This is a genomic window from Xanthocytophaga flava (genome assembly GCF_030068545.1).
Lineage (GTDB): Bacteria > Bacteroidota > Bacteroidia > Cytophagales > 172606-1 > Xanthocytophaga > Xanthocytophaga flava.
In genome coordinates, this window is sequence record NZ_JASJOR010000006.1 from 173,014 (window position 1) to 362,984 (window position 189,971).

145 protein-coding genes, 1 tRNA gene and 2 rRNA genes (1 of these 148 running past the window's edge) are annotated in these 189,971 nt (G+C 38.1%); 74 read left to right on the top strand and 74 right to left on the bottom strand.

What is annotated here, in order from left to right:
• Both QNI15_RS11305 and QNI15_RS11310 read right to left on the bottom strand, forming a co-directional pair.
• On the bottom strand, positions 1 to 797 hold the 5' portion of the coding sequence (locus tag QNI15_RS11305) for a GAF domain-containing protein (RefSeq protein ID WP_314031827.1). It extends 637 nt beyond the left edge of the window; only the first 797 of its 1,434 coding nucleotides appear in the window; its start codon is at positions 795 to 797; its stop codon lies beyond the left edge, outside the window.
• A gap of 29 nt (positions 798 to 826) precedes the next feature.
• Positions 827 to 1,426: a DUF6436 domain-containing protein gene (locus tag QNI15_RS11310; RefSeq protein ID WP_313995440.1), complete on the bottom strand. Its 600-nt coding sequence runs from the start codon at positions 1,424 to 1,426 to the stop codon at positions 827 to 829.
• 248 nt (positions 1,427 to 1,674) lie between these two features.
• Here QNI15_RS11310 and QNI15_RS11315 point away from each other — a divergent pair, with 248 nt between their 5' ends.
• The 5 genes from QNI15_RS11315 to QNI15_RS11335 all read left to right on the top strand — a co-directional run bounded on the left by QNI15_RS11315 (position 1,675) and on the right by QNI15_RS11335 (position 12,694).
• On the top strand, positions 1,675 to 5,010 hold the full coding sequence (locus QNI15_RS11315) for a UvrD-helicase domain-containing protein (RefSeq protein ID WP_314031829.1): 3,336 nt from the start codon (positions 1,675 to 1,677) through the stop codon (positions 5,008 to 5,010).
• Positions 5,011 to 5,133: 123 nt separating this feature from the next.
• Positions 5,134 to 6,297 (top strand): pyridoxal phosphate-dependent aminotransferase, encoded by a 1,164-nt coding sequence (locus QNI15_RS11320; RefSeq protein ID WP_313995444.1) that lies wholly within the window; start codon positions 5,134 to 5,136, stop codon positions 6,295 to 6,297.
• Between the two features lie 89 nt (positions 6,298 to 6,386).
• The gene (locus tag QNI15_RS11325; protein ID WP_314031830.1) at positions 6,387 to 7,328 is read left to right on the top strand and encodes a sugar phosphate isomerase/epimerase family protein; all 942 of its coding nucleotides are present in this window, start codon (positions 6,387 to 6,389) and stop codon (positions 7,326 to 7,328) included.
• 284 nt (positions 7,329 to 7,612) lie between these two features.
• Entirely contained in the window at positions 7,613 to 9,850 is a 2,238-nt protein-coding gene (locus QNI15_RS11330) for a carbohydrate binding family 9 domain-containing protein (protein WP_314031831.1), read from the top strand.
• 291 nt (positions 9,851 to 10,141) lie between these two features.
• The gene (locus QNI15_RS11335; RefSeq protein WP_313995450.1) at positions 10,142 to 12,694 is read left to right on the top strand and encodes a zinc-dependent metalloprotease; all 2,553 of its coding nucleotides are present in this window, start codon (positions 10,142 to 10,144) and stop codon (positions 12,692 to 12,694) included.
• A 129-nt stretch (positions 12,695 to 12,823) separates the two neighbouring features.
• Here QNI15_RS11335 and QNI15_RS11340 read toward each other — a convergent pair whose 3' ends face one another.
• Positions 12,824 to 13,669, bottom strand: coding sequence for a universal stress protein (locus QNI15_RS11340; protein ID WP_314031833.1), 846 nt, complete (start codon positions 13,667 to 13,669; stop codon positions 12,824 to 12,826).
• A gap of 244 nt (positions 13,670 to 13,913) precedes the next feature.
• Between QNI15_RS11340 and QNI15_RS11345 the strand changes: the two genes are divergently transcribed.
• Positions 13,914 to 15,308: an MBL fold metallo-hydrolase gene (locus QNI15_RS11345; RefSeq protein WP_313995454.1), complete on the top strand. Its 1,395-nt coding sequence runs from the start codon at positions 13,914 to 13,916 to the stop codon at positions 15,306 to 15,308.
• Positions 15,309 to 15,361: 53 nt separating this feature from the next.
• Here the strand turns inward: QNI15_RS11345 and QNI15_RS11350 are convergent, their stop codons facing one another.
• The 8 genes from QNI15_RS11350 to QNI15_RS11385 form a co-directional block, all read right to left on the bottom strand.
• Entirely contained in the window at positions 15,362 to 16,141 is a 780-nt protein-coding gene (locus QNI15_RS11350) for a phosphosulfolactate synthase (protein WP_313977234.1), read from the bottom strand.
• Between the two features lie 99 nt (positions 16,142 to 16,240).
• Positions 16,241 to 17,644 carry a tetratricopeptide repeat protein gene (locus QNI15_RS11355; RefSeq protein WP_313995456.1) on the bottom strand — a complete coding sequence of 468 codons (1,404 nt, stop codon included), beginning with the start codon at positions 17,642 to 17,644 and terminating at the stop codon, positions 16,241 to 16,243.
• Positions 17,645 to 17,724: 80 nt separating this feature from the next.
• Complete coding sequence (locus tag QNI15_RS11360; protein ID WP_313995458.1) at positions 17,725 to 18,708, bottom strand: NAD-dependent epimerase/dehydratase family protein; 984 nt, start codon at positions 18,706 to 18,708, stop codon at positions 17,725 to 17,727.
• 87 nt (positions 18,709 to 18,795) lie between these two features.
• Positions 18,796 to 19,539, bottom strand: coding sequence for a tyrosine-protein phosphatase (locus QNI15_RS11365; protein WP_313977240.1), 744 nt, complete (start codon positions 19,537 to 19,539; stop codon positions 18,796 to 18,798).
• On the bottom strand, positions 19,536 to 21,953 hold the full coding sequence (locus QNI15_RS11370) for a GumC family protein (protein ID WP_313995460.1): 2,418 nt from the start codon (positions 21,951 to 21,953) through the stop codon (positions 19,536 to 19,538). Before QNI15_RS11370 ends, QNI15_RS11365 begins: the two co-directional genes overlap by 4 nt.
• Before the next feature lie 42 nt (positions 21,954 to 21,995).
• Positions 21,996 to 22,790, bottom strand: coding sequence for a polysaccharide biosynthesis/export family protein (locus tag QNI15_RS11375; protein ID WP_313995462.1), 795 nt, complete (start codon positions 22,788 to 22,790; stop codon positions 21,996 to 21,998).
• Positions 22,791 to 22,856: 66 nt separating this feature from the next.
• A complete protein-coding gene (rfbC, locus tag QNI15_RS11380; protein ID WP_313995464.1) occupies positions 22,857 to 23,393 on the bottom strand; it encodes a dTDP-4-dehydrorhamnose 3,5-epimerase in 537 nt (178 codons plus the stop codon).
• Positions 23,394 to 23,467: 74 nt separating this feature from the next.
• On the bottom strand, positions 23,468 to 24,613 hold the full coding sequence (locus tag QNI15_RS11385; protein WP_314031835.1) for a glycosyltransferase family 4 protein: 1,146 nt from the start codon (positions 24,611 to 24,613) through the stop codon (positions 23,468 to 23,470).
• 205 nt (positions 24,614 to 24,818) lie between these two features.
• Between QNI15_RS11385 and hflX the strand changes: the two genes are divergently transcribed.
• Together hflX and QNI15_RS11395 are read left to right on the top strand one after the other, a co-directional pair.
• Positions 24,819 to 26,063, top strand: a complete 1,245-nt coding sequence (gene hflX, locus QNI15_RS11390; RefSeq protein ID WP_313995468.1) for a GTPase HflX — start codon at positions 24,819 to 24,821, stop codon at positions 26,061 to 26,063.
• A gap of 45 nt (positions 26,064 to 26,108) precedes the next feature.
• Positions 26,109 to 26,180: transfer RNA gene (locus tag QNI15_RS11395), tRNA-Arg, on the top strand.
• Positions 26,181 to 26,420: 240 nt separating this feature from the next.
• Here the strand turns inward: QNI15_RS11395 and QNI15_RS11400 are convergent.
• Positions 26,421 to 27,695, bottom strand: coding sequence for an MFS transporter (locus QNI15_RS11400; protein ID WP_314031836.1), 1,275 nt, complete (start codon positions 27,693 to 27,695; stop codon positions 26,421 to 26,423).
• Positions 27,696 to 27,844: 149 nt separating this feature from the next.
• Between QNI15_RS11400 and QNI15_RS11405 the strand changes: the two genes are divergently transcribed.
• From QNI15_RS11405 to QNI15_RS11415, 3 genes are all read left to right on the top strand, one after another.
• Entirely contained in the window at positions 27,845 to 28,186 is a 342-nt protein-coding gene (locus QNI15_RS11405; protein ID WP_313995491.1) for an MGMT family protein, read from the top strand.
• Positions 28,187 to 28,279: 93 nt separating this feature from the next.
• Positions 28,280 to 28,987 carry a 16S rRNA (uracil(1498)-N(3))-methyltransferase gene (locus tag QNI15_RS11410; protein WP_313995493.1) on the top strand — a complete coding sequence of 236 codons (708 nt, stop codon included), beginning with the start codon at positions 28,280 to 28,282 and terminating at the stop codon, positions 28,985 to 28,987.
• A 4-nt stretch (positions 28,988 to 28,991) separates the two neighbouring features.
• Positions 28,992 to 29,663: a DUF4159 domain-containing protein gene (locus QNI15_RS11415; RefSeq protein WP_313995495.1), complete on the top strand. Its 672-nt coding sequence runs from the start codon at positions 28,992 to 28,994 to the stop codon at positions 29,661 to 29,663.
• Positions 29,664 to 29,955: 292 nt separating this feature from the next.
• Here QNI15_RS11415 and QNI15_RS11420 read toward each other — a convergent pair whose 3' ends face one another.
• The 5 genes from QNI15_RS11420 to QNI15_RS11440 all read right to left on the bottom strand — a co-directional run bounded on the left by QNI15_RS11420 (position 29,956) and on the right by QNI15_RS11440 (position 37,628).
• On the bottom strand, positions 29,956 to 30,762 hold the full coding sequence (locus QNI15_RS11420; RefSeq protein ID WP_313995496.1) for a hypothetical protein: 807 nt from the start codon (positions 30,760 to 30,762) through the stop codon (positions 29,956 to 29,958).
• A gap of 123 nt (positions 30,763 to 30,885) precedes the next feature.
• Positions 30,886 to 31,653: a LytR/AlgR family response regulator transcription factor gene (locus QNI15_RS11425; RefSeq protein ID WP_314031838.1), complete on the bottom strand. Its 768-nt coding sequence runs from the start codon at positions 31,651 to 31,653 to the stop codon at positions 30,886 to 30,888.
• Positions 31,650 to 32,684, bottom strand: coding sequence for a sensor histidine kinase (locus QNI15_RS11430; RefSeq protein ID WP_314031840.1), 1,035 nt, complete (start codon positions 32,682 to 32,684; stop codon positions 31,650 to 31,652). Before QNI15_RS11430 ends, QNI15_RS11425 begins: the two co-directional genes overlap by 4 nt.
• Positions 32,685 to 33,107: 423 nt before the next feature.
• Positions 33,108 to 35,480: a TonB-dependent receptor gene (locus QNI15_RS11435; RefSeq protein WP_314031841.1), complete on the bottom strand. Its 2,373-nt coding sequence runs from the start codon at positions 35,478 to 35,480 to the stop codon at positions 33,108 to 33,110.
• Between the two features lie 474 nt (positions 35,481 to 35,954).
• Positions 35,955 to 37,628, bottom strand: a complete 1,674-nt coding sequence (locus tag QNI15_RS11440; protein ID WP_314031842.1) for a sodium/sugar symporter — start codon at positions 37,626 to 37,628, stop codon at positions 35,955 to 35,957.
• A gap of 179 nt (positions 37,629 to 37,807) precedes the next feature.
• Here QNI15_RS11440 and QNI15_RS11445 point away from each other — a divergent pair, with 179 nt between their 5' ends.
• The 3 genes from QNI15_RS11445 (at position 37,808) to QNI15_RS11455 (ending at position 39,538) form a co-directional block, all read left to right on the top strand.
• Entirely contained in the window at positions 37,808 to 38,191 is a 384-nt protein-coding gene (locus tag QNI15_RS11445; RefSeq protein ID WP_314031843.1) for a DUF1801 domain-containing protein, read from the top strand.
• 81 nt (positions 38,192 to 38,272) lie between these two features.
• On the top strand, positions 38,273 to 38,668 hold the full coding sequence (locus tag QNI15_RS11450) for a hypothetical protein (RefSeq protein WP_313995508.1): 396 nt from the start codon (positions 38,273 to 38,275) through the stop codon (positions 38,666 to 38,668).
• A 255-nt stretch (positions 38,669 to 38,923) separates the two neighbouring features.
• Positions 38,924 to 39,538, top strand: a complete 615-nt coding sequence (locus QNI15_RS11455; protein ID WP_313995510.1) for a YceI family protein — start codon at positions 38,924 to 38,926, stop codon at positions 39,536 to 39,538.
• 104 nt (positions 39,539 to 39,642) lie between these two features.
• Here the strand turns inward: QNI15_RS11455 and QNI15_RS11460 are convergent, their stop codons facing one another.
• Positions 39,643 to 40,611: a polyprenyl synthetase family protein gene (locus QNI15_RS11460; RefSeq protein WP_314031845.1), complete on the bottom strand. Its 969-nt coding sequence runs from the start codon at positions 40,609 to 40,611 to the stop codon at positions 39,643 to 39,645.
• A gap of 207 nt (positions 40,612 to 40,818) precedes the next feature.
• On the opposite strand from QNI15_RS11460, the gene QNI15_RS11465 reads away from it, so the two are divergent.
• Positions 40,819 to 41,343 carry a GNAT family N-acetyltransferase gene (locus QNI15_RS11465; RefSeq protein WP_314031848.1) on the top strand — a complete coding sequence of 175 codons (525 nt, stop codon included), beginning with the start codon at positions 40,819 to 40,821 and terminating at the stop codon, positions 41,341 to 41,343.
• A 56-nt stretch (positions 41,344 to 41,399) separates the two neighbouring features.
• Here QNI15_RS11465 and QNI15_RS11470 read toward each other — a convergent pair whose 3' ends face one another.
• The 4 genes from QNI15_RS11470 to QNI15_RS11485 form a co-directional block, all read right to left on the bottom strand.
• Positions 41,400 to 41,636: an acyl carrier protein gene (locus QNI15_RS11470; protein ID WP_313995516.1), complete on the bottom strand. Its 237-nt coding sequence runs from the start codon at positions 41,634 to 41,636 to the stop codon at positions 41,400 to 41,402.
• Between the two features lie 248 nt (positions 41,637 to 41,884).
• A complete protein-coding gene (locus tag QNI15_RS11475; protein WP_314031850.1) occupies positions 41,885 to 43,174 on the bottom strand; it encodes a TolC family protein in 1,290 nt (429 codons plus the stop codon).
• A 45-nt stretch (positions 43,175 to 43,219) separates the two neighbouring features.
• Positions 43,220 to 44,800, bottom strand: coding sequence for a DHA2 family efflux MFS transporter permease subunit (locus tag QNI15_RS11480; protein ID WP_314031852.1), 1,581 nt, complete (start codon positions 44,798 to 44,800; stop codon positions 43,220 to 43,222).
• Between the two features lie 101 nt (positions 44,801 to 44,901).
• Positions 44,902 to 45,954, bottom strand: a complete 1,053-nt coding sequence (locus tag QNI15_RS11485) for an HlyD family secretion protein (RefSeq protein ID WP_314031854.1) — start codon at positions 45,952 to 45,954, stop codon at positions 44,902 to 44,904.
• Positions 45,955 to 46,225: 271 nt separating this feature from the next.
• Between QNI15_RS11485 and QNI15_RS11490 the strand changes: the two genes are divergently transcribed.
• Complete coding sequence (locus QNI15_RS11490) at positions 46,226 to 46,735, top strand: MarR family winged helix-turn-helix transcriptional regulator (RefSeq protein WP_313995524.1); 510 nt, start codon at positions 46,226 to 46,228, stop codon at positions 46,733 to 46,735.
• Between the two features lie 56 nt (positions 46,736 to 46,791).
• Here the strand turns inward: QNI15_RS11490 and QNI15_RS11495 are convergent, their stop codons facing one another.
• On the bottom strand, positions 46,792 to 47,544 hold the full coding sequence (locus QNI15_RS11495) for an SDR family NAD(P)-dependent oxidoreductase (RefSeq protein WP_314031856.1): 753 nt from the start codon (positions 47,542 to 47,544) through the stop codon (positions 46,792 to 46,794).
• A 222-nt stretch (positions 47,545 to 47,766) separates the two neighbouring features.
• Between QNI15_RS11495 and QNI15_RS11500 the strand changes: the two genes are divergently transcribed.
• On the top strand, positions 47,767 to 48,825 hold the full coding sequence (locus QNI15_RS11500; RefSeq protein ID WP_314031857.1) for a DUF1611 domain-containing protein: 1,059 nt from the start codon (positions 47,767 to 47,769) through the stop codon (positions 48,823 to 48,825).
• A gap of 32 nt (positions 48,826 to 48,857) precedes the next feature.
• Here QNI15_RS11500 and QNI15_RS11505 read toward each other — a convergent pair whose 3' ends face one another.
• Positions 48,858 to 50,417, bottom strand: coding sequence for a glycosyltransferase family 39 protein (locus QNI15_RS11505; RefSeq protein WP_314031858.1), 1,560 nt, complete (start codon positions 50,415 to 50,417; stop codon positions 48,858 to 48,860).
• 155 nt (positions 50,418 to 50,572) lie between these two features.
• Between QNI15_RS11505 and QNI15_RS11510 the strand changes: the two genes are divergently transcribed.
• Positions 50,573 to 51,121 (top strand): DUF4140 domain-containing protein, encoded by a 549-nt coding sequence (locus QNI15_RS11510; protein ID WP_314031859.1) that lies wholly within the window; start codon positions 50,573 to 50,575, stop codon positions 51,119 to 51,121.
• Positions 51,122 to 51,179: 58 nt separating this feature from the next.
• Positions 51,180 to 52,436 (top strand): mucoidy inhibitor MuiA family protein, encoded by a 1,257-nt coding sequence (locus QNI15_RS11515; RefSeq protein ID WP_314031860.1) that lies wholly within the window; start codon positions 51,180 to 51,182, stop codon positions 52,434 to 52,436.
• A gap of 61 nt (positions 52,437 to 52,497) precedes the next feature.
• Here QNI15_RS11515 and mtaB read toward each other — a convergent pair whose 3' ends face one another.
• Both mtaB and QNI15_RS11525 read right to left on the bottom strand, forming a co-directional pair.
• Positions 52,498 to 53,817 (bottom strand): tRNA (N(6)-L-threonylcarbamoyladenosine(37)-C(2))-methylthiotransferase MtaB, encoded by a 1,320-nt coding sequence (mtaB, locus tag QNI15_RS11520; RefSeq protein WP_314031861.1) that lies wholly within the window; start codon positions 53,815 to 53,817, stop codon positions 52,498 to 52,500.
• A gap of 63 nt (positions 53,818 to 53,880) precedes the next feature.
• Complete coding sequence (locus QNI15_RS11525; RefSeq protein ID WP_314031862.1) at positions 53,881 to 54,399, bottom strand: GNAT family N-acetyltransferase; 519 nt, start codon at positions 54,397 to 54,399, stop codon at positions 53,881 to 53,883.
• A 306-nt stretch (positions 54,400 to 54,705) separates the two neighbouring features.
• On the opposite strand from QNI15_RS11525, the gene QNI15_RS11530 reads away from it, so the two are divergent.
• Positions 54,706 to 56,883 (top strand): glutamine synthetase III family protein, encoded by a 2,178-nt coding sequence (locus tag QNI15_RS11530; RefSeq protein ID WP_313995537.1) that lies wholly within the window; start codon positions 54,706 to 54,708, stop codon positions 56,881 to 56,883.
• Between the two features lie 168 nt (positions 56,884 to 57,051).
• Complete coding sequence (locus QNI15_RS11535) at positions 57,052 to 58,128, top strand: bifunctional transcriptional activator/DNA repair enzyme AdaA (RefSeq protein ID WP_314031864.1); 1,077 nt, start codon at positions 57,052 to 57,054, stop codon at positions 58,126 to 58,128.
• Positions 58,129 to 58,178: 50 nt separating this feature from the next.
• Here the strand turns inward: QNI15_RS11535 and QNI15_RS11540 are convergent, their stop codons facing one another.
• The 4 genes from QNI15_RS11540 to QNI15_RS11555 all read right to left on the bottom strand — a co-directional run bounded on the left by QNI15_RS11540 (position 58,179) and on the right by QNI15_RS11555 (position 66,674).
• The gene (locus QNI15_RS11540) at positions 58,179 to 61,991 is read right to left on the bottom strand and encodes an OmpA family protein (RefSeq protein ID WP_314031865.1); all 3,813 of its coding nucleotides are present in this window, start codon (positions 61,989 to 61,991) and stop codon (positions 58,179 to 58,181) included.
• A gap of 128 nt (positions 61,992 to 62,119) precedes the next feature.
• Positions 62,120 to 63,172: a PorP/SprF family type IX secretion system membrane protein gene (locus QNI15_RS11545; RefSeq protein ID WP_314031866.1), complete on the bottom strand. Its 1,053-nt coding sequence runs from the start codon at positions 63,170 to 63,172 to the stop codon at positions 62,120 to 62,122.
• A 69-nt stretch (positions 63,173 to 63,241) separates the two neighbouring features.
• Positions 63,242 to 64,417 carry a T9SS type B sorting domain-containing protein gene (locus QNI15_RS11550; RefSeq protein WP_314031867.1) on the bottom strand — a complete coding sequence of 392 codons (1,176 nt, stop codon included), beginning with the start codon at positions 64,415 to 64,417 and terminating at the stop codon, positions 63,242 to 63,244.
• A 19-nt stretch (positions 64,418 to 64,436) separates the two neighbouring features.
• Complete coding sequence (locus QNI15_RS11555) at positions 64,437 to 66,674, bottom strand: hypothetical protein (protein WP_314031869.1); 2,238 nt, start codon at positions 66,672 to 66,674, stop codon at positions 64,437 to 64,439.
• 445 nt (positions 66,675 to 67,119) lie between these two features.
• On the opposite strand from QNI15_RS11555, the gene QNI15_RS11560 reads away from it, so the two are divergent.
• The 4 genes from QNI15_RS11560 (at position 67,120) to QNI15_RS11575 (ending at position 71,916) form a co-directional block, all read left to right on the top strand.
• The gene (locus tag QNI15_RS11560; RefSeq protein WP_313977309.1) at positions 67,120 to 68,046 is read left to right on the top strand and encodes a S1C family serine protease; all 927 of its coding nucleotides are present in this window, start codon (positions 67,120 to 67,122) and stop codon (positions 68,044 to 68,046) included.
• 127 nt (positions 68,047 to 68,173) lie between these two features.
• Complete coding sequence (locus QNI15_RS11565; protein WP_314031870.1) at positions 68,174 to 69,184, top strand: alpha/beta hydrolase; 1,011 nt, start codon at positions 68,174 to 68,176, stop codon at positions 69,182 to 69,184.
• 442 nt (positions 69,185 to 69,626) lie between these two features.
• Complete coding sequence (locus QNI15_RS11570) at positions 69,627 to 70,505, top strand: glycerophosphodiester phosphodiesterase (RefSeq protein ID WP_313995551.1); 879 nt, start codon at positions 69,627 to 69,629, stop codon at positions 70,503 to 70,505.
• A 127-nt stretch (positions 70,506 to 70,632) separates the two neighbouring features.
• Positions 70,633 to 71,916: a DUF2851 family protein gene (locus tag QNI15_RS11575; protein WP_313995553.1), complete on the top strand. Its 1,284-nt coding sequence runs from the start codon at positions 70,633 to 70,635 to the stop codon at positions 71,914 to 71,916.
• A gap of 40 nt (positions 71,917 to 71,956) precedes the next feature.
• On the opposite strand, the gene QNI15_RS11580 is transcribed toward QNI15_RS11575, so the two are convergent.
• Complete coding sequence (locus tag QNI15_RS11580) at positions 71,957 to 73,177, bottom strand: glycosyltransferase family 61 protein (RefSeq protein WP_314031871.1); 1,221 nt, start codon at positions 73,175 to 73,177, stop codon at positions 71,957 to 71,959.
• A 196-nt stretch (positions 73,178 to 73,373) separates the two neighbouring features.
• Here QNI15_RS11580 and QNI15_RS11585 point away from each other — a divergent pair, with 196 nt between their 5' ends.
• Both QNI15_RS11585 and QNI15_RS11590 read left to right on the top strand, forming a co-directional pair.
• Complete coding sequence (locus QNI15_RS11585) at positions 73,374 to 74,444, top strand: NAD(P)/FAD-dependent oxidoreductase (RefSeq protein WP_314031873.1); 1,071 nt, start codon at positions 73,374 to 73,376, stop codon at positions 74,442 to 74,444.
• Positions 74,445 to 74,621: 177 nt separating this feature from the next.
• Positions 74,622 to 77,852 (top strand): hypothetical protein, encoded by a 3,231-nt coding sequence (locus tag QNI15_RS11590; RefSeq protein WP_314031874.1) that lies wholly within the window; start codon positions 74,622 to 74,624, stop codon positions 77,850 to 77,852.
• A gap of 51 nt (positions 77,853 to 77,903) precedes the next feature.
• On the opposite strand, the gene QNI15_RS11595 is transcribed toward QNI15_RS11590, so the two are convergent.
• The 5 genes from QNI15_RS11595 to QNI15_RS11615 form a co-directional block, all read right to left on the bottom strand.
• Positions 77,904 to 78,887 carry a radical SAM protein gene (locus QNI15_RS11595; RefSeq protein ID WP_313995560.1) on the bottom strand — a complete coding sequence of 328 codons (984 nt, stop codon included), beginning with the start codon at positions 78,885 to 78,887 and terminating at the stop codon, positions 77,904 to 77,906.
• Positions 78,888 to 78,979: 92 nt separating this feature from the next.
• The gene (locus QNI15_RS11600; protein ID WP_313977321.1) at positions 78,980 to 80,317 is read right to left on the bottom strand and encodes a PhoH family protein; all 1,338 of its coding nucleotides are present in this window, start codon (positions 80,315 to 80,317) and stop codon (positions 78,980 to 78,982) included.
• Positions 80,318 to 80,657: 340 nt separating this feature from the next.
• Entirely contained in the window at positions 80,658 to 82,046 is a 1,389-nt protein-coding gene (locus tag QNI15_RS11605) for an alkaline phosphatase PhoX (protein ID WP_314031876.1), read from the bottom strand.
• Between the two features lie 155 nt (positions 82,047 to 82,201).
• Positions 82,202 to 83,143 carry an SPFH domain-containing protein gene (locus tag QNI15_RS11610; RefSeq protein WP_313995564.1) on the bottom strand — a complete coding sequence of 314 codons (942 nt, stop codon included), beginning with the start codon at positions 83,141 to 83,143 and terminating at the stop codon, positions 82,202 to 82,204.
• A 434-nt stretch (positions 83,144 to 83,577) separates the two neighbouring features.
• Positions 83,578 to 84,018 (bottom strand): GNAT family N-acetyltransferase, encoded by a 441-nt coding sequence (locus tag QNI15_RS11615; RefSeq protein ID WP_314031878.1) that lies wholly within the window; start codon positions 84,016 to 84,018, stop codon positions 83,578 to 83,580.
• A 385-nt stretch (positions 84,019 to 84,403) separates the two neighbouring features.
• Between QNI15_RS11615 and QNI15_RS11620 the strand changes: the two genes are divergently transcribed.
• Positions 84,404 to 85,066, top strand: coding sequence for a T9SS type B sorting domain-containing protein (locus tag QNI15_RS11620; RefSeq protein WP_313995568.1), 663 nt, complete (start codon positions 84,404 to 84,406; stop codon positions 85,064 to 85,066).
• 30 nt (positions 85,067 to 85,096) lie between these two features.
• Positions 85,097 to 86,371: a PorP/SprF family type IX secretion system membrane protein gene (locus QNI15_RS11625; RefSeq protein WP_314031880.1), complete on the top strand. Its 1,275-nt coding sequence runs from the start codon at positions 85,097 to 85,099 to the stop codon at positions 86,369 to 86,371.
• Between the two features lie 340 nt (positions 86,372 to 86,711).
• Here QNI15_RS11625 and QNI15_RS11630 read toward each other — a convergent pair whose 3' ends face one another.
• Positions 86,712 to 87,761, bottom strand: a complete 1,050-nt coding sequence (locus QNI15_RS11630) for a hypothetical protein (protein ID WP_313995573.1) — start codon at positions 87,759 to 87,761, stop codon at positions 86,712 to 86,714.
• Positions 87,762 to 87,924: 163 nt separating this feature from the next.
• Here QNI15_RS11630 and QNI15_RS11635 point away from each other — a divergent pair, with 163 nt between their 5' ends.
• Entirely contained in the window at positions 87,925 to 89,832 is a 1,908-nt protein-coding gene (locus QNI15_RS11635; protein ID WP_314031882.1) for a M1 family metallopeptidase, read from the top strand.
• A 430-nt stretch (positions 89,833 to 90,262) separates the two neighbouring features.
• On the opposite strand, the gene QNI15_RS11640 is transcribed toward QNI15_RS11635, so the two are convergent.
• Together QNI15_RS11640 and QNI15_RS11645 are read right to left on the bottom strand one after the other, a co-directional pair.
• Positions 90,263 to 90,964, bottom strand: coding sequence for a hypothetical protein (locus QNI15_RS11640; RefSeq protein ID WP_313995577.1), 702 nt, complete (start codon positions 90,962 to 90,964; stop codon positions 90,263 to 90,265).
• 3 nt (positions 90,965 to 90,967) lie between these two features.
• Entirely contained in the window at positions 90,968 to 92,410 is a 1,443-nt protein-coding gene (locus QNI15_RS11645; RefSeq protein ID WP_314031884.1) for a Gfo/Idh/MocA family protein, read from the bottom strand.
• A gap of 621 nt (positions 92,411 to 93,031) precedes the next feature.
• On the opposite strand from QNI15_RS11645, the gene QNI15_RS11650 reads away from it, so the two are divergent.
• The 10 genes from QNI15_RS11650 (at position 93,032) to QNI15_RS11695 (ending at position 103,481) form a co-directional block, all read left to right on the top strand.
• Positions 93,032 to 93,913, top strand: a complete 882-nt coding sequence (locus QNI15_RS11650) for a YicC/YloC family endoribonuclease (protein WP_313995581.1) — start codon at positions 93,032 to 93,034, stop codon at positions 93,911 to 93,913.
• 152 nt (positions 93,914 to 94,065) lie between these two features.
• Entirely contained in the window at positions 94,066 to 96,273 is a 2,208-nt protein-coding gene (locus tag QNI15_RS11655; RefSeq protein WP_314031886.1) for a hypothetical protein, read from the top strand.
• A gap of 73 nt (positions 96,274 to 96,346) precedes the next feature.
• A complete protein-coding gene (locus tag QNI15_RS11660; RefSeq protein WP_314031887.1) occupies positions 96,347 to 97,678 on the top strand; it encodes a hypothetical protein in 1,332 nt (443 codons plus the stop codon).
• Between the two features lie 283 nt (positions 97,679 to 97,961).
• On the top strand, positions 97,962 to 98,867 hold the full coding sequence (locus QNI15_RS11665; RefSeq protein WP_313995587.1) for a sulfite exporter TauE/SafE family protein: 906 nt from the start codon (positions 97,962 to 97,964) through the stop codon (positions 98,865 to 98,867).
• Between the two features lie 227 nt (positions 98,868 to 99,094).
• On the top strand, positions 99,095 to 99,598 hold the full coding sequence (locus tag QNI15_RS11670) for a DUF4494 domain-containing protein (protein ID WP_313995589.1): 504 nt from the start codon (positions 99,095 to 99,097) through the stop codon (positions 99,596 to 99,598).
• A 226-nt stretch (positions 99,599 to 99,824) separates the two neighbouring features.
• Entirely contained in the window at positions 99,825 to 100,256 is a 432-nt protein-coding gene (locus QNI15_RS11675; protein WP_314031889.1) for a hypothetical protein, read from the top strand.
• A 200-nt stretch (positions 100,257 to 100,456) separates the two neighbouring features.
• Positions 100,457 to 100,978 (top strand): RNA polymerase sigma factor, encoded by a 522-nt coding sequence (locus QNI15_RS11680; protein WP_313977348.1) that lies wholly within the window; start codon positions 100,457 to 100,459, stop codon positions 100,976 to 100,978.
• Positions 100,965 to 101,723, top strand: coding sequence for a HEAT repeat domain-containing protein (locus QNI15_RS11685; RefSeq protein WP_313995590.1), 759 nt, complete (start codon positions 100,965 to 100,967; stop codon positions 101,721 to 101,723). The genes QNI15_RS11680 and QNI15_RS11685 overlap by 14 nt, the downstream gene beginning before the upstream one ends.
• 133 nt (positions 101,724 to 101,856) lie before the next feature.
• Complete coding sequence (locus QNI15_RS11690) at positions 101,857 to 102,636, top strand: DUF4097 family beta strand repeat-containing protein (protein ID WP_314031891.1); 780 nt, start codon at positions 101,857 to 101,859, stop codon at positions 102,634 to 102,636.
• Between the two features lie 107 nt (positions 102,637 to 102,743).
• Positions 102,744 to 103,481, top strand: a complete 738-nt coding sequence (locus QNI15_RS11695; RefSeq protein WP_314031893.1) for a hypothetical protein — start codon at positions 102,744 to 102,746, stop codon at positions 103,479 to 103,481.
• Positions 103,482 to 103,541: 60 nt separating this feature from the next.
• Here QNI15_RS11695 and QNI15_RS11700 read toward each other — a convergent pair whose 3' ends face one another.
• Both QNI15_RS11700 and QNI15_RS11705 read right to left on the bottom strand, forming a co-directional pair.
• Positions 103,542 to 105,656: a hypothetical protein gene (locus QNI15_RS11700; protein WP_314031894.1), complete on the bottom strand. Its 2,115-nt coding sequence runs from the start codon at positions 105,654 to 105,656 to the stop codon at positions 103,542 to 103,544.
• 352 nt (positions 105,657 to 106,008) lie between these two features.
• Positions 106,009 to 106,863 carry an N-acetylmuramoyl-L-alanine amidase-like domain-containing protein gene (locus QNI15_RS11705; RefSeq protein WP_313995599.1) on the bottom strand — a complete coding sequence of 285 codons (855 nt, stop codon included), beginning with the start codon at positions 106,861 to 106,863 and terminating at the stop codon, positions 106,009 to 106,011.
• Between the two features lie 114 nt (positions 106,864 to 106,977).
• Here QNI15_RS11705 and QNI15_RS11710 point away from each other — a divergent pair, with 114 nt between their 5' ends.
• Positions 106,978 to 107,445 carry a hypothetical protein gene (locus QNI15_RS11710; RefSeq protein ID WP_313995600.1) on the top strand — a complete coding sequence of 156 codons (468 nt, stop codon included), beginning with the start codon at positions 106,978 to 106,980 and terminating at the stop codon, positions 107,443 to 107,445.
• Between the two features lie 14 nt (positions 107,446 to 107,459).
• On the opposite strand, the gene QNI15_RS11715 is transcribed toward QNI15_RS11710, so the two are convergent.
• The 3 genes from QNI15_RS11715 to QNI15_RS11725 are packed head-to-tail and all read right to left on the bottom strand — an operon-like array spanning position 107,460 to position 109,338.
• The gene (locus QNI15_RS11715) at positions 107,460 to 107,840 is read right to left on the bottom strand and encodes a hypothetical protein (protein WP_314031895.1); all 381 of its coding nucleotides are present in this window, start codon (positions 107,838 to 107,840) and stop codon (positions 107,460 to 107,462) included.
• The gene (locus tag QNI15_RS11720) at positions 107,815 to 108,093 is read right to left on the bottom strand and encodes a hypothetical protein (RefSeq protein ID WP_313995603.1); all 279 of its coding nucleotides are present in this window, start codon (positions 108,091 to 108,093) and stop codon (positions 107,815 to 107,817) included. The genes QNI15_RS11715 and QNI15_RS11720 overlap by 26 nt, the downstream gene beginning before the upstream one ends.
• Before the next feature lie 27 nt (positions 108,094 to 108,120).
• Positions 108,121 to 109,338: an ABC transporter permease gene (locus tag QNI15_RS11725; RefSeq protein WP_313977364.1), complete on the bottom strand. Its 1,218-nt coding sequence runs from the start codon at positions 109,336 to 109,338 to the stop codon at positions 108,121 to 108,123.
• Positions 109,339 to 109,570: 232 nt separating this feature from the next.
• Here QNI15_RS11725 and QNI15_RS11730 point away from each other — a divergent pair, with 232 nt between their 5' ends.
• Positions 109,571 to 110,803, top strand: coding sequence for an exo-beta-N-acetylmuramidase NamZ family protein (locus QNI15_RS11730; RefSeq protein WP_390902185.1), 1,233 nt, complete (start codon positions 109,571 to 109,573; stop codon positions 110,801 to 110,803).
• A 337-nt stretch (positions 110,804 to 111,140) separates the two neighbouring features.
• Here the strand turns inward: QNI15_RS11730 and recO are convergent, their stop codons facing one another.
• The 4 genes from recO to QNI15_RS11750 all read right to left on the bottom strand — a co-directional run bounded on the left by recO (position 111,141) and on the right by QNI15_RS11750 (position 117,756).
• Complete coding sequence (gene recO, locus QNI15_RS11735; protein WP_313977368.1) at positions 111,141 to 111,830, bottom strand: DNA repair protein RecO; 690 nt, start codon at positions 111,828 to 111,830, stop codon at positions 111,141 to 111,143.
• A gap of 124 nt (positions 111,831 to 111,954) precedes the next feature.
• A complete protein-coding gene (porZ, locus tag QNI15_RS11740; protein ID WP_314031897.1) occupies positions 111,955 to 114,207 on the bottom strand; it encodes a type IX secretion system anionic LPS delivery protein PorZ in 2,253 nt (750 codons plus the stop codon).
• Between the two features lie 49 nt (positions 114,208 to 114,256).
• A complete protein-coding gene (locus tag QNI15_RS11745; protein WP_314031898.1) occupies positions 114,257 to 115,513 on the bottom strand; it encodes a TCR/Tet family MFS transporter in 1,257 nt (418 codons plus the stop codon).
• A gap of 149 nt (positions 115,514 to 115,662) precedes the next feature.
• A complete protein-coding gene (locus tag QNI15_RS11750) occupies positions 115,663 to 117,756 on the bottom strand; it encodes a TonB-dependent receptor (protein ID WP_314031899.1) in 2,094 nt (697 codons plus the stop codon).
• Positions 117,757 to 117,973: 217 nt separating this feature from the next.
• Here QNI15_RS11750 and kdsA point away from each other — a divergent pair, with 217 nt between their 5' ends.
• From kdsA to QNI15_RS11775, 5 genes are all read left to right on the top strand, one after another.
• Positions 117,974 to 118,819, top strand: coding sequence for a 3-deoxy-8-phosphooctulonate synthase (kdsA, locus tag QNI15_RS11755; protein WP_313977374.1), 846 nt, complete (start codon positions 117,974 to 117,976; stop codon positions 118,817 to 118,819).
• Positions 118,820 to 118,870: 51 nt separating this feature from the next.
• On the top strand, positions 118,871 to 119,119 hold the full coding sequence (locus QNI15_RS11760) for a hypothetical protein (protein ID WP_313995610.1): 249 nt from the start codon (positions 118,871 to 118,873) through the stop codon (positions 119,117 to 119,119).
• Complete coding sequence (locus QNI15_RS11765) at positions 119,112 to 119,723, top strand: zeta toxin family protein (RefSeq protein WP_313995612.1); 612 nt, start codon at positions 119,112 to 119,114, stop codon at positions 119,721 to 119,723. The genes QNI15_RS11760 and QNI15_RS11765 overlap by 8 nt, the downstream gene beginning before the upstream one ends.
• Before the next feature lie 50 nt (positions 119,724 to 119,773).
• Entirely contained in the window at positions 119,774 to 120,796 is a 1,023-nt protein-coding gene (locus QNI15_RS11770) for a transaldolase family protein (protein ID WP_313995613.1), read from the top strand.
• A gap of 116 nt (positions 120,797 to 120,912) precedes the next feature.
• Positions 120,913 to 121,614, top strand: coding sequence for a phosphatase (locus tag QNI15_RS11775; RefSeq protein WP_314031900.1), 702 nt, complete (start codon positions 120,913 to 120,915; stop codon positions 121,612 to 121,614).
• Between the two features lie 78 nt (positions 121,615 to 121,692).
• On the opposite strand, the gene QNI15_RS11780 is transcribed toward QNI15_RS11775, so the two are convergent.
• A complete protein-coding gene (locus QNI15_RS11780; RefSeq protein ID WP_313995616.1) occupies positions 121,693 to 123,075 on the bottom strand; it encodes an inorganic phosphate transporter in 1,383 nt (460 codons plus the stop codon).
• A gap of 202 nt (positions 123,076 to 123,277) precedes the next feature.
• On the opposite strand from QNI15_RS11780, the gene QNI15_RS11785 reads away from it, so the two are divergent.
• On the top strand, positions 123,278 to 124,390 hold the full coding sequence (locus QNI15_RS11785) for an NAD(P)/FAD-dependent oxidoreductase (RefSeq protein WP_313995618.1): 1,113 nt from the start codon (positions 123,278 to 123,280) through the stop codon (positions 124,388 to 124,390).
• 72 nt (positions 124,391 to 124,462) lie between these two features.
• Here the strand turns inward: QNI15_RS11785 and QNI15_RS11790 are convergent, their stop codons facing one another.
• The 7 genes from QNI15_RS11790 to QNI15_RS11820 form a co-directional block, all read right to left on the bottom strand.
• The gene (locus tag QNI15_RS11790) at positions 124,463 to 126,397 is read right to left on the bottom strand and encodes a DUF3857 and transglutaminase domain-containing protein (protein ID WP_313995619.1); all 1,935 of its coding nucleotides are present in this window, start codon (positions 126,395 to 126,397) and stop codon (positions 124,463 to 124,465) included.
• 131 nt (positions 126,398 to 126,528) lie between these two features.
• Entirely contained in the window at positions 126,529 to 128,748 is a 2,220-nt protein-coding gene (locus QNI15_RS11795; RefSeq protein ID WP_314031902.1) for a T9SS type B sorting domain-containing protein, read from the bottom strand.
• 326 nt (positions 128,749 to 129,074) lie between these two features.
• Positions 129,075 to 129,701: a C40 family peptidase gene (locus tag QNI15_RS11800; protein WP_314031904.1), complete on the bottom strand. Its 627-nt coding sequence runs from the start codon at positions 129,699 to 129,701 to the stop codon at positions 129,075 to 129,077.
• Positions 129,702 to 129,814: 113 nt separating this feature from the next.
• Complete coding sequence (gene nadD / locus QNI15_RS11805; RefSeq protein ID WP_313977393.1) at positions 129,815 to 130,387, bottom strand: nicotinate (nicotinamide) nucleotide adenylyltransferase; 573 nt, start codon at positions 130,385 to 130,387, stop codon at positions 129,815 to 129,817.
• A 36-nt stretch (positions 130,388 to 130,423) separates the two neighbouring features.
• Entirely contained in the window at positions 130,424 to 131,038 is a 615-nt protein-coding gene (gene gmk / locus QNI15_RS11810) for a guanylate kinase (protein WP_313977395.1), read from the bottom strand.
• Between the two features lie 108 nt (positions 131,039 to 131,146).
• Positions 131,147 to 131,455 carry a hypothetical protein gene (locus QNI15_RS11815; protein WP_313977397.1) on the bottom strand — a complete coding sequence of 103 codons (309 nt, stop codon included), beginning with the start codon at positions 131,453 to 131,455 and terminating at the stop codon, positions 131,147 to 131,149.
• A gap of 368 nt (positions 131,456 to 131,823) precedes the next feature.
• A complete protein-coding gene (locus QNI15_RS11820; RefSeq protein WP_313977399.1) occupies positions 131,824 to 132,474 on the bottom strand; it encodes a sigma-70 family RNA polymerase sigma factor in 651 nt (216 codons plus the stop codon).
• A gap of 466 nt (positions 132,475 to 132,940) precedes the next feature.
• Here QNI15_RS11820 and QNI15_RS11825 point away from each other — a divergent pair, with 466 nt between their 5' ends.
• Entirely contained in the window at positions 132,941 to 134,890 is a 1,950-nt protein-coding gene (locus QNI15_RS11825) for a S9 family peptidase (RefSeq protein ID WP_314031905.1), read from the top strand.
• A 214-nt stretch (positions 134,891 to 135,104) separates the two neighbouring features.
• Positions 135,105 to 137,306, top strand: coding sequence for an OmpA family protein (locus QNI15_RS11830; protein WP_314031906.1), 2,202 nt, complete (start codon positions 135,105 to 135,107; stop codon positions 137,304 to 137,306).
• A gap of 345 nt (positions 137,307 to 137,651) precedes the next feature.
• Here QNI15_RS11830 and QNI15_RS11835 read toward each other — a convergent pair whose 3' ends face one another.
• The 3 genes from QNI15_RS11835 to QNI15_RS11845 form a co-directional block, all read right to left on the bottom strand.
• Positions 137,652 to 138,545: a cyclase family protein gene (locus QNI15_RS11835; RefSeq protein WP_313995624.1), complete on the bottom strand. Its 894-nt coding sequence runs from the start codon at positions 138,543 to 138,545 to the stop codon at positions 137,652 to 137,654.
• Between the two features lie 43 nt (positions 138,546 to 138,588).
• Positions 138,589 to 139,104: a GNAT family N-acetyltransferase gene (locus tag QNI15_RS11840; RefSeq protein ID WP_313995625.1), complete on the bottom strand. Its 516-nt coding sequence runs from the start codon at positions 139,102 to 139,104 to the stop codon at positions 138,589 to 138,591.
• Positions 139,105 to 139,223: 119 nt separating this feature from the next.
• Entirely contained in the window at positions 139,224 to 140,672 is a 1,449-nt protein-coding gene (locus QNI15_RS11845) for an NADP-dependent isocitrate dehydrogenase (protein ID WP_314031908.1), read from the bottom strand.
• Positions 140,673 to 140,908: 236 nt separating this feature from the next.
• Here QNI15_RS11845 and QNI15_RS11850 point away from each other — a divergent pair, with 236 nt between their 5' ends.
• The 3 genes from QNI15_RS11850 to dut are packed head-to-tail and all read left to right on the top strand — an operon-like array spanning position 140,909 to position 143,756.
• A complete protein-coding gene (locus QNI15_RS11850; protein WP_313995659.1) occupies positions 140,909 to 141,694 on the top strand; it encodes an enoyl-CoA hydratase/isomerase family protein in 786 nt (261 codons plus the stop codon).
• A gap of 48 nt (positions 141,695 to 141,742) precedes the next feature.
• Positions 141,743 to 143,254 (top strand): oligosaccharide flippase family protein, encoded by a 1,512-nt coding sequence (locus tag QNI15_RS11855; RefSeq protein WP_313995629.1) that lies wholly within the window; start codon positions 141,743 to 141,745, stop codon positions 143,252 to 143,254.
• A 58-nt stretch (positions 143,255 to 143,312) separates the two neighbouring features.
• Positions 143,313 to 143,756, top strand: a complete 444-nt coding sequence (gene dut / locus QNI15_RS11860) for a dUTP diphosphatase (protein ID WP_313995631.1) — start codon at positions 143,313 to 143,315, stop codon at positions 143,754 to 143,756.
• A 50-nt stretch (positions 143,757 to 143,806) separates the two neighbouring features.
• On the opposite strand, the gene mltG is transcribed toward dut, so the two are convergent.
• The gene (gene mltG / locus QNI15_RS11865; RefSeq protein ID WP_313995632.1) at positions 143,807 to 144,853 is read right to left on the bottom strand and encodes an endolytic transglycosylase MltG; all 1,047 of its coding nucleotides are present in this window, start codon (positions 144,851 to 144,853) and stop codon (positions 143,807 to 143,809) included.
• Between the two features lie 236 nt (positions 144,854 to 145,089).
• On the opposite strand from mltG, the gene QNI15_RS11870 reads away from it, so the two are divergent.
• On the top strand, positions 145,090 to 145,716 hold the full coding sequence (locus tag QNI15_RS11870; protein WP_313977413.1) for an L-threonylcarbamoyladenylate synthase: 627 nt from the start codon (positions 145,090 to 145,092) through the stop codon (positions 145,714 to 145,716).
• A gap of 71 nt (positions 145,717 to 145,787) precedes the next feature.
• Here QNI15_RS11870 and QNI15_RS11875 read toward each other — a convergent pair whose 3' ends face one another.
• Complete coding sequence (locus tag QNI15_RS11875) at positions 145,788 to 147,023, bottom strand: ABC transporter permease (RefSeq protein ID WP_313977415.1); 1,236 nt, start codon at positions 147,021 to 147,023, stop codon at positions 145,788 to 145,790.
• A gap of 241 nt (positions 147,024 to 147,264) precedes the next feature.
• Between QNI15_RS11875 and QNI15_RS11880 the strand changes: the two genes are divergently transcribed.
• Both QNI15_RS11880 and QNI15_RS11885 read left to right on the top strand, forming a co-directional pair.
• The gene (locus QNI15_RS11880) at positions 147,265 to 147,945 is read left to right on the top strand and encodes a DUF4919 domain-containing protein (RefSeq protein WP_313995633.1); all 681 of its coding nucleotides are present in this window, start codon (positions 147,265 to 147,267) and stop codon (positions 147,943 to 147,945) included.
• Positions 147,946 to 148,081: 136 nt separating this feature from the next.
• Positions 148,082 to 149,356: an asparagine synthetase B gene (locus QNI15_RS11885; protein WP_390902184.1), complete on the top strand. Its 1,275-nt coding sequence runs from the start codon at positions 148,082 to 148,084 to the stop codon at positions 149,354 to 149,356.
• Positions 149,357 to 149,410: 54 nt separating this feature from the next.
• Here the strand turns inward: QNI15_RS11885 and QNI15_RS11890 are convergent, their stop codons facing one another.
• Positions 149,411 to 150,025: a hypothetical protein gene (locus QNI15_RS11890; protein WP_314031910.1), complete on the bottom strand. Its 615-nt coding sequence runs from the start codon at positions 150,023 to 150,025 to the stop codon at positions 149,411 to 149,413.
• Between the two features lie 80 nt (positions 150,026 to 150,105).
• Positions 150,106 to 150,519, bottom strand: coding sequence for a response regulator (locus QNI15_RS11895; protein WP_313977421.1), 414 nt, complete (start codon positions 150,517 to 150,519; stop codon positions 150,106 to 150,108).
• Between the two features lie 717 nt (positions 150,520 to 151,236).
• Here QNI15_RS11895 and QNI15_RS11900 point away from each other — a divergent pair.
• On the top strand, positions 151,237 to 154,311 hold the full coding sequence (locus QNI15_RS11900) for a SusC/RagA family TonB-linked outer membrane protein (RefSeq protein ID WP_314031911.1): 3,075 nt from the start codon (positions 151,237 to 151,239) through the stop codon (positions 154,309 to 154,311).
• Positions 154,312 to 154,377: 66 nt separating this feature from the next.
• Positions 154,378 to 155,697, top strand: coding sequence for a RagB/SusD family nutrient uptake outer membrane protein (locus QNI15_RS11905; protein ID WP_314031912.1), 1,320 nt, complete (start codon positions 154,378 to 154,380; stop codon positions 155,695 to 155,697).
• Positions 155,698 to 155,733: 36 nt separating this feature from the next.
• On the opposite strand, the gene rsmG is transcribed toward QNI15_RS11905, so the two are convergent.
• The 4 genes from rsmG to QNI15_RS11925 form a co-directional block, all read right to left on the bottom strand.
• Positions 155,734 to 156,363, bottom strand: a complete 630-nt coding sequence (gene rsmG / locus QNI15_RS11910) for a 16S rRNA (guanine(527)-N(7))-methyltransferase RsmG (protein ID WP_313995639.1) — start codon at positions 156,361 to 156,363, stop codon at positions 155,734 to 155,736.
• Positions 156,364 to 156,451: 88 nt separating this feature from the next.
• Positions 156,452 to 157,057: an RNA polymerase sigma factor gene (locus tag QNI15_RS11915; protein ID WP_313977425.1), complete on the bottom strand. Its 606-nt coding sequence runs from the start codon at positions 157,055 to 157,057 to the stop codon at positions 156,452 to 156,454.
• Entirely contained in the window at positions 157,048 to 158,199 is a 1,152-nt protein-coding gene (locus tag QNI15_RS11920; protein ID WP_314031913.1) for a glycosyltransferase, read from the bottom strand. The genes QNI15_RS11915 and QNI15_RS11920 overlap by 10 nt, the downstream gene beginning before the upstream one ends.
• 255 nt (positions 158,200 to 158,454) lie before the next feature.
• Positions 158,455 to 158,781 carry a hypothetical protein gene (locus QNI15_RS11925; RefSeq protein WP_313995644.1) on the bottom strand — a complete coding sequence of 109 codons (327 nt, stop codon included), beginning with the start codon at positions 158,779 to 158,781 and terminating at the stop codon, positions 158,455 to 158,457.
• Between the two features lie 590 nt (positions 158,782 to 159,371).
• Here QNI15_RS11925 and QNI15_RS11930 point away from each other — a divergent pair.
• The 4 genes from QNI15_RS11930 (at position 159,372) to hemB (ending at position 163,994) form a co-directional block, all read left to right on the top strand.
• Entirely contained in the window at positions 159,372 to 161,237 is a 1,866-nt protein-coding gene (locus QNI15_RS11930) for a sensor histidine kinase (RefSeq protein WP_313995646.1), read from the top strand.
• Positions 161,238 to 161,263: 26 nt separating this feature from the next.
• On the top strand, positions 161,264 to 162,184 hold the full coding sequence (locus QNI15_RS11935) for a hypothetical protein (protein WP_314031914.1): 921 nt from the start codon (positions 161,264 to 161,266) through the stop codon (positions 162,182 to 162,184).
• Positions 162,185 to 162,209: 25 nt separating this feature from the next.
• Positions 162,210 to 162,908, top strand: coding sequence for a response regulator transcription factor (locus QNI15_RS11940; RefSeq protein WP_314031916.1), 699 nt, complete (start codon positions 162,210 to 162,212; stop codon positions 162,906 to 162,908).
• Positions 162,909 to 163,025: 117 nt separating this feature from the next.
• Positions 163,026 to 163,994 (top strand): porphobilinogen synthase, encoded by a 969-nt coding sequence (gene hemB, locus QNI15_RS11945; protein WP_313995649.1) that lies wholly within the window; start codon positions 163,026 to 163,028, stop codon positions 163,992 to 163,994.
• 52 nt (positions 163,995 to 164,046) lie between these two features.
• Here the strand turns inward: hemB and QNI15_RS11950 are convergent, their stop codons facing one another.
• Entirely contained in the window at positions 164,047 to 166,938 is a 2,892-nt protein-coding gene (locus tag QNI15_RS11950; RefSeq protein ID WP_314031918.1) for a T9SS type B sorting domain-containing protein, read from the bottom strand.
• A gap of 242 nt (positions 166,939 to 167,180) precedes the next feature.
• Between QNI15_RS11950 and QNI15_RS11955 the strand changes: the two genes are divergently transcribed.
• Entirely contained in the window at positions 167,181 to 168,245 is a 1,065-nt protein-coding gene (locus QNI15_RS11955; protein WP_314031919.1) for a M42 family metallopeptidase, read from the top strand.
• 81 nt (positions 168,246 to 168,326) lie between these two features.
• Here QNI15_RS11955 and dacB read toward each other — a convergent pair whose 3' ends face one another.
• Positions 168,327 to 169,841, bottom strand: a complete 1,515-nt coding sequence (gene dacB, locus QNI15_RS11960; RefSeq protein ID WP_314031921.1) for a D-alanyl-D-alanine carboxypeptidase/D-alanyl-D-alanine endopeptidase — start codon at positions 169,839 to 169,841, stop codon at positions 168,327 to 168,329.
• Between the two features lie 485 nt (positions 169,842 to 170,326).
• On the opposite strand from dacB, the gene porU reads away from it, so the two are divergent.
• The 3 genes from porU (at position 170,327) to QNI15_RS11975 (ending at position 176,477) form a co-directional block, all read left to right on the top strand.
• Positions 170,327 to 173,695, top strand: a complete 3,369-nt coding sequence (porU, locus tag QNI15_RS11965; RefSeq protein ID WP_314031922.1) for a type IX secretion system sortase PorU — start codon at positions 170,327 to 170,329, stop codon at positions 173,693 to 173,695.
• A 187-nt stretch (positions 173,696 to 173,882) separates the two neighbouring features.
• Positions 173,883 to 175,040 (top strand): type IX secretion system outer membrane channel protein PorV, encoded by a 1,158-nt coding sequence (gene porV / locus QNI15_RS11970; protein WP_314005667.1) that lies wholly within the window; start codon positions 173,883 to 173,885, stop codon positions 175,038 to 175,040.
• 138 nt (positions 175,041 to 175,178) lie between these two features.
• Positions 175,179 to 176,477, top strand: a complete 1,299-nt coding sequence (locus tag QNI15_RS11975; protein WP_314005670.1) for a M16 family metallopeptidase — start codon at positions 175,179 to 175,181, stop codon at positions 176,475 to 176,477.
• Positions 176,478 to 176,535: 58 nt separating this feature from the next.
• On the opposite strand, the gene hisC is transcribed toward QNI15_RS11975, so the two are convergent.
• Entirely contained in the window at positions 176,536 to 177,618 is a 1,083-nt protein-coding gene (gene hisC, locus QNI15_RS11980) for a histidinol-phosphate transaminase (RefSeq protein ID WP_314005673.1), read from the bottom strand.
• 182 nt (positions 177,619 to 177,800) lie between these two features.
• Here hisC and QNI15_RS11985 point away from each other — a divergent pair, with 182 nt between their 5' ends.
• The 7 genes from QNI15_RS11985 (at position 177,801) to QNI15_RS12015 (ending at position 186,317) form a co-directional block, all read left to right on the top strand.
• Positions 177,801 to 178,247 (top strand): methylglyoxal synthase, encoded by a 447-nt coding sequence (locus tag QNI15_RS11985; RefSeq protein ID WP_313989923.1) that lies wholly within the window; start codon positions 177,801 to 177,803, stop codon positions 178,245 to 178,247.
• Positions 178,248 to 179,054: an ATP-grasp domain-containing protein gene (locus QNI15_RS11990; protein WP_314031923.1), complete on the top strand. Its 807-nt coding sequence runs from the start codon at positions 178,248 to 178,250 to the stop codon at positions 179,052 to 179,054.
• Between the two features lie 797 nt (positions 179,055 to 179,851).
• Positions 179,852 to 180,607: a LamB/YcsF family protein gene (locus QNI15_RS11995; RefSeq protein ID WP_314031924.1), complete on the top strand. Its 756-nt coding sequence runs from the start codon at positions 179,852 to 179,854 to the stop codon at positions 180,605 to 180,607.
• An 11-nt stretch (positions 180,608 to 180,618) separates the two neighbouring features.
• The gene (locus QNI15_RS12000; RefSeq protein ID WP_314031925.1) at positions 180,619 to 181,782 is read left to right on the top strand and encodes an NRAMP family divalent metal transporter; all 1,164 of its coding nucleotides are present in this window, start codon (positions 180,619 to 180,621) and stop codon (positions 181,780 to 181,782) included.
• Positions 181,783 to 181,849: 67 nt separating this feature from the next.
• Positions 181,850 to 183,055, top strand: a complete 1,206-nt coding sequence (locus QNI15_RS12005) for a DUF4272 domain-containing protein (RefSeq protein WP_314031926.1) — start codon at positions 181,850 to 181,852, stop codon at positions 183,053 to 183,055.
• 104 nt (positions 183,056 to 183,159) lie between these two features.
• Entirely contained in the window at positions 183,160 to 185,535 is a 2,376-nt protein-coding gene (locus QNI15_RS12010) for a DUF5682 family protein (protein WP_314031927.1), read from the top strand.
• Positions 185,536 to 185,912: 377 nt separating this feature from the next.
• Positions 185,913 to 186,317 (top strand): hypothetical protein, encoded by a 405-nt coding sequence (locus QNI15_RS12015; protein WP_313989935.1) that lies wholly within the window; start codon positions 185,913 to 185,915, stop codon positions 186,315 to 186,317.
• A gap of 61 nt (positions 186,318 to 186,378) precedes the next feature.
• Here QNI15_RS12015 and QNI15_RS12020 read toward each other — a convergent pair whose 3' ends face one another.
• Together QNI15_RS12020 and QNI15_RS12025 are read right to left on the bottom strand one after the other, a co-directional pair.
• Complete coding sequence (locus QNI15_RS12020) at positions 186,379 to 186,849, bottom strand: cytochrome B (protein ID WP_314031928.1); 471 nt, start codon at positions 186,847 to 186,849, stop codon at positions 186,379 to 186,381.
• A 112-nt stretch (positions 186,850 to 186,961) separates the two neighbouring features.
• Positions 186,962 to 187,807: a serine hydrolase gene (locus QNI15_RS12025; protein ID WP_314031929.1), complete on the bottom strand. Its 846-nt coding sequence runs from the start codon at positions 187,805 to 187,807 to the stop codon at positions 186,962 to 186,964.
• Between the two features lie 254 nt (positions 187,808 to 188,061).
• On the opposite strand from QNI15_RS12025, the gene glyA reads away from it, so the two are divergent.
• The gene (glyA, locus tag QNI15_RS12030) at positions 188,062 to 189,351 is read left to right on the top strand and encodes a serine hydroxymethyltransferase (protein WP_314031930.1); all 1,290 of its coding nucleotides are present in this window, start codon (positions 188,062 to 188,064) and stop codon (positions 189,349 to 189,351) included.
• 227 nt (positions 189,352 to 189,578) lie between these two features.
• Here glyA and rrf read toward each other — a convergent pair.
• A 5S ribosomal RNA gene (gene rrf / locus QNI15_RS12035) occupies positions 189,579 to 189,690 on the bottom strand.
• Between the two features lie 183 nt (positions 189,691 to 189,873).
• Positions 189,874 to 189,971, bottom strand: a 23S ribosomal RNA gene (locus QNI15_RS12040); the annotation flags it as partial.

Genomic DNA, 189,971 nt, shown 5'->3' on the forward strand with positions numbered 1-189,971 from the left:
TCCGAACTATTACGCAGAATCTCTCCCATCTGAGCTAGTCCCAACGTCATAAACTTGTCCTGCATATCTTTCTTCTGGGCTATAGTTAGACTTGCCTGCATTTTCAGCAACGACTTACCCAGCTCGTCTTTGTCATCCATAATAGTATAGATGGCAGCGAGATTTCCCTGACTGATCGCATCTGCAAACTCTATATTGTGTCGGATGTTGTTTACCTGCTGCAATACACCTGCCTTGATAAACATTTCTCTCTTGGTCTTTCGCTCCAGGATATACGCCCAGTACCCACAAATCAATACCACTACTGCTGCCAGAGCTCCATGGAACAGAAACGTCTCCAGATCCATATAGGTCTGCTGAGTAAAATAGATCTCTGCATTTCCTTTATATTGCAGGTAAGCAAAGATGCCATGATGGATAACCACCACAATGATATTGGGTAGTTGTAACCGCCAGTTCTGATAGGCAATGAGCAAAGTAGCTCCTATAAAAACAAAGAAGTGCATCTCAAACATACCATGCATCTGGTAAATAAACTGGGCAGAAAACAAGGCCACAATCACACTTCCTATATACTGATAAAAAGAAGACTTAGGTAACAGGAACTTGGTTCCATAGTACATGGCAAGACATAAACCACCCACTCCAAATGCAATTTTGAAAGTCCCATACTGAAAGGCAATGATACAGCCAAACAAAAAATAACAGGCAAAGGCAATGTTGTTAACACGGTCTCCGGTTTTGTTAATCTTTACGTAGGCATCTTCCAACAGATACTCTTCGTATTTCTCATCCATAGCTTGTGTTGATTATATGTAGTTTCACACTAATTTCGTTCTGGTAGCTGACATCCATATGAACGGGTAGCCAGTGTATCAAAATAAGGTGGTGGATTATGCGAAATCACTTGTTCAATAGCCATCTGGGCATAACTGGTCTGTCTCTGTGTACAGTAACGAGCCCGATTGTAATTTCCCCGATAATAAAGCTGGCTTTGTTCGTCAATTACTACAGCCTGTGGCGTGGAGTATACTCCGCACTTCTTCGCCAGTGACTGATTCTCATCTGTAACTATTCCTACATTTGTATCTTTCAACAACTCTTTTGCAGACTCTAAATCCCCTTCCTGAGATACTACAGCATAGAACTCCATTTTACCCCCATAATTTCTGGTCAGTGTAATAAAATGCTGTATATTAAATCGAGAACAAGGACATTCAGGGTTAAAGAAATGAATCAGTACAGGTTTTTTGTTCTTTATCCGAATTTCTTCAGGTAATGATATATAGGTACCTATTTCTATGCTTCTATACCCTTTGGGAACAGGTGTAGGCAGCTGATACTGTAATTCCTGTTGCCAGAACAGGAAAGCAATACCTGAGATTGCTGCTGAAGTCAACAATATAGCCAGCACCTTGTTTAGCATATATAGAAAAGTAAAGCGTATCTCAAATTTACAGGAGAACTTATAAATTCAGAAACTCCCTGAGACACAACTGTGTTTACCACAGGTAGGAAAACCTTGCAGCAGATAGATGCAAAATGTCTATTTAAGGTAATGCAAGGTTTTCTTACCTTTACATTTAAATTCTTTCCTGTCTATCATCATCACACAGAGTAGGATAAAAACCTCTTTAAGGCAACAGTGCTTGATTGTCAGTTAGTAACAGAAATATGGAGAAGCCGTTTAAAGTATATACATCTTCAGCAGGTTCGGGAAAAACGTATACGCTAACCAAAGAATACCTGAAGCTCGCCTTAAAAAGTGATGACCCGTTTTATTTCAGGCATATTCTGGCGATTACCTTTACCAATGATGCGGCCAATGAAATGAAAGAACGGATTCTGGGTGCCTTGCGTGGATTTGCAGATCCGGATTCCTTACCCGAAAATAAACGCCCTGGTAATCAGCAGTTGCTGGATATTATTGTACAGGAACTGAATCAGATTGATCGTGTAGAGCCTCTCACTGAACAAATACTTCGCCGACGTGCCGGACGGGCATTTTCCCACATTCTTCACGATTATTCTGACTTTGCAGTCAGTACCATCGACAGTTTTGTAAACCGTCTGGTAGGTGCGTTTACTGAAGAGCTGGATATTCCCTTTAACTATGAAGTTTCGATGGAAGGCGTTGAACTGGTATCCAATGCCGTCGACCGCCTCCTTAATCGGATTGGTCACGACGAGGAAAAGATATTGTCTGAAATGCTGGAAGCCTATGCACTGGAGATTACCGACGAAGGAAAAAGCTGGAATGGATTACCTGATAATCTGGCAGAATTTGGAGCCCAGTTGCTTAGTGAAAAAGTAACAGAGGCCATGGATCGAATCAAACATCTCACGATGGATGATTTCAAAACAACACGGGCAATTATTGAACAACGCAAAGAAGAGCTTAAAACCAAAATAGCCGAATCGGCTCAAATGTCTCTTGATACCATGCAGACGTATGGTTTGGATAGTAAATACTTTCAGCAGGGTCAACGAGGTATCTGGGGTTATTTCGATAAAAATGCGAATAATGTAGAGCGGGAACTGGATAAGGAAGTATCTCCTACTCTTCAGGAACTTTTTTATGCAGACGAATGGGCTAGTAAAACCACGAAGGAAGAAAAACGTAGAGCCATAGCAGAACTACAACCCACACTATTTAGTGTGTTCGAAAATATTGAAAAAATGAAAGGAGACTGGCTGCTCCTTGAAAACATACTGCAACACTATTATAAATTGTCTGTTATTCATGAGATCAGCCACGAGCTACGTCTGATTAAATCAGATAAAAATCAGGTACTGATTTCTGATTTCAACCAGGCACTGGTAAATATAATCCTGAAAGAGCCTGTACCATTTATTTATGAACGGCTAGGCGAGAAATACAACCACATTCTGATTGATGAATTTCAGGATACATCTGTACTACAATGGAATAACTTGCTACCCCTATTGGAAAACGGTTTGGCGAAAGGACATTTCAGTCTGATTGTAGGAGATGCCAAACAAGCCATCTACCGCTGGCGGGGTGGTGATATGGAACAGATTGTACACCTGTCTAACAAGCGCTTTGACGTTTTGTTAAGCCGCCATCAGGAGCCAGACCTGCTGGGAGTTCGCTATGAGACTATTAATTATACTCTAGCCAAAGAACGACTCAATACAAACTTTCGCAGTACCCGTGAAATTATAGAGTTTAACAACGATATATTCCGGACACTGGCGGATATGTATGGTGCAGACCGCCAGTTGCTGGCTGAGGTGTATGACGAATTTGCGTCTCAGGAAGTTCCAGCAACAGCCAAAACAGGTGGTCATATCGAGATTCAGTTTATTGATTCAGCGAAAGAAGACGATGACACAGCAGAAGATGGCCTTTCTGCCTATGAGAGACGTACCCTTGAAGCTGTTTTACGCAATGTACAAGACGTACTGGAAGCAGGATATACTCACCGGGACATTGCAGTCTTATGTCGTCAGAACAAATATGCCCGTCTGATTGCCAATTTCCTCAAAGATCGTGGTGTAGATATTATCTCACAGGACTCTTTATTGCTTCAGTCCTCACCTGCCATCTCTTTGCTGATTTCCTTTCTTAAAATATTACATTTGCCAGACGACACGTTGGCTCGATATGAGGCTTTACACCTTTTTTATCAGCATATCCTTCAACAGATGCCTCAGCTTACTCCCAACGAGTGGGAAGCGATGCGCAAAGGCTCTTCTCTCAAGCCGTTATTCTCCCATCTGGAAGGAAAAGAATATTTTCTGAATCCTTTCCGGCTTCAGCAAATGGGGTTGTATGAACTCGGGGCGACACTGGTACAAACCTTCCGGCTGGCCGAACTGAACGGACAAACACCCTACATTTATCGTTTTCTGGATGTATTGCTCGATTTTTCTGTCAAGCAGAGTAATCACCTAGGTGAGTTTATGGACTTTTGGGAACGGAAAAAGGAGGTATTGTATATTAATACGCCCAAAGACAAAGATGCAGTGACGGTTACCTCTGTCCACAAATCCAAAGGTCTGGAATATCCGATAGTGCTTGTTCCTTTTGCAGATTGGGACATGTTTCCCAGACCCGGAGAGATATGGTGGATGAGCCTGGATACAAACCGATTATCCTATGAATCCCCTTATCTCAAAGACATTTCATTGCGGTCTACTCCTATCACACCTAAAAAGGAACTAACACGGACTCCCTTGCGGAAACAATACGAAGAAGATACGGAGAAGCTATTCATTGAGAATATGAATCTGTTGTATGTGGCTCTCACACGACCTACAGACCGGCTTTATTTGTTGGGCAAAGAGTTTGACTTCTCCAAACGAACAGACCGCATCAATGTAAGTATGTTGTTACACGATTATCTGGACCAGAAGGAGTTATGGGAGCCTCACCGTCCGCACTATATTTTACGGGAAGGAACCCTAAAACCCACTCCTAAGGAGGTTGCACAGGAGAATGAAGTATTTCTGGTATCCAACGACCCAGTGGCAGATTGGCACAAGAAAGCCAGGCTTCGCCGTATGGCCTCCCGAATGTTTGATACAGAAACTTTTGAAAAAGAAAGAGATCATGCTCAAAAGTTATGTGAAGCCTTGCGTCATCTTGAGAGCGATGCACAAATTGAGCTTTGTCTGGATAAATTTGAAAGTGAAGGCAGTATCAGCGAAAGTGAACGAAATTCCTTTCGAAGAAATCTCGAGGAAATTATTAGTCAATCGGCTTTGCGACCTCACTTCTCTCCCAAGGCTGAGGTAAAGCCTGTGAAAGATATTCTTTCCAGACATACACTCAATCTGATTCCTCCGGACCGTGTCATTGTCAATGGGAGTGCCGTTACCATTATGAGTTATATATCGGGTGATTCTCAGGAGGACGCTGAAAAATTATTGAACCGATACGCTAAAGCATTAAGACAAATGGGCTATCAGGAAGTCGAAAAACTCATTGTCAATACCCAGACGCTGGAAGTAACAACCTTCACTACAGCTGTAGGAAGTATGTAAACTACTTTAAGAGGTTATCTAAAAGATCGTTCGAATATTCAAGGTAAAAAAACAAGGGTTTCCTTCGAAATCCTACTATTTTTACCGCGAAAATTCATATCACACTTCGTAAATTATACACTAATGCATATTCAGCCCGCCAGCCGGATGAATCTGGTACAGGAATACTACTTCTCTACCAAGTTAAAAGAAATTGCAGCCATGCAAAGTCGTGGCATACAAGTTATCAATCTGGGTATTGGCAGTCCGGATCTACCGCCCTCTCCTGAAACAATCACTACTTTAGGAGAAGCAGCTCAGAATCCAAAGAATCATGCGTATCAGAGTTATATTGGGTCCCCTGTATTACGGGAAGCTTTCGCCAACTGGTATCATACCTGGTATGGTGTAACCTTAAATCCCGCCAATGAAATTTTACCTCTTCTAGGTTCCAAAGAAGGTATTATGCATATTGCTATGACCTATCTGGAAGCAGGAGATCAGGTGTTAGTCCCCAATCCAGGTTATCCAACCTACCGTTCAGCCTCCTTACTGACAGGTGCAACCATAGTAGACTATACCCTATCCGAAGAAAATGACTGGCTGCCTGATTTTGAAGAAATGGAAAAACAGGATCTGAGCCGGGTAAAGCTTATGTGGGTCAACTACCCCCATATGCCAACAGGTGCACAGGCTAATGTGGAGTTCTTTGAGAAACTAATAGCCTTTGGAAAGAAACATAATATTCTGATTGTTAATGACAATCCTTATAGTTTTATTCTAAATGACAAGCCTCTGAGCATTCTGTCAGTAGAGGGAGCCAAAGATATAGCACTGGAATTAAACTCGCTAAGCAAATCCCACAATATGGCTGGCTGGCGAATAGGCATGCTGGGAGGCAATCCAAACTTTATCGCAGATGTGCTCCGCTTCAAAAGCAATATGGACTCTGGTATGTTTTTACCAGCCCAGTTGGCTGCTGCCAAAGCCCTGCACAATCCTCCGGAATGGTATGAGAAAGTAAACACTATCTATCGAGAAAGGCAGCAAAAGGTATTTGAACTTCTATGGCGCCTGGGGTGCGATTTCTCAGAAAATCAACAAGGTATGTTTGTGTGGGCCAAAATTCCGTCCATCTACAAAGATGGGTATACCTTATCTGATGAAATATTGCAGAAAGCCCATGTATTTATTACTCCTGGTGGTATATTCGGATCACAAGGCAATAATTATATTCGTGCGTCCCTTTGCAGTGATGTATCTGTTTTTGAAGAGTCTATTGAGCGGGTAACTCTGGCATTGCAATAAACAATATATACAGGAATCTTTGTAGTTACTTATAAAGATTCCATATTTACCTGAGTACGAATGTTGTCAGTATATCGTATCCTGAATATATGAATCGACGCCATTTTCTCCAGGCCACACTGGCCACCAGTACTTTGTTAACGACTGCTTCTGTATGGGCAGAACCCAAGGCAAAGATACAGATCTGTGTATTCTCCAAACAATTACAGTGGGCAGATAGCTATCAGCATATGGCTGAGATAGCTGCCGAAATTGGCTTTGATGGTATAGATCTGACCGTTCGTCCGGGTGGGCATGTTTTGCCGGAACGGGTAACAGACGATTTACCTAAAGCCCATGAAGCTATCCGAAAGGCAGGCTTAGCACTGCCAATGATTGTTACCCATCTTACCAAGGCAGATAGTGAAGCAGAAAATATTCTCAAAACAGCAGCCTCACTGGGAGTTCGTTACTATCGTACAGGCAATTATTACTATAAACCACAGACTGACATACTCTCACAACTCAAACAATTCAACATATCATTAAAGGAACTCTCCCTTCTGAGTCAAAAATACAAAATAGCAGGCTGTTATCAGAATCATGCCAGTATACCTCCAACTTTTTATGTAGGTGCTGCCATCTGGGATCTAAAAGAACTACTGACTGGAATAAATCCTGACTGGATGGGAGTCCAGTATGATATCAATCACGCTACAGCAGAAGGAGGTGATAACTGGCCTATCAATCTGCAATTGATAGCGCCCTACGTTCGAACGTTTGATATCAAGGATTTCTATTGGGACAGAAAAGAAGGCAAACGATTTAAACACCATTGTGCCTTAGGCGAAGGAACTGTAGATTTTAAGACTTATCTCCCTCTAGCCAAAAAATATCAGTTTACAGGTCCTGTTTCCATGCATTTTGAACAATCATTGGGAGGTGCTGAAAATGGCAATCGTACTCTCACGATAGATAAAAAGGAAGTCATTGCAGCTATGAAAAAAGATCTGCATACCTTACGTACCTGGCTCTCTGACAACGGGTTTTGAGTAAACAGACAAATCAAAACTATACTTCCTATACATCTCTTCCAACGTTCTTCTTCGCAAGATAAAGTAGTAACTCAGTCATCCTGAGTTTAAAAGAGTAGTATATACCAACCACTTATCCTAATGGTAAACCATTGGTGGAATGATATTGACCAGACAGAAAAAATACTCAGTAAAGATCTGATATTTGTAATAAAAACACGTTAAAAATACCCAGAGCACAGAAATATCTATGGCATGAGATAGACACTGAGCTCTGTTTTTGTCTAAGCCTCATTTCATTTATGCGATTTCTCTACTTCATAAACATTCTTTTCCTATTTGTTCCTTTCATTTCCTATAGTCAGAATAGCGCAGCTATTTTTGCTCCGGATTCTATAAAACGAACCATTGAAGCAACAGAAATACCCTCCAATCTGAAAATAGATGGAAAGCTGGAAGAAGAATGGAAGCTGGCCAAACCAGCTACTCAGTTTTTTCAGGTAGAGCCTTATCAGGGTAAAACACTAAATTTCGATACAGAAATACGAGTGCTGTATAATAAACAGTTTCTCTATATATCTGCTTTTAACAAAGACAGCTTAGGTAAAAAAAGTCTGCGGGTCCCTGATTTTCGAAGAGATTTTTCGTCTCGTTCTCATGATCATTTTGGGTTTTCGATTGACGGATTTAATGATAAGCGAAATGCCATGGTCATGGTCACCAACCCATACAGCACACAACGGGATCTGCTAACATTTGACGATGTGTTATTTGATTTGGACTGGGATGGCCTCTGGCGCGTGCGTACACATCGTACAGATTCGGGATGGGTGGCAGAATTTGCGATCCCCTGGCAAACATTACGTTACCCCAGAACAGACTCCACAAACCAATCCTGGGGAATAAACTTTTTTAGAAACCGCCGTTATTCCAATGAATATTCAAGCTGGAACCCTTTTCCCAGAGCCTTTAGTCCATCTCGTATGGACTATGCAGGAACTCTGATTGGTATTAAACCGCCGCCACCCTCTCCAAACATACGGATACAACCGTATTTGTTAGTCTCTACCAAAAACTCCAATGGTTCAGAGATTGGAGATCATACCTCGACAGAAGTAAAACCTGGGGGAGAAATTAAGTGGGCCATTAATCCGAATACAGTACTGGACATGACGTTTAATACTGACTTTGCTCAGGCCGATGTGGACAGACAGGTAAACAATATTACCCGATTTGGGATATTCTTTCCTGAAAGACGTCAGTTCTTCCTTGAGAATGCCAGCTTATTCGGGGTTGGACAGGCACCCAATGATGATCTTTCAGGAGGCTCTATGCGTATCCAGCCATTTTTCAGTCGTCGTATTGGCTTGGATGATAGTGGCAATCCCATTCCTATAGATGCTGGTGCTCGTATGGTATATCGGTCTCTGAAACGCAATGCAGGTGGGATTGTCATGCGACAGCGAGGTACAGATGGTAGCCCATTGACACATTATGCTATTGGACGTTATGTAGAAAACATAGGTAAACAGAACCGTCTTGGAGGATTGTTTACAATGAAACAAACAGAATCGCTCCATGACACTAGTAGTGGCTATACCAACTGGGTAGGAGCAGCAGATGGCTTCTTCCGGATCAATGAATCAGCATCCTTTAATTTTATGGTCATGGGTTCAGCTTCTGGACGCTCCAATGATCAGGGATTTGCAGCCTATGCACAGTATTTCAGACGTACAAACAGATTGATTAGCTGGTGGACACAGTCTATTGTAACCCAAAACTTTAACCCAGAGGTAGGGTTTGTATCCCGAAACGATGTTATTGCGACTACTCCTGGCTTCTTCTTTCAGGATCGGGGAGCCTGGATGCCTAAATGGTTACGGGGCTTTGAACCCGGGCTAATGATAGAGATGTATCATAGAGCCACTACAGGTGAACTGATCGAATTTCAGTTTAACAGTAACCCTATATGGCTAAACCTACAGAATGGAGGATTCTTTGGAATTCTGATTAATCCAACTTTTCAGCGGCTGGGAGATACGGACGAACGCCCACTAGATATTACTATTACAAATGGCGTGTATAAATATGTCAGAAGCTCTTTTTACAGCTCCACTGATCCATCCCGGAAATTCACAGTACAATTGAATGGGGAAACAGGTGGATATTATGGTGGCAAGCTCCATTTCCTGGAGTTCTTTAGCCGATATTCCCCACTACCTCATCTGGCATTTACTTTTCGTTATCAGGCTAATTTCTTTCGAAACGTTGGTTCTGAAAATTTTAGTGATGATGTACAGCTCTATACAATTGATGGTCGTGTAGCACTGAATCCTAGACTACAACTAATTGGCTTTTATCAAAAAAATACATTAGGCAATCGGGATACCTGGAATGTGCGGTTGTCATGGGAGTTCAAACCCTTATCTTTTCTGTTTCTGGTATATAATAATCGGGCATATACGGGCACAAAAAATCCGGTTGAACGCCAGTATGAGCAGAATGTGATTGGCAAGATTACTTTCCTAAAGCAATTTTAGAAGCATCGTTTGTCTTAATTAATTATTTTATTGAGCCTAACGAGTATTTTAAATACGCGTTTTTTAGTATCACATCTCAGGTAAGACTATTATTTTAGCAAGTATACTATCAGATTAAAGTAGTTCTGGCTATACCATTGATAAGATAAATTTACAAGTTAGTGTAAAAGAACATAGATTTTTCCGAAAAACAGGTTAGTTTTCTGGTTCTGTTATTGAATCTCTAAAGCACTTTATATAAAAACAGTTCTCTTTCACTTTAATCAATTCATTTTCATCCAACAAACCCACATGTCGTTTACAAAAGTAAAAGTGTACTCTTTCTTTCTTCTCTGCACTATCTTATGGATACAGCCTGCAGCAGGTCAAAAGAAAAAGAAGCAGAAAGAAGCATCAACAACTCCACCCTCAGTATCCGTAACAGAGAGAAAAACAGGTCCGAAAGCGTATAAAGATGTAATTACTGGCAAGGCACAGACATCTAAAGGCTTATTTACTGTTCATAAAGTGGATGACAAGTATTATTTTGAGATCCCTGATTCTTTATTCAACAGGGATTTTATGACTATTACCCGAATCTCAAAAACAGCAACAGATCTCGGCTATGGTGGAGAGCAAGCCAATCGGCAGGTATTGCGATGGGAAAAAGGTCCTGAAAATAAGATCTTCCTGAGAGTCCCTCTTTTTATCAATGTCTCTACAGATACCATTCAGCCCATTTCGCAGGCAGTAAAAAATTCCAATATGGATCCTTTGGCGGCTGCTTTTGATATCAGAGCTATTCGTAAAGACACTTCTGTGGTTATTGATGTAACTGATTTCTTCAAAATGGACAATCAGATATTTTCCCTTACTCCAATGGCCAAACAAATGTATAAGATTACTGCATTGCAGACAGATCGCTCTTATATTGAGTCTATCCGGTCATTTCCTATTAATACAGAGGTCCGAACTATCAAAACCTTTGGAGTTACCCCTCCTACCCCTAGCATGGGTCCAAGCCCAAGTCCAATCCCATCTGTGAATCTGCCTGGCGGATCAGCAGCAGGAGTAATTACGCTTGAGCTGAACACATCTATGATTCTGCTGCCTAAAGTGCCCATGAAAAAACGCTTGTTTGATCCAAGGGTAGGTTTCTTTGCTAACGGATATACCGTGTATGACGATGCTTCCCAGCGTACAGACAGACAGACATTTGCCGTAAGATGGAGACTTGAAGCAAAAAATGCAGCCGACATCGAAAAACAAAAACAGGGACAGCTGATTGAACCTAAAAAGCCAATCATATTTTATATTGACCCTGCAACTCCTACAAAATGGAGAAAATACCTAAAACAAGGTGTAGAAGACTGGCAGGCGGCTTTTGAGAAAGCAGGCTGGAAGAATGCTATCCTGGCTAAAGATTTCCCAGCTGGCGATACAGCAAGTCTTGAGGATGCGCGTTATTCTGTAATCCGCTACTTTGCTTCAGGAATTGAGAATGCCTATGGTCCTAACGTACACGATCCACGTAGTGGAGAAATCATTGAAAGCCACATTGGCTGGTATCATAACGTAATGAACCTATTGCGTAAATGGTATATGATTCAGGGAGCGGCAGTAGATGCCCGTGCACGTAAACCTAAGTTTGACGATGAACTGATGGGAGAACTTATCCGCTTTGTATCTTCACATGAAGTAGGTCATACGTTGGGATTGCGTCACAATTTCGGTGCAAGCAGTGCTACTCCTGTAGAGAAGTTGAGAGACAAAGCTTTTATTGCCAAAAATGGCCACACTTCTTCCATTATGGATTATGCCCGCTTCAATTATGTAGCTCAACCTGAAGACGGAATTACAGATCTATTCCCTCGCATTGGCGATTATGATATGTGGGCTATAGAATGGGGTTATAAACCTATTTATGAAACAAAAACTGAAGAAGAAGATAAAGTTGCTCTTAACAAATTGTATAAAGACAAGGCAGAGAAAAACCGCCGCCTGTATTTCCTTACAGAAACCAATGCTTACGATCCTCGTGCACAAAGCGAAGATTTAAGTGACAACTCGATGACTGCCAGTGATTATGGAATCAAAAACCTCAAGCGTATTGTTCCAAATCTTGTTAACTGGACTAAAGAAGAAGCAGAAACCTATGAGTCTCTGACAGAAATATACAATGAAGTTGTAGGTCAATATCGTCGCTATATTGGACATGTTACCAAGAATGTTGGTGGTATCTATGAAACACCTAAAACATTTGATCAGGAAGGAGTAGTGTATGAAACAACGCCTAAAGCTATTCAAAAACAAGCTGTAACCTGGTTAAACAAACAAGTGTTCGAAACCCCAACCTGGTTACTTGATCCACAGGTTCTGAGTCGTATTCGTCCGGATCAGGGAGTAGAGGCCCTTAGAGTGATTCATGAAACAACTATCAATAACCTTTTTGATAATAATCGTCTGCAACGTCTTATAGAAACCAGTGTATCTAATACAAATGCCTATGCACTGGACGAACTATTTACAGATGTACAAAAGGGAATCTGGTCTGAACTGGCAAGCCGGAAACCAATTGACAACTTCCGCAGAAACCTTCAGAAGATATATGTTGAGAAGATGAATGCTATTATCAATCCTCCTTCAGGACCTTCTATGGCAGGAATGTCTTTTTCATTCCCCAATACTGTAGCTTCACCTACTCCAGATGTAAGAAAATCAGATATCATTTCTATGGCCAGAGGTAGCCTTACAGAGCTTCGGACACAGATCAAAGCTGCTATACCGGGTACAACAGACAAGATGAGTCGTTATCACTTACAGGATGTTCTGACACGTATTGACAGAGCTCTTGATCCAAAGTAATAAAGTCGCATGACGGACAATAAAAAAGGTGGGCAAAACCCACCTTTTTTATTGAAGTTATCTTAACCAAACCTGTGAGGGATAATAACCTCACGGGATCAGTCCCTTTTTATTTCGACTAAAATGAAATTACTCGTGAATATTATAAGTTAGTACAGGTATAGAAGCATGATTTACCACTTCTCCTGCAATGCTTCCATCCAGCATATAAGACATTCCAACACGTCCATGTGTAACCATCACAATCATATCTGCCTGTAGCCTTTCCGCATATCGGTTTATCCCATCAGCCTGACTATACTCATTAATAATAACAGTCTGGTAACTCTGCAATTCATACTTTTCCAGAAAGTTCTTCATACGTTCTTCTATATTAAAAGTCGTATCATAATTGATAGGTGTATTGACATACACTATATGAAGATAGAACTCAAATACATCCTGTAAATCTTTGATTTTCTGCAACAAAGGCTCTATCTCATCACTGAAATCGGTAGCCAGTACTACATTCCGTAACTGGAAACCACCCGAATGACTTCGCACAGAAAGGACAGGGCATGTGGCATATCTCACCACTTTCTCTGTACGGGAACCGATAAACATTTCATGGACTCCTGTATCACCTTTAGTTCCCATAACAATGAGATCTACACCCGAATTTTCGGCAATGATATTAGAGATATGTTTGGCAGTACTCCCTACCTGTACATCATATTCAACTTTTACTCCCTGTCTCTCAATGCCTTTCACTACAGCAAGCGCTTTTTCTTCTGCCTGGATAATCTGGCGGGATAGTCTGTCTTGTGCATTGTCAGGCAACAACAGTGAACCTTCATTGTACTCATAGGCATAAACCGATTGAATTACATGGAGCAATCGGATGCTAGCATTGGTCTTCTGGGCAATCGCAGTAGCAATCTTCACGGCATAGGTAGCCTCTTCTGAAAAATCTGTAGGAATGAGTATTGTTTCCATATATAATGTAGTTGAATTCTGGGGTTCAGATAATTAGTATCTCTCTAATTGGACAGCTAAATACGCCATTTCTCTGCAATAGAAGAATGATAATTCTTTTAGAAAGAAGTGACTTTCATCACTCTGAAACAGCTATAAAGAGCTCACTTTGCATCTGTCACCCTGCTACTGCAATGAATAAGGTCACTTTCGTAGCACAAATCAAAAATGTTGTATTTTGCAAACACTTTGTAACTCAACAACCATGGATATCTCAATACAATTTCTTGGGGCTGTAGGCACCGTCACAGGATCAAAATATTTGCTCACAGCTGGTAAACGAAACATTTTAGTAGACTGTGGCATGTTTCAGGGCTTGAAAGAACTACGTCTTCGCAACTGGCAACCACTTCCCGTCAATGTCCCAGCTATTGACACTGTTGTCATTACTCATGCTCATATTGATCATATTGGCTATCTGCCTCGGCTGTACAGAGAAGGATTCAGAGGACAAATTATCTGTACCAAAGCCACTAAAGATCTCATGCGCATAATGCTTCTGGACTCTGCCCGTTTGCAGGAGGAAGAGGCTGAATATGCCACCAGAAAAGGATACTCCAAACATCCAAAGCCAGAACCGTTATATTATGTGGAAGATGTAGAGGCAGTAATGCCTCTGGTTCGTGGCTATGACTTTAATACAACCATTGAGCTTCATCCTGAAGTTTCGATCCATTTCCGCTATGCAGGACATATTCTGGGGGCTGCCAGTATTGAAATGTTTATTCAGGGAGACACTCAAACAAAGAAAATCGTTTTCTCAGGAGATTTGGGTCGTTACGACAATCCTGTTCTTTTTGACCCAGCTACAATTAACGAGGCAGATGTACTGCTTGTTGAGTCTACTTATGGGGATAAAGAAAGTGCTACAGATCATCCCGAAGACAACCTTGCCCGAGTTATCAATGAAACGCTGGCACGTAAAGGATGTATCATCATTCCTTCTTTTGCAGTAGGCAGATCACAAACTATTTTGCATTACCTGCAAAAATTGGAAAAAGCATCCAAAATCCCTCCGCTTCCTATTTATCTGGATAGCCCAATGGCCGTAACGGTGTCAGAGTTATATGCTAAACATCTGGAAAGTCACAAACTTCCTCTTGATCAGTCAGACAATGATATCTTCTTTTTGAAGGATTTACATTATATAGAGAAAGCACAGGACTCAAAAAAACTGAATACAATTGAAAGTCATTCGATAATCATTGCATCCAGTGGTATGTGTGAAGGCGGACGAATTGTACATCATCTGTATCATCGGCTCCCTAATCCCAATGACACTCTACTACTGGTAGGGTATCAGGCGGAAGGGACACGTGGTCGAAAAATACAAAATGGAGAGCCAGAAATCCGTATGTTTGGCCATCAGGTACCTGTCAACTGTAAGGTAGAAAGTATTAGTGGGCTTTCAGGACATGCTGATCGTAAAGAACTTTTACATTGGCTTTCTTCATTCCAGGAAAAGCCAAAGAAAGTATTTATTGTACATGGAGAGCCTGATACTGCTCAGGCATTTTCGAAAACAATTAAAGAGACTTTCAACTGGGAGTCCCACATCCCGGCATACAAAGAGACTGCGGTTCTCTTTGAAGGAATCTAGATCAAAAAAATAAAACGCCACTCTAAACATATAGTGGCGTTTTATTTACTGACTTATTTGCCAATTTTTTCCATATCCAGAAAATGCATAAAAGTATCTCCACGCAATCCTAAACGAATCGTTTCCAATGGAATAATTTCATTAGGAGCAATATTTCCCAAATTCACATTAGCACCCAGCAACTTAATAAACCATACTTGCTGAGCCTTCTGTGGTGCTTCCCATAGAATTTTTTCGGATGGGATTTTTGTCAAAATTTCTTCTACTAACCCAGAACGAACCTCCCCTGTAGATCGGAATAACCCTACGTTACCACTTTCCCGAGCTTCTCCGATTACTTTCCATGCTCCCGCATCCAATTCTTTCTGCATTAGAGCAATCCACTTGTAAGGCGGTATAATTTTCTGATCATCTTTTGAACCGACTTCAGATAGAACAGTAGCACGTTGAGCAAGCTTATTGATATACTCACATTTTTCATCATGATTCATGTCAATAGATCCGTCTGATACTTCTGCATAAGACAGTTCATACTTATCCAACACACGCAAATAATCTTCAAACTGATTGCGGATTATAAATGCTTCAAATAAGGTTCCGCCAAAGTATACAGGTAATCCCGCTTCCTTATATAGATTTATTTTCTCTTTTAACTTGGGCGTAACAAAAGAAGTTGCCCATCCCAATTTCACAACATCTACATATTCTCCGGAGGTTTCTATAAAATCTTCAGTTTCACGAAGGCTTAATCCTTTGTCCATTGCCATGGTTAAGCCAAAATCTCTGGGCTTTTCTGTTCTGTCAGGAAGGTGTTTTAGTTCGTAGTTTTTCATGCAAATTTATGTTTGACATTTTGCGCCTGCAATTTATCATTTGTTATCAGATGTCTCACAAAAGATAATTCTTTGTTATTTCCGAATGATAAAAGGCACTTAGCGCCGATATTGATCAATGATCCTGTATAAAGCTTTTTGTTTTTCCAGTTCGGGAAAGAATTCAAAAAGCATAGGATGACGATCAAACCCCAAAATTAGTGCATTTTCCAAATATTGAAATGCTTCTTTATATCTTCCTGCATTAATTAGATAAGCGGTGGTATAATAATATAGATCTGCATTTTCAGGTAACTCGCCAATTCCTTCTTCTGCCAGATCTATAGCCTTCAGATAATCGCCCTGTTCATAGTGTAACATAGACCATTCCAGCCATACTTCTGGATTTGTAGGGTCCAGATTGGCTGCATTTTCATACGCTTCCAATGCTGATACAATATTACCCACCTGTGCTTCCGAATGGGCTGCACCCAGCCAATAATCTGCAATTTCTCCATTCAGCTGTATGGCCTTTCTGAAAAAATGAATTGCTTCAAACCATTTCTCCTGCATATCAAGGCAAACTCCCACCCCATACCATCCTTCATCCCATTGAGGATCTATTTTTATTGCTTTCTGATAGCTAAGAAGTGCTTTCTCATATTGTTCCAGTTCCTCATATGCAGCACCCAGACAACAATAGGTGTCAGCATTAGGATTTTCGTTGGCTATTGTCTTCTCATAACAATGTTTTGCAGATTCAAAATTACCCAAATTCATATGAGCATTTCCCATATTATACCAGGCAGATGCAAAATCATCTTTGATCAGCGTAGCATATTCATAGGCATGAACAGCATCCTCATATTTCTGTAACTTGCTATAGGCAATTCCCAGATTATACCAGGCATTATGAGAATACGGATCAGTATCAATGAAGTTTTTATAGAAAGCCAGGCTTTCCTCCAGTTGTCCTGTTACATCAAGGCAGAAAGCAAGTTCATATAATGCTTGTTCATGATTAGGATTTATCTGAATAGCCTTTTTGTAATACTCAATAGCCTCCGAATATTTATGCCATTGCTGATAAGTCCATCCTATCTGAAAATATACTTCATCTTTCTCCTCTGTCCAGGAGAGAACTTTTTCCAGAATCTCAAGTGCAGTTTCAAATTCTCCTAAGGAAGCATACAACGCACTCTGCATAAAAGAGATATCAACGTTATTTGGATGAAATAACATGGCTCTTTCCAAAATATCCAGTGCATCCTCTGTATCACCTGTATCAGCCAGAGCATGAGCTTTCTGGATCATAATCTCTGTTGAATAGGGATATTGTTGTAATGCCAGATCACATGTAGTAAGTGCTTTCTGGAAGTTATGTTTTTCTATGTATTCACGGATAATCTCTTCATAAGCTTCTACTTCTAAAAATATTGCTTCCTGATTACGAAGCATTTCTTCAAAACGCCTGACAACACTGCTGTGGCCTTCGTCTTCTTTATCTACAAAGTCCGGTTCCATTCTAAAATTTAAATATATGAACAAGAGAATGAAGAAATGGGGATATTTATAATTCTGAACGGCAAAAGTCTTATATTATTCTATTTCTCATTCATTCTCTCGACCAAAGTTTTACAAGTCCAATTTACTGTATCTGTTAGTTCTCTATATGTGAAGTGAAGTTCATTCTTTAATTTATCATTCTTATAGGTATAGTGTGTCTGTGCAATTCGTGCAGTTTCACGTGTTAGCAAAGGTTCTTTATCAGAAAACAAGCTTTTAAACCATTCTGCCCTCCACCCTAATTCTGCCATCCAGGTGCGTACTGGCCACACAGGAGGCCGTTTATTAAATTGAATTGCTATTTTCTCTAACAACTCACGATAAGTTACCGTTCCTGCATTCAAGATAAACTTTTCTCCTGTAATTTTGCCAGTTGACAGGGAAAAAATCGCTTCTGCCACATCTCGTACATCTACATAATTAACAAAACCTTGCGGATACAATTTATTTTCATTTAACACATACCGAAACAACTTTGTACTACTCTTTTCCAATTCTCCCGGGCCAAGTACTACTGAAGGATTGACTATAACGGCAGGTAAACCTTCTGAAAAAGCCCTCCAAACTTCTACTTCTGCCAGATATTTGGTATATGCGTAGTTTGTGTTCAGATCGGACTCTTCCCACATTGTACTTTCATCCAAGACGGTTTGTTTCTTCGTTCTACCTAAAGCAGCAACAGAGCTAATAAAACAGAATTTCTTTATATCCTTTTCAAGACACACATTTACTATATTGGTAGTACCTTCCACATTGGTCTGAAACATCTCAGTTTTGCGATGGGGAGAAAAGGAGACTATAGCAGCAGTATGAATCACAATATCATCATGCTGTATAGATTTTTCCAGAAGAGACAGATCAAATATATCCCCTTCTACCCAATCAATCTGACTAGCAATATCTGCCACCAGACTCAGATCACTTTGCTTGCGATGTAGTGCTCTCACAGAATATCCTTTTTTTAAGAATTCTCGAGCAATAAAGCTACCTAACAAGCCATTACATCCTGTAATAAAGACCATGGAACGAAATAAAAAATCCACCAGAAGGTGGAGATACGTTTATTCCGTCAAAGATAGCATTTTACTAAGCAAAACGCGGAAAAATGTCTATAAAGTATTATTTAATAGCTCGAGAGTAAGAAGTCGGGCATAATACTTCTTTGTCTGTGTTGCTTGAAGAGACTGAATATGCTTCATCGAATGACAATCTGTTCCTGCAAAATGGACCATACGGTTGTCGATTAGCTTTTCAGCAACCATTTGAGCAGGAATAGAATAATATCCGGATAAGGAACTTATGTTAATCTGCAGAAATACTCCCATCTCATATATTTCCTTCAGTTTAGCAAAGTTGTCATGAAGATAAATATAACGTTCAGGGTGAGCCAGTACAGGTTTATAGTTCTGTGATTTTAATAAAAATATAGCTTCCTGTAACTGAACCGGTTGGTTAATATAGGAAGTCTCAAACAATACATATCCATCGCCAAATGTAAGAAGTGGCTCCTCTCTCCGCAATTTTTCCATAAACCACTCATCCAGATAATATTCAGCAGCAGCTTTAATTTCAATATTCCATTTTCTTTGATTTACTGCCAGTTGTACTTTTATCAGTTTTTCATGTATGGTTGCCGGGGTATTCTTATAAAAATCCCCCATTATGTGCGGAGTTGCTGTAAGTTTACGATATCCCATATCGTAAAGCTCTTTGATCAAATCCAATGACTGCTCAAGATTTTTAGCCCCATCATCTATACCTGGAAGTACATGCGAGTGCATGTCTGCTACCAGTGGTACAGATCGCAGGTAATCACTTTCCTCTTTTGCCGTCTTTTTAAAAAATGAAATCATTTATTTTTAACTAACAACCCCTTCAATTTATCTAAACCTTTATTTACTTCATCATCATTTTCGTAATACTCATTATATCCATACCCATACCCATAGCCATAACCATACGTATTCAGGTTCCGGAATGCATTTAGTACGACTGCTAATTTACTAAAGTTATTGTTTTTAATTAACTTATTAATATTTTTTACGAAAACTCTTTTTGAATAGTCTGCACGTAATACATAAATAGGTAAGTCTGCTTTACGCATTACCAGAATCCCATCTGTAACAAGACCAATCGGTGGAGTATCTATAACAATAACATCATATGATTGGTGCAACTCTTTCAAAAGATTATCAAACTCTGGTCGTAAGATAAGTTCCGAAGGATTAGGAGGTGTTGGTCCTGCAGCAATAAAATCCAGGTTTTCTATAGGAGTTTTACGAATACATTCTGTCAAGCTATGTTTCCCAATCAACAATGTACTCACCCCATTATAATTCTCTTCTTCAAAGGCTAGATGTACCTTGGGTCTTCTCATATCCAGATCCAATAATACGACCCTAGCACTGGATAAGGCAATTACTCCTGCCAGATTTAAAGAAACAAATGTTTTTCCTTCCCCACTAATGGTAGAAGTAACAGTAATAATTCTTTTCTTCTGTTGCATCTGAAACATGAAATCAAGATTGGTTCTCACAGATCGAAATGCTTCACTAATAGAAGATTTTGGATTTTGATAAACCAGCAATCTTGAGTTTTCCAGCTTCTCCTTCATATATATCGGAATCACTCCCAAAACTGGAGCCACTGTGGCATGTTCTAATTCTTTCTGGCTGGAAATAGTGTCATGGAGCAGATATTTGGTACCAATAAGAATCAGATTGAATATAATACCAGCAAATAAACAACTAGCATAAACAATCCACTTATTAGGTGAAATGGGCATAAAAGGTAAGCTTGCAGGAGCTAAAATAACAAAATCCTCTTTTGTTCCAGCTTCTGCAATTCCTAACTCCGCCTTCTTGTCAATCATGAGCAAATGATATTTTTCTTTCAGATCTCTCAGACGTTTTACTCTATTGTAATCTGTACTCTTGGAGGGTAAAGCAGCAAATGAGCTTTCTGTAGTACCTATTTCGTTATTTAATATACTAAGACGTTCATTTAGTACCTTCTTTTTCTGACCAATAAGAGAGATTAAACTATTACGGGTAGTTGAAATCTGAAGGTCTTTCGACTGAATAGCATAAGTTGTTTCCCTATAACTTTTTGATAACATAGCTTTATCCTGGGAGATTTTATTAAGCTCTGTTATCAATGCTGAAATATCTGTATCTGAGAGTAAAGGAAGAGATGAAACAATAGGTGAAACATCTTTTTTCTTGGTTAAAGACTCATTTAAAGAATTTAGTATCGAGATTTGTGTTAGAAGTTCTGTTTTGACTTTAGTCAATTCATCTAATTTTTCGGAATACCTCTCAAGTTCTTTAGTAATATCTGATGACTTATTTGATATAACGAACTTTTCCAGATCGCTTTCATATGCCTCCAGTTCTTTTTCTACTGAATTAATCTGTTTATCAAGAAACTCTATTTTTTGTTTATTTGCCTTATTTTTTAACTCTTTTGTCTTCTCCAGATAAACTGTATCTATTTTATTGACAATATCCTGAGCTTTTCGAATACTTGCATCCTTAAAAAATACTCCAATAATATTAGCGGAAGGATTAACAACTTCTACACGCAGATTGCTTCCAATATAGTTACTTAGTGCGTCATGGCTATTGATAGTAAAATAGTACGCACCATTATCTCGTTCTGCCAGATAATATGGAGTTTTATTAATTGTGAAATTAAAAGCAGAAGTCTTTATAGGTACTCCAAAAGTATAGGTACTACTATAATCTACTCCTCCAATTGTATAACTAAGTGTAAAGGAATCTTTATTGAGGATTGTAATATCAAATGGGATATTATATACTAACGGATTATTAATCTCATAGCTTACTTTTATAGGTGCACCGCCATATCGCTCTTCATTTTTAATACGACTACGTCCATAAGCATAATAACTCACACCCAAATCCATTTGCTTAATTACCTCATCATAAATAATACTGGAACGTATTAATTCGATCTCACCTGAGATATTTGTAGCAGACTCTCCAGCAGGATTTAGCATTGGGAGTCCCAAATCAGTAGCCTCTTGCCTGATTTCCAGTTTCAGATTAGAGGCAGATTCATAAATGGGAGTTGTATATCGTAAAAACAGATAGCCACCTAACAGGCATAAGAAAGGCAATAGAAGTAGCCAGAACCAACTTTTTTGAATTATACTCCAGATCTTCCCAAAATCAATACCAGCAAGCAGGTCTTCCTGCTCCTCATTGACATCTGTCCCCGAATTGGTCAAATCTTCTGCTTTCATAACACTACCACTTTCACAGTTAAATTAGGTTCCGATAAGAATTTATCTATTTTGATTTCTCAAAACTAACACAATTGAAATTAAACTAACTACACTTCCTATGATGCTAAGGATTGGTGCAATATCAGATGCGATCTCACGAAGAGGGCGTTTTACAGGTTCAATATAGATAATATCATTAGGTTGTACTATTAAATTTGCTTTAGTCATTCCCTCAATGGTAGATAGATTGATCAAATGTACTTCAGGATCTTTCAAATCACCTCTAATTAAACGAATATTTCCAGCTTTAGCATTTTCATTAATACCTCCGCTAAGAGCTAATACCTCTAATAGATTTATATTTTCATTTGTAAGAGGCACTACTGCGTTTCTTGTAGCACCTAATACAATAACGCGTTTATTAGCAAATTTAACATTTACAAAAGGATCTACATAATAGTTATTATATGCAACAGATAATAAACTATCAGCCTGTCGTATAGTATATCCTTCAAGTTTGATTGCGCCAACCTGTGGTAGTCTCACCATACCATCTGATTCTACAAGAAAATTAGGTATTGTGGTGGTAGCAGCTGTTGTTGCAGTACCGGCAACTGCTCCAGGTTTAGGAATATTAACATCTATTAAACTTTCACCTTTGTTGCTATAAAGTTTTATCTCAAGCAGATCTGATTTTTGAATAAGATAATTCTTCTCAAGTTTTTCTATACCAGCTGCAGCCTGCACTAATCCTTTGGGAAGTCTTTCAGATTCGGTTTGCAACATAATATTTTGCCTGTAAGAACGACAGCCAAAGAATGAAAGTAAGAAAAATAAAAAGAGAAGTTTACGCATTCTGAATAAGTCAAAATATATTATTTATTACAAAAATGACTAAAGGAAAACATGTATGGATTTTAACTACATAGTTTTTATTGATTCTAATTTAGGTAATTGAATATCTTTCTCTGAAACAACTGGATTTGAAATTCCCCAAGATATATTTAGCATTGGATCATTCCATATGATTCCCCCTTCTGCTTCTTTATTGTAAAGATTAGTACATTTATATTGTAAAATAGTATCTTCTAAAGCTAAAAATCCATGCGCGAATCCTTCCGGAATATAAACCATATTATTGAGTTCACTATCTAACAAAAAAGTCTCATATTGGCCAAAAGTAGGAGAATCCACCCGTATATCAACAGCTACATCCAACGCCTTACCTATTATTACTCTAACTAACTTTCCCTGCGCGAAAGGTGCTTTCTGAAAATGTAATCCTCTTAATACGCCTTTCTTTGAGAATGATTGATTGTCCTGAACAAAATCAAATGGAATTCCATTATCTGAGAAACGTTTCTTCTGATAAGATTCGAAGAAAAATCCACGTTCATCCTTAAATATCGGAGGGATAATTTCAATTAAGCCCGAAAGAAAGGTGTGTCTAAATTGCATAATTCTTTGTTTAATAAACAAAACTATATATATTTTTCATAAAGCATATAATTTTGTCAATTCTATTCTGTTTTCTACCAAGCAACAATGGTAGAAGCATATGACTTTGAAGAAGATACTAATACTAGCTCTTCAATAGAGGCCTGATACTTCTGAATAACGAAGTTTTCATCAAATTTTTTCTCTATCTTCTGCCGGCTTGCCTGCCCCATTTGATGTAAATCAGCATCAGCCAAAGAAAGCATTGCTATCATCTTTTCTGCAAGGTCTTTACTATTTCTCGCCTCACATAAGAATCCGTTAATTTGATCATCTACCACTTCTATACAACCAGGCACATTAGTGGCAATAATTGGCTTTGCCATTGCAGCAGCTTCCAATAAACTTCGAGGAGTTCCCTCTCTGTAGGATGGTAACACAATACAATCTGCTAGCCTGAATACAGATTGTATATCATCTGTTGGTCCCAGATATTCCAAGACGCCCTGATTGATCCAATTTTGAAGAGTAAGTTCTTTAACCCCAAACGGACTGTCATCTTTAAATCCAACTAGTAAAAACCGAATATCCGGATATGTCTGTAGAACAATACGGGCAGCATCAGCATATTCATGAATACCTTTATCCTGAATCAGTCTGGCCGCAAGCAGAAATGTAAACTTTGCATTACGCTTAAATTCTTCTGGCTGAAACTTCTGTATATTAACTCCCGAACCAGGAAGAAGATCTGTAATTTTTTGATTAACCAATCCCTTATCAATAAAATATTTTAAATCATCTGAATTCTGAAAAAATACTTTATCTGGAAATTTAAAAACATATTTATATAACTCTCTTGCGATTTTACTGGATCTACTCTCACGTAAAAACACTGTACCAAGTCCGGAAACATTGTTAATTACAGGAATACCTGATAGCTTTGCGGCTATAGTACCATATAAATTAGGCTTAATAGTAAAATGCAGAATAACATCAGGACGAATTTTCTTATACAGCTTATATAACTGATAGATATAAGCAATATCCTTGCGAGGATTGGTTCCTTTATTTTCCAAATTAACAAAATGGTATTTACAACCTTCTTGTATCAGATGCTTTTCATACCCATCAGCAGGAGCAATGGTATGTACTTCATAATTTTTATCTAAGAAGGAACGAATTAGTCCCAATCTAAAGTTATAAATATTCCAAGCTGTATTAATAACTATTGCGATACGCATCTGCCATCAAAGTAATTAAGCCGCAAATTAGTGATAAATCCAATGAGCACAATTAGTCTGTTATTGTTTTAATAAACTTTTTGATTCAATATATTACAAGTATAAGTATAACAGTATCAATGTTGTATATTATCAATACGATAAAAGACTGTAACAAGTTTTTTATTTACAATAAAAACATCGCAAACAACTGAAAAACAATTAAATGCAAAAGAAGAAACCAATGTTTGACACTGCTCCGATAGTAAAAAAAGCTATCTTGGTTGCATTAACATCGGCTAAGCAGTCTGTCGACAAAACAAATGAATACCTGGAAGAACTTGCTTTTCTGGCAACAACACTAGGTGTAGAAACAATTGGAAGATTTGTACAAAAATTAGATAGACCAGATACAAGAACTTTTGTTGGAAAGGGGAAACTAGAGGATATAGAGGCCTTTGTTAAAGACAAACAGGTTGATATAGTTATCTTTGATGATGATTTAACTCCATCTCAACTGAGAAACCTGGAAAAGGTACTGGCTTGCCAGATTTATGACAGAAGTCTATTAATTCTGGATATTTTTCTTCAGAGGGCGCAAACGACACAAGCCAGAACTCAGGTAGAAATGGCTCGCTATCAATATCTCCTGCCGCGTCTTACCCGTATGTGGACTCACCTTGAAAGACAGCGAGGAGGAACAGGAACTCGTGGTGGTGCAGGGGAGAAAGAGATAGAAACTGACCGACGGATCATTCGGGATAGAATTTCTTTATTACGGGAAAAACTGAAAGAAATAGACAAACAAAGCCATACGCGTCGGAAATCCAGAAGTCAGATTGTACGAGTAGCATTGGTAGGATACACTAATGTTGGTAAATCGACATTAATGCGTCGATTAGCCAAAGCTGATGTTTTTGCTGAGAATAAGTTATTTGCAACAGTAGACTCAACTGTGCGGAAGGTGGTGCAAGATGGTTTCCCATTTTTGCTCACAGATACTGTTGGGTTTATACGTAAACTACCAACTACACTTATAGAATCGTTTAAATCAACATTGGATGAAGTGCGGGAAGCTGATATTCTCTTACATGTTGTTGATATTTCTCATCCTTCTTTTGAAGATCATATTGAGGTGGTAAATACTACACTAGCAGAAATCGGAGCTGCTGATAAACCTATGGTTTTGGTCTTTAACAAATTAGACTTGTATAAACCAGAAATAGAAGAAGGGGTAGAAGATGTAGAAACAAGTATGGAGGCAAGTATTGAAAAATTAAAGCAAACTTATCTCAAAAAGAATACTGAAAATGTTGTTTTTATTTCAGCTGAGAAAAAAGAAAATCTGGAAGAGTTGAGAACAATATTATTGGAAAAGGTAAAAGAAAAACACTTTCTAATTTATCCTAACTGGATGCCTGAAAATGCAGCCATGTGGAAGGATTGGGAAACTGTTGCTGAAAACGAATAATTTTTTCACATTTGTGGTTCGAAAAGTGAATTAATCACCTTTTCAGGTCTCGTAGTTCAACGGATAGAATAGAAGTTTCCTAAACTTTTGATCTGGGTTCGATTCCCGGCGAGACCACAAAACACACTGTCTATCAAATAATTACACAAAAACATTGATAATCATCTTGACAATAATTAAGCTTTCAGATATTCTGAGAGCTTTTTTTATTCCCCACTAAGTCACAGAACATTATTCCTACTAATGGTAAAAGATAAACATCTCTCCGCTGATAGCTAAAAATCCTGTTAAATAAATTAGTACCTACTTTGTGAGAATCAACCTCTATTTATATATTAACAATAGTATCTTTTTCTATTAGTAAACCTGCATTTCTTCCTTCTGGCGTTCCTGAGTCCAGTAAAAAATACCAGCAGCAATAGCTGTTAATGCTGTAATAACAGCAAGCACCCAAAAGGCACTATTCCAACCATTGTATTGAGCCAGACGTCCTGTAAGCCAAACCGAAAGCGTTCCTCCCAGATAGCCTACTCCGTCTACCAGTCCAACGGCAGTTGCAGAGCCTTTGCGTCCGCCCAGATCCATAGACATGGCTCCTGCCAGAAAAGAGTATGGCCCAAGCAGTAATAAGCCTATTAAAGAAGAAAGAATCAAAGGAATAATCTGTCCTTTCAAATCAGCAGCCATCAAAATAAGGACAAATGTCATAGGTACACATCCTAGCAGGATTAGAATACTCCGTTTACCTCGCAATGCAGAATCTGACAAAAAACCTGCTGCAAGTATAGATACCATACCAAATACAGGATATAAAGAACTGAATTGGGAAGCTGCGCCTTCTGATAAGTCAGCAACTTCAAACAAATAGGTAGGCAACCAGAAGTTAAAAGCTTCCCGAATAGCAGTCAGGCCAAATGACATAATCAGAAGCAGGATAAAAGAGAGACTACTAAAATAGGTCCGAAGAATTTCTCCCAACGAAGCTTTTTGTTCATTACTATCTTCCTTCAACAAACTATTTGGGTTAATTTCCGGAGCATCAAACCCCATACTCTCCGGATCATTTTTGACAGCCCACAGACAAAATAGCGCAATGAGAAACAAGGTCCCTCCTGCCACAAAAAATAACTCCTGCCAGGTTAGCCCCCACCGGATTAACTGGCCCAGCCATAATTTGGCGACAATATCTCCAAATAAATAGCTCAGGCTTAATAAGCCCATAACTTTCCCATAATTACGATAAGAAAACCAGTGTGCTGTAATTTTAACTAATCCACCCCATCCCATTGATTGCACAGCCCGATTAAATACTACAGCCACAAAAAAAACCAGAACTCCTCCTAAGCCAAATAAAATGGTGGCTAGCACAGAGGCAATCATTCCCAATAAGAAAACACGCTTTCCCCCTATTGCATCTCCTATCAATCCATTGATTACCTTTCCAATAGCATAGGCAATCACCCCAGCCGAAGCTATTTTGCCCATCATTTCTTTGTCAATGCCCTGATCTCCAAATTCCTGTATAATCAAAGGAGTAGCTACTGCCAGATTAGACCTACAAAGATAATAACCACTATATCCAATAAAAAGACCAACTGCTGTAGTAGTTTGCCAGAAACGGGATGATTGCATAGAAGGATGAAGTTGTTAAAGAACAGGCGAATTTGTGAAAGTGCAAATGAATTTTGGAGATTCAAATCCAGGCATATTATTTATTGGTTAAATTGTGATCATTTACAAAGTCTCTGAAAGATTTTTGCTTAATCAAAATACGAATCAAAATGGACATACAAGATAAGAAGAAGAATTTCTTTGATTATGTATATGAGGTAGTGCGATTAGTACCAGTTGGCAGGGTGACTACATATGGCGCTATCGCAGAATATTTGGGGGCCAAACGTTCGGCACGAATGGTAGGCTGGGCTATGAATGCAGCTCATTCAATTGATGATGTGCCTGCACATAGGGTTGTCAATCATAAAGGCGTCCTGACAGGCCTGCACTTTTTTGGAAAGCCAGACAGAATGCAATCTCTACTGGAAGCTGAGGGCATTGAGGTAAAAGATAATCAGGTGCAGAATTTCAAAAAAGTATTCTGGGATCCAGGATTAGAGCTAATGTAATACATTATAAACTACTCTCAGCTTTTTCAAAAATAGCTTTCTTGTATGAAAATTGTACCTTTGGACAGGTAAACAACAAATATTTAAGCGCCTGTGTTACTTTTTTACGCACCTGATTTTACAACAGATTCGCCCTTATTACCAGAAGAAGAAACGCGTCATGCCTTAAAGGTATTACGGTTAGAGACTGGCGAGCTCATACATGTAACAGATGGGAAAGGCAACTTATATACTACTAAAATTGTCTCATCTGATTTAAAAAAACCTCGTTTCCAGATAATGCAACATCAGTCGCATTATGGAAAACGGGACTATTTTATCCAAGTGGCAGTAGCACCCACCAAAAATCCAGACAGAACAGAATGGCTGGTCGAGAAATGTGTGGAACTGGGCGTTGATACAATTAGCTTTATTCAGTGTGATCATTCTGAACGAAAGCATGTCAAAACAGATCGACTGGAAAAAATTTGCATTTCTGCGATGAAACAATCTCTGAAAGCACAATTACCCGAAATACAGGATATCATTCCTTTTGAAAAATTCGTTACTAAAACAGACCTCTGGGATCAGAAGTTTATAGGCTATCTGGATGAACAGAAAAAATACTATCTTTCGGAAATAGCCAAACCCAATCAACGATACTGTATCCTGATCGGACCAGAAGGTGATTTTTCGCCCAGAGAGGTAGGAATGGCACAACAACAGGGCTTTATTCCTGTAAGTTTAGGAGAAAGTCGCTTACGTACGGAGACAGCAGCAATGGCGGCTTGCCATATTCTAAACATTATTAATCAAAAGTAATTATATGAGATATACTCACTATAAACATGTTTTCGCCTTCTGCCTGCTTTTGTTTACACTTCACCTGGCAGCACAACAACCTGTACTAAAAATCGCTAAGTTGAAATATAATGGAGGTGGTGACTGGTATTCCAACAAAACATCCTTACCGAACCTGATTACTTTCTGCAATCAAAACCTGAAATTAAATCTGGCTCCTGAGGAAGAGGTGGTAGAAGTAGGTAGTGCGGAATTATTTTCTTATCCATTTGTCCATATGACAGGTCATGGCAATGTGGTATTTTCAGATGCAGAAGCTAAAAACCTTCGTAAATACCTTATTTCAGGTGGCTTTTTACATATTGACGACAACTATGGCCTGGATAAGTTTATACGATTGGAAATGAAAAAGGTATTTCCAGAACTTAACTTTGTTGAGATCCCGTTCAATCATCCGGTTTATCATCAGCGTTTTGAGTTCTCTAAGGGACTGCCTAAGGTACACGAACATGATGGCAAGTCACCTCAGGGATTTGGAATTTTTTATCAGGGCCGCCTTGTCTGCTTTTATAGTTATGAATGTGATCTTGGAAATGGCTGGGAGGATCAATCTGTCTATAATGATCCGGAAGATAAACGCCAGCAGGCTTTACGTATGGGAGCAAATCTGATTAGCTTCGCTTTCACTACTTATTAACAATATTTTTTGCGGCAGAAGCCTAATACTGTGCATTAAAGAAAATCCAAATAATAAAAGAACCAGAGTTTAGTTCAAATAAAACGATTATCAGAGTTCTGCTACTTTTGTGGGACAATCAGAATTCTGATAATTGTAAAATATGATCAATATTTTGATATTCTTTCCCACATGATCAAAACTCTGGTTAAAACATCTTCTGATCAGAAATCCATTTACTTGTGTCTATCTGTATCTCTAATCAAAATTTCCCTTTTCTTCAGGAGTAATCAGAGATCTAATACTTTTCAACCTATTGCTGTACTACCACTGTTTCTCCTAATAACCATTGCTTTACCAACTTTTCATTAGGAGTGATCTCTCCTAGCCTACAATCTTGGGGGTAATATAAAACAGGGCTATTCGATGCATGTTCAATAACTACCTTATAGTCGGGGAAATATCCGCTGGAATGAATAAAATATACCTGTCCTTTTTGATGCAACAAGAATCCAACATGATTGGAGAGACCAAAAATATATAATCCTTCTTTGAGGAGAGTTCTTACAGAATCTTGAAAAGCAGATACACTTTCTGCATTGAAGAAAATTCCGATAGGTTGTTGATGTAGGGTTTTTATTTCACTATCAGGGGCTTGTTGAGCCATCTTGAATCGATTTATTTTTAGCCCGGCATGGTTCAGTACTGTAGAGACAAAATACCCACAGGCAATTTCACCTTTTTTGGGTGTTTCAGTATATCCCTCAAAACTCCAGGGAGTACCATACCAGTGTGGGACTAACTGGTTCACAATTGCGTTTGTCAGATAACGTCCGGCAGAGTCCAGCACTTTCTTTTTTTCGACTTGTGTATTTGCCTGTAAATAAAGCCGTTTTAACCGTGATTGAGCTGCTGATACCTCCTGCTTTTGTCTGGCATAGTCACCTTTGGGTGTAATAACTATTGTACTGGAATCTACCCGTGTGGCTACTACAACTTTCTTGGCCATAAGAGCAGCCTTCTGAAATTGATGATTCTGTAAGCGGGAGGCAACAACAAATAAAGGAACAGCAATGGCAATAGCTGCCATAAATGATTTTTCAAGAGTTGAAAACCTCATAGTATAGAGACAGAATAGTTTGGTAATAAAGATTTCTATTCTTTAACGGATCTTTTGTAGCTTTCTGTAAGCTTTCTATGAATTATTTTTTCAATGAATAAGTAACCACGCTGATTCTGATATTTAGCTTTCCATCCAGTCTTTAAACAATTGAGCCTTTTCTCTACTAACTAATACTTCCTGAGAGGCCTCGGGCTTTAGCTCCAACTTTAACTTTCCATTAAAATAGGTATGAATGCGGGTGATAGATGACAGTGACGCAATAAACTGTCTGTTGAGGCGAAAAAAATGTTGCGGGTCTAGTAACTTGTCTAACTCTTCCAATGTATAGTCTACTAAAAATTGTCGGCCGTCTTTGCGTATAAGACAAACCATCTCGTTAGCCGTCAAAAAATAGGCAATTTCTTCCTGAGCTATGGGAATCAACTGATCATGTTGTTTGACCAAAAAACGATTCTTATACTTTTTTCCGGAAGTGTGCAGATTATCCAGCAATGATTCTATTCGAAGTGCATAGTCAGAAGGAGAAAATACATTTTGCATTTCTTTGAATTTTGCTAATGCATCTTCTAACTCCTGTTGCTTGATTGGCTTCAGTAAATAATCGATGCTTTTGACTTTAAAAGCCTTGATAGCATATTCATCATAGGAAGTAGTAAAAATGATAGGAGCCTTTACAGAGAACAATTCAAATATATGAAAGCTAAGTCCGTCTGAAAGTTGAATATCTGAAAATATCAGGTCTGGTAACGGATTTACAGAAAACCAATTTCCGGCAGCAGCAATACTATCCAGTACACCTATAATCTGAATATCAGCATCTGCTTTGTGAATCATTTTCTCGAGCCGTTCTGCAGCTGGGTATTCGTCTTCAATAATAAGGGTTTTCATATGGCTTGTAACAAAGGAATCCGAACAGTAAAAAGATCCGGACTTTTGTGTATATTAACTTGTTTGTCTGTAAGCAAGCTATAACGATTAATAATATTCTGTAATCCTACCTTAGTAGATTTTTCAAAAGTTATCTTTTCCTGAACATTATTTTCTATAGCCAGATAGTTACCATCTTCTTGTGATATCTTTATAGTAAGAGGCTTGTCTTTGGAAACTATATTGTGTTTGATAGCATTTTCTACCAGCATTTGTATACTCAAAGGCGCCACCTGTTGTTGGTAAGCGTTGGAAGAGATTTTTTTCTCCACTTTCAGATTTTCCCGAAAACGAACTTTATTAAGATAGATGTAGGCATCCAGGAAATTCATTTCCTCTTCCAATGTTACCGTATTTTTTTCCCGGCTTACCAAAACATATCTGTACACATCTGCGAGACGTTCCAGATATTCCTGAGCTGGTGCATTCTCATCATCAATCAGAGAGGCTAATGTATTCAAACTGTTAAATAAAAAATGTGGGTCCAGCTGGTTTTTTAGTGTTTCCAATTGTGACTGCACATTTTCGCGCGCCGATGCTTCTGTCTTTTTTACATTCGCTTTCCAGGACTCAAAAAAGAATACACTTTCATAAATCAGCAGACACAGAAATGTAGGTATTAACCCAACCAGGCAACTTCCCATAAATGAATCATAGGTACATGAAAGATCTGTAAAATACATAAGTATCACATCCAGTATGCCAGGCACGATAATACTGTACAGCAAACTATACAGCGCAAGCAAAAGCAGTCGTTTCCGGGTTTGTGAGTAATGTGGAAACTTATGTGTAAGTTTCTTCCAAATCCATGCGTTCCCAACCCAATATAAAAACGTAAATGAACAAGCAGTAAGCCAACCTTGTAGAAAATCAATACTTAACCAAGAAACGCCTCTTGTATCATGTGAGAAAAAATGCATAACCAATCCAATCAATGGGACGCCGACCCATCGATACTTCATATCATCTATGATTACTTTCTCTGTTGCCATTTATTAGTTGATTACTTCAGATTAGATCAATTGTTCTGTAAATTACAAAAACTACCTGATTTCTTGATACATGGATTGTATCTAAGCCAGAGCATATTCTCCCTTCATTCTGAGCCCAAACTCTTCAGCCGTTATTTCTGGGTTACCTAAATCCTTCCAGGATTCTTGTGCATAAAAGTTTTCGGGGCTATTCTCGAAGTAATCAAATAACGGCCCCAAATACTTCAAATGTCTACAACATCTGTCAGTTCTGTCTGAATAATTTCTATATCAGGAGGCAGAACCATCTGTGCTTTGGCAGGGTTGTGCACAACTGTTCTTACATGAAAACCCTTATTTACTAACTCCTTAACCACCAGAATAGCAAATACCCATTAGCCCCGATTGCAGCAATTGTTTTGATAGTGTTCATAGTATAACTAATTAAAATGTCAACTTATAGTATGGAATAGGAAGGAAGCCTTGCTGATAGGCTGTTCCAATACGATTAGTTCGGGGATTATAAGCCTGCTGGAATATATTCTGATTATTGGTTATATTCTGTAGGTCTATTGCCAGTTCGTGTGTAGAATGCTTGCGGTTCATTTTATAACCGATTTTTAGGTCTGTCCGAAAATAGGCACTTTGTTGTTTGGTATAAGCTTGACTGTCATCAAATATAGTAGTATTCATTTCTGCCGAACGAGCCATGTCTATTACCTGAATATATCTTCCGCCAGTAGTAGTTAGTTTCCAGTTTATGGATAGCACATTATCTTTCTTCCCAATATGGAATTCTTTACCTGCCAACAAATTGACCACATATTTGTTATTGAAAGGAGAGTTACGTTCAATAGCATCACTTCCTTTGTATTTGGAATCAAAGAATGATCCTGTAACCAAAAAGTAATAATTCTTAGAGAAGTACTTTTCCAACGTAACTTCTAAGCCATAATTCTGGCCAGTGCCTTTATTAACCAGACTATCTACACTAATTGGATTAAAGTTTGCGCCTTCTGTCAAGATTGAATAATAACTCGGTCTCTGCTCTACAGGCACATCATATAATGACTGGTAATAAGCTTCTACTTTCAGATGCAGATTTTGTGTCAGGTTTCGTTCATAGCCAAGTACAAAATGGTGGCTTCGGGTAAAATCCAGATTCTTATTTGTTTGTGTATACGAACCATCTGTCTGCTTTGTCTGATAGAAATACACTAAAATAGGCAGCAGATTACTATGTAAACCATACGCGATATTTAAAGAACTACCAGGAGTCAAGGCATAATTAAAGCCGATACGGGGCTCAACTGCCGTCTTGTTATTCAGTTGATAATGAAGCACACTAGCACCTGTATTCATACTTAGCTTTTCATTAAAGCGATGCTTCCACTGTGCATACCCCTGGAATAACAACGTATTACCTTTATTACCAATCAACTGTTTTGTTTCAGGATACAATTCTTTATTCTGAAGATTAAATTGACTTAGATCTGCAATAATCCCTTCAGAAATTTTATCTCGTGCACTAAGCTTATGACTTAGGTATGCATTGGCTGATAATTTTTCATTTGTAAAGCTAGCTGTATTGGTATGAATTTCTTGTAGTATATCTTTTGAATTCTCACCATTATAAATTACAGTGTCTCCTTCGTAGTTTTGAGTAGTTCGTGAACCAGATACGGTCAGCTTACCATAGGTACGGTCAGAGAAACGATGTTCATACGAGATGGCACCTATTCCTGTTGAGAACTTTACTCGCGTATTCTCATTTTCATCTTCGTAAGCATCCCCTTCTGTATCCACATCTTTACCCCAAAAGTTTATATGACTCTTCCCTCCAATTGTCCAGGCTGTCAGTGTACCTCGTTTTCCAACAGGAATATCGGTCTTGAATGTAAAATCCTGATAGTACGGAGTACCTGCTATCTCAAACCCTAAACTGGACATCAGAGCAACTGCTGAATACCGATAGTTAATCAGATAAGAAGCTTTTGACTTTCTCGAATAGGGTCCCTCAGCACCAACTTCCAAACCATTAAATCCTGATTGCAGCAAAAACTCATTTTTTTCATCATTGCCTTTTCTTAGCCTTAGGTCAAACACTGAACCTAATGCATTAGCGTACTCAGCAGGAAAAGCCCCCGACATGAAATCAGATTTAGCCAGAAGGTTAGCATTTAACATAGACACAGGACCACCTGTTGTACCTAAGGAACTAAAGTGATTGGGATTAGGAATATTTACGCCATCCAAGCGCCAGAGCACAGAGGAAGGAGAATTTCCCCTTACAATAATGTCATTACGAGCGTCATTGGCACCACTTACGCCTGCAAAATTGGCTGCCATACGGGAAGGATCGCCTAAACTACCTGCATATTTCAGTGTTTCGGAAGGATTGAAAGGTCGAGAGCTGAGAGTGACCATCTCGTTATTTGTCACTCTGTTATCTTCACTTCGCTTATACGTCACTGTAACTTCATTCAATGTATGAAGACTCTCAGTCATGCTTAGATCCAGAATGGTTTCCTTTCCTGCATTGACAATCACATCAGCCAGAAACAAATCTTCGTATCCTACAAATGTTATCTTCAGACTAGCTCGTCCAACTTTAACATTTGAAAGGCGGAAGCTACCATCTGCATCCGAACTGGTACCAATTGGAGGATTGGTGCCTAGTACCATAATAGCAGCTCCTACTATAGGCATTTTTGAAGCCGCATCTGTAATTTTTCCCCGAATAGTCTGGGTAGATTGTTGGGCAAGAAGATTGCCTGTAAACAATAAGAAGAGTAGAGTAAAAAAATTGCCTTTCATAGTTCTCAAATGGGTTTGTATAAATATCTGATTCAAAGATCATTGATAAACCTTTTGAGTAAAATCCGAATACAGGTGAGGCGTAAATGCAGGAGGCTGAACCGTAAAACAAGGACGGGGAAATCAAAAACATGAGTCACTCCAATTTAAGTTTTGTGCATAATTCGCTGCAAAAACTTTTTTTGAAAAGATAAGTCAATCTGTTTAAGTAATGAAGAGATTACATACAACTCCAATCACTTTTTATTTTGATCAGAGTTCCGGTCATTTTTTTGTTTGCGCATAACTCACGTCAAAACTTTTTTTGATCAGAACTCCGATCACTTTTTCATCTTGCGCATAGTTCACCACACAAACAAAATCCGATCGGAATTCACCACAAACTGCTGATTGAATAGAGCTATGCACAAGATGAAAAATCAAAAAGCCGTAAGGAAATCCCTACGGCTTCATAAAACCCCGATATATAGTATATTACCAATACCGGCTATACAATACTATTAAGATAAGAACAACTGTTGCGGCTCCAATGGCAAAGCTTCCGGATACACGGAACATCTTAGGGTCAATTTGAAGACCTTTGGGATTGTTTTTGCTTTTAGGGTCTGATAATGAGAGAATAATCATACCCAATACACAGATTAAAAATACAAAGCCCATTCGATCCAGGAATGGAATTTCATACAGGCCAGATTCCGGGTTAACGACAGCAAATCCCATTGGGCTCAGGAAAGACAAATCCATCCAACCTGGCAAAAACTTGAAAATGATAGATAAAATAAAACCTCCTACAATCGCAAACAAAGCCGCTGCAGATGTAGTACGCTTCCAGAAAAATCCAAGAAGGAATGTAGCAAAAATCCCTGGAGAGAAAAAGCCTGTATATTCCTGAATAAACTTAAAACCACCTTTTTCTATACCTAGGAAATCAGAAATAGCAATAGCGATTACCATTGCTACCACTACGACCAGACGCCCGGTTGACACTAATGTTTTCTCATCAGCCTCTTTGTTGATATATTTTTTATAAATATCCAATGTAAAGATTGTAGAAATAGAGTTTGCTTTACCTGCCAGTGATGCCACAATAGCAGCAGTTAATGCAGCGAATGACAATCCCTTTAATCCGGTAGGTAATAAGTTCAATAATACAGGATAGGCACGGTCGGCACGAACTGCACCATCTACAGTCATTTCCTGATGGAATTCGCCATTTTGATACAATACATAAGCAGCAATTCCAGGTAATACAACGATAATAGGCATCATCAGCTTCAGGAACGCTGCAAATAAAATTCCATTTCTTGCAGTAGGCAAGTCAGCCCCCAAAGCTCGCTGTGTGATATACTGATTACATCCCCAATAATTCAGGTTCACAATCCACATACCACCAATCATAATGGTCAATCCGGGAAGGTCAAGATAATTAGGGTTATCCTTTTTGAAAACCATATGGAAGTGATCATCCGCTTGCTGCATCATCGAAGTAAGTCCATTCATTACACCGGTTGTATTGAATTTATCAGATACCAGGTTCAATGCCAGGTAGGTAGTCGCTAATCCACCCAATATCAGAAAGAATACCTGTATTACGTCTGTAAATCCAATTACCTTCATACCACCCAATGTAATGATTACAGCAAATACAGCCAGTGCAATCATACAAAACCAGAAATTGATTCCAGAGATTGTATTGATGGCTAAGGCTCCCATATATAAGATGGAAGTAAGGTTAACAATGATATATAACAGCAACCAGAAGATTGCCATAGTTGTACTCACAGTCTCATTGTATCGCTGACGCAAAAACTGAGGCATTGTGAATATTTTATTCTTTAAATAGATAGGCATAAAGAATGTCGCAACTACCACCAGTGTTGCTGCGGCCATCCATTCGTAAGTTGAAATACCAAGCCCCATACGAAAGCCGTCTCCAGACATACCAATAAATTGTTCAGCAGAAATATTGGATGCAATCAATGAGGCACCGATCGCCCACCAGGTAAGAGAACCTTCAGCCAGAAAAAAATCAGTGGAACTAGCCTCTGTGCTTTTTTTGCGTTGATAAATCCAGTAGCCATATCCAGCTACAACGAAGAAATAAATTAGAAAGACAATGTAATCTAACGTAGTGAGTTGTTGTGGCATTGGTGTTAAAAGAGAATTAAGTGTTAAGTATACAATTATAAATTTTCAGGCACGAAAGATAAACATTTGAAGTTAAATAAATCCAATAAATACTGTAAATTGTAGAAAAAATCGACAAATAAAATCTCTTACCTGATAAAGCATATTTATTTTAGTTTTGCAGAAAGCTATTTATTACAATGACAGTATTGGATTATATATATGAGCAGCCCAAAGAACTACAGTCTATATTACTGACATTAAGGCATTTAATACTCGATTCTTCTCCCCAAGTACAAGAACATTTTGATGGGGTACCTTTTTATACCTATCATAGATTATTTTGCTACTTGAATATTACCAAAACTCATGTTACCTTAGGAATGTGTCAGGGAAGAAATCTTTCTAATGAACAAGGCATACTCACCGGAAATGGAAAACAAGTCAAACATATTGTTGTGAAATCCCTGCAAACTATACCAACAACGAGTATCCGGGAAATTTTACAGGAAGCCCTATTAGTTAATGAATTACACGAAGAGACTAAAAAGAGAAAAAAGCGACAGAAGCATTCCCAAAACTAAGCAGACAGTAGAATTCTATACTACTATTCGGATGACTACTCTTTGAGAGATACTTTGTAAATTGCAGCCGATATAAAGGTTATGCTATATATAGATCAGCCCAATCTGCAGATTTCTTATAATCAGGTGTTGAATTGTACCATTCATACCTGGAAAGGCTATTTTCTTGAAGAAGAATATCGCCGGGCAATGAGTCATTGCCTCGATCTTGTAAGCAAAACTGGCGCACGAAATCTGATACTGAATATTCAGGCAGCAAAGTATGAATACTGGGTTGAAGACTCCTGGACTGCCGATATGTGGCTCCCTGAACTAATGCAAACTGATCTCCAAAAATTTGCTATAGTGGTTAATGAATCACAATTACCTTCTTCCAATTATTATTTTTATCCTTTTATCAATGATAGTCTTCTGGTGATCCGCTACTTCGCCTGGATCGAGGAAGCCCAAGACTGGATATCGCGCAAAGGACTTTAGCATTGTTTTTGCTCTATACTCAAATAGTTAGCTTTTATCAGTTCTATTTATCTCTACTAACGATCAAAGCGCCAAAAAATCAGTCGGTTATAAGTATCTATTCTTATTATTAGATGTTTGCAGAAATAGGAAAATAATTTTTTTGCATTAATTGTTGCAACATTAAATGTATATACATATATTTGCATTGTAATTAAACTATAAACGAGACACGTAAATTAATTAATCCTTATTCTAAACAATTTTTTCCCAATCATGAAAAAGTTAAACTTTTTGTTTGCTCTGGTTGCTTTGTTAGCAATTGCAAACATCGCCGTAGCTGACAATGGTAATGGTAAAGCAGCAAAAGCTACATTAAAAGCTGATGTTGCTAAAAGTTCTCTAAACTGGAACGGTAAAAAAGTAACAGGAGAACATAGTGGAACTATCAAACTTTCAAACGGAAGTCTGGATGTAAACGGTACTAAATTAACTGGTGGTACTTTCACTATTGATATGAACAGCATTACTTGTACTGATATCACTGATGCTGAATACAATGGTAAACTGATCGGTCACCTGAAAGCAGAAGACTTCTTTGATGTTGCTAAACATCCAACTTCTACTTTTAAAATCACTAAAGTGACAGCTAAGGGTGGAGAGAACTATGATATCACTGGTGATTTAACTGTAAAAGGAATTACAAAACCAGTTACATTCCCTGCGATAGTGAAAGTTTCTGCTAACCAAGCTGAAGCTAGTGGTAAAATCACTATCGACCGTACTAAATATGATATCAAATACGGTTCAAAATCTTTCTTTGCAAGCATCGGAGACAAAGCTATCAATGATGACTTCACAGTTGATTTCAAATTGGTTGCTACAAAATAATAATTGAGTTTTATAGTGAAAAGTAACCTGCTATTCAGATTGCGCTTTACTTTACAATAAACAAAAACCCTTCGCAAACGTGAAGGGTTTTTGTTTTTATAGATTTAGTTTTCTCTATGAATCAAACGTCCGATGAAGTCCCGCAAAGGTTGTTTCCGCTCTTCTGATACAGCAAGTAAATCCAGACAATGCAACCCCTCAGCAAAGAACTCGTTCATTTTGACTTCTGTTAAAGATCGAATATGCAATCTATTATATATATCTGTCACTTCCTTCACTTTTTCTTCTGCTTCAAAAGAGGTAGCATTTAACCAGCTTTGTAGAGTAACCTTACTATTTCCTTCTGCTAGTTCTAATGCTTTAATTAATAAGAAAGTCTTTTTATTCGCGATAATATCCCCTCCCACCTGCTTTCCGAACTTAGCCTGATCTCCATATACATCCAGCAAATCGTCCTTTAACTGGAAACCTGTACCTATAGCTACTCCCATTCGATATAACAAATCTGTCTCCTCCAAAGGTGCATTGGCCAGAATGCCTCCCAGTTCAAGACTTAGCCCGAGCAATACAGCCGTTTTTAACTGAATCATATTAATATAATCATCCTCTGAAACTGTTGGCAGCTGTTCAAAATTCATATCCAGTTGTTGTCCTTCACATACCTGAGCAGCACATCGATTGAATTTCTTCAAAGCTAGTGGAAGCTTTTCTGGCTTTACATGCAACAACAACTCATACGCACACACCAGCATTACATCTCCGGACAAAATTGCTACATTATTATTCCATTTATGATGAACAGTTGGTTTACCTCTACGCAATGGAGCAGCATCCATAATATCGTCATGCATTAAGGTAAAATTATGGAATACCTCAATCGCGATAGCAGGTTTAACGAACTGTTGCCAGTTGTCATCAAATAGAGAACTACTCAGCAATGTCAAAACTGGGCGTAAACGCTTGCCACCCAATGACATAATGTATCCGATCGGCTCATACAATTCAGGCGGGTATTGACCATATTGAAGCTGAGATATTTCCTGGTTAAGTGTATCAAGAATAATTTGAGTCATAAATAAAAATCTTCCACTAGTTATTAAGGCAGTGAAATAACTGATTTGAGGGTGAATTATCAAACAGATAAAGTGCATTTATTTTCCTACACTTACAAAACCCAATCAATTACTTCTTTTTAAAACCTATAATAGGTTCTTTTGTTTATAAATAGTAAAGTTAAAGTCTAAACAGACTGCAAAACCATCTTTATCGTAAAAGGCAACATGACTAGTATTAAAACAGAGCGACTAGAGCTAATTCCATTTGCAGAAGAGCACTATCAGGCAATATTTGTAAATGATAATCACAAGCTGGGTAAATTATTAGGATGCGAACCGCCTGAGAGCTGGACAGAGTATGATGACGCGAAAGAAGCTTTGCCTATTTTATATAAATTTTTTCTGGATCTGAATGGCGACTGGCGATGGGGATCTTTCTTTATCAAATATGATAACCAACTGGCTGGCAACTGTGGATTTAAGGGTAAGCCTGATACAAATAACTGTGTCGAGATAGGATATGAAATCCATCCTAAATTTCAGAATAAGGGATTGGCAACTGAGGCTGCGTGTGCACTTGTAAAAATTGCACTTGAAGCAGGAGTAATAACAGTAAAAGCTCACACATTTGAATTAGCAAATGCATCCGCACATGTTCTGAAAAAAGCAGGGTTTCATTCTACAGGACCTGTCCATGATCCAGATGAAGGATTAGTATGGGCGTGGAGTCTACATAACTCAACAAAATAAAACCCGTATGAGATTGATACTCAAACGGGTTTAACTCTTACAGTAAAAGAGTGCACTTATTTAACTGTTTGTTCTACACACCAAACCAGATCACGGACATTACGAACTCTGGAAAGATCCATATCAGAAAGCTGAATATTATATGTATCTTCAAGGTAAACTACTAACTCTGTAAATTCCAATGAACTCATTCCCAGATCGCTTTCAAATGTCTTAGATGGTTGCACAACTGATGATTGAATCAGAAAATGCTCTTTTAATATTTCTCTTAACTGCTGCAGAATTTGACTCATAACTGTATGGATTGATATTTACTTTCTAGACATTAAAAACAGTAAAAAGGTTGCAATTTTACCATTTTTAATATTCCATAACCTCCTGTTGATATATTTATTTAAAGAATTAACCGTCAAATTTACATATTAAACAATTACGCTGATAACAAAATACCTGAATTCATTCCAATGTATTTGTACTATAACACGATTAGTTACTTTAAAAATTGTATAAACGGACTTTATATTTTATAAAACCGAAAATACTATTGCCAGAACTGGGCACCATTTAAACGACTTAACTGCAACTGAGCCAATACTAACTGATATTTATACTGTAATTCACCTAGCTGTGCTTCTTCAAGAGCTGTTTGCGCACTTAGTAAATCCAGATTAGTAATGACTCCATTCTGGTAGCGACTATTAGCGAGCTTCATAGCATATTGAGCCTGTTCTACTTGTTGTCCATACATTTCTAGTTTCAACCGAGCAGCTTTTATGTCATTCAACGCTTGTTCCACATCACTTTTAACAGTCAGTTGCTGTGTCTCTGTTGAGTATTGAGACATCTTATAACTTAACTTTGCGATGTTTTGCTGTTGTTTAATCCGGTGACCTTCATAGATAGGTATAGAGAGATTAATTCCTGCTACAGTGTTAAATCGAAAACGCTGTATTTCAGGGACAATTCCATTTTTAAAACCAGCAGATCCCTGAAAAGCTAAAGTTGGCTTGGCATTATTGGACGCGATAGAAAGATCTTGTAAAGCAATCTGCTCCCGATCTTTGGCAATTTTCAGATCCCAGTTGTTATTTTCTGATTCAGTCTGCGTCCAGGAAAAATCGGCATCAGCAGAAATACTATTCTTTACATCTTTACCGGTTACAGTACTTAATAAGATATATTGTTTATCCAATTGGGTTTGTAAATCGACCAGGCGGGTTTCTGCATTTTTGTATCTTACTTGTGTTGCAACCAGATTATAATCTATTTCATCTCCATTTTTTATACGGTCTGCAATGATCTTCTCATTTTCTCTCAATAAATTGATTTGAGATTGTTGCACAACAATAGCTTTCTGAAGATAGATAATAGAGTAATAGAAATTAGCTACTTGATAGGCCAGAGTTGTTTTCAAGCTTTCCACTCCATCTTTACTTAATGCTTCTTCTGATTTGGATTTATCTACACTGGCTGTAGTTTTACCAAAGTCCCAAATAGTTTGCCTTACATTAAGAGCTGTGTTGTAGTTATTATTGGGAAAAAACTTAGCACTTATAGGATTATCTGGTAAGGGAATTACAATTGTTCCAACAGGATCAATGCGAGTGTAACTGGCACTAAAGTCTACTGTTGGCAAATGATGGCTCTCTGCCATTCTCGTTTTATAGGAACTAATCTCAACAGCTTGTTGCTGTTCTTTTATTTTTGGATAAAAGTCCAAAGATTGTTTTACCAATGAGGTAAGTGTTTCTGGAGCCTTTTGATTCTGAGCAAACCCAGTTGAACTGATTACTGTCAGCAGAAGGGCCAGGTTTTTTATAATTTTATTCATAGTATTTTCTATGGTCAATAATTCGTGATTTAACTCAATAACAGCTCAATGGCTATCTGCTGCAGCTAAGGCTGCCTTTTGAGCTTCTTCCTGAGATTTTTTAGGTGTACGAAGCAAAAAGATTAAAGGGAAAATAACGATAAAGAAGAGTGATACTATTCGAAATGTATCCAGGTAAGCCAGTAAGTAGGCCTGTTTCATGACCATTCCCTCCATCTGACGATAAGCCATCTGAGTAGCACTAAAAAACTCACCTGTGCGGGAAGCCATTGTGTTGGTAAGGCCATTTAGTCTTTCCATAAACAGCGGGTTCTCAGAAGTCATATTTGACATTAAGTCTGACCGATGCTGAGCTACCCTATTGGTGACATAATTATTGGCGATAGCAATACCTGTTGCTCCACCCAACTGACGTACCATGTTATTTAGTGAAATACCAGTAGGATATTCTTGCGGCTTTAATCCTGCAACGGCTTGGTTAATCAAAGGCAATTGTAACATTGAAATCCCTAATACACGTAGCAAATGTGCAGGAAAGAAGTCCCACATATTGGCATCTCCACTCAATGTTCCGGCCCATATCCCAAAGGCAATGAACAAAAGGAATCCTACCACAATAAAGGGTACAGGACGAGCCCCTTTTGCCATCTGCTTTCCTATAATTGGAAACATTGGAATAGCAATTAAGGTTGGAAACATTAGGGAAAGTCCGGTCATGGTTGAGGTAAATCCATTGATACGCTGAACCAACACTGGGTATACAAACACAGAGGTAAATAACCCAATACCTGATACGAAAGTAAATATGAGTGTCAAAGCCAGAGTACGATGCTTCAGTACCTTTAGATTTACCACAGGATGTTCCGTATATAGCTCCCAGACAACGAAGCTCACTAACCCGACAACTGCCACAGCAGTAAATAGAATAATCAGATGAGAGTCAAACCAATCTTCAGACTCTCCTTTTTCAAGAATAAACTGTAATGAGCCGATTCCAGCTGTAAGAAGAAAAATTCCCAGATAATCTATCTGAATCTGTTTTTTTCGTGTTCCTTCACCTTCTTTCTTTTCAATAAATAGAATAGTCAGTATGGACGCCAATACACCAATAGGCAAATTGACATAGAAAATATCTGACCAGGTAAGGTTATCGACAATCAAACCACCCAAAGTTGGTCCTAAAGTAGGACCTAGTACAATACCCATCCCAAACAATCCGGAAGCAATAGGTCTGTCTTTAGGTTCGAAAGCATCAAATAATATACTTTGAGAAGTAGAAAGCAGGGCTCCTCCTCCCACTCCTTGAATAAATCGCCAGAATACCAACTCCCATAATCCTTCTGAAGCTCCACAGAAATAAGAAGCGACCGTAAAAATGATCATGGATGCCAGATAATAGGTCTTTCTTCCGAAATATTCAGCCAAAAAGCCTGTCATCGGAATGATAATTACATTGGCAATGGCATATGAAGTTACTACCCATGCCACATCTTCAATAGTTGCACCCAACGATCCAGCCATCTGGTTCAATGCCACATTGACAATAGTAGTATCCAGCAGTTCCATAATTGCTGCGGATATGGTAGTAATAATGATAATAATTCTGTTAAAGCCTTTAGCTGCCATACATTTTAACGATTAGCTTTTGATTAGAATCCATTTGTCCTCATTGATCCATAGGAACTCATATACTTAGGATCTTTCATTAGTATACTCTCGTCTAATCGTTATTTCTTTATAGTTACGGCCACATCTGCACTCAATCCTGCTTTCAGTATGGAACGATATTTAGCCGCATCCAGAATTTCTATTTTTACAGGAACACGCTGAGTCACTTTTACAAAGTTTCCAGAGGCATTGTCAGGAGGTAATAATGAAAACTTAGCACCTGTCGCTTCAGATAAAGAAGCTATCTTTCCCTTCATGGGCGTGTTAGGATAACCATCCAGAACAATCTCAACATCATCACCCTCTTTGATATTTTCTATCTGACTCTCTTTAAAGTTTGCCACAATCCAGAATGTGCTATCACTAACAATAGTAAACAATGGCTGCCCTGGCTGAATAAACTGTCCAGACTGAATGTTTTTCTTTCCGATTCTACCTGTTTCCGGAGCATATACCTTAGCATAGCTTAGTTTCAGCTTTTGCTGTTCGATACGGGATTTTTGAACATTTAGCTGTGCATCGGCTTTCTGTAAAGTTGATTTTAAAATATCTATACGGGATTTAGCTACTGCTACCTCGTTAAGAGCAGCAACATATTGTGTTTCAAGTGTTGCATAGTTAGTACGTGTATCATCATATTGTTTTTGAGTAATGGCTTTGTCATTATACAAACGAGTATCCCGGTCCAGATCCTGTTTGGCCTTGTCCCGCTTTATTTTTACCAACTCGCCATTGGTTACCGCAGATTTCAATGATAATTGTGCATTTACAACATTTGCCTTCGCATTCGCAATATCAGCCTCTGCCTGCACATAAATAGCCTGCATTTCATCCAATGCTAACTGATATTCCGCTTCATCAATTTCAACAAGTAATTGTCCTTTTTTAACAAGGTCATAGTCCTTTACAGCCACACTCTTGACATAACCTGCTAAGCGAGGTAATACAGAGACCATATTTGTTTCAATCTGAGCATTATCTGTACTCTCATGATGCCTTGCATAATTGAAAGAAGATATGCCATACCAAATACCTATTCCCGCAGTAGTAATCAGTACCGCCCGGATAATAAGCTTCTTAGCAGGATTTGGAGTTTTTGTTTGAGTTTCCATAATTAAAAAATCCGATAATAAGTATGTATGTTTTGATTATAAAAGGGTTTCATATTGAACGCAACAAAAGTAAACCATGTTGACTAAAAAGTCAATACAGTTTACTAAATTTTAACATTAAAAAGAGATTAAAATAACATAAATAGCTAAATATTAGACATTTACACATAATAAAAAAATATAAAAGTCAACATAATTGACTTTATTGAAAAAATTATTGACTATATAGCCTTACATTACTAACTTTGCAAAAATTAATAAAGACAATTCTATGGACCCAAATCTGATTAGTTCAATACTGGAATTCAAGAGTAAGCGTAATCGTATCTTGGGCAGGCTACTTAATAAGTCATATAGATATATAACTGCTCTGGCAAGTGAGTTTTTGAAAAAGGAAGGCTATGATAATTTTAAAGTAGCTCATGTTATAATACTAATACATATCGATGTTGAGGAAGGTCTAATGATCAATACGATAGCTCAGCAGATAGGTGTTACAAAACAAGCAATCAGCAAAATAATCAAAGAACTTCTGGAAGAAGGGTATGTCTATGCTGAAAAACATCCAACAGATGCACGTGCATCTTTAATTCGCTTAAGTGAAAAAGGAGCTCATTTTATGTTAGCCTGGCAGCGCTGCACAGATCATATCGATACTATATTTAAGGATATTGTAGGTAGTAAGAGATTGGAGCAGCTGAAGGATATTCTGGGAGAAATTACAGAACATTATGAAGGGAATATGTGTAGAATAGACAATGATCAATTATTCCTGCAATAATATATTATACCAATATCAGTTTAAAACTGGTATTGGTATAATATGATCAAACATTTTTATTTGCGATTTACAATAGTAGCTGAGGCCTGAGCAGTAGGCAATATTACGATGTCGGCTAATACTACATGCGATGGACGGGATAATACAAACGCAATAGTATCTGCAATGTCATCAGTGGTCAAAGGATCTATACCTTTATATACATTTTTAGCTCTTTCCTCATCTCCTTTAAAGCGTACAACAGAAAACTCTGTTTCAACCAAGCCTGGATGAATACCTGTTACTTTGATTCCATGAGGATTCAAATCCATTCGCATACCATCTGTAATAGCTTGTACTGCAGCTTTAGAGGCACAATATACGTTCCCATTAGGGTATGTTTCTTTCCCTGCAATTGACCCTATATTAATCACATGTCCACTCTGACGTGCAATCATAGCAGGCAGTATATTTCTGGAAACATACAACAGGCCTTTTACATTAATATCTAACATAGCATCCCAATCCCTGATATTTCCATCCTGAACAGGAGATAAACCGTGAGCATTTCCGGCATTGTTAATCAGATAATCTATCGCCTTCCATTCTTCTGGTAATGAATTTAATGCACTTTCAACTGCTTGTTGCTCACTTATGTCAAATGAAAGAATATGTACCTTGATCTTTTTTTCCAAAAGTGTCTTTAGTTCTTCCAGGCGCTCTGTCCGTCTTCCACATAGAATCAAATTAATACCTTCCTGAGCCAGACGAATGGCAACAGCCCGCCCAATACCAGAGGTAGCGCCTGTAATTAATGCTATTTTATTCATCGATCTAATTAGAAATTAAAGGTGATTCAAAGATTATTGACCAAAAATTTTGTTTTTCGGTTCCTGCAAAGATATTTGTAAAAGGCAGGTTTCCACCTCGTAGAAAGTATTATTTTGGTAATAACCTTAATAATTTACTATTCTGAAATCAAATCGTAAAGCATTCTTTTTCCTTCGGAACATAGCTTACTATTCATACTTATATAAATTATATTACCATAAATGGATATAAATGCAATTGTACTTACAAATGGGCAGCTCGGACAAGCACGAGCAAAAACAGCTCATGGGTTAATTCGAGGAACTTCCCGTTATAAGATTATTGGCGTTATAGATGAGAATTCCGCAGGTAAAGATGCAGGTGAGGTTGTAGATGGACAGAATAGAAATATACCCGTGTTCGCATCCTTAAATGACGCTATCACACAACTACCTGCTATTCATTATTGTCTGATTGGAGTTGCAACCAAGGGAGGCATATTACCATCTGAAATCAAATCTATAGTAGCAAATGTTTTGCAACATGGTATTTCTGTAGTAAATGGCTTACATGAATTTCTGAATGACATGCCGGACATGGTACAACTGGCTAAAGAAAATAATGTGCAACTTATAGATGTACGCCGTCCCAAACCTCGTCATGAACTACATTTCTGGACAGGTCAGATTCGTACAGTTACTTGTCCCCGTGTAGCTGTATTAGGAACAGACTGTAATATGGGTAAACGTACCACAGCCCGATTTCTTACAGAAGCCTGCAGAGAAGCAGGTTGGAAAGCAGAAATGATCTATACAGGGCAAACTGGATGGATGCAGGGAGGTAAATATGGATTTGTTTTTGATAGTACACCCAACGACTTTGTATCAGGAGAAGTAGAACATGCCATTGTAAGTTGTTTTGAGCAAGAAAAGCCGGATGTAATGTTTATCGAGGGTCAATCTGCATTACGTAATCCCAGTGGCCCTTGCGGATCTGAATTTTTATTGTCTGGAGAAGCCCGTTATGTGGTATTACAACATGCTCCAGCCCGCAAATACTTTGATGATAATGAAGTACTTTCCTCTCCTATTCCTCCTGTAAGCTCAGAAATAGAGCTAATCCAGAAGTTTTATGGAGCTACAGTCTTAGCCGTTACCCTTAATACACAAGGCTTAACACCTGAACAATCCCGATCCTATCAGCAACAATATGCTGACGAGCTTGGGCTCCCTGTTATCTTGCCTCTTGAGGATGGCGTAAGTCAGATAGTAAAGCTTCTTGAAAATATAATTAAAAGGTAAAAATGAGGCTGACTAATAGGTCAGCCTCATTTTTATTTATGACTAAATTGCCCCACATAAACCCCTTTTGCCTTATAGTATTGAAGCTGATTAAAGTTTTCTTTAAAAAAATGCAAAAACTGATCTTTGTGATTGGCTCCAACATCCTCACTAAGATCGCCTGCCACAATCACCCAAAACTTCTTTCCAGATGATTTTGTATATATATCATCTAATACTGCTTTTTGCCCCACCTGATTATTTAACTTGTCACCATTCCATAACATTGCATAAGGCCAGTTCAGATGGTATACCTTGTTATAATACTGAAAAGAGTAGGCAACTCCATTTATAAAGATAAACTCATCATTTTTTTTGTGTTCAGACAAATACCTAATTCCCTTCTTAATTTCTCTTCTTTTCCAACCACCAAATTGTTCTTCCTGTATAATATCTTTCACTGAGGTAAATACTGGAGGAATTACCAACCAAACAATAACAATGAGCACAATAGGTCTGGAATATGATGAAAACTTATTATAAAATTGTTCCACTCCACAACAAACCAAAATCAGAAAGTTAGGAACCAGAAACACTAAAAATCGCTCTGTAAATGGATACCTGTGAACTCCGGAAGCGATTAAAGCAATTAAAACAGGTAGTATAAATAATCCCAGTTTTTCTTTTTTCTTCTTAAAGTAATGGCAGGTTCCCCAAACCATAAATAGCAATCCTAAAAATGAAAATAGTAAAGGATATGGAAACCATGATTCCAAAAAAGTCCAGTTCAGGTTAAGGGGCTCATGAAATAGTTTGAAAATCATAATACCATACCACTTTATATCATTAATTGAATATGGAGGAAGTGGTGCAAACTCAGTTGTCCACATATCCACTATGGTATTTGTTTTTAAGCTATTTGGCAGAATTATCACAGCAAAATTCACTAAAAAGCTTATTCCCCAAATTGCATAAACAATAGCCATTACAAAGAAAGGAGACCATTTTTTTTGTAATGCCAGCATCAATAGATGGACAAAGGATATACTTACCAATATAAAAATGACTGGATAAGAAAACCAAACAAGTAAAGCTCCACTCAGAGCATATAAAGACAATGCAGAAAAGCGCTTCTCTGAGTTAAAATGATAGTACAGAAGATAGGAACATAGAGTTGCAGCCAACTCTACAATATATTGTTTTGTTTCAGAAGAATAATACACCAATGGAAATGCGGTTGTGAAAACAATCATTCCGGCTAAAGTAGCAACTTGATTAAACTCTAATTGCTTACACAAATAATAAAACAAAAATATACTTAAAATTCCTATGATGAGAGGAAAGAGCCGCAAAGCGTATTCACTTGTTCCAAATAAAGACATATTCAGTTTTTCAATCCAGAGAAAGAAAAGAGGAGCATGCTGATTAGCCTCAAGAGGTTCTGCGAGTTCGCTAAAATTACGGGCTAACAAATTATATCCCAAATAACCCTCATCTGTATATAAAGATCGGTTACTAACGAAATGAAACAGTCGAATAAAAATTCCATAAACGATAAATCCCACACAGGAGATTTTAAACACACGAGATGTATGATCTTGGTTGATATTCACAGCAAAAGATTAAAGTAGATATAAAGCTGCCAAAATTAGAAAACTTATTTATACACAATCAGTACTAGTCTCGGTTTTTCTTTTTATGGAATTTGCGACTCCGATGCATCACTATGTAAAAACATTTCCTATATACCTTGTATTTGTTTTATTCTATGCGTATAACTTTATTCCTCCTAAGTGTTATAGTATCTATTACTCATCTAAAAGGAGCTAATGATCCTAAACCAGTTTCTTCAAAAATAGAAGAAGTTACTGTGTTTCTTGAAGGCGCTCAGATTACTCGCAGTGCTTCTGTTACTCTTTCGAATGGAGTTACAAACCTGATCTTTAAAGAAATTCCTGTCAATATCAATGTGCAAAGTATTCAGGTGCGTGGTGAGGGCAATTTTACAGTGTTATCGGTTTCACATAGTCTCAACTATTTTGATCAGCAGCAAAAACGTAAGGAAGTAGCAGAACTGGAAGACCAGCAAAAGAATATAGGCGCTCAGATTGAAATTGAAAATAATACTCTTGCTGTTTATCAAAACGAAGAAATACTATTACTTGAAAACAAAAAACTGGGAAGCGAACAACAAGCTATAAAGATGACTGATCTAAAAGAGGCAGCAGATTTCTTTCGCAGCCGGCTTTTAGAGATTAAAAAAGAAACAATGGGAGGTTACTCAGTCTATCCGAAAGTTGCAGGAACAACAGACTAGAATAAATGCACAACTTACAGCACTCAAAACCTCTAAAGATCAACCGTCCAGTGAGATTATGGTAACAGTTTCCTCTAAGGTTGCTATCAGTGGTCGCTTACTATTGAGCTATCTTGTTAATGATGTGGGCTGGCTTCCATCTTATGATGTTCGGGTAAAAGATATCAGCCATCCTGTGTCAATTACTTATAAAGCAAACGTTTTTCAAAATACAGGGGAAGAATGGAAAAATGTAAAACTGACTATCTCTACAGGAAATCCTTCCCAGAATGAAGCTAAACCTACCTTAAATCCATGGTACCTGGGTTATAACCAACCAAGCGTCCGCCAAGTAACTTCTGTAAGTGGACACATAACAGATCATGAGGGTGCAGCACTTCCAGGTGTGAATGTAATTGTAAAAGGGACAACTATTGGCACAACCACCAATGCCAGTGGCTATTATAATGTACTAATTCCTTCTGGAGCCACTACCCTATCTGTATCTTTCATTGGATATGAGAGTCAGGAAGTTGCCATACGAGATGCAATGATGAATATAACGATGACACCAGATATAGCTGCACTCAATGAAGTTGTAATAACAGGTTATGGAACAGAGAAAGTTAGCAAATCCCTTGCAGGAAAAGTAGCAGGGGTTACCAGTGATTCCAAGAAAAAAGATAAGGCTCAGATTACTCCTATTGTAGCTACACAACAAGCAAAACAAACCAATGTAGAATTCAAAATCGATATCCCTTATACTATTCCAGCAGATGGAAAACAATATGCGGTAGATATGCAGGAATATTCTGCACCAGCCTATTATGAGTACTATTGTGCACCTAAACTTGATAATGATGCTTTTCTTACTGCCCGTATAACCAATTGGGAAGAATATAATTTACTGGAAGGAGAAGCTAATCTGTTTTTTGAGGGAATGTTTTTAGGAAAATCTCTTTTGGATGTTCAAAATACAAATGATACACTTACCTTGTCTTTAGGCCGGGACAAAAACATTACTGTAACACGCATCAAAGGCAAAGACTTTAGCAGCAAACAATTTCTGGGTACTAATACTAAAGACATCCGTACATGGGAAATTACCATCCGGAACAAAAAATCTCAGTCTGTAAATCTTGTTATCGAGGATCAGGTTCCTGTTCCAACAACGAAAGAAGTGGAAGTAGTGCACACAGAAACAAAAGGAGCAGAAGTTAAAGAATCGACAGGTAAAATACGCTGGAAAGTTGAACTAGCGTCTGCTCAAAGTAAAAAACTAGAAGTCAAATACGAAGTTAAGTATCCTAAAAATCAACGAATAGTACTGGAATAACTCTTCTGTTTTCCAAAGCCACGATTTATATATCTTACATAAACCGTGGCTTTAGTATTACCTAATGAGCCAATACTTCGTGCTCCATTTCTTCTACCTCAACTGTACCTTTCTCATTAATACTTGTCAAACGTAACGGCTTGAGTTCATTTACCAGGACAGGATCAAACTTGGCAGTAACCCGTACATAATTTTCTGTAAATCCATGCATTTGTCCATCTTCAGCATCATCTTCAAACAATACTATACTTACCTTTCCTAATTGTTGTTCGTAAAAATAGCGACGTTTCTTATCTGACAATATATGTAGCATCTGCGACCGCTTATTCCGATCTGCCATACTTACTACCCCAGGCAAAGTAATGGCATGCGTATTGGCCCGTTCCGAATAAGTAAATACATGTAAATAAGAGATATCGAGATCATTCAGAAACTGATACGTTTCCAAAAAATCTTCTTCTGTTTCACCCGGAAAACCTATAATCACATCTACACCTATACAACAATCTGGCATCAAGGATTTAATCTTTGCTACTCTTTCCGCATACAGTTCTCGCTTATACCGACGGCGCATCATCCGTAGTATTTTATTATTGCCTGACTGTAATGGGATATGAAAATGTGGAACAAATTTTTTGGAGCCAGCTACAAATTCGATTACTTCGTCTGTTAGAAGATTAGGTTCAATAGAAGAAATTCGAAATCTTTCTATACCATCTACTTCATCCAATGCTTTAATCAGATCCAGAAAACGTTCGGTACGCATCCCATTCTGTAGTCCAAAATCTCCAATATTGACTCCTGTCAATACAACTTCTTTCACATCGGTTTGTGCAATCTGTCGGGCTGTTCTTACAATATTTTCTATACTATCACTCCGACTATCTCCACGTGCCAACGGAATAGTACAGAAAGTACATGAATAATTACAACCATCCTGCACCTTTAGGAAAGTACGAGTGCGATCATTCTGAGAAAAGGAACAATAATAATCTGTAGCCGCACTAATAGGCGAGTGATGAATAACAGCTTCCGACTTTTTTTCAAATCCATCCAGTAAATCCAACAACCGGAATTTTTCTGCAGCACCCAATACAGCATCAACACCTGTGATTTCAGAAATCTCCTTAGGCTTTAGCTGTGCATAACAACCCACAATAGTCACATAAGAATCGGGAGAGACTTTTTTAGCTTCTTTTACTACCTTTTTACACTTTTTATCGGCGTTTTCTGTAACCGAACAAGTATTTATAACAAAAATGTCTGGAGTATCTGTAAATTCTACCCGCTGATATCCCCTCTGTTCAAAAAGCCGGGCTAAAGTAGATGTCTCTGAAAAATTCAGTTTACAGCCAAGCGTATAAAAAGCAACCTTTTTCATTAGTATATATAATCTTATATTCTTTAAGTCAATATTATAGTTACATTTTTTGTACTCTCCTACTTATAATTGGCTTTCCCATTCATTTTTCAATATACTCATGACAATTGTCGACCAGAATTGGTTTCCAACTCTCTGATTTTCTCTTAATATACCCTCTATCCGGAAACCAGCCTGCTGGTAACAAGCAATAGCCGACTGATTAAAATCATACACATTCAGTTCCAACCTATGCAGATTCATTTTGTTAAAACCCAATGATAACAACTCTCTGATAAGTTCTTTCCCTAATCCTTTTCCTCTCATGTTAGGATCACCTATTAGAATGAGAGCTAGTCGTGCACTTTCGTTGCGCTTATTTACAACCATTTCTGCATGTCCGATAATACAATTCTGAGTACTATGTCTTACCCGAAAAATCTCTCTGCTCTCTGATGAAATATGCGTCTCAAGCTGTTCCCTTGTTAAAGGATAGTGAAAAGTAGGACCTGCAAACTGTATAAGTGCCTTTTCCGAGGTAATCCACCCTATAAATTGGTCAAAATCGACAGATGTAAAGGGTTCAAGTTGAATTTGTGACATAGATTGTACAAAAATAAAGAATTTCACGCATATACCCTGAGTATATCTACTTTCACGATAAGGGTTTCTGTTCCAGATCACATAAAATAAAAAGTACATCTGTTTTATAGAGAAAACCAGCAAAAAAAGATTTATTTTTTCATCTTTCGGATGATTTTTATTCAAAAAACTGCCAGATATATAGTTTTTTTTCATATTTGAGTAAAAAAAACAACCTTTTGCTAGAATTTTATCAATATTTTTAAGACTTTAGCCTCCGATTCTTAACCCATTAACCCTAACCTTTCTTTAACACTCTAATAGACAATGGCAAACTTACGTTTCAAAGCAGTTGATCAAGCTCAAAGTCGTATTACGCCGGAGGTAACCGCTCCTTCAGTCAAAGTTTCTGACTATTATGGTTGTAATGTTTTTGGTATGGATGCTATGCGTCAACATCTGAGCGCAGAAGCATTCAAAAAAGTATCTTACGCTATCAAAACAGGTAGCAAAATTGATGAGGATCTGGCCGATGTAGTAGCTTCTGCTATGAAAACATGGGCAATGAGCAAAGGTGTAACTCACTATACTCACTGGTTCCAGCCTCTGACAGGATCAACAGCAGAAAAACACGATGCATTCTTTGATGTTCAGAGTGATGGATCTGTTCTGGAGAAATTCAAAGGAAGCGCATTGGTACAACAAGAACCAGATGCATCTTCATTCCCAAATGGTGGTATCCGTAGCACATTTGAAGCACGTGGTTACACTGCATGGGACCCAACCTCTCCTGCATTTATTGTAGATCAAACATTATGTATTCCTACTGTGTTTGTATCCTATACAGGTGAAGCGCTTGATTATAAAGCACCATTGTTGAAAGCATTGGCTGCAGTAGATAAAGCTGCTGTAGACGTTTGCCAGTATTTTGATCGTGATGTAACACGTGTTGTTGCAACGTTAGGACCTGAGCAAGAATACTTCCTGGTTGACCGCGCATTGTTTATGAACCGTCCTGACCTGATTATGACTGGCCGTACTGTATTCGGACATTCTCCAGCAAAAGGTCAGCAATTGGAAGATCACTATTTCGGAACTATCCCTCAGCGTGTAGAAGCCTATATGCGTGACTTCGAAATCGAGTGTTACAAACTGGGTATTCCTGTTCGTACTCGTCACAATGAGGTAGCGCCCGGTCAGTTTGAGTGTGCTCCAACATTTGAAGAAGTAAACCTGGCCGTTGACCATAACCTGTTGGTGATGGACATCATGGATAAAGTTGCAGACAGACACAACTTTAAAGTATTATTCCATGAAAAACCATTTGCAGGGATCAATGGTAGCGGTAAACATAATAACTGGTCTCTGGGTACCAACACAGGCGTTAACCTGTTAGGACCTAGCAGCCGTCCAAAAGAAAACCTACGCTTCCTGACGTTCTTCGTAAACGTTGTTAAAGCCGTTCACGATTACTCAGACTTGTTGCGTGCGTCTATCGGTTCTTCAGGAAACGAACACCGTCTGGGAGCAAACGAAGCACCTCCTGCTATCGTATCTATCTTCATCGGTTCTCAAATGGCATCTGTACTAGATGAACTGGATAAAAAAGGTAATGTGAAGCTGGATAAAGGCGAAAACATGTATATGAAACTGGGTATCGACAAAATTCCTCCAATTTTGTTGGATAATACAGATCGTAACCGTACATCTCCTTTTGCCTTCACTGGTAACAAATTTGAGTTCCGCGCTGTAGGTGGTTCTGCAAACTGTGCCAATGCAATGACTGTATTGAACACTATCATGGCAGAAACACTGATTCAATTCAAGAAAGAAGTAGATGCTCTGATCACTAAAGGTGAGAAGAAAGAAGTTGCTATCGTAAACGTATTGCGTAAATATATCAAAGCTTCTAAAACAATCCTGTTTGAAGGAAACGGTTACTCTGATGAATGGAAAAAAGAAGCTGAAAAACGCGGTCTGAAAAATGTAGCTTCTACTCCTGAAGCATTGGATTTCTATGTTGAGAAGAAAGCAATCCAGGTATTTGAGAAAAATAATGTAATGAACGAACGTGAAATCCACGCACGTCATGAAATCATGCTGGAAAACTACATCAAGAAAATCCAGATTGAATCTCGTGTTATGGGTGACCTGGTATTGAACCACATTGTTCCAACTGCGGTAAAATATCAGAATGTATTGGTTGGTAACGTACAAGGTCTTAAATCAGTAGGTATCAAAGGAAAATATACAGAAAACACTGTTGCTACTATTGAGAAAATTGCTGAATACGTAGATGGCTTGTTAGCTGATGTTGAAGAAATGACAGAAGCTCGTAAGAAAGCAAACAATACAGAAGATGTTCGCGAAAGAGCTATCCTATATAACAAAGAAGTAAAAGGATTCTTCGACAAAATCCGTTATGCAGTTGATAAACTGGAATTGCTGGTGGATGATGAAGATTGGCCTTTGGTTAAATACCGTGAATTGTTGTTAATTAAATAATCAAATACATATCATGCATCTGAAAGCCCTGCAACAATTGCAGGGCTTTTTTATTTTCAGATACTATCTTCTAAAAAACCTTCAATAAAATACTTGTCAATTTTTCGGTTGCTGTCTCCTTCAGCTTAGACTATTTTTACACTATACTTTTTAAGATCAGTAAACCATATGTCAATAAACCTGCTTAATAATCCTTTGCATATTACCAAAGAAGTAATGTATCAGGCAATCCTGGATAAGGATACTTCATTTGAAGGAAGCTTTTTTACTGCTGTAAAAACAACAGGAATTTTTTGTCGCCCGACCTGCACAGCCCGCAAACCTAAAATAGAGAATGTAGAATTTTATAGAACAACAAAAGAAGCCATCCTACACGGGTATCGCCCCTGTAAAGTATGCCACCCACTGGAGCAAATGAATGAAACACCTCCTTACATAAAAGTTTTATTGGATGAACTAACTCAAAACCCATCTCTGCGGATTACTGACTGGGATTTGGTTCAGAGAAATATTGAACCTCATACCATACGTCGTTGGTTTCTAAAAAATCATGGCATTACATTCCATGCCTATCAACGGTTATTTCGCATCAATACAGCTTTTAAGAAAATACAAAATGGAGAATCTATAACAATAACTGCTTATGATTCAGGATATGAATCTTTAAGTGGATTTACAGACTCTTTTAAATCTATTTTTGGGGTCTCTCCAAGGCAAGGTAAAGTTCAGACTGTTATTGATATTACCCGAATTGAAACACCATTGGGAACTATGTTCGCCTGTGCAGTGGAACAAGGTGTATGTCTGCTGGAGTTTACTGACAGAAAAATGCTGGAAACAGAATTTAAAACATTGGCCAAACTACTTAATGCCACTATTATTCAGGGACCAAATAAACATTTTGATATACTAAAGCAACAACTGGATGAATATTTCGCAGGTCATCGCAAAGCATTCTCTGTATCCTTGTATTCTCCTGGAACAGATTTTCAACAAGCAGTTTGGCAAGAGTTGCAAACCATTCCTTATGGAACAACTCGTTCATATAAAGAACAAGCCATTTCGCTAAAAAAGCCAGAATCAGTCCGTGCGGTTGCCAATGCGAATGGTATGAATCGGATCTCAATCCTTATTCCCTGCCATCGAGTCGTGGGTAGTGATGGCACATTAACAGGATTTGGCGGTGGGATTTGGCGAAAACAATGGTTGTTGAATCTGGAAAAAGAGAATACAAGAACCTTATAGATAAGGTTCTGCTAATAGATTATCTAAAGCTCTCATTATTTTGCCTTCAGCTATTTCAGATATACAGGTGTTTGCAAAATAAAGAAACTATCTTGAGGACTTTCACTAATCGCTTTTGGCCTTTCTACAGAGATAATTACTTTACGAGCTTCTATATATTGTGGTGGTTTATTTAGGTTTCTTTCTTGTTCACCACGAGCATACACAGCCATATTCTTGGGCGAAATACCTCTGGCTTGTAAATAATCCTGGATAGCTACACCTCGTTTTCTGGTGAGTGCCAGATTATACTCATAAGATCCGGCTTCATCCGCGAAAATATTAAATTCAATACGAATAGCAGGGTTCTGCTTATAGTATTTTAGTAGAGACTCTAATAGTTGAATTGTCTTTGGTGCCAATGTATAGCTATTAAAATCAAAGTAGGCGACACCGAATACTTCAAGCTTTGGAGTTTCTTCATTTGCAATTAATTTAAGGTCTCTTGTATATATTACTTTTCCTTCTTCAGAGGAATTGGAAGACATTTCCAGACGAACAGTTAACACACCTTGTACTGTAATATTTTGAAATTGAAATGTTCCATCCGCATTTGGCACTATTGTTTGAAGAATTTTTCCTTTTTCATCTGTCAATAACATAGTTGATGTTGCCATAGGCTGCTTGGTCTTTACTTCCATTAATTGTCCGGATAGTGTCATCTTTGTATATTTTCCATCCAGATAGGAGGTATTCAGACTAACAAGAGCATCAGAAAATAGAATAGGGCTTAGTACAGAATTGTCTGCAATCAATGAAGTATTGGAAGCAAGACCAGATTTGGAGAAGCGTTTGTTAGTTGATTCAGCGGGTAGCCGCTTAAATGCAAACTCATCTCCATTCAATGCTGACTGGTCCTGAAATATACCTTTTCGGGCAGCACGGGCCGACATAATCCTATCCATACGTTCTTTTTCCTCTGGCGATAGCTTCTCATAAAAATAGGTATCTTCATCTGTAAACTTCTCTGTTTTGCCATTCATGCGGGCTGAATATCTGGCAGCTGTCATCCGATTGATACGGTCTTTTTCTTCGGAAGGCATTTCCTGATAAGTCTTTAGATCTCCACTCTCCAATAAAGATTCATCTACTAACTGGTGATTGGCATTATTGCGGGCTATCATTAATCGGCCAATACGATTCTTTTCTTCAGGACTTAGCTTTTCATAAAAGAAGGCATCTTCTTTTGTAAGTTGCGTATCACTTGTAGCTGGAGAAGTAGTAAGCTTTGTTGCTGCCATTCTATCAATTCGCCGTTTCTCTTCAGGTGATAGTTTCTCATAGTAGGACTTATCTTCCTCGGTAAGTACTGAGTTATCCAACACCTCTTTTCCTACTCCCATACGAGTAGTTACCAATCTATCTATTTTTTTCTTTTCCTCTGGTGATAACTTTTCATAGAAGAAGCCATCTTCCTCTTTAAGCGCCTCGTCTGTACCATTCATTTTGGAAGCATATCTTGCAGCCGCCATACGATTGATTCGGTTTTTCTCTTCCGGGGTAAGCTTTTCATATTCAAACTCAACTGATTTATCAACAACAGCTTCGGTCAGATCTAGTTTCTGAGAATTAGCGGAATTGCGGGCAGCCAGGAGTCGGTTCATACGATCTTTCTCTTCTGGCGATAGCTTCTCATAGTGGTAATTGTCCTTATCCTGATACTTTTCTTCCCTTCCATTTACTGTAGCATCATATCGGACTGCTGCCATCCGGTTGATTCGCTGTTTTTCTTCAGGTGATAGTTTTTCGTAATATGCCTTGTCTTCTTCGGTAAGCAATGAGGCGTCCTGAGAGTCTCGTAACTGCCCTATACGGGCAGTAATTAATCGTTCCATCCGGTCTTTTGACTCGGATGATAATTTTTCATAAAAGAACGTATCCTCTTCTCTGAACTTTTCATCGTAATTATTAAGCTGCGCAGCATATCTTGCTGCTGCCATCCGGTTAATCCGATCTTTTTCTTCTGCAGGTAATCTTTCATATTCATAGGCATCCTGCTGAAGCTTCTTCACGGTTTCATCCGTAAGTTGGTTTGACAGGACACCAGCAATCTGCCGATACAACTCATTCCGTTCTTCACTCCCTTTCGATTCGTAGTAGGCTTTGTCTTCTTCGCTCAAGACCAAAGCCGAATTATCCTGCTGAGCTTTGCGATATGCTTCAATAATGCGTTTTACTCTGGCACTATCCTTCTGAGAGGCAAGTTTTTCATATACAAACGCATCTTTTGCCATTCTTTGGGAAGCACTCTCTCTGTTCATAAACGCACCTGCCGTATTTTCTATCTGATCTTTTTGCTCAGGAGACAACGTTTGATAAAACTGTTTTTCTTCTTCAGATAATGGCAAAGTGGTTTTATATAACTTCTCAGCTTCTTTCTTTCCTATAATTCTATCGAGTACTTGTTTTTGAGCATCAGATATGCCTATCAGTAATGGCAATGCGTTTAACACACTATCTTTGCCTGACAAAACTGTAATAAGCTCACTTTGCTGATTTCGGGCCAGAAATGAATAAATATCAAAGTTTCCAAAACCTCCCTTTCTGTTTGAGGCCATATACCCAATTTCTTTACCAAGCACCAGAAAGGCATCATCTCTACTCGAATTAAAAGGAGCACCTAGGTTGATAATCGTATCTTTTGTATGATCAGGAGAGGTATTTACATAATATAGATCCAATCCACCAAAGCCAACATGACCCTCTGATGCAAAAAAGAGTTGATTTTCCGAAGCGTAATAAAAAGGAGAAATATCGTTATAGGGTGTGTTAACTTTATTGCCAAGATTAATCGGTGCTTGCCACTTGCCTCTTTCAGTTTGTATACTCATCCAGATGTCATTCATGCCAAAGCCATCTTTTCGATTAGACACAAAGTATAGAGTGTCTCCACTAGCTGTTAGAGCAGGATGTCGTGAATCAGTTTGGGGTTGGTTGATCAGATTGTTAAGTCTGACAGGTTTTGTCCATTTATCTCCTTTTCGTTCTGTCACATAAATACTACAATCACCATCTACCGGACATCTTGTGAAATAGAATTTCTTTCCATCTTCTGTCAAAAAACCGGAGCCTTCACTCCAAAAAGTATTGATATCATCCAAAGGATGGGCAAAGGCATGATAGGTAGAATCTCGCTGCCGGGTATATATATAGATATCACTAAAAGTACTTCCTACAGGAGCATAAGTGTCTGCTTTTTTTTCGATTCGTGTGGAAGTAATGGCAACCAGATCATTTTGTCCCATGAGTACAGGTGCATAGTCATGTCCTGAGGTGTTCACATATCCTGGCAGTAACTTAAACTGGAAATTACCCTGTATAGTATTGGCTCTTGTCAAGGCATACTGGCTACCGGCTTGTTCCAACCTGGCTCTGTCGAGCCATTGTTGTTTTGCGGAGATCTGCTGGTCATTTACATATTTTTGAAAAGCACTAAAAGTACGAATTGCGTCAGTATACTTTCCATTGACCTTTTGTGCTAACCCGTAATAGAAGAACGCTTCAGGATATTTTACGCTGTCTGCCTGATATACTTTTTTAAATAATGATTCAGCCTCTGCGTAATTAAATAATTGCCGATGACACTCTGCTAATTGATAGGATATATACAAATTATCAGGATAAACAGCTGCAATCTGCCCATAATATTTTAGTGCCTGATCATATTGTCCGTACTGAAAATACGTATCGCTTAGTACCAAAAGCTTTTGATATTGCTTTGGTAAATCAACATTCTTCTGGTCAGATCCAGGAAATGAAGCACGTACTTCCCTAGCCTCCGTTCGTTGCGCTTTTGCCGGTTGCCAGCAAGCCCCCCCAAACAAGGTTAGGTATATAAAAAGAAGGTATAGATATGTACAAAAATGCTTCAAACGCTATCTGTATTTTTACTTTACTTTTTTAATAGAAATTCTTCTCTGCTACCTCCTATGTTTTTACTTTTACCTCTTATCTATAATAAAGGTGTCGAAAACCTTCTGGCTGCTTTGTTTTTTATAATTCTGTAAGTTAATGACAACTCCCATGCTCCTCTTCCCCTGCTTGCATAGCGAAGTGAGGAGGTATTAATATCATAACTAAATCCTAGTGTATATTTTGAATTGCTAATTGCAGCAGAGAGTATGAATGAATCCTGAATCCGATACCACGCTCCAGCCATAATCTGTGCTGGACTTTGTGTTTCAGATGAAGTCATTTCATAGGAGAAGTAAGTCCCTGCATTAATCTGATTATTACCGTTTTGCCTCATCCAGAGTATATTTGGCATTATCTTAAAGGATGGAGATAGTTCATAATTAAAACCTCCCTGCATGCGGAATAATAGAGGTAGTTGGCTTGATTCTCCTCGTATCAATGATTCATCCGGGCGATTCAGATTAGATACAGAAAAGCCGATAAAGCTACTGAATGGCCTACTATAGTGAACACGGTCTGGATTAAAATGCCAGACTACACCAGAATGAACTACCGGATATAATGCTTTATCCCGTATCAGGTTTGTAGTAATGCTTGGAGCTACTGTATAATCAAATCCAAAAAACGGAGCTGCTGCATTGTATTGTGATCCCCAGCGAAGATCTGTAAAATCGATAGCTTTCTGGATTATTCCTATTTGCATGCCAAAGCTTACTATGTGTGCATAATCTCTTGACAAGACGAGATTATAGGCTGCTCCTGCCTGAATACCTGTGGTCCTGAAATTATTTCCCTCCCCGGAAAGATCATTGTAAATAGAAAAACCAATCCCTCCGGATTGTATAACTGGATGACGCCGATTATGTAAAGGAAATATTCCTGAGAACTGCCCTATTTGCTGAGGAAAGCCAAGGCTCCTCCATTGCGAGCGAAAATTAGCAGAAAATGTAACATCTTTCTCCACTCCTGCCAAGGCAGGATTGAGATACAAAGGAGCTGCATAAAACTGTGAAAAGTTCGGATCTTGTGCCTGTACTCTTTCTACCAGCCACATTGAAGCAATCCAGAAAACCAACATCCGAAATCTCATAGAGATGAGTTAAAATATTCGTTTTGAGCAGCGAAATGAAAAATAGTTTTAGTTTGATAATGTAATCTGTCAACGGATCAGTGTAATAGTTCCCTGCCTTTGAAATTCTTTTCCTGTAACAAATCTTCCCTGTAATGTATAAGTATATGTACCACCGACTTCTTCTGTATGAGTATTTTGGTTCATACCATTCCATCCAAACTTTGTAATGTGTTCAAAAGACTGACTCTGGAACACAACGTTTCCCCATCTATTATAGATAGTGAGCATCATTCCTTCCCTTGCCAGATTTACTCCATATACTTTACAAACTCTCTCTTCCTCATTAGGAGATGAAGGTGCAAATGCATTGGGCATATACACTAATCCTGACCTATTGGATGCATTTAGTCCAACAGCCAGCCATCTCTTATTTGCATACTCATAACTTTTCACTGTGCCATTGTACACATTCCCCATTATTTCTTGCTGACCCAGATTATAAAAAGGAATGGTCAAATCGGAAGTCCCTGCTACTACTGCGGAATCTATCTCTGGTATATTTTCATCTTCCAGGATACTCAGTGTGGCATAGGCATTCTCAGATTTCCCCTGTAATACAGTTCGCTCCCAATAACGCACACCTGAGACCTTATTCAGGCTACTATCGAATAATCCGTCTGTAGCAGGTTGGTAGAGGTTGATCCCAACTATTGGCTCCATTCCAGACTGAGGTTCTTCACTCAACCAAAGAGGGGCATATAATTCATTCATACCAACCGGATAAAATCGCGGATGCGTCCCTTCCCAATACAGTCGGCCATCAATGTAAGCATTTATTGAAGCGCCATTGATGGAAGCTGTTTTACGCATTAGCAACAAATTACCTGGCTGTACCCGAACTATTGCATCTGTGAACACCAGTTGATTGATCACTTTCAGACTATCTTCCAGCACTTTAGTACCACCAGCGGTGAGCAGCTTATAAAAGGATTGTCCTTTGTGTTGGATTGTTTGTTCAGATGAGCCTACAAAATGTACTATTCCTGTTCGTTCTTTAAAGAGTCCGGTATTCTTCCAGTTGCCAGTACTATATATTTCACCCTGATTATCGATCTCTCCCTGGTTAGTAATATCTCCTGTAGTCATTACAGAACCCTGTGTAAATGCAATCACCTGCCCCTGATTCAGGATCTGAGCAGGAGATGTATTGATACAGAACATACCAACCAATCCAACCAGTAAAGTTTTAGATACAAAACACATAGAATAATTTTTGAATCTATTAATCGGGCTTGGTTACTGTATACTTGATCCGTACTCCATATACCTGCTGTGCATTATCATTCAACACAGCTGCTACTTTATAAGAATAATTCTGGTTATCAACCACATCATTCGCAGAGTAGACAATCGATTGACTACCCGAGCTTCCATATGAACTTACCGAACCCACATCTGATGTAGATCCGGTCAGGCTATTACGGGTATAGTAAAAGGTAATATCCTGGCTGGTAGTATTATCAAAGCATAGAAAGGTAATCTCAGTCACAGTAGCTCCGTGTGGCAAGTGTAAAGGTGCTACTATATAGGTATCAGATCCTGAACCGGATGATATCTCTCCTCCTCTTACACCATTAAATTTAATACTGGTAGAAGAAGTATTTACTTCGACAAACTCGGTAGGATCTACACTATAGTATCGTGTCTGAGCAGTAGCATAACTCTGATTCTCCAATTTGATAAGAGTAGATGCTGACTTTGGAGCCCATTTATTAGTCGTGCCATCCCATGTTAAAACCTTCCCATCATCACCCGTACTTAGAGAAGATACACTACTATCTATTATTTTACCTTGCAACCCTGTCACAGTTGCTTTGCCATTACTAGCCAGCATTACGTCCTGACTCATAGTGACATTATTAACTGTACTTCCATTGCCAATAAGAATATTGCCATTACCTGTATTGGGTAATGAATAGACAGGAATAGGTTTTGGTGTCCATTGTGAACCATTCCAGGTTAAGACATCATTAGAGGAAGGAGTTGAGGCATCTATGCTCCGATTTTGTAGCTTGGTTACGGTAGTGCTACCCAAAGATCCTGTTACATCTCCACTAGCAGAAAGTGTGCTATTATTCCATTGAGATCCATTATAAATCAATACTTGTCCACTAACAGGAGAGGTAAGTGAAATTGCTTTTCCCTGAAGTCCTACTACTGTTGCTTTTCCTGTACTAGTCAAGGTTACATCCTGGCTCATAACAGCTGTGTTGATACTGCTTCCGTTTCCGATTAACAATGCGCCATTGGCCGTATTAGGCAAAGCAGTAGTAGGGACAGCAGCAGGTTCCCATTTATTAAGCACACTGTTCCAGGTTAGTACTTGTCCATTGGCAGGTGTTGTATTAGCTATGTCCCGATTTTGTATACGAGAGACCGTTACATCATCAAAGCTTCCCATTGCATCTCCTCCAAGCACTATCTCAGATGGAATCCATTCAGATCCATTCCATTGCAGAAAACTACCAGATTGAGGTAGAACATTCGCGACCGGATAGTTTTGCAAAGCAGTTACCTTCGTTCCAGACAGTGTTCCTTTTACATCGCCAGTAAGAGTAGCGATTGTTGAAATATCTGCATAAGTCCATTGGCTGCCATTCCAGATAAGAACCTGATTGGCAGTTGGATTAATTCCTGTATTTAGCGGTTTACCTACTAGTCCGGTTACAGTAAGTTTACCATCTGATGCTAAAGTTGCATCCTGACTTACAATCACATTGTTAACACCTGCTCCATTGCCAATTGCTATTTCATTCAATCCTATAGCTGTAGTTGTTGTAGGTACCCATTCAACTACTCCGCTTCCATTGGTTACTAGCTGCATATTTCCAGCGGTAGCAGGGGCAATTTTTTCAGCTGTCACACTTTTCAATGCCAATGTGGGATTAGGATACTTACCTGTTAAATCACCACCTGCCTCTGTTGTGTTGGTAATATCATCTGCTGCATTTGGATCACCACTGTTACTGATTATTCCATTACTGATAGAGATACCTGCACCAGCTGTATATCCAAGTTTGAATAACTCTTCAAATATGCCTAAAGACCCTTTTCGGTATAGTATATTAGTCAATGTATTAAAATAGAAATCACCTTCTTTTCCTATGCTATTATCCGGATTACCGGCTCCTGATGTCCAGGCCTCTTTACCTCCACCATTACCAACAGCTACCCATCGGTTTGTCAACCAATAATAAAATACATTATCTGTCTGATCATAGATAATCAACCCATTTTCAGCAGAAGTAAGTCCAACGAATTTTGTCCGATCTATACGTGGCATTAGAAACCCCTGTGGCTTGGTTGCATCTGATTCCAGATGCAATACGGCATTCGTATTAGGTACCTGCGTCCGGAAAGGAGTGCCAATACCCACCGAATTGGTCTGTGCAGTCACAATAAAAACAGAGAAAAACCCCGTCATTATTGCAAGCCAAACCTTTTGGTGTAATTGTCTCATAATCAAATACTGTTAAGGGTGTAAATCTACAATCTTCCAACCTGTTGAATAGGGATTTTTCTCAGGATATACTACATATCTAAGTTTTAGAGAAAGACTGCAAAAAGCTTAGGTAACTGATGCCTGTCTCTTTGCAAATTCAGGTTATAGTAAAATGTGGGAATCATCTGCTTGTCAGATAAGTAGACATGTACAGAGGAAGTACTCAGCAAAATGATTTCCCTGTAACCTTCTGACTATAAGCACTATTAATTACAATTAATACTGAGGCTAATCAAAATAGTATAACTGACAAAAAGGCACTTTTCTTCCCAAAATCATTTCAATCTTGTCAGAATAGCTATTTTATATGGTCTGGATACGAAATTGCAGGTAACTACTATTACTACCTAAGTACCTCAAGAAACAGAGGCAGTTAGCTTGGTTTCATCAAATTCTTTTTAAAATGGATGCATTTTCTAACATCGTTGTCGATGCTGTGAATCAGATAAAAAATGCAGTAGTTAAAATAGATATATTTAAACGACAGCATGAAAAAATGATCCCCGTCGGGTCTGGTTCCGGTTTTGTATTTTCTTCCGATGGATTAATTTTTACAAACAGCCATGTAGTACATGGAGCAGATAAGATTGTGATTACGCTGCTTGATGGATCTGAATCTGAAGCATTTCTGGTTGGTGAAGACCCGGACACGGATCTGGCAGTTATAAAGACATATGCTAATGGCTTCTCTGTAGCTAAAATCGGAGACTCTGAGGCTTTAAGTATTGGACAACTGGTAATTGCTATTGGTAATCCATATGGCTATCAGCACACAGTTACCACAGGAGTTGTCAGTGCTTTAGGTCGAACGCTGAGAACTAATTCCGGTCGTTTGGTTGATAATGTGATTCAAAGTGATGCGGCTCTTAACCCAGGAAATTCAGGTGGTCCTATGGTGACCGCTACAGGTGAAGTTGTAGGCGTCAATACAGCTGTAATACGGGAAGCTCAGGGGCTTAGCTTTGCAGTTGGCATCAATACAGCTAAAGATATTGCGGGTCATCTGATCAAAGAAGGTAAAGTTAGCAAAGCCTATTTGGGAATTATGTTGCAGGAAATTACTATCAATCCCCGTATTGTTAACTTCTACAATCTGAAAACAACTAAAGGGTTACTGGTAGTCTCTCTTGAGAAAAACTCGCCTGCCAGACGATCTCAGCTTCAGGAAGGAGATATTATTATTGGTTTTGAAAACACTTCGATTCAGACTTCTCATGACTTGTTTAAGTTATTAAATAAAGACCGTATCGAGAAATGGTCTAAGCTGGAAGTGTTACGCAATACACAGAAACTGGATATTGGTATTTATCCAACAGCACAGGCTGCCTGATCAGTTTTACAGTTACATAAGAGGACTCCATAGAATACATATGGAGTCCTCTTATATTTTCAACATTCTATGTGCCATTACAGCTTAAAGAAAAATCATATCTTACCCGAAAAAGCGCAGCATTAAAATGAAATGGTTAAAACGTATTGCTAAATGGACAGCTGGATTTATCTTTTTACTAACCATTAGTTATATAGTGGGCCCTAAACCCTCTGATCCAATTCTGGATACAAAGCTACCTTCTGTTACTACAGATTTAAGTAAGCTGGAACAAGAAATCAATACAACAGAAAAAAATACTCCCTATCTCAAGCCAGGTAATCAGGCCCGAATTATCTGGGCAGATTCGCTTCATAAACAACCGACTACTTACAGCTTTGTATATATTCATGGTTTTGGGGCCAGTCAGGCAGAAGGCGCGCCTGTACACACAGGTCTGGCTCGCCGATATGGAGCCAATCTATATCTGGCCCGTCTTCAGGATCATGGAACAAGTGATACGAACACTTTTCATAGTCTCACACCTGAAAACTACCTGGCTTCTGCCAAGAAAGCATTAGCTATTGCCAAGGTACTGGGTCATAAGGTTATTATCCTTTCCACATCTGCGGGAGCGGGTCTTTCTCTCTATCTCGCTTCAGAGCATCCAGAGATAGCAGCATTGATAGTTTACTCACCTGCTATTCGTCTCTACGATGATAAAGCGACGTTAATGAATGGTCCTTGGGGAAAGCAAATCATGCGTTCACTGTTAGGATCAGATTATATAACCTATCAGAGAGAAAATCCACTCGAGAAAAAATACTGGTCTACCCAATATACCATTCAGGGGCCGATTGTGTTGCAAAGCTTTATGGAAGCTGCCCTCAATCAGGACACTTTTGCTAAAATAAAGTGTCCTGTATATCTGGCCTATTATTATAAAAATGAGAAGGAACAGGATATGGTAGTATCTGTTCCTAAAATGCTGGAGATGTTTGATCAATTGGGGACCCTTCCATCTTTAAAGAGAAAAGAAGCTTTTCCTAAAACAGGCCATCATGTTATTGCATCTTATATTCGTTCCAAAGACTGGAAAAGTGTAGAAAACGGCACAACTAAATTTCTTGAAGAGGTACTACATCTTTCACCAAAGTAAATAATTCTCAAACTACCTTTTGACCAGAATTCTGTTCATGAGCGAATTGAAATCAATTATATGTAAGCTTCTCTCCCAATTATTTTTGACCATAATTTGAATCATTTTTTGTTTTGACCAGAATACCGATCACTTCACAAAAATATTCGAATAATGGTCATTTCTCTGTTTGACCTAAACTCTGTTCACTTTTAAGTTTAACTGGAATTCTGGTCATTTTTCCAATATATCGAAATACTGATCAGAGTTGAAAAATATCATAATATCGATATTCTCGAAATATGATTAAAAATTTATTCGGATTTTTATACCTACTTACCATTCTTCTAATATGAAAGGTAGAAGAATGAGTTAAAACTTCATACTTTCTTAAAATAGAATGTGACACTACTTTGACTTTTTAGATGAATCTTGCCAATCCACATACAAAACCTATTCATCTATGAAATATTCATTTCTTTATTTGCTATTTTTCTTCAGTATACTAACCTCATACAGCCAATCTACCTTTGACTGGCAAGCTCATCGTGGAGGCAGAGGCATTATGCCTGAAAATAGTCTTCCAGCATTTCAAAAATCACTGGAAATAGGAGTTACTACATTGGAACTGGATGTAGTCATTACCAAAGATAAGCAGGTCATTGTTTCTCATGAACCTTTTTTCTCAGCAGACATCTGTCAGGATAAAACAGGACAAAGTGTATCCTCTGACAAAAAGCAATATAACATATACCAATTCACCTATACAGAAGTACAATCCTTTGATTGTGGATCAAAAGGGAATAAAGGTTTTCCGGAACAACAGAAATTGAAAGTTAGTAAGCCTTTGCTTAGTGAAGTATTCCAGCTTGCAGAGAAATACTGTCAGGAGAAAAAATTACCTCCTGTTCATTATAATATTGAAATTAAAAGTTCGCCAGAAGGCGATAATACTTTTCACCCCGAAGTTAGTGAGTTTTCAAACCTTGTCTATCAGGTAATCAAGCAACATGTACCGCTGGAACGTATCACATTACAATGTTTTGACTTCCGGGTGCTTAAGTACTGGAAGGAGAAATACCCTACAGTAACTCTGGCAGCATTGGTTGCTAATCCAAAGTCTGTTGAAAATAATCTGGCAGATCTTGGATTTACACCTCAAATTTATAGTCCTTATTACAAACTACTTCTTACTAAAAATAAAGTAGAAAACATACATGCCTTAGGAATGAAAGTAATTCCCTGGACAGTGAACGATGTGGCTGATATGCAGCGACTAAAGGATTGGGGAGTAGATGGAATCATTACAGATTATCCCAATCGTATCAAAGAAGTAAAATAAATTGCTCAGGTAAAAGATCTTCTGCCAGGTTACAGAATTAAAAACTATCGAATAAAAGCAAAAGACATTCTTACATTTATAAAGATGCTCTTTTATAAGCAATTCGATAAATATATTTTTTGTTGCTATGCAGGAGTCATTTCTACATTTTTTATGGCAGTTTCAGTACTTCAGTTCCCAAGGTTTACAAACCACAGATGGCCGACAGCTTCAGGTTCTCAAACCTGGAATTTACAATTCTGATGCAGGTCCTGATTTTACTCAGGCACGTATTGTTGTTGGAGGAATTGAGTGGGCAGGTAATATAGAGATGCACCTGCGGTCATCTGACTGGCAGGTGCATCGTCATCAACAGGATAAGGCGTATGAGAATGTGGTGTTGCATGTAGTATGGGAACATAACTTATCCGTTCACCACCCGGATGGCACAGAAATTCCTGTCCTTATCTTGGAATCTCATACAGATAAAAATCTTCTTTCCAGATACCAGGCTTTATTACAAAATATGGCTCCAATTGCCTGTGCATCTCAATTTTCAGCAGTTAAGAATATTCATAGACGTCAGGCATTGGATAAGGCCTTAATGAGTCGTCTTCATACGAAAGCCATTTTTGTCAAAGAACTTTATCAGAACAGTCAACAACATTGGGATGAAACTGCCTATCAGGTTCTTGCACATGCATTTGGTTTTAAGATTAACAGTGAGCCTATGCTTTTACTTGCTCAATCACTGCCACTCAAACTCTTATACAAACATGCCAACTCTTTACTCCAGATAGAAGCTCTCCTATTTGGTCAGGCGGGACTTATTCCCTCACAAAGCAGCGATACCTATGTAGAAGATCTAAGGCGAGAGTATATATTCCTGAAGCACAAGTATCAGCTAACTAATACAATAACAGCCACTCAGTGGAAATTTCTGCGTCTACGTCCAGCAAATTTTCCCACCCTCCGAATTGCTCAGCTGGCAATGTTAATTTATGAGAAGAAATCACTTTTTTCTTCCTTGTTGTCTCTGCAAAAGCCAGAAGAGATCCTGACTCTCATGGATATTACGCCTTCTGCTTATTGGCAAAAGCATTACCATTTTGGTAAAGAGAGTAATCATGAAGGCTCTTTGGGAAAAGATAGTCAATACAATCTTTTGATTAATAGTGTTGTGCCACTTCTTTCAGCTTGTGCAGAGATCAAGAACGAGCATCAATATATTGAGCATGCTGTTTTTTTATTGGAGCAACTACCTGCGGAAAACAATAAAATCACACGATTGTGGAAATCAGAAACCGGATTGGATATTCGTACAGCATTTGATTCTCAGGCGAGTATAGAATTATACAATTACTCTTGTTGTGAGCATAGGTGTTTAAGCTGCCCTATTGGAGTTTCATTAGTAAAACAAAAAACCGTGTAATTATCCTACACGGCTTTTATTGTATACTTTCTTCTAGTATTTACACAGCACTTGATGTCACTCCAGCCAGAATATCAGCTTCTTCACACAGGCGAAGGAGCTTTTTAGCATCTACACGAATATCTGTTATATTTCTATCTTCGTAAGTATTAGGATTAGTATCACTACCCAAAGGTTCTCCAATCATATAGTAATAATCAAAACCACCATAATTACTGATTACGAAGTTAGAGGCTTCGAAATAGTCATATGGAAATATCTCTACTACCTTTGTTCCTGGACGGGAGAAGATAGTATTATGAAGTGCAGATCCATGTACTGCAATAATTACGTCTGCATTGCCAAAGATATCTGCTTCCTGTTGCATGGTCTTACCTTCCATACTTACAAATGTAAATCCATGTGGTTCCAGTGCAGCTTTTACTTCTGGCAGGTTTAACTCTTTCCGGAATTTCACATTTCCTCTCATCACAAATATTTTCTTTGCGAACTGACCTTCGTATGCTGGAGTTGCGGGCTTAAACAGATTCTTTTGTAAGAATTGGACACTATGGCTGTCCAGCTCAAAACCAGTACGCATTGAGTTTATTTTATCAATATCCCGAAACTTCATGGATATCAGAGACCGATCTGCCCTACAGGAGAAATTGATAATCTGCTCTCTGCGAATCCCCATCTTGGCAAAAGACTCTTCCACAAAGTCCACAATAGGACATTCACCGATATAATAATAATCTATATTTTCTTTGCCAAATGTTTCCCAATAAGACAATAACAGAGGCAATTGTGTCTGTAGCCAATGTCCATACTGATTAGGAACTGTGTTTGAGAAATAAGCTACTGTTCCACTTATTTTTGGAGGGTCTAGTAGATACTCATGTTGAATAGGCAGCTCGTCAAACCGAACTCTGGGTTCATAAATAGGTCGGTTCTCATCATCTACCAGGTGATTATATTGAAAAGAGAAATTCGGATTACGAATTTCCAGCAATACAGCATCATAATTGGCACCCTTAGTGGGGAATGTTGACTTATACCCTTTGAAAACAGCATCTTCAGCAAGAAATTTGGGCTTTTTCAGTTCAAACTCATTCTCCAGAAAGAATCTATGAATAGAAACATCTGAACGTGAACCATATGCAGCCTGAGCATTTTCAAGCGATAATGCAACCACACTCTTAGGCTTTACTTTACCAGTTAAAGCATAATAGGTTTTTTTTAACTTTCTTGAAAGTTTTTTCTTAAATGGTTTTGTTTGCATAAAAGTAATAAGAGTTCATAGTATCACACATAGCTTAGCAATACCTCAGCAAAGTACTTAATTTGTGTAAAAAATGGAAGTAAGGTAAATATGCATTGTGTAGAAATTTGCAAAAAAAATCAGGTTATACATTACTACCATTCTTTATTTATTTGAGGCAGACATTCTTATTTATCATATAAAAAATTGTAAACTATTGACTTATAAAGACCTGGATTATCTGATTGTTGGGCAAGGACTAGCAGCATCTGTACTGGCACTTACATTACTAAAGCAGCAAAAAAAAATAATTTTATTTAGCGATAGAGGACTGACACCTGCCTCTTCTATTGCTGCTGGGCTTTATAATCCTATCACAGGAAAGAAAATGAGCAAAACATGGCAGGCAGAAACATTATTTCCATTTCTGGAAAACTACTATACAGAACAGGAGGTAATCCTTGCCAGTCGTTTTTTTTATCCCTCTACTATTTATCGTCCTTTTGTTTCTATTGAGGAGCAAAATACATGGATAGCAGAAACATCGCAACCTGGAATGGCTCGTTTCGCAGAAATTTGTCAGCATGAAGATTCTATTTCTAACGCTGTCAATGCACCTTATGGCGGAATGCTCATTCATCATGCCGGTTATCTGAATGTCAGATCTTTCTTATCAGCATGTCGTCAGCGTTTTGAAACACTTGATATAGTACACAATCATCGGCTGGACTATACTCAAATACAATTTTCAGAAGGCAAGATTCAGTACCAAAATTTTACAGCCCAACAGATCTTATTCTGTGAAGGTCCGTATGCTACTGAAAATCCATTCTTCAACTGGCTCCCCTTTCGCCCTGTTAAAGGAGAGGTTCTACATGTGGCTATTGATGATTTTGTTACAGATTATATTATCAATCAACATTTGTTCGTTATTCCATTACCAGATGGTACGTTTCGTGTAGGTGCAACCTATAACTGGCGGACTCTTGACTGGCAGCCTAGTGAAGCGGGTAAGGAAGAACTCATAGAAAAACTAACCAAGCTTATTCAAAGACCTATACGGATTCTGGATCATTCGGCAGGCATTCGCCCAGCAACAGCCGATAGGCGGCCATTTATAGGGGTACATCCGGAACATCCGGAGTTAGCTTTTTTTGGGGGTATGGGGAGCAAAGGAGTTTCTCTGATTCCTTACTTGGCACAACATTTTAGCGATTTCTTATTATTTCAAAAAGAAATCATGCCTGAAATCAACATTAATCGTTATCTTTCGTTGTATAAAAAATAAAGGATTGTACATTAACAACATTTATCATTTGTTAGCAAGCAGATATAAATCCTGTGTTCGGGCCTGAAAAGAGTATCTGTTATATAAGACTCTTGCCTTTTTCACTATCCGTTTCATACTCGCTCAATGCTATATTTCAAATGCAAAAATGTGCGACTGTAAATAATTATGTATTGTATGAAGGCTGTTTACAAACTACTTGTCACTATACTATTTTTAGCATTTTTTTTCTCTGATGCCTATTCTCAAACTGCATTGGATGTTTTTGGTAAAAACAGGATTCAATACAAGAACTTTAACTGGAAAGTAATTACTACAACCAACTTTGAAGTATATTATTACCAGGAAGGCAACGAACAAGCGTATTTTGCTGCACGTCACGTTGAATCAGATTTTGATCGCATTGCAGATCTGCTGGGATATACTCCTTACTCCAAAACAAAAATCTTTATTTATAACTCTATTACAGACCTTCAACAAAGTAATGTGGGTTTGAATAATGATATTACACTGGTGGGAGGACAAACCAATTTTGTCAAATCCAGAGTGGAAATTGCCTATACAGGCAGTGCTGTCAACTTTAAGCGTGAACTAAGTCTGGGAATCTCCCGCATGTTTATTACAGAAATGATGTTTGGTGGCAGCCTGAAAGATATGGTACAAAGTTCTTATCTTTTGTCACTTCCTGAATGGTTTGTATCAGGGGCAGCAGCCTATGTAGCAGAAGGATGGGGAGCAGAAATGGACGACTTTGTACGGGATATGATCGTACATAAAAATCTCAAAAGACCTTCTACTCTTACTGGAGACGACGCTATGCTGGTAGGTCAGTCTATCTGGAACTATATAGCGGAACGGTATGGAAAATCAAACATTTCAAATATTCTTAATCTTACACGAATCATTCGCAATGAAGAGAGTAGCATTGTAAGTACCCTGGGTGTATATCCGTATAGCAATTTCCTGAAAGAATGGAGGAATTACTATACAACCATGAATGTACCCATCATAAATACTTATACAATGCCAAGGGAGGATATGCGTGCCCGTAAAAACAGCAGGGATAAGTATGACTATAATCAGGTGAAGATCAGCCCTAATGGAAAACTAGTTGCGTATTCAGAAAATTACAATGGTCGTTATACAGTGTATGCCAAAGATGTAAAGACCTCAAAACGCACAACCCTGATGGCTGGAGGTTATCGCACTATCAATCAACGTTTTGATGAACAGATACCTCTTATAGGATGGCGCAATAATAATCAGGTAGTTGTAATACATGCCAAAGCTGGAGAATATGTAGTTAGTGTTTATGATATGACCAAGCCTTTTTACAATCGTCTGGTTAACCGGAAATTTCTAAAAAGCTTTACCCAGGTTAAGGACTTTGATGTATCATCCGATGGACGTACCTTAATAATGAGTGCAGTACGCAATGGCAAAAATGATATATTCTTATATGATATTGGTCGTGGGGCTATTACTACAGTCACGGAGGACTTATATGATGATCTGAACCCACGGTTTATAGGAGAGTCGTCAAATGCGTTTGTATTTAGTTCGAATCGAATCAGCGATACATTAAAAACGGACAAAGGTTCATTTCAGACTATAACACCTAACTTTGACTTATTTGTCTATGACCCTTCTCAATCTACAACGCTGTTACAACGCATTGTAAATACAGCAGGCAATGAGACACAACCTGTTGTTAACGGAGACAATGTTTATTTTCTGAATGATATCACAGGTATTAATCATCTTTATCGTTACCAGTTAAGTAATCGTAGTGTTCTACCAATTACTTCTTTCAGGCAGAGTCTTCTGTCTTATGATATTCACCCATCAGACAGCAGTTTAGCATATACCATTCTGGATAATCAACGCAGGTTTGTAGGATATAGTAATCACTCTGATTTATTTTCTGCCAAACAAGTCATTCAAACGAAACGAAGTGAACTTTTGATAGATAAATCGGAACTTAACAAAAATATAAATACAGGAGACACAAAAACAGCACCCACTCCTGAAACACCTGTTCAAACCCCTCCTAAAGATCAATTGGTCCTGGAACCTGGCGAAGTCGATACAGATAATTATGAATTTGATGCGGATACAAAAAAGCAGCAATCTAAAGAACCAACACGTAGCATCGTGGCCACTGTTACAGAAGGTAATACAAAGAAACAAGCTCTTCAAATCAATGGACCGCATGAATACCAACAACGCTTTACAGTTGATAATACTGTAACATCCTTTATCATTGATCCTGTTCGGAACTTAGGGATTACATTTGATGTATTGATGAACGAAGTATTAGAAGATCATAAGTTTAAAGGAGGATTGACAGGATTCTTTGATCTTTCAAGCAGCAATTTCTATGGAGAATACCAGTACATAAAGAAACGTATTGACTTTGGAATACGCTACGATAAGAAAACATACTATTTTAACCCTTCAGAGAACAATGTTACTTTTACTCAACGTTATAATTTACATAAGATTCAGTTTACAGCATCTTATCCATTAAGTGTATCGAGCCGTTTCTCTGTATCTCCTATTTTGATGCTTACCCGCTTTGTAGAAGCACAATATAGTGCCAGTATAACCCCTCCTATTGCAACTACAGGGTATGCAGGTATTCGATTTGAATACGTATTTGATAATACTATAGTAAATGGATTAAACATGACTGAAGGTACTCGTATCAGAGTACGTTATGATAACCACAGAGGTATAGCAGACAAAGGAACTTTATCTAATCCAAGTGCCAGAAGCTTTGATAATCTAAGTGTAGATATTCGTCACTATCAGGAGGTGCATCGTGATATTATCTTGGCAACTCGTTTAGCCTATGGACGTTATGGAGGCAGTGCACCAAAGCAATATTTATTGGGAGGAATGGACAACTGGGCTTTCCCAACTAGAGACGCCCGACCTGAGAACGATCCTTTGACTATAGCACAGGGAACCGATAACAGGGATATCCTATTCAACGAATTTGCTACTAACCTTCGGGGGTTTCCATATAATAAACTGTCAGGACAGTCTTTTCTATTATTGAATGCAGAGTTGCGTTTACCGATTGTACGATATTTCTATCGGGGACCTATTACTTCCAATTTCTTTAAAAACCTACAGTTAGTTGGTTTCTCTGATATTGGTACAGCCTGGACGGGTGCCTCTCCGTTTAGTCGTCAGAATAGTTTGAACACGCGATATATTCCAGGCACTGGCTTTGAAGTTGTTGTTACTGATTTCAAAAATCCATTCCTGATTGGATATGGAGCAGGAGCTCGCACACTATTGTTTGGTTATTATATCAAATTTGATGTAGCATGGGGAGTTGAAAACTTTGTAGCTAATCCTAAGCCTAGCTATTATCTGACTCTTGGATACGACTTTTAATACAATTACTCTAAAAAGAAAAGGTCTGGAAGATATCCAGACCTTTTCTTTTTAGAAGCGAACCAATTCTTTCCAGGTTCCTTTCATACGATTGTATTTGAGTGTACTTGGAAGTGCTTTCCACCAATATTTACTAATCTCAACAGCAAAAGATGGTTGCATATAACAGTTGATTGTGCAGCCTTCGCAACCAGGCAATCTACCTTCTAAAGCAATGAGTTTCTGCACCTTCTCAGAACGATATAGCTCATACAGATTGTTTGCTATTGGAATAGAATCTATACCCAGATGATAACAAGGTAATATCAACTGATTCTCAGGAGAAATTACAATAGTAGTACTTCCAGCCAAACATACCGGGTTATCTACGTGGTTGCCACCATCTTTACGTAATTGTATGAAGGCATCATTAAGGTATACATTCTTTTGCTTGCCCCAATGACTTAAAGCAGCCAACGTTTGATCTGATAGAGTCTGTCCTGTTGCAACATTATTATACTCAAAAACCGGATTCAGAATAAGAATAAGATCATTGGGCAAACAAATGTCTCTACAGACAGATTCTATCTGGTGTGTATTATATTCAAATACAGTAAAGAGAATATCTGGCTTTTCACCCAAACGTTTAGCAATTTGAATAGACTCCATCACAAAGTCAAAACACTTTACTCCTCTGGATGCATCATGTTCTTCGCGAATAGGTGAATCCAGAGAAAAATGCAGCATGTCTATCAGACCTTTGAGTTTTTCAGCTTGTTTGGGGTAAAGCAATCCATTGGTGGTAACGGTAGTAATAAACCCCATTGCCTTTGCCATCTTGAGAAACTCATCTAATTGACGGTGTAACAATGGTTCACCACCTGTAAAATCAATTACTTTTACTCCCAGCCGCTTTAACGCCTTCAGATTTTCGTACACATTTTCTGGTGTAGCATAGGGAGAGGGGCGCTCCCAAATATCACAAAAGCCACAGGAAGCATTGCACCGATAGGTCAGATAATAATTACACAATACAGGATGATGCACCAATCTCATACACATAAATAAAATAGCCTGGCCCAAAAATAATAAAACCCCATCCAAATTTAGTGATGGGGTTATCTTTTATAATGTTCAATGTATTTCTATCAAAGCAATTCGTTGGCAAGATTGGCCAGTTCAGATCGTTCTCCACGTTCGAGGGTGATATGTGCATACAACTTGTGATCCTTGACACGATCTATCAGATAGCTTAAGCCATTACTTTGTGTATCCAGATAAGGAGTATCTATCTGGTATACATCGCCAGTAAGTACAATCTTTGTATTCTCTCCTGCACGGGTAATGATTGTTTTTACCTCATGGGGAGTCAGATTTTGTGCTTCATCGACAATAAAAATCACATTTGAGAGGCTTCGTCCACGAATGTAAGCCAAAGGCATGATTTGCAGAGTTTCTTTCTGGAGCATTTCCTGTATCTGATTCCAGTAACGATCTCCTTCTTCAAACTGACTCTGAATAAATTTCAGATTGTCCCACAGAGGTTCCATATATGGATTCAGCTTTGACTTAACATCTCCTGGTAAATACCCAATATCCTTATTGCTTAATGGCACAATAGGACGGGCCAGAAAAATCTGACGATAGTGCTTACGCATTTCCAATGCACTTGCCAATGCCAGAAGGGTTTTACCGGTTCCGGCTACACCCTGGATAGTCAATAGCTTGATATCCCGGTTTAATATGGCATCAATAGCGAAGGTTTGCTCTGCATTGCGTGGCCTGATACCGTATACTTCCCGCTTTTCAACTTTGTCAATGGTCTCTTCCAGTGGATTGTAGCAGGCAAGAACTGAATTTCGTTCACTTTTTAAAATAAAGAAATGATTCTTTCTTGGCTTTCCTCTTTTAATAACTTCGTTCAACTCACAAGAGCCTTCCTCATGTAGTTTGGTGATTACCTCTGAAGGAACATCTGTCAGGACTGTCTTCCCTGTATATAGGCTATCTACATTTTTAATTTTTCCAGTTTCATAATCTTCTGCCGGAAGATTCAGTGCTTTTGCTTTCAGGCGCAGGTTAATGTCTTTTGTCACCATTATAACCTTGCTATCAGGCAGTTCTTCCTGCAATGCCAACGCCGCATTTAAAATGCGATGGTCTGCTTTTTTCTCATCAAAGACAACTTCCGCATCCAATACACTTCGGGTATTCATCTGAACTTTAAACTTTCCTTTGGCAGTACCTTCCAACGGAATCCAGTCCTGAAGCTTGTTTTCTCCAGAGATTTTGTCAATAAAACGAATAAACTCTCTGGCTTCAAAATTCTTGGTATCATTCCCTTTTTTAAAATTATCCAATTCTTCCAGCACTGTAATAGGTATGGCCACATCATGCTCCTGAAAATTTTTCACAGCATTATGGTCATACAGGATAACAGATGTATCCAATACAAAAATCTTCTTCTCTTTTTTTGATTTAGCCATAAGAGAACCTGTTAAGTGGGTTTAAGAAATGATAGCAGAGAAGAGGAAATACCCATCAAATGGCATACGAGATAGAAGACTATTAGTGTTGTTATAAACAATTCTGTGTCACCATTTGTTTATTTTACATCTATCCGTAGTCCTACTTCTTGATGTATGAGGATAGGATATTTCCTGCCTGTATAGAACCTAAAGTTAGATGTTGTCAGGAGAAATCATAGGATAGGAAGGAATTAATTTATACTCTGGCAGACATAGAATTTCGACCTATGAAACACATCTTCGTAGATTCCTGATAACCAACCGTGTAGGATATTCTGCTATAATTATAGAGCATTATTTATACATGCCAGGGGCCGATAATAGCCAGGGTTAGACCGGCATGTTGAATATTGACAAAATAAGTACTTCCATCTGGAGAGAAAACACCTCCGGCAAATTCTGAAGGATAGCCAGTATTCTCTGCCAATTTATAAAACTCTCCTCTTGGAGTTATTCCTACCACGAATGGATGTGAATCATCCTCACATACAATCAGATCTCCCCAGGGAGCTATGGTCAGATTATCACAGCTTTTAATTACATCTGTATTATTAGGCTCCACAAATAACTCCAGTTTACCAGGAATCTCTTTTTCACGTATAGTACCTTCGTATGGGCTGGGTACATACCGGAATATTTGTCCTTTGGCAATTTTTCCACCATTGGTACAGGCAAAATAAAGCTCGTTCTCCCCAAACCATATACCTTCTCCTCTGGCAAACCGGGCAGCACCTTTTTCGAATCCACGCAAACGAAGATCATTATCAGGAGATTCTATGTTATCAAGATCCATCCATTCTACTTCAACTTGTTTGCTCATGGGGAACACTGGAGTTGTTAATGTCTGCCAGTTTCGCGTATCGGTACTTTTCTGATCCCGGATTACCAATGCCTGCAGTCTTCCGCCATATATCAGTTTCTCTTTACGGTTAGGAATAAAACGGTAAATCAACCCAGCAGAATCATCTTCAGTCAGGTATACAATACCAGTTTCCGGATCAATACATACGGCCTCATGGTTAAACCGTCCCATCGCTTTTAAGGGAACAGGTTCTGCCATTTGTATTTTGGTAGTTGCGGGGACTTCAAAAACATATCCATGGTCTTTTTCAGCCATTCCACTAGTCAGGGTCACATCTTCTTCACAGGTAAGCCAGCTTTTCCAGGGTGTTCGTCCGCCTGCACAGTTCCGGTTTGTACCTGCAAGACTTAGATATTGTGTTTCAACAGTTTGGGTACGATGATTATATACTAAGGTAGTTGTTCCCCCTAAAGAAGGTCGTTCTCCTTTTCCAAAATCATAAAATTTATCTTTTACTATCTTCTGAAAATGTTCATAGGATTCACCAAAAGCGCCCTCCTTATTTTCTCCGGGACTGATTTCATGATTACGAATCAGTAAAGTTCGGTCCTTATCAACACGAAAAGTTGCCATCCCATCACCTTTGCCAGGAACTAATAGGCCATCCGTCATAAGATCACCTTGCTTAGAAATGATGGTATAGGAGAATCCTTTGGGTAAATTCAAAATACCTTTGGGGTCTGGTATTAACTCTCCATATCCTACAGGTGGAGCTATTTTCCGATCAAAGGATACATATCTGTGTAATCCCAGAAATCCCAGACTGGCAACACTTGTGTTTTGTAAAAAATTTCTACGGGATATTGGTTTAGCAGTAGTAGTCATTTGCCTCAGAGATTTAGTAGACAGATCTTAACAGATAAAGGAATCAAATCTACAACAGACAAATTACTTCAGATACACAAAAATGTTAACATTGTGTTAAAAAAAGCAGCCCTGCTACTAACAGGGCTGCTTCACTACCAACATATTTTTACTGTCTATCTTCCTGAAGGTGGAGTAACAATGTTGGATTGCTTGCTAATTGCCATAAGTTGCTTCATTGTCTTCTCCATACCTTCAGTTGATCCATCCAGGAAGATTACGTTGCCTTTTCCTTGTTCTGCAAAGTTTTTCACAGATTCAGTCCACATAGAGAAAAGAATAAAAGAGGCATCCAGCTCTGCTTCCTGCATTTCTTTAGCAGCAGTAGCCATACCTTTTGCAACTTCCTCACGGAACAAAGCTACACCTTGTCCACGTAATTGTGCTGCAATCTTTTCTGCCTCAGCCGCAATTTTGATCGCGTTACCTTCTGCTTCAGCTGCTTTGGTCTTGGTAATCAATAAAGCCTGACCTTCATTTTCAGCAGCAGCACGTAGGTTATTTGAAGCCACAACCTGAGCCATTGAACGCATAATGGCATCATCAAAAGTAATATCATTTAATTGCAGGTCCATCAAGTGATATCCCCAGTCTTCCAATGTATTATCCAGCTGATCTTTTACGTGGTGAACAATCTCTGTACGTAAAGAAAGAATTTCTGCCTGTTTTTTAGTTGCCACGAAACTACGGATCGAACCTTCAATAGTCCGTATCAATGCCTGCATAAAACTACGTTCATCCATAAATTTGAATGCTACGTTTTTGATTGTTTCTTCCTGCTGATTCAAAACAGCATATACAAGCATAGCCTTAAAATTAACGTTTGCCTGATCAGAAGTTACTGCCTGAAAATCGAGTTCAACTGACCGATTCTGAATAGATATCCGCTTAAAAACTGCTTCCAGAAAAGGAATTTTAAAGTTAAGACCTGGCAGCATAATACGACGATACTTTCCAAACATGGTGATCACAGCAACAGTACCTTGTCGTACGGTAACAAATCCACTAAAAATAAAAAGAACTACAAAAACCAGAAGAAAGAGTGTAATGTATTCCATAAGAGTGTGTAAAGTTTAGAGATGGTAATAAATGCTTTCGCTTTTTATGTTTTTTTGCCAGTGTTTTTCCAGTTCGTTAGAAAATAGTAGTAACCGGTAGAGTTAGTTATTCCTCCTTTTAATAAAGGATTGATTATCTGATAAATAATCAATTGTTTATTGCCAGAAAAGTTACTGTTTTTATAATTAATGGAGAAATAATAGAAAAGTAACCAGATGTAAGAAAGCCTGCTGCTTTGGTATAATATTTCAGATGAGGAAGGAAAATATTCGGTAAAAGCATTCAATCATTTGATATATTATGGTAAAACATCAAATGATTGAATACTAGAAAATGGCGGTAAATGTTTTGATACAGGAGACGAATCATCAAAATATTCACTTGAAATACACTTGTATACATTACTATTGCTTTATACACTACAACAGGCAGGTTATACGTTTGTTTTAACCATTTTATAATGCTGAATATTACATTCTTCAAACATCTCCCCTACCGGAGAAAATCCAAAATGAGCATAAAATGGCATAGCAGTCACCTGGGCATGAAGATAAATAAGCTTTCCTGTTGTGTCACTCTGTGTAGCAACATCTTTTAAAAGAGCCTGAAGCAGGGCAGAGCCCACTTTTTTACTACGAAACTCTGCCAACACGGCAAATCGCTCCAGCTTTATGCCTTTCTCTGTATAACGCCATCTGGCTGTTCCACAAGGATTGCCTTCATAATAAGCCAGAAAATGGCGTGAGCTTGCTTCAAACTCGTCATATTCTTCTTCTTTGGGTACATGCTGCTCTTCAACAAATACCACTTCCCGAATATGAAAAGCATTCTGTAAAAGCTCTTCCTTGTTATCAATATAGTGAACTATCAACATTGTTTCTATCTCAGTTAAGTATAATTAATGTGCATTATAAGGAATAGATTTTGTACGATAACATTTAATTCTCACTTGTAGAGGCAAAGAAGTTATTTAGGATAATTTATAAAGAAACTCAACGAGCAGATTTTGTAGCGAGCCAAGACTATTTTGACAAGCGTAGCCTGATGAAGGTGCACCCTCACACTATTCAGTAAAATAGTTGCGAATAAATGTATCCATACAATTTACTGACCCGTATAAGACTACTTATCTGATAATCATCGCTTTATTGTATATCTGTTAACACCGTACTGTTTTATATCCCTATTAGGAATGGAAACGTATTGGATAAAAATACAAAATACCATCTATTTTTGAATTTTCTACTTATCCATATATTATGAATCGAATGCTTACGCTATTGGGAGGAATACTATTCTGCATGACAGAAACACAGGATTTGCTGGCCATCCCCTTTGGCTCAACTTACACCCATACAACAAATCTGGAGAGAACATATAGTTTTCAGACACCTGTAGTAACTCTGGGTGATTCTATACTAGCTCTTCAGGGAACAGAAATCGAAATAAAAGGATCGGTCAGTTCAGATGTAGTAACTTTAAAATGGGAACAGCTCTTAGGACCTTCTGAAGCGACACTTGAAAATGCAGATGCTCTTACAGTACATATCTCTAATTTAAAAGAAGGCACTTATAAATTTTCTCTTACAGGCACAAACAGTAATGGAGAATCGGCAACTGCTGCTATAGAAGTTCGAGTAACTACTAATCCTTCAGGAGCTTATGTTTTAGTACCCAAGAAAATATTTACTCCTAATGGAGATGGATTTAATGATACCTGGGATATACAGTATATAAGTACCCGTCCGAATTATACTGTCATCATTATGGATTCGAAAGGTAAAAAGCTGGTCGAAAAAACAAACTTTACATCCGATGAGGTATGGGACGGACAAGGAGCCGGTTATGGAGCTTATTACTATGTCATCAAGGACGAAAATCAGAAGGAATATCGTACAGGTAGTTTCTCTCTTCTTCAATAATACCTTACAATCAGACTCGCCACAACCTATATGAAAAAAATATACACCTTACTCCTCTTTTTGGGATTAAGTTATTCTATCCAGGCACAAAATATGCCACCCTACGTCCATTCATTCAGCAATATGTATCTGGAAAATGGAGCAGCAGCCGGGATGAATCGCTATCCGGTTATCTTTCTGAGCTTTCATCGCCAGCAAATCGGACATATCGAAACACCACCTGCCCATGCGTCTTTTGCATTCCATACACCCTTTCATAAGCAACAGTATGCTTTTGGCACCAACATTTCGTATTTCCGCCAGGGAGTACAGGAAACCACCAATGCCTATGTCACCTTTGCCCGCCGCCTGGATTTTGGTAAAGAAAGTTTCTTACAGGTTGGTATTTCTGGTGGCTTCTTCTACAACTCAATTTATACAGCTGACTTAACGCCTGATGAACTAGCCGATCCGATTCTAGCCGCTATGAATAGGAAATATCGTGCAGATGTGAGAATCGGCGCTATTTACCAATATAAAAATCTTCAACTGGGGCTTTCTCTGCCCCGACTAGCCCCTTATCCAGCACTTGGAAGTGACGGCCAGCGTTTAGAACAAACATTTAAGCCTCTGGAAAATTATACATTAAGTGCAGCCTATCGTATCAATGCTACACCAGATGTAGTTATACACCCGATGGTTTTGTATCGGAAATATGAATACCAGAAAGATCCATTCTTTGAAGTAAATGCAGTTGTCAATTACAAAGATGGGTATTGGGTGGGAGGTGCTTATCGTCAGGATTATGGCATGTTCCTTATGGCTGGCTTCAAGGCTTTCAATAAAGTTAGCTTTGGGTATGCTTACAAACTTGCCAATAATAATGTAAACAACTACGGTAATCCTGCCCACGAAATCCAGTTTGGCATCCATTTGGGTAAAAAGCAAGAGCAACCTATTCGCACCTTACCAGCCTTTACACAGTTGAACAATCGGACTATTCGGGTAACTCCAGCAAAGATCGATACATCTATCCGCATAGAAATCGTTCGAAAAATGTTGGCACCACCACCGAATCCACTGGAAATGGAAATTGGTAATTACCTGATTGTGGGAGCTTTCCGTTACGAACAAAACGCCAGAAAATATATGAACACTGTCATTGCATCAGGTCATGAAGCTAAGATCGGATTTAACTCAAATAGACAATTCCATTACGTATACATCTATGTAGGTGATAATCTGGAAGATGTCAGAGCACGTGTACGACAGATTCGTACAGAGAAAGGATATGAAAACGCCTGGATCTTCAGAATTACAGAATAATCTCGCTCTATAATTTATATCAGAAAATGTTTGTCTTAAAAGACGAGCATTTTCTTTACCAGAACATTGCTGGATTCATTCTCATGCGCATAATTATATGTATTAGTTTGCTTGACCTAAAATATGTATAATAATAGACTAAAAATGTAGTCTATAAGCTATTGAGTCAAAAAAGCTTTTGTATAGAATAAACTGCAAAGTTGCTGATGCATAGAATTAACCCCAAGAAATTGTTTTGAACAGAATAAACCGCAGGCTTTCTGCTTGGATGTAATTAACTGCAAAAAATTCCATGCACCTAATTTAGGGCAACAAACTCTTGTGCATAGGATTATACGCATCATCTAATATTCCGGTGATATTCCTCTACCTCTCGCAGCACCAGTCGCAAACTCTCTTTTACAATATCACCCATGCTCTCGCATCCATAGAAAACACTGTTTTCGTAGTGATCTGCCAATTGATTGCGTAAATGCATTACATTTTCAAAGGGAGCAATATCATCATCTGCCATTACATCTGTCAACGCAAAGATTCGATTTCCGGTAGTATTCAAACGACTGGCAATCATTGACTTCTCTTCTGACTGATACTGATGGACACTTTCAGGCGAGAGCCTTGAATAGCCTAGTTCAATGATGGGATTATTTTGCTTAAAATATTGAGGGAGAAATACTGTTTTTTTACCTTCATAACTTTGCTGGTCAAAGTCTATGGCTCGAATGCGGTAGTGAATCTCATCAAAGTCCTGAGTAGCAATGATTACAAAATTGCTGCTGTGCATGTCTCCCAGTAATCGGACAAAACAACGTTCATTAAACTTGACAAACTCCTTTACCAGACGTATACTGTTCAGGTGCTTATCTTTAAGATGATTCTTAATAAACTGATTGCCTGGCACACCGGCTATATGTTCTTCCACAACTGTATCACCACTACTGATATAACTGATGCGATTAGGAGAAAGAATATGTTCCAGTTCAAGGCCATAAATGCGTGAAGCATCTGCCCGTTTGATATAAAAATAATCGAAGTTATCATTTAGTGTATTGACAATCCGTACCCGAAAAGGACGGGTATTGGCATATACACAGAGATCTACACGGTCTACTGTAAGATGTCGGGCTACAGACAAGTCTCCCCCTATCTTCAGCTCAACATACATTGTCTTAAGACCACGATAGATTTCATCAATGCGGTGAGGTGGATAAAAAACCGTTTCCCAGAGGGTATCTTTCCCTTCTTTATCATATAAAGTGATTGCATTGTCAAACTGAGCTATGTCATCATAATGAATAGGCAGCTTGATTTCGCGTCCGTATTTGATGAGATATTTCCGTAAATCCTGATTAATCGGATAGATACTTTTTTTTCTGCTAATGAAGGCCAATTTCTTTCTGTTAGGATGATTCTATGTAATCAATTTGATAAAAATTTGGAGATTGCACAAACCAGCATGACTTTTGTTCGTTTTTATAGTACATTTCTGGATGTAGAAAAGTTTTAAAGCAAGATCTATTACTAGAAACCTTCTAATTTTCAATTAACCATTCATGAAGAAATCTTTTTTTACACTGCTTACAGTTCTTCAGTCTGTTATGTTTACAGGACAGGGCATTGCCCAACAAGTAGAAGATCTGTATGTTCCACTGGAATTTCAGAGCGCCTATGCTAAGGGAACACGCAGTACAGATGGAAAGCCAGGACCCAACTACTGGCAAAACAAATCCGAATACGCCATTCAGGTAGAGCTTGTACCTGCAACACGCGAAATCAAAGGCAGCGAAACCATCACCTATTTTAATAACAGTAATGATACACTAAGTCAGGTAGTGATTCGATTGTATCCTAATCTATTTAAGAAAGGGGCTGCCAGAGGTGAAGATGTAGACCCAGGCGATGTTACAGATGGCGTTACTATCAGTTCATTGCAGGTTAATAACCGTTCAGTAGAAACTAAGCCTGGTCAAGGCAGAGGCGCTCAGGTACGATATAGCACAACCAATATGTTTGTGAGGTTGAGTCAACCTCTGTATCCTAAAACCAGTCTTAAACTAGCTATCAACTGGACATATACGATTCCTGCTAAAACACATATTCGGGAAGGCACATACGGTGACAACACATTTATGGTAGCTTATTGGTACCCACAAGTTGCTGTGTATGATGACATTGATGGCTGGGACCGTTTGGAATATAGAGGACAAACAGAGTTTTATAATGATTTCTCTACGTTTGATGTAACAGTAAAGGTTCCTCAGAATTTTGTAGTATGGGGTACTGGTGTATGGCAGAATCCGGAGGAATCATTGACTCAAACCTACTTAACCCGATATCTTAACTCCAAGAAATCGGATGAGATCACACACATTATCACGGCTGAAGATCTACAGAAAAAATCCATTACCCAAAATAAGGCTCAGATTCAGTACCACTTCAAGGCAGAAAATGTACCTGATTTTGTATTTGCAGCCAGTAACCGCTATCTATGGGATGCTACTAGTGCAATAGCGGAACCCAACAGACGGACTGCCATTAGTGCTGTATATGATCCTGCTTCTAAGGATTTTTATGAAATAGCTAAGTTCTCCAAGCAGTCTGTTGAGTATTTGTCTACAAAAATGCCGGGTGTACCTTACCCGTATCCAAACCTGACCATCTTTAATGGTTCAGGAGGTATGGAATTTCCGATGTTTGTTAACGATGCCTCTTATCCAATGGAAGAAGCAGCAGAGGTAGTGGCACATGAGATTGCCCATACGTACTTCCCATTTTATATGGGTATCAATGAACGTAAGTATGCCTGGATGGATGAAGGTTGGGCGCAGTTCTTACCGAATGGGATTCCCTTCCAGATTGGTACTAACACATTTTATCCACAACAATACAATGCATTGTATCTTTCCAGCGTCAATGGACGTGAGATGGAGATGCCAATGATGATGCCTAGTACTATTCTGGAAAATCAACTTTCGTATGGCTTTGCCTCCTATTTCCGACCAGCAGTAGCCTATGCTACACTACAGGATATTTTAGGGAAAGATAAATTTAAACAAGTGTTGAACGAGTATATGAGTCGATGGAACGGTAAGCACCCTTCTCCCTATGACTTTTTCTATACATTCAATAATGCAACCAAAGAAGATCTCACCTGGTTCTGGAAGCCTTGGTTCTTTGAAAGAGGATATAGCGATCTGAACATCAAGAAAGTGGAAACAGGCAAAACCACTAAAATCATCATTGGACGCAATGGCATACTACCTGTTCCGATCTCTTTGACTGTCACCTTTACGGATGGAACAACGGATACGCATCATGAGACAGCCCGTGTATGGCAAAGTGGGGTAAGAGAGTTTGCGATTACAAAAAAGTATACAAAGTCTATTCAGAAGATTGATCTGGGTAGTCCGGAAATACCAGACATAAACATCCAGAATAATACATATTCTGTGACTCAATAATAAACATAAGTCATCCCGAATTTTGGATGCGAGTAAAACCCAAGCCATGTTTTTGAACAATGTGGGCTTGGGTTAATTTTTGCAAAATCTCTCTTTCTGATTTGATTTATTGTCCCTTACATTATTCTGCCACAGGCTTCTTCATTTTTTGCTTTCTTGTATCTATCCTTGTTTATAGTCCAGAACATCACTCTCCTTATCGTTCTGTCACTTTTTTGCTTGCCCAAAAAAGTAACCAAAAAAGGGCAAAAAATTCCAAAGCTTCGCCGCTCAGGGCCAACGCTAGGCCCGCGGAATTTTTATCCCTACGCACCTACACCACCTTCCACGATTAAAGTCGTCTTTGCTCTCTGTGTGACATTTATTAGCCTTTCTCAATGACATCCTTTACCCAAAATTCGGGATGACTTATGGTTATAGTCTATCAGAATCAAACTTTTAACCAGCTTTTAAGGACTGATTTGTCTTCACTGATTCTGCCGATGATTCTATACTTAGATTTTTTTAAGATCGTAGCACTTCTGGCTTTTTCCCGAATTACACAAAATGGATAGGCTCCGCTAGCATGGACAAAATAGACACCCTTACCTTCATTCACAAGAAAGCCTGTATGGTTGTCCAGACCTACTATATATAAACCTTCTCCGGTTTTCTCAATCTGTGTGATAAATTCCTTCAGCGACTTATTGCGAAAACGCTTAATATGTTCTTCACTCATCAGGGCCTTAATCATTTGTTCAGAGGGCATCTGTGCCAGTGCACTTCGATTGATTTCTAACCCTGCATCACGCAATACAGTAGTAACGAAATATCCACAAGCAATAGACCCTCGTCCAGGAACCTGTGTAGTTCCATTAAAAGACCAAAATGTTCCATACCAATATGGAAATATGTGATTATCTATAGCTTTTACAAAGGCAGTTCTACTATTACTGCTATTCGATTGTTGAGCGAGTTTTTTTCTCTCTCTTCGAATAGCAGCTAGTTCCTTCTTGTATTTTTCAGGTGTATTCTGTAACCAATGTTTGCTTAAACGCCAGGGTGAATAAAAAGCAATCCAGCATAAGACAAAAAGATACAGGATCAGATATCCTGTATTCTTTATAATTGGAAACCATTTGCTGTTTGACATCCTTTAAGACCAACCCTCCCGATACTGACGCTTCACAAACTGGTTTGCCACATCAAAGTTAGTGATTTTCATATTGGCACCATCCCAAAGCAATTTTTTACGTCCTGGGAAATCAAAACCGCCCTGTTCTCTTGGTGTTCTGTATAAGAAAGATCGTACAGCCAGATTGCCCATCAACACCATTTCTGTCAATGGACCGGCTTCATTAAAGGCAGAACTGGTATAAGTGCCATAGCCTTTTTTGCATGCATTCACCCATTGCTGCTGATGTCCATTGGTATCCCCTTCTACCAATGGGCGTTTAGGATCAGGGAGTACATAGTTTGCAAATTTTTCAGATGGAAACAACTTTGGATTTTCTCCAAATATTTCGGCAGCGAGAATACCTTGGCTCCCAATAAAAAGAAGGCCTCCATCTACACGTGCAAACACTTTTTCATAATCACATCCTTCAGGAAGACGTGGACGAATACCTCCATCATACCATGATACACTTATTTCTTTGTGTGATCCTTTTCCTGTGTTTGGAAACTTTAAGTGAATAGCCGCGGAAGGTGGGCATACATCATCGAAGAAAGCCTCTTTGAAGAAATCGCTATAGATTTGTCCCACAGAACATTCTACAGATGTTGGATAACCCAACTTAAGTGCCCGGAAAGGCACATCCATAAAATGACATCCCATATCCCCTAGTGACCCGGTACCAAAATCCCAGTATCCTCTCCAGCGAAACGGCATATAGGCTTCATGGTATTCACGAAAAGGTGCAGTTCCCAGCCATAAATTCCAGTCAACCTCTGATGGTACAGGTTGCGTTTCGCCTTTGTCTTTTGGAGATTTTACCCCCTGTGGCCAAACAGGACGGTTAGTCCATACTTCCACTGTATGCACATCGCCGATAGCACCCGATTGAATAATAGACTCTGTAAGACGAGTGCCTTTACCACTACTCCCCTGGTTACCCATCTGGGTAACCACTTTGTATTTCTGAGCAGCCTCAGTCAGCTGACGAGCCTCCCAAATATCATGTGCCAATGGCTTCTCTACATATACATGTTTACCCAATTGCATAGCAGCCATAGCAACCGGATAATGCATATGATCTGGTGTTGAGATAATCACCGCATCAATGTGTTTTTTTTCTTTTGCCAGCATCTGGCGGAAGTCCTTATAATAAGGAGCTTTAGGGAATTTTTCCCGATACTTTTTAGCCTGGCGGTCATCTACATCACATAACGCAACAATATTGTCTGTTCCGTTATTGAATGCCTGCTGGATATTAAAGTCTGCCTTTCCTCCACAACCTACAGCTGCAATATTTAATTTATCAGAAGGCGCGACAAATCCTTTGCCCAGTACATGACGAGGCACGATAGAAAAGCCGGCCAGAGCCAGCGAACTTTGTTTGATAAATGTACGACGTGAACCAGGGGTATCTTTTTTCATAATAGAAGGAGGGTATATTCTCTGTGGTTTGAGGGAATGTTTTAACGATATAGTAACGATGAAAGCGTGCTGGTTACTTACCAAATATCAGCATGACAGGTAAAAAAACAAAAGTCTCTCACTAAATTTTCAGAAATTTTTTGTTTTAAGATCTGAGTAACATCTCCAGAGATACAATACGCCGACACTCCTTCTGGCATTTATTGCGGATAATTTCGTGTACTTGATGCCTAGAATTATTGTTTCAAGTTTGCGATCCAATAACCCAGGTAATATTTAAGGCAAAATTATCACATAACTTATATTTTAAACCCTCTGACAATCATAGCGTTATCTAAACGACACCATTCTTAAATAGCTAATTCTCCTTTTAATGTATTTTACAACCTATGTATCAGAACCTACTTATAACGTTATATGTCTGCATTAAATATCTTATCGTCTGACCAGATAGATGTGTTAATTTGTATAAATAAGGAGTGTTTACCACTCAAATTTCCTTAATCTGTAAAAAGCTATTTACAGATTAAAAAAGCTCTGTTCGATATTTGTCTAAAAAAATAGTACTTTGTGTGCTTCTCTTTTCTTAGAGTAGAAGAAACTTATAACCTTATTTTGAGTATGCTAAAATCAATGACCGGCTTTGGCCTGGCCAGAGCGGCCAATACAAACATTAGTGTCAGCGTAGAAATCCGCTCACTGAATTCTAAAACACTAGATGTAAACTTACGATTACCCAAAAACTTTTCAGATAAAGAACTTGAGATCCGAAATCTACTGAATCAGATACTGGAGCGAGGCAAATTGAATGTATCCATTGATATTCAAGTGATAGGTGAAGTAAAACCCCGGGTGACTGTAAATACTCCGCTGGTAAGAGCCTATTGTCAGCAACTAAGAGAGGCAGCAATAGCGGCAGCAGTTCCAGAGGATGATATCTTCAGATTGGCTATGCAGCTTCCAGATGCCTACATATACGATACAGCGCCAGATGAAAATGCAGCTAAGGATTGGGCACTGATCCAAGAAACATTTAAACAGGCAGCACTGGCATGTGACGAATTCCGGATTAAAGAAGGAAATGAACTATCAGGTAAGTTAACAGAGTATATTCATAAAATCAGTACGAATCTGAATGCGGTATCAACCCATGATCCGGAACGATTACAAAATATTCGCACCCGTATTCGTGAACGTATTGCAGAAGTGGTAAGTGATGAACATTTTGACCCAAACCGATTTGAGCAAGAACTGATCTATTATATTGAGAAACTGGATATCAGTGAAGAGAAAGTACGATTAAAACTTCACCTGGATCATTTTCTGGAAGTATTAGCCAAAGATGACACACCAGGGAAAAAATTAAATTTCATCAGTCAGGAAATAGGTCGCGAAATCAATACGATCGGGTCTAAAGCCAATGATGCAGTCATTCAGCGCTTTGTAGTAGAGATGAAAGATGAACTGGAAAAGATCAAAGAACAGTCCTTAAATATTTTGTAATAAAGTCTCAGTGGAGAATGTCTGACGTTCTACCAATACAGAGTGATAACTATTTTTTAAGTAACCTGTACAACAAGTTACACTGAACCACTGACCAAAATCGAAGATTCACGATTCAATCAGTTTTATTAAAGGGTTTCGAACTCTCAGCTATGAATTTCCGTAAAAATGCCAGGTTTTTTGTTTGGCTATTGGTGTCCTATGTCCTTACGATTCATTATTATGGGCAATCATCAGGTACTCCGGTTCTAGAATCAAATTCCATTCATTCGTCTTATCCGGAGTATCTGGTCAAGGATAATACAAACAATCTGAGCCAACAATCTACGTTTATTGCTTATCAAGAACAGCCTGACAAAGAAATAGCTCTCTCTGATACAATGAAGAGTGAGGACAAAACTGAATTACTAGGAGCAGAAGGAAAAAAACAAAAATTGCCCTGGAAATTAAAACATCTGAATGCAAAAACTACTGCAAATAGTGAGCTCTGGAAAGCTTTTCAGAATGATCAGGTACAATTACAACTGGATTATACATCTCAGGGAATTATTGTCAGGAGTACTACACCTCTACAATTGCTTGATGTTCTCAAAAATCGCAAAGATGGAATAGCCATAGAACTTGTCAATCCGAAATCGTATACATGTGGGAGCAAAGAATATTATACAACTTTGGGAAGACGTACAGGATCATCATCTACCAATGGGACTGTATTAAAGCCTATCTATAAAAAAGAGTTTTTGCGTGATCTTACTAAACAGAGACAGGAATTTGAACAGTTACAAGCAAGTAAAGCCCGTTTATCAGGTTCTGCAAAAAATAAGAAAACAATTGATACAACGACATGGCAACCAGAAGCTGTTTCTGTGTTGGCAGGAGCAATTTCTCAGAATGATTCCTCAAAAACTGTCACGGCCAATTTCCTGATGATACATAAGAAACGAATTGTAGGAGTAGTACACTATACAGATATATGTGGAGATTTGAGCCTAAGAGATTCTTTGCCCCTGACACCTCAACTGGTTACCACACCGTTGGATTTTTCTTCAGATGACAAATCTTTTTCATTTCAGATACCGTTTGCCCGAAATAGCATAAGCCCAGACCATGCATCTATGGAAGTAGTTCGGGATACATTAAAAAACTACCAGATAGACCGAATACTCATCTATGCATTTGCGTCTATTGAAGGAATTGGCAAAATGAATAAGCAGTTGTATCAATCAAGAGCAGATAGTATTGTGGGATACCTGAGAAAATATATAGATCATAAAACAACCATTACAGTACAAACGGGTGAAAACTGGGAGTTATTTTATCAGCAATTGGCACAGTCACCTAATCCGGAATGGAAAAGCTGGTCCAAGACACGAATCAAACAGGAATTACAGAAGCCTAGAGTATTAAAGGTCTGGGAAAAATACCTGGATGAACAACGCAGTGCATCTGTACGCCTCGAGACCCACTTGAATGTACGAGATACCCTGACATATGTACAAAAATACTACAAAGCAAAAACAGCAGCCCAAGCTGCCGCATTACAAAGTTTCTACTATCGTCAATGTAAAGCCGGGAAATTATCCCCAAATATGCTATTCTCTGTTCGCTATCCTGAGACAGAAGAATACAATTCACTATATCATAACCAAATGATGATGGATTATGAATGTAATCGTCAACATTGGACAGAAGAACAATGGATCAATCATTGGCATAATTTACAAACCATTCTGACAGAAAAAGATAGCCAGACAGAAATGCAATACTATGCGATGAACTTTATTTTATCTGAATGGGACTTTGTCAAAAGCCAGAATTATAAGGAGAAAGATATACTAAAGCTTATTCAACAGGTCACCAGCAGTGATAAATACAAATCTTTTGAGACAAAAGCGAAGTCTATATTCTATATCAATACCTTGCCTGGCTATTTGCAGGCTGGCAATTACAGAAAAGTAAAAGAAGGAGTCGATTTTCTCTTTACTTATTATACTAGTCAATCAGAAGTGGTAGCCAACCGGAATACATCTCTCCAACTGGCTAATTTCCTGATTGAAATGGAAGCGTTTAAACCAGCAATTCAGGTGTTGGACAATTATCTGAAAAAGACTGCTTTTGATGAAAACATCTACACTCAGTACCTTAAATTGGTATCTTTACATCCAGATTACCAACAAAAAAGAGCCTATACTAAACTTCTGATTGAAGCCTCACAAAAATTATCTCCGGCTAAGTGGTGTGATCTTTTTATGGGAGACTGTGGTATTAATTTCCAGGTATTTGATGATTATGAACTTAGAAATCTTCACTGTGAGAAATGTGCTGGTATTGGAAATGAGGCTAAACAAAAAACAAAATAACAATTAAGTTTGATCGTTCATTTGATTTATCCTAATTTACTGTGTCTTAACTATCTGTAGCTTTGAAAAAATCATGATACATACAATCAACCCAGCCGCTCTAAACCGATATGCTAATGCATATGCCAAACATACATGTGACACGTTCTTTTCGCAACAAGACAGTGTTTCCGGAAAAGATATGGTTTCCTTCACAGATATTCCACAAGTAAACTATCTGATTCTATTTAAACTATTTACCAATTGGAAACAGGAAGCAGGCCGTTTACAAAGTCCTTACTTTGATTATTCTCAGGATGAGGTAAAGTCAGCACTCGAAAATCTGATGAATACTCTCTCCCGGTTCATTATGGTAAAACAGGAGGCATTTGAACCGTTAGTAGCAGATGCGGTGTCTGCCACAATCGAATTACTTCTTTCACCCAGAAATCAGTTTGTGAGTATTTTGAAATACATTGACTTTGAACCACTCACAATACAGCGATTACAGGATCATACCCGTTACATACGAATTAACCGTACTGTATGGGAAAGTCTGATTGCCAAACTACAATCTACAGGTCTTGAAAGTTCGGATGTATTATCATTGGATAAGGCTATTGCAGTGTTGGAAGATATTCTGACTTCAGAGGAAATTACATTGGATGACCCCGAAGAATATATTGCTCAATTTTCGGCACTGGTCCCACTTGAGGTTTCCGAGCTTGAAAAAATAGAAGAAGAAAAGAAGCCAGAGCCAGAAAAGAAAGTCTCTACATCAGGTTCTTTCTTTGACACACTAGGAGATGACCTTCCCGTTAGCTCACAAGAAAAAGTAGTAAAGCCTTTACCTAAAATACAGCCAAAAACAGAACCATTACCAATTGAAAATAAATCTACAGAAACAAAGCCAATTGAAAACCAACCTATTGATTCTAAGCCTATCATAACTCCAGAACTACCGCCAGTTGCTCTTAATGTAATACATGAAGTAAAGGCAGAGGACGTAAAAGTTGATATTGAAGAATTTGCAAAAGCAGCAAACAAACCATTGGTTTCTGTCCTTTCCGTAAAGAAGAAAATGGAAGAAACTACACTCAATGACACACTGAACAAAGATCTGACTACACTTAATGAAAAATTACGTAAAGAAGATAGCACGTTTATCGAAAAAGCACAGAACCAGCCTATTACCAGCATTAAGGATGCATTAAATCTGAATCAGAAATACTATTTTATCAATAGTCTGTTTGGTGGAGATAATATTGCTTTTGCACAGGCAATTTATGAACTGGAACAAACCAAAGACATGGATACTGCGATGAAACTCCTTCAGGTAAAGTATGCCCATTCATTGGGATGGGATCTTCAAAGTGAAGAGTATATAGCCTTTATAGATGTCATTGAAAGAAAGTTCATCTCCTGATCAAACTATTTCACCTATATATTTAAAATCCCTTCTCAAAATCAATGGTTTAGAGAAGGGATTTTTTTATCTTCATCCTCTCAAGTTCTTTTTTCTGTGTAGTTCCATCAGCCTAGTACATAAAAATATACTATCGGCTTCATGAATTAATTCTATAAATGAGTAATAAAAGAGTAAAAATTGATAAATATTTAAAAAACTTCTACAAACTCTAGTAAATACATAGACTTAATCATATCTTGCATACTAATTCTAATTTACTTATACCCAGATCTGGATAATTATGCTTGTAGCGGAAGAAACTATAGCTGTTCAACCCACTAAAAAAACAAACAAACGTACGTTGTTTATCGTTGGTGGATCTGTGCTGGTATTACTTGGCATTGTAGCATTCTTGTATTTAAACTCTACTACCTGGGAGTTAATAAAACCTTATGCATCTCAACTCCTCACTAAAGATCTGCTTTTCTTTGCATTGGTTGGTTTCTTTGCCCAAATGATTGATGGTGCTTTGGGTATGGCTTACGGCATCAGTAGTACCTCTTTTTTACTTGGTCTTGGAGTTCCGCCTGCTCTGGCAAGTAGCAGTGTCCATGTATCAGAAGTATTTACCGCTGGAATTTCCGGTTTGTCTCATCTTAAAATGGGCAATGTAAATAAGCAGTTATTCAAACGTTTGGTACTACCGGGAGTGATTGGAGCTGTAACAGGGGCGTACATTCTTACCAGTATCGATGGCGCAATAATTAAACCATACATCGCTGTTTATCTTCTTGTAATGGGCATTATTGTTCTTCGGAAAGCTTTTCGCAAAAAAACAGAACCTCGTGATGAAAAAACATTGGCACCTCTAGCCCTATTCGGTGGATTTATGGATGCAGTGGGTGGTGGTGGCTGGGGACCTATTGTGGCATCAACCTTATTAAGTAAAGGACATCAGCCCCGTTATGCCATTGGATCTGTAAATCTTGCAGAATTTTTCATTGCATTGGCAGGAGCCATTACATTTGTCACATTGATTGGCGCGGGAAACTGGCAAATTATTGTGGGTCTGGTACTTGGTGGCAGTGTAGCAGCTCCTTTTGCGGCCTATCTGTGTCAGAAATTCTCTACACGTACATTAATGATTATGGTAGGTGTTCTGATTATTGGCTTAAGTATCCGGACACTTGTTATGACATTCTTCTGAAATAGTTAGTAGCAACATTGACAAGGGTCATAGTTAAAAAACTATGACCCTTATTTTTTTACCAATCTAGAAGCTACTAATAATCCTCTATTAGCCAGCTGTTTACTACAACATCTCTCCATATATACATCTTTCTTTTTCTTATTCTGGATGGGTGTTGCTATCTTTGAAGCCATTCTTATGCAGAGCTTATTTAAATTGTGAAATTTTAACTTTATCTTTCTTATATGCCGGTTTGGTATCAAGCAACAATCCGTTATCAACAACCTGATGACAAGGGAATAAATAAGACTATCACAGAAGTTCATCTGGTGGATGCAGTTTCTTATACAGATGCAGAATCTCGTATTTATGATTCTGTAGCCAGCAATCTAGCTGAATTCTTCCTATCCAAGCTTTCACGTATGCGATTAAGTGAAGTGTTTTTTGTAGAGGATGGTGCTGAAACGTGGTATAAACTAAAAGTACAATATATCACTTTTGATGAGAAAACACAGAAAGAGAAGAAAGTACCTTATAACATGCTTATCAATGCTCCTGACCCACGTGAGGCCTACGATTTATTAAAGGAACGGCTGGGTAAAATACAGGATTATATAATCACAGACGTAAATATTACCAATATACTGGAGGTAATTCCTTATGAAAAAGAGAGTGAAGATCCGTTAAAAGGAGGTAATTTCCGTCCACTTTCAGAGGTGAAAGCAGAAAAAACAGAGCAGGGAGGGTAAACCCTTCTTACTCGGAACGAAATAGCCTTTGATATCAAAGGCTATTTCGTTTTATATACGTTCCAACCATCTAATAATCAAAGCGTTACTATAACAAACCTCTATTCATTGGCTGATTCTGACAGTTAAGAAAGCTTTTATAACGTTATACCCTATTTCCTCTTGAAAGAAGGATCAGAAAGTGAGTGTTTTGTCTGGATAAACAATATTTTACAAACACTACACTATGAAAACACTTCACATTTTCCGCTCTATTCTGGCATGCTTAATGATTGGGTTAGCCTTATTTAGTTCCTGTAAAAAACATGATCCTGATCCTGAAGTTGATCGGGAGAAGTTTTTAGGCACATATGATCTTACAGAAACCTGTAGTGGAAGTCCTGATACATATGAAATTACAGTTTCTGCAGGAGCGGATGAAAATGAAATTGAAATTAAGAACTTTTATTCTCCCGGTATTGATGTAAAAGCGACTATATCGGGAAATAAAGTTACGATCCCCTCTCAGAATTTTACTGGTCAATTTGAGGGAGAACCTATTACAGTAACATTCACAGGTAGCGGTACCCTTAGTGGTGATAAACTAACAATCGAGTATAGTGTTGCTATACCAGATTTAGGTAGTGATGAATGTACAGCAGTTGCCATCAAGCAATAAAATATAACTGATCGTTTATCTTTTATCCGTCTAACATCTTATGTTAGATGGATTTTTTATTTTAACACCCTTTTATATTTCTATACAACAAGCTATATGTGAACTACAAATTAGTCATATATAGCTTGTTATTATTTTTTTTCAGTTTACCTGTAACAAACTATCTGATTTTGTATCATACACTATGAAAGGCAATATCAATGGACTTACTAAACTTCAAACAGAGCGTTCTTCCCAGTAAAAACAAACTCTTCCGCTTCGCCAAACGATTCATGGGCAGTTCGGCAGATGCGGAAGATATTGTTCAGGATGTTTTCATGCGACTATGGGACATCCGCGAACGTCTGGACACATACAACAGTGTGGAAGCACTAGCGATGCAGATCACTAAAAATATGTGTCTGGGAAAGCTACGATCCAAGAAGAATTACTTCTCGTCTATTGAGGACCACGGTGATCATGTAGTTACCATGCCTTCTACCCTATTGCCTGACAAGAAATTTGAGCTTCAGGATACAAAAAAGCTGATTGAAAAAATCATTGAACAATTGCCAGCAACACAACGCATTGTACTACAACTGAGAGATATTGAAGAATATGAACTTAGTGAAATTGCAGAAATTATTCAGCGCGATGAAGCTTATGTACGTGTAAACTTATGTCGCGCCCGAAAAAAACTTCGAGAAACCTTAATACAATTGAATATACATGGAAGTTATTGAAGCACTACTGGAGAAATACTGGGAAGGTGAAACTACTATCGCCGAAGAACGCAGGTTAAAAGAGTATTTCACAAAGACAAAAGATATTCCTGCACATTTGGTTATATACAAAGATCAATTTGGCTTGTTTTCTGAATGGAAAAAGGAAGAGGAACTAAGCGAAGATTTTGATGCTCAATTATCTCGCAAAATACAAACTGAAGCACGTGTTCTCGCTCTTAAACCACGAATGGCCTATTGGCAATGGGCAGCAGGTATTGCAGCCGGAGTGGCTTTGTTTGTGATTGGATTCTACAGCGGCAACCAAAATCCATCTGGTCAGCCTCAACTTTCAGATTTACAGAATGAGATGAAGAAACTTCGGGAAACAGTTGTAGTATCACAACTTAAGCAAACATCCGCCAGTGAACGCATCAAGGGAGTGAACTATGTGTATGACATGAAAGAAAAAAGTCCGGAAGTAATTGATGCTCTAATTGAAACACTTAATACAGATGAAAATTCCAATGTCCGTCTGGCAGCAGCCAATGCTTTATTTACATTCAAAGATATTTCCAAAGCACGAACTGCACTGATTGAATCTATCAAAAAGCAGGAAGATCCTTCCGTAAAGATTGCTCTGATCAACATCATGATTGCCATGAAAGATAAAAAAGCAAAACCGGCAATTGAAGATTTTCTGAAAAAGGAACCTATTCCACAAAATATTAAGGAGAGTATACGAAAAGAACTTCAGTCTATTTAGAAAATAAGTTCTTAAAAGTAACCCTGTATTTTTCATGCAGGCCAGTAGACTATTACCCAATCACCACTTATTTATTATTATCAAAATGACTCTATTAACTATTACATTATCGACTAAACAAGATCAAACAACTATGAAAAAGTTTATTATTATCCTTACTCTCCTTGTATCTCCGATCCTTAGTTATGCACAGGATTTTAAATTTGAGGTGAAGTCAGCCAATAAAGTCAAAATTGGCACTATCCATGGCCATATTACAGTCGAAGGACATACAGGAAAAGACATTATTGTGACAGGAAACAAGTGTATGACAAATGAAGAAGGAACAGAAGGACTCAAACTTATTTCCGGAGATGGAGTCAGCGATAATACCAATGGATATTGCCTCAATATACAGGAAAGTAATGGCACTATAGTGGTTAGAGGCGTTTCCAATAAAAATCATAACGTAAAAATTCTGATTCCTGAAAAGATGAATATAATCATACAGTCATCCGGATGGTCTGCAAAAGACATTACAATCAATAACTTTAAATCTGAGTTGGAAATCAAAAGCGAGTATGCCTCTGTGGCAATGGCTAATGTAACTGGGCCTGTTGTGTTAAATGCCACATATGGTAAAGTCAAAGCTGTTTTTGATAAGATTAATCAGGATAGACCAATATCTATTGTAGCTACTTACAATAACCTGGATGTAACTCTCCCTTCGGATACCAAAGCCAATTTGCGTCTGGAATCAAGTTATGGAGATATTTATACAGACTTTGATGTAAAATCATCCTCTCCCTCCTCATCAGAAGACGATCTGGAAAAGATCAGCAGCCATACAGTTACAGGTTCAATCAATGGTGGTGGCGTAGAAGTACATCTGGAGTCTCCTTACAAGAATGTATTTCTGCGAAAAAAGAAATAACAGATTATCACCATACAGGAAGATATCCTTATCACTTATATAATCCATACAACCAGATAGGTAAGTTAAAAAGTTTATCTGTCTGGTTGCATACATACTACTCATCTATGAAAACAATCTTCTACCTGTTATCTCTTATGTGTACACTTCCTCTGGTAGCTCAGAAGAAAGTAGAAAAAATGTTTCCGTACACAAATGGGAAAGAAATATATCTGAACCTCAAATATGCCTCAGATATTCATATAAAAACCTGGGATAAAAACGAAATCGGCATCGCAGCATCTGTTAATATAAACAACAATGCGAATAATGACAATTTCGTATTAGAGTCCTCTACTACAAAAGATTCTCAGATTGAGATAAAAGGAAATATTAAAGATCTGAAACTAATTTCTACAGTCCCTACAAACGTACAAAGTGATAGTAGAGGAAATTATTATGGAGACAATAGATTCTGGGATGATGAAAATAAAGTCTACATATCTTCAGGACCACAGGTATTTATTATAATCGATTATGATATCTATATTCCTGAACAAGCAGCTTTATTGGTTAAAACAATCAGTGGAAATGTATTGGTAGACTATCTGAAAGGAAAATACCGACTGGAAACTATCAGTGGAAAAATAGATTTGAAGACCGCAGCAACTACAAAATGTGATTTTAGTCTTCACACCATTACAGGTGATGTATACACAAATCTTGCACTGGAGTCTCCTCAAGCAAAAAATGGAGAACTCAGCCGTGTAGGAGGTCAGTATGACCGGGATCTGAAGTTAAACAATGGTGGAGAAAAGCTTGTGTTAAAAACAATCAGTGGAAATATTTATCTCCGAAAGAAATAAAACCCAACCATTTATTCATAAAAAAGCCTCTTACTCTGAAAGAAGAGGCTTTTTGTTATTCTATTGAGCTGTGTATGTTATTGTTAAGCTCTTTGTGTCGCCATCGTCGGTATTGTTAGGTAGTTTAGAAGGCTCCAGAGTAATTTGCTCACCAGAAGTCAGATTTTTTACTGGTTTTTCCCAACTAACAGCTACCTTGAGAGTCTCAGCATTCTTTCCTTTTAACATTTCTACCACCAGTTTGTCGTCTTCATGTATATAGAAGGCATCTGTGTATAAATTCTCTATCAGCTTGCCAGCAGGAATTAACTTTGACTCATACAGAATTTTATCCTTGGACCGAATACGCCATGCAATATCACCTGTATTTGCTTCTTTTAACTTGATATTGGCAATTCCTACTGATACAAATCGCAATTTACTACGATCAATCTGATACTGAATGGATGCGATACTCTCACCTGCAGTTACTTTGTTAGTACCATCTGTAATATTCAAAGAGACACGAAAAGGCAATGGCTTTTCTTCCACTTTATTTAACGAAGTATATGGTAAAAAGACCTTAACTGCACTTTGTGGTTTACTGATCTGATACGTTACAGCAGTTTTTGAGGTAGGATTGATCCGTTTTACATCTTCATTCAATACAGTAATTTTCCGAAACAATTCTGTCACTTTATTTTCCTTACCTCCATCCATGATTTCCAAAGATTTTTGTTCTTTGGTATCAAAATAGATTTTGGGAAGCGTATAGGGAAGTGAAAGAGTAACACCATTTACTCCTGCTACTAATGTATCTTTCAGTTTTAATAAAGTAGGCAATACTGCTTCTCTAACGGTTTGTATAGTCAGATCCGTTTTTGCCTCTTTACGGGCAATCACATAGGGGTTGTTAGCCAGGTGAATTTGCAATGAAAATTGCTTGGAAGGCTGCTGACGTACGTTAGGATCTTGCAATAAGATCTGATAGGCAGGATAAAACACCTCCATCTTTCCACTTGTAGCAGATTTGCTCAAGGTAAGCAATCCAGTTGAATCGAGCTTTGCCTGTCCACTAATCACTTTGCCATTATGAATATTTACAATCTCTTCTGTATTTCTGGGTTGATATGTTAACCAAGCAGTTAATGGAGGCAGGCTACTTCCCACAGTTGCTTTATAGTCAAATGTTATACTGGTACCTGTTACTCCTTCATGAGTGGAAAAAGGATTGACTTTAAAAGCAGATAGTTGTACAGCAGGAATTTTGTATTTTTCAATTCTTAATACTATTTCTACCCCATTGTTTTTCAGAGAGGTAGTCTTAACAGCTTTAGTATCAAAAGTCCATTCTCCGGTTATTCCAGCTACATTATCAAAGGAGGGAAGCGGTTTGCCATCTTTGGTACGCAATACACGCGTTTTATTTAATCGGATCAGGCCAGTCTCAATACTTTTCTGAAGTTTTAACCGAATAACGTCCCCTTCACAGTAAGTAAACTGCAATTCGTCTTTTAGATCCACATTAGCAAAGGCGGTAATATCTTTTGCTTCCTTTTTAGACCCTGGCAGTGCAAAGATGTCTTGTTCCAACTGCCCAACCTCGTAACGCTTTCCTGCTTTATCTATTACAGCAATTTGCTGAGGCTGTAATGTAACTGCATAGGTAGCAGGCTTGGTAATAGCCACCTTCTGAGTATGAATATTTTCAAAACGACCCGCTTTTTCATTGTAAGCATTCAATGCGAAGGTTACATTGTTTGCTCCTTCAGGCAATGCCGTACTCGTAAATGGGATAAATAACTCAATTCCGGTATTCCGCAATCCCTGTGCTTTGTTTTGAGGCATTAACACGATTTCATCTGCAAAGTGAACACCGACATAGTTACTGGATTTCTTATAACCCGGAAAATCATACGCCTGATACACTGGCTCATTACTGGCATCACGGATACCTGCATAGAATGTCATTCGCACTTTGCCCTGCTTGTCTTTCATACCATTATACTCAGCATCTGAAATCAGAAACTCACAACTAAATAATACTGCAATACCTCGTATCCCTTCTTTGGTAGCATTGGGATTGACATCAATTTTATAGACGTTAAACTTCTTATTGGCAGGGTTAACTACCTGAGCCATTGAAAAAAGACAGGAGAAGAAGGCAACACTATAGAATAAAACTATTTTTTGCATGTTTTTAGGATTGATTAAAAAACTCTTTTAGAGGTTATCTCAAATTATTATTAAAGGCTGCTCTTTTCACGTATTTAATAATGATCTTCCCATCGTTGGTGTTATCACCAACGAGTTGTTTCCCATCATGTAGGTTGGTGAGAACACCAACCTGGGGCGTGAAATTGAGGCTCGCTACAAAATCTGATTGCTTAGCTTCTTTAATAATAATTTAGACATCCTCTTACTTTTATAAAGCGTACATTATTCTCGTCTTGGTTCTTTTATAAGAATGCAGCATAGATAACAGATAAAATAGTATCTTTTTTAAACGACAATTACTTTCATGTATTGCCTTGAGTTCAGGAAATCCTCACTGTTGTGGCCTTACAACTATAATTCCACTCTGTCCAGAATTTTTCAAAATATACTGTCCTATTGGTACTGAACTTACAGCTACTTTCTTCTGGTCTGATGAAGCATGAAGCAAATAAGCATGATTCCCTTTGCGAATGGCCAATCCTACATGTACTACATCCAAACCTTTGATATTGGTAGTAAAGGCAATGATATCTCCATCCTGCAATTGAGATTCGATCTTCCCAACTGTTGCTTTAGGAATATAATAACGCTTTTGTGTATTCAGATTTCTTTCTACGACTTGAAGGGCTGCCAGGTTTTGTTTGTCGGTTAATTGTACATAAGCTTGTGGATGAGTTGTCATAAAATCAATATTCTTCTCATAGGGAACACCACCCAGTTTTTGTGTAATGTCCTCCATTTCTCCTCTACTCTGTTTTTCTGATAACCATTCTGTGAGATAGTGTAAGCGGGTTGTATACTTTCCAGCTTCTCCACCACGATACCGGATTGTTGTTAATGTCTGGCAATAGGCTGTAAAATCCTGGTTCTCCATTTGTATAAGCTTTGCCAATGTCAGCGTCGTTTCGAGAAAAGTTGTACAATCAAAGCCTCGCAGATTCACAACCAACTGTTCTTCTTTACCCGTTTCCAGTGTCTTCGCAACATAGGGTTTACCTATCAGCATTTTTCCAATGGCGATCATACGTACTGGAAAAACCTTAGTAATCAGGGAGTCCCGATAAGAAACAATTTCTGTTATAGTTTTTTGATCAGCCTCTTGTACAATAACTGTAGTTTGTGCGTTTAATGATAAAGAGACAAAAGAAAAAGCCAGGAGTGTATAGACGCAAATAATCTTTAGCATAAAATGTATCGTTGATCGACTCTCTAAAAGTAGTATTTCTAGTAGAATGTTCTATAAACTGCAACCATTTCTATATTTAATGTGTCTTATTCCTGTAAATAATCCCCAAGTTGTATGAGAAAATGGCATGTAGAATGGCTCCTTGTCCTTCCTCTCTTTGGTGCCTGTGAAAAAGACCAGAATACATCTGTTCAGTTTTATAATGAACAGGCAAATATCGTGATTCGTAATGGTACAAACTATACAGAATGTATGGGATATTGCACAGGAGAACTATCTGTTGGACAATCGATTTCCTCTTTGCAGCGTATCAGTAACAACGGACAAAAGATTATTATGCATACATGGAAAACAGATCCTGTGATCTGGAATCAGTTATTAAACAAGATTGATACACAACAATTAGCGTTACTGTCTCATCATATTCCCTGCACAGATTGTAAGGTTGGTGGCACCGAATGGCTACAGATACAACTTAACAATAAGGTGTATACAATTAATTTTACACAGTCTGATAGTCTTCCTGCCCTCTCACCTCTACTTACAGAACTACATCAGCTATATATGCAGAAAAAGCAGTAGCTCAACACTTACTATTAATCCTTTTCCCATTTACGGGTTATTCTTCCGGATTGCTGATGAATTACATATTTCCTTTCAGCGGCTAGCTTTAGAATACGTTTTCGAAGCAATTTAGGATAAAAGTAGCGAGTGACCATTCCATATCTTCCTCGATTGGAGACTAGTTTTAACTGACTTAGGATATCATAGGTAGCAGCAGCACAGCGCATTCCAACAAAGGCATAATCATAGGGAGGAGTGTTTTGATAAGCTTTATGGATAGAATCTATCCTTTGGTATTGTACCCAGGTTAAAGGAATGGTAACAGTTATATATTTCATTCCAACAGAATCACCCATCCATTCTGGCATTCCCTGTGAGAAAAAATGGCTATGAAAGTTTTTTTCTATTCCCAAATACATGAAATTTTCCCTTAGGACCAAATCCGGTTACCACACTATCTGTTTCTATACTTACATGGCCGCCATGCATCCCTCCAAACCATTTCTTTTCCAGAAACTTAAATTCCTTTTTGGGTTTTGATCCATACAAAAAATGGACTTTGATAAATTTTATGGTATCCCTTTCAGCTGCATCTATATCTGTACCCGCATATACAGACACTGGCATGCATACTAACCATAGCAACCAAAGCATCTGTTGCATCATGTATTATCTTATAGATAGATTGAGAGATTAATCAAACCGGATTGCTTTTACAGGGTTAATCCGGGTAATGACAAGGGTTGGGATAACTAATATACCTAGCACCAATATCAGTACTACAGCATTCAGTAAAAGAATCAAAGGAAAATCCCACTGAATGGGTACAGTGCTCATATAGTATGTTTCCGGGTCTAAAGGTATGATTTTGAAAAAATATTGAAGGGCACAAAAGCCTATTCCTATCAGATTGCCCCATAGCATTCCCATACCGATAAGCCGCAATCCTCCCCATAAAAAAATCTCCTGAATTTTCAGGTTACGAGCTCCAACAGCTTTCAATAAACCGATCATTTGAGTACGCTCCATAATCAGAATAAGTAAAATTGCTACCATGTTAAAGCATGCTACAAATAAAATTAGGGCAAGGAAAATGGTAACATTTCGGTTTAGCAAAAGCAGCCACTCAAAAATCTGATTGTATTTATCAGTGATTTTGACCAGATTCATGGAGTACTCCATCTTGTCAAATACTTTCTTGGTACCAGTTTCCATATCAGTAAAGTCCTTCAGAAATATCTCATAGGTACTTACCTGGTCACGGCTCCAATCATTGATACGACGTAGAAGATTTATATCACAGAACACCGTATTATCATCAAACTCCTCCATTCCTGTCTCATAAATACCACTTACCCGGAGTTTACGCACTCGTGGAGGATTTTGCATAAAATACACTAATACTTCATCATTTATCTTCAGTTTAAGCTGACGGGCCAACTTATTGCTGAGTACAATATCACGTGAGAAACTGGTATCTTTCCATTGAATGAAGCTGCCCTGACGCAGGTTGGGAGCAAACATAGGCAGATCAAAATCAGACCCTACTCCTTTCATTACTACCCCCTGTACCTCAGTATCTGTCTTTATAAGTGCCGCTTTTTGAGTAACACCTTGTATGTGAGCTACCTCTGGAATATTCTTATAATTTTTGTACAAATCTGTATTGATTGTGATTGGCGGCTCTTCGTAGGATCGGTTCATTGAAAACTCAGATACCTGTAAATGTCCGCCAAAGCTGAAAATCTTCTGATAGATTTCCCGCTTAAAACCTCCCAGAATAGCAAAAGAAATAATCATTACGGCTAATCCCAGTGCTACACTGGCTACTCCAATTTTTGCTACGGTAGCAGAAAAGGATTGTCCTTCTGTATGTCTGATCCTGGCAGAAATAAAGGCCGCAATATTCATAATAGTAATAGTTTATACTTTTTCACATGATTCCAGACAGTACCTGCCAAAATCATGTTACACTAAAGACAAAATACAGACATGGGATTACATCTATAATATATGAATCACCCTGTTTTTTCTCCAATGTTACATTGCTTTTATCAAATAAACAATGGACACGATTCGATTGAATTCGCTACTTTTGTATAAATGGCGTATTTTCCCGCATCTCAAATCATTGTATTTTCCTATGTTTTCATTGTCGTTTATTCCGTACCAACCGCTCCTGACATACCTGCTTATCTTAACTACAGCCTGTCATTCGCCATCTGTTAGTTCGCAAACTTCTGTCAGAAAACCTTCTTCTACCGTAAACCAGAAACCTGTTTTAGCGCTTCAGACAGGAGCAGAACAATTCAAGGAGTATATCGCAGACTTAAAAGGAAAGAGAGTGGCACTGGTTGTAAACCACACCTCTCTGGTAGGCAAAACCCATCTGGCAGACACACTGTTGAGCCAAAAAATAAATATTGTAAAGATATTTGCACCTGAGCACGGGTTTCGGGGAGATGCAGATGCAGGGGAACATGTAAGCAATACAATAGACAAAAAAACGGGTCTGCCACTTATTTCTATTTATGGGAAAAATAAGAAACCCTCGCCTGAACAACTTAAGGATGTAGATGTAGTCATATTTGATATTCAGGATGTAGGAGCCCGGTTTTATACATACATTAGTACTATGCACTATGTGATGGAAGCGTGTGCAGAAAACCAAAAAAAGTGTCTGGTACTGGATCGACCCAATCCCAATGGACATTATTTTGATGGACCTGTGTTGAAACCTGCCTTTAAATCATTTATTGGTATGCATCAGATTCCTGTTGTACATGGCCTTACTGTCGGAGAACTGGCTCAGATGATCAATGGAGAAGGATGGCTTGCCAACAACGTTAAATGCGATCTAAAGGTTATACAGGTGAAAGGTTATACTCATCAAACTCCTTATGTATTACCTGTACGTCCTTCTCCTGGTTTACCCACTGAAGTGTCTATTCGTTTGTATCCTTCTATCTGTTTCTTTGAAGGAACTACTATTAGTCTAGGTCGTGGAACTGATTTTTCATTTCAGGTAGCAGGAGCTCCCAATCCTATCTATGGATCTTTTACATTCACACCCAAAACAACTGCGATTGTTAAGAATCCACCTCATGAAAACCAATTATGTTATGGTAAGGATTATCGGCAGGATACTACACGTCATTTGACCCTAAAGTATCTTCTTGACTTTTACAACATGACTCCGGATAAAAGCAAGTTCTTTCTTACTACCAAACACTTCGATTTGCTGGCAGGAAGTGAGGAACTGAAAAAACAGATTCTAGCAGGTATGACTGAAGAACAAATCCGGGCTACCTGGCAAAGTGATTTACAGAAATATGCCACTATGCGTAAGAAGTATCTTTTGTATCCGGATAAATAATAAAGAGTTATTGTTTATCAGTGCTTCAAACTCCTGCTTTACTATAGCAGGAGTTTTTGTTTTGCACGATTATTATTTTAGTATCTTCAACACAATGATGACCAGAATTATGTTCATCTGCATGTTTGACCGGAATTCTGGTCAAACAAAAAAATTATCAGGATTCTGCTAATTCATGGCCGTGATCAATATTCTGATAGTTTTCAAATTTGATCAGTATTGTGATAGTTTTTTCTTCTGAGTAGAAATCAGATTTTAAGTGAATAGAAAAAAGTTTGAGCGGAACTCCAATCATTTTTCCATATGTAGTAAGAAATGAATAAAGCATACTCCACTTTTAACCAACCAACATTTCACGTAAAACGGAAACAGAACGCAATTCACCAAAATTGTCTACATGTAGCCGATAAAACAGAAGCACATATTCAAGGATACGTCTTCTCTGACCATTGGTAAGAGGTACATGTTTATGATAGGGAGATTCAATTAGCTTATCAAATCGTTCTTCATCTTCTTTGGCGTAATTCAGTAACTGAAACTCTTCTATCTGAGCAAATACCTCTCGTGCTTCGGAAGGTGCAAAACCAAGATATTGTGCAAAACTTAACAGAAACTGAATAGGGAAGTTTTCATAATGTTCTGTTTGTTGATCCAGGTACAGAATTGATTGGTACAAAAATTCAAACAGTGGTTCGTTACTGCTTTCTTCTTTCAGAGCTTTGTTAAAAACTTCACTCATAAATAAAGCAATGCCTGACTTCATGAAATTATAGGGTACATCTGTAAGTGGATCACAACATTTGATCTCTGAAAGCCTCATAATGTTTCCTCCCTCACGATGATATACTACCAGATCAAGTAATGTAAGTGGCTGAAACAATGCCATCTTGTTTTTTCCTTTTGAACTTCTTGCTCCATTTTCTATATAGGTTTGAAGTCCAAACTCCTCTGTATAAATCTTTATAATAATGGAAGTTTCCTTAAATCGAATATAGTTGATGACAATGCCACGAGTCTTAAAAAGCATAAAATCAATTCCTGAATTTTGATGAATAGAACAATTGGATATAGCTTCCTATCAAGATATTTTCATCATACTACTATATCCTATCATAACACATTAAGCTTAAAAATACGAAATAAATCGCGATTTATTCTATAATGGCGATCTTGGTTACAAATTTTTCGGTTCCATCATCACTGGACGAAAAGATCAGATACATTCCAGAACTCACCCGTTGGCCTTTGTAATCTTGCACACTCCAAACAGCAGTCCCGCCATTGGCACGTGTCTGATATACTAAACGTCCAGCCATATCTGTAATCTTTACAATAGAATTTGCTGCCAGTCCTGAAATACCAACTGTTCTGGAGAAACCCGGACGTACTGGATTGGGAAATACTTTTACCTGACTATGGGTTGTTGTGGCTGCTGTAGCTGTACCTCTGTAAGAGATTAGCCCAGCATCTGTAGCAAAAAATACTTCGCCAGTGATAGGCTGTATTTCTATATCTAGAATATTATCAGAAAGTAATGGTGTAGTGGCTGCTGTAAAATGTGCCAGTTGATTCGTAATATCTGCATCAAATAGCCAGGCACCATTTTGTGACCCGAACCACTTGCGGTTGCCACCATCAATATAGATACTAGTCACTATCTCATCCCGAAGTACCTGACGACCTTCATATATTGGTGTTATAGCATCTATTGCCTGGCTTTCAAATACTTCCCATGGGTTGAAGAAATAAGCAGCACCTCTTCCAGTACCCACCCATATCTGCCCCAGTGAATCCTTAACTACTGCATACACACTAGCATTGGGTAATCCTCCCTGACCAGTAGTGGTTGACAATAGTTTCCCGCGATTATTAGCAGAATCAAAAACCCATAATCCTCCAGAAGATAGTGGCATCCAGAAATGCTGATAGTCATCCATTATGAATGAAAGAGCTTGTCGCGCAGCAAAAGTACTAAAGGTATATCCTTTCCAGATACCCTCTATAGTTCTTGCATATAATGAAGGCTCACCTGAAAATGCACCGTATATCAGAACCCACAATGTTCCATCTATATCCACTGTCATTCCTGTCACTTTGACTGAAGCAGGCGGAGCCCCACTCTCACTCAACCGCTGCCAATTGCTATCAGGACTTTTGACAAGAATACCCTCTCCAAAAGAAGCGACATAATATGTTCGATTCACAGGATTGTATATTGAAACAATCAGATCTTTTGTAGTAGGAACACGTCTGGCTACATCACTGGATTGCGAAGTATAGTTCTGCCAACCACTGGAAGTAAAGACACTGAATCCAGCAGTATCCTGTCTAGCAGTATAACTGTTTGTATAACCACCTGGCAATGCAACAATTTCACTATCCCAATGTTCCAGTTGTTGAAAAGGCCCTGGGACTGTTCCACTGGGAGCATATTGCTGAAAGTCACCTTTTTCATTGCTCAACAATCCACTTACAGCATCTGCAATCCAGATAACCCCATCTGAAGTGTATTCAGCATCAGAAGGTGATACAATCAATGAATGTGCTAATGTTGTAGTTGCTTGTCCATTCCAAACAATTATTTTTTGTGGATATCCCACCAATAGCTTCTGTTGGGAAACTTTCAGAAATAAAGGCTTAGCCTGAGGAAGTTCTGTTGCCTTTGACCACTTTTCATTAGCTAATTTAAAAATTTCATTGGTAGCATAAACGGTATAAATTTGATTGGCAAATGCAGCTATCAGTGTAGCAGCGCCCGCAGGGACACCTTCTGAGCTAGAAGTATGGCTCCAACTAGCAAAGTCCAGTAAGTTAACTCCCGTGAGAGGTGCAAACAGTACTCCACTGGCAGTAGCCAGATAGATCTTTGTATCCAGAATAGCGGTTCCATAAATGGCGAGAATAGTTCCATTGGTTCCTAGGTTCTGGTATGTTTCTTTGATCTGATGTGATGAAAGGTCTACCACTACTACACCAAAGTCATATGCCAGATAAGCTAGTTTGTTATTTATCAGTATATGATTATTCTGTTTGCTGGTAGTAATACTGGTTGAAGAAGCAATAGAAGTGATTGTATAAAGCTCAGTACCTTGAAGCAGATCAATTTTTCCATCAGTATAGGCAATGATTACCGTTTCTGTCTGAGAATCATAGGCAATCTTACTAATAGAAGTACTACTGAAACCATCCAGTTTAGAAAGAACATTTACTTGCTGCGTTTCACTATCATAGGAAAAAAAACTACCTGTACTTCCTGCATACACAATATTTCGTGCAATTGCCACTGACTTCATAGACTGGTATGAAGCATGTGTACGCCATGTTCCAATGGGTATATTCTGAGCGAAAGTTGCCTGTAACAGACATCCTGTTACAATAGCTAGAAAGAAGATTCTATGATACACAACAAAATATCAGACTAATAATGAAATAGTGTCTCTATTTTCTAAATCCCTAATGCGTTGGTTGTTCCTTACTCTTATCCTGAAAGATGATACTGTCTTTGATTTTAGAGAGCGGATTAATAGCCAATATAATACTTAACACCGTCAAAACAGCGCCCATGATAAAAGGTGCTCCTGGAAAATATACAGGTGCTTGTGAACTTGTAAAATAACCAAACAAGTAGGTCATCAGCAAAGGGCCAATAATTGAAGTCACACTGATTAGTCCAGTAAGTGCCCCCTGTAGTTCTCCCTGCTCATTGGGAGGTACCTGTCCGGACATAATTCCTTGTAAAGAAGGTCCCGCTAGCCCACCTAACGCAAAAGGTACCATAAACGCAAACATCATCCATCCTTCTGATGCAAAAGCAAAACAGGTAAATCCTATCACATAAAATCCTAATCCAATATATACCGATAACTTGGAACCTAACTTAGGAATAAGAATGCGGTTGAGACCTCCCTGTACAATGGCAACCATTAACCCAACAAAGCTCAGAGAATAGCCTACCCAATCTTCTTCCCATTTAAATTTTTCCATCGTGTAATAGGTCCATGTACTTTGTGTAGCATGTCCTGCCAGAGAGATACACACAAACGAGGCAACCATACTGATAATTATAGGATAACGTTGTAATTGTAGTAGTGACCCTACCGGATTGGCTCTTTTCCAGTCAAACTCCCGCCGATTTTCTTCTTTCAAAGATTCTGGCAGAATAAAATATCCATATAACCAGTTTAATAAAGTGAGTCCGGCAGCAACAAAGAAAGGCACTCGGGGACCATAATGACCCAATATTCCTCCAACCGCAGGGCCTATAACAAAACCAACTCCAAAAGCAGCTCCGATCATTCCAAAGTTTTGTGCACGTTCTTCCGGTTTACTGATATCGGCTATATAGGCTCCTGCGGTAGTAAAGCTAGCTCCGGTAATACCCGCAATCAGTCGTCCAACAAATAACCAGGCTAGGTTAGGAGCAAAACCTAGAAGCAGATAGTCAACACCAAATCCAAACAATGATGCCAAAAGCACTGGACGCCTACCATATTTATCACTCAGCCCACCTAGTACAGGCGAAAAAAGAAATTGCATAATAGAGTAGGCAAATAACAACCACCCTCCATATTTTGAGGCATCACTCACACTACCACCTGTCATTTGCTGGATTAGTTTAGGTACTACAGGAATGATAATACCGATCCCAATAACATCTATAAGCAGAGTAATAAATATAAAAAGTAAAGCAGAGGTACGTTTTTCAGCCATAATGCAATGCAGGAATAGGCAGGCAAGTTACAGATTTTTGGCTAACGACTTCTGATTTATGTCCGAATAGGAAACTTGTAGAAACAAAAAATCCCGGTAGTTTGTAGAGAACAAGCTATCGGGATTACAACGAATGTCTGCAAGAATACCTATATTTTATACTTTAGTGTAAGTCCGCCGTAAAAATTTCGACCAGGAGCTGGATTATAAAAGCGGTTGCCAACTGCATTCAAATCGTTCCCCAAACTGTATTTTTCATCTAACAGATTGTCAACTCCGCCAAATACGTTAACGTTAAACCGTTTGACATCTTTCATAAAACCCACTCTACTTCCTAGTAGCTTATATCCTGCTGCAAAAAAAGTATTGCCATCATCTACTGGCAGTTTATCTGTATAACTAAACGTTGTATTCAAATAAAAGCCCACAGTAGAAACAAGATCCAGACCTGTGACTACAATATTTGGGGCAATGCCTGTAAGTTGCTTTCCACTCAGGTCTGTACTGCTTTGGACATACTCTTTGAATCGAAAATTATTGCGAGTGTATGATACCCACACTCTGGTCAAGGTGAAAGCATTTTGGAGAATATGTGGTTGAAAAACAATGCGACTTTCAATACCTTTCTGGGATGTCTTACCTGAATTTGTATAGAAGTCTGCTCCAGCATCTGTCCGTCGACTTACAATAGTTTCATGTAGCCCAAATGAAAACGCCGTAATATCAAAGGTTAAAATATCTCCCAGTACACTGCCACGCGTACCTATTTCATAATTTATCCCTTTTTCTGGATTCAAAGAAGTATTAAAAGTGGCTGTAGAAGGCCGGATTTCGTCTGTGGTTGGTGTAGAATAGCCATAGCTGATACTTCCAAATATAGACATATTGGAGGTTATTTGTTTCAGTAATGCTACTCTTGGAAGAAAGATAGGATCAAAGTGTCGGTTTTGTGGGCCTGAATTTTCGGGATAGAATCGCACTAGATTATAATTTTGTTTATTATAACTCCCTCCTAGTGTCAGAAAAAAATGATGTGGCAAATCCAGTTCTGTCTGAGCAAAGATAGTATACTGATTTACCTGAATTTCATCGTTGTACTGTAATGTGTCTACTTTTCCATTTCGATTGCCATAAGTTTGCAAACCTGTATATCCATACTGGAACTCACCCCCAAATGTAATTTTACCTTTTATAGCTTCTCCTCCAAAACGATACTGTGTTACGGTGCGGCCTCCAAATCCCTGTTCTGTTCGTTTATCATAATTTCGTAATGTAGGATTCTCAAACTGGGTAATGGTTCCATATACAGATGTTTTATTAGTCCAGTTGGCGTTGAAATCGTATTCCTGAGATACCCCGAGGTTAAATGTTTTGTTAAAAACAGCTGCTTTTTGCTCCTCAGCCCCTTTATTTACTCCAGCTGCTGGCCTTGCCTGACGCGGATCGGCATCCATTTGTGCTTTGGTCAAACCTCCGGGTGTCTGATAAGACAGATCACTATAAAATGTATTTACTGAAATTGTGCGATTTTCACTGCTGAAGAATCTAGTACTCAGACTAACCATATCCCGACGCATGGCGGTTTGTCTTCGATATCCATCTGATTCCTGATGTGCATACAATGCTGTTGCATTCATTTTTTCAGATCCCGATTGTACCATAGTATGTACTCCAAACAAGCCATAACTGCCAGCTATAGACCCCAACTGTACACTAGTACCTTGTGCTGCCACCGGACTTTGTAGCAAGGCGGTTCCACCTGTTCCCGCTCCATATAAGCTTCCTCCTGGCCCTTTGATGATTTCCATACCTCCAATGGCATTAAAATCTATTAGGTTCAAATATGTATTTCCTCCTGCATCTGTAAAAGGAATGTCATTCCAGTAAAATTTTACATTACGAATACCAAATGGTGAGCGAACCAGACTACCACGTACCGAAAACCGATAGCTGCCCGGAGACCTTTCTTCCATGCGAATACCGGGTAGTGTATTCACTGCAGAAACAAAAGAAGTATTTGAGAAACGTTGCAGATCTGTATTCTTCAGTACCCCAATGGTAGCAGGTGTCTCCAGTAAAGATCTGTTATTTTGATATCCGACTACTGTAACCTGACTTAAGGAAACCGTATCACTCAATTGAGCTCTCTCTTGGGCGACTGATCCTTTTATTACATCCTGCCCTTGTACATAGCTAAAACTTATTGATAAGAAAAGCGTAAATAGTATCGTTTTTAACCTCATAGTAGTTTGTGGTTTTTGTAACAGTTCAAAAAAGTATACCAAAAGTAGGAATTGAAAAGCCTGTAAACGATAAGTTGGCTATAATTTTGTTTTATCGGAGAGAAAAGCAGAAATTCGTGCCCGAAAAGCAAAAGTCTGAGTAAGAAGGCACAAAAGTAATTGTCTTGTCGTTTGAGTTAGATATAGTTTACATACACATTTATCATTATAAAGAATTATGAGCAAGAAAATCGTTAAAGTAGCGGATATTGAGTGTGGCAGTGATCAATTATTCCTGATCTCTGGTCCCTGTGTGATTGAAGATGAAAGTATTATGATGCGTACAGCTGAGAAACTCAAAGAAGTTACAGAAAAGCTGAACATCCCATTAATTTTTAAATCTTCTTATCAGAAAGATAACCGCAGTTCTCTGGATTATTATACAGGGCCAGGTCTGGAAAAAGGTCTGGAAGTACTGGCCAAAGTCAAAGCAGAATTTGGTTTTCCACTTCTGTCTGATGTTCACTATCCGGAACAAGTATTGAAAGCAGCGGAAGTGCTGGATATCATTCAGATCCCTGCGTATTTGTGTATGCAAACTGATTTGATGGTAGCGGCGGCTAAAACAGGTAAAGTAATTAACATTAAACATGGACAGTTTCTTGCTCCTGATAACATGGGCAAACCTGCTCAAAAAGCGGTAGACTCAGGAAATGACCAGATTATCCTTACTGAACGTGGGTATACGTTTGGCTACAATGACATGGTGGTAGATCCTCGTTCATTTTACTTCATGCGCCAGACCGGATTCCCTGTTGTTTTCGATATCACTCACTCTATCCGTAAATATGGTATCCCAAGTGCAGACCCTAAAGGTGGTAACCGCCCAGTAATGCCAACTATTGCTCGTGCGGGTGTGGCAGCAGGTGTAGATGGAGTCTTTATTGAAACACACCCTGACCCAGCTCATGCACTTTGTGATGCAGCAAGTCAGCTAAGCGTATATGAATTGGAAGAATTTCTGAAGCCTCTGATTGAACTACATGAAGTAGAGGTAAAATACAGACAAGCCGTTACTGTTTAATCCTATCAAACAATAAGATGTAGTCCTTTTTCAAACAATCACTTATTTTATATGAACACACAGGAATCCAAACCCATTTGGGAATTAACGGAAAGTGAATTTACAGAAAGACTATTGCCTGGTGTTCTTGCTATAAAAGAAGAGTTATTTGAAAAAGGATTGCCTGTCTCCTACATAGATACTACCTGTTGTGAATCTGAATTTCATTTTGTTAATGAATATGCAGATGGAAGCAAATGCCTGATTCATTTCAATATTTACACCCGGAAAGAATCTGTAGTACGTGTGCTAAATGAATAAACCGCAGCTCTATGTTATTGCAGGACCAAACGGAGCTGGGAAAAGCGTTTTATCAAAATGGCTTGTCAATACAAATATAGATGTATTTGATGGTGATCTTCTTCAGAAAGAACTAAGCCTAAAATATAAAGCAATTCCTTGGGAACAAGTGCAACATCTTGCTGCCAGAGAATTTGAAAAGAGATGGTCAAATGCACTGGAAAAACGTGAAGACTTTGCCTATGAAACCAACTTCACATTTCCAAACAGTATAGAACTACCATTGACATTTCAAAAACATGGGTATGAAATCAATATGTTTTACCTGGGAATAGGTTCTATTACGGAGAGTATACGCAGGGTGGCCTTACGGGTAGAAAAAGGTGGGCATGATGTAGATACAGGTAGTATTGAGCTTAATTTCAATGGTGGTATAACTCATGTGCATCAGTATTTTGATAAGTTTGACCGATTTCTTTTTATCGATAACTCTATTATTTCAACACCCAGAATTGTTTTGTATGCAGAATTAGGAAAAATTAAATCAAAATCCCCAACTTTGCCCCGCTGGATGACAACCTGTTTTGCCAGATTGTTATCTACTGAAAAAACAGTTCTGAAATAAGCAAAACACTCTATTATTTATAAAAATCACTATTTGTTAATTATTTCTCTATGGAATTATACTTAGATTCTGCTGACTTAAAAGAGATTGAAACCGGGATGAAATTAGGCTTTCTGACCGGCCTTACAACTACTCCTACTTTCATGCACCGTGAAGGTGTTACGGATGTAGATGCAATGATTGTAAACCTTTCGAAAATTGTGCCTGTATTACAAATTGAAGCGTTGGGTAGCACAGCAGACGAAATCATTAAAGATGCAGAACGTCAACTAGCACTGGGTCTTGATCCAGCTAAAACTGTATTTAAAATTCCGGTTTCTCTGGAAGGTGTAAAAGCTTGTAAAGCGCTGCGTGATCGTGGTATGATGGTCAATGTACACTTGGTATATACCATTCAGCAAGCATATATGGCTATGACAGCAGGCGCAAATTATGTTTGTGTACTGGCAGGCCGTATGCAGGATCAAGGATATGATGCATTAAAACTGATCCGTGAGTGTGTGGATATGATCAACTACTATGGCTCTGATGCTAAAGTAATGTTCTCTTCTGTACGTAATACTGAACACGTACGCAATGCTATCGAACTGGGCTGCCACACAATTACTGTACCATGGAAGTTAATGAAAATCTTAACTGATAATAACTTTACAACAGTAGGTACACAACAGTTCTTTGAACATACTCGTTTGGTTACTATGCGGGTTCGTGATATCATCAGTGATAAAAATCCTGTTGTGAAACTACATGATGAAGTATTGGATGCTGTAGTACAAATGACTCAGTCTGGTTTTGGTGCTGTTAGTGTTATGAAAGAAGATGGTCGTTTGTTAGGTATCTTTACAGATGGTGATCTGCGTCGTCAGTTAGCTTCTAATGGTAAAAACCTGATGAGCCAGAAAATGTCTGCATTTGAATACAAAGCACCAACTACTATTCCTGCAGATGCATTATTGAACGAAGCACTGGCTATTTTCAAGGAAAAACAAATTGACACAATCATTGTTACAGACAGTGATCAGGTAGTAGGTATGCTGGATATCCAGGATATGGCGAAATGGGATCTGATCTAGAGATCTGAGGTCTATCATTATATATAAAAGAGAAAAGAAGAAAGTACATATCTATAGCATCTTTGCAATCTGGTGTGTACTTTCGTTCTTTCCTCTTTTTTGTTTATAGACACTTTATGCATTCAATTCTCTCTTTATTTATAGCAAACGGAGGAGAAGTTCTTACTTCTCCGGAAATATTGATCCAGAAAGCATCTAAAATTCGGGCCTATCTATTTGACTGGGATGGAGTATTTACAGATGGGAGTAAATTTCCGGATGGAAGTAGTTCTTTTTCTGAACTTGACTCTATGGGTGTTAATTTGCTTAGATTTGGTCATTGGCTTCGTCATGCTCAGGAATATGCTTTTGTAGGGATAATGACTGGAGAAAAGAATCCTTCCAGTATCACACTTGCTCAGCGGGAACATTTTGATGCAGTGTATTTCCGCATAAAGAACAAAGGAGAAGCACTTCAACACTTACTTCAAACCTATAATCTAAAACCTGAGGAAGTAGCCTTTGTATTTGATGATGTATTAGATCTTTCCGTTGCAGCAGTAGCGGGCCTTCGGTTAATGGTAAAAAGAAATACAGCACCATTATTTGCTAACTATGTAAAAAATAAAAATCTGGCTGACTATGCCAGTGCCAATGACATGCATAGCGTTCGGGAGATGAGTGAGTTACTATTAGGTCTTCAGGGTAACTTTGAAGAAGCTGTTGCGAAACGATCTCAATTCTCAGAAGAATATGCTACCTATTTTGACGGAAGAAACCAACGTGTTACTACATTGTATACTAAAGAAAACAATCAGATTGTCACAATAAGCGCCTGAAAAACATACTATTCGGAACAAAAAATGCCCTGGTTTGAAAATCAGGGCATTTTGTATTATAGGAGCTTTACTAAGCTATTATAATATCCAACGGAAAATCACATACAATGTTGCAGATAAGAAGATACTTACAGGTAATGTTAGTATCCAGGCCATTGCAATATTCCGGATCGTTTTAGGTTGAAGATTTTTGATACCATTGCTGGCGACCATACTTCCTGCAATACCGGATGACAATACGTGTGTAGTACTTACAGGTAATCCCAGACCTGTAGCCAATCCTATTGTGCTTGCCGCAACCAATTCAGATGACGCTCCTTGTGCATATGTCAAATGGCTCTTTCCAATTTTTTCACCAATGGTTCTAACAATCCTTTTCCAACCAATCATAGTACCTAAGCCAAGTGAGATTGAGATCATTACTGTAACCCAGGTTGGCGCATAGTTTGTAAAAGCATTTAATCGATCCATATCCTTCTCAATAGCCTTTGTATCCTCTTGTCCAACCTCTTTCTTGATAATACTTGTTTGTTTATTGATCAACAGGATATCTCTGCGTATTTCAAGTTTCTTTTCAGGAGCAATATCCTCACTGGCTTTTGTTGGAATTGACTGTTCCATCTCTCCTAACTCTTTTGAAACTAAAGCAATAGCTTCTTTCGCTTCTTTTGACAAACGTGTGGTATCCAAACTGGAAACCAACACATGTAGTGAAGCTGCGTGAGTATGCAGTTCTTTTTTATCCAGTCGGCTGTCAATAGCAAAACGAAGTGGAACAATGCTAATCAGGATTAACATCACTAAACCCACACCTTTTTGACCATCGTTAGAACCATGGAAGAAGCTTACCAGGGTACAAGTGATAATCAAAATGATACGAATCCATAGCGGTGGAGCCTGCTTTTTAGGTGGCTCTTTAAATATAGCTTTGTTCTCTACAGTTCTCCGTAAGATATACATTAGCACAATGGTTATGCTAAAACCAAATAAAGGAGAAATCAACAAAGACAAACCAATTTCGCCAGCCTTTCCCCAGTTAACAGATTCAACAGAGTTACTCATCAATCCAAAGGCAAGGCCAACTCCCAAAATTGAACCAATCAATGTGTGTGAGCTTGAAGCAGGTAAACCAAAATACCAGGTTCCCAGGTTCCAGATAATAGCACTGAATAATAAGGCCAGAATCATGGCCACATTATGCCAGACGTTTTGATCGATGAGCAGATTGGTAGGTAGTAAATTTACAATACCCATAGCAACAGCAATACCACCTGTAAGCACCCCTACAAAATTACAGATACCAGACCATGTAACAGCAGTCCAGGGTTGAAGAGAGTTGGTATAAATAACAGTAGCTACAGCGTTAGCAGTGTCGTGGAATCCATTGACAAACTCAAAAGCACAGGCGCAGAACAGACAAAACAAGAGGAGAATTAATAATCCGACTTCTAATCCAAACATAAAATAATTAACGTGTTTTCTTTTGCAAGATAAGTGAAGTTTTACAGGGTATTGTTATCGTAATGTTAAATCATTCTCTGTAACTTAAGTTCTGCAATTTTTAAGAATAGTTAAATAAATATCTCTACGAAACATAGTATTATTCAATGGTTTTGTCTTAATTTTCGGGTAAGGTAATTCTTTAGGAGTGTAATAAAAAGCTATGTATGATGTTCTTATCATTGGAGGTGGCTTAGCAGGGTTGATCAATGCCATTGTATTAAGTAAAGCAGGAAAAAAAGTAGTATTGATAGAACGGAAAATGTATCCGTTTCATAGAGTTTGTGGAGAATATATTTCTAATGAAACGCTTCCTTTTTTAGCCTCTCTGGATATTAATCCAAAGGAATGGGGAGCTTCTGCTATTAACCATTTACAGGTTTCAGCACCCAATGGTACATTACTTTCCATGCCTTTAGATATGGGTGGATTTGGAATTAGCCGTTATACACTTGACTATAACCTATATCTCAAAGCTATACAATCACAGGTTACAGTGATTACAGGCACAAGTGTAGAAGATGTGATCTTCTCTGGAGATATTTTCTCTGTCACACTATCTGACCATACTATCTATAAAGCTCGATTCGTGATTGGAGCCTATGGTAAGAGAGCAAAGCTGGATAAACAATTAAATCGCAGCTATATACACAAACGATCTCCATATATTGGTGTAAAATATCACATTCATACTGACTTTCCTGTGAATCACATAGCCCTTCATAATTTTAAAGATGGATATTGCGGATTAAGTGCAGTAGAAGGAGACAAATACAATCTTTGCTACCTCACAACCCGTGAGAACCTAAAAAAAAGCGGGTCTATTGAAGAAATGGAAAGAAGGATTATGCAACGCAATCCTTTTCTTCGTCACATATTCAGCAACTCTGAGATTCTATTTGAAAAACCCGAAGTTATTAATGAAATATCCTTTGCTCCTAAAACAGCAGTTGAGAATCATATTCTGATGTCCGGCGATACAGCGGGAATGATTACCCCCCTTTGTGGCAATGGGATGGCAATGGCAATCCATTCTGCTAAACTTTTATCAGGTTTATTACTTAAATCGGATGAGGAAAAATGGTCTCGAGAACGATTAGAGGTTGTTTATACAAAACAATGGAAAAAATTGTTTGCCCAAAGGTTGTGGGTAGGCCGCAATCTGCAAAAACTTTTTGGAGATGAACGACTTACAGCAATGTCTGTTCGATTGCTAAAAACAATGCCTTCTCTTACGAAGTTTCTGATCAGTAAAACACATGGTTCAGTGTTTTAAATTTCAAGTCAATAGAGTTGCTATTGGTCGGAAACAATAAGAGCCTGCATATTGCAAGCTCTTGCTACTATATTATTTCTTCTTCAAAACAATCATTTCGCCAAACTTGCCAATGACGTGGTCATAAAACTGCTGTAAATGCGAATAATAGTCTACAGGAATAAATACTGATTTAATTTGAAGCTGGGTAGACAACTGAAACTGTGCACCATTGAGAGATGTCTGATATCTGAAAACACCAATGTTATCAGGCAGAGACACCAATGCTGATTTCGGTATCTCTTGTATTTCATAACCATCTGGTATATGGAGGTTTAATATAAACTGAAAACTTTCCGGATAGTCTAATTCAATAGGTAAATTACGTTTTGACCCTTTGAAAGGATTTTCCTGAAAATGATGCCACATAACAGGCTTGAAATACAAGGTTTTAGCCGATTCAGGATCATCTTCTGGAACAAGCTGATATGTATGTAGTAAATACTCATCTGGCTTTTCCTGATTTTCTTTCTCAAATTTTATAAGTTTCTTATCATTAAATACAGTTCTTTGCCTATCTAAAAACTTTTCCTCTCCTAAAGTTAAGTATGTACGTCGAACGTCTACAGCCTTGTATCCCTCATATCTGACAGCAAAATTGTAGATTGGCTTTTGGGGATTTTCCAAATTGATATCTGCATAGACTGTTTCTTTTGCAACTGGAGCCTGATCTATATTTATCCAGCGACTCTCTTTTTTATCTAATACAAATGCAGCCCAGTTCAGATCTTCTTTTGCAAGCAGTTGATAAGGACGTAATGGGTCACAGGCATCCAGTAATACATCTTTTCCACCAAGATTTATATAGGCAAGTGTATGAGTAAACTGAGATAATAATGCATAGGATTTTTGAATCTTGCCATGTGACCGAGCACTAACAAGTGCGGGATTTGCCTTAAAGCCTGCTTCTTCCAGCAGTAAAACGAGAAATAAGTTTATTTCGGCATTACTCCCTTGCTTTGATTCCAGAAACTTGCCAAACATTTGCTCCGGCCATACACGATACGTCCCATTCCATGTAATGGTATTTTTAACATAATTGTAGATTTTCTGAACCTTGACAATGTCGGGATCGGCAGGTGCAATAACCTGCCCTAATATATCTTTAGCTTTCCCCGCTCTATTCAAAAAATTATCATACTCTGTACTTAATAATACTTGATCTGCCAGTTTTTCCCAAGTAGTCATTACATTCTTATACTCCACACCACCACTCATGCTTTTACTTGCTGCTTTGTAACCAGCCAGTTGAAATCTTACTTTCTCTGCATAATCATAGTGATTGGCCACATATGATTCTTCGACTAAAGCAGGCAGATTTTCTAACATCCAAGTAGAAACGGGTTTATCCCCCATACTTTGATATTTGGTCATTAATCTCTCTCCCTGTAGCAATACCCGATAATCCATATCCTGCACTTGTATATTTACACTCATTTCGCTATGTAGAGTTGGAATGTCTGCTTGAAAAAACCATCCTTCCAGAAAAGTATAATTTTGAGAGGTCGTCTTTGAGCGATACTCAATAATAGATCCTACCTCTACAGAAGGAAACGTAAATCGTTTTTCTCTCCAGTTAACTGAAGCATCCACATCAAAAATCTGATTTTTTGGTACTTCTGTGATGATCGCTTTTCCAGATTTATCAACAGTAATAGTTTGAGCTTCAACTTTATCAATATTCTCAATTCTATCTTTAGCATAATATTGTAAAGCCATATTAGCACGATCAAGTCCTTTTTTATCAAGAATCTTTATACGTTTATGGCGTTCTATGGTAACGTTGTTATAATCGATTGTTATTCTACCATAATCAGCCAGAACAACGGCAGAGGCTGCGCTATCAAATGGACAAACCGAGAGCTTTGCCTCTCTATCTGAAATTTTGCCCCATTTAATTGGGCTTTGCGAATAAGTAATAGAATAAATACAGAGAGAGATGAAAAGGAATAGTAATCTTCGTTTCATAAATGGGTATATAAGGCAATAGTTTCGTATCTAAAAGATACAAAAAAAAACAAATCTTCTGAAATCCACCTTAAAAAGTATCAAATTTCAGAAGATCTGTTTCTAAAAAATAAATTCCAGGAATGTTTTTCTTATCGCAGTAAAGAAACAGTTCCTTTGTAGTGGCTGTTTCGGTATTTAACCATGTAGTAGTAAACCCCTGTAGGAAAACCAAATCCAGTCCAGCTAAATTCACGGCTTGTACTTTCAAAAGCCAGTTTTCCCCAACGATTATAAACTTCTATTTTTACGAACTGATCTTTACAATTATCAGGTGGCAGGTATTCATATAACTGGAATGTTTCATTAAATCTATCTCCGTTTGGTGTAAAGACATTAGGGACAGAGTCCCGTGAAAATGTAAATTCGATATCTTTGACATTCATTTCTACACTTACTGTATCTGCATTGTTGGGGGAACAGGAATTATCCTGAAGTAAAAAATCAACAATGAACTTTCCATCTGGCAACAGTTGTAATGCATGGCAATCTGGTACCCATAAAAATGGTTCTCTAAGAGTACCTATTCCGGTGGCTCCATTTCTAAACTGCATTCCTGCTTCCTCCAACGAAAATCCTCTTCCTATAGCTTTTACAACAATAGGATCATTATCAGGATCTGTTCCCAGAATATCAAACTGTATACTCTCTCCTACTGTTACACTTATACTATTACCAGGCAGTGTTGTAGTGACTTCTGGTTTTTGATTAGGTTGGCGCTGAAACTGAAGACGCACGCTTACTGTATCTTTTTTATCTGTATTTGGACAACGTTTGTCTGTCACAATGAAATCCACAATATATACTTTATCATCCTGCAATTTATCACAGATGGGGTTCCAGGCAAATGGCAGTTTAAGACTTCCTTTTCCTGTACCATTGGAAAATGACATACCTAAATCACTTAAGATAAACCCTCTGCCGACAGCTTCAAGAGAGATATTATCTTCGTCAGGATCTATCCCTGTTACATTAAATGTCAGATTGTTTCCTTCTACTATCAATGCAGTATTTCCTGGTAAATCTGTTTCTATTGTGGGTTTCTGATTTGGGAGAGGTTCAATAATTAGTTTTACACGTAAGGTATCTGCCTCTGGTCTGGGACAACCATCATCTTCTACAATTACATCAAATTCATAAGGATTAGTAACGTCACTTGTTGCACATTCAGACCAGCATAGTTTTGAACGTAATGTATCCTGAGCATTTCGAATAGTTCCGCTGGCGGGAGAGATTGAAACCATATCCTGCGAAAAGTTAATAGGATTAATTTTTACTTTCAGATTTGTTCCTCCATTAGCATCAGAAAGTAAAAGATCCATGCAACGATCTTCTTGTGAAGCTTTCAAGATCATTATTTCTCCTTCTTTATAAAAAGAAGTCTTTCCTTTCTCTTTTAACTGCACAACCGGAGGGATAGTAGTAGGGCAATCCACAACAAGCAATTGAAAATCCCGCCGTACCCCTCCTATCTTTATATTATTCCGATACTCTTCACAAAGAACAGAAAATACATATAGCCCCACTCTATTCGCTGTAAAACTTAACACGCCTGTTTTTGGATCCACCCGTAAAGGTTTAGGACCAGGTATTACATTATTTAAATTGATACTACGAGCCCATATTACCTCATCATATGGTGCGGGATATGAAGGCGGACTAGGAGTTTGTTGTGTACTATGTCCTGAAAAAGGAGTTACAAGAGAATAACGCAATTCATCCCCATCTACATCAGTGGCTCCAAAGTAAAATGTAAAGGGTTTATTCACACATGCATAATCACCTTTGGGAATAGTAAATATGGGTGAGCTATTAATAAAAGTTTTCTTATTTATATGTACAGGCGGAAACTCCAGATAAAAGCTATTTCCTGCGGCTCCCGGACTCTGAATATTTATAATTGTTTGATTTCGGCAGCATCTTTCCCACACGACATAATATCCTGCGGCTTCTGTATAATAATCTGGACTTAAGAAGATGTTCTGTTCATATCGAATCAATCGTGTACGAAGATTACTTTGGCTACAATTGGGATTAGTATAAGGAATGAATGCCCCTCCTGTCTTATATAAGGGAATCGTTATAACTTGCTGATTTGTTCGTTTATTAAAAATGACAGCATAGATTTGATCGTCTTCTGCACCAGGATTTCCATTAATATCATCAAAATATAGATTTAAAGCTAGTTTGTATATATAACGCAAACTGTCTGTAGATGTCAGTTCAAATTCTCCACCTACAATGTGTGTAGCTTTTGAGAATTGTACAGAGACTAGGAAACATACTATGGTCAGTAGTAAATATTTCTTCATAAGCGATATTTATTCTTGTTCTGAAAAACAATATGATATTGTATCGATACCTGTTACAGGCTCTGATAAGAGGGAGTTTCGTACTTAAAAGAGATCTATTAGCTTATTAGCTTAACACTTAATTTGTTATGAAGAGGAATGCGATTCTAAATGTAAGATTTTTTTTGAAAAGAACGACTTTTCTCAGAAAGATTATTGAGACAGCGCCTAAAATAGAAGGATTTTCAGATTACATGGGACTAAAGTAAAAAATTAAAAGGACAAATAGAAATCCCTTCTATGTAATAAAATCACAACAAATTCCTAATTTACAGTCAGTTATAAAATTAATAAGGCCGTACAGCCTTTACAAAAATCCCCTGATAGTACTCAGACAAAAGATTATCTTCTACAACACCTCTACTGGTAGAAGAATGGATAAATATAATGTTATCTGATCCTTTGACAACAGTTACTAATCCCGCATGAGTAACTTTCGAACCACCCTTACGTTCGGAGAAAAAGACCATATCTCCGGGTGCTATTTCTCTAATAGATACTTTTTGTCCAAACTCAGCTTGTTCATTAGAAGATCGGGGTATTTTTACACCTATTGACTCAAAAGAATTACATAACAATCCAGAACAATCAATACCTGACCGACTGGTACCTCCATAACGATAAGGTGTACCAATATAAGATTGAGCGGTCTGAATTAGTTTTAATGTACTGCCTGTTGCTTTTACGACTGTAGTTGTGGAAGTGTTGGCGCTTGACCGTGAAGAAGTTTTTTTCTCATCAAAATCAAAATACTCTTCCTTTTTTCGGGTATGGGTAGTATTGGATCGGCTTTTTCCACGCTTTTTTTCATAAGTCACCACCGTTAGTTTTTTGCCACAGGAAGTCAGAACGATGACAATCGAAAAGCACAGAATAATAGTAGCAGGCAAACTCTTAGGTAATAAATATATCATAGCGGATCAGAATGTATATATCTATAACCCAATTTTCGGAAAAAAAGTGTATTTAATCAAGAGGTTCCATGTAAAAAACCTAATCATTACAAAATAAACAGTAAATCTCTCTGTCAGAGATAGAATTTCTTTCGGACAATGTACTCTTCAATCCGGTCAGGAACTAGGTATTTTATTGATTTATTGTCTCGGATGCATTCTCTGATGAATGTCGCAGAGATATCCATCAGAGGGGCATTTACCACTTGCACATTTGGATGTTGAACAAGTTCGTTCACTTCAGATCCCGGACGTGGATATACATACAAACCATAGTATTCCAGAATCTTATCATAGTTCTTCCAGTTTTTAAACTGCTCCAGATTGTCACCTCCTATTATCAGGCGAAAAGCATGTTGAGGATATTTCTCCTGTATATAGGTCAGTGTATCAATAGTATAACTTGGACGTGGTAGCTTAAATTCAATATCCGTTACCCGAAAACGGGGATTGTCGTCTATAGCCATCTGCACCATGTCATACCGATCAAATTCGTGCAGAAGGCTTTTACTTTTTTTGAAGGGATTTTGAGGGGATACAACAAACCATACTTGCTCCAAATCAGCATGATAGGCCATTGCATTAGCAATGATTAGATGACCCACATGTATGGGATTAAATGACCCAAAGAACAAACCTACTTTCATTCTTACGTTTATCTAATACTGGTCACTCCTTTCAATCTATTTGCTAAGAAAATCATCAATAAGTTTTTCAGCCTGAATTAACGTTTCACTCAAATCCGCATTAAGCAATGTAACATCAAATGAATCTTCATACGAAAGTTCATAGGCGGCTTTGGCCACACGCTGCTGGATTTTTTCTTCTGTCTCTGTTCCTCTTTTACGTAAACGATGTTCCAACAATTCAAGAGAAGGAACTTTTACAAAGATAGACAAAGCCTTATCACCAAAATAATTTTTCAGATTTACTCCTCCTTTTACATCTACATCAAATAAAACGTGTTTTCCATTAGTCCACAAACGTTCTACTTCTGACTTCAACGTTCCATAGTACATGCCCGCATACACCTGCTCCCATTCAACAAATTCCAGATTATCAATTTTGCTACGAAATTCTTCCGGAGTCAAAAAATAGTAATCTATTCCGTCTTGCTCATATGGCCTTTTAGCCCGTGTACAAGCGGATATAGAGAATCCAAGATTTGAATATTTACTTAGTAAATGCTGAACAATGGTTGTCTTACCAGATCCTGATGGTGCTGAAAAGATGATAGTCCGGCCTTGAAAATGAATATGGGTACTAATAGCGGTAATAATTTGATTAAGATGCCGCAAAAATAAAACAGTTTACCATTCTTTGTATATAGATGTATATATTTATTGGCCTTACTAAATGAAAATGCCAATAAATAGTCTCTTACAAAAACAGTAAACTGTTCAGTACTATTTCACTTCGCTTGTTTTATTCAGAATTTGTGTGCGGATGCTTTGGATGAGGTCTTCAGGAACCGGTTTTTGCTGGATTTTATCGCAGAGGATCTGACGAATGGTCACTTCCAGATTGTGGTTTTCAATGCAAGGAAGGCAATGATTGATGTTAGCTTTGAAGTGTGCTATTTGTTCTGTGGTTGCTTCTCCGTCCAGAATGAGCCGTATGGCTTGCATACACTCATGGTGATGTTCACACTGTTTTCGATACTCGACACCCTCTTCTTTCTGAATGAGTAACGGCAACTTCTTAGGCGTAGACATAATAATTAATTTTAATAGCTTTTAATTTGATTCTGAAATAACGTTTAAATAGATAAGTCTGATCTCACAGACCTCACCTGAAACAATATGATTATCTTTTAAAATCCACAAAATTTACGCAAAATATCGCGTTTGTAAAGAATAACAAAATTTATTTTCGCCCTGGTAAAACATTTTTCAAACAAAGGCTAATTAAAAAAGTATACTTTTTGTTCATTTTTTGCACAAAGAATCCCTCTATCCCCCTAAGCGATAAGTTACTTGTTTTAAGAAATGCTGTAGTATTTTTTCTGCTTACACTAAGACATAATCGGATGATAAACTTCCGTGCCCCGTTCTTATTTATTGTTGGATAAAATTACAGAGCATTAATCTCCATATCCCATACTTTTAGCGTATTCTTTCAATTTATCTTTCAACAAATTTCTGGCACGATGTAAGCGAGACCGAACAGTTCCGATAGGGATGTTCAGGATTTTTGCCATCTCTTCATACGTAAAACCCTCGATATCAGCCAAGATAATAACCGTTCTGAAATCTACTGCCAATGTATTTAATGCATTAGCAACTTCATCCCCGATCATCTCCTGAAGGGTTTCTACCCGGAGGTCTGTTGTAATATTATCTGCCTCCGCATCCTCAGAATTATAGAACGTTTCTATTTCCTGATAATCAACTTTTGCCGGCTCTTTACTTTTTTTCCGGTAATCGTTGATGAAACTGTTCTTCAAAATTCTGAACAACCATGCTTTGGCGTTAGTTCCCTTCTGAAAAGAATTAATAAAACGAAACGCTTTCAGATAAGTATCTTGTACTAAATCATTTGCATCGTCTTCGTCCATAGCAAGACGAAATGCAAAATTATACATCGAGTGGATGTGTGGCATAAACTCCTGCTCGAAGATATTATATTTTTCTGCTTCTGTGTAGTTTTGTATGGGATGTTCAGAACCTGGAACGAGCGCAGATAGGCTTTCGTCATCAGATTCGGTATGGTTATGCACTACGTCGTCAATCATATCAGGATAAGGATAAATGGCAAAATTACGAGAATATTCCTATAAACGTTTTGCCGGTTTAAAATCGTAAAACAGATTAAAACTAATCCAGAGGGGAAAAGACAAATCAAAGAAAAACATTATTTCCTATTCTGAAAATAGTTTTTGATAAATGGTACGCTGAACCTTAGCAGTAGTAAACTGCCTCTTACTTTAATAGGAATAGCATTAGATAAGTAAGCATTTTAAAGTAACTATTCTATCAGGCTAAATATAATCTACTTTACACTATAAATACAGATTTTTCAGGAGGCTATATTTCGTTCTTGTTCACTACTTATAGCCTTGTTAAAATTATCTGTGAATACATTCTATCCCAAGATAATTTTTATTATTACAATACCTGCCTCTACTGGCAGAAACCTCAAAAATCAGCACACAAAAAAGTGGCACAAAAATAATACCTTACAAGCTAAAACTGACACAGATGAAACACCTAAAACTATTATTTATTTTCTTTCTATTTAGTTTTGGAATTACCTATGCTCAAAAACGGGAATCTGGCAACTTAGTACTGGAAAATATTCCTATGCCTGTACAGGCAATTCAGGCAAGGATGGCTCAATATCATAATGTACGTGCTGCCAGTTTGGCAGATTGGGATGTTACAGGAAAGAGCATCCTGATTTCCACTCGCTTTGGCGATGCCAATCAAATACATAAAGTATCCTTTCCAGGTGGAGACAGGCAACAAATCACATTTGAGAAAGAGCCTGTATCTAATGCATTTGTTTGTCCTAATCCATCTAATCAAGGTTTCATTTTTTTACGGGATGTTGGTGGAAATGAGAATTATCAGCTTTACTATTTTGATCTTGCCTCAAGCCAAAAACACCTTCTCACTGATGGTAAATCACGACATGGCAGCCTAACATGGAATCATAAAGGAGACAAGTATCTGTATACAAACAACCAACGCAGTACAGGGGATCTGGATATTTATGAAGCACAACTCAATGATCCTTCCAAAACCCGGATGATTTTTCAAGGCAAAGGAGGTGGATGGCAAATCGGTGACTGGTCTGCTGATGAACAACAAATATTGGTACAGGAATACATCTCTATCAACGAATCCAGGTTGTACCTGTTAAACACTAAAGGTACAATGGAAGCATTTAATCCTTCAAAAAAGCAGATTGCTTATAGCCATGCACAATTTTCGAAAGATGGAAAAGGATTCTTCTTTTTATCTGACGAAGATAGTGAATTTATGCAGTTGCGCTTTTACGAGTTTTCTACAAAGAAAATTACCAACCTTACTCAAAAGATAAACTGGGATGTAGATAATTTTGAATTGAGTCAAAGTGGTAAATGGATTGCATTCACGACAAATGAAGGAGGATATTCAAAACTATACATTCTTGATACGCAAAACAACTATTATCAATCGATAGGTAATATTCCCAACGGAGTTATTGGCAGTATGCGTTTTAACCCTGACAATGAACGACTTGCATTAACTATCAATTCTGCAACTATTCCAAGTGATGTATTTGTAGTAAACATACAATCTGGTAAACTAGATCGCTGGACTTTCAGTGAAACAGGTGGATTGAATGTATCCGGTTTTACTGAACCTACACTAATCGAATATCCTACCTTTGACAAAGTAAATGGGAAATCACGTATGATTCCTGCTTTTTTATTCACTCCCAAAAATGTCTCAGGAAAAGTTCCGGTTATACTATCTATACATGGTGGCCCGGAAGGGCAGTCATTACCAACATTTAATTCTCTCATTCAATTTTGGGCCAATGAAATGAAGATTGCTGTATTGGTCCCTAATGTGCGGGGTTCTTCAGGGTATGGAAAAACGTATCTCAAGTTGGACAATGGAGTTCTACGTGAAAACTCTGTAAAGGATATTGGGGCACTTTTAGATTGGATTGAAAAACAACCTAATCTGGATGCTCAACGGGTTTCTGTGTATGGAGGCTCTTATGGTGGTTATATGTCTCTGGCCTGTATGACTCACTTTAATGCACGCTTACGATGTGGCATAGACCTCTTTGGAATCAGTAACTTTGTCACCTTTTTGAAAAATACAAGTCCCTATCGTCAAGACTTGCGACGTGCAGAGTATGGAGACGAGAGAGATCCCAAAATGAATCTTCATCTTGAACAAATATCCCCCTTAACAAATATCAAGAATATAACGAAACCCATGTTGGTATTCCAGGGAAAAAATGATCCAAGAGTCCCTATTTCCGAGTCGGAGCAGATGGTAAATGCACTCAAAAATAACAGTAATTCAGTCTGGTATATAATGGCCAAAGATGAGGGCCATGGTATTACCAAGAAAGCAAATCGCGATCAGGTAAATGTAGCAATTGCTCAGTTTTTGGAAAAATTCCTGATAGGAGAGTTACCCAAGTAAGATCATAACAGCTATTTCAGAACCCTGAAGTAAATATATTTGCCTAAAAAATGGATTTTTGGGCATAAGATATTGTACTTCAGGGCTATTTATTTGGCAATAAGACAAAACACTCCCTTTTAATTCATTTGTAAGAATTCCTACAGTTCTGACAATGAATATCCAACAGGTTTTTGTGTGTTTTGCTGGATTAAATACGAATCCAGCTTACCATATGAAACACTGTATACTTTTTATACTTCTTTTCGTAGCCTATTGCGCTGATGCTCAGAGTACTCTGTGGTTTTATGACGATTTTGATGACAATCACTCCAACTGGCCTGTCAGTGAATCAGCAGAGAACAGATATGCACTAAGTAACGGGGCTTATACCATAGAGGTTAAGAATAGTAATCCTTATTGGACCTGCAAACAAATCTCTATGAATCCCGACAAAGATTTCGCCTACGAAGTATTAGCCCGTAAGGCAGAAGGAGATGAAATAGCCGATTTTGGGATAGCCGTATTGGGAAAGAACGGAACTGTTTATCAGTTTCGTATTAACTCCGAAAAACAGCAAAGTTGGGTAGGTTCCTTCAAAAAAACATGGAAATCCATTGTTAACAACACCACCAAGGAGTTCTCTTCAACTGATTACAGAGCTAGTGCTTCTATCAAAAAGGATACAGCATTAAATAAACTCACCCTTCGTAGACAAGGAGATGAAATCATTTTCCTGGTCAATGATACAGAAGTTTTTCGGGGAGGATATTCTAAAAATTTTGAACGGTTCAACGGCAATTTTGGATTTGTCGTAGCTAACAAAATGAAGATGGAAGTAGAGCAAGTGGCGTTTAAACAAGATAATGCGACCAATATACTTCCAGATATGCCCCCTTATCTGAAAAAAGAAAGTATGGGAGCTGGTATTAATACAATATATGATGAAGTTATCCCACGAATAGCACCTGATGGCAAAACAATTTATTATAGTATAAAAAACCATCCGGAAAACACAGGTGGAACCTCAGATTCGGACGACGCCTGGTATTCGCAAATGGATGAAAATGGAAACTGGGGGACTCGCAAAAAATTGCCTGCGCCACCCAATGACATTGGATCAACCTATGTAGTTAGTGCACTTCCAGATAACAACACATTGGTTATGAACTGTAAGTACTATGATGATATGACGGTTATTCCAGAATGGGGACTATCGATTATTCAAAAAACAGATACAGGCTGGATGTTACGCGAAAACATTGATATCCCTGATTTAAGTAGTAAGTCAAAAATTCTTGAAATGGCCATGTCAGCAGATCAAAAAGTGATTATGATTACATTAAAGAAGAAGGATAGTTATGGTGAACGGGACATTTATGTGAGTTTAAAAGGTGCAAATGGAAAATGGGGCAGTCCTTTTAATATTGGTAATGTCGTCAATACAAAAAAAGATGAATCATCCCCTTTTCTGGCAGCAGATGGTGTTAGCTTGTACTTTGCCTCTGAAGGTCATCCGGGATTTGGTTCAGCAGATATATTTGTTTCCCGACGACTGGATGATACATGGAAAAACTGGTCTACTCCTCAAAACCTTGGTCTGGGAGTAAATACACCTGGCTGGGACGGTTATTACAATATCCCAGCATCTGGAGCATATGCCTATCTAACCAGCGACCAGAACAGCCTTGGTTTATTAGACATAATCAAATTGAACTTGCCAGAAGTAGCTAAACCGAAACCCGTTGTTATTGTATATGGTTATGTTCTCGATAGCCAAACACATAAACCTATACAGGCAGACATTGTTTATCGTAATCAGAAAACAAACAAAGAACTAGGTATAGCCACTTCTAACCCTGTAGATGGATCATACAAAATTGCTCTTCCTGCAGGTATAGCCTATACTTTTATGGCAAAGAAAAGAGATTTTAATGCTGTAACAGAGACTATAGATCTAAAAGAAGTAGACAAATACGAGGAAATAAAACGAGATTTATACCTGACATCTACGAAAAAGACAGAAACTAAAGAACAACCGGTTAGCCAATCAAATACAAAACAAACTAATCCTTCTCAACCAACTGAAGCCGAAGAAACTGTTAGTCTGAATGATCTTTTCTTTGACACAAATAAATTTGCATTGAGAAAGGAATCAATTAGCGAGCTGGATCAATTAGTGAAAATGCTGAAAGAAAATCCTACAATGGCGATTAAGATTCAGGGACATACAGACAATGTTGGTAATGATACGTATAACATGGCTCTTTCCCAAAACCGGGCAAAATCAGTTGTTAAGTACCTAACCAGCAAAGGAATAAGTACTAACAGACTTAGTTCGCAAGGATACGGTGAAAGCAAACCTGTAGCAGATAATACAACAAAAGACGGCCGTCAGCAAAACCGTCGCGTAGAATTTGTAATTATCAAAAAATAAAAATAACTGTAAAACTACAAACGCCTGTGATCAAATGAGATCACAGGCGTTTGTAGTTTCTTTCCCTATACATTTTGATATGTCTTGTATATATGTATTAATTAATCTGCGGTGAACTCACGGCAGTTAGTTGATTGCGGTAAATTCCGATCAAAAAAAGTTTTGCCGTGAGTTAGGCGCAAACAAAAAAATGAACAGAGTTCTGGTCAAAATAAAGTTTGCGGTGAATTATTCATAAAAATAAAAGTGATCAGAATTCCGGTCAGCAAGCATTTTGATCAGCATAGTAAATAATTTCTCAGAAAACTGTCACTGCTGTGAAAAAAGCGCAAAGCAAAAATCACTCTATTTTTTATAAATCTTTGCCATAGCTCTTACAGGAAAAGTCCCTACCCCCTTAAATTTGGGAGGGATTGCACTAAATGAAAATCCATCGTCTGGCAATAAAGAGAGGTTGCAGAGATGTTCTACAATTAAAATTTCAGATCCTAATAGAATAGTATGCACTGGACGGCTTTTGCCTCGTGTATCATCAATATTATGAGAATCAATACCAACAAGCTTTACCTCACAATCCCGAAGATATTCAGCAGCCTCATTTGTTAGTGAGGGGTGATTTTCATAATAGGTTTCTGTATTCCAGTGAGAATCCCATCCTGTATGGATCAATACGGCACGATTCCGAACCTCATATCCTTTCAGGTGCTGTGCGGTAATATTTAGTGTATCTGTATAGGGAATGCGAATTACAATAGCATCTAGGTCGGTGAATGCAGCTAACTCTATTTCTGAGAGATCTTTTCCATGCTCGTATCGATGAAACGGACAATCCAGATAGGTACCTGTGTTGGTTACCATTTCTATCTTTCCAATCTGAAACTGTGTCCCTTCTTCATAGAATTGTTTTGAGTTTTCACGACTCAGGTAATCACAGATTATAGGAGCAGGGAGCCCTTTATAGGTAACTAACCCGTTTTCTATGGTATGGCTTAAATCTATCAGTAATTCTTTTGTTGTGTTTTCTGAGTTGGTTTTTCGTTTATGTCTTTCCTCAACATAATATTTATTTAAAATAGTGACCTTCCCAACCATTAATAAATGAAGATCAGCAACAATATAATCAGCTAATTCCTTATCTGATATCTTATCCTTTTCAATATCCAGACGGAAGTCCTGTCCCTGTATGCCTCCACCATTGGTAAACTCAATATCAAAGTCAAAAACAACTCTTCTATCCATGGGTCATTTTGTAGTGGTTTGATTGTAAGAAAGATGAACTACTCTAATTTAGGAGTTGGCAACCAAATAACAACAATTCTTCATTGGAATAAGGAAGAATAACATCTTTTTCATAGCTGAAACCAAGCCGTTGAAGCAATGAAAAAGATCGCTGGTTTTCACGCATCACAATAGCTACAATACGTTTAATTTCCAATTCGTTCCGGGTATACTGCAGTACAGCAGAAGCTGCTTCAAATGCATATCCTTTGCCCTCATATACAGGAAGTAAGGCAAATCCTATATCCGGATCATCCAAAACATCCCTATTTAACAATCCACACATACCAATAGGAACATTTTCTCCCTTTAATGAAATTAACAACAATCCAAACCCAAATCTACTGTAACTATCCATAGGGCCTGTACGGATATAATTCCGGGCGTCTTCCAGTGTATGTACACCTCTGTCCCCAATGAATTTTAGCCAGGAAGGAGTATTCACAAGTTCAAGAACAAAGGAGTCATCTTCCAGCTCCAGTTGGCGTAATATCAGGCGTGGTGTTTCGATAATGATCATTTTTCGAACAAGCTATTCTTTAGTTTTAAAGAAAGCACAATATAGACACATTTAAAAACAACTATCTGACTCACTGAGCCAGATAGTTGTTCTAGTTCTATCGATTTATAATAAGAATACTACTCACCTTGCTCCAGAGAATAGCCTCGTACACCATCAAATGTATATAGATGTTCTGTTTTAATAAAATCAAGTCCAGCTTCTCCAACTTTCTGTAGTAATTCGACAATATCTGTATGTTTTATAGTCGGTTCAGCGACAGCTGTATATCGACAACGCCAGTGATCTGAACAGAAGGTTTCAGGCATTCCATCCGGATATACTTTCACTCCACGATTCGAAATCATTTTTAATTTCAGTGCAGGAGTTTTTATCTCTTCCATAATCTTGCTCAGATCATTAGCTGTACCTTGAGTCCAGTCCAGAAATACATCCACACCCACCAGTTCCTTTTTCTTTTTTGTTTGTAAACTCAATGGGGTAGGTTGTACATCTTTTGGCGCAGTTTGATAGCTTACAGCTTTAAAATGATGTGGTAATTGACCAAGTCTCTCAATAACTGCATCAGCAAACCCCTCAGTACCTACTCGCTTTTTGGATACCCCTTCTTTATAAATATCACCTGTGTGAACTCCAGATTCAATGGTACATAACCACGCATTATGTATTTTAGCTGCAACATCTGCCTGTCCAATGTGAACTAACATCGATATAGCACCATTCAATAATCCTGAAGGATTAGCAATACCTTTTCCAGAGATATCCGGAGCTGAACCATGAATAGCTTCAAACATGGCACACTGGTCACCAATATTTGCCGAACCACCCATTCCTACAGATCCTGCAATCTGTGCTGCAATATCTGAAATAATATCTCCATACAGATTCAATGTAACAATCACCCCAAAGCGCTCTGGCTCATCTGCCAGTAAGGCTGAACCGATATCAATAATCCAGTGTTCTTTCTCAATATCAGGGTACTGCTGCCCTACTTCATCAAAGACTTTACGGAATAATCCGTCTGTCATTTTCATGATATTATCTTTGGTAAAGCAAGTCACTTTTTTGCGACCGTAAGCACGAGCATATTCAAATGCATAGCGAATTATTTTTTCACTACCCGGCCGACTAATAATCTTCAAACACTGTACTACCTGATCAGTCTGCTGATGTTCGATTCCTGCATATAAATCCTCTTCGTTTTCACGAACTATCACCAGATCCATACGAGGGTGTAGTGTATCTACAAAAGGGTGATAAGCCTGCACCGGACGCACATTGGCATACAATCCCAATGACTTACGGGTAGTCACATTCAAACTCTTATAACCTCCTCCTTGTGGAGTACTGATTGGAGCTTTAAGAAACACTTTTGTACGACGCAAACTTTCCCATGAAGACTCTTCTATACCCGCTGTTACACCTTTCAGATATACTTTTTCGCCGATTTCGATTACTTCAGGAGCAATCTGTGCTCCCGCAGCATCCAGTATACGCAAAACGGCCCGCATAATTTCCGGACCGATGCCATCACCATATGCAACCGTAATTGGGGTTTTATTGGCCATAACTTAGTTTGTTTAGAAAATAAAATAATAGAAATTTAGTGGACCAGAATAACAGAAAAGAAAGGTTGAAACTACTTTCAAAATCCCTTTGTTATCAATTCCGATTTTAACCGGTCCAAATTACTGATTCCTTTTTGGGAAAAGCAATGGATTTTTTATTCCTTTGAAGTGATTTTTGGTTAAAAACAACCATTAACAAAACATATCTGTCAACTATGACACAGGATTTTGCCTTTATGAAAAAACTCCAGAATCTGGACATTCGCCAGAAAGAAAATATTCTGATACTAACAATAAATCGCCCTGAAAAAAGAAACGCACTTGATCTTGCAACCTTAAAAGAAATAAAACAGGTAATGCAGGATGTGTATGCCAATCCAACAGTTCGGGGTATTATTATAACCGGAGCAGGAGACAAAGCATTTATAGCAGGAGCAGACATTTCTGAGTTCATGGAAATGAATGAAGTAAATAGCAGAAAGTTTGCCGAAAACGGCCAGGAAATATTTGCACTACTTGAAAACAGCCCTAAGCCTGTTATTGCAGCAGTAAACGGATTTGCTCTTGGAGGAGGGTGTGAACTGGCAATGGCCTGCCATTTACGAATTGCCGTTGAAACAGCAAAGTTTGGCCAGCCAGAAGTAAATCTGGGCATCATCCCAGGATATGGAGGCACACAACGTATGACTCAACTGGTAGGTAAATCCAAAGCAATGGAATGGATGATGACAGGAGATATGATCTTGGCACAGGAAGCGCATCAGTATGGCCTGGTAAACCATTTAGTTGCTACACAGGAAGAATTACTACCAAAGGCAGAAGAGCTACTGACCAAAATATTATCTAAAGCACCTGTAGCCATTGAAATGGTAATTGAATGTGTAAATGCCGTTTTCAATAAGGATGAAAATGGTTACCAAACAGAAGCCAACGCCTTTAGCATCTGTTGTAAGACGGAAGATTTTAAAGAAGGAACCAGAGCCTTTCTGGAAAAACGCCCTGCTAACTTCCAAGGGCGATAAGCAAGAGGCATTGTTGTATTAGCTAGGATTTATAAATTACCATAAGAATTGTCAGTTTTAAAAAGACTTGCCGGAGAAACCGCATTATATGGACTGCCCAGCATTGTTGGGCGGTCTATTTATTTTCTGCTGGTCAGCTTACACACCGTTGCATTTACTGCAGAAGAATCAGGTATTCAGATCAAATTGTTTACCTATGTTGCCTTCCTTCAGATTGTATACACGTTTGGAATGGAAACTTCGTTTTTCCGTTTTGCCACTCGTGATAACTTTAAATCTTACTACGATCTCATTTTCAGTGCAGTTATCTCTGTCTCTGTTTTTTTTAGCCTTGTTTTCATTCTTTTTGCGACATCTATTGCTACCTTAATAGGTTATCCGGGACAAGAACAATACATTGTTATCATGGCTATTGTGGTAGCTTTGGATGGAATCGTTTCTATCCCGTTTGCCCGCCTTAGACTAGAACGAAGACCCCGTCGGTTTGCATTTGTCCGTATGGTCAACATTCTTCTGAATGTTTTTTTGAATGTCTTTTTCCTATGGTTTTGTCGTAATATTTATGAGGAAAACTTTTTGGTCTTTCTAAAGCCTGCCATCAGCTATATCTATTATCCCTCTTTCAAGATAGGTTATGTGTTTCTGTCAAATCTGATTGCCAATGTGGCATTTATTCCCCTTTTGTGGGATTTATTCCGCGATTTCAAATTTAAATTTAACTGGAAGTCTTTTGAACCTGTATGGCTCTATGGGTATCCTATTTTGATTATGGGACTAGCAGGTACAGCCAATCAGTTATTTGATCGCCTTACATTTGATTCTTTTCTACCAAAAGGTTTTTATCCTGGCCGCAGTTCTCAGGCGGCATTAGGTATTTATGGTTCCTGTTACAAGTTATCTATTCTAATGAATGTGGTAGTACAGGCGTTTCGTTACTCTGCAGAGCCTTTCTTCTTTAGTCAAAGTGAAGACAAGAATGCTCCCAGTACTTTTGCATTGGTAATGAAATGGTTTATTATCGCCTGTAGTGTATTGTGGGTTGGTATCAGTGTAAACCTTGACTGGATCAGTCCTTTGTTTTTACGTCGTCCTGAGTATAGAGAAGGTCTGGCTGTAGTTCCCTTTCTTCTGTTAGGCAACTTATTGTTAGGAGTATACTATAATCTTAGTGTCTGGTTTAAATTAACAGATAAGACATATTATGGTACCTGGCTTACCTTTATGGGAGCAGGAGTAAACATTATCCTGAATATCGTATTGATACCTTATATTGGATACATGGGTTGCGCTATAGCATTTTTGTTATCCTGTGCAGCGATGACAGTGGCTTCTTATCTGTTAGGTAATAAATATTTCCCTGTACCTTATTCCATTTTCTCAGCTGGCGCTTATTTAACTGGCGCTGCATTACTTATCCTTGTGGTTCCCCTGATAACATTCTCTTCAGGGTGGATGGCAGCATTATTTCATCTGTTTATTACTTTCACATTTATAGTGGCTGTGATTTATTTTGAAAAGATTCCACTTGGACGCATCACTTCTGTGGCAAACAAAAAATAGCATTCGAAAACCTCAAAGTTGAACTCGTTATTCATTCATTTACAATTCAAATATATTCATGCAAACCGTTTCTGTTAAAGTCATTAATCAATCTACCAACGATTTACCGAGTTATCAGACAGAACACTCTGCAGGAATGGATATCCGGGCGAATCTTACAGAAGCTATTACATTATTACCTGGTCAGCGAAAACTAATTCCAACAGGATTATTTATTGAACTACCAGAGGGCTATGAAGCTCAGATCCGCCCTCGCAGTGGTTTGGCTCTTAAACATGGCATTACGGTATTAAATAGCCCAGGCACTATTGATGCTGATTATCGTGGTGAAATTATGGTCCTGCTGATTAACTTATCTGATGTAGCCTTTGTAGTAGAACATGGAGAGCGTATTGCTCAGATGATTGTATCACCATATCAGCAAGTACGTTGGGAAGCAACTGATAATCTTAGTGAAACCCAGCGTGGCGCCGGAGGATATGGCAGTACAGGTAAAAAATAAAAAGAACGGCGGTTGAAAATTCAACCGCCGTTCTTTTTTGATGAAATTTATTATTTCATAATCTTTCGCTTGTCTAATGCTGCCTGATACAATCTGGCATTTGCCAAATGATCTTTATAGGTGACAGCAAAGTTGTGATGTCCTGAAAAATCTTCCTTAGCACAAAAATATAAGTAGTTATTTTTCTCGTAATTCAAGACAGCATCAATAGATGGTATTGAAGGTAAATTAATAGGGCCGGGAGGAAGACCGGGATACTTGTATGTATTGTAAGGAGATTCTACATCCTTGTGTACATTTAGAATACGTTTGATACCAAAATCCTTCAAAGCAAACTTCAATGTTGGATCTGCCTGTAGCCGACGATTTGTCTCTTCAGCTGTCAATCGGTTGATATACGTACCAGCCATACGTTGTTTCTCATCATTTTTATTGGTCTCCGCCTCAATAATAGAAGCCAGCACTGTTACTTGTACAGGACTAAACCCTATAGCTTTTGCTTTTGCTTTTCGTTCGTCTGTCCAGAACTTCTTATATTCTTTATGTAAACGTTCCAGAACTTCTTCAGCAGAGGTGTTCCAATAAAACTGATAGGTATTGGGCAGAAACATAGTCGTAATAGATACTGTATCAAACCCCCATTTGCTTACAAATTTTGGATCACTTATCAATGCCGCAAATGCTACTGAATCGGCTTCCAGATTTTTACAAATTTTACCAGGTAGTTCTTCTTTCAGGCGAATGTTATTAAATGTAACTTTTACAGGGTCCTGTAAGCCTGCTCGTAACATACGGATTGCAGCCAGATTACCCATATTCTTTCTGATACGATAACGACCTGCTTTTACTCTTTCCTGGTATTTGAGCAGTTTAGCCAGAAAGCTAAAGGAAAGTTCATCCTGAATAATCTTTCTCTGTTTCAGCGAGTCCATTACAGTCTGATACACAGCTCCTGAAGGTATATATAAAAAGGTATCTTCTTTGTCTACTTGTAAGTTAGCAGTTTGTGTAACCTGATATGCATAGAATGCAACGGTGATAAATATACACGCTATTGCGAGAAAAAGACCTATCTTCCAGTTTTTTGTTTGTGCCATAGCGGCAAGATTTTGTGGTTTTATAATAATGAATATGACTTCTAAATTATATAGCAACTCAGAATCAACAACAAAAGTATAGTTTTTCGTTCAGGCTCCAAAAACAGTTTGTATGGTTTTTGTCTGTACACATATATTAGGTTAATTTTGAATAGTACAGCTTTATAGCTGAAAACAATCCAATAATTTACAGTTATCTCATCAATAACTGTAAACAAGATTATATATCCATAATTATGTCAGCACAATTCATAAAGATCCATCCGGAAAATCCTGAACTGCGAAAGATTCTACAGGTAGTAGAATGTCTGCGTGATGGAGGACTTGTCATATACCCAACAGATACCGTATATGGATTGGGATGTGATATTCATAATCAGCGTGCAGTTGAGAAAATATGCCAAATCAAGGGCATTAAACCTCAGAAGATAAACCTTTCTTTTATATGTTATGATCTTAGTCACATAGCTGAATATGCTAATGTAGACACCCCTGTATTTAAACTCATGAAAAAGGCATTACCAGGACCCTTTACTTTTATTCTTCGTGCCAGCAATGATGTTCCTCGTATCTTCCACTCTAACAAAAAAACAGTTGGTATTCGTGTACCAGATCACAATATACCTCGTATGATTGTAAAAGAGCTAGGACATCCAATTATTACTACCTCTGTAAAAGACGATGATGAAATTATAGAGTACTCCACTGATCCTGAACTTATTTTTGAAAAATACGAACATCTGGTAGATATCGTAATTGATGGAGGATACGGAAACAATGTGGCTTCAACTGTGATAGATTATACACGGGATGAGATAGAAGTAATCAGAGAAGGACTCGGAAATATTGATCAGTTCCTATAGCTTTTCCTTCAATACTAAAAAAGAGCGTCCTGCATATGTATGCAGGACGCTCTTTTTTAGTATTATAGTTTTTACTCATAGCGTAAAGACTCAATAGGATCAAGCTTGGACGCTCTGTAAGCAGGATAATAACCAGCGATCAAACCTACGGTAACACAAACGATCAGACCTAATATCATCCAGAACCAGGGAACCACAAAATTATTAGCACCTAACAAACTAGACATCCCATTACCAACCAAAATACCCAGAAGTACACCTGCAATCCCTCCTAGCTGACAAATTACAATAGCCTCAATCAAAAACTGCTGTCTGATACGCAAAGGGGTTGCACCTAATGCTTTACGTATTCCGATTTCACGTGTACGTTCCGTCACGGAAACCATCATAATATTCATCAGGCAAATAGCAGCACCAAGCAATGTAACAAATCCTATAACTCCTCCTCCTATTTTTAATGCACCTGTTATACCATCCAGTTCTTCTCTTAATGATCCACTACTTTCGATCTCAAATGAATCAGGCTGGCCAGGCCTATCATGTCGTATAGCCCTCATTAGTCCTGTTGCTTCTCCTATTGCTTCATCCAGATCTTCTACTTTAGGTACGGAAACCGTGATATCATAGGTAAGGTCAAAGTTTGAGGGCACTTTACGAGCAGTTTCCAGAGGCACCAGTATGGTACGGTCTGCTCCTCCTCCGCCAAACATACCCCCCGCCTTTTCCAAAACTCCAATTACTTTAAAACGTAATCCCTTCACAACAACTTCCTTTCCCAGAGGATCTACTTTATCAAATAAAGTAGATTGTACTTCACTACCTATTATGGCTACCAAACCTGCGTATTTCATCTCTGGATTTGAAAATTCACGACCAGAAGACAACTTATATCCTTTAATAGCTATATACTGGTTATTACCTCCCATCAAACGAGAATTGGGATTGGTTTTTTTTGAAAGATATTTGGCTTCTACATTCCCCGACACCATTGTGTTCACTGTGACAGTTGGGGAAAAAGTGTATTCTTCCATGAACTTCTTAGCTTCCCGGTACTCCAATGGCGGATATATTTTTTCATTTCTACCTGCGTTTTGTCTTCTCCACCATCTCGTTCCTTCCAGTGTAAAAGAATTTGCCCCCAAAGATGAAAAACTACTATCTACCTGTGCTCTTATTCCTTCAATAGCAGTTAAGATCCCAACCAGGGCAGTAATGCCGATAGTAATGATTAAAGCTGTCAGAATGGTTCTCAGTAAATTTCCCTGAATAGAACGAAGTCCCTCTTTAATATTCTCAGTCAGATTCATTTTCTTAGGTTTTACGGTTAGTGTATATCACAGGATATAAACAATAGTAGCTTCCCCAATAGCATTGTCAACAACTTGTTGGGTAGTAAATTTTATTACATCTTTTGTATATTAATTTCCTAGTTACTAAAAAACCGGCTAGCTTACTAATAATTATGGCAAACGGATAATACTATGGTTTATCGGCTACAGTATCTTTTTGAATGTACATACGTATGAAATGAAAAAACGCTATATTTGTATGAAACGCAACCTCACTTTCAGCCTCTTATTCATTTGCTTGTCTTTATATATGGGATATGGACAGCAAATTTCCAATGTTAACTTTACAGATATCTATAAAAATATCTCAACATCGTCTTCATCTTATTTTTATCCGGTATTGTTAGCCCGATACGAAAAGAATGACACAACACTTACACATGAACAGTACAAACATTTATATTATGGATTCACCCAGCAACCCACTTACGATCCTTATGAGAAAGACCTTCGCCAAAAAGAGTTCAATGCACTGATTGCAGCCAAAGACTACCAAAAGGCGATTATAGTAGGTAAAGAGGGAGTCAAAAAGTCTCCATTTAATATGAATTACATTTTTGGCTTGCATTACGTCTACGATAATCTGGGTCAGCAGGCAGAATCTCAAAAATGGCTTAGCAAGTTCGATAAATTATTAGAAGTCCTTGAAAAAAGCGGAGATGGTAAAACGATCAAAACAGCAATTGTTGTTATTTCAATTGGGGATGAACAAATCTATATGGAAACACTAGGCCTGACTGTTAAAAATCGGGATCTCACAAGTGGTACAGATAAAATTATATTGGAAGAGCCGAATGAATTACATCAAAAAGAGCTATATTTTAATGTAGAAAAACTAGGCTGGCAGGCAAGCGGCAATAAACGTACTGTCAAGAAATAAGCTATTTATATGCAATTAACAGTATGCATATCGATTTATTAGTAAAAAGTAGCATCTTGATTAACAATTATAGTACTATTATACGTTATCTGCTCAGAATGAATACGTTTTGAATAGTTAATTTATTTTTTCAATTATGCATATAAACGCATTTCGTCGTTTTCTGCTGACCCTGATGGGAATTTGCAGTATTGGAACTAACTGGGCATCCTCTATTCTGATCCCTATGGATGAGGCACAAGCCAATCATTTAAAAGCTTATGGCATCGCCTATTGGGTACTCACCAAAAGTACAGAAGTAGACTGGTTGCTCAACTACAGAGGGGGAAGTTTTATGTTTCAGTATCAACCTGTCTTTGAAAGCGAGCTTAGAATCAGAGGAGTCAGCTATCAGGTAATATCTGATGCACAGGCAGGTCAGATTACTGCTGAAATCAGTGCTCCAGATGTAAATATGGATGTGATGAAGCTGGAAAAAGCACCTAAAGTAGCCGTCTATTCTCCAAAGTCAAAACAACCCTGGGATGATGCTGTTACTCTTGTATTAAGCTACGCAGAGATCCCTTATGACATCATTTTTGATGATGAAGTTATGGATGGGCTTTTACCCAAATATGATTGGCTCCATTTACATCATGAAGACTTTACAGGCCAGTATGGTAAATTTTACCGCACTCATGGGCATCATGCCTGGTATAAAGCTCAGCAACGTGAATTTGAGACTTGTGCCAAAAAATATGGATTTGCCAAAGTATCACAACTAAAACTGGCTGTAGTAAAGAAAATACGGGACTTTTGTGCAGGAGGAGGCTTTGTATTTGCCATGTGCTCGGCAGCAGATACCTATGATATTGCATTGGCAGCAGATGGTGTTGATATTTGCGAAAGCATTTATGATGGTGATCCAGCAGATCCTAATGCTCAGCAAAAGCTTGACTATAGCAAGGCATTCGCATTTAAAAACTTTACGTTAAATAGAGATCCATTTGATTATGAATACTCAAATATTGATAATCAAATTTATGAACGCCCTGTTAATGAAAGCAACGATTATTTTACATTGTTCCAGTTCTCAGCCAAATGGGACCCTGTACCCACAATGCTGACACAGAACCATTTGAATGTGGTTAAAGGTTTCTTAGGACAAACTACAGGTTTTAAGAAAAGTCTTATTAAACCAGAGGTGGTGATTATGGGCGAGAGCAAGTCTATTGGTGAGGCTAAATATATTCACGGAATTTTTGGCAAAGGGACTTGGACATTCTATGGAGGTCATGATCCTGAAGATTACCAACACCAGGTTGGTGAAGAGCCTACGGATCTCAGCCTTCATCCAACTTCGGCAGGTTATCGTCTTATATTGAATAATATTTTATTTCCTGCTGCTAAAAAGAAAAAGCAGAAAACCTGAAAACAATAAAGAAGCCATCTGAACAGATGGCTTCTTTATTGTTAAAGAGGAAACTTACTTATTTCCATTATGTAATTCCATAAGTTCACTGGTATTAAGTATCTCTACTAATTTCCACTCGCCCTCTTCTTTACTCATCTTACACTTTAGTAAAAACGGCTTTTTGTGTTGATCAGAAGCTACAAATCGTAAAGTAATTAATGCATCTACATCATGAACTTCAACATTTTCAATCTCATCAAACTGATAGCTTCCATTTATAAAAGGACCTGAAGCATCTTTTAGTGATGTAATGGCCAAATCTCCGGAATTCTCCAGATTCAGATTACCCGTTTCTACTGCTTTATAAACTTGCTCTCCTATTGTTTCCACCAAACGTGGTTTTACAAAGGCAATAATATCAGTAGCAATCTTTATTTCATTATCAGACGATTGATTTGAAGTCGTCTTTGAAATAGTTTGAGCCATAATCTGATCAATAGAATTATTGACAACAGATTCAATAGCTACATGTTTTTTAAATAATGAAAGGTCATGTGTCTCATAGGCATCTTTTATCTGCAAAAGTGCATACAAAGGCTGCGCTTCCCGATATTTCTGATATCCAAACCATCCACCTACTCCTAACAGGGCAGCTCCTGTTATACTATACAGATATTTTCGGTTCATTGTGTTGATACATCTAAAAACACAAAAATACCTGTCCATAAAACAAGGCAGGTATTTAAGACTATATTATTATCAAGCTCTTATCTGAAAATCGGATTTACTTGCGGAAGAGCTTTTACTTCACTTAAAATACTTTCTGTCAACGGTTTGGTGACAAATTTAATCACATATTCATTATCTACAATCTTTTCAATATCACGACGATTATCAGAGCTGGAAAGAATTACAATCTTACACTTGTTTTTCAACGCTTCTGGAAACATTTCAAATTCAAAAAGAAAAACAAATCCATCAACAATGGGCATATTAATATCCAGAAATACAATTTCTGGTAAGTTCTCCGGATTATTTTGTTCACGTTCCAGAAATTCCAGAGCACTCTTTCCCGAGTTCTTCACCTCCACTCTTTTGGCAAATTTGGTGATTTCAATAATACGTTTGCTGATAAAGTTATCAGTATCGTTATCATCCACCAATAATACTAAGTCAATCATATTTTCAATGAGAAGATTGGATGTTCTTTTTCTATAACCGTAAATCAAAAGTACTAGAAACCTCCTTTATTGAGTAATGCTAAGTAACTGATTACTAATGTACGTAATATATTAGTAAAGTTTTCCCATGAAAAAACTACCTCTTAGCCATTTTTCTATCAGGAATTTCAGATGAATGACATTTATCAGCTATATTTAGTTAAATCGCTCATATACAGACAGAATGTGAGTGTGTAAGAATTTGTAGATAAAGGCAGGTTAAAGATGAAAAAGATGCATACCTAGACAAGCATTGAGATTTTGACCTGCCAACGATTCTGTTTTAGTAGATATGGTATATGAATTAATATAGTACTCTATCATCTTTCCAGAACTTGAAAAGTACTCCTTTTTAATAATTCAAATTTTGACTAAAAACAGCAAAATGGTCAGATGAACATAAGAAATGCATGAGAATAAGAAATGCTTTAAACCCTTTAGCATACCATTTTCTATTAATAAGACAATATCAACCTATAGTAAATATCCAAAATATCATCTGCCATTAGAGATTTTATCAAAATAAGATATTTATTAATACAGAAAATACTTTATTTTGTATATTACCATCCTCAATTAGCCAAATAAAAATCTTTTTTTATACATTAATAAGATATAAGATTTTTACAATGAAAATTACTATAAAACACCATTTATTTAACCATTAATTAAACGCTTATGAGAAAACTTTTCCTATTTAGTATGTGCTTTTTCTGCATCTCTGGATGGCTGATAGCACAAGAAAGAACCATAACAGGACAAGTAACATCCAGCACAGATCAACAACCTTTACCTGGAGTTTCAGTCATTATCAAAGGAACTTCCCGAGGAAGCTCAACAGATGCATCTGGAAAGTACACACTTTCTGTCCCTGAAAATGCAATTCTGGTATTCAGCTTCATTGGCTATCTCTCCAAGGAAGTTCCTGTAGGCAATCAATCTATTGTCAATGTACCACTGGTTACAGACGTCAATGAATTATCTGAAATAGTGGTTACAGGTTATGGCTCACAGATTAAAAGAGATGTTACAGGTAATATTGCCAGAGTTACCTCTAAGGAAATAGAAAATACTCCAACCCCTAGTTTAGATGCAGCCTTACAAGGCCGTGCAGCTGGTGTACTTGTTAATCAAGGTACAGGTAAACTTGGACAGGCTGTTCAGGTACGTATAAGAGGTGCATCTTCTATATCCGCAGGTACGCAACCTTTGTATGTTGTTGATGGTATTGTCCTCACTACAGGCGATCAATCTTCTTCTGGTGGGGCAACCAATCCTCTGGCAGATATAAATTTTAATGATGTCGAGTCATTTGAGATCCTTAAAGATGCTTCTGCAGCAGCTATCTATGGATCACGTGCGGCGAATGGGGTTGTAGTTATTACAACAAAACGTGGAAAGAGCGCAAAAACAAATGTGACTGTAAACTATCAAACAGGTATCAGTCAACCTACACGTAAAGTTCGTATGCTGAATGCAACAGAATATGTTAACTTCTACCGTCAGGCAGCAGCAAACTCTGATCGGATTGAAGAATTAGACCCGGCGTCGGAAGATTCCTATACGACCTATATGAATGGTTTCTTTGACTATTACAGCGCAGAAACATTTGGCACCGATAAAGCTGCAAATACAAACTGGCAAAATGAGATATTTCTTAATGATGCTCCTTCCAATCAAATTGATCTAAATGTAAGTGGAGGTTCAGATAAGACTCGCTTTTTTATCTCAGGTCAGTATCTTGATCAAAAAGGTATTCTGATTGGAAATGCATTTAACAGAATATCTGGACGCATAAATCTGGATCAGCAAGTTTCCAAGATTTTTAAATTCGGATTTAACTTAAGTTTAGCTCGTAGCTTTAACGATCGTTTATCAGGAGACCGCCAGTTTGACAATCCATTACAAGCAATTGCCTTAACGCCTATTTCCCCAATAAAAGACCCAACGACTGGTTTAGCTATAGGGACCCCTCCAGGAGATCCAGATTTGCCAAACTATTATAATCCTCTAATTAATATTGGCAATGCCTATTATCGTCAGATAGGGTATCGCAATATCAGTAACGTGTTTGGAGAATTAACACTTCTTGAAGGCTTGACTTTCCGTTCTGAGTTTGGAATAGATATCTTAAACCAACAGGAAGAAGCTTATTATAATGCAAAAACCAATCGTAATACCTCTGGAGCAAATGGTTTAGGACAGAACTATTACACAGGAGTGCTAAATTATACTACCAACAATTATTTTAGCTATAATAAAGTATTTGGTATTCATAGCCTTGGACTCACTTTGGGTACATCTTATCAACAATCACAGACAAAACGCAATTACATTGAAGGTCGCCAATTTCCTGGGGAGGCTTATCGTTTGATTCAAAGTGCAGCGTTAAAATCTGGTGGTTTTTCTAGAGAAAGCAATTTCCGATTCTTATCTTACTTCCTAAGAGCAAATTACAAACTTAATGAGAAATATCTGCTTTCTGTCAGCGCTCGTATTGATGGATCATCCCGTTTTGGTAAAAACAGTAAATATGGATTCTTCCCTGCGGCATCTGCCGGATGGGTACTCTCAGAAGAAGATTGGTTAAAAGATAATTCTTTTATGAGTTTTCTTAAGTTACGTACTAGTTATGGATTAACAGGAAATGCTGAAATCGGTAATTTTCCTCAATTAGGGCTATTTGCAGGAGATGGCAACTATGGAGACACTCCTGGACAACGCCCCTATCAACTATCAAATCCAAACTTAAAATGGGAAACAACTACTCAAACAGACGTTGGAGTAGACTTTGGCTTCTTTAATAACCGAATTAGTGGTGAAATAGATTATTATTTTAAAGAGACTAAAGATTTATTATTAAATGTAAATGTTCCAGGGTCAACAGGATTCCCTACGATTATTCAAAATGTAGGCAAATTGCAGAATCAAGGATGGGAATTTGTCTTAAATACACAAAACTTGGTAAATGAGTTTAAATGGACAACCTCACTCAATCTATCCAGCAATCGAAATAAAGTAATCAATATTCAGGGACAAATTATTGAAGCTGGTCTTGAAAATATGAGTAGAGTTGTAGAAGGCCAGCCTATTGGAGTATTTTATACAGCAGAATACGCAGGTGTAGATCCAACCAATGGAGATGCACTCTGGTACAAAAACACACTAAATGCAGATGGGTCCAGAGATCGTACTAAAACAAATGATTATACAGAGACTCAAAGAGTAATATCTGGAAATCCTTGGCCTTCTTTAGTAGGAGGTATTACCAATACATTCAGCTATAAAGGATTTGATTTAAGCATATTCTTTAATGGGCAATATGGAAATAAATTAAACTTTTATGGTGTAGGCCGCTATTCATCTGCGAATGGTCGTTATGAGGATAATCAAACTGCAGATCAGTTAAATGCATGGACTCCAGAAAACAAAAACACAAATATTCCGGAGGCTCGTCTGTTTTATAACAATGGCGCACAGCCATCTACACGTTTTATCTATGATGGATCTTTTCTACGCCTTCGCACACTGACACTTGGATATACAATTCCCCAATCTATTATAAATAAGGTCAAAATTAGTAAGGCCCGCATATATTTTTCTGCTCAGAACCTCCTTACTATTACGAATTATAAAGGTTGGGATCCGGAAGTAAATGCCGATGATATTGTTTCAAATATTGCTCAAGGCTATGATTTTTATTCTGCCCCTCAAGCAAAGACGTTTTTAGTAGGCATAAATGTTAATTTTTAATAAAACCACTATATGAGATTTTACAGATCATTCTTAATAATAATTACATCTGTTTTACTATATGTTTTGAGTTCTTGTAACAATAAGTTGGATGTAACCCCTATACAAGAAATAGACGAAACAAATGCGTTAACAACTTCTCCTGCAGTTATTGCTGCACTCACAGGAGCGTATGATGGCCTACAATCTGATGATACCTATGCAGGGGCTATTTCATATACAGCAGATTTGGTTGGTGATGACAGAGAAGTTGTATTTGCAGGCACATTCTCAAGTTTGGATGAACTATGGCGTAAAACCATTGCAACCACCAATACTCAGGTTCGAGATACCTGGTTAGGATGCTATGATGTCATTAATCGGGTAAATAATGTCCTAGAGGCATTGCCTATTGTTGTTGAAGATGAAAGAGCAAGAGTTGAAGGAGAAGCATTATTTATTAGAGCAGCCATGCACTTTGAATTAGTTAGGTTATTTGCGAAATCCTGGAATGATGGTAATCCAGCACAAAATCCAGGAGTACCTATCATATTAACTGCTACTCATGTTCCTCTTGATGAAACAGATTATCCAGCAAGGGCAACTGTAGCAGAGGTATATGCACAGGTTATTAGTGATTTAACCAAAGCAGAAAGTCTGTTAGAAGATGCTTCAGGAGGCAGTACTCTTGCCAATAAACAAGTTGTTACCGCTATGTTATCCCGAGTTTATTTAATGCAGGGAAATTATGCAGCAGCAAGAGATGCAGCAAATGCAGTTATTGAATCAGAAGCCTATACTTTATTAAGTGATTTTACAGAAGCATTTAATAATTATGAAATTTTTGGTGGAACACCCACTGCAGAGAATATATTCTCAATTAAAGTGACAAACCAGGACGGAGTCAATGGGCTCAATACTTTCTTTGTTTCTTCTGGTTATGGTGGTCGGGGAGATATTCGTGTACAGCAAAAACATCTACAGTTATATGAAGAAAACGATGTAAGAGGAACATTCTTTTATACATCCAGTAATCGGGTGTTTACTGAAAAGTATACAGATCAGTATGGAAACGTCCCTATTATCCGTTTTGCCGAAATGTATCTAACCCGAGCTGAAGCTAATTTCAGACTTGGTGAAAGTGTAGGTGCTGCTCCTGTAGATGATATCAATGTTATTCGTGAAAGAGCTGGACTCAACCCTTTGGCTACTGTTAATCTGTCACAGATTTTAAAAGAAAGAAAATTAGAGTTAGCATTTGAGGGACACCTTTTACATGATTTGAAGCGAACCGAACAATCTGTAGGTGATTTGCCTTTTAATGCTAATGAGTTAGTTTTACCAATTCCCCAACGCGAAAGAGATACCAATAAAAACCTAACACAGAATCCAGGTTATGCACAATAAAAACAAAGGGGCAATTTAAAGATTGCCCCTTTGTTTTTATTTCTTGTCTACTGGAATATATACTACATATTTTGTTTCAAAAAATTCCTCTTCAAAGTATTCTGTCAATGGATATAACTTATATTTTACTCTTGCTGCATCAAGTTCTTCTGTCAAATCCCCTCCCTTAAGGTATAAGATACCATTTCTCAGATCATGTTGATACTGTTTGTTGATTTTGTGTTTTACCCATCCATAAAACTCTTTCATTTGAGTAACAGCTCTACTCACAACAAAATCATAAGTAAGAGGTAATTGTTCTGCCCTGGCCTGATCTGCTTTAACATTGGTAAGACCAACCCCAATTGCTACTTCCTGCACAACTTTAATCTTCTTTCCTATTGAATCTACCAGATGAAAATTACATTCTGGAAATAAGATAGCCAAAGGAATACCAGGAAAGCCCCCTCCAGTACCAACATCCAGAATATCAGTCCCAGATTTAAAGGTAATAACTTTTGCAATGCCTAATGAATGTAGAATATGCTTTTCATATAATGCATCAATGTCTTTTCGGGAAATAACATTGATCTTCTCATTCCACTCTTTATAAAGAGTCTCTAATAAGGCAAATTGTTCCTTCTGTTTTTCGGTAAGGTGAGGGAAATACTTCAGGATTATATCCACAGGTTATCTATATTTTGTTAAAGCCTCAAAAATAACATCTTTTCAGATTCTAAAAGATGCTTGAAGTCAAAAACAAAAAATAAAGCCGTTAGATATGTTCTTGTTTGTCTTTCACTAGGTCATAGAGTAATTCTCTGGCACGATGCAACTGAGCCTTAACAGTTCCTAAAGGAGCTTGTAATTCATCTGCAATCTCTTCATAGGAAAGCTCCTGAAAATATCTCAGGTTCACAAGAGTCTGGTACTTTGGAGGCAACTTATGTATAATCAACCGAATGATTTCATTCTTCTGATCCTTAATTGCTTCTTCCTGCGGATTCAGTTTATTATCTTTTATTTCAATTGCTACTTCATCACCATTGCTATCACGCAAAGATCCTGCAATACGCATGGTATCCAATCTCTTTTTACGTAAAAAGTCAATACAATTATTAGTCGCTATACGAAATAACCAGGTACTAAAACTAAAATCTTTTTTAAACTTATCCAGATTACGAAACGCCTTAGCAAAAGACTCGATTGTCAGGTCTTCTGCATCATCAACATTCCGAACCATTTTCAATACTGTATGATACAATGGTTTCTTATACCGCTTCATTAACTCGGCATATGCCTTCTGGTCACCACCAATAGCCTGGTCTACCAGCTTAAAATCTTCTAAGGCTTTCGATGAGAACTCTTTATCTAACTCCATGAGGCACGTTTTGTAAATAAAGCCCAGGTTCCAATGAACATGTAGTAAAATGTATAAAAGAAATCAAACAGAGGCAATGTATACCATTCAATGCTTTCATCCAAGCGTTTGGCAATTCGATAGAGTAGCCATGTCTGTACTATTGTACGAATCAACCAACCTATTACTACAAAAGGTATAAACGCTTGAAGACAGACTAAAAGTATGCCACAAACCCAAAATAATAATTGGGACAGTGACAACATAGCTAATAGGAACTTATTACGCAATTTATATTTTTTCCCAACATTCAGGTGTCGCCTTTTTTGTCTGAACCATGTCTTAAATGTAGATTTCGGTTCAGAAACCATAAAAGAGTCAGGTAAAACACAAATTGCAGTATTTTTTTTGTTAGCAACTTCTCCTACAAACAAATCGTCATCACCCCCTACTACTCTTAAATGTGAATGAAATCCTTTGTTTTGTATGAAAAGTGATTTTCTGTAACTTAGATTGCGCCCAACTCCCATATAAGGTAATCCTGCTACTGCAAAGGACATATACTGGACTGCAGTATAAAAAGTTTCATGCCTGATTAGAAAATTTAGAAATCCTGTATTATATCGATATGGCGAGAATCCTAAAACTACCTTCTTTTCGTCCCGAATTGGACTAGTCATGTATGTAATCCAGTTATCGCTCTCAGGAAGACAATCTGCATCTGTCAACAAAACAATATCATATTGAGCAGCCTTTATACCTAATGTTAATGCATATTTTTTGGAAGAGATATGATCGGGAGTATCATTAATTCGGACCAAATGCAATTTTGGATGCTTGAAGGATTCAAATAGCAAAAAATCATAACATTCATCATCAGAACGATCATCCACTATAATAATCTCAAAATAAGGATATTTTTGATTTAATAAGAGCGGAATTAATTTCTTCAAGTTTTCCAGTTCATTCCAAGCACATACCACAACTGAAACTCCAGGCCACTCATCTACCGATTCTGGCTTTTGTATATCTTTATAAAATGCCAGTCGGCTAAAGAAAAACAATTGGTAAAACAGAGATATAGCAATAGTACCCACAAATACACAAAATAGAATGTTTATGTAGAGTGGATAGTCTGTAAATAAAGGTAATTCTGAAATCATTCGATAATTGAAAAATTGTCCTGCAAAACGTATAAGAGAACCATGTATAATGACAGCTCAAAAATAGCAAAAAGAGTTATGCTAACCTCAGACTTATACTAGCAGACAGGACTTTTTAATCAAGATTGTTGACAAGTGTAATGTTTTACCCAAAAAGAATAATAGTTTCAGCAAGGGCCAAACCCTTAAATGGTACTAAAACAAAAGGTTCCCGTTTATAAGTGGGAACCTTTTGTTTTTTAATTCAGTAAGATCTTAATGCTTAAGCCATTGCTCAATATGTTGAGAAACGGTCTCAACACTAGCTCCTACCTTTTGTGATATTTTAGGCGGGTTATTGTTTATTATTTTATCATCTTCTTCTTTATCAATCTTATTTACGCATTTGGTCTCCTGGATTTTTTGAGTATCCTCTACCTGAGACACCTGACGAGTGCAGGCAAGAAAGCCAACCTTTACGTACCGTACAGATTTAGTTTTATCTGAACCTGTGTCATCCTCCGCTATTACGCTCGGAAAGCCCATGCTCATCAGTAACAGACAAAGCAACGCTAATTGGGAGTAAACTTTTACTGGTTTCATGATAATATATATAAAAGGCTAAAAATCGAATGTATGAATTATAGTGACAAATATATGTTAATAGACAATACCTTGCAATACATAGTACTATATATTTTGCAAATATTTTTAAATTCTTGAATACTATGTAAAAAAACAAATTGTAGTACTTAGATCAAGGCTTTTCCGCGTAACTCATAAAATTACAGCGTGAAGTGCGATTTCTGGCAGATGAATCTCTGGAAACAGTTTATCCGGCTCTCAACAGTTACAAGCCACATGCCAAAAACAAAAAATGCTTTCTTTTAAAAATTTAGCCTATATCTCAAAACCTATTTATCCGATTTCGGACACTTTATCTCAAAATCGGACAATCGGTGAAACAAGACAATAATAAGATGCAAAAAGCGGATAAATGGTTGCAGCAATATGTATTTTATTTTTATGATGATATTTCCTAAAAGTAACCTGGCACTTAAGAAAATGTGTTAAAGAGTGTTAAAAACCACAAATAAAGACGAACGACTTGTAATTTTGTTATCTTAGAGTAGACTGTACCAGAGTATGGAAGCAGCCTTATTTGAAACAAGTAAGTGTGTGAATATAAGTTTATGAAAAAGCAACAAATCAGATGGATTATCTTCCTGATGGCATTAGCTACACTTGGGCTGATCGGTTTTCAGGGATATTGGATCTTTCAGGCACGTACAGTTGCAGAGGAACGATTTGATCAGAACGTACAGGAGGCATTGCAACATGTTGCCAATAAATTGCAGAGGGAAGAAGTGCTATGGTTGGCATCTCAGCAACTACGAGATACCAGCCATCAAAATATAACCGGGGCTTCTACTCAAAATATTGATGCTTTAGCAACAACAGAGCCCGCAAAAAACCTTCGAAAAAGAAATCGTAAAAACAATTCTAAAAAAGACAATTATAATGGTGCTATAGACTCTGTGGAAATGATTTATCCTGGAATCGTTCAGTTTCATATTCAGCAAACATACACAGAGTATAGTCCTTTATATAGTGGATATGACTCTGCAAGTATTTATCCAAGCAGCCAACCTCAAAATAATCTTTTTCGCAGACATGATCCCTTTCGTGATATGTCTGAGTTTAGACACGAAATGCAGGAAATGCAACGACAGAATGAGGCATTGGAACGTTGGCTAAACGAAGCAATGCTGGAGCAAATGCGTTTAATGGGCATTCCGGTAGATTCATTGATATTGGATACAACCAATCAACATACATTAGGAGCAATCCAGGTAAAGAAACCATCTAAAAAACGAAAAGGCAAAAAAGATAACAACCCAGTAATCGCTACTATTCCTCAGCCTGAAATACAGACTAAGGTAGATAAAGTTCAACAGCAATCTACTATTGTAAAAGAAGTCTTTCAACAATTATTTGCGAAGGAACGACCTGTTGAGCAACGTATTAATCCCATTAAACTGGATTCTCTACTAAAAGCAGAGATTAAAAATCAAAGTATAAACATTCCTTTTGAGTATGGTGTTCATTCTTCCAAATCAAAGCAGGTATTCTTCGCGTCAAATCAATCTGTAGATCGTTCAATTCCATCAGAGGCATTTACGATCAACCTGTTCACCAATGATCTGCATGCAAAAAACGATATATTATATGTTCTATTTCCAGATAAGCAAACTTTTATCAATAGCTCTACTTTCTGGATTTTATTAATCTCCATTGTTCTGTGTGGGGTCATTATGGCAATATTTTATGTGTCAGTTAATACGATTCTGAAACAAAAGAAATTATCAGAAGTAAAGAATGACTTTATTAATAATATGACCCACGAATTTAAGACACCTATAGCAACGATCTCGTTGGCATGTGAGATGCTACAAGATCCTGATGTTCAAACACATGCAAGCTCATTAAATCGGTATTTGCGAGTGATCTCTGATGAAAATCGTCGGCTTGGGTCGCAAGTAGAAAAAGTTCTTCAGGCAGCAACTCTGGATAAAGGCCAACTCAAACTAAAACTTAGTACTATAAATGTACATGAGGTAATTGAAGATGTATTACAGAATATTGGCGTTCAGATTGAAAAACGGGAAGGAACTGTAGATCTTCAGTTAGATGCGGAGAATACTGAGATTGAAGCAGATGAAGTACATATCACTAACCTGATTTATAATTTACTTGATAATGCAAACAAATATTCTCCAGAGAAACCGCAAATTCAGATCTCAACACAAAATGTATCTGATGGTTTAAAAATAAGTATTACAGATCATGGCATTGGTATGAGCAAAGAAGCATTAGGTAAAATATTTGACAAATTCTATCGTGTTTCTACGGGTAATCTGCATGATGTTAAAGGATTTGGACTAGGATTAAGTTATGTAAAAACTGTAGTAGATGTCCATCATGGACAGATTACAGTAGAAAGCCAACCAGGCATGGGAACCACATTTGAAGTATTTTTACCTTATAACCAGCTATAGGCTCTACTATTATGCAGTGCTTTAAGATGAGCAATAGCTGGATAATATGTATATTCTTACTTGTAGCGACATCTTGTAAGGAATATCAAAATGAACAAAATGACTCCTCATACTGTATAACCGTATTACCTAAAGACAAGAATACCCACACTATCAAAAGAATTGTAACTGGAAAAACTATTTTTAATGAATCATGTGGTAATGGAGGAACTTTTTTTCTAAAAATAGAAGAATATGATAGTAAAGGTAATTTAACTTCTATTCAGGGAGTATCTGAATTTGGTGGTCACTACAAAATTGTACATACATATAATCGTTTCAATCAAGTAATCGAAACCTCTACTTACTCGTTTGATTATGATTTTAGAGAAAGCCCTTTTCCTTGTGACTCAGTATTTTCTTTTCAGGAAACAGAGGCGTCATTATTTAGTAAAGTTACTTACCACTATAATAGATCTAATCTACTTGAGAAAAAGTTCTATTACACTAAAAATCCTTATATCTATCCGTCTCCTTGTACAAAAGAGAAATATAGGGTTGAAACAGATAAACTAGATAATAGTAAAAACGAACTATTACGTTTATATGAAATAACAGAATATACTTATTTGAATGAGTGTGATAGAACTAGCTTAACATTTCAGATTGACTCTATGCAATCTGATAGATTCAATTTATATGAATACTCTTTATATAGCACAGATTCTGTGGGACATCTTTATCAAATGAATTTCACCAGTAATTTTACATTGGATACGTTATTTTCACATACTTTCGAATTTGATGTGGGAGGAAAGTCTGTACAGGAAATAGGCAAATATAAAAGTAGTTCTCTTCCTAAGCTTCCTACTATAGTGGATACCCAAGGAAAGATCACCCAAAAAAAAACAGTCACTCTAATTGAGTTTGAATTTAGTATCCTCACACAAGATTTTGAGGTCTTTTAAAAATCTGATATTTATTACTGCTACTATGAGTAAACTCAAAATTTTACTGGTTGAAGATGATAATAACCTGGGTGAACTCCTGAAAGAGTACCTGGACATGAAAGGATATGAGGCAAGGCTGGCTCGGGATGGAGAAGAAGCATTTAATCTCTTTCGAAAAGAAACCTATGACCTTTGTATTTTTGACGTAATGATGCCCAAAAAAGATGGATTTTCTCTGGCGAAAGAAGTTCGTAGTGTTGACAAACAAATCCCCATTATCTTTTTGACTGCAAAATCTATGAAAGAAGATACACTGGAAGGACTACGAATAGGTGCGGATGATTATATGACAAAACCTTTTAGCATGGAAGAGTTGTTATTGCGCATGAAAGCCATTCTTCGTCGGTCTCAATCACAGACAAACTCAATTGAAGAGAAAAAGACCTTTGAAATAGGAACTTATTTATTTGATTATGAACAACAATTATTAAAAAAAGAAGATAAAATCACCAAATTAACTACCAAAGAGGCAGAATTACTCAAACTATTATGCAACAATCTGAACCAGACACTGGAACGCGGTCTGGCCCTCCGTCTTATCTGGCGAGACGATACGTATTTTAATGCGAGAAGTATGGATGTGTATATAACAAAACTTCGCAAATATTTAAAAGATGATCCACAGGTAGAAATCATTAATGTTCATGGAACAGGCTACCGCTTACAAGTGTTAGGAACGTAAGAAGTTTTATCTTCTTTTCTCTATTTTTGCAACCTAGTGTATAAGAGAGGATAATCTTGATCCAAAGATTTTATTCCTTTCTCACTCTTAGTGTGCTTACCTAACTGATTTCTTATAATGATTAGAAGACCCCGACGTAATCGCCAATCAGAAACAATTCGTCGCCTGGCACAGGAAACAACATTATCCACAGACGACCTGATTTTTCCACTATTCGTAACAGAAGGAACAAATAAAGCGGTTGAAGTAAGCTCCATGCCAGGAATTTATCGTTACTCGCCTGACTTATTGCTAAAAGAAATTGAAAGTTGTCTAAAGTTAGGCATCAAAACATTTGATATCTTTCCTCAATTAGAGGAAAGCAAAAAAGACAAACATGCTACTGAAAGCTTCAATTCAGATGGCTTGTATTTGCGAACAATTCGAGAGATCAAAGAAAAGCTACCAGAAGCTACCATTATGACAGATGTAGCCATGGACCCTTACAGCAGTGATGGTCATGATGGTATTGTAAAGGATGGAAAAATTCTGAATGATGAGACGTTAGTCGTATTGGGTAAAATGGCATTAGCTCAGGCAAGAGCCGGGGCAGATATTATTGGACCATCTGATATGATGGATGGACGAGTAGGTTATATTCGCGAAACACTGGATGATGAAGGATTTACGGATGTAGCCATTATGTCCTATAGTGCTAAATATGCAAGTGCATTTTATGGTCCATTTAGAGATGCGCTGGATTCTGCACCAAAGTTTGGTGATAAGAAAAGCTACCAGATGAATCCGGCCAACCGTAGAGAAGCCCTAATTGAGGCAGAGTTGGATTATGCAGAAGGAGCTGACTTCTTAATGGTCAAGCCTGCCTTTTCATATTTGGATATCATTCAGACACTGAATGAGAATTTCCCCATACCTATTGCTGCATATAATGTGAGTGGAGAATATGCAATGATTAAAGCAGCAGCTCAGAATGGTTGGCTGGATGGAGAAAGAGCCATGTTGGAAATGTTGCTAAGTATTAAGCGTGCCGGAGCCAAAATAATCCTTACTTACTTTGCCAAAGAATTTGCATTGTTACAAAAATAATCTTTCTTATAAAAGAAAAAGCCCGATTCACTGTTGAATCGGGCTTTTTCTTTTATTTAAGTATATGGACCCAGCCTTTTATGACTATTCGTTCATCTCTTCGACGGAGCCTCATTGTTTTTAATTCGGCTGAATAGTAGTAAACGCCAGGTGATACGTTATTTGCATCTGAAACCTCTGCATTGTTATTTAAACCACCAGCCCAGTTAATATGTATATCACTGGTTTCGAAAACCTTACGTCCCCAACGATTCAGTATCGTTATCTTTCCTGATTCGATAAATCTGGGACAAGGATAGGGCTCAAACACTTGATTTAATGTGTCTCCATTATCAGGTGTAATCACATTAGGTAAAGCATAATAGGGACAATTGTCCTGACAGACAATATTGCTTGGGGCACTCTCATTGCCACTCTTGTCTACCACTGTCACATAATAACAGCCGGCAAACGAAGTTAGATTGATGTGGTTGTATACCTGAACAGAACTCAACACACTGTCGATCAGGGTAAATTCCCTGTCTTCTTCATACCGTTTGTAATAAATCCGGTAGCGTGATAAATCCTGATCACATTCTTTGTCTCCTTCTGTTTGTGGATACACCCAGCTCAAATGATTCGAGTAGCTGCTCACACTACAAAACGAAGGGGAAGGACTGCCTTCTTCGGCCACCCATTGGGCACACGGAGTCGGATCAATAGCCAACACCACTGCACACGGTTTGACCGTATCCAAGGGAGTGCTACACAATTCCTGTGAGGCATTGATCAGCGGATCTTCCAGAAAGCGTTCATTGTAAGTACCCACCGTCTCCACATAATAACAATAGGAGACATCTTTATCCAATCCTTGTGACGTGGTACCTCTGTCTGTGTAGGTAAAGCTGGCTGCACTGCTGACAGGTACTCTGGCTAGTTCTACATACACTTTTGGTACCTGATCTTTACGGTTTTGATCTTCCCGGTAGACAATGTGAGTCGAGTTGGTATTGTCCCACGGCACCTGAGCTGTCCACTTGAGCTCAATGGCATTGGGCAAAGGAGTGGCCGACAAACGAACACTCGAAGCGGGCTGAGAGGAATCTGCCCTGGCTCCATTAGACGAAAGCAACACCACTACATAGGTGTACGGATTCACTTCGGTGTTCAAGCCACTATCGGTAAAACTCAGATACGATGTCGTATCTGGAATACTTGTTTGTAAATCAGAGGTGAACACGGGAGTGGAGCCAAAGCTGGTCGAAAAGCCAGTGGCCCGAAACACCTGATAGCGGTAGGGGCCTGGGATTTCTGCCGCATTGATCTCAAGCGGTTGTGCCCAGCGCACCTTTATTTGTCCCTGAGCCAGATCGGTTTTGCTCACAGAGACATGGGTGATGATCGGTACAGTGAGTTTTAAGCGGGCACACACCTGATCAGATAAAATGCCTGCCCCACCGGAAGTGCCCGTGAAAGCGGCACTGACCCGGTAGGCATACTGAATCCCTTTTTTCACTGTCTGATCCAGAAAGCTAGTGCTTGTCGCAGTCACTCGTCCTACCAGGGTGTAACCTGCCGGAACAGATTTGGCACAGGGGTCAATCTGATCAGGAGAACAGCCCTGTTTTCGCCAGATCAGCAGTTGGGTAGCACCTGAACAGGTGTATGGGTCCCAGCTAAGGCGGATGGCATTGGCCTCTACGATAGGTTTGAGCCCTGTCACTGGTGGACCGACCACGGTGATGCGCCAGGTTTTGGTATCAGTTAGCTGATTGGGCACAGGAGCATTGTCTTCTGCTTTGAAAACCACATCATACGGTTGGGCCCGCACCTGTTGACAAACGGTTTTCCACTCAAAGTTGCTTTGTGCCGGATTTCCCTGATACTGGTACTGATCTCGGACCTTGGGTGGATGGTTGGGAGGGTCCAGGGTAGCGGCTGGTTGATGGGGAAACAAGGCGGTGGAAGTAGAGAAAATAGCGGATTCGGAGGAAATGCGAATCGATTGGTTTTTGTCCGGATCGGTGGCGCGGATAATGGCTTTGAGCACCGTACCGGCTATAATACAGGTGTCTTTGGGAATGATCAGTTCGGGTCGTTTGTTGGGTTGATCGCGGACAGTGATTTGCATGTCACGGACAATCTCACCGATTTTGATGTAGCCAGCAGCGGTTTTACGCCATTCCTCAACCACAAAGGCAATGTTGTATTCGGCATATCCTTTCGAACCGATGCCATAGGCACCGGGTGCATCCCAGGTAATGTCTCCGTTTAGAGGATTGAGCACAAAGGTGGGAGCCCCTGCTCCGGCTTCGGGAATTCCCAGTGGAGGAGCAACGGTTTCGGGCGAACGATAGTTAGCCACCGTGAGGGTGACACTTTGTCTGGGAATAATCATTTTGTAGGAGAGGCTATCTCCATCGGGATCAAAGGCAGCGGGATTGTGGGTAAACTTTTGACCTACTTCGGCATTGTCGACCGGAGGATTCCGTAACTGGGGGGTGCTGTTGGAGCCAAGGTTAGGCACAATATTGAGTACAGTTTCCACATAAAAAGGTGTATTAACCGAATTACTCATATTAACAATTTCCGCATTTCTGTTCTGCTCCTGAAAGTAAATCACATAAGAACCTTGACTTGGAAAAGTGTAAGTGAAGGTATAGGTAATCTCCTCAATATTTACTCCTACCGTTCGTCGAGGGGTATTGGCATCTGCCTCAGGAGACGCAATCACATTGCCTCTTTGTCCATTGGCTAGAATAGGGACAATATTTATTGTAGCCGTAGGCTGGTCAACACCTTGTGTATCTCTGTAAAGGGTAAGGGTAAAGATATAAGTAGGAGTACTCAGATTGTTTGGGTCTCGTACGGCTGTTATTTGTCCCGCACGTAAGTGGGTTGCCTTAACAGGCTGAACTATACATAGTAATATAAATACTATAACCAGATAGCGAAAAAGTGGCATGATGTAAAAATTTTGAATATATAACGAATTTACCGTCAGACAAGTTATCCTGTTAAACCTTATTCTATTTACACAAAAAAAGTGAATATTTATGGAATAGTCTACCGATTTTATTGGTTTTTACTTGATTTAGGTCCGACAACTAGAAAGTTTACCGAATTGAGCATTTATCTTTTAAACGTATCACTTGCCCATTCTATTTTTTTAATTTCTATCTTGCCGGCAAAAAAAATTTAAACTTTATGGAAAACCTTGATTTTCTGACACGTTACATTAACACTGCTTCACCAACTGGTTTTGAATGGTCAGGACAACAACTCTGGCTGGATTATATTAAACCCTATGTAGACACCCATATAGTTGATACCTATGGAAGTGTTGTAGGTGTTATTAATCCTGATGCCCCTTATAAAGTAGTAATAGAGGCACACGCAGATGAGATTTCCTGGTTTGTGAACTATATTACTGACGATGGATATATCTACGTACGTCGTAATGGAGGTTCTGATGTAATGATAGCGCCTTCTATGCGGGTAAATATCCACACTGATAAAGGACTTGTAAAAGGCATTTTTGGGTATCCTGCTATTCACGTAAGAGATACAGCCAAGGATGAAGCCCCAAATTTGAAGACCATTTTTATTGATTGCGGAGCAAAGAATAAAGAAGAATTAACAGAAATGGGTATTCATGTTGGCTGTGTTGTGACCTTTGTAGATGAGTTTATGGTGCTGAACGACCGATTTTATGTGGGTAGAGCATTAGATAATCGTATTGGAGGATATATGATAGCTCAGGTTACCAGAATGTTAAAAGAAAACAACATTCAGCTAGACTATGGGTTATATATCGTTAATGCGGTCCAGGAAGAAATCGGTTTGCGAGGAGCAGAAATGATTTCGCGTCGTATCAAACCAGATGTGGCAATTGTAACAGACGTAACACATGATACCCAATCTCCTGCTTACAAAAAACTGGAACAAGGAGATGTAGCCTGTAACAAAGGTCCTGTCCTTACTTTTGGTCCTGCAGTGCAGAACAATCTGCTTCGCATGATACGGAATGTAGCAAAAGAGAAAGAAATTCCTGTCCAGTTGGCAGCAGTGTCACGTTCAACAGGTACAGATACAGATTCGTTTGCTTACTCTGCAGAAGGTGTTGCCTCAGCATTGATCTCCCTACCTTTAAAATATATGCATACCACCGTTGAGACAGTGCATCGTGATGATGTGGAAAACGTGATCAAGCTAATGTATGAAGTACTTGTACAACTAAAAGCAGGTCATGACTTCCGGTATTTTTCTTAATAATTCTATTTTAGAACATAGCCTGCCTCTTAAGCAAAGGCAGGCTATGTTTTAAATCATATTACTATTTAACAGACTATATCAGGGAAGTGTAGGCAAAAGCACCAGTATCTTCTCCGCCTTTCTACGAAAATCTTTTTCTTTCCCTGCATAATCATTGGCGATAAAAGTAAAAGCCATGAGTTCTCCTGACTTTGTTTTAAAATATCCGGAATAACTGGTCATTCGATCCAGTGTACCTGTTTTAGCACGTATATTGCCAGCAGCCACAGTACCTTCTCCAATACCTTTCATCGTTCCAGAAACACCTGCAACAGGAAGAGATTTATAAAACGGAGTAAAGTAAGATTGTTTGGTAGCAAAAATTAATAGGTTTGTTAAAAAATCTGGCAATAATGCGTTGGAACGGGACAATCCACTTCCATCCCTCATAAAGAAACCCGTTATATTCATTCCCTTTTTCATCCAAAGGTTTTTTACAGCATCTGTACTTTCCCAGGTTGTACTCTTATTTAGTTCTTTTACTCCCATCATCTTTAACATGGCCTCTGCATATAAATTCATACTTCGAAGGTTTGTTTGTTCAACAATGGCAGATAGTGGAGGTGAAAAATGCGTATAGAGTGGCTTTCGTGTGGGAGTAGCAGGATGGTATTGTTGTTGGTGAATTAATATACGGGTAGATGTAGCTGCACCTTCCAGAGAAACTCCTTTTCGTACTAAGGCATCCCGTAAATTTTGAGCAGTGAATAAGGGTGGATCTGGAAGGGAGCCCCGAATTACAAACGGATTACGACTAACAGGAACAGTACCCTGAATGTTACGATGATATGTATAAGGTACACCATATATATAGGACTGATCTCCAGAACCCGATGGACCAGTGGTTACTTCATTTACAAAAATGATGTCTTTCATCACAGGGTCTGTGCGCACTATCCGGGTAGTCTCTCCTACCTGCTTTCCTGTTTCCAGATAGATTTTATACATATTATCATTGATATTTAAGCCAAATGCAGAAGCGCCATAATAGTTTCCAATATCACCCCATGTCCATCCATTCGGGATTACGTTTTCATTGAAGATGCCATCATCACTAATGATGTCTCCTTTGATGCGGCGAATACCGGCAGCCTGGATCTTTTGTACCCATAAGGCCATTAAGGCATCTAAATCCAATGAATTTGTTACCCGATCACTACCCAACGTAGGATCTCCCCCACCCCGTATATATAGATTCCCATTTAACACCCCATTTTCCAATATTCCATCATATTGCAGATCTGTTTTGAAACGAAAGTCTTCTCCCAGAATCTCCAATGCCGACAATGTAGTAACCAACTTAAGATTAGAAGCTATAACCATTGCCTTCCTGGCGTTCTGTTCAAGAATTACCTGTCCTGAACGAACAGACTTTATAGAGATAGCCAGATGTCCCTGACGCATTACAGAATCCGAATCCAGATCCATAATAGCAGCCTTCAGTGCTTCCAATGCACTATTATTCAGCGTTGGGGATGTATTTTCAGTAGTTTGCGCACAGGAAATAATAGCCAGGAAAAGGCAAAAATATACTCTGGGGAATAATGCTTGCATTGAATTTGAAAATATAGTAAGATAACAAAACCATAGCTAAACTGAAAATCTATATTACTTTCTCTTGTCTAGATTGTTCCTATCAATTTCTCCGTGTACCCATTTTTTCACTAAACATGAGAATTTACTATTCAAACGATAATTGTGCCACTTCATGCCCGGTTAGTAAACTAGTGCAGTTCGAAATTTACCAAGTCACGAAATCATCAATTTTTATTTTTAATCCGTTATTTAATTGAGTAAACCATAGAACTTGAAGTAAAAACCTGACTTTCAACAAAAAACTACAATTACAGAATAGACAGACTAGTATATTGTCACAAAAATATAGAATCGAGCAAGACTGAAATTGTACACATCCGGAATTTTTGTAAGTAAAAATCTATTCAGTTATTTTGTATAAGATATGTATCAATTAGCTATTCATGATTGATACAAAAAGTTTTTTCTTATTCTGCCATTTTCTTTCCAAAATTTACAGGCCAATGAGGCAGCATATTATTGTATCTTTTTCTTTGTTTCTTTTGATATGGATACCCTCAAAGGTATGCTTTGGCCAAACTAATTCTGTGTTAGCTACTGGTATCTGGTATAAAATAGGAATAACCCAATCCGGTATTTACAAGTTAGCCCTCTCAGATCTTCAAAAAGCAGGCATATCCACTTCTATCGATCCTCGCAATCTTCATATATATGGCAATGGAGGCGGAATGCTTCCTCAAGCAAATGTAGTTTCCCGCCCTACAGATTTGACAGAGATTGCGATACAAGTTGAAGGAGAAAACGATGGACAACTGGATAACACAGACTATATCTTATTTTACGGACAAGGTACTCATATAATTTATCATGATTCTCTGACTTCCAGATTATCTCATAAGATAAATATTTATAGCGACACAGCTTACTACTTTCTGACAGTAAACAACATTCCTGGCAAAAGAATTACTACCAGTCCTTCCGTTACAGGAGCAACTCAACAGGTTACTACGTTTGACGATTATATTTTTCATGAAATAGAAATGTATAATATCCTTGGTTCCGGACGTAGCTGGTGGGGCGAGAAATTTGATGCGGCTACAACCCAGAGCTTTACTTTTGATGTCCCAGGCATTATAAGTAGTAAATCAGCCCGTTTAGAAATTGCTGTGATGGCACAATCCACAGCATCAAGTCAGTTTTCTATTAAGAGTTCAGAGCAATCTATTGGTACATTGTCTATGTCTCCAATTTCCTCCGGAACGTATGATATAAAAGGGACTACCAACTCTGGAAACTTTACATTTTCTCCTTCTGGTTCACCTCTTCCTATTACACTCACTTTTGAGCGTAGTACAGGAGTTGGCTATCTGGACAGGATTGGTATCCAGTCTTCCCGTCAGTTGAAACTATATGGGACTCAGACCACTTTTCGCACTTTTGAAAGCTTTACAAATGAAAAACTCCGATATCACATTACAGAAGCAGGTAATACAGCAAGAATCTGGGATATCTCGACTATTCATCAACCTTCTAATATAAAATACAGCACTCAGGGATCAGAATTGGTATTTGAGGCAGTCGGACGACAATGGAAAGAATTTGTTGTTTTTAACCCACAGGCAATCTTATTAACACCTGAATCTATCCGGCAAGTTGCCAATCAGAATATTCGGGCATCAACTACACCAGAGTTACTCATTATTACTCATCCGGATTTTTATAGTGAAGCACAGCGACTTGCCGCATTCAGAACATCTCATGATGGACTAACTACCCTATTGATAACACCTTCTCAGATTTACAATGAATTTTCCTCAGGAAAACAAGATATATCGGCAATTCGTGATTTTATTCGTTCTCTGTATCAGCAAAGTATAAATCTGAAGTATGTACTTTTATTTGGAGATGCCTCATATGATTATAAAAATCGTCTGACAGGGAATACCAATTATATACCTGTTTATGAATCTATTCAATCTCTCCATCCTATCTATAGTTATTCCTCTGACGACTTCTTTGGATTTATGGAAGAGAATGAAGGCGAATGGATTGAAAATGGGTCTGGAGATCATACACTTGAAGTTTCAATTGGGAGATTACCAGTAAAAACAAGACAGGAGGCCTCCATTGTCGTAGATAAATTGATCGGATATACACAAAATCCGGAAGCATTGGGCAACTGGAGACAAAAGATTTCATTTGTAGCAGACGATGGAGATGCCAATACACATCAGCTGGATGCTAACCGATTGGCAACATTGATTGAATCAACATATCCCACTTATGCATCGAAGAAAATTTTTCTGGATGCTTATCCACAAATTTCATACTCCAATGGACAACAATCACCTGAAGCGGTAGCAGCCATTGATCAGGCAGTCGACAATGGGTGTCTGATTATGAATTATACAGGCCATGGTAGCGAAATCGGATGGGCTCAGGAACAAATACTTAGCATTGGCCAAATTCAAGGGTGGAACAATAGGAATCATCTTCCATTATTTGTGACTGCGACTTGCGAGTTTGGACGATATGATAATCCTGAACGTGTTTCCGGAGCAGAACTTGTACTTTTGAATGCAGCTGGAGGAGGAATAGGACTGCTCACAACCACACGTCCTGTATTTTCCAGCTCTAATTATGCAATCAATCTGGCTTTTTACAATAGTGTATTCGCTCCTGTTAATGGGGCTATGCCACGACTAGGCGATATAATGCGCTATACTAAAAACAATAGTTTAAGTGGGAGCGTAAACCGAAACTTTGCTTTATTGGGTGATCCATCCATGCGATTGGCATATCCCTCTTTAAAAACAGTTTTGACAAAAGTAAACAGCAAACCTTTTATCAGTGGAAAAGATACCTTGAAAGCATTGGCTCATGTCACCCTTGAGGGGGAAATAGAAGATGAATCAGGTACATCAATGACCAACTTTAACGGCACACTACAAACCACTCTATTTGATAAGTCTATTACACACACCACCTTAGGTACTGAAAGTACACGTATGTCATTTAGTGAACAAGACAATGCCTTATTCAGAGGACAGAGCACTATAAAAAATGGCCAGTTTCAGATTAGTTTCGTTGTACCTAAAGACATCAACTATCAGGTTGGTACAGGTATACTGAGTATGTATGCCAAACCAGCTGAGGGCACACAGGATGCAGCAGGAGTACAACAACTATTGGTAGGTGGCAGTCATACAGACCCAATAGCAGATAATACACCTCCTCAAATTAAACTATTTTTGAATGATACAACATTTATTTCAGGAGGTACAACAACACCTAACTCTACTTTTCTGGCTAAGCTAAATGATGAAAATGGCATTACTATAAGTCAGACAGGTATAGGTCATGAGTTATTGGCAATACTGGATGATTCTGTAGTGATCACAATGAATGATTACTTTACCTCTCTCACAGATACCTATCAGAAAGGTGAAATCCGTTATTCCTTCGAAAATCTTACACCCGGAAAGCATACTATCACACTACGTGCCTGGGATACATACAACAACTCTTCTGAGGCTACGTTAGATTTTACTGTAGTTTCTGATGCGTTTCATATCTGGAATTTGCATAATTATCCGAATCCTGCAACAGAATCGACATATTTTGCGTTTGAACATAATCGTTCGGGCAATGACTTAGAGGTAGTTATTTCTGTTTATTCCAGTACTGGCCAGCTTATCAGGACATTACAAAAAAATATTTCTTCAGCTACTGCAAAAGTTGATAATATAGAATGGAACCTTACATCTGGCTCTGAAAATAAATTAGTTGGTGGTGTATACTTTTATCAGGTAAGGGTACGTTGTATAGCAGATTCAACCATCCTAGCACAAAAGATGATTATTGTCCGGTAAGGTCAATTTTATAAATTGTGCACGCAAAAATGAAAGATTTCAAAAAAGACATTCTCTATTCCTTATTGATAAATGCCAGATAAGGATTCTTTGATCAGATGATGTTTGAAATGTTTTCCAAAAATCTTTTGTTTAAACCATCGCTTTTCTACTTATATTTACGCACTTTATTAAGAATCAATTTTTTATGATGCAAAATTATTCAAAACGCTTTCTGCTGGCTGCTTTAACTGCTTGTATTGTTGGCGTTAGTGAAGTAAAAAGCCAAACAAATCCGGTTACTTCTGCAGTTCCATTCCTGTTAATATCTCCTGATGCACGCGCTGCCGGAATGGGAGATGTAGGGGTGGCAACTTCTCCTGATGTAAATGCTACTTACTGGAATCCAGCAAAATTAGTGTTTGCAGAAAAAAAAGTGGGAGCAGCTCTAAGCTATACACCATGGTTCCGTTCATTAGGATTGAATGATATGTGGTTAGGCTATCTTACTGGTTATTATCAGATTAATAAAAACCAAGCTATAGGTGTAGGATTGCAATATTCAAATTTGGGTAGCATCAATTTTACTGACCCAACTGGTAAAAGTATTCTGGACTTTCGCCCAACAGAATTTGGGTTAGCCCCCTCTTTTGCTCAGAAGTTTTCAAAGAATTTTAGTGGAAGTATTACGTTACGGCTTATTTATTCTAATCTTTCGGGTAATGTGGACATAGCAGGCACTGGAGCACAAGGTAAAGCAGGTGTAACAGTAGGTGGTGATATAGCTCTTTTCTATAACAAAGATCTGAATATAAGCGGAAAAGATTTTCATTGGGCGTGGGGGGTAAATCTATCAAATCTAGGGCCTAAAATTTCTTACTCTGATGCAAATCAGCGTGAGTTTATTTCCACCAACCTCAAATTTGGTACAGCGTTAACCTATAATATAGATCCATACAACAAATTCACGCTTGCTGCCGATATTAATAAGTTAATGGTCCCTACAGCTAAAGGAGGAGCTAATGCTCGCCCAACGGGTCCGCTTATTTCAGGTATATTCGGATCATTTACAGATGCACCTGGTGGCTTTAGTGAGGAAATGAAAGAATATATCTGGTCTGTAGGTGCAGAATATTGGTATAACAATCTATTTGCTGCGCGAGCCGGATATTTTCATGAAAGTAAAGAGAAAGGGTACCGTCAGTACTATACATTTGGTTTAGGTGTACGTTATACGGTTATGGGGCTCGACTTTGCGTATTTGGCACCAGCCCAAGGTAGTCAAAGCCCATTAGCAGAAACCATGCGGTTCACTCTTCATTTCAATATAGGCGAAAGAGCTGCTGATGATGAAGAAGGAAAATAAAACAAATTTTTAGAGATAAAAGAAAATGCCAGAGATAAGTTCTCTGGCATTTTCTTTTGATGCATTTACAAACACCTGTATATCTTTGTATACATTGGCATTTTTTAAGGTACTTAACTATAGATAGCAGAACCTATTATGTTAGACAGAACACAAGCACCCGATTTTCAATCCATAAAAAAAGTTGCTGTAACTCAGGCACATTCCAAAGAACTAACCAATGGAGTAAAACTTCATTGGGTAAATGCAGGTGAGCAACCAGCAATCCGACTTGAATATATTTTTGCAGCAGGCAGTTGGTATGAACCGTCCAGAGGAGTTTCTTACTTCACAGCTAAAATGCTTAATGAAGGTACTCATCGCCGATCCTCAGGAGAGATCAGTGAATATATTGATCAGTTTGGGTCTTTTCTGGAACTAAGTCAAAATGCAGAACGAATCATTTTGACTGTATATACTATTACCAAGCATCTTTCCAAGCTTCTTCCTTTAGTACATGAGTTGCTAACAGAATCCATCTTTCCGGAAAAAGAGTTGGATAATCTGAAAACTATTACTTCACAGAATCTCCAGGTTAATCTGCAAAAAACTTCCTTTCTGGCACAACATCGTTTCAGAGAACTGATATTTGGAGAAAATCACCCGTATGGAAAGTACATAAAGGATACAGACATTGCTCCTGTTACCAAAGACTTGCTGGTGCAATATCATCAACAGGCTATTTTGCAACGACCTTTTGATGCAGTTTTATCCGGACAAATTACAGATGAAGCACTTCTGGCAGTAGAACAACACCTGTCTCAGTTTGATGTACAGAAGACTCTTCTTACAAAACCTACTCTTCCTGTTGCAGAGGTAAGTAAACACACAGAACTCATAGAACGCCCCGAAAGTGTGCAGTCGACCATTCGGTTTGGAAAACGCCTATTACATAAGGATGGGACATCTTTCACCCGTCGCAGTTCAGATTATTTCTCACTTGTTTTATTAAACGAAGTTCTGGGAGGATATTTTGGCTCAAGATTGATGAAGAATATACGTGAAGATAAAGGATTCACGTATGGAATTCATTCCTCTCTGGGAATATTTCGAAAAGAAGGGTTTATCGTTATTGGTACAGATGTAAAGAAGGAGTTTACCAATCAAACACTGGAAGAAATACGGAAAGAGATTACCCTTCTACAAACAGAGCCAATACCTGATGAGGAGCTTGAGACAGTAAAAAATTATATCCTGGGTGCATTTGCAGGCTCTGTCACTACTCCATTCTCTCTGGCAGATCACTTCAAGACTATCTATTTTGAAGGGATAGGCTATGACTTTTATGATAAGTATGTAACAGAAATTAGCCAAACAACCTCCGAGACCTTACTCTCTCTTGCCCAACAGTATCTGAATCTGGACACATTTACGGAAGTAGTTGCAGGAGGTAAATAATAAAACAAAAAGACTAATGTCTCTCATAGCATTAGTCTTTTTGTTTAAGTAAACTTCTTTATGAAACTGTACTTTGTGTTTCTGTTTGGGGAGAAAGCTGCTTCATGGCCTCAACTAAGTGCTGGTTTTCAGAAGTTGTCCCCACAGTAATTCGAATCGCATTTTCACAAAGTTTTACTTTGGAACGATCTCTTACAATGATTTTCTGCTCTACCAGATAGTCATATGTTTCTTTTGCATTGTGTACTTTGACCAGCAAAAAGTTAGCTTCTGAGGGATAGATTTTTTCAACAACAGGTACTTCTTCCAATAATTTTACCAGTTCAGTTCTTTGTTTTAAAATCTCCTTCACAGACTCTTCTTTCCACTGAGTATTTTGTAACCCCTCCAGCACAACCTGTTGTGTCAGCCCACTGATATTATAAGGAGGTTTGATTTTATTCAGGATACGAATCAGTTCTGGTGAAGCAAATGCCATACCCAAACGCAAATTAGCTAATCCCCATACTTTTGAGAATGTCTGTAATACAACCATGTTGGGGTATTTATCCAAATAGGAAGTAAACGACGGATAATCTGCAAAGTCTATATATGCTTCATCAATTATAACGAGTCCGGGAAATGTCTCGATCAACGTTTTCATTTGTTCCGGATCTAATGCATTTCCTGTCGGATTATTAGGAGAACACAAGAACAATAGCTTAGCCTTAGGATGTGTAGTTATAGCTTGTTGCAAAGCAGGCATATCCAGTGCAAAATCAGGTGTAAGAGAAACCTTCACCACAGGTACATCATTTATTGCTGCACTTACTTCATACATTCCATAGGTAGGTGGCACCAGAATAATTTCATCTTCTCTGGGTGTACAAGTTGCCCGAATCAATAAATCGATAGGTTCATCACTTCCATTACCCAAAAAAAGTTGCTCCAGTTTTACACCTTTGATCTCTGCTACACGCTTTTTCAGTGCAATCTGATGAGGATCTGGATAGCGGTTAAAGTTTTGTGAGGTAATAGAGCCAAACGGATTCTCATTGGCATCCAGGAAAATACCTTCTGTCCCTTCGTACTCATCCCGGGCAGATGTATAAGGTGACAAAGCCAAGATGTGTGGTCTCAGGATCTTCTCTAAACTGAACATATACAGTGTCATTTAATATAAGTGCTAATCAAGCTATTTCTGCTTTTCCGACAGGGAGAGGTTATCTTACTCTTTAAACAAAATCTGAATTAAAGAAAAAATACTATCTTTCCAGCCGTGAAACCGATACAAAGATAGAGAGCCTGTCTTTAACTTATTCTCTTTTACTTTCGATTTTTTATATGATACGTAAACTTAATGCCTCCAAACGCATTGCACTGATTGCCCACGATCACAAGAAACTGGAACTGATAGAGTGGTCAGTAAAAAATAAAGAATCTTTGGTACAACATCAGTTATATGCAACAGGCACAACCGGACGATTACTACAGGAATCCCTCAATGTGCCTGTAACAAAACTGTTAAGCGGCCCATTAGGTGGAGATCAGCAGATTGGCGCTATGATTGCAGAAGAAAAAATTGATTCAATTATCTTCTTCTGGGACCCAATGGAAGCTTTGCCCCACGATCCCGATATCAAAGCATTACTCCGGTTAGCTGCAGTATGGAACATTCCAATGGCGTGTAATCGTAGTACAGCCGATTTCCTGTTAAGTTCACCTCTTATGCATATCGATTATGATATCCAGATGACAGACTATTCTGCCTATCTAACCCGTAAAGTATAAATGAATCGTTATAATACACTTCAGTGGGTAGTTCAACGAATGCTCACAGATAGTAATGACATTCAAAAGATCCGTGAGGCCTGTGAAGCTATTTCTGTTGACTATATAGAAGTTGACATTATACCTTTCACCGATCAACTTCCTGATTTTCCATTGGATAAGCAAAGTATATTTTATGGTTCAACAAACTTCATGAACCTTGTTTATACTCACCCGGAGTTAAGCAAAGGATTGTTTCTTGATAAAAAGATATTTACCATCGAAAACTATCTGATGCAATGGCAATCCTATATGCTAAATTCGACTGCTTTGGTAGTAACATTTCAGGAATTGATGGATATGCCTTATGATGAAGAGCAACTTCTGTTTATACGACCTAACGAAGACTCAAAAGCATTTGCAGGAGAAACCCGTCCTTTTAAAGACATTACAGATTGGTATCATAGATTAAAACAGATTGAAAACACCAATTTGTCATTGGAAACAAAGATAATTGTTGGCGAACCCTATAACATTAAGAAAGAATGGCGTTTATGGATTGTTGACAAAAAAGTTGTTGCAGCCTCTCAATACAGAGAATACTTTAAGTTAAAGAAAGTAGAAGGATGTCCGCCAGAGGTTACAGCATTTGCAGAACAACGATGTCAGGAATATACTCCACATTCTGTATTTGTAATGGACATTGGGCTTTGTGGAGATTCGCTTTATATCATTGAGTGCAATTGTATGAATAGTGCAGGCTTTTATAAAGCTGATATTGCCCAGATAATCCATTCTGTGACAGATTATTTTATCAATAAATCTTAACTCATTTTTGACTGGAAGAATTACACTCCGAACTCTCATTACTACTCTTTCTTACTTTTTTCTGAATTATTTCCAGGTTCGAAAAATAACCAAAACACCAATTAAACTGAAGAAATATTCGGATAATGGTATCTTTTCTGTTTGACCAAAACTCGGTTCAATTTTTGATCTGCGCATATCCCGCCGTTGGCGGGACGTGCTTCACGGCAAATCATTTTTTAGTATGGTCGACAAAGCCCGGCTCATTAGCAAGCAGTTTGCGTTTTATTCACGGCAGATTTGCTTTTGACCTGAATTCCGATCATTTTTTTGTTTGCGCATAGTTCACGGCACGGACTGTCTTGCGCATAACTCACGGCAAAAACTTTTTTGACCTGAACTCCGGTTGCTTTTTATTTTGACTGGAGTTCCAGTCACACAACGAGTCAACTGGAACTCCAGTTGTTTTTATTTTTAACCTGAACTCAGGTTGCTCACAGGTTGAAACCTGTGAGCAGATAATTCTGAAAAACAACCTGACTACAAGTATTTTTCAAATTCAACCTGTATGCCAGTTGTTTGTTGTCTTGATCTGTTCTCCTGTTGATAGCTCATGTGTAAGCACCTTAACTGGATTTCAGGTTGTGATTTACTGACAACTTGTTTACAGGTTGTGATAGAGTGTGAATACTTATAGCTTTGTTTTCCCACACCAGTTTTTATTCACCTGCTGTCCATTTTTTTGATAAGATCAAAAAAAATATTTCTATAAATTTCCTATTCTTGTACTATACACATACCTCATTAATTGATTTAGGATGCATAGTATCGATTTAAATTGTGATATGGGAGAAAGCTTCGGTCTTTGGAAGATGGGCAATGATCTGCAAATTATGGATTATGTGAGTTCTATAAATATAGCTTGTGGCTTCCATGCAGGAGATGCAGATACTATGCGAAAGACAGTGGCAGCAGCTATGAAGAAAAACGTTGCGATAGGTGCTCACCCTGGTTTTCCAGACTTACAGGGATTTGGCCGAAGGAACATGCAATTATCCTCTGAAGAAGTTTATAACATTATTTTATACCAGATAGGTGCACTCGCAGCCTTTGTTAAAGTAGCAGGAGGCCGACTACATCATGTAAAACCACATGGAGCACTCTACAATATGGCTGCTAAAGATAGTAGTCTCTCCTCAGCCATTGCTCAGGCTATAAAAGATTTTGATCCTTCTGTGATTGTATATGGTTTGTCAGGAAGTTTTCTGATCAGTGAGTCACAAAAGCTTGGTCTGAAAACAGCCAGTGAAGTATTCGCAGATCGCACCTATCAGCAGGACGGTAGCCTTACCCCACGTAATCAACCTTTTGCCTTAATTGAAGATACAACACAATCATTAAAGCAGGTATTAAAAATGGTTAAAGAACAACAGGTAGTAACTCCTTCAACTATTCCTGTTCCTATTCAGGCTGATACCATTTGTATTCATGGAGATGGAAAACATGCGGTGGACTTTGCACAAGCTATAAATACACTATTTCAAGAACACTCTATCACCATACAAGCAATTTAATCTTATTGTCTATGAAAAAAAACTCTGCTCTGTTGGGAGCAGCCTTTCTTATGGCAACATCAGCTGTAGGACCAGGCTTTTTAAATAATACCGCTGCATTCACTCAACAATTGGGAGCGAGTTTTGGCTTTGTTATCCTGATTTCTATTCTTCTTGACATTGCTGCTCAGCTAAACATCTGGCGAGTGATTACAGTCAGTGAAATGCAGGCACAAACGCTTTCCAACAAGATTTTACCAGGTTTAGGCTATGTACTATCAGCACTGATTGTAGCAGGAGGATTGGCTTTTAATGTAGGTAATATAGCAGGTGCAGGATTAGGGATTCAGGTCTTGACAGGTCTTGATATACGTGTAGGTGCAGTAATCAGTGTAGGTGTAGGGATTTTCATCTTTACTGTCAAAGAAGCAGGAAAGGCAATGGATTCCTTTACAAAGATACTTGGCTTTGTGATGATCCTATTGATTCTATACGTCGTTTTTCAATCACACCCACCTTTTACACAAGCAGTTTATTTCTCTTTTATTCCTGAAAAAATAGATCTAAAAGCCATCATTACATTGGTAGGGGGCACAGTAGGAGGATATATATCATTTGCCGGAGGCCATCGACTTCTGGAAGCTAATATTAAAGGTGTATCTATGCTCAAACAGGTAGATACTAGTGCAATTCAGGGTATTCTTGTCACAGCTATTATTCGTATTCTCTTATTCCTGGCAGCATTTGGAGTTATAAGTGGTGGATTTCAGGTTTCTCAAGCCAATCCGGCCTCTTCTATTTTTCAGGCAGCGGCAGGTGTTGCTGGCTATAAGATTTTTGGTGTGGTACTATGGTGTGCATCTATTACTTCTGTGGTAGGAGCTGCTTATACATCTGTTTCGTTTTTGCGATCTTTCCACAAACAATTGGACACTAATGCTTCTGTTATTACTGCCGGCTTTATTATTTTGTCTGCTGCTATTTTTATATGGATAGGACAACCGCCTTCACGTATTCTGGTTATTGTAGGTTATCTTAATGGATTGATTTTACCTATAGCATTAGCCGTTATGCTGGTTGCTGTCAGAAGCAAAAATGTACTTAAGAATTATAGGCACCCACTCGTTCTGGAAATTACAGGCTGGCTGGTAGTAGCCGTGATGACCTGGATGAGTTTACAGAGTATTTTCGTATAGTTATTCATTGAAAATAGTATATTTCCCACCGAAACATTTCTAAGAAGTACAGATTCTCCCATTTGCTATGGAAAATTGCACGATTTATAGTCATTACATTGCTAGTGAAAAAATAATACCTATTCTTAAACAACACTTTCCTTCTGCACAAACAGAAATTACAGGAACAGAACAAAAATGGTCACAGCTTCAACTGAAAATAGGAAAAAGTTTCTGGAAAAAAGGAAGCACCTTTACAGTTTATTATCGGCAACGCCTTCATCCTGATTACAAGCTTGTTCTATCAGAAGAACCTCTCATACAAAATCTGGTAGGTATGTATAACTTCTTTAGTTCGTTTCCTGCTCAAAATCCAGATATCTATAATCGCCTGTTGCACAAAATCACAATCCTTAATGCAGAAATCAGCTTTGCAGCCGAACCTGGATTTAGTGATACACATGTTGAATGTATCCTAAACATAGCACAGGCACTAGATGGTATTATTTTCTCAAATCCCAATAGTGTTTTTTCGGATCTTGGCATGTACGATAAAAATGGAGTATTGCTTTTAAATAATACGGGTAAGTCTGATGCAACAACGTTGGATGTCTCTATTGAGAGTAAATACTACGATAAAGTATCAGGAGATGAGCCTGACGAACGAAAAGATAGAACCAATCAGTTGTTGCAGTCACATGGAATTGCCATAAATACTCATTTGCCCCGCATTGTTAATGAATCAGAAGCGAATATCCGTACTCCTTACGAAATAGCTGAACGAGTCACAGTCCTTTCATTAATCAATCTGGTAGCCTTTAACTCTGTTGAACCTACACAGGCCATTCAGTACTTTAAACAATATGGTTTATGGGACAAGGTCACAGAAAATGAAAAAGACCTGCTTGAAAATCCTACTCAATCCAAAAAAGATCAGGCAACCTGGCAATGTGAAGGTATCTGGGTACTACTCTGGTCGCTTGGCAAAGCAGGTGAGATTCCGTTTCCTAACCATTTATGTTCACTCAATGATTTGGATTTTTACCCATTTCAGGGATTTAATCAGGACCCCAACGAAATTATACAACAACTTACCCAGCGTCGTACTGATACAGAGATTTTAGATAGCGCCGATTTGTACTATCGTATAGACTGGGCATGTGTCAATGCCCGTGTCAAAGGGCAGGAAATGGCGATAGTTCATCCGGGAGTGGTATACGAACGCCATTATGCACTCAACTGGCTTATCCGAAATAGGGATCAGGCATGGGATGATGTGACCTGTGATACCTGATCTACTATCGCTGATCTAAAAAGAAAAAGATTTTTTAAAAACCTATGTGATTTGAAATACAAATTTAGCTTTGTATCTCAGCTCTATCTGCTAATCATCCAACTATGGAACTTCATATTCTTGGTATACGACATCATGGCGTTGGTTCAGCCAAAAACATTGTTGAACGATTGAATGCTCTTCAACCAGACATTCTGTTAGTTGAAGGTCCCCCTGAACTTGATAGCGTGGTTCAATGGGTTACTCATAAAGAATTAAAACCACCCGTAGCCGTTCTAGCCTATAATACAGAAAAGCCTGCACAAGCCACCTTTTATCCTTTTGCTAAATTTTCTCCTGAGTGGCAAGCGATTACCTATGCTCATCAGAAAAATGTGCCTGTTTGGATGATGGATCTTCCTTTGGCTCATACATTTGGTATCGAAATAAAAAAACAGGAAGCCATTGAAAAAGAGAGAAAAAGATTGGAAGAAGAGGCAAAGCAGGAGGCACAGGAAGAAATTATCTCTGTTGAAGACACAAATCCGCAGAATAATGTGAATGGGGAAGAACTACCATCCGCGGAAACTGGAGAAGGACCATTGACTGAATACGAAACTGAATTTGCCAGAGATCCTATCAGTTATCTGGCTCAGGTAGCAGGCTATGATGATGGGGAACTGTGGTGGGAACATAATTTTGAACACAAGTTTGTCAAAAACTCTTCTCAGGATCATTTTGAGGGAGTGATGATGACAATGGATGTATTACGCGAGCATGTTCCTATGCATCATTCTGCAGAACGAGATGACCTACGAGAAGCGTACATGCGTAAGCAAATACGGCAGGCAGAAAAAGCTGGCTATACTAAATGTGTAGTAGTATGTGGTGCCTGGCATGGACCGGCCCTGAAGAATTATAATGAGAAAAGTGTTATTACTTCTGATGATAAAAGTCTGAAAGGCCTTCCATCAACGAAGGTAAGCTGCACCTGGATACCTTGGACGAATACTCGTTTAGGCATGTTTAGTGGCTATGGTGCAGGAATTGTATCTCCCGGCTGGTATGAACATCTCTGGAGCCATGGTCAGGATAAAGGTATTCGCTGGCTTACACGTGTAGCACGCATGTTCCGGGATAAGAAAATGGATATCTCTACAGCTCACGTTATTGAAGCGTATAGACTTGCAGAAGCACTTGCAGCTATGCGTGACCTGTCAAGGCCAGGCTTGATGGAACTCAATGAAGCCACGCAAACAGTACTATGCTTTGGAGACAGCATTTTGTTAAAACTTGTCGAGGAGGAGCTCATTGTGGGCAAATCAACCATAGGAAAAGTTCCTAAAGAGTTACCTAAGCTTCCCATTCAATCAGACTTCGATGAACTCCGTAAGAAATGTCGCCTGGATATTACTGAAGCCAATAAAGACTATGAATTGGATCTGCGGAAAGAGTTAGATCTTAACCGCAGTCGCTTTTTACATCGCTTAGATGTCCTGGATATCAAATGGGGTAAAAAAATAAGTATTTCTACCAAAGGAACCTTCAAAGAAGGATGGCGCCTCCGCTGGCAACCTGAAATGGAAATCGAGTTGATTGAAAAAGGATTCTGGGGAAATACTATTCTGGAAGCGTGTACAAAGTATCTTCTTGATCTAGCAACTCAGACCCAATCAATAACTCAACTTGCTGCCTATATTCAGGAGGCGATTCCGGCAGAATTATTTTCAGTAATAGAGAAGCTGCTTGAAAAGATTAATGAACTTTCTACGATATCCAGTGATATACTGGAACTCATGGGTGCAGTAAGTCCTCTGGTTGATGTGAGTCGCTACGGAAACGTGCGTAAAACAGATTTGACGGCTATTAATCAACTGGTAAATGGATTACTGACTCGTGTCTGTATCGGTCTACCCAATGCCTGCTATGGATTAGATGATGAGACATCTAACAGGATGTTTGAGCATATAAAGAAAACAGATGAGGCAGTACGTCTACTTGACAATGAAGAATTAGAGCAACTCTGGTACAAAACACTAGGTGTTATTCTGGATAAAAATGGCATAAATACCATCATCATAGGATGTACCTGTCGATTACTCTTTGATGGAAAGATTATTGATGAAACAGAAACTGCCCGCCGTTTTGGTTTAGCTTTATCGCCAGGTACTGAACCTAAAGATGCAGCAGGCTGGATTGAAGGTTTTCTGAAAGGTAGTGGTACTATATTACTGTATGACCAAACCCTGTGGAATCTATTATACAAATGGGTATTTGAATTAGAACAAGATAAGTTTTTAGAGCTGCTGCCTATTTTGCGTCGTACATTCTCTAAATTTGATCCATCCGAACGAAAACAAATTGGTGAGAAAGCTAAAAAAGGTATCACCACTATAAATACTACTACTTCTGGTAGTAATGTTGAACTTCCGGAAAACTTCAATTATGAACGTGCAGAGAAATCTCTGGAAACAATAAAGCTACTCCTTGGTATTGCATGATATTTCATCCTATGAGCTTGGTTGTATAAATTCAAAGAAATGAACCGAATCTATTTTAGAGGAGGTTTATTTCTTTGAACTTAATTAAGAATGCTAATTATCTAACATTTTGTATATTCTCTCAGATCGTATCCCAAACTATTTCTCTATTTTTTAACTAACAGACATTGGGTATTTAGAATCCTCCTATACCTAATACCCAGTTTGGCAATACTTTTGTCTATATAGTGTAAGATTCATCTGGCATAGACAATATCTCGTATACTTTTATGCTTTTGGATTTTTTATCTATCTGTTTTTGCTCAACGGGCATTGAGCGGATTTCGGAAAATTGACAAAAATTAAATAACTTAGTACTATTACTTAATCTGAGAAACATGAAGAAAGACATTCCTTTTCTACCAGTTAAAGACGTAAAAGTAGCTGTAGTGCGAAAAACGAATGATATAGGAAGTTTTGACTGGTTTGTTTACTTACTTAATACCAATCCTTTTGCTATTAAAAATGTATTTGTCACTTCTGAAGGATACGGCTATATGAATGATGAAATGCGTAGGACTTCTACATTACGCCATTTCTTAGGAGATGTGGATTCAGGGGATGCTGCTATTATTGAACCAATAGATCCTGCCATTTTTGGATTAAACAGTGAATATTGGGTAAGTTACTTTATTGATAATCAGATTTATGACAAGCGATTTATTTTTGTACCTGACAGTATAGTAGAAGAAAATCTTAGCTACATTTCGCAGCTTGACTTAAGCGGAGTTTTACATGAGTAACTGACAAATGCAGACATTGACCTTATTTTTCCAACAGATCAATGTCTGCATCTTCCATTTTTTACATCCCAGGAAATAAAGGACGAGCAATTTCACCTCTGAAAGGCCATGGAATAGAAATAAAGATCACGATAAGAGCTATAACAAGCAGCGTAAGCGCTCTCTTATGTTTTCTTTCATCAGAAATAGGTTTGCGAAATGATCCCCGTGCAACAGTAATTAACGCAATTCCTATAATCATTCCTGTGATGTGTTCTATAGCCCAGAAACGATATACCTTGCTTTTCATTACTTCGCCCATACCTACGCCCAAAATATTCTGCAACCCCCACGGACCAATTGCCCATTGCACTAACCCAATAAGCAAGGTAATATGGGCTGCAATCATCAGAAACAAATCAACTTTCTTATCACCACTATTGAATTCTCTTTTAGCATTCATACCACTAAAATGTCTGAAAATAGCAACCAAAAGCAGAATCAGAATAACCCAGCGCAATAAATTGTGTAAGTGTACGAATCCGGTATACATACGTAAATGTCTTTAAATGAATGATTGGTTTTCTTTATCTTTAAATTTTAAGCGTGGCAAGTTAACGAGCAAATTGCAGAAACAAAAAAGCATAGAGCCTTCTTAACAAACCTTATTTTAACTGATTCATCATAAATCGATAAATTGTTTCTGAAACTCTTGCCAGAACCTCTACTCCTGCTTCCGGATTTTCTAATTCTTTTGATAATAATACTAAGATATATCTTCTCCCATATGGTAAATAAACAATGGCAGAATCATGTCTTACCCCTGTAATAAATCCGGTTTTGTGAGCAACCTGGACTTCTTTAGGTAGATATAAAGGAATAATATCATTGAATTTCTGTTCTTTTAAAATTTGTATCATTTCCTCACAGGATTTTGTATCGACTACCTGTCCGTGGGCTATCTTTTCTAATATAATAGCCAGATCATAAGCTGTTACAGTATTATTCCAGCCTTTATCAAATGCCTTCTGATCTTCTACACCTCGTAACACCCTTATATCTTTCGCCCCTATTCCCTGCATAGTATTCATAACATTAGCTGCTCCTACTTTATCAATCAACAGATTTGTTGCCAGGTTGCTACTCACTGTTATCATTTCATACACCAATTGTTTTATCGTCATCCATTGCCCTATTTTCTTATACATTTCTTCTGCACTATCATCTGAAATATCCATTTTGTATGGACTTCCATCTACAATACTTTTAAACTCATTTTTTACTAAAATTGAGTCTGAAAGCTTAAACCTACCTGCTTTCACCTGATCAAATACTTCTATCATTACAGGTGTTTTCATAGTACTTGCAGCATGAAAGACGTCTTTCGCCTGAATATATACTTCAAGCTTAGGGGAGTCTAAGGATTTAAATGTAACAGCAAATTTTCCTTTGACCGTTACAAGCTTTGATTCAATGGCAGCCTTTAGATCTTCCACAAATACGAAATTCATTTGAGCTTTTACAGTAAGGGGAAATATGACCATTAAAAGCAAAAGGTATTTTGCCATAAATCTTCACTACAGTTAGTTGATTTGAAATGGAGCAAGATAAAAACTCTATAAATAGGTGACTAATGAATTTAATCTTTTTATTATATCCCATTTCTTCCAGAAAGCTTGTACCTTTGTATAAACTCAGCCTTTCATTCTAAAAAGGCGTTATATACTTAATCATTTGCATATTTATCCACATATTCATTTGCTTTATGTCCACTCTCACCCAAACAATCCGCGACACACAAGTATTTGACCTGATCAACAAAGAGAAAAGTCGTCAGGAATCGGGCATCGAACTAATCGCCTCCGAAAACTTTGTATCCCCTCAAGTGATGCAAGCGATGGGAAGCGTTCTAACTAATAAATACGCTGAAGGATTACCATCCAAAAGATATTATGGAGGCTGCGAAATTGTTGATGAAGTTGAGCAACTGGCCATTGACCGTGCAAAAGAACTTTTCAAAGCAAGCTGGGTAAATGTTCAACCTCACTCAGGTGCTCAAGCTAATGCTTCTGTATTTTTAGCTGCTCTACAAGCTGGTGATACAATTTTGGGTTTCGATTTATCTCATGGTGGTCACCTTACTCATGGTTCTCCTGTAAACTTCTCTGGAAAGCTATATCGTCCAACATTTTATGGGGTTGAAAAAGAAAGCGGACTTATAAACTGGGATAAAGTTGAGGAAACTGCTAAGAAAGAGAAACCAAAAATGATTATTTGTGGAGCCTCTGCATACTCCAGAGATTGGGATTACCAGCGCCTTCGTCAAATTGCAGATGAAGTAGGTGCCATCTTATTAGCAGATGTTTCTCACCCTGCTGGCTTAATCGCAAAAGGCTTATTAAATGATCCTCTAGAACATTGTCATGTAGTAACTACCACTACTCATAAGACATTACGTGGTCCTCGTGGTGGTATGATTATGTTGCGTCACGACTTTGAAAACCCATTTGGTGTTAAAAATCCCAAAGGTAATCTCCGCTTAATGTCTGAACTTCTTGATTCAGGTGTTTTCCCAGGCACACAGGGGGGGCCATTAGAACATGTAATCGCAGCTAAGGCAGTTGCTTATGGAGAGGCATTAAGCGAAGAGTTTTACAACTATGCAGTTCAAGTTCAAAAGAATGCTAAAGTAATGGCACAGGCCTTTCTGGATAAAGGCTATTCGATTATTTCAGGTGGAACAGACAACCACTTAATGTTGATAGATCTTCGTAGCAAAGGCCTTACAGGTAAACTTGCTCAGGAAACATTAGACAAAGTACATGTTACTGCTAATAAGAATGCAGTTCCATTTGACGATAAATCTCCATTTGTAACTTCAGGTATTCGTTTTGGAACAGCCGCAGTAACAACACGTGGTATGCAAGAAGCCGATATGAAACGTATTGTTGATTATATCGACAGTGTGTTAATGAATCATGACAATGAAGCTCATATCACAGCTACTAAAAAGGAAATAACAGAGTGGATGAAACAATTTCCATTATATTCTTAATAACTGAACTTAAATAAAGCATTTTATCTGAGCGATTCTAACAGGATCGCTTTTTTTATTGTTTTATAGTTGAAGACAAGCTTACCTAAATTTGGAGCCAATTGTAAAATGTCTGAAATTGGAAATATAATGTGTGAAAGATACTGTGAGAACTGCTATAGAGAGGTACAAAAACAAAAAAGCCACTCAAAGTAAGAGTGGCTTAGAAGTAATGAAGTGTAATGATAAAGTGGCGGCGACCTACTTTCCCACCGGTGAAGGCAGTATCATGGGCGTGAAAGGGCTTAACTTCTCTGTTCGGAATGGGAAGAGGTGATCACCTTCACTATAACCACCAACAATGTTGGTGTCTTGCGACAATGTTTTAGAAGTTCGTTTTACTCATCTTACTTAGTTGAGTGTACTACTCTAGTGAGTAAAATTGACAAGTGGAAAAGAGAGAAACTCATTAACGAGTGTTTAAGTATAACAAAGTATTTTTTCTAATTGAGTATCTGACTTGCATGATCAGCAAAAAGAAAAAAACGGAAGTCTTCGGATCATTAGTACGACTTGGCTGAACATATTGCTATGCGTATACCTATCGCCTATCTACGTTGTCATCTCCAACGGTCCTATAT

Excerpts from the sequence above, each read along its gene's own strand:
- QNI15_RS11355 (WP_313995456.1), bottom strand. The coding sequence starts at position 17,644 with ATGGAACCGGACTTTGTAGATAAAGAAGACGAAGGCCACAGCAGTGTT.
- QNI15_RS11685 (WP_313995590.1), top strand. The coding sequence starts at position 100,965 with ATGGAAGTTATTGAAGCACTACTGGAGAAATACTGGGAAGGTGAAACT.
- QNI15_RS12000 (WP_314031925.1), top strand. The coding sequence starts at position 180,619 with ATGAAAAAAAACTCTGCTCTGTTGGGAGCAGCCTTTCTTATGGCAACA.
- QNI15_RS11710 (WP_313995600.1), top strand. The coding sequence starts at position 106,978 with ATGAGAAAATGGCATGTAGAATGGCTCCTTGTCCTTCCTCTCTTTGGT.
- QNI15_RS11325 (WP_314031830.1), top strand. The coding sequence starts at position 6,387 with ATGAATCGACGCCATTTTCTCCAGGCCACACTGGCCACCAGTACTTTG.
- QNI15_RS11885 (WP_390902184.1), top strand. The coding sequence starts at position 148,082 with ATGCATATAAACGCATTTCGTCGTTTTCTGCTGACCCTGATGGGAATT.
- dacB (WP_314031921.1), bottom strand. The coding sequence starts at position 169,841 with ATGCAAGCATTATTCCCCAGAGTATATTTTTGCCTTTTCCTGGCTATT.
- rfbC (WP_313995464.1), bottom strand. The coding sequence starts at position 23,393 with ATGCAATTTAGACACACCTTTCTTTCGGGCTTAATTGAAATTATCCCT.
- QNI15_RS11760 (WP_313995610.1), top strand. The coding sequence starts at position 118,871 with ATGAACACACAGGAATCCAAACCCATTTGGGAATTAACGGAAAGTGAA.
- QNI15_RS11650 (WP_313995581.1), top strand. The coding sequence starts at position 93,032 with ATGCTAAAATCAATGACCGGCTTTGGCCTGGCCAGAGCGGCCAATACA.
- QNI15_RS11815 (WP_313977397.1), bottom strand. The coding sequence starts at position 131,455 with ATGTCTACGCCTAAGAAGTTGCCGTTACTCATTCAGAAAGAAGAGGGT.
- QNI15_RS11915 (WP_313977425.1), bottom strand. The coding sequence starts at position 157,057 with ATGGAGTTAGATAAAGAGTTCTCATCGAAAGCCTTAGAAGATTTTAAG.
- QNI15_RS12020 (WP_314031928.1), bottom strand. The coding sequence starts at position 186,849 with ATGTATACCGGATTCGTACACTTACACAATTTATTGCGCTGGGTTATT.
- QNI15_RS11930 (WP_313995646.1), top strand. The coding sequence starts at position 159,372 with ATGAAAAAGCAACAAATCAGATGGATTATCTTCCTGATGGCATTAGCT.
- QNI15_RS11655 (WP_314031886.1), top strand. The coding sequence starts at position 94,066 with ATGAATTTCCGTAAAAATGCCAGGTTTTTTGTTTGGCTATTGGTGTCC.
- QNI15_RS11350 (WP_313977234.1), bottom strand. The coding sequence starts at position 16,141 with ATGAAAAACTACGAACTAAAACACCTTCCTGACAGAACAGAAAAGCCC.
- QNI15_RS11565 (WP_314031870.1), top strand. The coding sequence starts at position 68,174 with ATGAAATGGTTAAAACGTATTGCTAAATGGACAGCTGGATTTATCTTT.
- QNI15_RS11955 (WP_314031919.1), top strand. The coding sequence starts at position 167,181 with ATGGAAAACCTTGATTTTCTGACACGTTACATTAACACTGCTTCACCA.
- QNI15_RS11825 (WP_314031905.1), top strand. The coding sequence starts at position 132,941 with ATGAAACACCTAAAACTATTATTTATTTTCTTTCTATTTAGTTTTGGA.
- QNI15_RS11335 (WP_313995450.1), top strand. The coding sequence starts at position 10,142 with ATGTCGTTTACAAAAGTAAAAGTGTACTCTTTCTTTCTTCTCTGCACT.
- QNI15_RS11610 (WP_313995564.1), bottom strand. The coding sequence starts at position 83,143 with ATGGAATACATTACACTCTTTCTTCTGGTTTTTGTAGTTCTTTTTATT.
- QNI15_RS11785 (WP_313995618.1), top strand. The coding sequence starts at position 123,278 with ATGTATGATGTTCTTATCATTGGAGGTGGCTTAGCAGGGTTGATCAAT.
- QNI15_RS11790 (WP_313995619.1), bottom strand. The coding sequence starts at position 126,397 with ATGAAACGAAGATTACTATTCCTTTTCATCTCTCTCTGTATTTATTCT.
- dut (WP_313995631.1), top strand. The coding sequence starts at position 143,313 with ATGCAAACCGTTTCTGTTAAAGTCATTAATCAATCTACCAACGATTTA.
- QNI15_RS11415 (WP_313995495.1), top strand. The coding sequence starts at position 28,992 with ATGAGATATACTCACTATAAACATGTTTTCGCCTTCTGCCTGCTTTTG.
- QNI15_RS11720 (WP_313995603.1), bottom strand. The coding sequence starts at position 108,093 with ATGATGCAACAGATGCTTTGGTTGCTATGGTTAGTATGCATGCCAGTG.
- QNI15_RS11450 (WP_313995508.1), top strand. The coding sequence starts at position 38,273 with ATGCTATATATAGATCAGCCCAATCTGCAGATTTCTTATAATCAGGTG.
- QNI15_RS11985 (WP_313989923.1), top strand. The coding sequence starts at position 177,801 with ATGATACGTAAACTTAATGCCTCCAAACGCATTGCACTGATTGCCCAC.
- QNI15_RS11405 (WP_313995491.1), top strand. The coding sequence starts at position 27,845 with ATGGACATACAAGATAAGAAGAAGAATTTCTTTGATTATGTATATGAG.
- porV (WP_314005667.1), top strand. The coding sequence starts at position 173,883 with ATGATGCAAAATTATTCAAAACGCTTTCTGCTGGCTGCTTTAACTGCT.
- QNI15_RS11580 (WP_314031871.1), bottom strand. The coding sequence starts at position 73,177 with ATGCAAACAAAACCATTTAAGAAAAAACTTTCAAGAAAGTTAAAAAAA.
- QNI15_RS11775 (WP_314031900.1), top strand. The coding sequence starts at position 120,913 with ATGCATTCAATTCTCTCTTTATTTATAGCAAACGGAGGAGAAGTTCTT.
- QNI15_RS12025 (WP_314031929.1), bottom strand. The coding sequence starts at position 187,807 with ATGAATTTCGTATTTGTGGAAGATCTAAAGGCTGCCATTGAATCAAAG.
- QNI15_RS11490 (WP_313995524.1), top strand. The coding sequence starts at position 46,226 with ATGGACCCAAATCTGATTAGTTCAATACTGGAATTCAAGAGTAAGCGT.
- QNI15_RS11780 (WP_313995616.1), bottom strand. The coding sequence starts at position 123,075 with ATGTTTGGATTAGAAGTCGGATTATTAATTCTCCTCTTGTTTTGTCTG.
- QNI15_RS11510 (WP_314031859.1), top strand. The coding sequence starts at position 50,573 with ATGCGTATAACTTTATTCCTCCTAAGTGTTATAGTATCTATTACTCAT.
- QNI15_RS11625 (WP_314031880.1), top strand. The coding sequence starts at position 85,097 with ATGAAAAAAATATACACCTTACTCCTCTTTTTGGGATTAAGTTATTCT.
- QNI15_RS11695 (WP_314031893.1), top strand. The coding sequence starts at position 102,744 with ATGAAAACAATCTTCTACCTGTTATCTCTTATGTGTACACTTCCTCTG.
- QNI15_RS11770 (WP_313995613.1), top strand. The coding sequence starts at position 119,774 with ATGGAATTATACTTAGATTCTGCTGACTTAAAAGAGATTGAAACCGGG.
- QNI15_RS11430 (WP_314031840.1), bottom strand. The coding sequence starts at position 32,684 with ATGGCAACAGAGAAAGTAATCATAGATGATATGAAGTATCGATGGGTC.
- QNI15_RS11460 (WP_314031845.1), bottom strand. The coding sequence starts at position 40,611 with ATGACTCAAATTATTCTTGATACACTTAACCAGGAAATATCTCAGCTT.
- QNI15_RS11545 (WP_314031866.1), bottom strand. The coding sequence starts at position 63,172 with ATGAGATTTCGGATGTTGGTTTTCTGGATTGCTTCAATGTGGCTGGTA.
- QNI15_RS11635 (WP_314031882.1), top strand. The coding sequence starts at position 87,925 with ATGAAGAAATCTTTTTTTACACTGCTTACAGTTCTTCAGTCTGTTATG.
- QNI15_RS11500 (WP_314031857.1), top strand. The coding sequence starts at position 47,767 with ATGGATATAAATGCAATTGTACTTACAAATGGGCAGCTCGGACAAGCA.
- QNI15_RS11515 (WP_314031860.1), top strand. The coding sequence starts at position 51,180 with ATGGTAACAGTTTCCTCTAAGGTTGCTATCAGTGGTCGCTTACTATTG.
- QNI15_RS12010 (WP_314031927.1), top strand. The coding sequence starts at position 183,160 with ATGGAACTTCATATTCTTGGTATACGACATCATGGCGTTGGTTCAGCC.
- QNI15_RS11420 (WP_313995496.1), bottom strand. The coding sequence starts at position 30,762 with ATGAGGTTTTCAACTCTTGAAAAATCATTTATGGCAGCTATTGCCATT.
- QNI15_RS11795 (WP_314031902.1), bottom strand. The coding sequence starts at position 128,748 with ATGAAGAAATATTTACTACTGACCATAGTATGTTTCCTAGTCTCTGTA.
- porU (WP_314031922.1), top strand. The coding sequence starts at position 170,327 with ATGAGGCAGCATATTATTGTATCTTTTTCTTTGTTTCTTTTGATATGG.
- hisC (WP_314005673.1), bottom strand. The coding sequence starts at position 177,618 with ATGTTCAGTTTAGAGAAGATCCTGAGACCACACATCTTGGCTTTGTCA.
- QNI15_RS11990 (WP_314031923.1), top strand. The coding sequence starts at position 178,248 with ATGAATCGTTATAATACACTTCAGTGGGTAGTTCAACGAATGCTCACA.
- QNI15_RS11560 (WP_313977309.1), top strand. The coding sequence starts at position 67,120 with ATGGATGCATTTTCTAACATCGTTGTCGATGCTGTGAATCAGATAAAA.
- QNI15_RS11660 (WP_314031887.1), top strand. The coding sequence starts at position 96,347 with ATGATACATACAATCAACCCAGCCGCTCTAAACCGATATGCTAATGCA.
- QNI15_RS11570 (WP_313995551.1), top strand. The coding sequence starts at position 69,627 with ATGAAATATTCATTTCTTTATTTGCTATTTTTCTTCAGTATACTAACC.
- glyA (WP_314031930.1), top strand. The coding sequence starts at position 188,062 with ATGTCCACTCTCACCCAAACAATCCGCGACACACAAGTATTTGACCTG.
- QNI15_RS11340 (WP_314031833.1), bottom strand. The coding sequence starts at position 13,669 with ATGGAAACAATACTCATTCCTACAGATTTTTCAGAAGAGGCTACCTAT.
- QNI15_RS11465 (WP_314031848.1), top strand. The coding sequence starts at position 40,819 with ATGACTAGTATTAAAACAGAGCGACTAGAGCTAATTCCATTTGCAGAA.
- QNI15_RS11495 (WP_314031856.1), bottom strand. The coding sequence starts at position 47,544 with ATGAATAAAATAGCATTAATTACAGGCGCTACCTCTGGTATTGGGCGG.
- QNI15_RS11845 (WP_314031908.1), bottom strand. The coding sequence starts at position 140,672 with ATGGCCAATAAAACCCCAATTACGGTTGCATATGGTGATGGCATCGGT.
- QNI15_RS11935 (WP_314031914.1), top strand. The coding sequence starts at position 161,264 with ATGAGCAATAGCTGGATAATATGTATATTCTTACTTGTAGCGACATCT.
- QNI15_RS11600 (WP_313977321.1), bottom strand. The coding sequence starts at position 80,317 with ATGGCTAAATCAAAAAAAGAGAAGAAGATTTTTGTATTGGATACATCT.
- QNI15_RS11890 (WP_314031910.1), bottom strand. The coding sequence starts at position 150,025 with ATGAACCGAAAATATCTGTATAGTATAACAGGAGCTGCCCTGTTAGGA.
- QNI15_RS11745 (WP_314031898.1), bottom strand. The coding sequence starts at position 115,513 with ATGGCTGAAAAACGTACCTCTGCTTTACTTTTTATATTTATTACTCTG.
- QNI15_RS11315 (WP_314031829.1), top strand. The coding sequence starts at position 1,675 with ATGGAGAAGCCGTTTAAAGTATATACATCTTCAGCAGGTTCGGGAAAA.
- QNI15_RS11645 (WP_314031884.1), bottom strand. The coding sequence starts at position 92,410 with ATGAAAAAAGATACCCCTGGTTCACGTCGTACATTTATCAAACAAAGT.
- QNI15_RS11345 (WP_313995454.1), top strand. The coding sequence starts at position 13,914 with ATGGATATCTCAATACAATTTCTTGGGGCTGTAGGCACCGTCACAGGA.
- QNI15_RS11475 (WP_314031850.1), bottom strand. The coding sequence starts at position 43,174 with ATGAATAAAATTATAAAAAACCTGGCCCTTCTGCTGACAGTAATCAGT.
- QNI15_RS11385 (WP_314031835.1), bottom strand. The coding sequence starts at position 24,613 with ATGCGTATCGCAATAGTTATTAATACAGCTTGGAATATTTATAACTTT.
- QNI15_RS11605 (WP_314031876.1), bottom strand. The coding sequence starts at position 82,046 with ATGACTACTACTGCTAAACCAATATCCCGTAGAAATTTTTTACAAAAC.
- QNI15_RS11615 (WP_314031878.1), bottom strand. The coding sequence starts at position 84,018 with ATGTTGATAGTTCACTATATTGATAACAAGGAAGAGCTTTTACAGAAT.
- QNI15_RS11435 (WP_314031841.1), bottom strand. The coding sequence starts at position 35,480 with ATGAAAGGCAATTTTTTTACTCTACTCTTCTTATTGTTTACAGGCAAT.
- QNI15_RS12005 (WP_314031926.1), top strand. The coding sequence starts at position 181,850 with ATGGAAAATTGCACGATTTATAGTCATTACATTGCTAGTGAAAAAATA.
- QNI15_RS11835 (WP_313995624.1), bottom strand. The coding sequence starts at position 138,545 with ATGGATAGAAGAGTTGTTTTTGACTTTGATATTGAGTTTACCAATGGT.
- QNI15_RS11455 (WP_313995510.1), top strand. The coding sequence starts at position 38,924 with ATGAAAAAGTTAAACTTTTTGTTTGCTCTGGTTGCTTTGTTAGCAATT.
- QNI15_RS11830 (WP_314031906.1), top strand. The coding sequence starts at position 135,105 with ATGAAACACTGTATACTTTTTATACTTCTTTTCGTAGCCTATTGCGCT.
- QNI15_RS11950 (WP_314031918.1), bottom strand. The coding sequence starts at position 166,938 with ATGCCACTTTTTCGCTATCTGGTTATAGTATTTATATTACTATGTATA.
- QNI15_RS11895 (WP_313977421.1), bottom strand. The coding sequence starts at position 150,519 with ATGATTGACTTAGTATTATTGGTGGATGATAACGATACTGATAACTTT.
- QNI15_RS11705 (WP_313995599.1), bottom strand. The coding sequence starts at position 106,863 with ATGCTAAAGATTATTTGCGTCTATACACTCCTGGCTTTTTCTTTTGTC.
- hflX (WP_313995468.1), top strand. The coding sequence starts at position 24,819 with ATGCAAAAGAAGAAACCAATGTTTGACACTGCTCCGATAGTAAAAAAA.
- QNI15_RS11820 (WP_313977399.1), bottom strand. The coding sequence starts at position 132,474 with ATGATTGACGACGTAGTGCATAACCATACCGAATCTGATGACGAAAGC.
- QNI15_RS11595 (WP_313995560.1), bottom strand. The coding sequence starts at position 78,887 with ATGAGATTGGTGCATCATCCTGTATTGTGTAATTATTATCTGACCTAT.
- QNI15_RS11665 (WP_313995587.1), top strand. The coding sequence starts at position 97,962 with ATGCTTGTAGCGGAAGAAACTATAGCTGTTCAACCCACTAAAAAAACA.
- QNI15_RS11690 (WP_314031891.1), top strand. The coding sequence starts at position 101,857 with ATGAAAAAGTTTATTATTATCCTTACTCTCCTTGTATCTCCGATCCTT.
- QNI15_RS11445 (WP_314031843.1), top strand. The coding sequence starts at position 37,808 with ATGACAGTATTGGATTATATATATGAGCAGCCCAAAGAACTACAGTCT.
- mltG (WP_313995632.1), bottom strand. The coding sequence starts at position 144,853 with ATGGCACAAACAAAAAACTGGAAGATAGGTCTTTTTCTCGCAATAGCG.
- QNI15_RS11480 (WP_314031852.1), bottom strand. The coding sequence starts at position 44,800 with ATGGCAGCTAAAGGCTTTAACAGAATTATTATCATTATTACTACCATA.
- QNI15_RS11550 (WP_314031867.1), bottom strand. The coding sequence starts at position 64,417 with ATGTGTTTTGTATCTAAAACTTTACTGGTTGGATTGGTTGGTATGTTC.
- QNI15_RS11880 (WP_313995633.1), top strand. The coding sequence starts at position 147,265 with ATGAAACGCAACCTCACTTTCAGCCTCTTATTCATTTGCTTGTCTTTA.
- QNI15_RS11535 (WP_314031864.1), top strand. The coding sequence starts at position 57,052 with ATGTCAATAAACCTGCTTAATAATCCTTTGCATATTACCAAAGAAGTA.
- QNI15_RS11400 (WP_314031836.1), bottom strand. The coding sequence starts at position 27,695 with ATGCAATCATCCCGTTTCTGGCAAACTACTACAGCAGTTGGTCTTTTT.
- recO (WP_313977368.1), bottom strand. The coding sequence starts at position 111,830 with ATGCTTTTTAAGACTCGTGGCATTGTCATCAACTATATTCGATTTAAG.
- QNI15_RS11425 (WP_314031838.1), bottom strand. The coding sequence starts at position 31,653 with ATGAAAACCCTTATTATTGAAGACGAATACCCAGCTGCAGAACGGCTC.
- QNI15_RS11700 (WP_314031894.1), bottom strand. The coding sequence starts at position 105,656 with ATGCAAAAAATAGTTTTATTCTATAGTGTTGCCTTCTTCTCCTGTCTT.
- QNI15_RS11470 (WP_313995516.1), bottom strand. The coding sequence starts at position 41,636 with ATGAGTCAAATTCTGCAGCAGTTAAGAGAAATATTAAAAGAGCATTTT.
- QNI15_RS11310 (WP_313995440.1), bottom strand. The coding sequence starts at position 1,426 with ATGCTAAACAAGGTGCTGGCTATATTGTTGACTTCAGCAGCAATCTCA.
- QNI15_RS12015 (WP_313989935.1), top strand. The coding sequence starts at position 185,913 with ATGAAGAAAGACATTCCTTTTCTACCAGTTAAAGACGTAAAAGTAGCT.
- QNI15_RS11640 (WP_313995577.1), bottom strand. The coding sequence starts at position 90,964 with ATGTCAAACAGCAAATGGTTTCCAATTATAAAGAATACAGGATATCTG.
- kdsA (WP_313977374.1), top strand. The coding sequence starts at position 117,974 with ATGAGCAAGAAAATCGTTAAAGTAGCGGATATTGAGTGTGGCAGTGAT.
- QNI15_RS11320 (WP_313995444.1), top strand. The coding sequence starts at position 5,134 with ATGCATATTCAGCCCGCCAGCCGGATGAATCTGGTACAGGAATACTAC.
- QNI15_RS11680 (WP_313977348.1), top strand. The coding sequence starts at position 100,457 with ATGGACTTACTAAACTTCAAACAGAGCGTTCTTCCCAGTAAAAACAAA.
- QNI15_RS11920 (WP_314031913.1), bottom strand. The coding sequence starts at position 158,199 with ATGATTTCAGAATTACCTTTATTTACAGACTATCCACTCTACATAAAC.
- QNI15_RS11850 (WP_313995659.1), top strand. The coding sequence starts at position 140,909 with ATGAAAAAACTCCAGAATCTGGACATTCGCCAGAAAGAAAATATTCTG.
- mtaB (WP_314031861.1), bottom strand. The coding sequence starts at position 53,817 with ATGAAAAAGGTTGCTTTTTATACGCTTGGCTGTAAACTGAATTTTTCA.
- QNI15_RS11555 (WP_314031869.1), bottom strand. The coding sequence starts at position 66,674 with ATGAGACAATTACACCAAAAGGTTTGGCTTGCAATAATGACGGGGTTT.
- QNI15_RS11365 (WP_313977240.1), bottom strand. The coding sequence starts at position 19,539 with ATGATTTCATTTTTTAAAAAGACGGCAAAAGAGGAAAGTGATTACCTG.
- QNI15_RS11875 (WP_313977415.1), bottom strand. The coding sequence starts at position 147,023 with ATGAATCTGACTGAGAATATTAAAGAGGGACTTCGTTCTATTCAGGGA.
- QNI15_RS11995 (WP_314031924.1), top strand. The coding sequence starts at position 179,852 with ATGCATAGTATCGATTTAAATTGTGATATGGGAGAAAGCTTCGGTCTT.
- QNI15_RS11940 (WP_314031916.1), top strand. The coding sequence starts at position 162,210 with ATGAGTAAACTCAAAATTTTACTGGTTGAAGATGATAATAACCTGGGT.
- QNI15_RS11670 (WP_313995589.1), top strand. The coding sequence starts at position 99,095 with ATGCCGGTTTGGTATCAAGCAACAATCCGTTATCAACAACCTGATGAC.
- QNI15_RS11975 (WP_314005670.1), top strand. The coding sequence starts at position 175,179 with ATGTTAGACAGAACACAAGCACCCGATTTTCAATCCATAAAAAAAGTT.
- QNI15_RS11330 (WP_314031831.1), top strand. The coding sequence starts at position 7,613 with ATGCGATTTCTCTACTTCATAAACATTCTTTTCCTATTTGTTCCTTTC.
- QNI15_RS11370 (WP_313995460.1), bottom strand. The coding sequence starts at position 21,953 with ATGAAAGCAGAAGATTTGACCAATTCGGGGACAGATGTCAATGAGGAG.
- hemB (WP_313995649.1), top strand. The coding sequence starts at position 163,026 with ATGATTAGAAGACCCCGACGTAATCGCCAATCAGAAACAATTCGTCGC.
- QNI15_RS11360 (WP_313995458.1), bottom strand. The coding sequence starts at position 18,708 with ATGGTCTTTATTACAGGATGTAATGGCTTGTTAGGTAGCTTTATTGCT.
- QNI15_RS11525 (WP_314031862.1), bottom strand. The coding sequence starts at position 54,399 with ATGTCACAAATTCAACTTGAACCCTTTACATCTGTCGATTTTGACCAA.
- QNI15_RS11800 (WP_314031904.1), bottom strand. The coding sequence starts at position 129,701 with ATGATATATTTATTACCTAAGAGTTTGCCTGCTACTATTATTCTGTGC.
- QNI15_RS11375 (WP_313995462.1), bottom strand. The coding sequence starts at position 22,790 with ATGCGTAAACTTCTCTTTTTATTTTTCTTACTTTCATTCTTTGGCTGT.
- QNI15_RS11870 (WP_313977413.1), top strand. The coding sequence starts at position 145,090 with ATGTCAGCACAATTCATAAAGATCCATCCGGAAAATCCTGAACTGCGA.
- nadD (WP_313977393.1), bottom strand. The coding sequence starts at position 130,387 with ATGAAAGTAGGTTTGTTCTTTGGGTCATTTAATCCCATACATGTGGGT.
- QNI15_RS11925 (WP_313995644.1), bottom strand. The coding sequence starts at position 158,781 with ATGAAACCAGTAAAAGTTTACTCCCAATTAGCGTTGCTTTGTCTGTTA.
- QNI15_RS11900 (WP_314031911.1), top strand. The coding sequence starts at position 151,237 with ATGAGAAAACTTTTCCTATTTAGTATGTGCTTTTTCTGCATCTCTGGA.
- QNI15_RS11730 (WP_390902185.1), top strand. The coding sequence starts at position 109,571 with ATGTTTTCATTGTCGTTTATTCCGTACCAACCGCTCCTGACATACCTG.
- QNI15_RS11440 (WP_314031842.1), bottom strand. The coding sequence starts at position 37,628 with ATGCCACAACAACTCACTACGTTAGATTACATTGTCTTTCTAATTTAT.
- QNI15_RS11485 (WP_314031854.1), bottom strand. The coding sequence starts at position 45,954 with ATGGAAACTCAAACAAAAACTCCAAATCCTGCTAAGAAGCTTATTATC.
- QNI15_RS11575 (WP_313995553.1), top strand. The coding sequence starts at position 70,633 with ATGCAGGAGTCATTTCTACATTTTTTATGGCAGTTTCAGTACTTCAGT.
- QNI15_RS11590 (WP_314031874.1), top strand. The coding sequence starts at position 74,622 with ATGAAGGCTGTTTACAAACTACTTGTCACTATACTATTTTTAGCATTT.
- QNI15_RS11530 (WP_313995537.1), top strand. The coding sequence starts at position 54,706 with ATGGCAAACTTACGTTTCAAAGCAGTTGATCAAGCTCAAAGTCGTATT.
- QNI15_RS11620 (WP_313995568.1), top strand. The coding sequence starts at position 84,404 with ATGAATCGAATGCTTACGCTATTGGGAGGAATACTATTCTGCATGACA.
- QNI15_RS11725 (WP_313977364.1), bottom strand. The coding sequence starts at position 109,338 with ATGAATATTGCGGCCTTTATTTCTGCCAGGATCAGACATACAGAAGGA.
- QNI15_RS11840 (WP_313995625.1), bottom strand. The coding sequence starts at position 139,104 with ATGATCATTATCGAAACACCACGCCTGATATTACGCCAACTGGAGCTG.
- QNI15_RS11765 (WP_313995612.1), top strand. The coding sequence starts at position 119,112 with ATGAATAAACCGCAGCTCTATGTTATTGCAGGACCAAACGGAGCTGGG.
- QNI15_RS11675 (WP_314031889.1), top strand. The coding sequence starts at position 99,825 with ATGAAAACACTTCACATTTTCCGCTCTATTCTGGCATGCTTAATGATT.
- QNI15_RS11750 (WP_314031899.1), bottom strand. The coding sequence starts at position 117,756 with ATGAGGTTAAAAACGATACTATTTACGCTTTTCTTATCAATAAGTTTT.